We start from the raw sequence: 230,686 nt of genomic DNA on the forward strand, positions 1-230,686 counted from the left end.
CGCTGACAATGCCCGCCGCCTGAGAGACAAGGTTCGTGACAAGGGGTATGGCTCCCACTTGCAGAAGGTTGAGCGGGGCGATGCCACATTGACCCGTGTTTTCAGTGGTCCCTTCGCCAGTAAAGCCGATGCAGAAGCCGCCAAGCGCAGTCTTGATGAAGCGTTCAGTCTCAATAGCCTGGTGACAACCGGCGACAAATAAGCGTCTTTCTGATGGTTTATGGGCTCCAGGCAGTTTGGTGGCGGCCGGTTTCCTGATAGAATTCGCGCTTCCTTTTTTCCATCGGGTTCTTCATGGAAGCGCTGATCTGGATTGACTGGGTCATCATTACCCTGATTACAGTGTCCACGCTCATCAGTCTTAAACGGGGTTTCGTCAAAGAGGCCTTGTCGCTGGTGACCTGGGTAGGTGCGTTCATACTCGCCCGAACCTTCCACCCGCAAATGCAGTCGCTCCTTGAGAGCACAGTCGAAACGCCCCTGGTCCGTTTGATTGCAGCGTTTGCAATACTCTTCTTTGGCACGCTCATCGTGGGCGCTATCATCAACAATATGATTGGTCACCTCGTGCGGGCCACCGGCCTGTCAGCCACCGATCGGGTTCTGGGGATGGGATTCGGGCTTTTACGTGGGGTTGTGGTGGTGATCGTTGCCATTGCCTTCACCCGATACACCCCTCTGGCACAGGACACCTGGTGGCGTGAATCGTTAATGATAGGCAGGCTGGCCGTTGTGGAGGACTGGTCGCGACGGACACTGGGTGACGAATTCGCCCGTTTTCTGGGGCCGGCTTCGGATGGCCAGAGTGACCCAGGCAGTAATCAACAGCAGGAAGGCGTGGAACCAGCGTCTACCTCCAGCTAACATTCGAATCTAACACTCGGAGAAAACCCTATCCATGTGTGGCATTGTCGGCATCGTCAGCACTTCCAACGTAAATCAGTCTCTCTATGATGCATTGACTGTTCTTCAACACCGGGGCCAGGACGCGGCGGGCATTGTTACCTTTCAGGATGAGCGTTTTTTTCTGCGCAAGGACAACGGTCTTGTTCGGGATGTTTTTCATACCCGTCATATGCGTCGTCTGGTTGGCAATGTTGGTATCGGCCATGTGCGCTATCCGACTGCGGGCAGTTCAAGCTCGGCCGAGGCTCAACCGTTCTACGTGAACAGCCCTTACGGAATCACCCTGGCTCACAATGGCAATCTGACAAATGCTGATGATCTTAGCCAGGATCTTTTTCGCACCGATCTTCGTCATATAAACACCAACTCTGATTCGGAAGTCTTGCTGAACGTGTTTGCCCATGAGCTTCAGAAGCTCGGTAAGCTGGACCCGACCAAGGATGAGATCTTTGCGGCGGTCAGGGCTGTACATAAGCGCTGCCGTGGAGCCTACGGCGTAATTGCGATGATCACCGGCTACGGCATCGTCGGTTTCCGGGATCCGAACGGTATTCGTCCGGCCTGTTACGGCGTTCGGGAGTCGGAGGACGGGCGCAAGGAATACATGATCGCGTCAGAGAGCGTCGCGTTGAGTGCCGCCGGGTTCACCCTGGTCCGTGATATTGCTCCGGGCGAAGCGGTGTATGTCGAAACCGACGGTACGCTCTACACGGAACAGTGTGCAGAAGAGCCCCACCTGTATCCGTGTATTTTCGAGCATGTCTATTTTGCCCGGCCCGACTCGATCATCGATAAGGTGTCGGTCTACAAGGCGCGCCTGCGAATGGGTGAGACCCTTGCCGACAAGGTACTTCGCGAGCGTCCGGAGCACGACATTGACGTGGTGATGCCAATTCCCGACACCAGCCGTACGTCGGCCATGCAGATGGCCCACCGCCTGGGTGTGAAATTCCGCGAAGGCTTCATCAAGAATCGCTACATTGGCCGAACCTTTATTATGCCGGGTCAGAAGATGCGCAAAAAATCTGTCCGCCAGAAGCTGAACCCGATTGATCTTGAGTTCCGCGACAAGAACGTGATGCTGGTCGACGATTCGATTGTGCGGGGAACCACCTGCAAGGAAATCGTTCAGATGGCCCGTGATGCCGGTGCACGAAACGTGTATTTCGCTTCTGCGGCGCCTCCCGTCCGATACCCCAACGTCTACGGGATCGACATGCCCTCGGCCAGTGAACTGATTGCCCATGACCGGACGGTGGAAGAAATCCGTGAACTGATCGGGGCAGATTGGTTGCTGTATCAGGATCTGGAAGATCTGATTGCGTGCGTGAACGACGTTAACGACGAGATTGAAGGTTGGGAATGCTCGGTCTTCACCGGAAACTACGTCACCGGCGACGTCGATCAGGAGTACCTGAATCGGCTTGAGGAAGCCCGCAATGACGATAAGAAGTCGAAACAGCAGGGTGGAGATTCCGGTGATAACGGCATCATCGATTTGTACAATGATGAAGATTAAACGCGCAACGCGTGATACCAGGAGTAGCTCATGACTTTCCGCCGTGAACAAAATGTCTGGATCCCGGAGTCGGATCTTGAGGGTATGTCTGTTGATACCCTGGCGGTGAGGGCAGGGCAGGTGCGTACGGGGGAGCTGGAGCACAGTGATCCGATCTTCCCGACATCGAGCTTCGTCTATGGCAGCGCGGCCCAGGCGGCAGCCCGCTTCGGCGGCGACGAACCGGGCAACATCTACTCGCGGTTCACCAATCCCACGGTTCAGGCTTTCGAGGGACGAATTGCGGCCATGGAAGGGGGCGAGCGTGCCGTAGCGACGTCGTCGGGGATGGCTGCCATTCTGAGTACCTGCATGGCGCTGCTGAAAAGCGGGGATCACGTGGTGTGTTCCCGTGGCGTGTTTGGCACCACTAATGTGCTGTTCCAGAAATATATGGCGAAATTTGGCGTCGAGACCTCGTTTGTCGGTCTCACGGACCTGGAAGAGTGGGCCGCCGCGGTACGCCCGGAAACCCGTATGCTCTTTATAGAAACGCCGTCCAACCCACTGTGTGAAGTTGCGGATATGGCAGCGCTGGCCAGCCTGGCCCATGCCAACGATGCCGTGTTCGTGGTGGACAACTGTTTCTGTACGCCGGTGTTGCAGCGTCCCCTGGAGCATGGTGCCGATATCATTATCCATTCGGCGACCAAGTATCTGGATGGCCAGGGCCGTTGCGTCGGCGGTGTTGTGGTCGGGCCGTCAAAGTTGATGGACGAGGTGTACGGTTTTCTTCGTTCCGCTGGTCCTACCATGAGCCCATTCAACGCGTGGGTATTCCTCAAGGGGCTGGAAACCTTACCAATCCGTATGCGTGCCCACTGCGACAATGCGGTAGAGTTAGCGTTGTGGCTGGAACAACAACCGGCGGTTGAAGAGGTTTTTTATGCCGGTTTGCAGAGTCACCCACAGCACGAACTTGCAAAGAAGCAGCAATCAGGGTTTGGTGGTGTTCTTTCGTTTCGTTTGAAGGGCGGGCGCCAAGAAGCCTGGTCTTTCATTGACGCCACCCGGATGATCTCGATTACCGCGAATCTGGGCGACGTGAAAACCACGATCACCCATCCGGCCACCACCACCCACGGTCGCCTGTCGCCGGAAGACAAGGACGCTGCGGGTATCACTGAAAATCTGGTCCGGATTTCGGTGGGCATAGAAGCAGTCGAGGACCTGAAGACCGATCTTGCACGTGGCTTTCAGGCACTTCAGAACCCAAGCAATGGAAACGTTTGAGTATTCATGGCCGAATCCGCAAAAGCGAAGAAAGCACCACAGGAACTGACAGAGAAGCAGCTGCGCTTTCGCCGTTTGGTGGCACAGGGTGCCCGGGAAGGCGCCGTGATTGCGCTGGTCGCGCTCTGCATCTACTTTTCCATGGCGCTGGTTACATTCAGTCCGTCTGATCCGGGCTGGGCCAGTATTGGCCACGATACCAGCGTTCAGAACTATGCGGGCCGCACCGGCGCCTGGCTCGCGAGTCTGTTCATGGACTTCTTTGGTCAGGTGGCCTACCTGTTCCCGCTGATGATCGCAGGGTATGCAATCATGTTGATTCGTCGTCGGAACGATTCCATGGATTTGCACTGGCCGCTGTTCATGATGCGGTTCGGCGGTTTTTTGCTGATCCTGCTGTCTGCTACCAGTCTGCTTTCGCTTTATTCAGTTTTCGGTCTCGGTGTGTCCTCTGGTGGGGTCCTGGGAACGGCGGTATCGGAGGCCATGGTCCGGTTCTTCAACCTGCCCGCGACAACGCTTCTGCTGATTGCCATATTTCTGTTCGCGATCACCGTCACCACTGGATTGTCCTGGTTCCGGCTGATGGACCAGATTGGTGGAGCGACGCTCAGGTTCGCGCTAGCGCTCAAGGCACTCTTCACTCCCAACCCGGATAGGAAAAAGCCTGCACCATCACCCAAGGCAGAGCCTCCGGTGGTAAAGGACCGAGTCCCTGCACCAAAGTCTGGAACTGCTGAAAAGCAAAAAAACGGGCCGCGATGGTGGCATCGAATTCCCGGCTTTGGTCCATCTAAGGCCAAGAAACCGGCAAAGACTTCGCCCGAACGGCGAGAGCCGGGGCTGGAAGGCCTCAGTGCTGCAGTGGACCCAGAGCCGGTACGGCTTGAAAGCTTCAGCTCCACAGACGATAACCCGCCTCCTGAACCGTCTCAGAGCAAGCCGGCGCCTGCTAATTCATCACCCAAGCCTTCGGGAAGGTCGCTGAAGATTTCGCCGTTCAAGAAGGATGAGCAGCCACTTTCCAGCAAAAACGGCAAGGACAAACAGCCCTCGCTGCTGGAGGACCTGGAAAACCCGATCCCGCCGATTTCTCTGCTGGATCCACCCGAGGAGCACAAGGGAGAAAGAGGCTATTCCGAAGAATCCCTCGAACACATGTCCCGAATGCTTGAAGAAAAGCTGGGGGATTTCGGTGTCTCCGTGGAAGTCGTTGAAGTCAATCCCGGGCCCGTGATCACCCGTTTCGAGATCAAGCCGGCTCCCGGCGTCAAGGTGAGTAAGATCTCGAACCTGGCGAAGGATCTGGCACGCTCACTGGCGGTTCTGAGTGTGCGGGTTGTCGAGGTCATACCCGGTAAGTCCGTTGTCGGGATCGAAATTCCCAATGAAGAACGGGAAATGGTCCGCCTGAGCGAAGTTCTGGGCGCCCGGGTGTTCGAGGATTCGTCGTCACCGCTGACACTGGCATTGGGCAACGACATAGGTGGTAACCCGATGGTGGCCAACCTGGCCAAGATGCCCCATTTGCTGGTGGCGGGTACCACGGGGTCGGGCAAGTCCGTCGGCGTGAACGCCATGCTGCTGAGTATGCTTCTGAAGGCGACGCCCGATGAGGTCCGCTTCATCATGGTCGACCCAAAGATGCTCGAGTTGAGCATTTACGACGGCATCCCCCATCTTCTGGCGCCCGTTGTCACTGACATGAAAGAAGCCGCTAACGCGCTTCGCTGGTGCGTCGCAGAAATGGAACGCCGTTATCGGCTCATGGCCAATCTTGGCGTTCGGAACATTGCGGGATACAACCGCAAGGTCAAGGATGCCATTGCAGCCGGCGAACCGCTACTGGACCCGCTTTGGAAGCCGGATGAATATCTCGCCAATGACGAGCAGGAACGACCAGAACTGGAAACCCTGCCGTTCATCGTGGTTGTGATCGATGAATTTGCCGACATGATGATGATCGTTGGCAAGAAAGTGGAAGAATTGATTGCCCGAATTGCCCAGAAGGCGAGGGCCGCGGGGATTCATCTGGTGCTTGCCACCCAGCGACCGTCTGTTGACGTCATTACCGGTCTGATCAAGGCAAATATCCCCACGCGTATGTCCTTCCAGGTCTCGTCCAAGATCGATTCCCGGACGGTTCTCGATCAGGGCGGCGCCGAACAGCTTCTCGGGCATGGCGACATGCTCTACCTGCCGCCGGGCTCTGGCCTGCCGGTCCGGGTTCATGGTGCTTTCGTCGATGACGATGAAGTCCATCGCGTCGTCAGCGCGTGGAAAGCGCGTGGCGAACCGGTCTACGTGGACGACGTTCTGAACGGTGCCGAGGGCGAAAGTCTGCCCGGCGTACCGACACTCTCGGAGGGTGGTGGCGATAGTGAAGGCGATGCCCTGTTCGACGAGGCAGTGGCGTTTGTCACCGAAGGCCGGCGGGTGTCGATTTCGTCCGTTCAGCGCAAGTTCAAGATTGGCTACAACCGGGCGGCGAATCTCGTCGATGCCATGGAAGCTTCGGGCGTCGTCAGTGCCGCCGGGCACAATGGTGCACGGGAAGTTTTGGCCCCGCCACCCCCCAGAGACTAGGAGCCGTATCATATGCAATACCATCCCTTTCTGAAGATATTCGCCATCGCAGTGGTTACCCTGTTTGCGTTGGCAGCGAAAGCGGCTGATAACGGGTCAGAGTCGCGGGATGCGGCTGCCAGGCTCGCCTCCATGCTCAAGAGCTACGAGTCCTATCAGGCTGATTTCATTCAGATCGTTGTCAATGAAAACGGCAACCAGGTTCAGGAAACCCGGGGGGCTCTGAAAGCCAAACGCCCCGGGTTGTTTTACTGGGAAACCAGTGCGCCGCTTTCCCAATTCATCGTCAGCAACGGTGAAACGGTTGAAGTCTACGATCCAGATCTTGAGCAGGTGACCATTCATAATCTGGACGAACGGGTCCAGACAACCCCGGCTCTTTTGCTCAGTGGCGAGGTCGATAACCTTGAGGAAACCTACCGGGTCTCCAGAAAGGCCATTGGTGATAATACCCGTGAATTCATGCTGGAGCCCCGTAGCCCGGATTCCCTGTTCCTCTCCCTGCGTCTCACGTTTTTCAAGGGTGAGCTACAGGAGATGCGGATGCAGGACTCGTTGGGCCAGCTCAGTGTTCTGAGCTTTGATAACATCAGGTTGAACGAGAGTGTCGACAACAGCGCCTTTTCCCTGGAATACCCGGAGGGCGTCGACATCATCCGGGACGGAGCCTGATGCAGGATAGCCTGTTTGAGGACCAGCCCGGTTTTCGCCCACTGGCGGCGCGAATGCGGCCTGCCAGCCTTGATGATTATGTCGGCCAGCTGCATCTCGTGGGGCCCGGCAAACCTCTGCGCCGTGCTGTTGAGCAGGGGCAGTTGCATTCCATGATCCTCTGGGGGCCACCGGGTGTCGGTAAGACCACCTTCGCTCGCCTCCTTGCATCCCTCAGCGATCTCAGCTTCGAGACCATCTCGGCGGTCCTCAGTGGCGTGAAAGAGATCCGTGCCGTTGTTGATCGGGCCCGCAATCGCAAGCAATCCGAAGGGCGGGACACGCTCCTGTTCGTGGACGAAGTGCATCGCTTCAACAAAAGCCAGCAGGATGCCTTTTTGCCTCATATTGAAGACGGTACCTTCATCTTCGTGGGGGCTACCACGGAAAACCCTTCTTTCGAGCTGAACAGCGCACTCCTGTCCCGAACCCGGGTTTACGTTCTGAAAAACCTCGACGACGACGATATCCTGCGATTGCTTGAGCGGGCCCTGGCCTCAAGCGACGGCTTCGCTGGCCGTTTATCGGTGCCAACGGATGTACTTGAGCTGATGGCAGCTGCATCGGGAGGGGATGCCCGGCGAGCTCTGAACATTCTCGAGGTGGCGGCGGATCTGGCCGAACCGGACGCTGATGGTCGTGATTGTGTCACCCATGGGCAACTCGAACAGGTCATGCAAACCAGCCTGCGTCGCTTCGACAAAGGCGGGGACGTGTTCTACGACCAGATCTCGGCACTTCACAAATCGGTCCGGGGATCCGATCCGGACGGTTCGCTTTACTGGCTTTGCCGCATGCTGGATGGGGGCTGTGATCCACTGTACGTTGCCCGGCGATTAGTCCGGATTGCCAGCGAGGATATCGGAAACGCCGATCCGCGGGCGCTGCAGCTCAGCATGGACGCCTGGGACGCACAGGAGCGGCTGGGGTCTCCGGAAGGTGAGCTGGCGCTTGCCCAGGCAGTTACCTACCTGGCCATGTGCCCAAAGAGCAATGCAGTCTACAATGCGTTCAACCAATGCATGTCAGACATCCGCCAGGATCCGGATTTTGAAGTGCCCGTGCATTTGCGTAACGCCCCGACCAAGCTTCTTAAAACCATGGGCCATGGTGAATCCTATCGGTACGCTCACGATGAGCCCGATGCGTTCGCCGCCGGCGAAGCCTACCTGCCCGAATCCATACATCAGCGCCGCTATTACCAGCCGGTGAATCGCGGGCTCGAAATCAAGCTGGCTGAAAAACGGGAGCGTCTCGATCAGCTCAACGCCCAGAGCTCCCGAAAGCGCTACTCCTGAGCCTTTCCCACGGTAGCCACGGGCCTCTGTGCAGGTATAATGGCCAGTCATTTATCACACATCGCTAACCGGAATAGTCAGGATAACCATGCTCGATCCCAAACGTGTCCGCACTCAGACTGAAGAGATCGCCCGTCGGCTGGCCATCAAGAACTTTACCTTTGATACCGCCACCTTCGAGCAGCTCGAGGAACGCCGTCGCGCCCTGCAAGTGCGGACGGAGACGCTGCAGAGCGAGCAGAACAAACAGTCAAAGTCGATTGGCAAGGCCAAAGCCGCCGGTGAAGACATCCAGCCGTTGCTGGACAAGGTGGAAAGCCTGAAGGCGCAGAAATCTGCCGCGGAAGATGAGTTGCGAACCCTGCAGGACGAGCTTTCGGATTTCCTGGCGGGCATTCCCAACCTTCCTGACGAGGATGTCCCGGCGGGTGACAGTGAAGACGACAATGTCGAAATCCGGACCTGGGGGACCGCGAGGCCCCTGGGTTTCGAGGCGAAGGATCATGTCGCCCTGGGAGAGGGGCTCAAAGGGCTGGATTTCGAGACCGCAAGCCGCCTGGCTCATTCCCGATTCGCGGTTATGCGGGGCCCGATTGCCCGTCTGCACCGGGCGCTGGCTCAGTTCATGCTGAACCTCCACACCGGCGAGCACGGCTATACCGAAGCCTATGTGCCTTACCTGGTGAACGCGGAAACGCTGTATGGCACAGGCCAGTTGCCCAAATTCGAGGAAGATCTGTTCAAGATGGAGGGAGAGAATCCCCTTTACCTGATCCCGACGGCAGAGGTCCCGGCAACCAACCTTGTTTCAGACAGCATCCTGGACGCCAAGGAGCTGCCGCTTCAACTGGTTTGCCACACACCCTGTTTCCGCAGTGAGGCCGGGTCCTACGGCCGTGACACCCGGGGCATGATTCGCCAGCATCAGTTTGACAAAGTCGAGCTGGTACATGTTGTTCGGCCAGAGGATTCTGATGCCGCGCTGGACGCACTCACAGGGCATGCCGAAAAGGTTCTCCAGTTGCTGGAACTGCCGTACCGGGTCGTCACCCTGTGCGGAGGAGATATGGGCTTCTCGGCAGCCAAAACATACGACCTGGAAGTCTGGCTGCCGGGGCAGCAGAAATTCCGGGAGATCTCGTCCTGCTCCAACACCCGTGATTTTCAGGCACGGCGCATGCATGCCCGGTGGCGTAACCCGGAGACCGGAAAGCCGGAGCCCGTACATACTCTGAACGGGTCTGGTCTGGCGGTGGGGCGTGCCCTGATTGCCGTGATGGAGAACTATCAACAGGAAGACGGCAGCATTCTGGTTCCGGATGTACTAAAGCCTTACATGGGAGGCATCGACCGAATCCAATGACCAATCAGCCGACACATGCACCAGGGAAGGGCGTTGGTGCAACCCCAGCACCAATCCGGTACCGAACCAATCCCGTCACGGATAATCCGAACAGCTCCGCGGGAGAGGTGGCCCTTGTCGGGGCGGGCCCGGGTGATCCGGAACTGCTTACGCTAAAGGCATGGCGCCTGATTACCTGCGCCGAGGTGGTGCTTTACGATCGTCTCGTTTCGCCAGAGATCATGGCACTTATTCCGGATTCCGCTGAAAAGATCCACGTCGGTAAGCAGCGCGCCAATCACGTGTTACCGCAGGATCAGATTAATCAGCGCCTGGTGGATCTGGCGCGGACCGGGCGCAAAGTGGTGCGTCTGAAGGGCGGTGATCCGTTTATTTTCGGTAGGGGCGGTGAGGAAATAGAAACATTGGCCGCAGCCGGTGTCCGGTTCCAGGTGGTCCCCGGCATTACGGCGGCGTCCGGCTGTGCGGCGTATTCCGGAATTCCGCTCACCCATCGCGATTACGCTCAGTCAGTACGCTTCGTGACCGGCCATCTCAAGAACGATACCTGCGACCTTCCCTGGAAGGATTTTGTCCAGAACAACCAGACCCTCGTGTTTTATATGGGTCTGGTGGGACTGCCCATCATCTGCCGGCAACTGGTTAGCCATGGCATGTCTCGAGATATGCCCGTAGCGCTTGTTTCCAAGGGAACGACTCCCGAGCAATTGGTGATCACCGGCACCTTGACCGACATCGTGGAGCGGGTTGAGGCGCAGCCGGTTCAGCCGCCGACACTGGTGATTATTGGCCATGTGGTGGCTCTGCGGGAGCGCCTGGATTGGGTAGGTGGGCTGCCTGATAGAACCCTCGCGCAGGATTGAGTTGCAAGCGAGGCGGGCGACCGCATCATTGAGTCTGAACAAAAAAAGGGAGCCTGAGGCTCCCTTTTTGCTATCCGGTCGTGCTCAGCCAATTTTGCGCTTTGGCAGGACATCCTTCAGTTTGTCACGCATTTCCCGAATGGCTTTTTCGGTGGTCGGCCAGTCGATACACGCGTCGGTTACGGAGACGCCGTACTTCAGATCGGCCAGATTGTCCGGAATGGACTGATTGCCCCAGTTAATGTTGCTTTCCACCATCAGGCTCTGGATAGAGTTGTTGCCTTCGAGGATCTGGTGGGCCACGTCCTGCATAACCAGCGGCTGTAGCCCGGGATCCTTGTTCGAATTGGCATGGCTGCAGTCAACCATGATGGACTTCCGGAGCTTGGCTTTTTCCAGTGCCTGCTCGCAAAGAGCTACGCTTACGGAATCATAGTTGGGCTTTCCGCCACCACCGCGCAGAACCGCGTGTCCATAATTGTTTCCCTTGGTCCGGATAATCGCAACTTTGCCTTGCTGGTCAATACCGAGGAAGCTGTGGGGGTGAGACACGGACTTCATCGCGTTAACCGCGACGTCCAGGCTGCCGTCGGTGCCATTCTTGAAGCCGATGGCCATAGACAGACCGCTGCTCATCTCGCGGTGGGTCTGCGACTCGGTAGTACGGGCGCCGATTGCTGACCAGGCAATGGTGTCCTGCAGGTATTGCGGAGAAATAGGATCCAGGGCTTCAGTGGCTGCCGGCAGGCCGAGTTCGTTGATATCTAGGAGCAGGCGACGGCCAATGTGCAGGCCCTGTTCGATATCGAATGTATCGTTCAGCTTCGGGTCATTGATCAGCCCTTTCCAGCCCACGGTGGTCCGGGGTTTCTCGAAATAAACGCGCATTACGATCAGCAGCGTGTCGCTGACTTCGTCAGCAAGCTTTTTCAGGCGTTGGGCGTAGTCACGGGCAGCCTCCACGTCGTGGATCGAACAGGGGCCTACCACCACGAACAGGCGGTGGTCCTTGCCGTCCATGATGTCATAGATGGCCTGACGTCCATTCGCCACGGTGTCGGCTGCTTTGTCGGAGAGCGGCATCTCCTGTTTCAGCGCTTCAGGAGTGATCAGTGGTTCCTGGCTGGCCACATTCAGATTCTCTAGTTTTTTGCCCGACATGTTGTTCTATATCCCCGATTCTGATCGTTGCTTCCCGGTTGGACGAACAAATGCCAACGGGGTTGCAGATTAACGCGAATGTCACCGGTGTCCGGTTGCGATTAACCCCGGCGAGGTGGTTATACTGCGTCATTTGGTAGGCCTTTTCAACGCTTCTTCAGTACGGGGTCTGGATGTCACAAAACCGGCAGAAATCGCGAGATGTTCCGGTCCGCAGGACGGTCTCGGGAAAGATCGCTTTTGTCCTGTTGGGCTGAGCAGAGGGACGAGCGTGTTACTCATGTTGTCCGTTCCGTTCACTTGAACTGGTCGGCGATGCAGCTCAATGCCGCCTTGCCCGACTGCGGTTTTTCTCGCCTGGCGAATGAACCTTGAGGGCGCAAAAGCGTTCAGTTCCAACCTGGTTGAATGGCTCGACAGCCTGCAGGAATGGCGTGGCTGGAGTGATTCCGGGGGCCGGTCCTCGAAAGTGCTTCTTGATCAGCTCGACGCCCTGGTCATTGCGGTTTCGGGCAGTTTCGAGTCGGGGACGGTGTCTGCGGTCGAGGACTTTTGCCGCCAATGGAAAGAGGGTGCAGACAGGCGCAACGGTCAGATTGGCAAACTGAGGCAGCGACTGTTGGAAACCGAGCAGGGCGCGGCTCGCCAACGTCGCGCTGACCAGACGGCCCGGGCGCTGATTGGTCGGGCATTGCGGGGCCGCCAACTGCCGGTTCCCATCAGTCGTTTTGCGCTCGACCACTGGCATCGGCTCCTTAAACACCCGATCAGGGAAACCGGTTTTGAGGGAGAGACCTTTCGTCATGGTCTCACGCCTCCGAGGTGAAGCGCCGGAGCTGGCGGACGCCTTGCCGCCTCCTGAGCGGTTCAGATGGGATACTTCTTGGCTGAAGTTTTCGGGCGCGAACCTGGGGCAGGCAAGTGTAGCGGAAGGTCAATGGTTCGTTGAAGGCAAGGGTAATCGTGAGCAGCGCGGTTATTTCTTCGCGCTGCTGCAGGACACTGCCGAAATTCTGTGGACCAATGGCACCGAGGTGAAGCTTGGCCTTCAGCCGTGGGCTGAGTTTCAGCGGGCCCGGGCAAGCGGAGACTTGCGCCCGCTACCCAGGTTGACGCCCTTTGGTCAGGTTTTGAATGAAACCGTCACGGTGCTGCCGGCGTCAGTGAGAAGCAGCGCAGACTACGCGAGAACGCCGCTCAAGAAGCCAGGAATCAGGCTGATGCCCTGCGGCGAAAGCGTGAGCAGGAGGATTTGAAGCGCGAGAGGGAAGAAGCGGCTCGCGAGGCAGAGCTTCGGCGCGAAAGGCAGCGACTGGAGGAGCAACGCCAGGATGATGATAGGGCTGAACGGGAACATCTTGCCCGGGAGCAGCGGCTTCTCGCCCGAAAGCAGGTTCTTGGCCTCAAACTGGGAGGTTGGATCGTGGTTTCGCCGTCAATACCTGAGGAAGAACCAATTCGATTGAAGCTGGCCGTCCGAATCAACGCATCCCGCGAGCTCGTCTTTGTCGACCGTTTGGGACTCAACCGTCGGGAGTTCCTGGAGGACAACCTGGTGGAGGGCATCGTAGTTGGCCGGATTCGGGTTCTGGGCAGCTCTGCGGAGTTCGACGATACCCTCAGCCGGGTGGTTGGCCGGATCCGAGTGGACCGAAACTGAGGCCGAAAGAGGAGCAGGAAAAATAATAATGAGTAATACAGACTACGGTTTTGGCACTTCCGAGAGCGCTTCAGAGGGGCCCGATAATCGGGCAGACTATCGTCTCACGGCAACGGCACGAGCAACGCTCGAGCTAGAATCCGAGGTGCCCGGGAAGGCCTTGAAAAACCGCGGACGAGACCTGGTGTGCCGAATCCGCGACATTTCAGCGCGTGGAATGTGCCTTTTTTCTCCGGAGCCGCTGTCTTTGGGGGCGCTCCTTCCAGCGACGGTAGTACTGGGCGATCATCCGACGCCGTTCGTATTGATGGTGGAAGTGGTCTGGTGCCGCCCGAACCGGTCGGAGTTTCTGGTTGGTGTTCAGATCATGGAATCAGACGGCACGGGTTACGTTGAATGGTTGGACGCGGTCGCTTCAGCAATGGAAGGGGAGTAATGGGAGGCACAGAAAAGCCGGCGCAGGGCCGGCTTTCTTAATCCTGATAGCGACTGCCGCTGGGACTCATTCTTCCATTTGAGCCATACCGGTAATATTGAAACCGGCATCGACGTACATGATTTCCCCGGTGATGCCGCTGGCCATGTCCGAGCTCAGGAAAGCGGCGGCATTGCCGACCTCATCGGTGGTCACGTTACGACGCAGCGGAGCCTGTTTGGCATTCTCCGCAAGCATCCGGCGGAAACTCTTGATGCCCGAGGCCGCCAGTGTCTTGATCGGGCCGGCCGAGATGCCGTTGACCCGAATTCCATCCTTGCCCAGGCTCGCTGCCATGTAACGGACATTGGCTTCAAGTGAGGCCTTGGCCAAGCCCATCACGTTGTAGTTCTGCAGTACCCGTTCCGCACCCAGGTAGCTCAGCGTCAGCAAAGAGCTTCCTTCGTGCATCATCTTCCGGGCACCCTTGGCTAGTGCAACAAAGCTGTAAGAGCTGATGTCGTGGGCGATTCGGAAACCCTCGCGGGTGGTAACATCGACATAATTGCCGTCCAATTCATGCCCGGGCGCAAACCCAACGGCGTGAACGATGATGTCGATGTGGTCCCAGTGTTTGCCAAGCTCGGTAAAGACGTTCTCGATTTCTTCGTCGCTGGCAACGTCACAGGGAAAAGTCAGCTTGCTGCCCCATTGTTCGGCGAATTTCTCCACCCTGGGTTGGAGCTTTTCGTTCTGATAGGTGAACGCCAGCTCCGCGCCTTCCCGGGCGAATGCTTCGGCGATACCGTAGGCGATGGACAGTTTGCTGGCAACGCCAACGATCAGTGCTTTTTTGCCACTGAGTAATCCCATGGGTAGTTCTCCCTGTGTTCCTGATTTCGGAGCATTATCCCTGAACTCGCGCGCTCCGGGTAACGCTCAATTGGTCGTAGACGCGTTCTGGTAGAAGAACGCCGCACTGAGTAGTTCCTGAGTGTATGCCTGGCTTGGTGCGTGGAAAATGTCGTCGGCGTTCCCGTATTCCACAATCTTTCCGTGGTGCAATACCAACAGTTTATGACTGAGTGCGCGAACGACGGCCAGATCGTGGCTGATGAAAATATAGCTTAGACCATAGCGGCCCTGTATATCCCGCAGAAGCTCAATCACCTGTTTCTGGACGGTCCTGTCCAGCGCAGAGGTTGGCTCGTCCAGAATGATCAGATCGGGCTGAAGCACGAGGGCGCGGGCTATGGCAATGCGCTGGCGCTGTCCGCCCGAAAATTCGTGAGGATAGCGATGTCGATTGTCGGGATCCAGGCCAACGTCCCGTAAGGCCCGGATTACCCGTTGCTCGTGGTCGTCAGAGTTGCCAGGCTCGTGAATTTCCAGGCCTTCGCGCACGATCTCAGCGATCGACATTCGCGGGCTAAGGCTGCCGAATGGGTCCTGAAACACGATCTGTATCCGGCTCCGCCAGGGACGAAACTGCTTCTGGGTGAGGTTGCCCAGCTCTTCGCCGGCCAACTGGATGCTACCGGTACTGGCGGTCAGCTTGAGTAGGGCGTGACCAATGGTGGTCTTGCCGCTTCCGCTTTCCCCGACAATCCCGAGGGTTTCGCCGCGATTCAGGCTGAAATTGGTGTCCTGGACCGCGTGAAAATAGTCTTTGACCTTGCCAAAAAGTGATTTACGGGTGGAAAAACGGACGTCCAGATGGGAGACGCTGAGCAGGGGGGTGCTACTGCCGGCGGCTGCCAGCGGGGCCTCGGGCGGTTCGGCATCCAGCAATTTTCGGGTATAGGGGTGTTTTGGTCGATCAAACAGAGTCTCGGTGTCTGCAAGCTCCACCAGTTTCCCCTGTTCCATGACCGCCACCTCGTCTGCATAGCGGTGAACAATGGAAAGATCATGAGTGATCAGCAGGATCGCCATGCCGAGTTTCTGCTGAAGCTCCCGGAGCAGTTCGAGAACCTGTTTTTGCACCGTGACGTCCAGCGCCGTGGTGGGTTCGTCAGCAATCAGGAGTTCGGGCTCGTTGGCCAGCGCCATGGCAATCATGACGCGCTGCTTCTGTCCCCCGGAAAGCTGGTGCGGGTAGCTACCGAGACGACTTTCGGGGTTCTGGATGCCGACCAGTTCCAGCAATTCAATGCAGCGCTTTCGAGCGGCGGAATTGCGCATCCCCTTATGCAGGGCCAAGGTTTCCCCAATCTGCTTCTCGACGGTATGCAGAGGATTGAGGGACGTCATTGGCTCCTGGAAGATCATGCTGATCTGGCGCCCCCGAATCTGACGAAGGCGTTTGTCACTGGCCTTCAGCATGTCTTCGCCGCGGAAAAAGATCTCTCCGGTCGGATAGCTGGCGTGTCGCTCATCAAGCAACCGAAGCACCGACAGTGCCGATATGGATTTGCCCGATCCGCTTTCCCCTACGAGTGCGAGCGTCTGGCCCTCGCGGATGGCAAGTGACAGGGAGTCCACTGCCCGGGGGCCATGATCGAAGCAGATAGACAGGTTCGAAATCTGTAACAGGTTGCTCATATCAGCTCTTTCTCGGATCGAAGGCGTCCCGAACGGCCTCGCCGACGAACACCAGGAGTGTCAGCATGACCGAAAGCGAGATGAAGGCAGATATGCCGAGCCAGGGCGCGTGCAGGTTCGCTTTCCCCTGCGCAATCAGTTCGCCCAGAGACGGCGAGCCGGACGGCAGGCCGAATCCGAGGAAGTCCAGTGAAGTCAGCCCGGTGATGGCGCCGGTCAGGATAAACGGAAGAAAGGTCAGCGTCGCGACCATGGCGTTGGGAAGAATGTGCCGGAACATGATTTTCCGGTTGTCCAGACCCAGGGCTCTGGCCGCCTTCACGTACTCGAAATTTCTGGCCCGCAGGAACTCCGCCCGGACTACATCCACGAGCCCCATCCAGCTGAATAGCAGCATGATGCCCAGCAGCCACCAGAAGTTCGGCTGCACGATGCTCGACAGGATGATCAACAGGTACAGCACTGGAAGCCCCGACCACACCTCAATGAAACGCTGTCCGAGCAGATCAATCTTGCCGCCGTAGTAGCCCTGAATGGCTCCGACCGCGACACCCACGATGCAGCTGGCAAAAGTAAGGGTGAGTCCGAACAGCACAGAAATGCGAAAGCCGTAGATCACCCTGGCGGCAACATCCCGTCCCTGGTCGTCGGTACCCAGCCAGTTCTCCGGACTGGGCGGTGCGGGCGAGGGCACCTCAAGGTCGTAGTTGATGGTGTCGTAACTGAAGCGGATTGGCGGCCAGACTATCCAGCCATTGGCTTCGATCTGACTGGAGATGAATGGGTCGCGGTAATCGGCCTCCGTGGGCAAAAAGCCCCCGAAGGTCTCCTCAGAAACGGACTCCACGACCGGAAAATAGAAGGTGTCCTGGTAGGACACAACCAGTGGTGAATCGTTGGCGATCAGCTCCGCCACAAGGGACAGGCCGAACAGGGCGAGAAACACCCAGAGAGACCAATACCCCCGCCGGTTGGCGCGGAAATTTCGCAGCCGCCGCTGCTGAATTGGCGTGAGCGATTTCATGCTTACGCCCCCTCCCGGCTTTCAAAATCGATACGGGGATCCACCAGGACGTAGGTGATGTCGCTGATCAACTTCAGGATCAGGCCCATCAGGGTAAAGATGTAGAGCGTTCCGAATATAACCGGGTAATCCCGGTTCAAGGCAGCCTCAAACCCCAGTAGGCCTAGCCCATCCAGGGAGAAGATGACCTCGATCAGCAGCGATCCGGTAAAAAACAGCGCCACCAGAACACCGGGCAAGCTTGCAATGACAATCAGCATGGCGTTTCGGAACACGTGGCCGTAGAGCACCTGCTTCTCCTCCAGTCCCTTGGCGCGGGCAGTCACCACGTATTGCTTGCTGATTTCGTCGAGGAATGAATTCTTTGTGAGCAGCGTCAGTGTGGCAAAGCCACCAATCACATTGGCGGTGACGGGCAGGGCCAGATGCCAGAAGTAATCGCCGATCTTCTGGTACCAGGTGAGTTCGTCAAAGTTGGTCGAGGTAAGTCCGCGCAGCGGAAACCAGTCGAAATAGCTGCCGCCGGCAAACAACACGATCAGCAGAATCGCGAACAGGAAGCCCGGAATGGCATAACCGATGACAATCGCGGAGCTGCTCCATACATCGAACCGGGAGCCATCAGTCACTGCCTTGCGGATGCCCAGGGGAATGGAAATGATGTAGATAATCAGGGTCGACCACAGTCCCAATGATATGGAGACCGGCATCTTCTCGACGATCAGGCTGGTCACGCTCTTTTCGCGGAAAAAAGAATCGCCAAAGTTAAACGTGGCGTAGTCCCCCAGCATCTTGATAAATCGTTCGTGGGGCGGCTTGTCGAAGCCATACATGACTTCGATTTCCTTAAGCAGCTCATCTGGAATACCCCGGGATCCGCGACTGTCGCCGGAGGCGCTGGAAACCTCGCCGCCGGAATCACCACCCGAGGCCCGCGCCAGAGCGCTGCCTCCGTGGCCTTCCATCTCGGCGATGAGTTGTTCAACCGGGCCGCCGGGTGCGGCCTGGACGATCACGAAGTTCAACAGCATTATCCCGATAAGCGTCGGGATAATCAGCGCCAGCCTTCGTAGTATGTATATGCCCATTTAGCGGAGGGTTCCTTCCGTTACAGCGAGGATCAGAATCAATTGCTCAGGGCCGTACCCACCAGTTATCCAGATCAATGCCGTTCTTGGGCGTCATTTCGGGGCGCTGCAGATGATTCCAGTAAGCCACCCGATCTTTGGCCAGGTGCCAGTGCGGAATCACATAGTGACCGTGCAGAAGAACCCGGTCCAGTGCACGGACTCGCTGAACGAGTTCTTCGCGGTCCGGGGCCTGTATGACTTTGTTGACCAGGTCATCGACGACTTGATCGGAGACGCCCATGTAGTTTCGTGATCCAACGGCGTCGACATTGGCGGAATGCCAGTATTCGCGCTGTTCGTTACCCGGGGAATCGGACTGCGGCAGGACCTGTGTGATCATGTCGAAATCAAACTCCCGAACCCGCTGCACGTATTGATTGCTGTCCACGAGTCGCACAGAGACATCAATGCCCAGTTTTGCAAGGTTGTTCTTGAACGGCAGAACTACCCGTTCAAAGCTCTTCTGGAACAACAGGATTTCAAAGGCCAGTGGCTCTCCCGTGCTCTTGTTGACCAGTTTGCCATCCTGAATTGCGTAACCGGCCGAGCGCAGCAACTCGAGGGCGGATCTCAGGTTCTCTCTGAGGCCCTTCTGGCCTTCGGTTTCCGGTGCCTGATATTCCTCTGTGAAAACGTCCCCGCCGAGCTGATCCCGGTAGGGCTCCAGGATTTCCAGTTCCCGTCCCTGAGGCAGGCCGGAAGAGGCGAGATCGCTGTTTTCGAAGTAGCTGTCGGTTCTGGTGTACTGGCCATAGAACAGGTTCTTGTTGGCCCATTCAAAATCGAAGCCATAGGCAAGTGCTTCGCGCACCCGGGGATCACTGAATACCTCACGGCGGGTGTTAAATGCAAAGCCCTGCATGCCGGTGGGTCGATGATGCTCAATTGCTTCGGCAACGATTGTCCCTTCGTCGAATTTCGAGCCGGTGTATGCCGTTGCCCAGTTCTTTGCCGAGGTTTCCACTCTGAAATCAAAGTTTCCGGCCTTGAAGGCTTCGAGGGCCACGGTATCGTCGGTGTAATAGTCGTACCGGATCTGATCAAAGTTGAAGCGGCCTTTTCGGACGCCGAGGTCCTTGGCCCAGTAGTCGTCGACACGTTCGTAGATAATTGACCGGCCTGCCTCAAAGTCGCCAATCCGGTAGGGGCCGCTACCCAGCGGCGGTGTCAGGCCGTTGTCACCGAACTCACGGCTCTGCCAGTAATGGGCAGGCAGAATGGGCATCTGGCCAAGGATGAGTGGCAGTTCCCGATTCATGGTGGGTCTGAAATCGAAACGGATTCGTTGGGGGCTTTCTACGGTGACCTTGGCGACATCCGCGTAGTAGTTGCGGAAAAAGGGGTGGCCTTTGGAGGTCAGGATTTCGAAGGAAAACTTTACGTCCTCGGCGGTAATGGGCTCACCATCGTGAAAGCGCGCATTCTCCCGCAGATTGAAGGTCACATAGCTCCGGTCTTTCGGCGTTTCCAGGGATTCCGCGATCAGGCCATACGCGGAAAATGGCTCATCATCCGAGGAAACCAGGAGAGTGTCGTACAGATAGGTGCTGATACCGGCCGCCGCGACACCGCGAATATCAAACGGGTTGAACGAGTCGAAGCCGTTGGCGACCACTGCCATCTTCAGTGCTCCGCCTTTGGGGGCCTCAGGATTCACGTAGTCAAAGTGAGGAAACCCGCTGGGGTATTTTGGCTCGCCGTGCATTGCGATGCCGTGCTGTGGTTCCGGGGAGTCGGAGGCGTGTTCGCTGCCCATCACGGAGGTTGTCATGGCCAGCAGGGCTAAAGAGGAGAGGATCGATGTAAGGTATGAGGCTATCCGTTTGCTTGTCATAGGTCTCGCACGTTCCGGAGTGTCAGGCCGGTACGCCAGAATCCGGTCCGGCACACCGTTGGTTCCTAATCGAACCCTTATGATTCTTGTAGTTAGGGAAAGTTCCTGCGCCCGGATGCGAGGGTGCTAGGGACTGTTCCGAATATCAACGTAGAGTACCAGACTTTGACCCGGTTGCAGATAACGTGAGGTGTTCAGGTCATTCCAGCTTGCGATGTCCCGCACATTCACGGCAAAGCGGTTGGCAATCGTGGACAGCGAATCACCTTTGCGGACGCGATACCCGACCTTCCGAACCATGGCATTGCCCCGGGCATTATTGGTGGCGACGACTGTGGGCTTCGAGGTCTTTGACCAGATGACCAGTCTCTTTCCGGGGATCAGCGGGTCTCCGGGAGCCATGCCATTCCAGGCAGCGACTTCACGAACCGATACCCGGTGTTCCCGGGCTATGTCCCAGAAGGTGTCACCCCGACGGACGGTGTAACGAACCTTGTTGCCATCACGTTTGCGGTCCTGCTTGCGCTCCAGTCGTTGTGAGGCACTCAGGGCATAGGTGTCGGAAGCTTTGCTGGCCGATGGGATCATCAGTCGTTGGCCGATCCGGATAAGGTCGGAATTCAGGTTATTGACCTGCTGTATCACCGATGGCGTGGTGGCGAACTTGCGGGCGATGGTGATCAGGCTGTCGCCGGACTGTACTTTGTAGTTGCGCCAGGAAACCCGTTCACCGGCTGGAATCTTTGCAAGGGCCGCTCGAAAGGTCTCGGCGTTTTCCCGGGGTACCAGCAGGCGGTGTGGCCCGTCCGGATTGGTTGCCCAACGATTGTAGGTGGGGTTCAGCAGGTAGATTTCGTCAACATCGATGCTGGCCAGTTCGGCCGCCTGCGCGAGGTCCAACTGGGAACCGGTTTCGACAATCTCGAAGTAGGGCTCGTCTTCCAGGGCGGGCAGGGTGATGCCGTAGTCCTCGGGTTTGTCGAAGATCTTCGCCAGGGCAATCAGCTTTGGAACATAGTGGCGGGTTTCCCGAGGCAGTTCGAGGGACCAGAAATCCTGTGGCCGGTTTTTCTTCCGGTTCCGGCGCATGGCACTGGAAACCGTTCCGCCACCGCTGTTGTACGCGGCAAGGGCCAGTGTGTAGTCACCGTCGAACCGGTTGGCGAGCCGATCCAGATAGGTCAGGGCAGCATCCGTTGCAGCCACGACATCACGGCGGTCATCGTGCCACCAGCTCTGAGTCAGGCCGAAGTATTTCCCTGTTGACGGAATGAACTGCCAGAGGCCAGCAGCCCGACCATGGGAATAGGCAAACGGATCGAAGGCGCTTTCCACCACGGGCAGCAGGGCGAATTCAGCTGGCAGCCCCCGTTTCTCCGTTTCGTCGAGAATGTAATGAAGGTAACGGCTACCCCGGTCTACCACTCGATTGATATAGCCGGGGTGACTGGCATACCAGTTGAGTTGATCCCGGACCCGTTCGTTGTCCACGTTGTGGTCAAGCGCAAAGCCTTCACGCAGGCGGCTCCACAAATCGGTCTGTTGAGGTGCGGTCTTAACGATCTGCTGTCCGGGGTTGTCCAGCTTTTCACGGGCGTCCCGAGCGGTGTCCCGTAGTTCTGGCGCAATCGCTTCGTCCAGTGCGCCATGGACTGCGGCATCGTCGTCCTCGCCGGATTCAACCGATTGCTTGAGATCTTCGTCGCCCGTGGCGACGGTAACCTGGTCAGTCTCAAGTGGATTGGTTTCCTGTTCCCCCGAATCGGTTTCGGTAAACCAGTTCGTGGGATTGACCCATGAGTTACCAGGTTGATTCAGCAGGCTGCAGCCGCTGGCCAGAGTCCCGGCGAACAAGAGGATAGACAAACGTTTGACCGACATAGAATGCTTCCGGCTCATTGTTGAAGCCGGATGGTATGTCTGAAATTCCGGCATATTTAAAGGGTTACGGTCACAAATTTGTCATGATTCTATGGGAGGCCTTTTCCAGGGGTCAAGAAACCTCTCGTTACGTCCCTGAGAGAAATTGTTAACCAGTCAGAAATTATCCTTGCCGTGGCGGATTGCCGCAAAGATGGCGTTCTCGGAATCGGCCGGCAGGCCGTGCCTTGCGCAATAGTTCCTTGCCGCATCGACAACCACCGGATCGTCCCATCTGAGAAAGGGATTGAGGCGTTTCTCCTCTCCGAGTACCGACGGAACCGTCGGGTACCCATCTTCCCGACGCTGCTTGCAGCGGATCTCGAACGCCTTGAGTCCTTCATCTCCGGGCAGCCAGCTGCGGGCAAACTTCAGGTTTGCCAGCGTATACTCGTGGGCGCAGTAAACCGCGGTCCGTTCAGGCAGGGCCCGGAGAGTTTGAAGCGACTGGCGCATCTGTTCGGGCTTGCCTTCGAACAGTCGGCCGCAACCGCAGACAAAAAGCGTGTCGCCACAAAACAGAACAGGGCGTCCATCCACTTCCGTGTCGGTAAAGTAGGCAATGTGGTCCAGGGTGTGTCCGGGGACGCCAAGAACCTGGAACGTCAGGTTTTCCCACAATACCTCATCGCCGGGATGGACCTTGTCTGTGCAGCCCGTAAACGGAGATTCGGCCGGCCCTGTCACGCCGCACTCCGGGAAAGCCCTCATCAGCTCACTGATGCCCCCCACGTGGTCGGGGTGGTGGTGGGTGACCAGGATGGTGTCCAGAACCAGCCCATTGTCCGCCAGGTGCTCAAGCACAGGGCCTGCCTGGCCCGGATCAACAACCAGGGCTTTGCGATTTTCCTGGTTCGACAGGCACCAGATATAGTTGTCGTTGAACGCTGGAATGGCGGAAATGGTCAACATAAAGCCCCACATGTGCAAAACGAATGTGACTGATATGATAGTCCATTAGATACAGGGCCCCAACAGTGGGCTCCGGTTGCGGGGGTAACACAGTGTGAGCAAGTCTGGAGCGATTGATTATCCGGAGCGTCACGAGACGTTTGAACGGTGGTTCGGGACGCCCCTCGGTCGGGCATTGCTGGCGGACCAGAGAAGGATGCTTGACCACGAATTGAGCCACCTGACGGGTGCACGTCAGCTCCAGGTTGGCGTCAGTCATCGCCTACCCTTGGCGACCGGCACCGATTTCGCCCAGAGGATCATGACAACGCCCCGCTGGTATCCCCACATTCCGGACGGTGTGGCGGTTTGTGACGCCCATGAATTACCGTTTCCGGGCGATTCCATGGACCTTGTTGTGCTTCACCACAGCGCGGATTTCAGTCGCTATCCCCATGATGTGTTGCGCGACGCAGCGAGGGTTTTGCGAGGCGAGGGGACCATTGCTCTGATCGGCTTTAATCCCGTGAGTCTCTGGGGGGTCCGAAAGCTGGCTTCCCGCCATCGAGACGGACCCTGGGGTGGGCGATTCATGCTGCGCGGGAGAATGGAGGACTGGCTGCACTTGCTGGGTTTCAATGTGGAAGCATCGGTGACCCGCTTTTTTCGGCTTCCTCTCCAGAGGAGTGGTCGCAAAGCCCGAAGCCGGCTCGACGCAAAACTCGGGGGTAACAGAATCCTGCCTGTCGGCGCTTATTACTGTATCCTTGCGAAAAAACGCGTTTACGCCGGTATTCCCAGAAAGCCTGCCTGGCGACAGGCAAAGGTCATTTCACTCTCGGGAACCAGAACAATCGGAGCATCCAGGGGGTGCGCCCGTAGGCAGTATGCGCCAGGCAAGACTGATTAACCGACAGGAGACACGATGGCCGGTAAGGTGATTTTGTATACCGACGGGGCGTGCAAGGGCAATCCCGGACCGGGCGGCTGGGGCGTTGTATTGCGGTATGGGGATGTCAAGAAGACGATGCATGGCGGAGAGGCGGAGACTACCAACAACCGAATGGAGCTGATGGCAGCGATTCGGGGGCTGGAAGCGCTCAAGCGTCCCTGTGAAGTCGAACTCTTCACCGATTCCCAGTATGTCCGCAAAGGCATCACCGAATGGATGGCGGGGTGGAAGCGCAATGGCTGGAAAACGTCGGCCAAGAAGCCGGTCAAGAACGAAGACCTGTGGCGGGAACTCGACACCGAGGTGGCCCGGCACCGGATCAATTGGCATTGGGTCAAGGGTCACGCAGGTGTCCCGGATAACGAACTGGCGGACGAGTTGGCCAACCGTGGTGTTGCGGAACTCGCGAAAGCCTGAGAACGATTTTATTGAGCAGTGTGCATTATGAGACAGATAGTACTGGATACCGAAACCACCGGTATTGATCCGTCCGAGGGTCACCGGATTATCGAGATTGGCTGCGTGGAGCTGATGGAGCGGCAGCTCACGGGTCGTAATTACCATGTTTACATCAATCCGGAGCGGGAAGTCGAAGCAGAAGCGATTACTGTGCACGGGATTACGAACGAATTCCTGGCGGATAAGCCGAGGTTTGCGGAAGTCGCTGACGAGTTCTTTGGGTTTATCAAAGGTGCGGAGCTGGTTATTCATAATGCGGCGTTCGACGTCGGCTTTATGGATGCGGAATTTGCGCGACTGAAACCCGTGAGGAAGACCGCCGATTATTGCGGCATCGTCGATTCCCTGGCCATTGCCCGCAAAAGGCATCCGGGGCAAAAGAACAATCTCGATGCCCTCTGTAAGCGATATGGCGTTGATAACAGTAACCGTGACCTGCACGGTGCCTTGCTGGATGCCGAGATATTGGCCGATGTGTACCTGCTTCTTACCGGTGGCCAGACCGCGCTCTCCCTTGACGCTGGTGCTGAGGAGGGTGGTAGCAGCAGTGGCATTCGTAGGTTAGCCGAAGACCGCGCGGCGCTGTCGGTGATAAGGGCCTCCGATGACGAAAGCGCTGCCCACGATGAATTCATGGCGATGTTGGAAAAAAAGGCCGGTGAAACAGTCTGGGGAAAACTCAGTTAGGTAGGGTGAGAACTGCGTCAGTCTGTACCAATTGTTACATTCCCGCTTTCTTGAGGTACTTGAGTTTTATGTTATAAGTAATGATAAGTTCGCCAGTTTTTTGCGAACTGAACCCTGTTTTAGGGGCATTACTGGCCGGGAAGGCTTGATCCGGCTTATAACAAGAAAGCCTGTCAATTCGTCCGACAGGCAATAGTCACTATGAGGAAGCGGTAGTCTCCGCACACTAACAGGAAGCGTTTATGGTTCAATCGTCTCTGGCGACGAAATCGCAGTCGTTTGATTTGGTCAAAAATGAAATAGAACAGACCATCAGACAGGCAGAATCTAGCCTTGAACGCTTTCAGGAAAACCGTGAGAGTGGTGAAGATCTCCAGAACTGCGTGGACTTCATCAACCAGCTCCGGGGAATTTTCATTCTGGTTGAGCTTCGTGGCGGCACCCTGCTGTGTCAGGAAGCGGTCAGCATGGCCAACGATGTCCCGGTTGGCGCAAACGACGACAAGAACATCCTCCTGACTACCCTGAACAGTGCACTGTTTATCCTTCGCCGGTATGTCGAGTACTATCATCAGCAAAGGGAAGATCATCCGGAATTGTTGCTGCCGGTGATCAATGACTTGCGGGAAGCCCGCCGGGAAAAGCCATACCCTGAGTCCTGCTTCTTCGATGTTGACGTCAAGGAACGCCCCGATTTTTGCGCCGGTATCCAGGTTCAGCCTTTTGATGGCAATGAGGCCGAGTACGAAATTCTGGCACGCCGGATGCGCCTGACCTTTCAGGTGGCCTTGCTTGGCATCCTTAAAGACCGCAATGACGTCGTGAGCAAAAAGCTGGTAGGACGGTCGGCGCGCGGTCTGGCTCGGTTGTGTCAGGGTGCCCCCATGGGGCAGATGTGGTGTCTCGTATCGATTGTCGCCGATACCATGCTGGACAGGGCCATGGTCTTCACCAAGGCCCGTAAGCGCATGTTCATGCGTATTGAAAAGTACGCCCGCGAAGTGGTGTACGTCGGCAAAGTCGCGACCGCCAAGGATGCGCCGGATTCACTGGTTCGAGACCTCATCTATCTCCTCTATCGCAGCGGATCGGCCAACCCGGAAGTTACCAGCGTTCTGTCGAGCTACCGTCTGACGCCGGCCGAATTCCCCGATGCCATGCTTGAGGCTCACGCCCGCAGGCTTTATGGACCGGGCAGCGACGTCCTGAAATCCCTTTCCGATGCCCTGCAGGACGAACTCAATCAGTTAAAGGACAAGCTGGACATCATCGAGCGTGGGATTGAGCCGGATCTTGCCGAACTGTCTTCCATCGCTGGAACGCTTGAGCGCCTTGCCAACACGCTGCTGATGCTGGACCTGAACAAGCTTGCAGCAGTATCCCGCGAGGAGGCTTCAAGGCTGCGGAAATGGGAAGAGGAATCCCGGCTGCCGGGTGATGACGAACTGTACCGTCTTGCCGATTCGGTGTTGGGTATCGAAGACGCGATCATGCAGATAGTAACTCGCGGTATCACCTCCGAAACGGACGCGTTGGCCAGTGGCCAGCGAAACCGGGATGAGTCTGTCTATCTGCGCGAAGCGCTGTTTGTGGTAGCGGACGAAGCGCGTAGCGCGTTGACGCTCGCAAAACGCGCAATCACCGCATTCATGGAGTCGGATTACGACAAGCTGCATCTGGCCAACCTGCCTGCGACTCTCCACAGCATCTGGGGTGGTCTGCAGATGGTGGACGACCCAGGTGCGGCGAGTGTATTGGAGCGCGTGGCTTCCTCCATTCAGGAACGCCTGCTGGATTCCCGTGAAGCTCCCCCCATGCAAGTGCTCGAAGCGCTGGCGGATGCACTCACCTCGCTGGAATATTACATCGAGAGCATCGGCAAGCGGGAAGACCGTAATGTCGATCTTTTGAAGCTGGCGCAAACCTCCCTGACTGATGTAGGTCTCTGAAGCAATGTCCAACGAGCTTGCAACCATCGTTCTGGCAGCCTGCGGAGGGCTGTTGGTTATCATCGGGCTTTTGTTCTTCTTGCGCCCGCGCTGGTTGCTTGGCTGGCTAAAAGGGATGGCGGTCTTTGGCCTGATGCTGCTGGGCGCCTATGTGTTGATCATCGCCGTCAACCTGGCAGGGTATCAATCGCTGGAAGGGATGCAGACAGTTGCGACCATTTCGACCCAGCGTCAGGATGACCAGCTTTGGCGAGTGACGCTTGAGCCACGGAACGACGCCGCCCCATTCGTCGAAACGTTGAGCGGTGATCAGTGGCAGGTAGATGCCCGGATAATCCGGTTTTCCGGCCCCTTGCGCTGGATCGGTATTGCTCCGGGGTATCGTCTGGAGCGGCTGGGCGGACGTTATACGTCACTAGAACAGGAGCGCTCCCAACCCAGATCGGTCGTCAGTCTTGGCGAGGTGACCTGGCCGGATCTGTGGGCGCTGGATCAGGAATTCAACATGCCGTTCATTGAGGGCGTTTACGGCAATGCGACTTTCATGCCGATGCGGGACGGTGCGTTGTTTGACGTGCGTCTCTCTGCTTCGGGCCTGGTTGCTGTTCCGGTAAACCAGCAAGCTCGCCAGGCGGTGCAGGAGTGGGATCAGTAAAACGGACGTTCTGAACGAAAAAAACCTGCGCAGTGCGCAGGTTTTTTTGTGAGCCTTCGCCGGGGCAGTTAGCCCATCTTGAACAGCTCGCCCAGCTTGGTGGCCAACATCATGTCGCCTTCAGCGCGCAGCTGGCCGGCCATGAATGCTTGCATGCCGTCGGTTTCGCCGGAAACGATGCCGTGCAGGGTTTCGGAATTCATGATCAGGGTAACGGAAGGGTCATCGTGAGCGCCTTCGTGTTGCTTGCAGGTGCCATCGTTAATGACCAGGTGATAGGTCTTGTCGTCCTCGATGTCGAACTGGAATACCAGGTCCAGGCCCTGCGCAGCGTCTGCGTTAAAGTTCTGTTCGAGTTGTTCAAATACCTGAGCTACCGACATTGTTCTACCCTTTGTGATGATTGTCTTGTCATGGCGACGGCTTAGATCTCCCTCGCGCGGTACCGCAGAATGGGAGCCGGTCTGGAGCCGACCTCGCCATCCGACTTTATGGTTAGTGGCAGGTTGTGTCAAGCTCGATCGAACGCTTGTTTTAATTATTTTTCTCTTCTTATCACTATAAATTCGGTAAGTTACACTTTGACGTTTTCACAATCGCACGGAGAAGCACTTTGGAGTTCCTGACAGAATACGGTTTGTTTTTAGCCAAGGTTGTCACCTTTGCGGTGGCGGCGATCGTCGTAGTCGCGGTCATCATTTCGGCAGCCCATAAGGACCGTGACGATCATGGCGGGGAAGGCGAGTTGAAAATCCGAAAGCTGAATGAGAAATACACCAGGCTTCGCGAGTCCATTCAGGCCAGATTGATGTCGGATTCCGAACGCAAGGCCTACGAGAAGAGCCAGAAAAAAGAACAAAAGGCGAAGAAAAAAGCTGAAAAGGCCCAGCAGAAAGAAGGGACTGCTGATAAAGAAACCCGATCACGGGTCTATGTTCTCGACTTTGACGGCGACATCAAGGCCAGCGATACCGATCCTCTGCGTCGGTCAATCACAGCAGTCCTGAGTGTCGCCGATCCCGAGCGGGATGAAGTGGTGATCCGCCTTGAGAGCGGTGGCGGTTTGGTGCATTCCTACGGGCTGGCGGCCGCACAACTGGACCGGATTCGCAGCAAGGGGATTGCGCTGACGGCTTGCGTTGACAAAGTCGCGGCCAGTGGCGGTTACATGATGGCTTGTGTGGCAGACCGAATCATCGCGTCACCATTCGCTATCCTGGGCTCCATTGGTGTGGTTGCTCAATTACCCAATTTCCATCGGTTCCTGAAAAAGAACGATGTTGACTTCGAAGTGCTTACTGCGGGCGAGCATAAGCGGACCATGACCATCTTTGGTGAGAATTCTGAAAAGGGGCGGGAAAAGTTTCTGGAAGACCTGGAAGACACCCATGTGCTATTCAAGGAATACGTAAGTGAGCGTCGTCCGGGCGTCGACATAGGCGCGGTTGCCAACGGGGACATCTGGTTCGGTAAGCGGGCGCTGGACGTCAACCTCATTGATGAAATCAAAACCTCCGACGAATATCTCATTGAAGCCTGTGACCGGGCGGACGTAGTCTCAGTGACGTACCAGCGTAAGCGGTCGCTCCCGGAAAAGCTGGGTCTGGCGACCAGCGCTGCCCTTGAGCACACGATCTGGCGGGTACTCAGTGCCTTTCGGAACCAAAACATGCAATAGCATCTGCAGGGTGGGGGATAACCATGCCAACGAAAACCGATTTTAAAGCCTGGCGCGTCGAGGAAAAGGACGGGCGGTACGTAGGTAGCGAACAGACCCTCAATACGAGCGATCTCCCGGACGGCGAGATACTGATCCGGGTTTCGCATTCCTCCCTCAATTATAAGGACGCTTTGTCGGCGTCCGGTAATAAGGGCGTGACCCGAACTTTTCCTCATACCCCGGGTATCGATGCGGCCGGCGAGGTGGTTGAGTCTTCCTCCCCGGACATCTCTGCGGGCAGCAAGGTAATTGTCACGGGGTATGACTTGGGTATGAATACCGATGGTGGATTTGGCGAGTACATTCGCGTTCCCGCCGGTTGGTGCGTCCCGATGCCGGCCGGCTGGGATGCGCGTAAGGCCATGATCTACGGAACGGCCGGTCTGACGGCGGGTTTGTGTGTTCAGAAGCTTCTCACCATGGGCGCTAACCCGTCCCAGGGGCCAGTTGCGGTTTCCGGCGCCAGTGGTGCCGTCGGCAGCGTCACGGTCGAGCTGTTGGCCAAACTGGGATTTGAAGTTGTCGCCATCAGTGGCAAGTCAGATCATGCTGATGACCTGAAGGCACTGGGAGCTACTGAGGTGGTTGGCCGTGATACCTTGGCCGAAGAGAAAAAGCCTTTGGTTAAACCGGCTTTCGGAAACGCCGTAGATACTGTCGGGGGTACCCCTCTGGCGGAGCTCCTGAAACAGATCAAGCCGGGTGGGTCCGTGTCCTGTTGCGGGCTTGTGGCCGGGCCTCAGCTCCAGACCACCGTTCTTCCGTTCATCCTGCGCGGAGTCAATCTGCTCGGCGTAGACTCGGTGGAGATCTCGCTTACGGAGAAACAGTCAGTGTGGGATAAATTTTCCGGCGAGTGGGCCTGCCCGAAAACCGAAGCGTCGGCCAAAGACATCGGACGGTCTGGTCTGGAGCCAGCTCTGCAGGCATTCCTGAAAGGTGCCTCGGCTGGAAAGATTGTTCTTGATCATAGCCTTTAAATAAAAAAGCCTGCCACGCGTGGCAGGCTTTTCTTGTCTCTGTCGGGGCCCGGTTCCGTTCAGGAAGCTCGCCGGCGAAACAGAGGAACATCCGTATCTGTTGCTGCCTGGTAGCCCTGGCTAAAGAAATTGAGGCAGCGAACGGCTTTCTTAATATCCTTGTCCGGGCGCAAGGCATACGCGCTGAAGCCGCAGCGCTTCATGAACTGCAATTGATCAAGCAGGACATCACCGATGGCCCTCAGTTCGTTCTCATACCCGAAGCGTTCACGCAGCAACCGGGCGATACTGTACCCGCGCCCGTCACTGAATTTCGGGAAGTTGACGGCAATGACGGGCAGTTCGTTGACCTTGCCTTCAAGTATCTCCGGCTCGTCGTGGCTATCAAACCAGACGCCAACGGAGTAGTTGCCGGCAAAATGCTCGTAGCCTGCCAGCCAGAGGTCCGCGGGAATCAGCGCCTTACCCTGTTCTGGAATTTTGAGGGATTCGCCCTCAGCGGGGCGGGGCACGACGGTCCAGTCATCACGTTGGATGCTGCCATCCTGGAAAATTACATCAGGCATAAACCCGCTCCTTGAAGGGATCAATTCCAACACGGCGATAGGTATCGAGGAAGGTTTCTTCCTCGGTACGCTTGTCGACGTACACATCGATGATCTTGGCGACGACCTCGGGCATATCGTCACGGGCGAACGAGGGGCCGAGGATCTTGCCAATGGCGGCGTCGTGATGGGATGACCCGCCCAGGCTGATCTGATAGAACTCCTCGCCTTTCTTATCGACACCGAGTACGCCAATGTTGCCGACGTGGTGATGCCCGCAGGCGTTCATGCAACCTGAGATGTTCAGGTCAATGTTGCCCAGATCGTACAGATAGTCGAGATCATCGAACCGGCGTTGAATAGCTTCGGCCACTGGGATCGATTTGGCGTTTGCCAATGCGCAGTAATCACCACCGGGGCAACAGATAACATCGGTAAGGGTGTTAAGGTTAGCGGTGCCAAAGCCCATGGGGGTTACGGCCTGCCACAGTTCCAGTAGCCGGTCCTGACGGACGTCAGCCAGAACCACATTTTGCTGGTGGGTCACGCGGACCTCTCCAAAGCTGAACTCATCGGCCAGTTCGGCGATCTGTTCCAGCTGGCGATCAGTGACGTCGCCCGGCGGTGTGCCGGTCTTCTTCATGGTCAGGGTGACAATCGCATACCCTGGCTTTTTGTGGGTGTCGACGTTGTGGCTCAGCCACTGGTCGAACTCCCGATTTTCAAAGCGCTGCTTCGCCAGCAGATCGGTCGCATTATCGGTGGCCGTATAGTCAGGCTCCGTGAAATAGGACTGAATCCGATCAATGGCATCGCGGGTCAGGCGTGTAGGCGAATCCTTGATGTGCGCCCATTCGGCTTCCACCTTCTCCGCAAAAGCTTCCGGAGTCAGGGCCTTGACCAGAATCTTGATACGCGCCTTGAACTTGTTGTCGCGACGACCGTACCTGTTATAAACGCGCAGTACAGCTTCGAGGTAGGTCAACAAGTCCAGTTCCGGCAAGAACTCACGAATCACAGGACCAACCATCGGGGTGCGGCCAAGGCCGCCACCAACGTGAACCCTGAAACCGAGTTCGCCCGCATCGTTCCGAACCATCTGCAGACCAATGTCATGCACCTGGATAGCTGCCCGGTCGGTTTTCTCGGACGCATTAACGGCTACCTTGAACTTGCGTGGCAGAAAGGCGAATTCCGGATGGAATGTGGACCACTGGCGAATGATTTCACAGTAGGGGCGAGGGTCTGCAATTTCGTCTGACTGCACACCGGAAAACTGGTCGGTCGTGGTGTTCCGAATACAGTTGCCGCTGGTCTGGTTGGCATGCATTTCCACTTCGGCGAGCTCGGCGAGAATGTCGGGAACGTCTTCAAGTGCCGGCCAGTTCAGCTGGACATTCTGTCGGGTTGTGAAGTGGGCGTAGCCCTTATCGTAATCGCGGGTAATCCGCGCCAGCCGACGCAACTGGTCTGACCGCAACATGCCATATGGAACCGCAATCCGGAGCATTGGCGCGAGGCGCTGGACATAAAGCCCGTTCTGGAGGCGAAGTGGCAAAAACTCATCTTCGGCCAGTTCACCGGCCAGGGCGCGCTCTGTCTGGTCACGGAATTGGGCAACCCGTTCGGCAGCGATTCGCCGATCATGTTCGTCGTATACGTACATAGGGAACGTCCTGCTTTAAAGCGTCGTTACGGCCTTCCGAAAACAAATTCTGAAATCCAGGAAGTCGGGCCTTATATCTGCCCGGGAGGATAGCACCGTGTTTTTATTCTTAAAATGATTATTTCAAAATATGTTTATCGATTGAGGCGATAAGCGGGAGCGCGGGAAACTGGACGGATGTCAATTTTAAGGCTTTACTGAGAGCTGGGCTGAAGTAATTTTCATCAGCCTATGCAAATAATAAAAAGATCCACGAGTAAAAGATCCGAAAGAGGAAAGCACAATGAAAAAATCTGCGCATTCAGACAGTCAGGCTGACGCTGTCGCCGCCGTGTTGCTGGTACTGCTCGCCGTTGCTTTCGCCGTTGTGTGGGTATCTGGTCAGTAGGTTATTGACTGGCCAACACCATCTGCACGATCACGATCAGCCCAATTACGAAACCTGCGGTGAAGAGAATCCCCGCGATGATGTAAGGCCAGGGGCTGTGGCTTGAGAAATCCTCCTCCCGGCGCTTGTCTGACTGGACGCCAAAAGCGCCGGCGAGAATGCTCTGCATGACTTTCAATACGCCCGGGCCACCGGGCTTGCCATTTTTATGTTCTTCTCTGCCTGACGGATCTGCCATAGCATCGCCTGTGGTTGCGAATGATGAGTGACCGTTCGAATTATTCAGCCGGATCGTAGGCAAGGCTGGGCGCCAGCCAACGCTCTGCTTCCGCCTTCGAAATACCTTTGCGTTCAGCATAGTCTTCAACCTGATCCGCGCCAATCTTCCCGACCGCGAAATACTTTGATTCCGGATGGGCAAAATACCAGCCCGAAACCGCTGCAGTGGGGAACATGGCGAAGTGTTCGGTCAGTTCAATGCCGGTGGTTTCCGTGGCGTTCAGCAGTTCGAACAGAGTCGCCTTTTCCGTATGTTCCGGGCATGCGGGATATCCCGGAGCAGGGCGGATTCCACGGTACCGTTCCTTGATCAGATCTTCATTGCTCAGCTTCTCATCGTTGGCATAGCCCCAGAATTCCTTTCGAACCCGTTCATGCATGCGCTCGGCGAAGGCTTCGGCGAGGCGATCAGCCAGCGCCTTGACCATAATGGCGTTGTAGTCGTCGTGGCGGTCTTTGAATTCCAGGGAGAACTCTTCCGCACCAACACCGGTCGTGACCGCAAAACCGCCAACGTAGTCACAGGCCTCGGAGCCCTCCGGTGCAATGAAGTCCGAAAGCGCCATCATCGGTTTCCCCGGCGCCTTCTCATCCTGTTGGCGCAGGTGGTGGAGTATGGTCAACTCTTCGCTTCGGGTTTCATCCTTGTAGACCACAATGTCATCGTCCCGACGGCTGGCCGGCCAGAAACCGATAACCGCCCGCGCGGTAATCCGCTTTTCATCTATCATCTGGCGCAGGATTTTCTGGGCGTCGTCGAACAGGCTTCGAGCGGCTTCGCCCCGCTTGGGATCGTCAAAGATGCCGGGGTATTTGCCCGAGATATCCCACGAGATAAAGAAAGGCGTCCAGTCGATGTACTCCACCAGTTCGTTCAGGTCATATTCCTCGAACACCTTGATTCCGGTGAACGCGGGTTTTGGTGGGGTGTAACCGTCAAAGGTGATTTCCGGTGCCCGCGCCCGCGCTTCCTTGAGAGAGACCAGTTTGGTGCGGTCGCCCCGGTTCTTGCGCCGTTCGCGGATCTCGTCGTATTCGATGCGAGCGGCTTCCACCAAACCGTCTTTGCCGGTCTTACTCAGCAACTGGGAGGCGACGTTCACACAGCGCGAGGCGTCAGATACATACAGAGCGATGTCGTTCTTGTACTGGGGCTCAATCTTGACCGCTGTGTGTGCCTTGGAGGTGGTGGCGCCCCCAATCATCAATGGAATGTTGAAGTCCAGGCGTTGCATCTCCTTGGCCACATGAACCATTTCGTCCAGCGACGGCGTGATGAGGCCGCTGAGACCGATAATGTCTACGCCTTCTTTCTTGGCGGTTTCAAGTATTTTGTCGCAGGGCACCATCACGCCCAGATCAATCACTTCGTAATTATTGCACTGGAGTACCACGCCCACGATGTTCTTGCCGATGTCGTGGACATCGCCCTTAACGGTGGCCATAAGGATTTTGCCCTTGGCCTTGTGGTCCTCGGTTTTCTCGGCTTCGATGTACGGAATAAGGTGAGCGACTGCCTGTTTCATCACCCGCGCGCTTTTCACCACCTGGGGCAGGAACATCTTGCCGTCACCGAACAGATCACCAACCACGTTCATGCCGTCCATCAACGGGCCTTCGATGACCTCGATGGGATGGGAGGCGTTCTGGCGGCAAGCCTCGGTGTCGTCGACGATGTAGTTGGTGATGCCTTTAACCAGCGCATGCTCAAGGCGTTTCTCTACCGGCCATTCGCGCCAGGCAAGGTCCTCTTCCTGGGTTTTTCCGCCTTTGCCCTTGAACCGTTCGGCAATCTCCAGCAGCCGGTCGGTGGAATCGTCCCGGCGGTTCAGAACAACGTCTTCGACCAGTTCCTTGAGTTCAGGATCGATTTCATCGTAAATCACCAGCTGTCCCGGATTGACGATGCCCATGTTCATGCCGGCCTTGATGGCGTGGTACAGGAAGACCGAGTGAATTGCCTCGCGCACCACGTCGTTGCCCCGGAAGGAGAACGACACGTTACTGACGCCGCCGGAGATGGAGGCGTGGGGCAGGTGTTCCCGGATCCAGCGGGTGGCATTGATGAAATCGACGGCGTAGTTGTTGTGCTCTTCGATGCCGGTAGCGATGGCGAAGATGTTGGGGTCAAAGATGATGTCAGCGGGATTGAATCCGATGCCCATCAGCACGTCATAGGAGCGTTTGCAGATCTCGGTCTTGCGTTCGTATGTGTCGGCCTGGCCCTGTTCGTCAAAGGCCATTACAACGACGGCCGCGCCATAGCGCATACAGTCTTTTGCCCGCTTGATGAACTCATCTTCGCCTTCCTTGAGGCTGATGGAATTCACCACGGCCTTGCCCTGAGTGCAGCGGAGGCCGGCCTCGATCACTTCCCACTTGGAGGAGTCGATCATGATGGGCACGCGGGAGATGTCCGGTTCCGAGGCGACGAGGTTCAGGAAGGTGACCATCACCTCCTTCGACTCCAGCATCCCTTCGTCCATGTTTATGTCGATGATCTGGGCGCCGTTCTCAACCTGATCGCGGGCGACGCTCAGGGCTTCCTCGTATTGTTCCTCCTTGATCAGTCGCAGGAAGCGCTTGGAACCCGTTACGTTGGTTCGTTCGCCAACGTTGATAAAAAGAGTGTTTTCGTCACCGGTAAACGGTTCGAGGCCAGACAGTCTCAAGGCCTTTTTGCGCACGGGAATCTGGCGCGGAGGATACTTGGCCACCGCCTCGGCGATCGCCTCGATGTGATCCGGGCGTGAGCCGCAACAGCCACCGATGATGTTCAGGAAGCCGTCCCGCGCGAAGCCTTCGATGATCTCGGCCATCTCTTCTGGAGTCTGGTCGTATTCACCAAATTCGTTGGGCAGACCGGCGTTCGGGTGCGCGCTGACATAGGTTTCGGCCTTGGCGGAGAGTTCCTCTACATAAGGACGGAGGGCGTCTGCACCCAGTGCGCAGTTGAGGCCAACGGAAACGGGCTTTGCGTGAGCAACGGAATTCCAGAAGGCTTCGGTTGTCTGGCCAGACAGGGTCCGCCCCGAGGCATCGGTGATGGTGCCGGAAATCATGATTGGCAATTCAATGCCGCTGTCTTCGAAATACTGCTGGGTCGCGTAGATGGCCGCCTTGGCGTTCAGCGTATCGAAGATGGTCTCGATCAGGATCAGGTCACAACCGCCCTCAACCAGGCCCTCCACGGCTTCGTAATAGTTGTCGACCAGAGTCTGAAAATCGACGTTACGATAACCGGGATTGTTCACGTCTGGTGAAATAGATGCGGTGCGTGAGGTCGGGCCAACGGCGCCAGCCACGAAGCGGGGTTTGGCGGGGTTGCGGGCGGTGAAATCATCGGCAATGTCCCGGGCCAGTTGTGCCGCCGCCACATTCAGCTCCTTGGCGATGGCTTCCAGCCCGTAATCTGCCTGGGAAAGACGGGTCGAGTTGAACGTATTGGTTTCGATAATGTCCGCGCCGGCATCGAGATAATCCGCGTGAATGTTGCGGAGCAGGGCAGGCTGAGTCAGGTTGAGCAGGTCATTGTTGCCCTGAACTTCCCGGTCGTAATCTGCAAACCGATCGCCGCGAAACGCCTCCTCGTCCAGTTTCAGGTTCTGGATCATGGTGCCCATACCGCCATCAAGAATCACAATGCGTTCCTGCAGGGCCTTGTGGAGCTGTTCCAGACGGGTGTTGCGATCGGTCATATCAGTACTTCCGGATGTCGTTTATAACGGCGTATTTATCTCAGTGGCGCGGGATAATAGCAAAAATGCGCAAGCCCGTCTTAGTACGAATGACCATTATCATCTGCTCAATTGAACGGGCGCACAGAGGTTTTGTCGTAGGTGAAAGTCATTACGCCTATAAAGACCAACCATTTTACTTGGTCTTTCATGTTTGCGCGAAGTCCCTTAAAATGGACTCAAACTTTCAAACGGGTTGAAAACATGGCATTGGTTACTGTGACAGATCCCGCCCGGGATTATCTTGCACAACTTATTGAGAAGCAGGACGTGGACGGCATGGGTGTCCGGATTTTCGTAACCCAGCCCGGCACCAAGAATGCCGAAACCTGTCTGGCGTATTGTCCGCCCAATGAAGTGGTTCCGACAGATGAACAACTGGATCTGGAAAAGTTCACCTTGTACCTGGACCACAACTCAGTGCCGTTTCTGGAAGAAGCCTTTGTTGATTACTCCAAAGATCAAATGGGTGGCCAGCTGACGATCAAGGCCCCGAACGCCAAGGTGCCAAAGATTGACGATGACGCGCCTCTGCCGGATCGGGTGAACTACATCCTGGCGTCCGAAATAAATCCGAACCTTGCTGCCCATGGCGGCGACGTTTCTTTGGTGGAAATCGTCGACGAGTCGGTTGCCGTGCTCCGCTTTGGCGGTGGTTGCCAGGGTTGCTCCGCAGTCAGCCTGACGCTGAAGCAGGGAGTGGAGTCCACCTTGAAGGAGCGGGTGCCGGAGATAACCGCCGTTCGGGATGTGACGGACCACACCAACACCGAAAACGCCTACTATCAGTAGGTCTTGTCTTTCTGACCCGCCCCGCCGATCGTGGTGTGGCGGGTTCCGATCAAAACCTGCCGCAATACCGCTATTCTGATGGCTTCACGGCCAATGTCCAAAAGTTCCAAATACTTCATTATCAGTCACATAAACTGAATCAGCACACGGCTACAATGGTCTACTGAGTCAAACCTATCCAGGATTCTCTTCGGCCACACATTCTTTACCGGGGTTTCATTTGTCCGACCTAGCGCTTCTGTCCCTGCCGATCATGGCGGCCACCGTAGGCTGGTTCACGAACTGGCTTGCGATCAAGATGTCATTTTATCCGGTGCAGTTTATCGGAGTGGGCATACTGGGCTGGCAAGGCGTTATTCCCCGTAAAGCAGAAAAAATGGCGCACATCTGCATTGATCGCACTTTGCAGCAGTTTGGTGACCTGAATTCCGTCTATAACAAGCTTGAACCCCAGCGCATCGCCGAGCAGGTCATCTCTCAGGTTACCCCCAGACTCGACGAATACATCGATGAAGTGATGTATGAGATTCAGCCGGTGCTATGGGATAACCTGCCGCTGTTCGTAAAGAACCGGATCTACCAGTGGGCCAGAGAACAGTTACCTTCCCGGGTCGAGGAGCTGGTCGAGGATTTTGGAGACGATCTTGATGAACTGGTGGATCTGAAGGCCCTGCTCAGTAGGGAGCTTGAGAAGCATCCGGACCTTATGAACCGTATTTTTCAGCAGGCCGGGGCGGTGGAACTGCAATCGGTTATTAACCGGGGCGCCATCATTGGCGGCATTCTGGGTGCTGCATTGATTCCGCTGTGGATCCGCTTTCCGGAGCCCTGGTTGTTGCCAGTTGGCGGGTTTGCTATTGGTTTTCTCACCAACTGGGTGGCCATCACGTTAATTTTTGCCCCGCTCAGGCCCCGACGAATCCTTTTCTGGAAGGTCCAGGGGCTGTTCCTGCGCCGACAGCCCGAGATCAGCGATGTCTGGGCGAGATTGGTGGCGGACGAGCTGATTACGGTCGAGAAGGTGGCCGACGCCATGCTCAATGGTCGCCATGGCGACCGGACACGCGCCATCATTCAGAAACACCTCCGGCCTTTGCTTGATAATTCGGTGGTTATGAAACTGACGGCGCAGGTGACTGTCGGGATGACCGGATACACCGAGTTGAAGAAGGCGATGAATCAGAAGGCGGTGCTGGCGACGAAAGACGTCTTCAGCGATCCTGCCTTCAACCGCGAGCGTGCTCCCGTAGTCGCTGAAGTGCTTTCGGGTCAGATGCGGGCGCTTGGGCCGTCAGAGTTTCAGGACATCCTTCGTCCCGCCTTCCGTGAGGAGGAGCTCCAGTTGATGATCGTGGGCGGGATTTTCGGCGCTCTGGCGGGACTGGTCCAGTTCGTCTCGCTGGTACATCTGAGCTTTTAACTGACGACACGCGTTTTTAGACGCGAGGAGAGGAACCATGCCGGTTTGGGCGGTAATACTGATTCAGGTGTTGGCCACGGCCTTCACGGTCGCGCTGGTGCAGGCCGGTTTCTGGGGACTGGTTGTCCGGCCCTATCTGGACCGGAAAGTGGCGGAGCTAATCCAGGCGTCACAGGAGATCGAGCCAAATGTGACCCGTGGCGTAAAGCGTGGCGTTGAGGAAACCATCAAAGGTTTTCCCGAGAGCGCGCTGGACGGGACGGTTAAGGAATCGACCCGGCAGTTCCTGAAATTCGGCTCGGGCCTTTTCGAGAACGGGCTGAGCAGTTTTCTGGGAAGTGCGGCAGACCTTGAGCGGAAGGCTGAGGCTGAACGTCGGGGACAACGACCTGCTGACTGACAGTTACAGGCAGTTGGTGGGGCGAGGGAGGCCTGCAATACGGCAAGCGGTCTTGGCCGGCGTCCCGGGGAACAGCTGCATCAGGTAAATGCTGTTGCCTTTTTCTTCGCCCATGGCGTCCTTCACGGCTTTGACAAACAGCCTGTTGGATGGGGGTGATATTTCATGTTCCTTATAAAAATCCCTTAGGAACATGATGATTTCCCAATGGTTTTCTGATAATTCAAGTCCGTCTTCGGACGCAATTTCTTCGGCTGTATCCCGGCTCCATGCCCAGGCATCCTCCAGAAAACCTTCGTTGTTTCGTTCCGGGCTTGGACTCTTGACCATGGTTCACCAACTGATTACACGTTCTGCCTGAAGTGTAAGGCCAACCCATTCCGAATAGTCGACCAGTGAGGTAGCTTGGGTGCCGCCAGAGAGGCCCCGGGCTGCCACATCGTCTCTGAGGGCATACACCCGGGCGGAATGAAAACCCTCTGCTGCGGCGAGGCCGAGCACACCATTCTCGATCAGCACGATGGCGTCATCCGGGCCAAGCATCCCAAGGCATTCGCCGAACCGTGGATGGTCCGGGGTTTTGTTCAGAATATGCAGAGTATGAAGTTCATTCATTCTTAGGTTCCGAGTCTGAGTCCGTTATCCGCGCTAGCCACCAAACGCGGCTTGGGAATATTGTGCTAGGAGCTCCGCATTTGCGTCAGTCAGCACCACACTGTCCGCAAGCTCCGGCGGAGCAATGCCGTACCGCTCACAGGAAATCCGGTCGGCCAGGATATCCTCAATGCCAAAGACAGGAGCGGCTGCCAGATTCTTCTCAACGGATTTTTGTTCGATGCCGGAAGTGTTCTGGCCTGTACGCAGCCAGTTAACGCCCGCGCCAATAAACAACAGGCTCACAGGCTGATCAAACGCCGCCAGTGAAAATGCCATATCGAGGGCTTCGCGTCCGGTCCAGCCACCATAGGGGGGCTGGTCAATGATAATGAGCATCGCCATCCTCAGCGGTCTCCATGGAAATACAGGGTCCTGGAAGATTTAATGTTGCCTTCAACCCATTCGCCAAGGCCGGCAATGGTAAACGGTGCCCTGAGATTGCTGGCATCCAGTTCGTAGCGTTTCTGTTCCTTGTCATCCACCAGTCCCCGTCGTAATGCCGATGCTATGCATGCCACGCCGGGCACCTCATGTTCCTCAAGAAACGTGGCCCAGTTCTTGGGCCAGTGCGGCTCGTCGGATGGTGGCGTTACCAGGGCTGAGGCCAGGTGAACACCGTCACCGTAGAGGAAGACCCGGTCAATGGCATGTCCGGCAGCAATGGCTGCCTTGGCGAAGGCCAAGGCGGTCTGCGGCGCCTGCGTGGAATAGGGCGCGCCGGTAATAACCAGGGTAAAGGAATGCGGGTCGAGGTTATTCATGATGTTGGGTCTGGCCAGAAAGTTTTCAGTTTACAGAATGCAAAAACCCCGGCAAGAGCCGGGGCTGTTTGAGCGAGTAGCTGATCCCTTGATCAGTCGTCGCCGCTGAATGCCGACAAGAGGTGGAGCAGGCTGACAAACAGGTTGTAGATGGATACGTACAGACCAACCGTCGCAATGACGTAGTTTCGCTCTCCGCCTTTGATGATCTGACTGGTTTCAAACAGGATCATGATGGAAGCGAAGACGGTGAAGCCAGCCGAAACCGCCAGGTGAAGGATGGAGCTTTCCATAAAAAAGGCCAGCAGCATGGCGCCGATCAGCACAAACGCGCCGGCGGTCAGGAAGCTGGACAGGAAGCTGAAATCCTTCTTGGTAATGATCGCGGTGGCAGAGAGGCCAAGGAAGGCCACTGCCGTCAGTGTCAAAGCCTGAGCAACAATCTGGGAGGCGCCGGCTGCCACAAACGCGCCGATGATTGGGCCCAGGGTGTAACCCATGAAGCCGGTCAGTGCGAAAGTGGTAACAATGCCCCAAGGGCTGTTTTTAAGCTTGTAGGTCGCAAACAGAAGGCCGATGTAACCCACGATGGTGATCAGAAATCCGGGGTGGGCCCCATTCATGTTGAGATATGCGGTTAGGGCCGAAAAGGCCAGGGTCATGCCCAGGAGCATGTAGGTATTTCGCAACACCTTCATTGCATCTGCGCTGATTCCGGTGGACGCGCGCTCCGTCTGGGGCGCAGAATAGGCTCCCTGATCGTTTTGAACGCCGAATCGTCTGTCTTCCATTGTGCTCTCCGTTGTGAACGTCTGGATACTGTCTTCCATCATAGTGTCAGATACGCAACTTTCAATCATTTACGACAGGAAACTGCCCCGTGGATTTCATTAAAACCTGTTAATGATAGAAAGTCCGGCTGGTTTTATGCAGGGCGTTGACAGCGTTGGCAATTCCGGTATCATGCTCCCCGCTGTCGCAACGGCAGCAATGGAAAAACGGTGGGCTGGCAGAGTGGCTGAATGCAGCGGTCTTGAAAACCGCCGAAGGTTAGTAGCCTTCCCGGGGTTCGAATCCCTGGCCCACCGCCATTTTTCTTTTCCTGGTTTCAGATTCTCCCCCTTGATGTAGCCTCAGCGATTCGGTTCGCGTGTTTGTGCGTATTTGGTTTACGAACCCGAGACCTCACGATAGTGATATTGAAGAGTGGGAGGCCCCGTGAGCGAAAAAAAATTGAATTCCAGTGTACCCGAACAGTCGGATGTCCGTACGAATCGTCGGTTTTCCGTATCCGCGAATCGCGGGCAGGCGAGTCAGCGGGTCAGGTACGTCGAGTCCGGAGGTGCCGCTGTTGATACGGGTGAATGCACATTCTGCCAGTCCTTTCCGGAATTGTCCGATCAAGATCCCGGGGACAAACCATAGCGTCCGAAGGGTGCTTCTGGGGGAGGAGGTGGTGCAGGCTCATGCACTCGGCGATTTCAGGGCGTCCCGGATGGCTTGAACCGCAGCCAATGCACTGTCGTTGTCCCCATGAACGCACAGGCTGTGAGCGGGTAGTTCCAGCCAGCGGCCATTGATGCTTGTTACCCCTCCCTGTTCCGCAAATGATAGCGCCTGGCTCACAATGATCTCGGGATCACTGTGCACCGCGCCTTTGTGTTTTCGTGGCACCAGAAGGCCTTCATCCGTGTAGGCGCGATCTGCAAAGGCCTCGAGCAGTACCGGCACGCCAAGGCTTTCTATCAGCGCCTGTTGCTCGTGATAGCGGCAGGTAACGGGAATCATCAGGGGCAGGTTGTGACGATAGGTGCCCACGGCTTCGGCGACCGCTCTCAGCAACGTGTCGTCCCGCATCATGTCGTTGTTGAGTGCCCCGTGGGGCTTCACGTAGGAAATGTGGGTCCCTTCGGCCCGGCACATCCCATCCAGCGCGCCAAGCTGGTAAAGCATGAGAGCGTGGACCTCCTCCGGCGTGTGGGCAATGGAGCGTCGTCCGAAGCCCGCCAGGTCATGGTAGGAGGGGTGGGCACCGATCTCGACCTCGTGTTCTGCGGCCAGCGCAACGGTACGGCGAATGACCATGGGGTCGGCAGCATGAAAGCCGCAGGCAACGTTGGCCATGTCGATGAGGGGCATTACCGCCTCATCCTGGCCCATTTCCCAGGCTCCGTAGCTCTCCCCAAGATCACAATTCAGCTTCATCTTTCACATGTCCCGGCCAGGGTAGGTGGCCTCTTTCCGTTCGTCTGCCAACCTCTGCCGTTTGGCCAGCTTTTCCGGTTTGTTTTTCGGAATCTGCCAGCCCTGGAGGTTCTCCTCAATCAGCCTGACCAGCGCTTCGATGTGCCCTGGGGTCGCGTTAAGCGCCGGTATATAGCTGAAGCCCTCGCCACCGGCTTCCATGAAGTATTCTCGGTTCTCTTCATCGATTTCCTCAACGGTTTCGAGGCAGTCCGACGAGAAGCCGGGGCAGAACACATCTATAGATTTTACGCCTTTTTTCGGGAGAGATTTAAGCGTTTCGTCGGTGTAGGGTTTGAGCCACTCCTCTTTTCCGAACCGGGACTGGAAGGTGGTCAGATAGTCCTCGCCAGCAAGGCCAAGACGCTCTGCCAGGAGGCGGGATGTCTTGTGGCACTCGCAGTGGTATGGATCCCCTTTCATCAGGTATTTCAGGGGCACACCATGGTAGGACAGGATGAGCTTCTGGTTGCGTCCATGGTTGGCCCAGTGGGCTTCGATGTGTCTGGCCATCGCTTCGATGTAGGGTGGGTAGTCCGGGTAGTGGGAGATAAACCGCAAATCCGGCAACCAGCGGCGCTTACTGAAGTCCTTGGCAATGGCATCGAAGGTGGACGCGGACGTTGAGGCCGAGTACTGGGGATAGAGGGGCAACACGAGCAGTTTGCGAACGCCCTGGGCCTGCATTTCATCCAGAACGTTGGGGATCGACGGGTTGCCGTACCGCATGGCGAATCCGACCACCACGTTCGGGCCGTATTTTTTCTTCAGGGCCTCCCGGATTCCCTCGGCCTGTTTTCCGGTGTGGATCAGCAGGGGAGAGCCCTCGGGCATCCAGACTCCGGCATAGGCCTGAGCGCTCCGCCTGGGGCGAATACGAAGAATAATCCCATGCAGTATCAGCCACCAGAGCGGGCGCGGAAGCTCAACGACCCTCGGGTCAGAGAGGAATTCAGCCAGGTACCGGCGAAGCGCAGACGTTGTGGGCGCATCGGGAGTGCCAAGGTTGGTAACAAGAACACCAAGGCGCTCGGGTTGGTTGTGGCTGAAATTCTCTGAACCTTTGAACTGCATAGAGGAAATCCTGGTGATTGATCTTCTGGGAAGGGCCGGACGGTTCTATTTTTCCGAGGCCTGCTGGGCCATGCGAGGAGCAAGGCCACTGATGTCATAACCGGCGTTCCTGGCCTTGGTGAAAATCTCCTGGGCGGAGGTTTCCCGGGCAGCACTCAGAGCCCACAGCACTGTGCAGCGCGTACCGGAACGACAAAAAGCCAATACGGGTTTCTCCGCGTCTCGGATCATCGGGGCGAACCGGTCAACGTCCTGGTCGGTGATGTTGCCTGACTCAACCGGCATATAAACCCAGTCGAGGCCGACTTCGCGGGCGGCCGCTTCGATATCCGACATCGGGGGCTGTCCAAACTCTTCCTGGTCAGGGCGATTGGCAACCAGGGTCTTGAAACCGAGACGTGCCGCCTCAGCGACATCATCGACGGAGATTTGCGGTGCGACTGAGATAGTGTCATCGATCTTTCTGATTTCCATGTACGTGCGCCTCCGTAGTCGTTAACTGTGGGACTGCCGCCATGATCTCACAGCTATGGGGTGCTGTCAGAATGGCGGCTCAAGACAGTAACAGAATTGATCAGGCTTTGGTGCGGCGACGCTCTATGACTTCAAACGCCGCCATGCCGGCAACCATGGATGTTACGAAAACAAGAGCCTTGAACTCGCCAGCTCCCAGTGCGACCAAGCCGGGCCCGGGGCAGAAACCGGCCACCCCCCAGCCGACACCAAAGGCGAGCCCCCCAACAACCAGGCGTTTGTCGATGTGGTTGTTGGTGGAAATTTTCATGGAGAAGCCGAGGAACGACAAGGTACGGCGACGCGCCAGCGCAAAGGCCCCCAAGCCCACCACGACGGCACCACCCATCACGAATGCGAGGGACGGATCCCAGAGCCCGGCAATATCGAGGAAACCCAGAACCTTTTCGGGGTTGGCCATGCCCGACACAATGAGCCCCAGGCCGAAAATGAGCCCGGCCAACAGCGAAGCGGTATGATATCTCATGGTTTTACACTCCCAACTGGTGCCGGATGATGTAGACGGTAACGAAGCCCGCGCCCATAAAGGTGAGGGTTGCTACCAGGGATCGGACAGAGAGCCGGGAAAGCCCGCAAACACCGTGGCCGCTGGTGCAGCCGGAGCCGTAGCGGGTGCCAATTCCAACCAGCAGGCCCGCGATGATCAACGCTGGATAGCCGGCGTTGATTTCAATTGGAGGCAGTTCCGCTGCGAGTAGCCACACAGCGGGTGCGCCAATGAGCCCGACAAGAAACGCCAGGCGCCAGGCAATGTCACCGCGGCCCGGTACGAGGAGACCACCCAGGATGCCGCTGATACCGGCAATCCGGCCGTTAAGAAGCAGAAAGCAGGCTGCTGCCAGCCCAATCAGAATGCCGCCCGCCAACGCCGACCAGGGCGTAAAGTTACTCCACGCAATTTCAATCATTCAGAGTCTCCACAGTGGTTCAAAGGAAGGTTTTTGGAATAAGCATATAAATAGGGGCGATAATAACAAAAAAAAGCCCGGCACAGGGTGCCGGGCAGAGGCGTGCGAGTAGTATCCATGAAAGACTTCCAGACAAACCGGCATCAGCAGGGATACCGGTATCAGGAAGTATTGACCATATTTTGAACACTTCAAGCTGCTACCCGGCTCGTTTCAAAACATTTTTTCATATTGAATGCCTGTTTATATTGCGGCCTTTCCCTGTGCGCCTTTCAGGCCGACTGAAATCGGCCTCGCAGTGTAATACAATGAGGACTCCCAGCAATATTTTATCCCCTGAGGTTGTTACATGTCTGACGAACACGACAAGAAGCCGGAAAACGATCCGCAACTGGCGGCCAAGATCAAGGATTCGGCGCGCCAGATATGGCTGGCCGGCCTCGGGGCATACACCAAGGCAGAAGAGGACACCGGGCGATTTTTCGATCGTCTGGTCCAGGAGGGCGAGCAGCTCGAGAACAAGACCCGTGGCGTAGTAGAGAAACAGATCAAGTCCGTCGAGGATCGGGTTGGAGATGTCCGGGAGCGCGCGACCGGCACCTGGGATAAACTGGAAACGCTGTTCGATGAGCGGGTATCCGGTGCTCTCCGTCGTCTCGGTATTCACCGGCGCGAAGAAATAGAAGCCATGGAGCGGCGGATAGAGGCACTCGAAAATGAGCTGATGCGCCTTCGGAGCGAACGCGGGGACGACGAGGAAGAATAATTTCCCGGGACTAGAGGTAGTCCCGGCTCATCAGACGGGCGTGATTTTGTTCGTCTGGAGCCAGGTAGGGAATCACCAGATGCATCATCTGGTAGACACCACGACCGGGATCCACTGATTCCCGGTCATTCAGATGAGAAAGCGTATCAAAACTACACCAATAGCAGGCAGTTAGCGTTAACTGCTCACACAATGCCTGAAGCTGCTCCGAGCCAATCTCCATCATTTCCTGCTGTCGGAAACTCTCGCAAATCACCTGGAAGGCGGCAGTCTTCTTCTTTTTCAGTCTTCTGAACCGGGTTTGTAACTGGTCGTACCGGGAGAGGACATTCACCAGATCCTGGTAAATGAATCGGTAGCGGGCGACCGTCTCGAACAGCAGGTGAAGGAAGAAGCCCTGCTGATCAAGACTGATGTCGACGTCTTTCGGCACCGCCAGCAGATCCAGCATTTCTGCCTCGAACCGTCCGAACAGCTCCTCGACGATGTCGCCCTTGCTCTTGAAATGGTAGTAGAGGTTGCCGGGACTGATGTCCATCTCATCGGAGATCAGAAGCGTAGTCACATTGGGTTCGCCGACGCTGTTGAACAGCGCCAGGCTGGTATCGAGGATACGGTCGCGGGTTTTGATTTTTTTCATGTCGCGCCCGGTGCGCTCCTATAGGTCAAAGCTTGCCCAGACAGGGCAGTGATCGGATGGACGCTCCATGGCGCGGATGTCATACGAAACACCGGCTTCACGCGCTTTCGGCAGCAGGCTGTCGCTGGCCATGATCAGGTCAATACGCAGCCCGCGGCGGGGATCGCGTTCAAACCCTTTGCTGCGGTAATCAAACCAACTGAAGGTATCGGATTCCTCGGGATGAAGATGCCGGAAGACGTCGGTGTATCCCCGGGCTTCGACCTGTCCGAGCCATTCCCGCTCTTCGGGCAGGAAACTGCACTTTCCGGTGCGGAGCCACCGCTTTGCGTTGTCCGCGCCGATCCCGATATCCCGGTCGGTGGGTGAGATATTCATGTCGCCCATCACCACAACGTGGCCGCCACGTCGCTTCAGGTCATCCAGGTATTTCATCAGGTCGGCATAGAATTTTTCCTTGGCGGGAAATTTCACCGGGTGGTCCCGACTCTCGCCCTGGGGGAAGTAGCCGTTGACGACCGTGAGGGGCTCTCCATTTACCATGAAGTGGCCTGTAATCAGGCGCCGCTGGGAGTCTTCGCCATCCCAGGGGTAGCCCTTGAGGACCGTGTCAGGTTCCATCCGGGACAAGAGTGCCACGCCATAGTGGGTTTTCTGGCCATGAAAGTGAACGTGATAACCCAATTCACGGACAGCCTCCACCGGAAACTCCTCGTCTCGGACCTTGGTTTCCTGAAGGCCTATGAAATCCGGTTTCAGACTGTTGATGACGGCTTTGAGCTGGTGCAGACGGGTACGAATACTGTTGACGTTGAACGACACAAACATCATAGGTGCTGATTCTCCGGCGTTGACTCCGCCGCGAGTTTAACACAATGGGTACGGGGGGCGGCCTTGGCAGTGGCGACGCATTCAGGGAGTCAGTTCACAATCCGGCCAGTTTGATACCGAATACTGAATGTGAGCAGTGTAATTGGCGTCGTTGTTCTTCCTGATATTGGTGAGCCCATAATAGTCGGTCAGGGCGCCCCTGGCGTTGTAACCCAGGATAATCGGGTCCACCAGAAACCGCAGGACCATCCCGGTGGGACGGATCTGAACAACATGATCCGCCGTTACCTTCGAGCTTTCAGTCGACTCGAGTACAAATTCGTAGTGTTCACCGCGCGTGGGGCCGAGAAACCGGAACTCTACCGATTCGCCATTCAGCACAGCCCGCCAGTTGCGCCGGACGAAATTGTCGAAACCGGCATCGACCACAACTTTCTCGGAGAAGGGAACATCGAAGGTTCTGCTTTCCCCGGCCGGCATTTGCCAATTGATGACCAGGGTATTGGGCTCGGGGTATTCAATAGACAGAGATTCATCGAATTCCGGCTGGCGGAAGTCGACGGCGGGACGAAGGACCGAATCCGAGTAATTGAGGTCCTTGGACGCGAACGCATGATCGCGGTCCGGCCTCTGGTAGGCAATTGAGTGTTCCTGAGGCTGGAATACACCGCTCTCGCATGTGCCGGCCACGGCGTGTTGCTCCAGGTAGAGAGTTTCGCCTGCGTAAGTTCTGGCCGTCCCGGTAAAGCTCATCTGCGCGGCGAAAGCCGCTGGCGCGGCCAGACAACATGCAGCCGTAATAATGAGTCCGGCCCGTTGCCTGGTCATTGCTGAAGCTCCGGGTACAGGGATTTCCTGAGGAACAGGAGCAAGGGGAACACCACCAGCCAGCCAATGGCCAGGGCCATAAGGGAGGGCACCAACTCGGGCAGGATAACGGCGCCCAGTTTGCTGGCAGACCAGTAGGCAAATGGCCCGGCGATGGGAGCCAGGACAAATGGCAGCCAGGCTTTGCGGCTGATCCAGTCGAGGGAATGGCTGAGCGTGGTCATGAAGATGGCCCAGATCGCAACCAGCCACGGTGGCGTCAACAGCACTTCACCATCCGCACTGGCCAGGATTCCGGAACGGAACCACAGGAGGTCAAGCGAAGCCCCCAGCACCGTACCCAAGCCGATGAACTGGAGTTCGCTCATTCGCTTCTGGCTTACGAGCAGCAGGTGCAGAACCAGGAGTCCGGCCACCAGGCCCGCTGCCGGCATTCCGGGGTAGAGAATGCAGATCAGCCAGCCGGCCTGGAAGACAACAAAGTTCAGAATGTTTCGGGTGGTCTCAGATCGGATCATAGGCTCAGGATATTTGATCGTTTGTTTCCCGGTTTTGCCATCAGGATCTGGGATACGCCGATGGCGCGCTCACTGAACCCGGCTTCACAGTAGGCGAAGTAGAATTCCCAGAGGCGTCTGAAGGCCTGATCGTAGCCCAGGGCCTCAAGTTTTCCGGGGTTCGCCATGAACCGTTCACACCAGTCTTGCAGGGTGCGGGCATAATGGAAACCAATGTCCTCGGCATGCGTGAGCACGAGGTTGCTCTGGGTTCTCATGGAATCGAGGATGGCACCGAACGATGGAATGAAGCTGCCGGGAAAGATAAAGCGCTGGATGAAATCAACATTCTTCAGGGCGCGCTTATAGCGCTGTTCCGGCATATTGATGGCCTGAATCAACGCCAGCCCATCGTTTTTGAGCAGGGTGCTGATCTGTGCCAGGTAACTGTCGAGAAACTGCGGCCCAACGGCTTCAATCATCTCGATGGAAACGAGCTTATCAAACCGACCCTCTAGATCGCGATAGTCGTCGAACAGCAGGGTGATGCGGTCATCGAGGCCTTCCTCGGTAACCCGGGCCTTAGCCAGTTCCAGCTGCTCTTTTGAGATTGTGGTCGTGGTTACATGGCAGCCATAGTTTTTGGCGGCGTGAATAGCGAATCCGCCCCAGCCGGTGCCAATCTCGATGACCCGGTCGCCAGGCTGCAGGTCCAGTTTCCGGCAAATGGTGTCCAACTTATGAATGGCGGCCTCATCCAGCGTCGCGTCCGCACTCGGGTAGATCGCCGAGGAATACATCATGGTCGGATCCAGGAAGAGCTCGAACAGGTCGTTGCCAAGATCGTAATGGGCACTGATATTTTTTCGTGAACCCTCCCGGGTGTTCCGGTTGAGCCAATGAAGTCCCTTGAGTGCCGGTTTTGTCACCCAACTGAAGCGATCCTCAAACCCGTTCATGCGATCGACGTTTCGGGTGAAGAACCGGAGCAGGGCCACCAGGTCCGGGGTAGACCAGTCGCCATTGACGAAGGCTTCCGCAGCCCCGACGCTGCCCCCGGTGAGCAGATCCCGCCAGGTGCTGTGGTCGTGAATCACCAGCTCAGCCGCCGGGTACCGGGCATCCCCATCACCGAACACCAGGTCATCGCAGCCATCCTCATGGACAGTCAGGATGCCGTCGCGAAGTTGGTTTAGCTGTTGTAACACTAGACTCCTGGCGATGCGGCTGGCCAAAGAACGTGAACGGTCCTGGTCTTCCGCCGATTGAACTGAGGTATTCAGGTTCTCCATGAACTTACCCTTCCACGCTTCTCGTTTTTGTGTGCGGTACTGGAGACATCCAGCCCCGAATCGTCTGCCCCCCGCCGGTAGGCCGGGTCCTTTTCGGACAGTTTGTCCGGGTGGGTATAGAACGGAGCGCCTTTGAGTTTCAGCTTCAGGGCATGCCAATAGATACCCGCCGACACCTTGAGCGCCTCCACCGGAAACTTCCGCAGGCTTCTGTGTATTTCTTTACGGGTGAGCGGGGTGCGATGGACCACCAGGGTGGCATCAAAATGTTTCTTTTCCTGTTCCAGCACGTTCATGTGAATTCGCAGATCGGGACCCCGGAAGCTGAACGTCCACTGGTAGTGCTGTTCCATGCCATTAAAGGGGGATACATGGAAACGCTTGCTGAACCCAAACCGTTCAGTGTGCCAGCCCCCCGAGCCAGGGCCTTCGCCCAGAGTTTCGAGACAGTAGACATGGCGCTCGTGCCAGGGGGTGTTGGTGATCTGGGCGACGATGACCCGGGGTACGGCGCCTTCCTGGGGACTGTCATCACAGCCATAGCAGAAATAGAAACTGACTGGATTGAAAACGTACCCGAAGTACCGGGGGTGGGTCACGAGTTCGACGGTGCCATCCGGATGCCAGCCGGTCGCCTTTTCCACATGATTCCTTACGGTGGTAGCCAGCGAACCGGCTTCGGGCTGGAAGTAGTCCGCCCGCCGCAGTGAAAGCCAGTTAAAACGCTCCAGGGAAAACAAAGGGCTGATGCTGGTGACCCGGTCCCATTCGTCCACGTCCAGTGCCAGCATGCCGGTGCTGTACTCGAACTCGTGGTTAACCGGGAATTTCCGGCGGTGCCGGACCGACCCTTCAAGCCATTGGCTGTTCATCGCTATAGCTCCAGACCGAAGGCCTCGGTCACTCTGAGCGCGCTGCGTACGCCGTCCTCATGGAAACCGTTGAACCAGTAAGCCCCACAGTAATGGGTCCGGTTCTGGTTCCCGATTTCGTCGTACCGGCCCTGCGCTGCGACTGCCTCCAGAGTAAACACCGGGTGACTGTAACGGAACTGCTTGATGATCCGGTCCGGCGCAATATCGTGGCTGCGGTTCAACGTCACGCAAAAGGTTTCCGGCGCATCATGGAAGTTCTGAAGAATGTTCATGTTGTAGGTGACCGACACCGGCTCGGTACTGTGGGATGGAATGAAGTAGTTCCAGGCGGCCCAGGCGCGGCGGGTATCCGGCAGTACGCTACTGTCAGTGTGCAGCACGACATCGTTACTCTGATAACCGATGGCCCCGAGGACCTCGCGTTCCCGGTCGCTGGGGTCCGTCAGCATCGCCAGGGCCTGGTCGCTGTGACAGGCGAGCACGACCTGATCAAAACGGCGCTCTTCGCCACCAACGTTAAGGGTGACGCCGTGCTCATCCCGCTTCACACTTTCGACCGGGCTGTTGAGGTGGGTGCAGTCCCCCAGTCGGTCCATCATCTTGTGGACATACTGGGCCGAGCCACCGGAAATCACTCGCCAGGTCGGGCGGTCATCCACCGACAGCATGCCGTGGTTGTTGAAGAATTGAAGGAAGAACCGAATCGGGAACTGCTCGAGCACGATTTCCGGTGCCGACCAGATCGCCGCGCCCATCGGTACGATATAATAGTTCCTGAAATAGCGGGAGTAGCCGTTGCGATTCAGATACTGGCCCAGAGTCTCGCTGTCGTTGATCGCCTCCGCGGCAAGATCTGCCCGGGTCTCGCGGTTAAACCGGAGAATTTCCCGGATCATCTTCAGAAAAGGCAGGTTGAACACGTTCTTGCGCTGGGCAAAAAGGGTGTCGAGACTGGTGCCGTTGTATTGCAGACCGTTGGCTTTGCAGTCGACGCTGAAGCTCATGTCGCTGACTTCTGACGGCACACCGAGCCGATCCATCAATCGGATAAAATTGGGGTAGGTCCAGTCGTTGAAGACGATAAACCCCGTGTTGACGGGCCAGGTGCGGCCACCGGCCTCGACCTGTTCGGTATTGGTGTGGCCGCCGGCATAGTCTCCGGCCTCAAATACTTCCACATCGTGCTTCTCGGCCAGTAGCCACGCGGCCGTAAGGCCGGAAACGCCGGCGCCAATGACAGCTATACGCTGACGTTCGTTACTCATCCATTGTTTTCCTGTTCAGTGGTACTTTTTCTCGCCATATTCGCCGCCATGCGATCAATCAGAGCCTGTGGCAGAGTTCCGAGCATCCGGAGCATCCAGGTGAAACGTTTGGGGAAGGCGATCTCGTTCCTGCCCTTGGCCAGGCCGCTAACGATTCGGTCCGCCGCCTCCTCGGCCGAGACGAGGAAGGGCATGGGGAAGTCGTTCCGATCCGTCAGCGGTGTTTTGACGAAGCCCGGGGAGACAACGACCACATCAATCCCTTCGGCGGCCAGATCCGCCCGCAAAGCCTGGGCGAAATAGGTCAGGGCAGCCTTTGAGGCGCCATAGCCTTCGGCGCGGCCGAATGGAAACCACCAGGCCGATGAGCTGACAATCACCAGTGTTGCCGGCAAGCCTTTGGCTCGAGTGCGCCTAAGGGCTGGTAACGCTATGTCCAGACAGCGGGCAGTTCCGATCACGTTGGTGTGGATGTTCTTCTCGATCACATCACTGTTGTAGTGAGTTATGTCGAGGTATTCACAGGTGCCGGCATTCAGGATCGCCATGTGAAGATCGCCGTGATTTTCCAGGACATTGGCGATACCCCGGAGATCCTCCTTGCTGGTGGTGTCGCCAGGTGCGGTAAGGATCCGTTCTGGCGCCAGGGCCTTGAGCTCCTCCAGGGGTTGCGCCCGACGACCGGAGAGCACCAGTCGATGGCCTCCTCGGGCAAGGGCCCGGGTTACGGCCTCGCCGATGCCGGAACTGGCGCCGGTGATCCAGATGTTCGAGTGGGTCTGCAGACGTTCACTCATCCGGCGTATCCTTTAATCCAGCGGATAACACCGCCCACTACCGGCAGGTTTTCATACAGCAGTTGGCCTGCATCGAAGTAGTCGCGGTGATAACACACCTTACCGTTGGCGATCCGCAGATGACTGATCCCATCCACCTGAATTTCCCTGCCACCATTAATGCGTTTGTGACGCAGGTGCATAACCCAGGGCACGGCTGAAAAGGAGCCATCGACGACCGGCTCTGAGAACTCGAACCGGCAGCTGATGGCGTTGGCGTAGGCACTGGCAAAATACTGAGTCAATGCATCCAGGCCCTGAACCGATCCCAAGGGATCCTGAAACTGAATGTCTTCGCTGTAGACTTCAGACAGCTTGTTCAGGTTGCCCTTGTCGAGTTCGTTAAACAGCCGCCTGAAATCGGCGAGCGTGACGGGAACCGCGGAATTATGAGAACCGACTTCAATGGCCGAGGCGCTTGTCATGAACGTGTTCTCCTCATTCTGTCCAGTTGACGGGTTTCTTCCTTGATATGTTTGGGTATCGGGTTGAGCTCCCAGATAATCCCGAGGCGGGACAGGAGCCATAGTCCATACCAGGTGATATCGATCTCGTACCACCGGAAGCCCTGACGCACCGATTGGGGCCAGCGGTGGTGGTTGTTATGCCAACCTTCACCCAAGGTAAGCAGTGCCAGCCAGAAATTGTTTCGGCTGCCATCGGAGGTTTCAAACCGCCGCTTGCCCCAGACATGGGAAAGCGAGTTGATCGAAACGGTTGCGTGGAACAGGGCAACGGTAGAAATGAAGAAACCCCACACCAGCAGCTGCAGGCCATTGGTGCCCAGCCCCGGTGCCCAGGCTGCCAGGGCCTCGCCGAGCCCGTAGATGGCGATGGCAGCCAGGGCGGGAACGATTGCATCGAAGCGATTAATGAACCGGAGCTCCGGGAACTTCATCCAGTCCCGAACCCGACGCTCATCCATGGTGAAGCCCGCATCACAAGTGAACCAGCCCACATGGGACCACCAGAACCCGCCATGGTGAGGCGAGTGCAGATCCTGTTCCTGGTCGGAATGCTGATGGTGATGGCGATGGTGGGCGGCCCACCAGAGGGGCCCACGCTGGGCTGCGCTGGCGCCAAGCACCGCAAAGACGAATTGGGCGGGCCGGCTTGTTTTGAAGGTTTTATGGGCGAAATAACGGTGGTAAAAACCCGTGATTGCAAACATCCTTATAACGAAGAAGGCGATTGCGAACACGATTGCGAAGGTGCTGGCCCCAGTGTAGAACGCCAGCAGGCACGCAAGGTGCAAAGCCAGAAACGGAATAACCCGGATAAAGTTGAATGATCGGGAGCTGGCGTCGATGTGATCCGAACCCGCAGAGGAATCGAACCACCTCAGAATGTTTGTAAACCAGTTTTGTACTCGGGTCATACCCTGTTTGCCCTTGTCTCTAAAATGAACCTGAACAGCGTGTTCATCGGAATTGGCCGAACAAAACGCTTGCAGGGTTGTACGTTCTAACTCATCACTTTGGATGCACGATAACCCATGTTTAATCAGCCATCGCAGTCAACCCATATACGCCGTATTGCAGTTGTTGGTTCAGGCCTGTCCGGACTTACGGCCGGCCTGAAGTTGAAGCGACAGGGCCACGATGTCACGGTTTTCGAGAAAAGCCGCGGTCCGGGTGGAAGGCTGGCAGCCAAACGGGTTCAGGGCGGATCGGCGGACGTAGGAGCTCAGTATTTCACCGCCCGTAATCCTGCATTTCTTCCATTCCTTCAAGAATTCGCCGGTGATAGCGCGTTCGCCGAGTGGCAGGGCCGATTCGCGTTCCGGAATGAGCGAGGTGAGTGGGATAGCTTCCCGGATGAACCCCGGTACGTCGGAAGCCCCCGAATGACAGCTATTTCCCGGGCGCTCTCCGCGCACCTTCAAGTGGTGGCGGAGACCCGGGTTGAAGCACTTGAAAAAGTGGGGCGTCGATGGTCCCTGACGGACACGGAAGGCACCGCGCTTGGTGAATTCGATCAAGTAGTGATCACGGCGCCCCCGGCCCAGACCCGGACCCTGCTGGTAGACAGCAATCTTGGCGAGCTGGCGGCCAAGCTGGATGAGCCCGTCAAAAAGGTATTACCTTGCTGGGCAGTGGCGGCGCATTTCGAGCATGCGCCCAGTGCTGCTTACGAAGGGATGCGTGTTGAACACCCGGTGCTTTATTGGGTGGCTAACAACTCCAGCAAGCCCGGCAGGGAAGACTCCGGCCAATGGTGGGTGTTGCATGCCAACCCGGAATGGACCGAACAGCACGTAGAAACGCCCGCGGCAGACGTCGCGCAGTTGATGGTTGACGCCTTCCGGGAACTGGTCGGTTCCGCCGGCGAGCCGGACAAGGTGGTGACTCACCGGTGGCTCTATGCCCGTTCGGCGGACAGCGAACAGCCCGGACACCTCTGGTTTGCTGATCAGAACATTGGCATCGCCGGAGACTGGCTCAGTGGAGGGCGGGTTGAAGGCGCCTTCAACAGTGCTTGCAGCCTGGTGGCCGCAATGTCGGAGGATGACTGACGCCGGTTACTCGGTCATGCCGTCCTGGCCCTGGGTGGTTACGTCCGGGCGCAGGTAGAAGTGCGTGATCGTACCGTCACTGAATTTGCTGAAAAAGGCGCTGACGTGCGTAATCTTCTTCAATGACCGCTTTCGGTTGATCGGATCCCTTGTCAGGACCTTGATGCCGTTGAAGTTATCCTGAATATTCGAAAACCTTGCCCGCATGGAGCAGGTCACGACGTGCGCGGGATTGAGCTTCAGTTCCTGCGCCAGCCAGGCGCTGTGACGCTCAATGCCGCGATCGCTCAGATCCTCTCGGGTGTCGAGATGGTTGAGTTTGACCCGGTTGACGATGCAGAACGAGAAGCTGGCCGGGTTTCGCCTTGCGACCTTGCGGAAGGCTTCCCAGAAGAAGTTGTCGGTCAGCTCGGCGAAAAACCGCATGTCGCTCAGGCAGGTATCCACCCACTGAAAATTCTCGGGGTCTTCCAGCACTTCATTGATGGCTTCCCGCAGAAGCCAGTCGAAGCCGAGGGCCGTTTTGTGGGCGTAGACCTTGCGGTACATCTGGTGCCGGCTGTACACGAAATCCTCAAGGGCTCCGAGGCCTTTCTGGGTAATCGCCAATCCCAGCCACGGCTCGGAAACGTTCCAGCCGAACCGGAGGTTGCTCAGCAGGTGGTCCAGATTGAAACCACCGATAGTCACTGATGAGTGGAAACCGTCCCTGAGCATGTAATCGGCACGGTCCGCATCAATTTCTCCGGAAACGATCGATTTAAGCAGGTCCATGACCATGCGGGGGATATCGTTGCTGATCAGGGATCCGGATTCAGCGTCCTCACCGGCAATAAAAGCCCAGAACGTTCGCGCGTGGCGGCGAAAGGTGTCGCTGGGCGACACATCCGTAGTCTCCATGATCCCGATGACATCGCGGGCACAGAGCCCGGCACTCTCCAGATCGACGGCCGTGAGCACGTCGTGGGCAACGCGTACGGAATAGTGCTCGTGTTCCAGTTCATCCGGCTCAGCGGAATGGTAGGCCGAGTATTCGACGCCGGTCCAGAGATCTCCGAAGCGTCCCGGGCGGGACATCAGGTCGCGAATGCGGCGGGCCTGCGTAAACTGGTGAGAGAAGCTGGAATGGCCGCTGTCGTGCAGCAGACACCCCAAGCGAATGGTCTTGGCGAGGTAGTCGATTGCATCAAGCTGGCTCAGGCTGAGGTCCGTCTGCTTGCTTAGTTGTCGTTCCCGTAGATAGGCGTCGATCATGGATCGGAACATGCGTGTTCCCACATGCATGACACCAATGCTGTGAAGAAAGCGGGAGTGGGTTGCCCCCGGGAAAACGAGGCTCAGAATGTCGTTCTGGCAGATGTTTCTGAGGCGCTGGAACAGGGGGTGATCGATAACCTGGATTTCGTGCCGGTAGAGGGGGATGCCGCCATGGACTGGATCCATGATCAGCTTGTCATAAGCGCCTAGCAAGTCGTTTACGGCACTTCTCATATCCAGGAATCTCCCAATTTAGTAAAACTGGCCTTGTTATATCACAGGGTCGTGCCAGAATAGGCTTATTAAAGCCGATTTTCCTTTTATCGCTGGTAGCTTAGGGCAACAGCCATGACCTCGCGCACCGAGCGCATACTGATTATTGATGCTGATGAAAAGGCCCGCCGGGATCTGGCTCATTATCTGGAGGCCCGAGGCTTTTATGTTACCGGGTATTCCGGTCTGTCTTCTGCCAAGACGCTGTTTGACGATAGCATTCCTGATGTCATCTTTGCAGACCTTCCGCCATCAGCGATCGGCGACCTTGCCTCCCGCCTGGAGGAATCCGAAACCTTCACGCCCATCGTCTGCTGTTCCACTAGTGACTCCAGCGCCGACGTGGTAAAAGCGCTCCGGGCAGGGGCTGCGGACTTCGTGCTAAAGCCCTGCAACGATGACAAAGGCGCACTGGATGACGTCATTGAAAAGCTCTTTGACCGTGTCCGGGTGAATCGCCTGAATCAGCTTTACCGCCACGAACTGGAGGAAGCGAATCGGGATTTGCGCAACGGTATTGCCGAACTTCGGGCGGATCAGCGGGCCGGCCGGAAAGTTCAGCTGCGCATGCTTCCGGATCATGAGCAGGATCTGGTGGGGTTACATGTTGATCACCTGATAAAACCGTCCCTGTATCTCAGTGGCGATTTCCTGGACTACTTTCGCATTTCCGAAGACCAGGTGCTGGTCTACATTGCCGATGTTTCAGGCCACGGCGCCAGTTCCGCTTTCGTCACCGTGCTTCTGAAAAACCTGACCAACCGGTTGCAGCGGAACCTCCGGCGCCAGTCCAGTGATGACATCCTGTACCCGGATCGCTTCCTTGAACGGATCAATTCGGAGTTGCTTGATACGGGTCTCGGCAAACACGTAACCGTGTTTGTTGGCATTATTTCTGTCAACGAGCGTAAATTAAAGTACGCAGTAGGGGCCCATTTCCCGATGCCCATTCTGTCCTTTGAAGGCGGCGAAACTGCGTTTCTGGAGGGGAGTGGGTTACCGGTAGGCCTTTTTGAGGCGCCCCAGTGGGAGGTTTACGAAATACCGCTGGATAAACCGTTCCGGCTAATCCTGTTCTCGGACGGCATTTTGGAGGTCATTCGCGCCAAAAGCCTTGATGAAAAGGAAAGGACGCTACTTGAACTCGTTTCAGGAGGTAGTCACACTATCGCCTCCCTTAATGAGGCTCTGAATCTCGACGAGATCACGGAATTACCGGACGATATAGCTATCGTGTCGGTTACTGATACCATGATCGGATCAGATAACACGTCGTCGAAATAGTGGCAGTGTGAAAAATGGCTGGTTACAAGATCCTGCAAGCTGAAAAACAGGGCATCTATGTCCTGAAGTTTATTGGCGAAATCCGGCTGAACCTGTGTTCGACGCTGGACAATCTGGTTGAGTCCATCACCCAGGATCCCCAGTTCAAAACCGTGGTCGTTGATCTGACTGAAACCGAAATCATCGACAGCACCACGCTCGGGCTCCTCGCCAAGATCGCCATGGCCGCCCAGCAACAAAGCCATTTCCTCCCCACGCTGATTTCCACCAACCCGGATATTACCCGCATTATCACATCCATGGGGTTCGACAAGATTTTCATTATTGTTCGAGAACCCGCGTCCCGTATTGAAGAGCTCGAAGAGATTCCCGTATTGAAAGCCAGCGAGCAACAGGTCCGCGATAAGGTCCTGGACGCTCACAAGGTGCTGATGGGGCTGAACAGCCGGAACAGGGAAGAGTTCAAGAATCTGGTGCGTGCGCTCGAATGTGAAGAGCCCGGTTAAGCCGGCACGTTTTTGATCCTGAAGCGCTCCGGGTTCTCATCGTCTTTTTTTATAAAACAGTGGAAGAGTTATGTCTGAAAAGAACTCGCCTCAAGACAATGGCGCCAAGGGGCCGGTACACGACGTAGCGGTACTTGGCGGTGGCAGCTTCGGTACGGCAATGACCAAAGTGCTGGGCGAAAACGGCCATCGTGTTCACTTCTGGATGCGCGATGACGCTCAAGTAGCAGAAATCACCAAGACCCGCATCAATAGCCGATACATGCCAGGCGTTGAGCTCTCCGGCGATATCCAGCCTACGACAGATCTCGCCGAGGCTGTGGGCAATGCCGAGATTGTTTTCGTCGCCATACCGAGCAAAGCATTTCGGTTCGTTATCCGGGACCACAGCGATCAGTTCCGTGACGGCCAGATTGTTGTCAGCCTGACCAAAGGCATCGAAGAGCATGGTTTCAAGCTGATGAGCGAGATTCTCCAGGAGGAGATACCGCGTTGCCGCATCGGTGTTCTTAGCGGCCCCAACCTTGCCAGCGAAATTGTAAACCGGGATCTGACTGCGACGGTGATCGCCGCCAAAGATCCGGACGTGCGGCGGACAGTGCAGGATCTGCTCGGCTGTGAGTATTTCCGGGTCTATGCCAATGTGGATATCTATGGCGTGGAGCTGGCGGGCGCCCTGAAGAACATCTATGCCATCGTGGCCGGTCTCGCGTCGGCTCTGGAAATGGGTGAAAACGCCAAGGCTATGCTGATTACCCGCGGGCTGGCAGAAATGAGCCGTTTCGCCGTCAGCCTCGGCGCCAACCCCATGACCTTCATGGGCCTGGCGGGGGTGGGGGATCTCATCGTGACCTGCACCTCGTCCAAGAGCCGGAATTATCGGGTTGGCTATGCCGTGGGCAAGGGCCAGAAGCTGGACGATGCCGTGGCGGAGCTGGGCCAGGTCGCCGAGGGTATTTATACTCTGAAACTGGTGAAAGAGAAGTCCGAGGCTATCGGGATCTACATGCCCCTGGTGCGGGGTTTGTACGAAATTCTCTATGGTACGGCGTCCATCAAGGCAGTCATCAACAGCCTGATGATGGCGGTGCAGAATTCCGACGTGGAATTTATACTGCCGCGCACGATCAGTCAGTAACGTTTATTCAGTGGAGGGTTGCCTGTGCAGTTGCTTATCATGCGGCACGGCGAAGCTGGCTGGCATACGCTTGACCAGGAGCGCGAGCTGACCGAAGCCGGGCGCCTGCATGTTGCCGAGTCTGCTGCGCAGATGGCGGAATCCCCGTGGCGACCCAAGCTGATCTGGACCAGCCCTTACGTGCGGGCCAGAGAGACCTCGGCCATTGTGTCGGAAATCCTGAACTGTGCCGTGGAAGAGAAGCAGTTCCTTACGCCGGATGACGATCCTGGCCTGTGCCTTGACGCCTTGCTGGAAAACCGGACCTCACCGCTGCTGCTCATCTCGCACATGCCCCTGGTGGGCAGTCTTGCCACCTTGCTGGTCGACGGCCACCGCCATGGCATTCCCTTTATGACGTCGCAGGCGGTGCTGCTAGATATGCCTGTGGTCGGTCCCGGATGTGCAGACTTGAAAGCCCAGTTTTTGCCCTGATCTCCTCCTTATCGAATTTCCTGCTATTGATTGAGTTCCTGATATGTACAGTTTTCCCATTGATTACGTTGAGCCGGTCTTTCGCCCGCCCAGTGAGGCGAAATCCCTCATCCTTCCGGTAACCAACGGGTGTTCCTGGAACAAATGCACCTTTTGCGAAATGTACACCCAACCGCAGAAGAAGTTCCGGGCCCGCAAGCCGGAGGACGTTCGTCGGGATATCGACAAAGCAGCGCGCAGCCTCGGGGGTGTGAGGCGGGTCTTCCTGGCAGATGGCGACGCGATGGTGCTGCCAACGCGGCGTCTGCTGGAGATCCTGGCAGATCTGAAGGCGGCCTTTCCGGATCTGCGGCGGGTGTCCAGTTACTGTCTGCCCCGAAACCTGGCGAAGAAAACGGTGGAAGAGCTGGCACAGCTGAAGGACGCCGGGCTAGAGATACTTTACGTGGGGATGGAATCCGGAGACGACGAGATACTGAACCGGGTTAATAAAGGGGAGTCCTGGGAATCCACCCGCTCTGCGTTGCTGAAAATCCGGGAGGCGGGTCTGACGAGCTCGGTAATGGTTCTGAATGGGCTGGGTGGCGAAAGCCTGTCGCGCCAGCATGCCATCAATACCGCCACACTGTGCAACGAAACGCAGCCGGATTTCCTGTCTACGCTGGTCGTGAGCTTTCCTCAGGGAGAGGAACGGTTCCGGGCAGGATTCGGGGACGACTTTGTGCCTCTGTCCCAGCAGGGGCTATTCGAGGAAATCAAACTGTTTCTGGAGCATCTTGAGCTGGAACGCACGGTGTTTCGTAGTGACCACGCGTCAAACTACCTCGTCCTGAAAGGAACGCTGGGGCGCGACAAACAGAAGATGCTGGATCAGGTTGATCTGGCAATCAGCAGCCCCGGTGCCGTTCCTCTCAGGGCGGAATGGATGCGTGGGTTGTAACGGAAAGATTGCGGAGCCATCGTATGAGCCAGAACCCGGAAAACCTCGCCAGGCAAGTGGAGCAGATTGTGAAGGACCCCGAACAACCGCCGCTCGACCAATGGCACCCCGAACTCTCCGGTGACATGGATCTGCGCATCACCCGGGACGGGCAATGGATACACAAAGGTGAGCCGCTGGCCCGCGAGGCGATCGTTCGCCTGTTTTCCACGATCCTGCGCCGGGAAGAAGACGGCGAGTATTACCTGGTAACCCCGGTGGAGAAGTGGCGGATCCAGGTGGAAGACACCCCTTTGCTCGCTCACTCCCTGACGGTCGAAGGTGAGGGGCAGGATCAGGTCATCAAGCTGACGACCAATGTGGGTGAAACGCTCGAGGTCGGAGAGGACCACCCGCTCGATGTCGGGGTGTATCCGGATTCCGAGGAACCACGCCCGGTCGTTCGGGTTCGTCACGGTGTCGATGCAAGATTGGTGACCGCAGCATTTTACGATCTGGCCAATCATGTTGTTGAACAGGGCGGGGCAGACGACCGGATGCTGGGGGTTTTTAGTCGCGGAAATTTCTACAAAATCGGCCGGGGTGGTTGAAAACCCATACGTCGCCCCCACCTCTAACGGTAGAAAACGCATCAACTCAGTTGTTAAACTGTGTTTTCATACTTGTTACGAGCCTGGCTCTCTAACGAGGCCCGGTGGTCGTCAGTCCCTCTGTGCAGTCTGACTGTTCAAGATCACTTTCGATTACCTTAATTCATTAAACAGTCATTGCGACACGCAAGGAGATCACATGGCCCAACCTCGTGTTGTCACCATCCATTACACGCTCACCAACGACCAGGGAGAGCAGCTTGACTCCTCCCGTGTAGAAGGTCGCGAGCCTCTGTCTTACCTGGAAGGTGCCCAGAACATTATCGGTGGACTGGAAAGTGCACTGAACGAAAAGAATCCTGGCGATCAGGTCAAAGTATCTGTTGAGCCGGCAGAAGGTTATGGCGAAGTTAACGAAGAACTGGTCCAACCGGTTCCGCGCTCAGCTTTTGAAGGTGTCGACACGATCGAGCCCGGCATGCAGTTTCAGGCACAGACCCCGGGTGGCCCCCAGGTTGTCCGTGTCGTTGAAGTCGGCGACGAAACCGTCACCATCGATGCCAACCACCCGCTGGCTGGCGAGACCCTGCACTTCGACGTAGAAGTTGTAGAGGCTCGTGAAGCTACTGACGAAGAAAAAGAGCACGGTCACGCTCACTAAGCTTGTCAGAAGCTCCAACGAAAAACGGCTCCCCCGGGAGCCGTTTTTTTATGCCTGAATGATTTCAGGATACAAAAAAGCGGCCCCGAAGGGCCGTTTTCCGTTGCGCTCCAAACTTACATGTTCGGATAGTTCGGACCGCCGCCGCCTTCCGGAGTTACCCAGTTAATGTTTTGTGCAGGATCCTTGATGTCGCAGGTCTTGCAGTGAACGCAGTTCTGGGCGTTGATCTGGAATTTCTTGCCGCTGCCGTCGTCCTTCTCGACAACCTCGTAAACGCCGGCCGGGCAGTAGCGCTGAGCCGGTTCGTCATACTTCGGCAGGTTTTCCTTGAGCGGAATATCCGGATTGGTCAGTTTCAGATGCACTGGCTGATCTTCTTCGTGGTTGGTGTTTGAGATGAACACCGAAGAAAGGCGATCGAACGTCAGCTTATTATCCGGCTTCGGATAGCTGATGGTCTTGGCCTCGGACGCGGGCTTGAGTGTCGCGTAGTCCGGTACCGTGTCGTGGAAGGTAATCGGGAGGCTGCCGCGCAGGATGTTCTGCTCGAAGAAGGCAATCGCGCCACCAACGATGTTACCAAACTTGTGCATGGCCGGACCGAAGTTACGCTCGGCGTACAGCTCTTTATACAGCCAGCTGTCCTCGAAACGCTTCTGGAAATCGGTGATTTCTTCGCCGGCCTTACCGTCCTTGAGCGCCTCGAATACAGCTTCAGCGCCCAGCAGGCCAGACTTCATGGCCGTGTGGGAGCCCTTGATCTTGGAGCTGTTCAGGGTGCCAGCGTCGCAGCCCAGCAACAGGCCACCCGGGAAGCTCATCTTCGGAAGGGCATTGTAACCACCTTTGGAAATGGCACGGGCGCCGTAGGACACGCGCTTGCCGCCTTCCAGGTATTTGCTGATCTCCGGGTGAAGCTTCAGGCGCTGGAATTCGTCGAACGGACTCAGGTGCGGGTTGCTGTAGGACAGATCGGTGATCAGGCCAACGTACACCTGGCCATTTTCCAGGTGATACAGGAAAGAACCGCCGGTAGAGCCGCTCTCGTTCAGCGGCCAGCCTGTGGTGTGAACAACCAGGCCCGGCTCGTGCTTGGACGGATCAATGTCCCACAGCTCCTTGATGCCGATGCCGTAGTGCTGGGGATCCTTGCCTTCGTCCAGCTTGAATTCGTTGATCAGGCGCTTGCCCAGGTGGCCCCGGCAGCCTTCGGTAAAGAGGGTGTACTTGGCGCGCAGCTCCATGCCTGGCATGTAGCCGTCTTTCTCGGAGCCGTCACGGGCCACGCCCATGTCGCCGGTGATGATGCCTTTGACCTGACCGTCTTCAACGATGGTCTCGGCAGCAGCAAAGCCGGGGTAGACTTCCACACCCAGCTGCTCGGCCTGCTCAGCGAGCCAGCGGCAGAGGTTGCCCAGGCTGATGATGTAGTTGCCGTGGTTGTGCATGTTCTTCGGCACGAAACCATTCGGGATCTTGGTCGCTTTCTGCTGATCTTTCAGCAGGAAGATATCGTCACGAGTGACCGGCGTGTTAAGCGGGGCGCCTTTCTCTTTCCAGTCCGGGAAGAGTTCGTTGAGGGCAGTGGGCTCGAATACGGTACCGGCGAGAATGTGCGCGCCGATTTCAGACCCTTTCTCTACCACGCATACGGTCAGTTCTTCGCCAGCTTCCTGTGCCAACTGCATGACACGACAAGCTGCCGACAGGCCCGCCGGGCCGCCGCCGACGATAAGAACATCAAATTCCATCGATTCGCGTTCCACGTTGGTCTCCTCAAACTTCTTTAATGGATATTATTTGCCCGCAGGCCAATTCTGGGCCGACATCATACCGGTAAAAGTGCCTATAGACGACTGCCCAAAGCCGAACAAGCCGACTTATTAGGAAGAAAGGATATCGTATTTAAAGAATCAAACAAACGTTTGTTTGAAATTCTCTGCGTCCTTTGGCATTGTAAGTGCGCACCGAAACATCGTGTGTTCTGAGGCGTTTTTTAGTATCGTCTCACCGCCAGGCCGAGTCAACACCGGCCGATTGGCTTGAGAAACGCTTCTGACGCGTCGGATGGGGCTATTGACCCATTCAACCTTTGCCTGCAGTATTAGTCCGCCGTGACAGCAGGCCCCGCGTGAGGAAGCTGTTTGTAACGTTTGACGTGAACGCCCATAATTCTGGATTCACGCCGAAGCGAGAGGAATCAAGAATACTCCGATATCCGCAGCCGCGGGGTCGCGAAAAGAGTGTTTCTGATTGCGAGTCTTTAAACCCATCGTAGAAGAACGAGGAATCTATGAAGGTTCTGGTCGCTGTAAAACGAGTAATCGACTACAACGTAAAGGTGCGCGTCAAGCCGGACAATACCGGTGTTGATCTCGCCAACGTCAAGATGGCAATGAACCCATTCTGTGAAATCGCGGTTGAAGAAGCGGTTCGCCTTAAAGAAAAGGGTGTTGCCAGTGAAATCGTGGTGGTCTCCATCGGCCCGAAAGCTGCACAGGAGCAAATCCGTACTGCCCTGGCCCTGGGTGCTGACCGTGGTATCCACGTGGAAACAGACGAAGAGGTTCAGTCTCTCGAAGCGGCCAAGCTGCTGAAGTCTGTTGTCGAGAAAGAAGAGCCCAAGCTGGTCATTCTTGGCAAGCAGTCCATCGATTCCGACAACAACCAGACTGGCCAGATGCTGGCTGCACTGACCGGTATGGCTCAGGGTACCTTCGCGTCCGAAGTGGTTGTTGATGGCGAAAAGGTTAACGTAACCCGCGAAGTGGACGGTGGTCTGATGACCGTGTCTCTGAACCTGCCGGCGGTTGTTACCACAGACCTGCGTCTGAACGAGCCTCGTTACGCTTCTCTGCCGAACATCATGAAGGCCAAGAAGAAGCCGCTCGAATCTGTGAGCCCGGCTGATCTGGGTGTCGACGTTGCCCCGCGCCTGTCCACGCTGAAAGTTGAAGCGCCTGCCGCCCGCCAGGCTGGCGTGAAAGTGGCTGACGTTGCTGAGCTGGTCGATAAACTGAAGAACGAAGCGAAGGTGATCTAAATGAGCATCCTTGTAATTGCTGAACATGACAACAGCAGCCTGAAACAGGCTACCCTGAATGTTGTAGCGGCGGCCAAGGCCATCGGCGGGGACATCGACGTCCTGGTTGCCGGTGAGAACTGTGGCGCCGTTGCGGAAGCAGCTGCCAAGGCCGAAGGCGTGAACAAGGTACTGGTTGCCGACAACGCCGCTTATGGTCACTTCCTGGGCGAAAACCTGGGCGAGCTGGTTGCCGAAGTGGGTAAGGGCTACAGCCACATTCTGGCGGCTGCCGGTACCACCGGCAAAGACTTCATGCCTCGTGTTGCTGCCCTGCTTGACGTTGCTCAGGTGTCGGACATCATTCGCGTTGAATCCGAAGACACCTTCGTTCGTCCGATCTATGCAGGTAACGCGATCGCGACCGTGAAGGCCAGTGACAGCATCAAGGTTATTACCGTTCGTCCGACAGGTTTCGATCCGGTTGCTGCCGAAGGCGGTTCTGCCGCTGTAGAACAGCTGGACGTGGTCAAGGATGCCGGTATTTCCGCGTTCGTTAGTGAGCAGAAAGCGGAATCCGACCGTCCGGATCTGGCCAGTGCCGGTGTTGTAATCTCCGGTGGTCGTGGCATGCAGAACGGCGACAACTTCAAGATGCTGGAGCAGGTTGCTGATCTGCTGGGCGCCGCTGTTGGTGCATCACGTGCCGCGGTTGACGCTGGCTTCGTGCCGAACGACATGCAGGTTGGTCAGACCGGCAAGATCGTTGCTCCGCAGCTGTACGTTGCTGTTGGTATCTCCGGTGCCATCCAGCACCTGGCTGGTATGTCCGACTCCAAGGTGATCGTTGCGATCAACAAGGATGAGGAGGCGCCGATCTTCCAAGTGGCCGATTACGGCCTGGTAGCGGACCTGTTCGAAGCAGTTCCGCAGCTGGAAGAAGAACTGAAGAAAGTACTCTGATAGTTTCTTCGGTTGAAAAAGGCACCTCCGGGTGCCTTTTTTGTTGCCTGCTCATAAAATAGCCCATGCCCTTAACCAACCACAGTAGCCACTCGGATGCCTCGTCATGACCGTCTCTCCCTTTGAAGCACTGGCTTGCCCTCTGGATGGACAGCCCTTATTGCGAGCCGACAGGAGTTGGCGTTGCGAAAGCGGGCACAGCTTCGACATTGCCCGGCACGGCTATGTCCATCTGTTGCCTGTGCAGAAAAAACGCTCCCTGGATCCCGGCGACAGTAAGGAGATGGTGGCGGCACGCCAACGGTTTCTCAACGCGGGTTACTACGAGCGGATATCCGATGCGGTTAACGTCGGAGCGGCTGATGTGGTCCAGGGACACGCCACTGCGTCGTTTCTCGATGCCGGGTGTGGTGAGGGCTATTATGCACGGCGACTCGCAAATACCTTGGAGGGGAGCCAGGATGTTGCAGGCCTGGGGCTCGACATCTCGAAATGGGCAGTCCTGGCCGCCGCAAAACAGGATAAGCGGTTCAGGTGGGTGGTGGGCAGTAACGCCAATCTGCCGGTGTTGTCGAACGAATTGGATGGTGTGTTGTGTCTTTTTGGTTTTCCGGTGTACGGCGAATTCCGCCGGGTTCTGAAACCGGGTGGTCAGATCCTCCAGATCGATGCGGGCCCGGAGCACCTGAAGGAACTTCGGGAGATAATCTATCCGGAACTGAAATCCGATCGGCCTGACAGGGAGGCTGTCCCGGAGGGTTTCCATCTGGTTGGTAGTGAAAACGTGAAATACAGCCTTACTCTGGGCAGCCAGGACGTCATTTCGGATTTGCTGGCAATGACCCCGCATCTATACCGCGCCGGCGCTGAAGGGCTTGAGAAGGCCGCGGCACTGACGACTTTGACCGTCACCGTGGATGCTGTGCTCAGACGATTCCAGAAGACCTGACTCCCGTTCGCTTGCCTAACCTGATTTGTCCGGTGCCCGGTTGCGCCCGGGCTTGCGCGAAACGATCCGTTTTTCGGCTTTTCCGATAATCAGGGTATCGGCGAGGATGTGCAGGGCCTTGTTGGTGGTCCGAACCGTCTTATAAAGGGTCTCACTGGTTTGATCGTGTGTCTGCCTCGCTTTCCGGGTACTTTCACGAAACTCGGCATCCTCAGAGAACAGGTCAATCAGACCAAAGGTCGTGTTGGATATTGCCTTGTGAACCTTTTCCACGGCGCTGGCCCCGCCTGACACGGTGTCCTCCAGCAGCTTTGCGCGGTTTCGCACCTCAAGCAGATCCATCCGGCTTTTCTGGATCGCACTGTGGGCGGCAATCCGATGGGAGTTAAGTACTCTCAGGTGCCGCCGGGCCACCTGCAGTTGCCGGAATGTAAAGCCCATTGCTGCCGCAGACACAAGTAACAGGGCAGGGCATATCAAAAGGTAAGGGGTCATGTGGCAGGTCTCCTACCGATACTCGATGTGCATCTCGACATCGATTTCACGTTCGGCCAGTTCGGACTCCAGCTCTTTCATCACTTCCTGATACACCATTTTCCGGACCATCACCGGAAGCCGGTCTGCCAGTACCCGGGCTGACCGCGATTCCCGTTTGGCAATGGCAATCGGATCGAGCACCCGAAGCGTAAGAACAAACTCCGGGTCTTGATCCGGGTTCTCAATGTTGTCGGTTTCCATCATGCGGGCGATCAATTTCCGCTGTTCCAGCACCTGCCAACACAGAAAACCGCTGAAAGTGGCGAGAACCAGGCTTACTATCACCAGGACTGTGGTCAATTCGAATCTCCGTGGGTCGTTAAACTCGTTTTTCGCAGTTTGCCTGACAAACCATGACAATCGATTGGCCCTGACGACGTGATCTCGAAAGTCTGTGGTGAAATTGGAACCTGCCCTCAAAACAGCCAACAAGATTTGCAGTGTGCGTGACTGCTATGCAGAATCAAGGGGTTAAGACCTACGATTGTCCCACTTAAGGAAATTATTATGGTCTGGTTCAAGGCGTTTATCGCCGGTTTTCTTGCAACCCTGGTATTCCACCAGGGAATGTTCATGCTTTTTTATCTGGGCGGCGTGGTGCCGATGGCACCTTTCAACCTGACTCCTGTTCCACCGCTTGGGGTTCCGTCCGTCCTTTCACTGGCATTTTTCGGCGGCCTGTGGGGCCTTGTGCTCTGGTTGATACTTGGCCGTCTGGCCGGCAGCAAATTCTGGCTGGGGCACGTCCTGGTGGGTGCCATCGGCCCTACCGCAGTGGCAATGCTCGTGGTGTTCCCGCTCAAGGGCCTCGATGTTTCAGCGCAAACCTGGATTGGCGGCCTGATCCTTAATGGATTTTGGGGCCTTGGCGTGGCGACCTTCCTGCGCCTGATGGGGGCCCGCGCACCGCGCGCCGCCGCTTGATCACATAAATTATTATATCGAACTAAGGATGAGCAATGACTAAATCAGCCGCGACTTATGATCTGGTTGTGTTTGGAGCGACCAGTTTTGTCGGTCAGATTCTTACCCGGTATTTGCTCGACACCTACGGATTGGGTAAGTCCGTGAACTGGGCGATCGCCGGTCGCTCAGAAACCAAGCTGAATACCCTGAAAGAGGAATTGGGGAAAGACGCAAAAGAACTTCCGGTTATCCTGGCCGATGCCTCGGACGAGCGCGCCCTGCAGGCGATGTGTGGTCAGACCCGGGTGATCATTTCCACAGTGGGCCCCTACGCGCTGTATGGCGAGCCCCTTGTGCAGGCCTGCGTTCGCACCGGCACGGATTACTGCGATCTGACCGGTGAGGTACAGTGGATCCGGAAGATGGTCGACCGTTACGAGGATGAGGCCAAGGCCTCCGGCGCGCGGATTGTCCACAGCTGTGGTTTCGACTCCATCCCGTCTGACATGGGCGTCTGGTTCCTGCAGGAGAAAGCGGAGCAAACCTTTGGCGCGCCCTGTCGCGATGTTCGCATGCGAGTTAAGGTTGCCAAGGGCGAATTCTCCGGTGGCACCGTGGCATCGCTGATGAACGCTGTTAAGGAAGCGGCAGCCGATTCCAAGCTTCGCAAAGAGCTGGCAAACCCGTTCTCCATCTGTCCTCCGGAACACCGCTCCAAGACTCGTCAACCGAGCCTGAAGGGCGCCGAATACGACAAGACCTTCGACGTCTGGTTGGCGCCGTTTGTTATGGGCGCGATCAATACCCGGATCGTTCACCGTTCTAACGCCCTGCAGAACGCCCGTTACGGTAAGGAATTTACCTATGATGAGGCAATGATGGCTGGGCGTGGTATAAAAGGCCGTTTGGCGGCCTACGGTATTACCGGTGGCCTGGGCGCTTTCTTAACGGCTTCGGCCCTGAAACCTACGCGCTGGTTGGTTGAGAAATTCGTGCCGAAGCCCGGTGAGGGCCCCAGCCCGGCGGCCCAGAAAGCCGGATTCTATGACCTCCGGTTTGTCGGGCGCACCGAGGACGGCAAAACCATTATCACCAAGGTGACGGGCGATCGCGATCCGGGGTACGGCTCCACCGGCAAAATGCTCGGGGAAGCCGGAATGTGCCTGGCATTCGATGTGCCGGCCGAGAAGGAAGGGGGCTTCTGGACCTCATCGTCCCTGCTGGACGGCAGCCTCATGGAGCGGCTTACCAGCAAGGCCGGACTGACCTTCGATGTGCTGGAAACCCGTTAGGAAGCAGTCTCAGTAAGTCAAATGGATCATGCGGTCGGTGCCCGGAAGGGCGTCGGCCCCGTGAGCCAGAGCAATCACCGTTTTTCCCTCCAGCCATTGCTCCAGCCTCTGACAGATCCGCTTCCTGGTCGCCGCATCCACTCCCGTGAAGGGTTCGTCAAGGATGATCAAAGGCGCCGGACTCAGCAACACTCTGGCTAATGCAACGCGCCGGGCCTCGCCCCCGGAAAGCCGACTGCCTGCGCTACCCAGCCAGGTGTCCAGCTTGTCCGCTTCCGATCCAAACCGTTCTGCCATCTCAACCAGCTCCAGGATCTGCCACAGCTCGGCATCACTGGCTTGAGGGTGTGCCAGAAGCAAGTTCGCTCTGAGGGTATCCTCGAACAGAACGGTGGTTTGGGTGAGGTACGCAAGCGGAACGTGGCTAACAGAGCCGTGATAAGCGGGCATCAGGCCAGACAGAGCATTCGCCAGGGAAGATTTACCGCTGCCGGAATGGCCGACCACACCCAGGTGCTCCCCCTCACTGACGGTTAAATTGAAATGCATGAAAATCGGGGCCGAATCGATGTGGCGGATACTCAGATCCGATGCAATCAGGGCCGTTCCAGCAGGCAAGTCCGTTTCGGCGGCCGTTCCGTCCCACTTCGGCGCGTCTGACTCGCGATTCAATCGCTTAGCCGAGCTTTCCGTGGCTCCCAGTTTGCCGAAGGCCTCCGGCAGTGCTGCATACACCTCTGCCAGCCCCAGCAGGGCAATGGGCAGAAGGACCAGAACCGGTCCCGAAATCAGGCCCGCCTCGAACAGCGAAAATCCGACCCAGAGCGTAAAGACGGCCGCCAGATTGATAAGAAGATGACTGCTCGCCAAATGCCAGCCGACACGCCGGTCGGCTTTCGCCTGTTCGGAACTGAGCTGCTGGGCCTGCCGCATCAACCAGGCCGCGTGCTTTCCGGTGCGCCCGGCCGCGGTGAGTTCGGCAAAACCCTCCAGATGCTCGATGACTGCTATACGCAGGCGCTCCTCCCGCTCGCTTTGCCGGCTAGAAATCCGCCGTGTGCGCAGGAAAACAGCCAGCGTGGCGAGCAGAAGCGCCGAGGACAGGAACACCGCAAGCCAGAGAGCTACGGTGCCGTTGAACCAGACGCCGGCCAGAACCACCATGAGCAGAACCACCAGGGCGGCGAGAGCCGTTGGTGCAATCAACCGTAGGTACAGGGTGTCCAGCGTATCCACATCCCGGGTCAGCCGCGACAACCATTGGGCCCCGGAGAGCCCGGATCGATGAACGGGGGTAGTGGTTGCCAGCCGCCGGAACAGATAGACCCGGATGTCGGTCAGCAGGCGAAGGACGGTGTTGTGGTTGTATACCCGTTCCACATAACGGCCGATCGTGCGGGACAGCGCGAAGAACCGGATCCCGCCGCCCGGCGTGTAGAGATTGATGGTAGCCTGGGCGCCGGTCGCCAGGGCGAGGCCGACCAATGCCGTTTCAGTAATGAACCAGCCCGACAGGGCGAGCAGGCCGATTCCGGACGCCAGTGTGATCAATATCAGGCCGCCGCCCACGGTAAGTCGAACGGGGCGCTGGAAAATCAGGCGAAGCCAGGGCGCAAGTTCACGCATCGTGTACCTCACCCTCCGTAACCAGCAACATCCGGTTGGCCAGGGTAAGCAGGGCCTGGTGATGTGTTGAGAAGATCAGCGTTTTCCCCGCCCGGGCCAGTTTGTGCAGCGCTTCCAGCACGTAGACTTCGCTGTCGGTGTCCAGCCCGGCGGTAGGTTCATCGAGCAGAATCAGGTCATAGTCCGCCACGAAAATTCGGGCCAGGCTGAGCCGCCGAGCCTGACCGCCCGACAGGCCCTGTCCGTCCTCGGACACATAGCTGTATATGCCTTGTTCCCGACTGTCGAGAAGGGGCCGCAGGCCGACGTTTTTAAGGGCGGTCTCGATGGCTATGTCCGAGGCCTGCGGACTGGTCAGCCGCAAGTTGTCTGCCCAGGTGCCGTTCACCAGAAACCCGGTCTGACCCAGCCACCCGAAACTGTCAGCGCCTGGGGCCTGGCCCAGCACACTCACTGCACCTTCGTTCGGTTCGACAAAACCGGCCAGCAAATGGAGCAGGGTGCTTTTCCCGCCGCCCGAGGGCCCGGTCAGGGCAACGCAGGAGCTTTTTTCGAAGGTCAGCGACAGGTTCCGGAAGACCGGATGGCCGCGCCGGTATTCCACGGTAACAGACTGGAGTTCTATCCGATCGCCGGGGCCTGCAGCCTGGTTCGTAACACGTTTGGGGTGATCGCCCTGAAAGCGCGGCCCCAGTTTGTCCATCCGCTCTAGGATTTCTGCGCCGGCGCCCAGGGCTGCGGCGCGATCGTGATAATGCTGGGACAGTGTGCGAAGTGGCTGGAAGAATTCCGGCGCCAGCAAGAGAATCAGAAGGCCCGAAAACAGGGTGAGCTGGTCGGACGGACCGTAGGTAATGTAGCCCAGCAAGCCGAAACCGATGTAGATGGCGATGACGGCAATCGCCATCGACGCAAAGAATTCCAGCACGGCAGATGAGAGAAAGGCCACCCGAAGCGTCTTCATGGTGATGCGCCGGTAGTGATCGGAGCGCGATTGAATCAGGAGCGAAGCGGCTTCGGTCTGGCCAAACAACTGCAGGGTGCTCAGGCCTCTGACCTTGTCCAGGAATTGCCCTGAAAGCCGGCTGATAGCCTGGAAGTTTTGCTGATTGAGTTTCGCCGCGCCCATGCCCACCAGGGCCATGAACAGCGGTATCAAAGGCGCAGACAACAACAGGAAAATGCCTGCCAGCCAATCAAGAGTGAACACCAGCACCAGAATGATCAGCGGTATGATCAGGGACAGCACCATCTGGGGCAGAAACCGGGCGAAATAGCCGTGGAGGGCTTCGACATGATCCAGCCACTCCCGGGAAAGCTCTCCGGCTGAGGCGTGACTGATGGCCACAGGCCCGGCGGCCTGCCATTGGCGATTGATATGGCGGCGGGCATCCTGCCGGACATCTTCACTGCATCGCGCTGCCATGTGGGTTTGCAGGCCCTGAGACACCGCCCGGACGACAATCGCCAGAAGCACCAGAATAAAGGGCAGTGTCAGGTCGGTAACCGGTACTTTTTCCACCACGCCCCGATGGACAAGGGTGGCCAGAAAATACATCTGCAAAACAGTCGCCAGCCCTGAGACAACGCCAGCCGCGACCGTGGCACGAATCCATTGCCGATTGCCCCTGGCGAGGCTGGCCAGCCAGCGTTTTACCTCACGCTGATTCGGGGCTGAAGATTGCTCCCCAGCCCCGTCAGACTGTCGATCGGCTGTTTCTGCCACTTAATGGTAGCCCTCACCTGCACGAACCTTGCCGCGGAAAACCCAGTATGTCCATGCGGTATAGACCAGCACGATCGGGATTACAAACAGCAGGCCCAGCAGCAGGAAAAGCTGGCTTTCGTAGGCAGAGGCGGCGTCCCAAAGCGTGTATTCCGGCGGAACGACATAGGGCCAGCGACTCGCCACGAGCCCCAGGTAGGTGGTGATGAACAGCCCCATGGTGGCCACGAAGGGCATGCCTTCATAGCGGTTTCGTACCGAACGGAAGATCTGCAAGGCACACAGCAGGGTCAGTACCGGCAGGATCCAGATCACACTGAGATTGCTGAACCACCGCTCCCGGACCATGTCGTCCACAAACGGCGTCCAGACACTGATAATGCCGAACACCACGAGCACTCCGGCCAGCAGGGGCAGGGTAATCCGGTAGGCCCAGGCCTGCAGGCGGCCTTCGGTTTTCAGAATCAGCCAGGTTGAGCCCAGTAGGGCGTATCCGGCGAGCATACCGAGTCCGGTCAGGACCGTGAACGGCGTCAGCCAGTCCAGGGCGTTGCCAACGTAGACCCCATTGGCGGTTTCGAAGCCCTGAATGTAGCTTCCCACCACGGCGCCCTGGGCAAAGGCGGCAACCGTCGAACCACCCGCGAACGCCAAGTTCCAGAGATACCGTGACGTTCTGGCCTTGAAGCGGAACTCGAAGGCGACCCCCCGGAAAATCAGGCCGGCGAGCAGCAGGAACACGCCAATGTACAGCGCGGGGAGGAGTATGGAGTAAACCAACGGGAAAGCAGCCAGCAGGCCGGCCCCGCCAAGTACCAGCCAGGTTTCATTACCGTCCCACACCGGCGCCACCGAGTTCATCATGGTGTCCCGGGATTCCTCGTTCGGCGCAAACGGAAAGAGGATCCCGACGCCCAAGTCGAATCCGTCCATCAACACGTACATGATGACGCCGAAGCCGATGATGAATGCCCATATCAGGGGCAGATCGAACAGTTCCATAATCAGTGACCTCCCTGGTTGATGGGTTTGCCTGTCTGGTCGTCCCCGTCAATCTCGAACGGTACGTGGGCGGCCGAGAATGGCCGTTTCGGGCGTTCCGCTTCGTGCTCCCAATCATCGGGGCGGTCTTCGAGCCCCACATAGAGCACCCGCATCAGGTAATAGAGCCCTGCGGTAAACACCAGGCCATAAACCACGATGTAGCCGATCAGGGTAAACAGAGCCATTGGGCCGGTCAGCGACGGTGTGACCGATTCCGCCTGGGTCATCACGCCGTAAACCAGCCAGGGCGCGCGGCCAATCTCTGTAACAAACCAACCACTGAGGACTGCGAGGAAAGGCGCAATGCTCATGAACCTGAGTCCCTGGAGGAACCAGGTATTGCGCCAGTAACGATCGCCGGCGCGGAGAATCAGGCCGGTCACCGCGAACGCAATCATCAGCAGGCCCAGGCCCACCATCAGCCGAAATGACCAGAACACGATGGCAACGGGCGGCTGCTCCGCCGCCGGTACCTCGTTCAGGCCGGGCACCTCGCCATCCCACTCGTGGGTCAGAATCATGCTAGCCAGACCGGGAATGCCGATTTCGTAAAGGTTGCTCTGACTGTCCTGATCCGGAATGGCGAACAGCAGCAGCGGGACGTTTCGGGAGGTCTCCCAGTTGCCTTCCATCGCCGCGACTTTGGTGGGCTGATGTTCCAGGGTATTCAGACCGTGTAAATCACCAACCACGGCCTGGGTCGGAGCAATGAACAGCAGCAGCCACAGGCACATGGAGAGGGCTTTGCGGTTGGCCTCCACTTCGCGACCTCGCAGCAGATACCAGGCGCTGACCCCGGCCACCACGAATCCACCGGTCAGGAATGAGGCGAGGGCCATGTGCATGAACCGGTAAGGAAAGGAAGGATTGAAGATCGCTTCGCTCCAGGAGGTCACATGGAATACCCCCTCCCGCAGCTCGAAACCGGCCGGGGTGTGCATCCAGCTGTTCGCGGACAGAATCCAGAACGAGGAAATGAAAGTGCCCGTGGCCACCATAACGGCGGCGAACAGGTGAAGCCCGGCCGGCACCTTGTCCCGCCCGAAGAGCAGAACCCCGAGGAATGCCGCCTCGAGGAAAAACGCCGTGACCACCTCATAACTGAGAATCGGCCCGAGAAAATTGGCCGATGCCTGGGCGAAATTGCTCCAGTTGGTGCCGAACTGGAAGGACATTACGATGCCGGATACCACGCCCATGCCGAAAACCACGGCGAAGACCTTGGTCCAGAATGCCGACAGCTTCACCCAGACCGGGTTCTCGGTTTTGAAGGCCAGGCCTTCAAGCACCGCAATGTAGGAAGCCAGGCCAATGGTGAAGACCGGAAAAATGGCGTGAAAAGACACTACAAAGGCGAACTGTATTCGCGAAAGGATGAGAGGATCTAGTTCCATGGGAACCCTCCGGTAACTCATGCATCACAATAAACGGGGAACAGCAGTCCCGTTCGGCCGCTGCCTGGGCGCATGTTGTATGTTGTTATTACCGGCAGATAGCTGCCATGCTACTAAAAACATGGACAAATCAGGTAGGGCAGATTGTCGCACCCCCTGACAAATGACAATAATGGTGGACGAAATGAGCTTTTACGAAGAACGCATACTTCCCCACCTGATTGACTGGGTCTGCTCGAATGGCCAGGTGATGAAACTCCGGAGCCAGGTGGTCCCCAAGGCGAGAGGCGTTGTCCTGGAAGTAGGTATGGGCTCTGGTATAAACCTTGAGTTCTATAACCCGGAAACAGTCGAGCTCGTATACGGCCTGGAACCCTCGGAAGGCATGCGTCGCAAAGCCCAGGCAAACCTCTCGCGCTCATCCGTAGAAGTGGAATGGCTGGACCTGCCCGGCGAGAAAATCCCCCTTGCCGATCACAGCGTGGATACCGTGTTACTGACCTTCACCCTCTGCACCATTCCTGACTGGAGCGCTGCGCTCCAGCAAATGAAGCGGGTGCTGAAACCGGAAGGTGAGTTGCTGTTCCTCGAACACGGCGAATCACCGGATCCCGGAACTCGCACATGGCAGAATCGCGTAACACCGACCTGGAAGAAAGTCGCCGGAGGCTGCCATCTCAACCGGCCGATTTCGGAGTTGATTCAGACAGCGGGATTCGAGGTAACGGATCTTGAAAACCTTTACATTCCCAAGACCCCCAAAATTGCGGGTTATGTCTACAAGGGCAGGGCCGTCAAGCCAGCGGGCGCATGAACCTGCGCGCCGCTGGAATCCGAATTGCGTTACCGAACCTGCCCTTATACAATTCTGCCCGTCCAAACCTCCCTCCGATGCTCCGGTGGTGAAATTGGTAGACACAAGAGACTTAAAATCTCTCGACCTCACGGTCGTGCCGGTTCGATTCCGGCCCGGAGCACCAATCCCAAATATTCTAATCATAAACATCGCGATTAACGCGCCAGGTTAGTAGCCGAGCCGTCTGACTATCGTTGCTGTTCGCATGGTTCGCGCCTGTAAAATGATTACATTGCCCTTCAATTATGGTTGGGATAACGTGTTGTTTTAAAACAATAGATATGGCTGCGTGTTAAATGACATTGTGTAATCATGAAGCCGTCGTATTTTTGCAATAACGAAACGCGCTATCTAACCAGTGCTAGCTCACAATGAACCGAGTGTTTATATTTTTGGCAATAGCAATTTTCACCGGCTGTGCGTCGACAACGGTGCCACGCAATGATTCGGGTTTTGTCGAAGTGGCTAACCTAAAAGCTTTTGAAGGATGCTACAAAAACTGCAGCAACACTTCGGATGGCTCAGCGTTGGCTTGTCTCAGCGATATCGTATGGCCGAAGGTGTTTGGGATAGAAAACAAGCCTGAAGCAGTTTTCATCAAGCAAGAAGACAACAATAGATTAATCGTTTCTGCAATCTCGAATGGAATGATTCTAAAAAAATCTGCCTTCGAGGCGGGGAGAGATTTTGAGTTCGAAAACGGTCGTATCGAATTGGACCGCGAATATATAGCTTCTGGGGCCCGTGAGCCCGGAAATGTTTTCATTGGAGTCGGGACAGGTAAAACGGTTCTAGGTCTCGACGCGCATGGGCAAGGTCGTGTCAGTCAATCAGTTTCTTTTGCAGGCACTGGATTTCTCATAATCCCAATCGCTGGGGCGGCGACGGACGTTAGCAAGATTGAGAGGTCAGAGGGGCTTTGCAATTCAAGTTAAAGCAATCTGCCTTTGTCGAAGAAGCCTAGTACGAAGAAGTCGGGGAAGAACTCATGGCAAGCACAGGGTTCGGGATCGGCATTGTTATTTCATGTTGGTGGGCATATAGCCTCTACATGGGCGGGTCAGATTGTGGTCCCAGTGGTACGAGCCTCGGTTTGATCATTGCACCGATCTGCGCGACTTTGGGCAATAAAGCGGCAGCAAGTATCCCTTTGCTAGTTGGCGTCATCTGCTCCTACCTATTCGTGAGTTCGGTACGTGAAAAGCTATAACAAGGCCATTACGGTTGTTCCTTGCCGTTCGCCCTCCAGCGGACGCCCTTATGAGGGTGCCGCTAAACACAAGCGTTAATTGACCAAACTCCCTGAGAATGTCAGATGAAAGAGCTCCTAGAAAACCATCATTTTATCCTCGCCGAGGCTGCTGTTGTTGAAAGGCTCCGTCGTAGCAAAAGGATTGAGCTGGACAGAAGTTTAGTTCACACCCCATTGATCTATAGTCACGAGGGTAGAGCAGAACTACGGAGCTTATACCGTGAATATCTGGGCATCGCCGACGCGAATAACCTTCCTATATTCCTTTTTACGCCTACTTGGCGGGCAAACAAGGAGCGAGTGCAAACATCAAATCAGCGACATACCATTAACGTTGATGCCGCGCATTTCCTCAAAGAACTAGTTGTCGACGAATCCAAGAAAGTGCCCGTTAAAATCGGCGGTGTGATTGGCTGTAAAAACGATTGCTATTTACCTGAGGAGGGATTGTCACTGAATGAAGCAAGCGAGTTCCATAAATGGCAGATCGATCAGCTAGCAAGCGCAGGAGTTGATTTTCTGATTGCAGTCACGTTGCCTTCCGTAGAGGAGGCAGCTGGAATCTCTCTAGCAATGGAAGCCACGGGATTACCTTACATCATAAGTTTCGTGATTGGTTCCGATGGCAACATCCTGGATGGAACGGAAGTTCAGAAAGCTATTGAATATGTGGATTCTAAGACTACGAATAATCCGCTTGGCTATTTTATTAACTGTTCCTACCCATCATTTTTGAATCCAACGACACTCTCTGAACAAGCATTTGAAAGGCTAATTGGTATACAGGCAAACGCATCTTCCCTGAGCCATGACGAGCTTGAGGCTTCAAAAGAACTTAAATCTGAATCCGTTGAGGAATGGGGTAGCCTCATGGTTCAGTTGAACAGAGTTTTTGGATTGAAAATACTTGGTGGTTGTTGTGGTACAGATGGTAAGCATCTCGAATATTTGACAGAGAATATCAGCTAAACCAAAGAGAAGATCGAATGCCACGAGCGGTGCACTTTGAAGTCTTTCTTTAACAAGTCAGGCCAACGGACGCGCGGGACGCGCCGCTGCCTTCAGCGTTAAGCTAAGAACATAAAATTCAACGGATAGTGGCAGGACTAAAGGGATGAGCTCACCAACAATAATTACATTAGTCGGATTCATAGCGTGGAGTTTGCTTTTGCTCGTGCTCATGGAGTCTATTCGATCGAAGATGGTACTTACCAAAGAGATCGCTCCGAACGAGTTTAACCCTCAGAACTCCAATTTATCACCGTTTATGCAACGGTTGGCTCGCGCCCATGCCAACTGCGTTGAAGGTCTTCCGATATTTGGGGGCATCATGATTGCGGCGATCATCACTTCAAACGCCAATGTAACCGATCAGCTGGCATATATTTTCCTGGCCGCGAGAATAGCTCAGTCTTTGCTTCACCTTGCATCATTAAGTCCGGTTGCAGTAACGATGAGGTTTGGTGCTTTTGCCGTGCAAATGGGTATCGGAGTGTATTGGTGCTACAAATTGCTAGAGGTGTTGGTTTAATCAGCTGCAGTATAACCAGTCGGATCGCGAGACAAATGCCTGCGGCATTCGCCCGTTTTGAAGCGTTGGCTGTAAGGGGATGAATCATTGAAATACTTTTCATACGGTTCGAATATGTCCATCAAGAGAATTTCGGCAAGAGTTCCCTCTGCCGTATTCGATACCGTCGCTATCCTTAATGGGCATAATCTAAAATTTCGAAAGATTTCGAGAAGAGATACCTCGGCGAAATGCGATATCGCGGAGTCGTCCAACGAGACTGATATTGTCTGGGGAGTTGTTTTTGAGATTGATCATAGTGGAAAAGCTGCCCTGGATAGAGTTGAGGGACTTGGATATGGGTACGAACAGAAACAGGTTGAGTTGGTCGGAACGGATGGGGCGACATTTAGCGCATTTACGTACTACGCCACGGATATCGACGAGAACTTGAAACCGTATACGTGGTATGTGGAACACGTATTACGTGGCGCTAGAGAGAACGATCTTCCAGCTGGATACATAGCTTTCATCGAAGAGGTTGGATCGATACAGGATCCGGATCGGGATCGCCACGAACAAGAGTTATCAATTTACCGCTAGCAAACGCATTCAGACGGGCTCAGCAAAGCTGGGCCGCTGATGCGAGGCGTTACAAGGCCAACTGAATGGGAGTTCAAGTGGTTACCTGTTATCTGAGATACGTCATAGATCCCTATAAAGCCGTTGAGTTTGAGCACTACTCCAAGATGTGGATACCTCTGGTTCAGAAATTCGGTGGTCAGCATCATGGATATTTTTTGCCATCCGAGGGAGCCAACAATATCGCCATCGCATTATTCACTTTCGAGTCGCTGGCCGCTTACGAGCAGTATCGTGAGGCGTCATTTAAAGATGCAGATTGCCAAGCGGCTTTCCAGTATGCAGAAAAGACTCGTTGCGTATTTAGCTGCGAGCGCAGCTTCATGAGGCCGGTGTTTGAGTGAGCTTGTAATAAGGGTATCAGGATCGTTCCGGCCCGATGGGCCTCAAATGCCGAAGGTTAGCCGCCGTTGGTAGAGGTTGTCGTGATGTCGAGAAACAGCCCGGAAACCAGGCGGCGGTGAATAACCCGAGCCCTTGGCGTGTCTCCATCGTCCACCCCTGAACGTTTGGGAGGGCGATGGAGTTCACTTTCAGGCCTCTGTCTGTTCACGCTGCGGCTTGAGGCAGGTTGGGTCGACAGATCTGACGGACAGTGCCAAGGAATTCTTCCGAGGAGAATTCATCCGTCCCCATTGCCTTGCCGGTTCTGGCCGTGTGCTCTGCAATGTCCTTAACGCCGACCATTCCTACGACTTCCCGTTGTTCGTTCACAATGGGCACGCGTCGTATCTGCGCTTCGCTCATCATTTTCAGAACGTCATGAATGTCGTCCTCCGGGTGACAGAAGTGACAGGTCTTTCCTTCAACCAGTTCCGAGGCCGCAATGTCCCATAGCGGCTTGTGTTTAAGCGCTGCCGCAATGGCGATATCCCGGTCCGTGATCACGCCAACCAGCTTTTTCTCCCGGTCGATGACAGGCACGATTCCCAGATCATCGTTCCACATTTCGGTGGCGACCTGTTCCAGAGAACTCTCCATGTCGCAGCACAGAATGTTTTTGTGCATGATGTTTTTAATGGACATGATCGTCCCTCCCGATTACCCATGAGTCCTTCGCTAAACCGCGTCCCTGAGCAGACTTTGACCTGCAACGTCCTCTGGTGTTTCCGGGTTTTTAAGTTTATTTACTCCTGAGCCTGGAGCCTCGCAAGCCGGTACCGCCTCACTTCAATCCATCCGTGGGTAAGAAGGGCCGAGAACACAATCACGCCACCAATGAGACTGAGGGGTGTCGGAACTTCCCCCAGGAACAGCCAGACCAGAAATGCACCGATCACCGTCTCAAGCAAGAGCATCATGCTGACCTCAGCCGCCGGAATGTAGCGCGGGCCAATCTGGATCATCGTCGCCGCAACCGGCAGGAACACCAGGCAGAGCAGGGCGATGAACAGGCTATCCCGAAGAGAGGGAATTTCTACACCACCTGCCAATGCGGCTGCGCCAGCCAGCATCAGGGCGCCGAACATCAGCATGACACTCATGTCGGCGTCCGGCTTTGATCGGGCAACGTTCAGGTTGGACGCCAGCGCGGTTGCCGCGATAAATGCCATCAGAATACCAAGGGGTTCGCCCCGGCCCCATTCCCCGATGGCCATGATGGTGGCGCCGGTGACACACACGATGATGATGGCCCAGGTTCTCAGCGGCAGGGTTTCCTTCCAGACCAGCCAGGCAATCAGGGCAGCGATAACCGGTGCGGTATTGAGGATCACCAATACGTTTCCGGCGGCGGTATTTTTCATGCCGACTACAAAGCCCAGTGTGCTCATGGCAAAGGCGGCGGCGCAGAATAATCCTTTCCAGCCACACTTGCGCATTTCCGCGGCAAGGCCGGATCGGTAGCGAACGCTGTTGATCACGAGGAAACTGAACGCCAGCAAGATGCCCCGCCAGAACAGGAAAACCACCGGTTCCACGGAGGTGATTTTTACCAGCAGGGCATCCGGCGTGATGAACATGACGCCGATCGCTGCAATGCTCAGTCCCTTGATTCGGGTTGTTTCCAAGCGATTACTCCGGCCGGTTCTGGTTGCGGATGGCGGCCTCAAGCCGGGCAATGCAATCCGAGAAGGTTCGGCTGATTCTGGTCTGGTCTCGAATCATGGCCATGCGCGGCCAGGTTGCCTGTTCGCCAAGGCGGATGAACATGTCCAGGTCAGCCCGGCTGGGGTTCGATAACAGTTTTCGGTACAGCAAGGGGCGGAATGGGAAGTGGACGTTGATGTCCCCCAGGTAGGTTTGTGTGGTCATCGCGTGGGCCTGCTCCAGAAGCGGACGAACAACCGATGACGGCGCTGAGTTGCGGCTGAGTTTGAGCGCCGTTGCGACCTGTGCATGCGCCATGGAAGCGGCAGCCTGTTTCAGTGTGGCTTTAGGCCCGCGTTCATGGTGATGGGTAATAAAGGGCAGCACATGGGGGTTGGCCTGGCTCACGATGGTTCGGTTCACGTTGTGCAGGCGCGCCATACGCATCAGCGGCAAGTCCCCGTGTACGCTGCCGTCAATCCAGCGCTCGGTTGGCATGTAGGGCTTGGAGCCCTCAGAACCCTTCTCGAAGTCCCGCGCTTGCAGGGTGACCGGGGGATAGATCGCCGGCACCGCGCAGGAGGCCAGAATGGCTGAGTCCACCAGGACTTCGGGCGAACTCAGGCTGTTCAGCAGCCTCGGTTTTTGTCGGGTGCGGGTGGGCGATACCGAGATGTTCAGGGTGCGCCCACTGTGGGCCTCTGCCTCTTTGAAGCTGATACTGCCGATGTTGGTCCGGATGTGTTCCAGCAAGTGGGAGGGATCCATGGCGTGCTTTCTACGCCAGATACGCTCCGGCTCAAGCCATCGGAAGGCGTTCAGGTGAATCTCGTCAGGTTCGGTGAAAAAGGATTCAAGCTCGCGCTTGTTTCGGGTGCAGACGGCGCCGGCTACGATTGCGCCCATGCTGGACCCGGCGATCACATCAGGGAGCAGCCCGACCTCCCAGAGCGCCCGGGTAACACCAATATGGTAGATCCCGAAAGCCGCGCCACCGCTCAGCATCAGGGCCGGCCGGCCGTACACCCGTTCGGCATCCCTGAACAGTCGGAGCTTCTGTTCCATCGACACGCCGGGCATGTCGTGGTCACAGACGAAATTCATTGACCGTTCCACTTCGTCGAGGAACTCGGTGACCAGAACTTTGGTACCGGTCCGGGCGACTGCGTAGAGGTCCGGGTTGGCGATCTCGCCCAGGTGACGGTAAACGCTTTCCTGGAGCACACGGGTCAATCCCCGTGTGTCACCGCGCTTTCGGCAGCGGATCATTGCGGCGATGTGATCCCTGAGCAGCTTTTCGTGCAGCAGTTCACAGCCGGCCTCCTCTCGCCAGGCCAGTGTGCCGTCCAGCTCATCAAGCTTTTCGGCGGTGGCGTACCATTGGCGGTAGGAATCCGCTTCGCCGAGTTGCTTCTTTAGCTGCCGGCGTTGGGTTTTTCTGTCGCTCATAAGGTTTTTCGCTTTACGGGTGCCGCTGGATGAGGGCGCGTACGCACCGCTCAAATACGTCCTCATCATAGAAAGGGTGTGAGGCCGCGCCCTGTCCGCGGATGATTTCGCCCCCGGCCTCCACGATACCGCATTCGATCATCAGGTTATCGCTGAACTCGAAATTCTCCACGGTGTGGCCAAGGTTGTCGGTGTCGGAAGAGCCCGCCCGATCGAAATAATTTCTCGGATCCATCGTGTATCCGACCGCAGCCTTGTCCTTGGCGATCATGTAGCCGACTTCGAAGACGGTACCGGGATCGGCGCTGAGGCCACGAAATGGGCTGAGGTTGGCAATGATGGCCTGGCAGCTGTCCATGAGCTCGCGGTTGGCTCGGTATATCCGGAAGCCAAGGCTCCGTTTTGATTCGCTGCCTGGACCTTCCAGTTCGGTGTCCAGCGGGTCTACGCCCTCCAGGCCGCAGGCAGCCAGCAGGCGCTTTTTGCTGGCGACAATGCACCTGTGCTCGCGCTCTGGAAAAAATACCTCAGGCCCCGCCAGGTATACGCGTTGTGGTTTGGTCAAGGACTATCCTGTTTTGGAAGTGGTTCAATACGGTTGATATCGCCGGTTGGCGGTTCGGGTTCGTCTTCCATGATCACCAGTATTCCACCCACAATGATAGCAATGGCGACCAAAGCCCGAAGGATCGTCGATTTGGACATGCCTCGCTCCTTTGTCAAACTGAAACCTGGTACTTACCTGTGGGGCCAGAGTGTCAATCACAACCCCTACGGTAAATTCCTGAGCGTTCTACAAAAGTCTCTTCGACAGCAATACGTACGTGGTTAATACTGAAACATTCAGTGATGTGTAATTCCAGAGCCGCGTGAAGGGGGAACGAATCATGATGTCTGACGAGGAACCATTGGTTCGCAAATACAGCGACAGCGGGATAACGACGCTCACCCTGAACCAGCCCCAGAGCCGGAACAGCCTCTCGATGGCCATGCTTGAAGCGCTGTCCGGGGAACTGGAGGCCATTGCCAGTGACGCGGATACCCGCGTGGTGGTCCTTGCCGCCCATGGCAGTGTGTTCTGCGCGGGCCACGATCTCCGGGAGATCCGGGAGCAATTCGATGATCAGGATTTCCAACTCGCCCTGTTCCATCAGTGCAGCAAGGTCATGCAGCAGATTGTGTCCCTGCCAAAGCCCGTGATTGCCCGGGTTGCCGGTGTGGCTACCGCCGCAGGCTGCCAGTTGGTCGCCAGTTGTGATCTGGCCGTGGCCGCGGATACCGCCCGCTTTGCAACGCCGGGGGTCAACATTGGTCTGTTCTGTTCCACGCCCATGGTGGCGCTTTCCCGCAACGTTTCGCGCAAACACGCCATGGAGATGCTGTTGACCGGTGAAATGATCAGTGCCGTCAGGGCAGAGGAAATCGGCCTGGTGAACCGGGCGGTGGATGAGCAGGTGTTGGACGAGACGGTCTACGGGATGGCAAGGACCATTGCAGACAAGTCCGGACACACGCTGAAAGTCGGTAAGGAGGCATTTTACCGGCAATTGGAAATGCCCCTGGCGGAGGCCTACGAATTTACCTCAACCGTGATGGCGGACAATATGCAGGCCAATGATGCACGGGAAGGGATCTGTGCGTTCCTGGAGAAGCGCAAGCCGGATTGGCAGGATAGCTGAGGCGAGGGTGGCAATCAGTCGGCGAGGCAGTCAGCTTCGCCGACGACCAGGCGGTCTCCGACCCCTATGCCGTGCTCCGAAAAAAAACCCCGGTTCATTTCAACCGCCGAGGTGAACGCCACTCTCGCCGGATAGGACGGGCAGTTTCCGGAGTTGCCTGAACTGCATGGTGCCATCGTTCGAATATTGCCGATTTCCCCCTTTGGGCCAATATAGGCAATGTCGAGAGCGATGAGAGTCTTGTACATCCAGAATCCATGCTCCGGATTCTGGGGCTGCTCATACACGAACAACATACCCTCGTTCTCCGCCAGGGCTTTGCGCCCCATCAGTCCCTTCTGCCGCTGACCGAAGTCCTCCGCCACCTCGAGAGTGACCGGAACTGAGCCTTCCGGCGTTATAAAGCAAGCCGTTGAACTCGGTAGCCTGGGCTGGGGAACGCTTGGGTCCGCGGAGCAGGCGGATACCAGCGGAACCAGCAGCAATGCGAGCAATGAGGCATAGCGATTGGAGATCATGAGCGCAGCCGATAACCGGTTTTGAAAATGTACCAGACAGCAAGCATGCATGCGCTCAGGAAGACCAGGGTCATACCGACGCTGATTCCCACGTGCACGTCCGACACTCCGAAGAAAGCCCACCGAAAGCCACTGATCAGGTAAACCACCGGGTTGAACAGGCTGATGGTCTGCCAGATTGGTGGCAGCATATCGATGGAATAGAAGGTACCGCCAAGAAACACCAGCGGCGTAACGATCATCATCGGTACGATTTGCAGTTTTTCGAAGCCATCCGCCCAGATGCCAATGATAAACCCGAAAAGGCTGAAGGTGACCGAGGTAAGGATCAGGAAAGAGATCATCCAGAACGGATGCAGCACATCGTAATCCACAAACAGCCGGGCTGTGGCCAGTATGATCAGGCCGAGGATCACCGATTTGGTGGCGGCCGCTCCGACATAGCCGAGTACCACCTCCACGTAGGAGACCGGAGCGGACAGCACCTCGTAGATGGTGCCGGAAAACTTTGGCATATAAATGCCGAAAGAAGCGTTGGAGATGCTCTGCATCAGCAGCGAGAGCATTACCAGGCCGGGAATGATGTAGGCCCCGTAACTGATGTTGTCGATGTCTCCCATGCGCGAGCCGATGGCTGAGCCGAATACGACGAAATACAGGCAGGTGGAGATGACTGGTGACAGCACGCTTTGCATCACGGTGCGCTTCATGCGGGCCATTTCAAAGTTGTAGATTGCGCGGACGCCGTAAAGGTTCATGCCTTTCTCCAGTGATTCGGGCGGGGCTATTCGTGCACGAGGCCGACAAAAATCTCTTCCAGGGAGCTCTCCCGGGTCTGAAGGTCCCGGTATTCGATACCGAGATCGCCGAGGGTACGCAGCAACCGCGCGACGCCGGCCTGTTCCTGCTGGGAATCGAAGGTGTAGATCAGCTCGTAGCCATCATCAGACAGTTCAATGGGTTCGAGCGTGAGCTCGCCAGGCATTTTATCGAGCCTGCTCTGAAGCTGCAGCCGCAGTTCCTTCTTGCCGAGTTTGCTCATCAGGCGGTCTTTTTCTTCCACCAGAATGATTTCGCCGTGGCGAATCACACCAATCCGGTCCGCCATCTCCTCAGCTTCTTCAATGTAGTGTGTGGTAAGGATGATGGTCACACCGTTCTCCCGGAGCTTCCTGACCATTTCCCACATGTCCCGGCGCAATTCAACGTCAACGCCTGCGGTTGGCTCATCAAGGAAGAGAATCTGGGGTTCATGGGACAGCGCCTTGGCAATCATCACCCGGCGTTTCATGCCGCCGGACAGCGACATGATGCGATTGTTGCGTTTGTCCCAGAGCGACAGGTCCTTCAGCACCTTCTCGATGTGTTCGGGTTTGGGGGCCTTGCCGAAGAGACCGCGACTGAACGAAACAGCGTCCCATACGGTCTCAAAGGAGTCCGTGTTCAGCTCCTGGGGGACCAGGCCAATGGACTGCCTGGCCTTGCGATACTCTCGCACGATGTCATGGCCGGCAGCTTTCACCTCGCCCTGGGAAAGGTTCACGATGCCACAGATAATACTGATCAGGGTCGTCTTTCCGGCTCCGTTCGGGCCGAGCAGGGCGAATATTTCGCCCCGGTTGATTTCCAGGTTGATGTCTTTCAATGCCTGGAAACCGTCGCCATAAACCTTGCTGAGGTGCTTTACGGAAATGTCCGGCTGCACGGGCGTATCCTGTCTTTAAAATGGGTCAGAAATGAAAGCGCAGTATTTTCTCATGACTGGCGCCAATTTAGAAAGCTTTGCCTGTCTCCGCTCAGCGCTCATAATGCCGCTGTCCGAAACTGAGGTATAACAATGTTACGAGCAGCCATGATTGTGGGATTGATACTGGCGTTGGTCGCTACGGTGGTATTCGTCCCCCGAATGTTAAGAAATAACGGTCAGGAACCATGGGGCGGCCCAACTGTGATATGCGACCTGCTGGAGGGAAGCTGTTCGTGGTCAAGCCGGGCCGGGCAGTGGACGGTAGATCTTCAAGTCCCTGGTGAGGGCAGTCAGGATTCCCAGTATAGGCTCACTGTAATATCGCCCGAGCCCCCGGAACGATTCCTCGCGGTGCTCAGGGGCGAATCCATGTACATGGGCGAGTACCCGGTGCCGCTTCGCCGTCAGGTCGACGGTAGTTATGTCGGGAGTTTTACGGCTCCTGTCTGCAGCACCGGAACGGAGATGGTCTGGCGCATCGATCTACAGCAGGGCCAGGAAGCATTGGAAAGCATTCCCGTGAAAATGGTGTTCCGGGTGGATAGCTGACAAGCCTCCATTATTGTGTAAAATTCCAGTCACTTTTCACCAACATCAACACTGATTCCATGGAGGATACGATGGATTACGGAGATAGCGTTCAGAAGGTACTGCTTCGCAAGATCCGCAAAGCGGAGCAGGATCTGCTGCAGTTGAAACTGGATTACTGCCGGTTCGTGTTTGGCTTGACCCATCGGGCCAGAGTCGTGTCTGACGGAACCGTCTATCTGGTTCGATCCGTTGACGTGGAAAGCATGAAGAATACGGAAGAGGGCGGTTTTACCAGGCCTGCCATCGCAGGCGTGCCGATCAATCAGGCGGACACAGGGGAATCAATCCAACTGGGCACGAACTGGGAACTGGACACGGTCTCCGATCAGGCTGCCATCAAATAAAGGCATTGGCCGTGATGGCCTCATAAAGACTGCTGGCGGGCGTTACGTAGTGATGTTGCCGCCAGAACTCCGCGCCCTCCAGGCCCCCTCGATAACACGCCAGAAGAGCACTGCTTTGGCTCAAGGTGGCAATTGCCTGAAGTGCCTGAGGCTGCCGAATTCCGATTTTCCGCTGTGCGATGTGCGCGGCCAGCCCCGCCAGGGAGTCGGAATGTCGGGTGGATCTGTCGCAAAGCGCGCAGGCAGCGCCGTACAGCCAAACCGCGGCATAGTCCCGCACCGCCTCCGGCGCCTTAGCCAGATCAAGCCCATTGACTCGACAATCCCGTTCCTGAAGGCCTGCAAGAATGTGCAGCCGGGTAAACAGTTCCGTCCGGTCGGATGAGGTGACGGGTTGCGTGGTCTGCTTTCCAATAAACGGGGCTGGCCCGAGCTCCTGGTTGGAACCGCTCTCCGGCAAGGGGGCCGCGCGCACCAGCGAGAACATGCGATAGGCCATCAGCAGCACAAGGGCTACCAGGCCAATCTGGATCACGAAAACCAACCCATCTGTCATGTCTTACCCGCCTCAAATAGTTCAGAACCCGGCCGAAGTGTAACGAACTGTAACCCGCAGGGGGATGGTACAGCTTGGCAGATTGAGCCTTTCGATTGGCCGGAGTGACGGAACTGTGATGAACATCAAAATCCGCGCCCCGTTCATCTATGTCGGTAATATTTACAGGCTAAAGCGAGCCAAAGCCGCTAGCAGGTTGGCATGGTTTGCAGTGCCAGTTTCCGGCGGATGTAGCGTCCGAGGGCATCCACACCGATGTTGAGCAGAGCGGTTATCAGGATCAGCATCATGGCACGGTCAAACTGGATATTCTGAATGGCGCTGTCCACGTAGAAGCCCAGGGTATAGATGCCGAGAATGCCGAGGATCGCTGTTTCCCGCATGATGATTTCCCAGCGGTAGAACAGGAAGGCCAGGAACGAGCGGTAAACCCTGGGCACCAGCTCCCACGAGTAACGGCTGAAGCCCTTTACGGCATCGCCTCTCAACTTGATGTTATTGGTCTGGCGACCAATCAGGTGGCCGATGATACCGCCATTATGCAGAGCCAGCGCAACAACGGCAGGCAACATCGAAGGACCCCACAATTGAAGCAGGATGTAGGCAAGGATGTATTCCGGTGTTGACCGTGCAATGACCAGAAATACATGGCCGGATGTCCGGCGAATGGGACCGCCGAAGTGATTGGAGATCAGGGGGAACAGCAAGAGGGCCAGAATGCCGGTCCCGACCAAGGCAATCTGGGTGAGAATCACCGTGTTCCAGATGCCCGGCAGGGCCTGATGGACCATCAGGTCTCCAAACCAGGAGGTCAGGCCGGCAAGACCCTCGCCCTGCCTGATGGGACTGGGAATGATGTCCTGGGTGAAGAACCGTTCAACATTTCCCCAGACGATCGGCAGTCCGTCCCCCAGGAAAAAAGGCGCACCGAGTATGTAGATCGGTAGCAGCTTGGGTTTGACCCATAACGGCATGGTAGCGATCAATACATAGAAAAGGATCAGCATGGCGCCGGCGTCTGAGTAAAGCCCCTGGGAAAATGCCGATTCGAGGTAAAACCCCAATGTCGGCAAACCCACAAAGCCGAGGATGGCACTGGAGCGCAGGCCGCACTCAAGCCGGTACGCGGTATAGGTCCGAAGCTGGACCCAGCAATCCGGAATTCGGGTGTACAGGAATGCGGCGATAACCCCAGTGCCGGGCGGCAACAGGCGGCCCGGCTCGGGATCCGCTTCCTCGAGAATCTCGGAATACACCTTGGCAAAGATCCCGGAGTAGGGGATGGCAATGGCGAGAACCCCCGTTAGCGGGTGGAAACCGAAGAATTGGAGAAAGATGAGCGCCCAGAAAAGCTCGTGAATGGCCCGGATAAACGCACAGAAGATGCGAACGGGCAAGAAACGGTAGACCAGAGACAACATGAAGCCGGCCACACTCCCGAGCGCCACCCCCACGAACGCGAAGGCGACGGTCCTCAGTAATGCCGTCATCAGCCCCTCGGAACTGAAAAAATTGGGAGTCACGACACCGAGGAAGAAGTTGCCAAGATCCCGCCATGGATTGGAAGCGGTTATCGCAATGTCGGCGGCCAGCAGCCCAGCCACCGCAATGGCAAGAAAAATCAGGCTGGTTCGAACCGTCGGATAGGAAAACATGAGGGGCTGGCGTTTCCTAGTAGAGTGACATGATGTCGGCGGCAGTCAGGCGATCGCTGGTGTCATCCAGTGCGACCTGGCCGTCCTGTATTCCAACTATCCTGTTGCAGTACGTCAATGCCATTTCGACGTCGTGGAGCGCAATGACACTTGTCGTAAAGTATTCCTTGAGTCGCTTCATGACAAGGTGTGCCATGGGACCATCAAGGGCGGATACCGGTTCATCCGCCAGGAGTAAACCGGCGTTTCGATACATGGCTCGCGCTACTGCAACCCGCTGACGCTGTCCGCCTGACAGCGACGCCGTAGGAATCCAGAGCTTTTCAGGCATGCCCAGGTCAGCCAGCAATTCCCGAACGGCTGTTTTGTCCGCGGTAAAGGGGCGGATCAGGGACATCGTGTTGTACCAGACTGAATGCCGATCCAATTGGCCCATGAAAACGTTGTGGAAAACGGGAAGGGCGTTAACCAGCCCCAACTCTTGTGGCACCAGTGAAGAGTTCCGATTCACCTGCTCATGAATCAATCGAATCAGTGTTGATTTGCCGGCACCGCTCTTGCCGACCAGAGCGACCTGTTCGCCCTGTTTGACCGTCAGGGAGAGCGGGCCAACCACCCGCTCTCCGCTGAAGGAAGCTGTCAGACTTGGGAGATCGAATCCTGACATTAATCGAGGATTCCAATCTCTTCGGCTGTCTTCCGGATGGGCTCGTAATCGTCATTGGAGGCAGGGATGAAACCTGAGCGCGGGAAGCTTTCCAGCAGCGCTTTATCGTCCAGGCTCAACAGCGCCTCTTTGACACGATCCTTGAAGCCTTCTCCAAAGCGGTCGTTCACGTCACCGCGGATGGTCCACTGGTAATCCGGGTACGGCGGGGTTTCCCAGATCACCTGAACCGCGTCGGTATCGACGTTGCCATCCTCAACCTCTTTCTGCCAGACCTGGAAGTTCAGCGCGCCAACCTCGTAGGTGCCGGCCTCTACGAGACGGAGAGTACGTGTGTGATTGCCGCTGAAACCAACCCGCGAAAAAAAGTCCTCTGGCTGTTCGCCGAAGGTTTCACGAATGTAGAATTCCGGCATCAGACGGCCGGAGGTAGAGCCCTTGGACCCGAAGGTGAAGGTCTTGTCTTTGAGGCCATCCTGCAATTCAGACAGGTCTTCAGCCGGTTCAATGCCAGTGCTGGTGTTGGCTATAAAATAGGTCTGGAAGGCTTCGTCCTCGACGCCCTGGGCAATCGCTTCGGAGCCGGGAACCAGACGTCGGGCCTGGACACCGGAAAGACCACCGAACCAGGCCAACTGAACCTGATTGTTACGAAATGCCGATACAGCGGCGGCGTAGGATTTGACGGGAATATACCGAACGTCCACATTCAGTTCTTCCGAAAGGTAGTCGGCAACGCCTCTGAACCGCTCCACAAGCTTTGTTTCGTCCTCATCGGGAATGGCTGTGAACACGAAGGTTTCAGCGGATGCGGAGAAAGCCATTGCACCAAGCAGGCCGGAAAGCGTGAATTTCCGTATAAGATTCAAAGCCATTTGATGTCCTTAGTTCTATGATTGGATGACTGGAGTGAGCGAACGCACGTCGCATCCTGAAGGGCCAAGGATACCTTGATTTGCGTCAACCCTGAACAGCTATACGAATTGCTGCTTTGATTGGCTCAGCCCTGTAACCCCAAGTCTTTGCATCGTTTGTGAATGGGAAAATCATGAAAATAATAATGATCACGCCGGCACCTCCGGGATCCCGTGCCGGCAATCGTGCCACCGCCGAGCGCTGGGCTGACCTGCTCCGACAAGCCGGCCATCAGGTTGCTGTTGTGACGGAATACCAGGGCGAGAGTTGCGATGCGTTTGTCGCCCTACATGCCTGGCGCAGTCACGATGCCATCCAGATGTTCCGGAAATGCTGGCCGGAAGCGCCGTTGTTACTGGCGTTGACGGGCACCGACATTTACCGCCACCAGCACGAATACCCACTTCCCACACTGGCGTCCATGGCGGCGGCCGACGTATTGATTGGATTGCACGCCCGGGTGAACGAGGATATTCCAGAGCAGTTTACCGATAAGCTCATTACCCTTTACCAATCTGCAGAGGCATTGCCTGCGGCGCGAAACGCCGGCCGCAACACCGATTGTTTTGACGTCTGTGTGATTGGCCATCTGAGGGAGGAAAAGGATTCCCTTAGGACCGCGATTGCTGCCCGGCTTTTGCCAGAGGATTCGACAGTTCGCGTTCTCTGCGCCGGAAAGCCGCACAATGACAGTTGGCAATCGATGGTGGAGAAGGAGGTGCAGGAAAATCCGCGCTTCGAATGGCTGGGTGAGCTCGACAAAGCAGAAATCCGGTCACTGATGGCGCGATGCCAGCTCATGGTGATCAGCTCCGTGATGGAGGGTGGCGCCAATGTGGTTTCCGAGGCTTGTCGGGCGGGGCTGGCGATCATCGCCTCGGACATCCCCGGAAATCGCGGCCTGCTGGGTGATCATTACGACGGTTATTTCCCGGCTGGGGATGAGGTATCACTTGCCCATACCCTCCACCGGGCAGAAACTGACCCGGAATACCGGGAGCGCCTGTCGGAGCAGGTGCAGGCACTTGCCCCGCTTTTCACGCCCGAGAACGAGCGGCGGGCCCTAGAACGGGCGTTGGAGACAGCCACCCGGCGCCGGGCTGATCTGAAAGGGTAGTCCCTCGGTTCAGACGCTAGTCCTTTAGCGAAATGGGTTCGATGGCGCCTTCCACATCCTGCGGCAGCACCCGACCGATAATTGCGGTGTGCGGGTAGCCGAGGGATTTCAGTTCCCGCACGCAGGCTTCGGCCTGATCGGCGGAAACGCTGGCGAGTAAGCCGCCCGCCGTCTGCGGATCGAAGATCAACGGGTACCTGGGATGCTTGACCCATTTCTCCTGATCCCGGATACCACGACGCAACCGGATGTTGGCAGGCTGGAGCGAGCTCAGGATGCCGGCCGCTGCGGTCTCTTCCGCTCCCGGCAATACCGGAATTGCAGACAGGTCCAGCTCTGCGTCAACGCCCGAGGGCCGGGTCATCTCGACGAGGTGCCCGAGAAGTCCGAAGCCGGTAACGTCTGTGCAGGCCCGGGATCCGTATCGCCTCAGGCATTCCGCCGCAAGTTTGTTGGACTGGATCATGGAGGCAAGGGCGCTATCAATCCAACGACCTCTGGCCGCCAGTCGGGCGTGGGCGGCAAACAGAGTGCCGGTACCGATCGGTTTGGTGAGTATCAGAACATCACCGGCCCGCAATCCGCCTTTACTCATGACCTCATCCGGATCGATCAGGCCGTTGACGGCAAAGCCCAGCGCCAATTCCTTACCTTCGCCCGTGTGGCCGCCCACCAGGGCACAACCGGCCTCATTCAGCACCTCCACCGCCCCGGACATCATCTGGAAAACGACGTCCTCGACCTTGGATTCTATGCCATAGGGCACCGTCGCCACAGCGGTCGCACTCTGAGCCTCGGCGCCCATGGCGAACACATCTCCAAGACTGTGGTTGGCTGCAACGCGACCAAAAACATAGGGATCGTCGATGAACGCCCGGAAAAAATCCACGGTATGGACCACAGCCTTGCCGGGGGGGACCCGGAGCACTGCCGCATCATCGGGCGCATGCAGACCAATGAGGATATCGTCCCGCTCAATCGGTTTGAGCTCTCCGAGTGCCCGGGATAGCACGGTACTGCCGACTTTCGCACCGCAGCCGCCACAGCGCATGGCCACTGCCGAGATAGCCTGGGAGGCTTCTTCGGGGTTCTGTGCCGCGGCCGTGTCGGGTAGCTTGGCGTCATCCTCCATGGCCGGCAGGTCGTTGAACTTTTTCATGAAGCGGCGGTCGATCCAGTCTTTCCAGCGCCAGACGAGGGCACCGTCGAATTCCATGTTCCCGCGGGAAGCGACGGCGTACTTGTCGCCGGTACTGATCAGTGCCAGCCAACTTTTCTGCGGGTGAAAATCTCTGGCTCGCTTGCCGAGGGCCATGCGCTTCAGGTTGTCGGCCAGGGGAGGGCCCTGGCGTACCGCGAATACCCCCGCTTTTTCCCTCGGGTGATTGGTGACATTGGCGATATCACCGGCGGCAAAAATGCTGTCGTCGTTCTCGGACTGAAGCGTGTCACGAACCCGAATGAACAGGCTCTCATCCAGGGCGAGTCCGGTGTCCTTTAACCACTCAGGGCCGCCTGCGCGGGTTACCCACAGGACCTCGTCTGTTTGCAGGGATTCGCCCGATTCGGTCAGCAACAACCCTTCCTGAACCTTGCGGACCGGGGACCCGAGGTGAACTTTCACGCCCCGTTCCGAGAGTGTTTTCCGGAATATTTCGCGAACCTTGGGGTTGTGGGTCGGAAGAATCTCGTCGGCCGCGTCGAAAAGATGGAAATGCAGCTGATCCGGATCTTTGCCCCGCTGCTTGAGTTCTTTCGTCAGTCGGAACTGCATGGCGAGGGTCAATTCAACGCCACCGGCACCGGCTCCGACAACGCTGATAGACAGCGGCCCGTCGTGGTTTTCGATCCGGGACAGCAGGGCAAGCCAGCGGTTATTGAAGCCGGTGATGGGCTTGACCGGGACCGCATGGTCGGCAGCCCCTTCAACTTCGTTGACTTGCGGAGACGAACCGATATTGATGGACAGAATGTCGTAGGGCACATCCGGTCGACCACGGCATATAACTCGCTTCTGATCCCGGTCGATACCAATCGCTTCGTCACGGTAGAACCGGGCTCCGGCGTATTCTGCCAGACGGCTGAGATCTATATGCACGTCGTCATAGCTGTAATGGCCGGCTACGTACCCGGGCAGCATGCCAGAGTAGGGCGTGTGGGTATCTCGGCAGATCAGGGTAAGCCGCACGCCGGGGACCGGGTTCATGGCGAACCGCTTCAATACCCCGACGTGGCTGTGCCCGCCGCCAACCAGGACTATGTCCCGTAAAACAGGCTGGTCAGGCGTTCGCATCATACGATTTTCTTGGCTTCAGTGCTGAACTGGGAAAATCCCTTGATGTTGGAGAAGGCCTTGAGCTTTTCCTGGTCGGCCTCGGAAGGATTGGCGATCTGATCAATGGACGTAATGCCAGCTTCCTTCATCTTCTTGGCCGTTGCCGGACCAATACCTTTCACCAGAGTCAGGTTGCTTTTGTCGACGGCTTTGGCTGTGCCAGTCGCCGGCTTCTTAGCAGGTGCCTTTTTGGCGGGCGTCTTCTTGGCAGGCGTTTTTTTAGCCGAAGATTTGGCGGCCTTACTACCGGATTTGGCGGACGATTTTGGCGCCGCCTTTTTGGCCGCTGTCTTCGCTTCCTGACTGATTTCCTCGGTGCGTTTCTTTACCTCGTTTCCGGCTTCCTTTGAGGCGACACCCAGGCGTTCAAGAATACTGCTCTGAAGCTCGTGGAATTCGTTGAGCCTGCGTTCAAACTCATCGTTGAACCGCTTCATCTCCCGCTCACGCAGGTCGTCCACTTCTTTCAACAGCTTCCTGACCGGGTCCTGAATCTGCTGCTGCAAGCTGTCGAACTGCTTGAGCGCATCGTTGACCAGCCCTTCGATCTGGGAGGACGTTTTCTCGAATTCCTTGTTGACCTTTTTTACGATCTTATCAACGCTCGGTTTGGCTTTCTTCGCCATGAAATGTCTCCTTACGGGTGGGGGACGAACAGTCGAACAGAATCAGGCCAATTGCCGGAAACCGGAGAGAGGCCCTGGGGAACGTCGTGATTTAAGAGACTGCTTCTTTGAAAGCACTTCCCGTATCCGGCGGAGCTTTTCCGCAAGGGGGGAATCTTTCTCAGAATCAAGCTCAACAAAATCAACGGAGTAGAAGAAGTTGCTGCAGTGTTTTCTACGCTCAGTCACGAGCCCGGTAACGCCTTCGGCTCGAATTTCGTCGAAGGGCATATCCATTACCAGATCCAGAGCAATGGTATCGCCAGGATTGAAGACCTTGTCGGTTTTCATCACACACCCATACGCGTCCAGTTCATAGAGGGCCGCTTCAACCAGTTCCTTACGGAACAGGCCCTGCCTGACTCGAAATTGCGCGATTAGGTCTGGTAAAGATTCATTCATCAAGATTTACTCTGGCGAATTTCCGTATCCACTGCGGCTCACCATACGGACGGTGAGCAGGATATTGTCTAAACAATAGACACTGATTGGTTGTTTGGCAACGCCATCAGTGCCCTACGTGGTAGCTCTCAGGCAGTGCGTAAAGTCCCTGCCTGAGTGTATCGGCCGGCACTACTTCTTTTTTAGCTCATACATGTCCACGCGCCGATCTTTCAGATTGGTGACGGAGCCTTCGTTACGCACCAACTTGAGTTTTTCGAGATCCATATCTGAGAACATGATCATTTCCGTGTTCGGGGTCGTTTCAGCCATCACCGCATCGTGGGGGAAGGCGAAATCCGAGGGAGAGAATACGGATGACTGGGCGTATTGGACGTCCAGGTTCTCAACCTTCGGCAGGTTGCCGACACTGCCTGTGATGACAACGTAACATTCATTTTCGATGGCCCGCGCCTGGGCACAATGCCGGACGCGAAGGTAGCCGTTCTTGGTGTCTGTCCAGAACGGAACCATGATGATATCGACGTCTTCACAGGAGGCAATCCGGCCGAGTTCCGGGAACTCGATGTCATAGCAGATCATGATCGCGACGCGACCGGCATCGGTCTCGAACACCTCAAAATCGCTACCTCCTTCGATAACCCAGTCCCGGCGTTCGTGTGGTGTGATATGGATCTTGCGTTGTTCATCAACCCGTCCGTCCCGGTGGCACAGGTAAGACACGTTGTAGACACGGTCGTTTTCCAGGAGCGGCATGGATCCGGTAATGATGTTGATGTTGTAACTCACTGCCATCTCGGACATTTCATCCCGGAACTGCTCGGTGAAGCCGGCCAGGAAACGAATGGCCCGGGTCTGGTCCATTTGATCAGTAAGGCCCATGAGCGGCGCATTGAAAAACTCGGGGAACAGAGCGAAGTCGCTCTTGTAATCCGAGAGGGCATCGACAAAGTACTCGACCTGCTTGAGCACTTCCTCTACTGAGGTGAATTCGCGCATCTGCCATTGCACAGCGCCGAGACGCACCTGAGTTTTCTTGACGTTCAGGACCGAAGACGGGGGCGTGTAGAGGATGTTGCGCCATTCCAGCAGCGTCGCGTAGCCGAGGGATTTCTCATCCTCCGGCAGGTACTTGTGCATCAGCCGCGTGACCTGGAAATCGTTGGAGAGCTGGAAGCTCAGTATCGGGTCGTAAATTTCCTTGCGGTCTACCCGATGGATGTATTCCGCCGGCGTGTACTGGTCCGCGTACTTGTGGTAGCTGGGGATACGACCACCGGCAAGAATGGCTCGGAGATTCATGGAGCGGCAAAGCTCTTTCCGTGCCTCATAGAGCCGCCGTCCGAGACGGTAACCGCGATATTCCGGATGGATGAACACATCAAGTCCGTACAGGGAGTCCCCATTGGCGTTGTGCCAGATCTTCTCGTTGCGGAGGATGAGATCGTCGTAGGTGTGCGGATTGCTGAACCGCTCATACTTGACGCAGACGGTGAGGGCGACCGCGATCAGGTGACCATTATCCTCGATGCAGATCTGTCCATCGGGGAACTGTTCCACCAATGCCTTGATCGTCTCCTTTGGCCATGCACCTCCGATGTCATCGTAAATACGGTCCATCAGGATCTGAAGTTGATCGTAGTCGTCCAGCGTCAGATTCCGGAGATTCAGGTGCAGTTCTTCGTGGGCCATTCAGTTCGGCTCCCGTTGGGTTGAGAAGTAGAGGTAGTTACGTAACCGGCGACATATTTCAGAAGTTTATCAGATGCTGTTAAAGAGTTCGCATAACAGGCCGAAACATCACTTAACGGATATTTATTTCGAGAAAGCGTATGTTCCCGCGCTTTCAGTATTGTGACTTAATGATTTTCCCAGAGGATTCCACTTTGAACCTGACTTTTGGTCAAAAGCTGCTTACCGCCTTCAGTGTGCTGCTTTTGCTTGTAATGGCCGCCTTCACGCTCTCGGGCGACCTGCGACTGCAGAAAACCACTTCTACCTACGTCGATGCATTGATCGACGACGCGGTTGCCCAGAGTACGTCGAGTATCGCCGATTGGCTTAATACCCGGCTGAAGATGACCGAATCAACCGCCCAAGCCCTGGAGCGGGTGGATACGGATGAGCAGGCCAGAACGGTACTTCAGGCCATCACCACCGGAGGGGGATTCCGGGACGTCTATGTTGGCCGTGCCGATGGTTTCATGCTGATGAAGTCCGAGGAAGCCAACGCCACACTTCCGGCCGACTACGATCCGCGGGTTCGGCCCTGGTACAGGAAAGCCATGAGCCTTGGCCGTGCTTCGTTCACCGAACCCTACCGGGACGCCAGCACCAATGACACCATCATTTCGACCCTGGCACCAGTAAAGCGGGGCGCCTATAAGGGAGTTGCCGGTGCGGATATCGGGCTCGGAGCCATCGAAAAGACGCTGGAAACGGTAACGCTCGCGGACACAGGTTACGCGGCCTTGATCAATGCCCAAGGGGTGGTGCTGTTTCACCCGGACGAAGCGCTGATCGGCAAGAACATCAAAACACTGATCGGCACCAAGCCGGTGATGGATGGCAGGCCCCATGGATACGAGGCCGGTGAGGCTTCGTGGAGTGCGAGTTTCTATCCCATCAGCGATGCCCGAGGCGTGGACTGGTATCTGGGCACCTTTGTGAATCAGGATAAAATCAGTGCGCCGGTGCAGAGCGCGCGCATGACTGGGCTGGTAATCGCCGTAATTGGTTTGCTGATGTCACTGGTGGTGCTGCATATCGGTATCAAGCTGTTGATGTCGCCGCTCCGTCGGCTGAACGGTGCCATGGCCGACATCGGCACCGGTGATGCGGACCTGACACAGCGACTGGAAGTCAGCGCCCGGGACGAGTTTGGCCAGTTGGCAGAGAGCTTTAACCGCTTCGTGGAAAATATCCAGACGGTGGTGCGCGATGTTCAGCAGGGAAGCGAAGAACTGGGCAGTAACGTTCGATCACTGCGGGACACCGCCAGCAACAGCCGTTCCAGCGTGGAACAGCAGCAAGTGGAAATTGATATGGTTGCGACGGCAATCAATGAGATGTCGGCAGCGGCCGGTGAAATTGCGCAGAATGCCCAACAGACCGCGGACGCGGCGAATACAGCAGATAACGACAGTCGTGCCTCCCTGGAAACCGTCGGGGCGTCCCGGGATGCGGTGCAGAAACTGGCCCGGGAGATCAATGCCGCCGCGGACGTTATCAATACGCTGGGCAAGGACGTTACGTCCATCACCTCGGTACTTGAAGTGATTCAGGGGATTGCTGAGCAGACCAACCTGCTGGCGCTGAACGCAGCCATCGAAGCGGCCCGGGCAGGGGAAGCGGGTCGAGGCTTCGCCGTTGTTGCCGATGAAGTCCGGAACCTGGCCCAGAGAACCCAGGCCAGCACCGAAGAAATCAACGATATGATAGAGCGACTGCAGAAAGGGGCCAATGACGCAGTCAGCGTTATGAAGGCCTCTACGGCCGTATCCAACGTCAGTATGGAGAAAGCCGAGGATGCGATGGATTCGCTGAACCGGATTGCAGCAGCGATCACCTCGATCAACCAGATGACCTCTCAGATTGCCACAGCCTCGGAAGAACAGACGTCGGTGACCGAGGAACTGAATTCGTCGATCACTCGAATTGCTGATCAAGGACAGGAGGCTGCGGCAGCGGCGACTGAGAACGACGTATACAGTGGGCAGATCGAGAGCATTGGTCATACCCTCAATCAGAACGCCTCACGTTTCCGGGTCTAGCGGCTCAATATGTCGAGGCGGTGACGCAGGGACTCCAGTGTCTGCCGCCCGACATTCCCTGACTCCTCACTGAGGTAGGGATTCTCCAGCACCAGAATACGGCGGTGGGGCAGGTCCAGTTCCTGTACGGCGCGCCCGTAATAGGTTCTCAGAAACTCCGCAAAACTGCCGTCCAGAATGGCTCGTTCCATGCCGAGTTGCAGTCGGTGGGCAGTCTGTTTGTCCTCCGGAGCCACAAACAGGTACGAAGGCATGGCGTAGGCCAACAGAATGTCCGGTTCAATCACCAGGTTTGGATCGGCCTCAACCTCCAGGTCATACAAAACTTCGCTGGCGCCCCTGGCGAAACATTCAAATCGATCATTTCGAAGCATTGAAAACAGGATTTCATACCGGGTGTGGGTGACGACCTCAATGTTGTTGGCCCGCAGTACTTCAGTATCCGGCCAATGGGTGCCCTGTCCAATGCGGATACCCGACTCTTCAAGATCCTCGAGCGTGCGAATCTCCCTGAACAGGGGCAAATGCTCCGGGCGCACCACGCAGACACGAAAGCCCAGCAGCCCCCCATCGATGGGGATGGGGACAGCGGCCAAAAAGCGTTCCCGTTCCCTGGATGTCGCGACATTGGCAATATCCACCAGCCGTGACCGGCTCCGACTCAGTTCCCGCAGAACCCGACCCTGGCTGAGATCCTGGCTTCTGACCAGCCGAAAGGATCCATATTCCGGTGTCTTACGCAGGGCCAGGTTGACCAGCGCGTTGATGGCGGGACTGTCGAAATTGCGGTACCACAGGATGTAATCGCGGGTTGACTCGAACGGAGCGGCGGCTCCTGCCCAGGAAACGGGGCACAGCAGCATTGCCACTAGCGTGATTGCGGAAGCTCGTCCCAAAACCAGAATTCCTTCTCCAGGGGCGGAACATACACCGGTTTGACCGGCCTAAAAGATAATAAAACGTCTTTACTTTAGATCAGAACCTGATGAAAAAAGGTCGAAAATTTCAAAAAAATGTAAAACTATGTTGCGAACTGACGCGGCCATTGTGATGATCAGGCCCATCCTCAGAAGACAAGAAGAGCAATATTATGGCACTCATCGATAACCTCATTGGCGCGACCGGAAAATGGGTCGCGAACTCGGACTCCAACGCCACCCTTGCAAGCCCATTGGCGTGGTTGCGCAAGACGGGTGGTTATTCAGCGGTCAACAGGATTATCGGGATGTCGATCCCCTTCGCTACCCGCAACCGGTTCAGCGTCGAGGAGTTGAGGCCGGGCTACGTGAAAGCGAAAATCCGGCTAAAGGGGAACAAGAACCACTTTGGCAGTCTTTACGCCGGCGCTTATTTTCTGGTCGCCGAAATCCCGGGAGGCGTTCTTACCCTGTTTGATCTTGGCCCGTCGTACACGCCGATTCTGAAAGAGATGACCCTGCAGTTTCTGCAGCCGGCCAACTCCGACGTGACCGTTGAATTTTCATTGCCCCCGGAAACCGTGGAAGAAATCCTGACGGACGCGGACAACACCGGCCGCGCGAAGTTCTCCCTGGAAGGGCAGTTGCACGATCAGGAGGGGAATCACGTCGCCACCTCCATCGCCCATTACCGGGTGCGGAAGCAGGGTTTCAAGCCAACAGACTGAACAGGCTCTGGCGTCACTTCCGGTCCAGGCCGGCAATCGCCTCGAGGAAAATAGCCCCGTACTTTTCAAGTTTGGCGGCCCCAACACCGCTGACCTCAGCCAGCTCTTCAAGGGAGCGGGGCTTTCGCTCAAGCATGTCAAAAAGCGTGGTGTCGTGGAAAATCACGTAGGGCGGCACCCCCTTCTTTTCCGCCAGTTCCTTGCGACAGGCGCGCAAGACTTCCCAGCCGTGGTCGTCGGTAATCTGATCCCGCACCGCCGAACCGCCCCGGGTTCCAGAGGACCGGGATGCTGTCTTTTTCACCTCCGGATCTTTCCGCAGCTCAACCTGATGTTCACCTTTGAGCAGAGGGCGGCACTGTTCAGTCAACTGCAGGGCACCGTAGCCCTCCGGATCGGCGCGCAGATAACCGTTGGCGACAAGCTGACGAAAGACCGATTTCCACTCATTGGCGGACAGTTCCGTACCAATGCCAAAAGTCGACACTTCGTGATGGCCGGACTGCAGGATTCGCTCGTTTTCGGAGCCACGGAGTACGTCGATGAGATAGGTAACCCCGAAGCGCTGGCCGGTCCGGAAGACGCAGGAAAGTGCCTTTTGGACGGCTACGGTGCCGTCCCAGGTTTCTGGTGGGTTCAGGCAGGTATCGCAATTGCCGCAGGGCTCATCCAGGACATCGCCAAAGTAGCGTAACAGGACCTGACGCCGGCAACGGGTTACCTCACATAAGCCTAACATGGCATCGAGCTTTTGCCGCTCCACCCGCTTGAAGTGGTCGTTGCCCTGGGACGCTTCCAGCATTTGACGCAACTTGATCACGTCCTGGAGACCATAGACCATCCAGGCGGTGGAGGGCTTGCCATCCCGTCCGGCCCGGCCGGTTTCCTGATAATAAGCCTCCAGACTTTTCGGTAAATCAAGGTGGGCGACGAAGCGGACATCAGGCTTATCGATACCCATGCCAAATGCGATGGTGGCAACAATGATGACACCGTCTTCCCGTAGAAACCGTTCCTGATGCCGTGCCCGGTCGTCTGCAGGAAGGCCGGCGTGATAGGGAAGAGCCGTGTACCCCTTATCCGCCAGCATTTTGGCGGTTGCGTCCACCTTGTTGCGGGAAAGGCAATAGACGATGCCACACTCACCTTCATGTTCTGATTTAATGAAGTCCAATAACTGTTTGTTTGCGTTGGTTTTCGGGGCGATCCGATACTGGATGTTCGGTCGATCGAAGCCGCTCACGAAGTGCCGGGCTTCGGTCAGCGTGAGGCGCTCGGCGATTTCCTTGCGGGTTCGTTCATCCGCCGTGGCCGTCAGGGCAATGCGGGGAATGCCCGGGAACTCGCCTGCCAGCATGCTGAGCTGAAGATAATCGGATCGAAAATCATGACCCCATTGGGAGACACAGTGGGCCTCATCAATGGCAAACAGTGAGATGGATGCGTTATGCAGCAGTTCGATGGTGCGGGGCTGGATCAGACGTTCTGGTGCACAGTAGAGCAGATCCAGTTCTCCGGTCATCAGCGCATATTCGGTCGCGCGAGCCTGCTCGAAATCCATTGTGGAATTGAGGAAAGCGGCTTTTACGCCCAGCTCCCGGAGGGCGGCAACCTGGTCCTGCATCAGGGCAATCAGGGGCGAGATCACGATGGCTGTGCCCGGGCGAACCAGTGCCGGTACCTGGTAGCACAGGGACTTACCGCCACCGGTGGGCATGAGCACCAGCGCATCGTTGCCGCTGACCACTTCCCGGATAATGTCACCTTGCAGGGGGCGGAAGGCTTCATAACCGAACACTTCGTGAAGAACCTGCTCCGGATCCTGGCTGGATACAGTCGGTCGTTCGGTGGTCAGCTGTTCAAAATCCTGTTCAAAGTGCATAAGGTAACCGGTTTTCCGGCATGAGGCCGGTAGGATTGCAGGGATGGAATGACTGCCTCGGCAGAGGCCGCAAATCATACCAGATTCCTGACCGGTGATGGCGAAACCGACAGGTACAGCTATGGAGGCAAAGTGACCCGAGAAACGCTACAATACTGCCCTTTTGAACCACGGTTCAGCGGATATCTGTGACAGAAACTGACAATAACAGGGCTTCCATGCAGGAATTTGATGCCATCCGTCCTTATTCGGACGAAGAGACCGGTCCGGCTATCCGGCGCCTGGTTAACGATCCGGATTTTCTGGATATGATCGGGCGTTTCAAGTCGCCGACCATTGCCAGATGGGCACCGGCGGTATTGCGGGTATTTATCCGCCGCTGGCTGATCAGCCATTTTGGCCAGTTCAATCGCGTTGACGATCTCCAGGCCCGACTTTCCGAATACGTGGGTGAACTGGTCGACGGTACCACCAGTCGCGTCACCGCCAGCGGGCTGGAAAACCTGGACAAGAACAGTTCCCACCTGTTTATCTCTAACCACCGGGATATTGTGTTCGACCCGATGGTGGTGAATTTTGAACTCTTCCGGCACGGTTTCCACACCACGAGAATCGCGATCGGGGACAACCTCCTTGCCAACCGTGTTTTTGCCGAAATGATGCGGCTCAACAAGAGCTTTGTTGTGCGTCGCAATATGACCAGTCCCCGGGAGATGCGGGACGCCTACATGACGTTGTCTGGTTTCATCAACCACAGCATCGATACCAACAACAGCATCTGGATCGCACAGCGCGAGGGGCGTGCCAAGGATGGTCTTGATTTCACCGATCCCGCCATCATCAAGATGTTCTATATGAGCCGCAAGAAAAGCGGGCTTAGCTTTGCCGAGGCAATGAACCGGCTGCACATCGTGCCCGTGTCAATTGCCTACGAGTACGATCCCTGCGACGAGGACAAGGCTCGGGAGCTGGAAACCCGCGCCCGGACCGGGAAGTACACCAAAGCAGAAGGTGAAGACACCAGCCAGATCATGAAGGGGCTTACCGGGTTCAAAGGGCATGTTCACGTGCATTTTGGCGCGCCCATCCATGATTCACCGGACAACCCCAGGGATCTGGCCAAACGGATCGATGAGGAGATGCATGCCCATTATCATTTGCACGCCTCGAACCTCGCCGCCTATGAGATGCGCGGCGTGCACCCGGATTCCCATGCGACGCAGGAGAATGTGAGCGAAACGGTGGTCACGGCTGAAGCGTGGTCGCCGGCAGAACTGGAAGCGGCTGAAGCCGAGATGGAGCGCCGCCTGGAAGCGTGCGACCCGGCGATACGCCCGTACCTGCTGGACATGTACGCCAATCCAGTGGTGACCGCACTGGAAGCGAATTCAGACTAACGCCGCCCGGAAAAACTCCGGTGATTCATTTGTCGACGTCAACGAGGTGTTGAGTGCAGGATCTTGAGTATATTGAAGTGGAAACGGGTTCCGAACCGACAGCCGCGGTTATTTGGCTGCACGGGCTGGGAGCAAGTGGCCACGATTTTGAGCCGGTGGTTCCGGAACTGGGCTTACCGGAGGGTGCTGCGGTTCGTTTCATTTTCCCCCATGCCCCCAATATCCCGGTCACCATTAACGGCGGCGTGACTATGCCAGCCTGGTACGACATCAAGGCAATGGACATCGACCGGGTCGTGGATACCGACCAGTTGATGGAATCCGCCGCCGCGGTGGGAAAACTGATTGATCGCGAGATCGAACGGGGTATTCCGGCAGAAAAGATCATTATCGCCGGCTTTTCCCAGGGCGGTGCCGTTGCCTACGAGCTTGGGCTGACCTACCCCAAACGCCTTGCCGGCATACTGGCGTTATCCACCTATTTCGCGACCGCAAAAACCATCAAACCGTCAGCAGCCAACGCAGAAACGCCGATCAGCGTTTACCACGGCACGTTCGACCCGATGGTACCCGAATCCCTGGGTGTGCAAAGCGTCGAGACCCTGAAGGAAATGGGCTATGACCCTGCCTATCAGACCTTCCCGATGGAACACAGTGTCTGCCTGGAAGAAGTTCTTGATATTGGCCGCTTCATCCGACGGCACGCGCTCTGACCAGACCGGGCTTGAAGCATTCAGATCCATAGCAAGGCGCCCATCTCCAGAGGATGGGTGAGGGCGTCATGATAGGGGTACATTCTCAGTCTCAGTGTTTGCAAGCCCGGGTAGGGCGGCGCGATCTGGGCTGAGAACACGGTTTTCCCGTCCTGGTCACTCTCTTCTTTGAGCAGAACCCGGTTGTCGCCAGACCGCTGGTAGCTACCAACGCATTGTGGGGTCACCAAGCACTCCACCCTGACATCGCCGGCCGCCAAGCCATTCAGGTTAGCCTCAACCCGGAGCTCTATGGTTTCGTCGAAGGCGCAGCGACTCTCCACGCACCCCTGGACATTGAGGCTCACTCCCGGCCAGGCCTCTCGCACCCGCTGTTTCCAGACGCCGAGTTCCCTGGCAATCGCCGCATCATCCTCAAGCATTTTCTTGCCCTGCATGGAGGCGTGCGAGTAATAGCGCTCGACATAGTCCATCACCATCCGCTGGCTGTTGAAACGTGGGGTGATGGTTTTCATCGACGCCTTTGAACGCTTTACCCAACCCTTGGAGTAACCCTGGGAGGCGCGATTGTAGTAGAGCGGGACAATTTCGAACTCCAGCAGGTCCAGAAGATCCCGGGCTTCCTCCTCATTCCGGAACTCGGCATCGAGGTCCAGGTTGCGGGGCGTAATCGCCCAGCCATTCTCGCCGTCATAGCCTTCGCCCCACCATCCATCCAGGACACTCAGGTTCAATGCGCCGTTAAGCGCGGCTTTTTCCCCGGAGGTACCACTTGCTTCTTTCGGGTATTCCGGCGTGTTGAGCCAGACGTCAACGCCGCTCAACAGGTGCCGGGCCATGGCCTGGTCATAGTCTTCCAGCAATATGACGTGGCCCATGAGCGACGCCTGCATGGAGAGATCATGAATCACCTTGATCAGGTGTTGCCCGGGCTTGTCTTTTGGATGGGCCTTGCCCGCAAAGACCAGAACCACCGGGTGGTCGCGGTCGGTCAGGATACGTTCCAATCGCGCGAGGTCGGAAAAAATCAGCGTAGCACGTTTGTAGGTGGCGAATCGGCGCGCAAAACCGATCACGAGGGTATCCTTATCGAAGGATATAAGCTGCCGCGTCATGCGGTCTGTTACCGAATGGCCGGTGCCATTGCGGACGTGCTGGCGCTGGAGCTGGTTGACCACGAATTCCCCCATTTGCTGCTTCAGGGCCTTGTGGACACTCCAGTAGTGATAATCCGGTATTCGCTCAACAAACTCCCAGAAATCCCGATCGCGCAATTCGCTTCGCCAGGTTGGGGCCTGAATATCGAACAGGCTGGCCCACTCGGGGGCCAGGAAGGTTGGTACATGCACGCCGTTGGTGATGTATCCAATCGGGTTTTCTTCGGCCGGAATCTGGGGCCAGACATCTCCTTCCATGTCTGAGGCCACCGAGCCATGGATCCGGCTCACGCCGTTGTGAAATCTTGATCCACGAAGCCCAAGGCTGGTCATGTTGAAGCTTTCGTCGCCATTCTTGGACCCGAGGGCAAACACCTTTTCAAAATCAAGACCGGATTCATCCAGGTAGGCTCCCAGGGCATAGAGCAGGAGATCCCGGCTGAAGATATCGTGCCCGGCGGCCACAGGTGTATGAGTCGTGAACAGTGTTGCCGCTGCCACTGCCTCTAGTGCTGCTTCGAAATCCAGGCCACCGGCCATCAGTTGCCGGCACCGTTCCAGGATCTGAAAGGCCGCGTGGCCCTCGTTGATGTGCCAGACCGTGGGCGCCAGACCGAGGGCATCAAGAACCCGCGTGCCGCCGATGCCGAGAAGCATTTCCTGACTGATGCGGGTGGACTCGTCGCCACCGTAGAGCCGAAGGGTCAGTTCGCGGTCTTCCGCATTGTTTTCGTGGGTATGGGTATCGAGCAGGTAAAGGTCGATGTGGCCGACCTGAGCCTTCCAGACCTGGGCCACGACATTCCGATCCGGGAAAGGCACCGCGACCTTGAGCGGCTCGCCATTCAGCTCTACCGCCGATATGGGTAACTCATCGCTGAAATGAGACTGGTAGCGGGCAACCTGTTGGCCCTGGGGGTCGATGGTCTGTATGAAATACCCCTGCTGGTACAGGAGGCCGACCGCGACAAACGGCAATCCGAGATCGCTTGCTGCCTTGCAGTGGTCGCCCGCAAGAATGCCAAGGCCACCGGAGTAGATCGGGAAGCTTTCATGGAAACCGAATTCCGCGCAGAAATAGGCGACAAGTTCGGTATCCCTGCTCAGAATTTCATCGACTTCCGGACCTGACTCTGATTCCAGGTATGCATCATAACTTCCTAAAATACGGCGATATTCAGAGAGAAAAGCTCGATCCTCGGCAGCCTCATCGAGACGCTCCTGGGCTACCCGACGGAGAAACAGCTTGGGGTTGTGTTCCACTTTCTGCCAGAGCGGGAGGTCGATCCGGGCAAACAGATTTCGAACCCCATGATCCCAGCTGTAGAAAAGGTTGTTGGCCAATTCCTCCAGTCGTTCAAGTACTTCGGGGACCCTTGGTCGGGCCTCCAGCCGGAATTCGGTAGCCTTATTCATGATGAATGCCTCCTTTTGGAAACCTTCCCGCTACGTCTTGATCGGGGTCTGTCGTTCAGCAAGTATTCCTTGATAGAGCTCGCCGTAATGCACGGCACTTTGCGTCCAGGAGTAGTCACCTGCCATGCCGTTTTCCTGAAGCCTGCGCCAGGCTTTCCGGTTCTTGTGACAATCCAGTGCCCGTTCTACCGCTTCCAGAAAGCTGACCGGGTCCGGCGATTTGAAACAGAAGCCATTGGCGTGATCAATTCCGGTGTCAGCGGGATCGAAGACGGTATCCCGAAGCCCGCCCACCGCATGGACGACAGGAATGGTGCCGTACCTCAGGCTGTACATCTGGTTCAGACCACAGGGCTCAAACCGGGAAGGCATCAGAAACAGATCACAGCCGGCGGTTATCCGGTGCGCCAGAGCCTCGTCATAGCCGATCTTCAGGGAGACGTGAGCCGGCCATTTCCGGGCGAGCTCCTTGAGTGGCGCCTCAAATCGCGCCTCCCCTGAGCCCAAAATTGCAAACTGACACCCGCGTTCCAGTAACGGGGGCATGACGCTTAATAGCCAATCCAGGCCTTTTTGTTCGACCAGCCTGCCAATGAATCCGAGCAGGGCGGCACCATTCGCCGCGAGACCCATGGTCTGCAACAAAGCCGTCTGGCACAGGCGTTTGTTCTTGAGATGGTCCCGACCGTAGTGGCGATCAAGATATTGATCGTCTTCCGGATTCCAGGTTCGGGTATCAATGCCATTGAGAATGCCGGAAAGCTGCGGACGGCGATAACGAAGCAGTCCATCGAGTCCGTACCCCAGCTCGGGCGTCTGGATCTCCTCGGCATAGCCGGGGCTTACCGTCGTTATCCGGTCACTGAAAACCAGACCGCCCTTGATAAAGGATAGCTGGCCATGAAATTCCAACTGATCGTAACGCCATAAAGTCTCCGGCAGGCCGAGAGCCGCAAAGGTTGTTTGGGGAAAAAGACCCTGGTAGGCAAGGTTGTGTATGGTAAAAACCGTTCCGGGGCGTTCCGGGTAGGCCTGGAGGAAGACCGGTAAGAGCGCGCTTTGCCAGTCATTACAGTGAACAATCTCCGGGCACCAGGCCAGTCCGGCCTGGCCCATGGCGATTCTGGCACCGACTTCTGCAAACAGTTTGAAGCGCTGGGCGTTGTCCGGCCAGTCCTCGCCTTGGTCATTCTGATAGGGGTTACCTTCGCGCCCGAACAATTGGGGACAATCGACCAACCAGATAGTGACTGCGGTTCCCGGCAAACGGCTTTCAACGAGAGTGACGTTGAAGCCGTCAATCGAAAACTGGGCGAGGGGGCTGGTACCGGTTCTGCTCGCCGCAGCCATCGCAGAGGGATAGCCGGGAAGCAGGATGTTGACGTCATATCCCAGCCGACACAAAGCCTCAGGCAGGCTGGCTGAAACATCGGCGAGTCCGCCAGTCTTGACCAGTGGATAGACTTCACTCGTCGCAAACAGAACCCGAGTCATCCGGCTGGCCTCAATATCACGGCAGCCAGCGGGGGCAGGGTCAGTTCAAGAGACCAGTCCCGGTTCATCCAGGGAACATCCTCCGCGGTTATCGGTAGCGGGTTACCCACGTTGCTGCCGCCATAGTATTCGGAATCGGAGTTCAGGATCTCTTGCCAGGGACCGGCCTCCGGGACGCCAATTCGGTAGTGGTAGCGAGGCACCGGAGTGAAATTCACCACCACCACTGTGCGGTTGTGGGGGGACTGTCTCAGATAGCTGATTACCGATTGCGAGGAATCGTGACAATCGATCCATTCAAAGCCGGCCGATTCGAATCCCCGGAGGTGCAGCGAGGGATCCTGGCAGTATAGGCGGTTGAGGTCACGCACCAGGTTCCTGATACCGTTGTGCTCGGGCCGGGAAATTAAATCCCAGTCCAGTTCCCGGGCCTCGCTCCACTCCCGGAACTGGCCAAACTCGCCCCCCATGAACAACAGTTTCGCGCCTGGATAGGTGAACATGTAGGTGAACAGAAGCCGCAGGGAGGCCAGTTTCTGCCAGTCGTCTCCCGGCATCTTGTTCAGAAGACTGCCTTTCCCATGCACCACTTCGTCGTGGGATAACGGAAGGAGGAAGTTTTCGGAAAACGCGTAAATCAGACCAAAGGTAAGCTTGTCGTGGTGGTACTGGCGAAACACCGGATCCTGGCGCAGGTAATCGAGCGTGTCGTGCATCCATCCCATGTTCCATTTGAGGTTGAAGCCGAGGCCGCCAAGTTCGACCGGACGGGTTACACCCGGCCAGGACGTGGATTCTTCCGCAATAACCAACGTCCCCGGAAAACGTTGCTGACAAACTTGATTAAGCTCCCGAAGAAACTCGATGGCCTCCAGATTCTCATGGCCGCCGTGTACATTCGGAACCCAATCTCCCTCTTTACGGGAGTAATTGAGGTACAGCATGGAGGCAACGGCATCCACCCGGAGGCCGTCGATATGAAAGGTGTCCAGCCAGAACAGGGCACTGCCGATCAGGAAGTTCCGAACTTCATGGCGTCCGTAGTTGTAGATCAGCGTGCCCCAGTCCTGGTGCTTGCCCTTGCGAGGGTCCTCATGTTCGTACAGGGCGCTGCCATCGAAACGGGCCAGGGCGTGCTCATCGGTGGGAAAGTGACCTGGCACCCAGTCCAGAATCACCCCGATCCCTTTCTGATGACAACTGTCGATCAGATAACGCAGGTCATCAGGACTACCAAATCGACTGGTCGGAGCATAGTAACCGGTGGTCTGGTAACCCCAGGATTCATCTAGCGGGTGCTCGGTAACTGGCAGCAGCTCGATGTGGGTAAAGCCCATTTCCAGAACGTAGGGAATGAGCTGGTCAGCCAGTTCCCGATAGGTGAGCCATCGCCCGGAGCCATGGTGTCGCCAGGATGCCGCGTGCAACTCGTAAACTGAAATTGGCGCTTCCTGCCAGTTCCAGTGGCTGCGACGGGCCAGCCAGTCTCCGTCCTGCCAGGCAAAGTGGCCCCGCTCAACCACGACGGCCGCGTTGGCCGGACGCATCTCAAACGCCTGACCGTAGGGGTCAATTTTCTCCAGCTTTTGTCCGTTCGCACTGGTAATGCAAAAGCGATAAAACGCGCCCGGCTTCACGTCGGGGATAAAACAGGACCAGACACCGGAATCGCCAATGGAGGCCATCTCATCCCGTCCCGCCTCCCAGGCGTTAAAATCGCCAATGACACTGACGGCTTTTGCCTGAGGGGCCCAGACGGCAAACCGAACACCCTCACCCCCTTTGGATGAACATAGGTGGGCTCCCAGCACGTTGTAGATGTGCCAATGCCGTCCTTCACTGAACAGGTGCAGATCAAACTCACTCAGGGTGGGGCTTTCCATAGACCACGCTCGTTCCTGACAAGGGAAGTTCCATTGGACGTTATGGCAGGTGGACAAAAAATGACCTGCAACAATTCTACGTCATAATTCAGTGATACTGTTCTAATCTTAATATGCTCGTCAAAATTGTGCCGGCCCCGTGTCCACCGGAGACCGGCATCGCGACGGAAAACCAAAAGGTTTTCAGGGAAGCAGTTATGCAAACGGCCAAGCGTTATGTAAGTCGTCTCACTCGGCAAACCCTCGCACTGGTGCTTGCCGGAGGAAGAGGCTCTCGTCTTCACGATCTCACCAAATGGCGTGCCAAACCGGCTGTGCCCTTTGGCGGCAAATTCCGCATCATTGATTTTCCCCTGTCCAACTGCATCAACTCCGGCATAGGGCAGGTTGGCGTTATTACCCAGTACAAGTCCCATTCCCTGATCCGGCACATTCAGCGCGGCTGGGGGTTTATGCGCGCCGAGCTGGATGAATTTGTGGAACTGCTGCCGGCGCAACAGAGGATTGAGACCTCCTGGTACGAGGGAACCGCCGATGCAGTACTCCAGAACCTGGACATCATCCGCAGCCACAAACCCGAATATGTGCTCATTCTGGCCGGAGACCATGTCTACAAGATGGATTACGGCACCATGCTGGCTGCCCACGTCGAGAGCGAGGCAGACATAACGGTCGGATGCATCGAAGTCCCGTTGGAAGAAGCCTCCGCATTCGGTGTGATGGCGGTCGATGACGACATGCGAATCGTTGAGTTCGCTGAAAAACCGGAGTGCCCCAAGGCTCTGTCCGGCCAGCCAGGAAAGGCGCTGGCCTCGATGGGGATCTATGTGTTCAGCACGAAGGTTCTGTTCGAGGAGTTGATGCGCGATCATCGGAGGGAAAGTTCTTCCTCCCACGATTTCGGCAAAGACATCATTCCGTCGGTTATCGAGCGGCTGAAGGTGATGGCATTTCCATTCCGGGATCCGATCCAGAACAAGGAGGCCTATTGGCGGGATGTTGGAACCGTGGATGCGCTGTGGCAGGCAAACCTTGAGTTGATTGGCGTCAGTCCGGAACTGAACCTTTACGATTCCCAATGGCCGATCTGGACCTACCAGGAGCAGCTGCCGCCCGCCAAGTTTGTCTTCAATGATGAAAACCGGCGTGGAACCGCCGTGGATTCGATGGTCGCTGGTGGCTGCATCGTCTCGGGGGCCACGGTCAGTAACTCACTGCTGTTTTCGCAGGTGAAGGTGCACTCCTACAGTGAGATCGGAGATTCCGTCATTTTCCCGGACGTCGAGATTGGCCGGCATTGCCGTATTCGGAAGGCGTTGATTGATCGTGGCTGCCGGATTCCCGACGGTACCGAGGTGGGATTCGACGAAGCAAAAGACCGCAAGCGATTTTACGTGTCGCCAAAAGGCGTCGTACTGATAACGCCCGAGTTGCTCGGGCAGGACTATCCCCATGGACTCTGACAGCCGGACCCCTGTGGTGCTTTTCTGGCACATGCACCAGCCGGGGTATCAGGACTGTCAGACCGGACAGTTCCAGTTTCCCTGGGTTTATCTGCACACCATCAAGGACTACAGCGACATGGCGGCGCATCTGGAAGCCCATCCGAACGCCCGGGCTGTGGTTAACTTTGCGCCGATTCTGCTGGAACAGATCGAAACCTACCTTGTGCACATTGAGCGCTGGCGCCATGGCGCCGGTGAGATCGGAGATCCGCTGCTCGCTGCGCTGGTGGCGGAAACCTTGCCGGAGCCAGGGAGCCCGGGGTTTCTCGACCTGATGGAAAAGTGCCTCCGGGCCAATCAGGATCGGATCATCAACCGCTTCCCCGCCTACGCGCGACTTGCTGAACTTGCCGGCTTGTATCGGAAGAAGCCAGCGATACAGCGGTATATGTCACCCATGCTGCTGACGGATTTGCTGGTCTGGTATCACCTAGGCTGGATGGGGGAGACCATTAGGCGCGAAAACCATTGTGTCCAGAGTCTCCAGGAAAAGGGGGGGCAGTTTTCATGGGACGACCGCTGTGCCCTGATGGAGGTCATTTTCGAGATCCTGGCCGGCATAGGCCCCCGTTACCGCCATCTGGCTCAGATAGGGCAGGTTGAGCTATCGGTCAGCCCGTACACTCACAGCATGTTGCCGCTTTTGATCGAGCTTGCCTCCGCCCGCGAGGCCATGCCCGAGATCGTGTTGCCCGCGTTTGAACGCTACCCGGGTGGTGACCTGCGCGTGGCCTGGCAGCTCGAGCAGGCCAAGCGGGTGTTCCGCCGGTTTTTCAGTGTTGAGCCAACCGGGTGCTGGGCTTCCGAGGGAGGTCTGAGCCAGGCCACCCTGGCATATCTTGATGCACACGGGTTCAGCTGGACAGCCAGCGGTGATTCAGTGATCCGGAACAGCATCCACCACGCGAGGACGGCTGACAGTTCCGTGCCGGACGCCGGCATTCACAGGCCCTATCGGTTTGGGGACACTTCGGCGACGGTTTTTTTCCGGGATGACGGGCTTTCCGACCTTATTGGATTCACCTACGCCGATTGGCATGCCAGTGATGCCGTGGGCGATCTGGTCCATCACATGGAAAACATTGCCGCCCAGGGAAACCCGGAGTCGCGTTCCGTTATTTCCGTCATTCTGGATGGTGAAAACGCCTGGGAATACTATCCGGAAAACGGTTTCCACTTTCTGGACGAACTCTATGAGGTGTTAGAGAACCACCCGGCACTGCGACTCACCACCTACCGGGATCTCGTTGCGGACCCGGTCAGCAAGACCGTCACCTTGCCTCACCTGGTTGCCGGCAGCTGGATATACGGAACCTTTTCAACCTGGATAGGAGATCCGGACAAGAACCGCGCATGGGAGCTTCTGTGTGAGGCAAAGTGCCATTATGACCGGTTAATGGACAATGGAAGTCTCAATGCCGAGCAGAAGGAGGCCGCACAATTACAGCTTGCGATCTGCGAGGGCTCGGACTGGTTCTGGTGGTTCGGGGATTACAATCCTGCCCAGATCGTCAGTGATTTTGAGCACCTGTATCGAAAACATCTGGTTAACCTGTATGACCTGATTGGGTACCCGGCACCGGCCTCCGTCTTCCAGCAGTTAAGTCAGGGCAGTGGCGCGCCCGAGCGCGGTGGCACCATGCGCCCGGGGCACGACCGGAATGACAACGCATGACTGAACACGCAACCGGCGCGGACCTGCTGGGCACACGGAAGGCAGGCGTCCTGCTGCACCCCACGTGTTTGCCGGGCGAATGGGGCGTGCTTGGGCAAAGTGCCCGGGATTTCCTGGATTTCCTTGCAAGCGCCGGGATTCGCGTCTGGCAAACCCTGCCCATAGGCCCGACCCATGCCGATCTGTCTCCCTACCAGTCGTTGTCCGCACATGCAGGAAGTCCCGACTTTGTGGATTTGAGCGAGCTCATTCCTCTGGGACTGCTGGAGCAGAGTGAACTTGCCCAGGCAGCTCAGGTGACCGGCCGCCGCCCCTGTTTTGAACTCGCGGCGCAAAGATTCTTCGATCAGGCAAGGGATGAACCGGAAAACGTAACTTACCGACATTACCTGGACTACCGGGCAGCCAACGATCACTGGCTGGATGATTTCTCGTTGTTCACCGCCATACGGGAGCGGAATCCCGGCCTGAACTGGTTGGAGTGGCCAACCGAACTGCGGGACCGAGACACCACGTCGCTTCGGGCCTTTGCCGAAAATGCTGCTTCCACGATACAGCGGGTGTGCTTTGAGCAGTTCATGTTTGATCAGCAATGGCAGGCTATTCGGCGTTACGCCCACGAACGGGATATCCGGATGTTCGGAGATATTCCGATCTTCGTTGCCCACGATAGCGCCGATGTCTGGGCCAACCGGCATCTGTTCAAACTCGATAACCAGGGCCGGTCAACGGTGGTTGCGGGCGTCCCGCCGGATTATTTCTCTCCCGATGGACAGCATTGGGGAAACCCCTTGTTCGACTGGGACGCGATGTCCGAAGAAGGGTACAACTGGTGGCTACAGAGACTCGATAGCCAACGCCATCTTTTCGACCTTATCCGAATTGATCATTTCCGCGGGCTTGAAGCCTACTGGGAGATTCCGGCTCAAGACTCCAATCCGAGATACGGATATTGGGTCGCGGGCCCCGGCCGCAACTTCCTCGACGCCTGTTTCCGAGCATTTCCCGAGCTTCCGCTGGTGGCGGAGAATCTTGGCATAATCAGTGAAGAGGTCGAGCAGCTCCGACGAACATTTCATTTGCCAGGGATGACTGTTCTTCAGTTCGGATTCGACGGCAATCCCCAAAATCCCCATCTGACCCACAACCACGAACGAAACAATCTGGTGTACACCGGGACCCACGACAACGATACGACACTTGGCTGGTACAGGGGGTTGGATGAACACACCCGTCATTACGTAAACCACTATCTTGGAACCAGCGGTGAACACATGCCATGGCCGGTAATCCAGGCGGCTTTTCGCTCGGTGTCCTGGCTTGCCATTGTTCCCATGCAGGATCTGCTCGGACTGGGTTCCGAGGCGCGCTTCAACACACCCGGCACCATAGAAAACAACTGGTTGTGGAAACTGGACTGGAGAGAGGTTCCGCCCGGCCTCGCGGGCAGTACCCGGGAGCTTGCAGGACTATACGGAAGATTAACATGACTGCTGGATGGTTTTTGACCAACATCAAAATGTGGATGAAAAAAGTTGGATATAAACTGTTCAATAACTGTCCAAAGTACTGCCGTTATTCATTGAGTCATCAGGGGAGGATTCATGGAACACAGACTCAGTAAGCGCGTACCTGGGAAACTCGGATTGCTTGTCTATAAAAGGGGCATGCCGGTTGCGACCGGGCAGATCCGGGATGCTTCCAAACGGGGGCTTTTTATCGCGACCGATTATTCCGATGTTCAACTGAACCAGACACTTGAGATTGAATTCCGGTTTCCAGAACGGGAAGAGCGGCATTTCCGGAGACTGAAGGCCCACGTTGTAAGGATATCTGACAAGGGTCTCGGTGTGGACTTTGACGGCGTGGAGAACGATACGTTTACCATCTCCTCGCTGCTCCATTGGCTCGGCCAGCACCACCGATCGGTGGAATATTTTCCCGTTCGACAAAGCCAAGTGTATTGATCGCTTTCAAGGAGGACCGTCATGAAAAGGCTCGAGGGCAAGGTAGCCGCGGTTACGGGTGGGTCTCATGGTATTGGTGCAGCAGCCGTGAGGCGTATGGCCGAAGAGGAGGCAAGCGTTGCCATCCTCGATTGCCTGGACGACGAAGGTGAGTCGCTGGCTCGAAATCTCGTCAGCAAAGGCCTTGATGTAGCCTATTGGCACTGCGATGTCAGCCGTGAGCAGCAGGTCAAGGAAGCCCTCGATGGCGTTGCCGATCATTTCGGCTCACTGAACGTGCTGGTTAATAATGCCGGCATCGCCGGCCCTAACAAGCCCACCCACGAACTAACGGAAGAAGAGTGGGATAGCGTCCAGAACGTGAATGTGAAAGGCGTGTTTTTCTGTACCAAGCACGCCATTCCTCACATGAAAAAGGCGGGCGAGGGCAGCATTATCAATCTGTCTTCGATTTACGGCCTGATTAGCGCACCCGACGTGCCGCCTTACCATGCCTCGAAGGGGGCGGTGCGACTGATGACCAAGACCGATGCCATGTTGTACGCCCCGGACCGAATTCGAGCTAACTCCATTCACCCCGGGTTTATCTGGACCCCGATGGTCGAGGGCCATCTGAAATCCACCGGGGAAGATCTTGAGGAGGCAAAACGCGCCACTGCAGCATTGCATCCTCTCGGCCACATGGGCGAGCCCGATGACATCGCATGGGGCATTGTTTATCTGGCTTCGGACGAGTCCCGTTTTATGACGGGCAGCGAACTGGTGATTGACGGCGGGTATACCGCCCACTGATTTAACTCTTCAGTCCGAGACGCCCCTGTGACCATTGCAGCCTACAACCCACGACATATCCCCGAGGGGCTAACGGAACTTTCGAGCCTCGCCCTGGACCTCAGGTGGAGTTGGCATCACGGCAGTGACAGCCTGTGGCGTGCTATTGATGAGGAAACGTGGAAGGCCACCCACAATGCCTGGCTTGTCCTCAACAGCGTGTCCGGTGAGTGGCTGGATACGTTGTCCAACGACGAGACCTTCCTCGCACTTTACCAACGACAGGTTGAGGCACATCGCCAATTTGAGCGGACCAGTACCTGGTATTCGGACGAATATCAGGGCCGGCTGGACAAAGGTGTCGCCTTTTTCTGTATGGAGTACGGCCTGAGCGAGTCACTGCCCCTGTATTCCGGAGGGCTCGGCGTGCTTGCCGGGGATTATCTCAAGGCGGCCAGCGACCTGGGTGTGCCGGTAACGGCGGTTGGTCTTCTATACCAGCAGGGTTACTTTCGGCAATCGGTAACGGCTGAAGGGCAGCAACTGGAATTCTACCCCTACAACGATCCCAGCATGTTACCGCTCACACCGCTTACCAATGACGACGAGCAGTGGGTGAGGGTCATCATACCGTTCCCGGGTCGGCAAGTCCGGCTGCGCGCCTGGAAGGCCCGCGTGGGTCATTGCGATCTGCTGCTCCTGGATAGCAATGATCCCCGCAATGAACCGGGGGACCGGGGTATCACAAGTGAACTGTACAGCAGCAACTCCGAGAAACGTCTCCAGCAGGAGATAGTGTTGGGAATCGGAGGCTGGAAACTGTTGCGGCAACTGGAAATCACGCCCTCGATTTGCCACATCAATGAAGGCCACTGCGCGTTTGCATTGCTCGAGCGTGCCCTGGATTGGCAAAACGAACACGCCACCGATTTTGAGACGGCCCGTCTGGCGACCCGTGCAACAAACCTGTTCACCACCCACACCTCGGTAGCGGCGGGCTTCGACCATTTCCCGCCCGGCCTGATCCGTCTGTATCTCACACCGTGGATGAACGAGTATGGCTTCACGATGGATCAGCTGATGGGCCTGGGGAGCAGCAGCGGAGAGCACTCTCTGCGGGCGGGTGATGAGGCGTCCATAAACATGGCGTTGCTTGCACTCAACATGTGTGGGCGAATCAATGGCGTCAGCAATATGCACCGAAAAGTTACCCAGACGCTCCTCCAGCCTTTTTTTCCCCGCTGGCCGGCGTGCGACATTCCGGTCGAATCCGTCACCAATGGCATCCACACGCCTAGCTGGGATTCGCTGGAATCCGACGCACTCTGGACCAAGGCGTGTGGTCAGGAACGCTGGCGTCGGCCACTGCCAAGTTCGTGCCCATTAAGCGACATTCCCGATTCGGACCTGCTGAGCATGCGGCAGGCCCAACGCCGCCGTCTGGTTCATTATCTTCGGCAACGGCTAGCCAGCCAGCACTGCGAACATACCCCGGGCAACAATCCCGATGCCGCCTGCGGCCTTTTGCTGGATAACGAAACGCTGACCCTTGGTTTCGCCCGTCGATTCACGGAGTACAAACGACCGGATTTACTGTTGTCAGATCCGGACCGACTCCTGGCTTTGTTGAACAACCGGGATCACCCGCTGCAGATTGTCCTTGCGGGGAAGGCGCATCCAAAGGACGAATGTGGTAAGGATCTGATTCGGCGCTGGAAAGCTTTCTCATGGTTGCCTGGAGCCGAAGGCAAGGTGGTTTTTATTGAGGATTACGATCTCGGGGTGGCGGCTCAACTGATCCAGGGCGTGGATGTCTGGCTCAACTGCCCCCGCCATCCCTGGGAGGCGTGTGGCACCAGCGGTATGAAAGTGTTGGTCAATGGCGGCCTGAATCTCTCCCAATACGATGGATGGTGGGCCGAGGCATGGAATGACTCGGTCGGCTGGGCGATTCGCCCGGGCGCTACGTTCGAAGAGTTGAGCACCTCTAATTCACACGACCATTCAGATGCCCTCGAACTCTATGAGTTACTGGAGAAAGAGATTATCCCGGAGTTTTACCAACTCGACGCCAACGGCCATCCCGGGCGCTGGATTGAGCGCATCCGATCGAGCATGAACGGTCTGACTGCAACCTATTCGGCGAACCGGATGGTGCGCGAATACGTCGAAAGCTTCTACCTGCCCATGGTGGAGCTGGGAAACCGACGTAATCCCACGTCGGCCCGGGACATGGTTGAGACCTACCGGGACGTGTCCCAGATGTGGCGGAGACTTCGGTTCACGTCGGTCGAAGCCAGGCAATCGAACGACGAACAGACCTTTTTCGTGGACGTTTATCTGGATGGAATACCGGAACAGCTCGTGGCGGTTGAGCTTGTTGCCGAAGCCTCGGAATTCGGCCCGAGAGAAACCCACATGATGACCATGAACCACCCCCAGGTTGGTTCCGAACACGGCTATTCCTACGAATGTTCGGTACCAGCGCGACCGGAAGGGCACTACACGCCAAGGATACGGCTACGGGATGAGCGCCTGAATCTGCCGCTTGAGAATACTGCAGTGCTCTGGCGAAACTAGGATCTAGCTGCGCCAGAACGCGGGAGACAGCACGATGATGACGCTGAGGATTTCAAGGCGGCCCATCAGCATACCGACCGAGAGCACCCACTTTGCGCCATCAGGCAAAGGACCAAAGTTACCGGAGGGACCAATAATTTCTCCCAGACCGGGACCGACATTGGTCAATGCAGTGAGGGCGCCGGACAGCGACGTAACGAAATCCAGCTGCATCGCAGCGAGGGCAATGGTGATGAGCAGAAGGCAGAGCAGGAAGATGAAAGTGTAGGCGATCATCGACGAAATGATTTCGTCGCTCACGGCCCTGCCATTATAGTTCCTCGTCAATACAGCGCGGGGATGCAGCAGGCGCATCAACTGCTCACGCAATATGATCAGCGATAACTGGAACCGGAAGATCTTCATTCCGCCGGCAGTCGAGCCGGAGCAGCCACCAACAAACATCAGGAAGAAGAACAGTACGAACGCCAACGGTCCCCAGGCGGAATAATCTTCCGAGGCATAACCGGTCGTTGTCACCACCGACGTTACGTTGAACAGCGTGGCAGTGTAATTATGAAGCGGATCAAACGGCACCGGCGACACGAGCCAACGGTAGAGCGTTAGCAGGGCCGGGACCAGGAACAGGATGGCCAGGAACAGACGCACCTGCTGATCCCGGAACAGTACCCCATGCTGGCCGTGCATTTCACGCACAAACAGAAAGAACGGCAGGCTACCAATGATCATGAACAGGGTCGCTTCCATCAGGATCAGATCGCTGAACTTGCCCATAGACATGTCGGAGGTAGAGAACCCACCGGTCGCAATGCTTGTCAGGCCATGGTTAAAGGCATCGAACAGGGTCATCCCTGAAACCCAGTAGGTGAAAATGGCCACGATGGAAAACGCAACATAGACCAACAGCAGCCCCCGGCTGAGCGTTTTCATCCTTGGCAGGGCCTTATCCGTCCATTCCGACGATTCCGTTGCGAACAACCGCATTCCTCCGACGCGGAGAAATGGCAGAACCGCGACGAACATACCAATAATCCCGATCCCGCCTATCCACTGGAGAATGGAGCGCCAGAGGAGTAGGTCGCGGTCCATCGTATCCAGACCGCTCATCACCGTAGCGCCGGTGGTGGTTATCCCTGAGGTGCCCTCAAAGAACGCATCGGCCGCAGAAATTCCGTTGTCACTCAGGTAAAAGGGCAGGGAGGAGAAGAGGGCGATGATAAACCAGCTGGACACGGTCAGAACGAACATGAATCGCGGTTTGAGGTCCCGCGACTGCCGGTAAGTGGCCAATATCCCGAGAACGCCAAGACCACAGACAATGGCGGCCGATTCCGCGAACGCCATGGCATTGGGCGTTTCGGAACCAGCCAGAAAAATGACCGGTAACGTCATGAAAATGCTGAGCAGCACAAACATGACGCTAACAATGAACACAACGGGATAAAGGTTTCTCAAAGAATGCTCAAGCCAGCTGAAACAAGAGACGGCGTCAGAATACCTGTGGGTGCCGGCTTCCGCAAGGAAATGGCGACGGCGAGCACCGAATTAACCCCGAATTAAATCACTGTAAATAAGAGGTAAATGAGGATCCAGGGTCTGGAAATGTCCGTGTTGTTGGTGCAACTTGGAAAATGAAAAACGGAACGTTCGCTAAGGAGAAGGATTAATGAAAAACTCAAGTTCCCTCGCAGTTGTCTTTGCCGCCGGACTGGTTACAGCGGGCGCGGCCAATGCCCAGGATATGTATAAGTCGGGCGTTGGCGGGCTCTACACCGGACTGAACTACACCTTCGCGAATCTGGATATCGGGTCTTCGGACGCCGATGTAGGGACGCTCTCCGCCAAGGCCGGTGTTATGGCCACTCCGTTTCTGGGCTTTGAGGCTCGCGGCGGTTTCGGTGTGGACGATGACCGCATTGGTGCTGTCGATGTCTCTCTCGATAACTTCTTCGGGGGCTACGCGACTTTCAACCTTGCCAACGAGTCTCCGATTACGCCTTATGCAATTCTGGGCTTCACCCGCGTCGAACTTGAGGCGAAAGGGCCCTTCACCACCGCAACTGAAGACGAAAGTGACGTTTCCTACGGTGTAGGCGTGAACATGAAGTTCGCATCCAACCTCTCTGGCAACCTCGAATACATGCGTTATTATGATGACGACGATGTCACTGTAGATGGTCTGGGGGTGGGCGTTCAGCTCAACTTCTGAGACCCCGACAACCAGGAGCCTGATTGAATCATCTAGCCCACGTTTTTCTGGCCCCGGATTCTCCGGAAGCGCGTGTGGGCAGCATCCTGGGCGATTTCGCCCGGGGTGTTGATCTGGCGAAGCTTCCAGAGCTGGTGCAGGCGGGTGTCCGCCACCACCGCGCCGTTGACGGTTTCACCGATCAACATCCGGAAGTCCTTGCCAGTAAGGCATGCTTCTCACGGGAGCGGCGCCGATTTGCCGGCGTTGCCCTGGATATCCTCTACGATCACTATCTGTTAAGACACTGGCAACGTTTCAGTCACGCGGATCGTGATACCTTCGTTCACAACATTTACGGCGAACTCCGAAACTATGAGCACCTGATGCCTGCGTCAATGGTCAAGGTGACAAGACGGATGGTCGGCCACGACTGGTTTGGTGCCTACGAAGACTTTGAAAGCATTGGCTATGCCCTGGACCGAGTTGCCGGCCGTATTCGTTTTCCGAACCAATTTTCCGGCATTATTGACGAGATTCGAGCAAATGACGTTGAGCTGGAAGCGCGTTTTTTAAGCTTTTTTCCGGATTTACAGACCTTTGCGGGAGATATTTAATGAGAAGACTGGCTTCACTGGCATTGGCAGCAACCCTTTCGTTCCCTGCGACCAGTGTGATTGCTAAAAATGCAGAATCGTCCAATACATCGGTTCCCGAAACCCTGGGTTTTGTGGAGTGGGTCGTTATGAACGACACCAATCTGCGCTTGAAAGCCAGGCTCGATACCGGCGCAAAGACGTCATCACTCCATGCCGTTAATGTCGAAGGCTTCAAGAAGGATAACGAAGAGTGGGTGAAGTTTCAGTTACCCCTTGGAGATCATGAAGATCAGCCGAGTGAGGGTGACGTTGAGCATGAGGATGTCGTTCTTGAATTCGAGCGTCCGGTCCATCGTACGGTTCTGATAAAGCGCAAAGGTGCCCCCTCGCAACGTCGCTACGTGGTGAATATGGAGTTCTGTATCGCCGGAACCATTCATGAAACCCAGTTCTCGCTGACTGATCGTGGGAACTTCTCTTACCCGGTGCTCCTTGGCCGACGTTTCATGCGGGACGACAATATTCTGATTGATTCAGCTGACAGCTTTATAGCGCAGCAGGACTGCGAATACAGCACCCTCGAGGAAATTGCAAAACAGGCGGACTAAAAAGATACCGGCGGGAGCGTGAGCCTGCGACGCGCCCCGCCGCCTCGCCTTTGCCCGAACTCCCGTTGATCCAGCAAATCCAGAATTCGGTCCAATTCCTGGCCAACCAGGGCGGCATTGCGGATCATTGCCAGCTTTGGCCAGGTATTTCGCTTGCCCGCCAGAATCAGGTTCGCGATTTCCTGGTCATTTCGATACCCGAAAAGCACGTTTCGCCAGCTGAAGTCCTTTTTCTCAAGAATAATGTTTACGTCGCCGGTATAACTCTGGTTGAGCACGCTGTGGGCAATCAGAACGGCGGGACTGATAAAGGACACACCGAAACGGCTCAGGTACACCTCCAGCTCCTTGAGTAGATCGGCAGCTGTCCCCGTGATCATAGCTCCGGCGACACTCCGCAACCCTCGGCGGGGACGAAGTTTGGGATCCTCAACAAACGGAACCGCCAGGGGATTGATCATGCTGACTATGTAGTGATTGACGCCGAAAAGCCGAGACAGCCGTTTCGCAGGCAGGTCTTCGGCAACGGAGCCATCAACCCACTTTCGGGATGGTAGATAGGGCTTCGGTTTTCCATCGGCGCCCTTGGCGTAAAGCGTAACGGGAGGCACGACGCCGGGAACACTGCCGGATGCATCCATGGCAGAGCGGATATAGACGTTGGGAGAGGTAATCGCGTTCATCAGCCTGGAGTTCTGGTGCTTCTCCGCCGGTGCGATCGAGATATTGATGTACCGCCCGGTGTGCTCGTACGCTTCCTGGAAGGTCATCGAATTGTTGATGCTATCCATCGCACGTTCCTTCACGGAAAGTGGCGACACCCCGGGCTCCATTCCGGCCAATACTCTGACCGGATTCAGATGTTCCGGCATATCGTAGCGGTAACGTTCAAAAAAACCGGCCTTCAGTTCTTTGTTGGTATACATGGACAGTAGGGCCGATACCCAGGCCCCGGCGCTTGCCCCAGAGACCACATTCGGTAACAGATCCTGTTCGATTAGGGTTTGAACCACACCGTGGTGGAAATATATCAGCCCACCTCCGCCGCTGAGCATAAGGGCAGAGCGTCCATAGCAGTGACTGGCCCGGCGGAAAAAATCCACCTTATCCTGAAGAGAAATGTGGGACGAAGACGAATCTGCGACGGTCTTCAGAGCTTCGACAATGGCATTCACGTAATTATCGATCAGCCGTTTGGTTCCGGTGAGAGCCTTGTCGTACAGGATAGGGCGGCCCATTCCACTCATATTGCCGTGGATGCCTTCGTTCAGAAGGTAGAGGAGCTCCTCGTGATTCTGTTCGGCCAGCAGGGTACGCAGTAGCTCATACCTGGCCCGGATGTCGCGGTAATCGTAATATTCAGAGGCATCACTTTGACGCCAGTTTTCAGCGCCAGACAGGTTATCGAGGGCAATAGCAGCTTCATGCCATTGCTGATAACTCGTGGCCGATTGCATGCGCTGTCGCAGTTCCTGCCGGCTGAATCCTTTCGGCTTTATCAGGGACATCATTGGCGAGTACCGTTGTCCATTGCGCGGTCTTTTTTAAGTATGTACCTCAATGCGACATCGTGCCAGTCTTCGCCGGACGGCTGAGTGCGCGGCCAAGGCTCGCAAAATAGTCGCTGAATGCGGCAGCGACCCGATCTCGTTCCGCCCCGGAAGGATACAGCCCTAGCCGCGCCTCCTCGGAATTCCGGGTTCCTCTGACTAGAAAGCCATCCCGGGGAGCCCTGTCCTCAATGAATGCTTCAAAAGCGCGGGCGGCCATTTCTTCCGGGCGTGCCCAATAGAGCGAGTTCCGATGTGTATCGGCAGTCCTTGAGGCGTTGAATAGACCGCTGGGCCCCGTGCCATCGGCATCCAGCAAGATTGCCTCAAAGCATCGAAACAGCAGCGAGGTGAGGGCATGGGGCTTGAAGCGCTGGCTGTCGAGCCACAGGGAACTGGCAAATGCCTGGCGACCGGACTGCAGGAATACTTTGGAGGCGATGTAGTGATCGAAGGCATGGAACCACTCGTGAGCCAGGCTCCCCGCGCCTGCATTCTTGGCGAGTGCGAGTTGCCGGGTGGCCGGAATATAGTGGGCGCAAACGCCGAGCTGGCCCCCAATTCCATATTGCAGGCCCAGAGAGCTTTTCAGGGAAATAACCTGTTCAGGCACACCAAGCGTGGCCTTCAGAGTATCCAGCGCACCATGGAAGCGTTGCGCCGCCCGATCACGCTCGGACTCTGTCACCCATCGACCAATTTCGATGCTGCGGAAATCGTACCGCCTCCGGATATCGACAAAGGAAATGCTCACGGAACTCCAAAAATAACAGCTGTATATAGATACAGCATTATAGGCGGGGCCGGTACCGCTAACAACCCATCCGGCCTCGCCGATGATCGGAGACCGCTCAGCGGATTACATCCCTTCGTCCCGCAGGCCGAGGATCCAGTCAACCAGATCGTTGGCCTCCTGGTCGCTGACTTCTGGCCGAGGACCGGGTGGGGGCATAACGGCTGATCCCCAGTGATCCTCTCCTCCGGTCTTAACAACTTCTACCAGCATCTCTCGGTCGTCTTCCGTGTACTTCTGGGCAACGCTTTGGAAGGAGGGCGCTCGTGGCACCTCCTCGCTGGTGAGATGGCAGCCGAGGCACTTCTTTTCCTCGGCCATTTTCATCATGCCGTGGGAGTCTGCGAAAGCAACAGACGCTCCCATGCTGAGACAGGTAGTAAGTGTTAGCGCAATAGCTTTGTTGTTCATACCGCCCCCTTTATTGCTCATCTTGAATCCGAATATTGAGATGACTGCAATAGGCCCGGGACCAATTAACTACCTCAGACTTTAACTTAGTCCAAGAACAACAGGCGCTCCACTTCCGGCCATCACTTCTCCGGCTCGGTTCGAATGTGAATGTCTCGTTGCGGGAAGGGGATCTCGATACCGGCCTCTTTCAGAGCCCGGGTAATCGCCGAGTGCAGCTCGTGGGACAGCGGCATAAAGTCCAGCACATCCCGGACGAAAACCCGGACCTCAAAGTCGATCCGACTTTCGCCCAGTTCAACGCAGAACACGGCTGGCGCGGGCTCTTCAACTACCCGCTCGTTTTTGACGGCAACTTCATGTAGCAGGTCTTGCACCTTATCGACGTCTGAACCGTAGGCGACACCAACCCGGACAATCACCCGGGTAATGGGATCGGACAGGGTCCAGTTGGTCAGATCCTGAGTGACGAAAGTCTTATTGGGAATAATCTGCTCTTTGCGATCCCAGTCCACCAGCGTTGTCGCCCGAATCCGGATTCGGGATACCGTGCCAGTAATACCGCCAATGGTAACCGTGTCGCCGACACGGATTGGCCGTTCAAACAGAAGAATAATGCCGGAGACAAAATTGGCCACGATTTCCTGGAGACCGAAGCCCAGCCCCACACCAAGTGCAGCCACCAACCACTGAAGCTTCGACCACTGGAACCCGAGTCCCGCCAGAGCGGCGACAATACCAATAAAGACAATGATATACGTGGCCAGTGTGGTAATCGCATAACCGACTCCCGGTTCGAGATTGAGTCGACTGAGAAACACGACTTCCAGGGTTCCCGGAAGGTTTCGGGCCGCGAGCACGGTGCCTGCGCCAATAGCCAACGCGACCATCAGGTCTCCCAGATTGATCGGGACAGGGTCTTGTCCCTCAATGCCCGTGTTGATGGTCCAAAGAGTGATGTCGTCAAATATCCCCAGCGCTGGAAAAACATTGTCCCAGAGCATCCAAAGACCGACAGCTGCCAGAATCAGCGAGATAATCTTTAACAGGGTTTCGCTTTGCTGGCTGATTTCATTGATATCCCGCCGTGGCGAATCGAAACTCATGGGAACGCCCTCGCCAGACGATTCCGCCGCTTCCCGGGTTTCGGCCAGTTTCCGCTCGGCCTCCCGGGTTTCCAGAACGCGCTTGAGCGCCATCCGGCGCTCTCGCACCGCCAGGCTTCGCAATCCGAGGTAATGCAGCAGGATCACGAAGGCCACCCAGCACAGGCTGATGAACATGAGACCTTCAAACCGCACCGCGGTGTAGTGATAGCCCCACAGTGAGATAAAGGCCAGAGCCAGCGGCATGGCCACAGCTATCCAATGCAGGACACGGAGAATCTGGCTGGTGGATTGATCCTTTCGCACCGCAGTCATAAATTGCTGGGCAAAGTAGGCGAGAGCAAACGATGCAAGCATGAAAAGAAAGCGCCCGAGGCTGTCGCTGTAAACTGCACCTTTCTTGGTCGCCATCGTGGGCATGATGATAATGATGGGAATCAACACGGCTAGCAAGATGGGGATCTGCTTCCGAATCATCCGGAGCGTATTCGGATTCCATTGAAAGTGGCGTTCGCCAAGGCCCTTGGTGTAGGCCACGGTGTATACGCTTCTTAATAGCAGAGTGACGAAGGCGGCGTTGGACAAGCCTTTGGAGAGGGCATGGAGAAAACTGTTCCCACTCTCCAGTAAAAGGTGTCCAAGTGTGAGGAGGAAGACTCCCGGCAATGCTAGCAGAAAGCTGTAAACCAGCGCAGAGAAGGTGAAGTTCCAGCGATCCTGGCGGACATTCCCCACGTTATAGCCCGTATCGATGAGAGCTTTTCGAAGCCGGCGCCGACGCACGGCCATCACCACCACGACCACCGAAAGCAGTACTAGGAGTGGCCAGTGCTCATCGACGGAGGCCTGAACGGCATTCTTCAGGGCAGGCAATTTGAAACTGGAAACGAACCAGACCACGCCTCGGTATATCTGCCCAACCATCTCCAGATTGACCTTGTTGGTGCTGGGCAGCCAGAACAGTCGTTGCTGAAGCAAAGTCTGGTAAGACTCCAGCCGATCCTGGAGCTGAACCACAATATTGTAATACTCGTTCAGCACTTCAATGTGCTTGGTGACGGACCCATGTAGCTGGCGAAGAAGCTGTACCCGTTTCACCTCCAGCCTGCCACGGGCATCATCGTCTGGCTCGATCACTGCCTCAAACTCTTCAAGCCGCAGTTGTTCCTCGCGGGCGGCTGACAACTGGGCGCTGATACCTTTCGTTAAACCGGCGGCGATGGTCTGGTTACGTAACCGCTCCAGACGCTGGCGCAACAAATTTGCGTAGTCATCGGTGAGGTTTAATCCCGCCCGTTCCAAGCGCAGTTCAAAACTTTCATATTCATTATCAAGTCGGGTGCGGAGCGACTCTGCGTAGGCGAGCCGCTGTTCACTAATACTCAGGGCATGTTGACGACTATCGAGCGCTTCGCGAAGCTTTTGGATCTGCTGCTGGATATCGGCGTTCTGCGGCGCAGGTAGCGAACTTACCAGCGGCTCCTCCGGCGCTTCAATCTCTGGTTTGACCGGTGTTGGTTCGGGCTCGGGTTCTTCTTCCGACTCTTCTTCCTGCGCTTTCTTTTCGTCTTCCTCAGCGGGGGGGAACCTCTCGGTTTCCGTCTGAACGGGCGGCAGCAGATCATCCAGTGCTGCCATCGCGTTCTCAGCCTGACTCATCCCAACAAGAAAGATCAGGGTGAAAGCCAAGGCGTAGACGCGACGTGTGGTCATGATTCTGAAGTTATCCGAAGTGATTTTCCGTAAGTTTAGCTAGAAACCCGCGTGGTAGGGGGGAGCGCCAATGGAATCTGACAGGATGGTAATTGGGGGATCTTTGATGAACTCCCAATCTGGTGCTAAAAAATAGCTTATAAGATGTTCCAGGGAGCCTGGGAACATGTAAAGAATTCTTGTCCTGCGCGCCCCTTAGATGGTGCCGACTGCGAATTGACGCGCTCGGCGTCCTAACAGAGGGCGGGAATCATGAAATCCTACCGTATTTTTCTTACCTTGTTGGTCATGTTGCCACTGGCGGTTCAATCTGCGCCAAGATTGGAATCACGTCTTACACCTTACCTTTGGTTTGCCGGCGTCGAAGGCGATGTTTCCTCGAGACCGGGCGCGCCAACCGTGCCCATCGATATTTCCGCGAGCGATGCTCTCGAAGATAACGAAGCCAGTTACATGGTGTTGTTTGAAACCAAATACCTGAGGCATGGCGTGCTCCTAGATCTACTCTACACAGACACACGTTCAAGCGAGGACCTGATTACTGCGGTTGGTTTGAATGTGAAATCAATCTCCAAGAATAAGATCTATTCGGCGGCGTATCTTTACGAACTTTTTCAGCGGGACAGGGCGGTCATCGACGTATACGGCGGCGTCCGTTACTGGAAAGTGGATACTGAGCTACGCTTCAGGGGCGGACTGGGAATCCTGGCCGGTGAAAGAATCCGCTCAGCAGAGAGCTGGTACGATCCTCTCCTTGGAATCAAAGGGCGCTCGCCCCTTGGTGGGTCGAACTTCTATGCTTCAGGCGGCTTGGCTGTCGGGGGATTTGGTGTCAGTTCTGAACATTTCTACGATGTATCCATCAACGCCGGTTATCAATGGACTCAGGGCTTTGGCACCTCAATCGGATACCGGGTATATGACCTCGACTATGAAGACGGCTCGTTTTTGTATGATGTCGAGCAAAAAGGATGGTTGCTTGGTCTGAGCTGGGCTTTTTAAAGGGCTCTTAGGGGAGCGCCCACACAGGGCTTGCTGTCTGAGCGCCCCCAAAGACGTCACGGAGATGGTTCAAGCCGTCGGCGCGTACCGACACTGATCGCTGGCCAACACCGCAATATCTGCCGGCTGTTGATGCCTTTTGCTCGAATCCTCGTGGCCGCCGGTGCTCCAGAAAGGCGTGTTTGCTTCCTCAATCAGATCAGAGCCGGGTATCCCGATATCCCGCACGAGCGAGTCCAATTCCTGCCGGCTCATCTGGTGTAACTGATTCCGCAATGCCTTCCTGGTGGCGTAGTTTTGCAGGTAAGTTCTGAAACGTTTGAAGAGCAATGATTGAGCGTTCATGACGCACCTCCTGTGTTTCCTATAGCTTATTCCTGTGGTGCTCAAAAATAAGACACAGAGCGGCAGTGGAGGGGCGGAACAGATCGAGAATTCTGCTGTGCTGTACTGCTGATAGTTTTAAGCTTCTGTACCGGTCGTGGGCGATCACGGGAATTCGGTAGGGCCTTTCATGACGATCGCTGGTAAACACGACGTAATCTTTGACAGGTTTTGGGCCTGTGACTAAATTTTATAGGTCTTCATTTGAATAGGGATATTCAAAATGTCGGAATACAGGGATTTTGCACAAAGATTCAAGATCGCATGTAATAACCAGCCCCGGGTTCCAGCTAATGCCAAAGGGCAGGAAACCTGGTTATCGACACGTCTTGGCATCAGCCACGAGGCTGTCAGGCGATGGTTTTGTGGCGAGAGCATGCCACGCCGGAGGCTAATGGCAGACCTGGCGTCTCTGCTTCAGGTAGACGAAAGATGGTTAGCCTCGGGTTATTCCGCCGATAGGTTGGATCGGGAAAACAACAAAAGAGCCTAGGGCATCCCACATCTAAACGAACACAGCGCCGTTTCCTTGCGCTGGAATCGTCGACATTCTCAAAGAACACAATACCGTCAGAGCCGACAGATGAGGTCCAACAGGGCCTTTTCCATGCCGGGTATTGGGACAGACTCTCATTGGCATTGTGTGTTGAATATAGCATTTAACATAATATACATTATGCGCAGTACGGTATGCTTTTGCTTTCCATAAAACATGAAGGATTGGACGACCACAAGAAGTGCTAAAGAATAGCCACAGAAAGTACTAAATTTTCACAGGAAGCACTAAATTCGTCGTCCACTCGCCCATGGGTCTGTTTTTGTGCGGTTTTTTGGATTTCCGTCGATAACATCTTTTGGGACGCTCGAAGTCAGGAATGCGCTTAACCTCTTCCGCTTGAATGGAAATTACGGTGTCCCAGTTCTTCGATTGTTTTTCGGAGTCTGTGCGAATAAACATCGCCTGGGAATGATGAAGAAAACGAGGTTCTTCGCCCTCAGTTTCTTCGTGTTGAAGTCATCAAGGCACAGTTCTGAAAGACGAGTCGTGGAACTGTCTGATATAGCGGGCGTCTAAGCGATGTTCTCTTCGCGAATGTCGGCAACATGGGCGAAGTTAAATTAGTGATGGTCACATCAGATAAGGAATGAAGATCATCACCACGACAATGAGAGCTCTCGTTTCGTTAGTCGATGGTTAGCCAGTTGTGACTACCCTTAGCGCGTACTTTCCTGGCCAAATATCGTAAATCCGTTAAAATAACATTATTACGGATTTTGTTTTTACCCTCTCCTCGCCTGCGAGCGGCTTACCAGGAGCTTATTCGATGAGCAAAACCGGCCAGGCACGCGTACTCACGCCCGAACAGTTCGCCCACCTCTTGCGTAAGATTAAAGAGCACCGCTACCCGGAAAAGAACACGGCGCTGATTCAGATCAGCTTCAAGCTCGGTTTGCGGGTTCAGGAAATTGCGTTTCTCCAGATCAAGGACGTCGCCGAGCTCGGCCCTGAAAGCTCTGGTCGACGCTCTTTCAAACTCAAAGAAATTCTGGCGTTGCCTGCGGCTTACACTAAAGGTGCCGATGCGTTAAAGCGATCCAAATCCACGTACCAGCGGCGTCGAATCAGTTTTAGTGTCCACGATTTCCATCAGCTTATTCAGCGAATTGAAACCATGGTCAAGGCCGGTGCCGAGATCAAGCCGGAGGATTTTTATCCCGAGGTCAAAAAACATCGTGGTAAATCACGTGATCTTCCGATGAATGACGTTGCGCTGAGAACGGCTATAGAAAATCACCTTGCGATCCGCCTGGCAGCACAACCCTCAGTGAAAAGGACGGATCCTCTATTCCTGACTCAAAAAGGAGGCGCCTATTCTCCCAATACTCTCCAGGAACACTTTGCTCTCATGCAGAGACATTGGGCAGGTATTGAGCGAGCCAGCTCCCACAGCGGCCGGAGGACGCTAATGACGAATATCATTCATGAACAAAAGAAGTCAGTTAAAGTCGCGCAAAAAATCGCTGGCCATGTCTCACCGTCAACCACGCTCATTTACGAAGAACCTCCCGAGGAGTCACTGAAGGAAGCGTTGCAAGATGCCGGGTACAAATATGTTGGTTAGTACGGCAACCGAATCAACTTTAAAGAGCAGTTGTTATTATTGTTCAACCACCTCAAACGCACCCTGGTTTGCGTACCTGACAGGTTATATTTTTTAGCCCATTTGTTATGTGTCTTGTTGTTAGCGCCGGACACCGACAGCCGCCCTGCCCCCTCCAGATCACGACTCATATGCCGAATCTGGCCAACCAAATGTGGATTTCATGGTTATTGGGGATGCCTTGGTAACTGAAGCGCGACATTCGGTTTGGTCGCAAAGCGGACATTCGGTCCTGGCCTGTCAGAGAAAGCGAACATTCAAAAGTGACGACCTCTGGGGCATACAGAGTCACGTGTGCTGCGTAATTGCGTATTTAACCACCATGTCAGTTTTTTTAGGCGCTGGGAGTTCTCAGGTTGCTGAGCTTTTGATCATGCAGCCAGCTAATCCAACCTTGTTGACATTCCATGGCTCGTAGTATCAGACGGTAACGACACTTAAATGATTGAAATTCCCGCATCGCAAACGCCCTGAGCCGAGGGTGCATCTGTGGGGAAAAATGTGGCCCAGGCTGGTCGGGAACAAGCCTCCCGATCTGGCACGCAGAAATCAAAATCGATAGCTGAACTCGATCATATGAAAATCCGCGCCTGTCGTGTCGGGTCCGTTAACTCCAGCATCTGAATAATGAAGGAACCGATATCCGAGCCCCAAATTTCTATATAGCGGAATAGCGACGCCTGAGGTTAGGGCAAACTGGAAAGGTCCGCCATAATCCTGGGTGCCAAAGCGCCATCTGCTGAACAAAGCTCCACCTACGCCCAGGTCCAGGACAAAGCGCCCCCCCTTACTGCCCAGCGTCAATTCCGGGATGAGCGAGACGACGAGCGCATTCTTACCCGATCCCCGCAAAAGTCCACCACTCGCCATTATACGGCTGCCGATCCCCCAGCCTGATTTGGAGTAGTTGTTCCAGGGCAAATGAAAGTTCGCCGACACATCGTATTCTTTGAAATCCTCAGTTGCCTCTTCTCCAAGCATGGTCTTCTCTGAAACCCGAGCACGCACACTGAGACTGTCCAATTCCAGGTCTGCGGAGTAGCTTGGGCGATGAATGAGAAGGCCGCAGATGAAGATCGGCAGCAGCCCAAAATGAAATAAGTGGCGAGGAGAAGCCATTGCTGATCGTCCATGTTGAGTTTGAGTTTAGTTTTACTTACTGAGATCTTGATCGGCAGAGTCAAACCCTACAAAAACTCAAAACGACTGCGGGTCAGAAAAGCGAACATTCGCATTTAGCTGAGGTCGCAAAGCGGACATTGAGGCTTCAAATCATGCGCCCGCATCACTCGCGAATCTTGCGGAGAGCCTCCCTAGCCTTCCAATCCTCTGTGAGAATCAAATAAAAAGCGCAACTCTGCAAAAAAAACTGAAATAGCTGCCGGAATTGAAAACAATCCAGTGCCGTGAAGCAAGGTCAACGCAATCCTGTTTTTATTGGGAATAAAATCCCCCAGAAAACTAGGCTCAGACCGAACAAAAACAAGCACTACGATATAGCAGGCCGCTACCACGAAAGAGCCAACAAGCAAACTAAAATCCTTCTTGTCCAGGTTACCTTTGGCTCTGATCATGTTTTTTCTTCTCATGCAGTAACCGGAAAAACCATAGATATTTGCACGAAAAAACCATGCGACAAGATTAACCAGAAAAACATATGGATAGGCAAGCCAAAACAGATAAACAGAAGACTTGTTGCTGATATCACGAAGCTGATACTGAAGCCATCCAGACAGCTCCAGCCCGGAACTATAGATATCCAATCCGATCGAACCAAGAATTGATTCAGGGATATAGATTATCGAAACTGTCGCAGCAGTTAATACAACAACTATAGACGGAACATTTCCACCACCATACCCAAATGCACGTAATACAAAATTACTCATACCACCCTCAAACATCCTGTATCTGGACTTCCCCCACTATGCGTGACATTCAAATCTATCGATGGCATCGCATCGTCGATGTAGTCCGCATCAGCCTTTTATCCGCTATCCACTTCGCGCTATAGGTACTGATCGAAGTTTTTTGGCAAGGCCGCAAATGCCCGGTTTTTTATAGCCTTGGGAAGTATCGGCTGTCTCAAAATAGATATTCTGTTTTGTCGTATATGTACTTTTTGATCTGATTGAAAACCATTCGGGCACCACTGTTACTTGTTAGGAATTATTTCCCGCCGGTTGCCCAATTGTAAATTCGAGCAATAAGCCCGTGATAAAAAATATTGCAAGCACTGTAAAACCAAAAAATAAAAATGATGATAGAACTAACAACCAAACAGCTGGATTTATGAGCAAAGAAAGCCAAGAAAATGCAGCTACGCTAAGCCAACCGTCAAAGAAGGTGATGTTTCTTGAAATCCAAAAATATGAAGTTAAATAAGCAACACAAGCGGGCACGAAAGATACTGAAACCAATAAAATTAAATTGCTTGAGTAATAGAAGGAAATTGGGATTCCCGGTGCTCTCGGTACCACTACTAGGTCAGTTAGAAATAAAGCAGATGCGCCAGCAATACTAAATGCAATTGCTGAAATTATTGAATATCTGAGATTTTTAGAGCCCATGCTAAATATGCCTAACAGCAGTAAACAGACATCTTCGATATTGCAGAAACCTGACAGCTTCGTTAATGGGATCTATGCATCTTTGATCAGTCTGTCTATAGGTCTATAAAACCGCAGCTTATCGCAGCCTCAACTTCTTTTCCATGTAATCATCTGATGTCTGTGATTTTCTCCACCAATCATACTGGATAAAGCATCAGTGCTTGGCCTGGAGGCACTGAGCAGGAGCGGACTCGAATGTCCGCTTTTGTTTAGAAGGTTTGGGGCGGCCTGAGTGATCGCAAAGCGAACATTCGGATGAGACGTTTAACGCTGAACGAAGCGGCGCGTCTCACGCGTCCGCCTTCCGTGACTTGTTATAGCTCCGGTGTAACAATCTTACAGTGGCCATTAATTCTAGTGCTCATAACCCCGTCAACCGAATACTCGAGGGTTCGCCGGTTTATTGATAGCAATCCGTTTTCCGAAACGAATTGTGTCGGTGTCTCTACATACCGCATTCGCAAATTGGCGGTTTGCTCCTCCGTAAGACCGGTAATAATCTGCTGTATTGTTCTGTCGTCTTTATTAATCAAGAAGTCGTTTTTAACCTTCTTAACTTCTTTATTAAAGGCAGTATCAGTGACGACTCCCTCACAGGTCAGATAAATCAGATTTTCTGAGGCAAAGACATTTCCCGCTAGTAAGGCAAGCACCAGACTAAACAGTCTCAAACCAGCCTCCTTAGGAGCCATAACGCGCAGCAACCAATTCACCGGCAATACTCATTCCTAGAAACATCACTGACAATTTGACCCTTTCCCCGTTTCGGGTCCAGCCAGAGTTGGAAGAATCCAGCTCCTGACCCCGCTTGGATTGGAAAAACAGCGCACAAAGCGCAACAAGCTCAATGACTAAAAGAAGCGTTCCCACAGGCTGGCTGGGACGACGAATTTAGTACTTTGTGTGGTCGTCCACTTGCTGCGGTTTGGGCTGGCCTCCGCGCGTAAACGGTTCACGGGGTCGTTCGCAAACTGTTCACGTTCTGTATCGGTCCAAACCAACGCGCCAAGTTCCCAGGCCCAGGCAAGTGGGACGACGTGGTGGGCATTTATCGCGACGACGCTGAAACAGGTAAACCAACAATCAGGGAAAAGACTATTCGAACTTTGGAGTGATACAGATGCCTGCTGATCTCGCGACAGCCCGGGTTACTGTTCTTTTTCACACAGCTACCCTGATACTTTGATTGTTAGTTTATTGCTCAAAATTCCAGGCGGGCACCAGAGCGATGAGCGGGCCTGAATCGAATAGATACCCTCTCTGGAGAACTTCAGGGTTCGTTCCCCACTCTCAGTGAAACCGAAATCATATGAGCCATCATCAGGTTCAATTTTCCATTGAAGATTTAGCGCCACATTGCCCTCAGATTCAGGGGGCTTCGAAGTAAAAACGCAACCACCCTCTGAATCGACCTCTCTCACTTCGATAAAACCGCTACTTCTTCGTTCCGCATTCAATAGAATATCTTTACCTACCCGGGCTTGTTTAACTGAAATTGCAATTTCTAAAGACTGTTGGAATTCAGGCCCCGGAATATACATTTTTGCTGGCTCCTGATCAGAACACCCATTTAAAAAAAATACCAATAAGAAGCAAACCGCACTCAATTGGTTATGTATTTTCATATAAAATTACTCCCCAGGACATACAGCTCTTGAGGAAGATGCTGTCGGAATAGCTATAACGCCAAACCACATATCCTCAGGATCGTTCGCCCTCACATTACACTTGCGATATAGCTCTCCTAAGTGACGCCCCGACCTTTGATTATCCGAAGACAAAATAGGTCTTAGAGATACACCGTGAAAACCGTAATTGCCTGGGCCTCCTTCATGTGTGCTCCTGAAAGGATATTCATCGCAGTCCAAACCAGAAAATAATCCGGTAGCCCCCGCACACTCATCGGAACCCTCGTACCAACCAGAAGGATGTTTTGGGCTTAACCTACTCAATACCACAGGCTTACCGGTCATCTGGGCATCCAGAACATGCGTAGCCGATTGTGGGACATCGCTTCCCAAGAATAATAAGGGAATACTTGCCCGGCAGTCTGGATCTTGAGATCTCGCACACATATTTGCGGCGATAGTGCCAATCCTAACGTCTGCCGCTGTGCGCTCTCTTTTCATCACGTTTACATCGGCGTCGGTAAAGCTGTACCGAAGGGCCGATATGAACGCGATGCCAGCTGTGTTTACCGCAGCGTTCGCTAATTCCGTACTTATACTTAAACGTATGCCCAAACTCATGAAGCTGTTTCCGCTCGGGTCAATATTGTTAATAGGGTTCCGTCCGGCATACAAATACTTGTGCAATGTCACCGGGTCACTATCGTGCCCCATCCACGTATCCATCTGAGTAAACCGACCCACACTCTGGTCGTAATAGCGTGCCCGGAGATAGTACTGCTCCAACCCCGAATCCAGCTGTTCTCCGGCGTAAAGGTATTCGTTCTCGGTTTCGCCGGACCTGGCCAGCAAGGTGCCGAAGGCGTTGTAGTAGTATGAATCGGTGACTGCACTACTCTCATCCGCTAATGCCCTGGTCGAACCATGGCCGTCATAGAGGTAGTACGAGGTCGCTCCTGAACGCTGTTGCGCCAGCAGATCGTCTCCGTACGTGTAGCTGACCTCGGTGGTGCCATTGTTCACTTCTGCCAGTACCTGGGCGTAGTTTCGGTTGCTGTCCACCACGAACTGGGTGGTGGTGCCGTTCTCGGTCCGGCGGGTACGAATACCATCCGCGTTGTAACCGTAGCTCGCGCTGTATCCCGGACGGGCTGTTTCCACCAGCTTGTTACGGGCGTCGTAGTGGTACCGGGTGACCTGGCCGCTTTCGGTTTCGGTCAGGGTGTTGCCGTTGGCATCGTAGGTGAAGCTGGTGCTGCCCTGCTGGGTCACCCGATCGTTGGCATCGTAGCTGTAGGCGGTTTGTACGCCGTTGATGGTGCTCAGGGTGCGGTTGCCAACTTTGTCGAACCGGTACTCGGCACTGTGGTTACCGTTGACCGGGTCGTTAACGGTCTCGCCCGTTAAGCGGTAAAGCGCATCGTAGTCGTACGTGGTGCTGCGACCATTATGCAGCTCCTGCACACCAATACGGCGGCCCGTCGGATCCAGGTCGTAGCGGTAGTCCGCCACCACGGCATCGGAGGCATTGGTGGTGGTCAGGGTCATCAGTCGATTCAGGGCGTCGTAGCCGTAGGTAGTAACGTTACCGTTCGGGTAGCTGACGCTGGCGCGGTTGCCCACCTTGTCGTAGCTGTACCGAGTCTCGCCCTCTCCGTCACTCACCGAGGCAAGCCGGTTCAGCTGGTCGAAGCCGTAACGGGTGCTGCGGGTCTGATCGTCAGTGGACACCTCCAGCTGCACCCGGTTACCGGCGTGGTCATAGCCGTAGGACAGGACCGAGCCGTCGGTCTGGACCTCTTCGACCAGCCGGTTCAGGGCGTCGTAGCGGTACTCGGTAGTGCCTTCCGGTGTGGTGGCACTCAAACGGTTGCCCACGGCGTCATAAGTGAAGCTCTCCACAGTCCCGTCGCCATAGATCATCCGGGTCAGGCGGCTGTTCAGGTCGTACTGGTAGCTCGTGGTCTGACCGTTGAAGTCGGTATGGCTCAGTCGATTACCGGCTGCGTCGTAGCTGAAGCTTTCGGTCTGGCCCTTGGGCAGGGTCCGGCTCAGGACCCTGCCCTGGCTGTCGTAGGTCCAGCGGGTGATGCGGCCTTCGGCGTCGGTCTGGGCCAGCTTGTTGCCCGCGGCGTCGTAGCTGTAAGTGGTGATGCCATCGAGCGCATCGGTCACCTGAATCAGACGGCCCAGGGCGTCGTAGTCGTAACGGGTCACGCGGCCGTTCTGGTCGGTGCGGGAGATGCGCCGGCCCAGAGCGTCATAGGCCTCGGTGACTTTGCTGCCGTCGTGATAGAGGGTCTCGGTACGCTGATCCAGTGCGTTGTAGGTATACCGTGTGGTATGGCCATTGGCATCGGTTTCACCGATGAGGTTGCCATCGGCGTCGTAGTCGAAGCTGTGGCGATTGCCCAGAGCGTCTACCACGGCGGTACGGCGCCCGGCGGCATCGTACTCATAGTGCGTAACGTTACCATTGGCGTCGGTCTCGCTGACCACCCGGCCCGCCGCGTCATAGTCGGTGGCGGTGTGGCTGCCATCGGCGTAATCGGTGCGAACCACCCGGTTCAGGGCATCGTAGGTGTAGCGCGTGATCCGGCCCAGGCGGTCAGTCTCGGTCGCCACGTTGCCCTCGGCATCGTACGTCTTGTAGGCCACGGTACCGTCCGGGAAGTAGGTCTCGGTCATCCGTCCGAAGGCGTCATAGACGTATTCGGTTCGGCGGCCCAACGGGTCGACGGTCGCGGTCTGATTGCCGGCCGCGTCGTACTCGCTGTAGACCGTGGAGCCATCCGCGTGGTGAGTCTCGATGACCCGGTTGTTGGCGTCATACACGTAACGGATGGTTTCCGCCACCGTACTGCCACTGACCGTGCGTCCGCGAGTCTCGGTCAGTACGTTGCCGTTGGCATCGTAAGTGAATCGAGTGGTCTCCCCGCGCGGGTTGGTTTCGGTCAGCTTGTTGCCGTCATCATCGTAGGTGTAGGTGGTCGCGTTGCCCTCGGCATCTACGCTCTTGGACACCAGACCCTCGGCATTGATGTGATTGCCGGCGGTTTTGCCGCTGGGGTCTTCAACAGTCAGCAGGTTGCCCACACTGTCGTAGGTGTTGGCGTACTGATTGCCCCGGGCATCGGTGATGGTCAGTTCCTGACCGCGGGTGTTGTAGGTGTACGCCACCGTGTTACCCAGCGCATCGGTCTGGCTGAGCTGGTTGTTGCGGTCATCGAAGGTGGCCGCGGTGCTATGGCCCAGCGGGTCGAGCTGGCTGAGCTGGTTACCGCGCTCGTCGTAGTTGTACTGCCAGGTCTGGCCGGCGGCGTCCACTTTGGTGGTGACGTTGCCGCGGTCATCGTAGTAGTAAAGGGTAGTGTTGCCGCGACGGTCGGTGACCACGGATTGGCGACCTTCAACGTCGTGGTTGAAATCCGTGCGGTTTCCGTCACTGTCTTCCTGGGCGATCAACCTCCCATTCTCATTGTAGATATTACGAACCAGTGTTCGGCCCAGCGGATCAATGATATCCAGAAGACCGTGGTTACGGTTGTAGGTGTACTCAGTAGCATTGCCTTGCGCGTCGGCACTGGTGACCAAGTTGTTATCCCCATCGTAGAGGTAGTTCAGTTGGTCGCCTTTGGGCGTGGTGATCGTCTTGATGCGGCCATTGCTATCACGCTGGAAGGTCACCGCCTTCCCGCTGGAGTGGAAGATCCCATCGTTGGTGTACCTCAACGTGTGGCCGTTCGGATCCACCACCTTCTCAATGCCGAAATCCTGATTGAGTGTGTATGCATAACCAGCCTGAGTAGTAAGCAGGTAGCGCTTAGGGTCCACTGGGCTTGAGAAAGTTCCGGTTTCAAGCAGCGTGCCATTTGCATATCGCGCTGTGCTGTCGTCGAGAGCCTTCAGAGTGGACTGGGTATCGCCCTTCGGTTTGAAGTCCAGGGTGACATCCTTAATGACCTGATATGTATTGCAACTTGGTGCAGCGCCCACTTCGAAGCGTTCTACATCGCCGGTTGGCAAAGTGACAGTCACTACTGGCGCACCGAGAGGTTCGATACAGAAGTCGGTGATTAGGTTGAGTGGGCCGCGCTTGTACTGGTTAACAGTCCAGTAGCTGCCCAGAGCTCGAGACTCCTCTACCCTTGCGTCCTGATAGCCAATGCTCCAGCCCTGTCCGAAGTCGAGTGGCTCAAAACGCTGGCGACTGTCGTAGGTTCGGGTCACACGAATGGGTATACCTGCTACCGGAATCGACAGGTCCTCCAGGGTAATGCTGAAGTTACCGACTTTAAGGTCGCCTTCGACTTGCAGGGACATCATGTCAGAACCAGCCAAGCCGTTGACATCCAGTGCCAGAATAGCCACGTCGTATTGGCCGTTCATCAGGAGGCTGGGGTCAAAAGTGGCGACCGGAGCTGATATCTGGCTTGTAGTCCCTTCTGCGATGGTCTGCCACTGATCTTTACCCTTCGGGGTAATTATCACCTCATAAACCGCCAGATTATCGTCCTGAATCGTGGCGATAATGTCCGTTGGGGCGGTGATAATACTGCCCTCCTCCGGGCCTTCCAGCGTAACGACTGGTGCAACGGTATCGCTGTCATCAAGAATGGTGACATATGCGGTCTCCGTTACTGTGTCCTCAGAATCAGAAACCACAGCGGTAACTGTGTGGCGCCCGGTGCCCGTGGCGGTCCAAGTAGCACGCCCGTATGGGCTTAGGGCCAAAGGCTGGCCATCTACCTCAACGGACTGACTGAAATCACCACGGCCGCCCTCGGTGAAAACGTCAATGGTGACCATTTCACCGGCATCCACGCTATCCGGCGTGACCAGCAGGGTCACAGCCAACGGCAAAGGCTCTTCCTGAACCCTGATACTCGTATTCTGGAGAGTTCTCCCTTTGCCATCATCGGCGAAGTAAGAAATGTCGTGAATACCCAGCTGGTCTTCGGTCGGCGTCCAAGTAACCAATCCGGAAGTATCGACCTGCATGCCATCTGGCTGAACCATGGTGCCGTAGGTCAATTCATCGCCATCAGCGTCCGTCGCGACGAGCTGGTACTGATAAATTTCACCTGCCACGGCCTGTGTGCTCGGCCGACTGGTAATGTCCGGATAGCTATTCTCACTCACTTCAACCGCATCCAAGGTGAAGCTTTGGGTGGAGTAGGCTTTGCCATCGGAGACGCGGATACGCACAGAATGGGCAGCAACCTGATCGCTGGCCGGAATCCAACGAAGTTGGCCGGTAGAGTTGAGTGTCATTCCGGAGGGGGCAGCTTCAAGCGAGTATGTCAACGCGTCGCCGTCTGCATCCCGGGCAATCACGTCGTACTGGTACTCTTCGCCAACGAAGGCCGGAGATGTAGGAGTACTTCCGATCTCCGGGGCTTCATTGGACTCTGCCGGCGCATTGACCGCAATTCCGAAGGATTGAGTAGATGCCGCGCCTCGGGCATCGGTGACTCGGATTACGACGTCGTGAACTTGACCTGCTTGAGTTCCCGCCGGGGTCCAGCCCACCTGTGAGCCACTCAAAGTCATGCCATTTGGAGCTTGGTCAAGGCTGAAGGAAAAGGCATCTCCATCGTCATCGATGGCTGCGACCGAATAGATGTAAGCCGAACCCGCCAATGCCATAGTTTCCGGCGAACTGGTAAATTGCGGAGGATGATTCGCGCTCTCGTTGACCGGTAGCGTGAGCTTCTGCCCTACTTCACCTCCACGGCCGTCACTGACCAGGATTTCAACGATGGCTGTTTCGCCAATCCATTCAGATCCTGGCAACCAGCTGAATAGTCCACCGGCACTGATTGTCATGCCAGATTCCTGCGCGGCCAGAGAGTAAAGCAGCGTATCTCCATCTGGGTCGTTGGCGTTTACCTGATAATCAAACCGCTGGCCAGCGTAGACTGCACCGCCAGGAGTGCTGGTGATGGTCGGTGGCTGGTTGTTGGCGTTCGGATCCTGCACTTCGATCAGGAAGTATTGCTTGCTCGATGCGCCACGGGTATCCAACGCCGTCACTTCTGCGGAGAACACACCGGACTGATCCACAGAGGGAGTCCAGCTTATCTGGCCACTAACACCGTCGATGGTCATGCCGGGCTGAGAGCGGCTTAGCAGATAAACGACGTCATCACCGTCCGGGTCCCTGGCATCGGCTTCGTAATAGTATGTCTCTCCCCCGCTAATGCCCTTTGGCGGCTCCGATTCAAAGATTGGCGCCAGATTATCTGGAGGTGTGACTGTAACTACGTGGGTCTGTTCGGCGACTGCTCCGGAGAGGTCTGTCGCCTTTACATTGAGAGTATAAACCCCCTCTGACAGTGCCTCCGCAACGAGCTTTCCGGTACGTTCGCCCAGCTCAAAACCTTCTGGAGCATTCACCAACTCGAAGCGATGGGCATCTCCTTTGTCGGGATCGGCTACAACAAACTCAAAACTGTAGACTTCGCCCGAAACAGCGTTGCTTGACGCAGCACTGGTGAATTCTGGTACATCGTTCGAGTCCGCCATGGATACGGCAAACTTCTGAACATCAAAAAGACCTGCTTCGTCGTAGGCCCGCGCATCTACCACGGCGGCAATTGTTTCATTATTGTCGACCGCACATTCCACTGCGTTCTCGGGCAACGTTACTTCTGCTTTTATCGCCTGAACAAGCTTTTCATCATCTACCGTCAGACTGACAACTCGTTGTTCCCCTGCTTCAAGCCCATCAAGGGTCACTTGTCCCAGGTCAGTTTCGCCTGACCAGGAGTGATCATGCACAAAATTAACGGTCAGTGGGCCGTCCACCGGCGCCAAGCCTCGGTTCAAGACGTTTACGGAAATGGTGCTCGTCGTCTGGTCATATTGGATGCCGCTGACTGTGACATCTGGCAATGCGAGGGCATCCCTGTCCGGAAAAGTGTTCAGCCGGAAGGTATTGTGGGTCAGCCAGCTTGGGCTTGGGGACCTCGGCACCGTTAGGTCATCATTGATGTTGTTTATGCTATAGGCATGCTGGTTCCAGATGGAGCGGGTCGGAGCCCAAGAGTCGCTTTCGTCCTCGAACACACGAATCCCGGAATAGTTACCTCTGCTGTAACTATTCGAGATAACGACGATTTCCGCGTGACCATCATTATCTACATCAGCGACGACAGGGAGTTCGTAGGTCGTGCCACTCGTGTTCTCTATTTCGTAGATCACCTGGCCCGTGGGACCGTCATAAATCCGCAGATAATACTCATCTGCATAGACGACTTCCGCTCGACCGTCGCCATTGAAATCGAATACCGACGATCCGGTCTTATGGGACGAATTATCACGGGTTGGCGATTGCCAGACGATGGCGCCATCGGCACCAAACACAACGTATTGGTTCGCGCCTGCGACTCCAATTTCAGGAGTGCCATCCCCGGTTAAGTCTGCGATGGTCGGTGGGCCTCCCCTTCCTCCTCCGGGGATAGCCTTATTCTCCCAAATGACTGATCCATCGTGATTCAGGAGACTTACATAGCCGGCATGTACAGCCGCTATTTCCGGCAGTCCATCAGAATCCATGTCTCCAACGGCAGAGAATCCATCGCCACGATTAAATAGTAGTTTTCCATCATGACTGTACGCCCCTCGACCCGCTACAACCTCTTGGAAGCCATCACCATCTAAATCTGCCGCAAAAGAAAGAGGTCCAGCGCCATTATCTCCAGATGGGCCTGATGCCCTCCAGCTCACTTGGCCCATGTTGTCGAAGACGGTATTACCCACGACTATTTCAGGGACACCATCCTGGTTCAAATCAGCAATGCTGGCGCCACCCCAGCGAATCCTCGGCCGGTAGCTCGAGGTCCACTCGACTCTCCCCTCGTGAGAGAACGCTATGATTCCGCCTCCAGGGCGTGGCGTAACAATTTCAACAAAACCATCGCCATCGATATCTGCCGCCGCTGGAGAGCCCTCCGGCAAAACGCTGGCACTGGCTGACGTCCAAATCGCCTCCCCGTTTTTGGCCCAGATAGCCCTCAAGTAACCAGAGCTATAATAATACCGGCTACGGAAGGTCTGGAAGATAATTGCTATGTCGTCTCTCGTGTTTACAACACCATCACCATTAGTGTCATAAAGCGGCACAGCAATCGGTGCATGCATGACCTGATCATAGTTGGATGCAGGTTGCCCAGATACATCCCAACGCCATTTTTCAACTGGATTTAGAGATCCCAGGTTCGCTTGCGGTTCACCAATACATAGGAAGTTCGAATCTGTTCGGTTGTCTACCCAAGGGCTCCCTCCCGCCCAGGAAATCGATCCGGTATCCGCTACAACACTCATCCCTTCTGGCGCTAATTCCAGTCCGTATGAGAGAACGTCGCCCTCATTGGGATCAACAGCCTCCAGATCATAGTCGTAACCTGACCCCTCAACACCCGCTACGATGGCGGGACTGACAATCTCGGGTGGGAGGTTCTTTTCAATAATCAAGGCGAAGCGCTGCTCTACCGTAGCACCCCTGAGGTCGGTCACAAGGACTACAACCTCATATTCACCTGGCTCAATGCCGCCCGGGGCCGATGTGAAACGCCCTGTCCGCTCGTCAAGATAAAGGCCTTCGGGGCCAGAAATGATTTCATAGGTATGGGCATCGCCCACATCGGTATCTGATACCTCAACCTGATACTCGAAGGATTGTCCACCCTGCAAAGCTGTCTGGGGCTCGCTGTCAATCACAGGAGCTTCGTTCACGTCCTCGACATTCAGGGTATAAATCTGGGTGTCCGCAAGGCCGTCCGGATCGGCCACATGGTGACGGACCAAAGCCGCGCGAGTGATGTTGTTTTTGATCTGACACTCTTCAATGGCTGCACCAGGATTGAGTACCACGGTGATGTCATCGGTCAGCTCATCCTCGCTGACAACGATCGTAACGTTAGACTTGGCGTCGCTGGTCAGCTGCGCCACCTGGGCAGAGCCGAGTAACTGCCCCTCTTCAGAGTTGCCGGAATAGAATGAGACATCCAGCGGTACGCGAATATCTGCAAGACCAAGATTCGAGAGCTCGACACTCAATGAATGTACACCACTAGTACTTTCAGAAAGGGATACGTGACCTAGTCGGACGTCGGGATTACCCAAATGGTCAAGAGCAACCGGGAGATAAGCCATAACCAGGCTGGTGGTCGCCAATTTAGTGGTAAACAGGCCGCTTGTGGTATCCCAGGTCCCACCCGCCTGTTGGTGGTCCAATAGATATTCTATTGTGTTTAGAACCACCGGATCGGTCAGTGCCGGGTCTTGGTAATCCAGGGCCAGCCCCACCCAGGCTGAGGTGAGAGGATCGCTCTGGCTGCCGGAATGATAGCGTGACCAGCCGCCATCCTCGCGTTGGCGGTCTCGAAGTTGCTGGTCAAGAAGGGAAATCGCGGCCGAAATTCGGGACTCTATTTCCTCACCGCCAACAAACGGTGCGATTTCTGCGAGGCCCATAAGGCGGAATACGCGCTTCAGACTGTCGTTTTCATTCGTGTTCAGCCCTCCCAAAAGATGTTCCGCTAATGCCGGCATCATCATCCGATAGGCATGGGCAATCTCGAGTTGATCAGACGTTTGGGACTCCATCCCATCGAGATCATTGAGGTATCCCGCGGCTGCCTGCGCTACGAGCGCCGTGATCCCAAGGGAATCGCGCAACCACCCGCTGTTATGGTCCGTTGTCCAGTACGACTGATTGCCACTTACTGTGACCCGATCAAGGAAGAAGTCCAGCCCGTTCTGGCGAACCAGGAAAGTCCGGGAACGATCGGGCACCGCATTAAGCGCCCATAGAGCGAACGCTGTTTGATTCTTCGCAAATTGGGGATGCGAGCGGCGGATAGAGCCATCATTCAATTGGCTAGATAAAATTTCCGTCAGCAGATACTCCGCAGCCCCTTCATCCACATCGGCCTTGGCTTTCGAAGATTCCATACCCAAAAGGCTCTGGGTCTGGATATGACAACCAAGGCATCCGTTCTTCTTGTGCCAAGCAACCGACTGCGGAGCAACATAGTTGCTGGCATCGGCAATGGAAGCCTTTACGCGATGGAACAGCGGGGCGATGTAACTGATCCCCGAAGTGTCGTCACCCTCTTCATAGACCTTCACGCTACCGCTTGGCACCACATAACACTGTTGATTGAAAGTGGGTACCGATTGCGTGAATTCTGGCTGGGGTAACCAGTGAATCACTCCGGACGCGCTATCGATGGTCATGCCAACCGGACCACGGTCTAAGGTATGAGTCAGCTCATCCTCGTTCGGGTCTTCCGCGACGACGGGATAGTTGTAATCTGCCCTTTCAGGAGTGGCAACGATCGGCGGACTGGTAATCACCGGTGGAAGGTTCGGCTGAATTACATTGATGGTGATGTTAGCCGTCGCCCGGAGCTCCCCGTCAGACACCTCGTATTCGACTACCTCTAGGCCTTCAAATCTGGGATCCGGGGTATATACCAGCTCCGGGGCCTTCCCTGTGAACTCTCCATTGACCGGCCCATCGATCAGCCGGTATTCGAGAGTTTCATTGTCAATATCTTCACCCAGAAGAGTGACAACTACCGGGTCCCCTCCTTCGGTCTCTGCAAAGACATCCTTTGCCGTGGGCGCATCATTGACCGGCGTTACCGTCAGATTATATGTGGCGGGCTGGGAATCCAGCTCTCCATCGTTGGCAACATATTCCAGTGAGTCCGGTCCGAAGAAGTTGGCCTCTGGCAGATAAAACACGCCATTGTCAGTCTCGACGACTTCGCCGTGTGTGGGGGCGGTCACCACGGTAAATGTAAGCGGTGAATTTTCGATATCGCTGCCGGAGAACGTCAGCGGGATTGCGGTATCTTCGGGACCGGTGGCTGAGCGGGGATCGGCTACCGGAGCATCGTTTACGGGCAATACCTCAATGCTGACGGTAGCAATACCAGAGAGTTGTTCGTCATCGTGTACCTGAAACTCCAGGCTGTCGTTACCATTAAAATTTTGGACAGGCGTGTAGGTAACTCGTGAGCCTGATTGCTCAATCTGACCGTGATCTGGCCGAGCCAGTATCTCGTAAATTAACTCGTCGTTATCTGCATCCTGAGCCTGTAGCTCAAAAGTAACCGGTGTGTCCTCAGGTGTGGTGATATGGCTGTCGAGTGATTCAGGACGATAGTTATAGCAGCGTGTATAGCGTTCAAAAGTAAAACTGATGTAGCCCTTGCCGTTAAGGGCATAGTCATTCAAGCGAATAACGGCAAAACGCACGGTCTCGTAGTTGAAGCGGGAACCCTGTGCCTCCACGCTCCCCCAAACCGGAACGATAAGGTTGTAGTCCAACAGGGAGTCAAGATTTGAACGTACAGCGTTACTGTTTTTGACACCGGGTGAGCCCTCCACCCAATCACCAATATTGATCTGAGTATCGAAGGGATTAAAAGGATTTCTGTAGTTTTCGCTGGTTCCAGGCGGAAAAAGTGCTTCCGCTAGCGTGTTGACATCATTACTTCCATTCCATGACAGCCAGCTGTAATTCCCAGGGCCGGTGCCCGTGGGAATATTCTGAAATTTCTGCCCCGGGGTCGCGGAGGAAAGTACAGAACTGGAAATGGCTATGGGATAAAGAGAGCAGAAATCCGGGCTTATGACGATGTCATCAGTTTCTTGGAACTGCTCGGCATTTACCAAAGAAAAAGACGTAACTAACCAAGCGAGCGCGAAACCGCGCGCGTACTTATACATCATCACAACTTCCCTGTATTAATTGCACGACTGGTGCAGAGCCCAAATTTGGCCCGAAGTATGGCAGGTCAGAATTTATCGAGAACTGCCTGGTTCACTTTTTCTAGATGTTTTACATTCTTTGACAAAGACTTGGGCGGCGGTGGGACGAAGGGAGGGCTTTGAAATTTAACACTTTGTGTGGAAACCGGAATGACCGCCCTATTCTAGAATTTACTTTAAGTTTCTTTAGCATTTTGTGTGGAATTTGGCGGGTAAGTTACTGATATTTAGTTGCAGAAGTTTAGTACCTTGTGTGGTCGTCCATCGAATGGACTAGACGTCCACGCAAAGTGCTTAAACCGGCGTATCCCCTCATTTTATTGGATATGACAGTAGCCGTTTGGCGGATGACTTTTATTCTGAGAGTTCAGTCGGCAATCGATGACTCCGAGGAGAAAGCGAAGTGTATCCCTTGTGAAAGAACAAAATTCGAGGAGCGATCTTTTCGAGACTTTCTCCGCACGGAGAACCGTGAGCCTCCCCGTCCACACGCGCTCATCACTAATTTCTTGAGTTCGGGTGTTAAGCCTCTTGTAACAACACGCTTTGGCTTACAAACTCTGGCAGCTTAACTCCCTTCCTCTTTATTCGATCTAGATGAACTGCCAACAATTCGGTTGTAGCGCAGAGGGCTTGTGTTTCTGTGTTGTACATATAGTGCTTGAATCGAAGAGTTTTATTTTTCACTTCCAGCACCTCCGACTTCACACAGACTAAGTCACCCGGCATGAGCTCTGCTTCATAGGTCGTCTTCTGTTCCAATGCCGCCATCCCACAACTATTCTTCACCATGTATTCATTTGTTAAACCGACGCTGGAAAATAAGTGCCACGTCGCTTCATCGAATTTGGACGTGTACCACTGAACATTCATATGACCCATGTGGTCCAGTTGGTGGGGATAAACAACACCTCGATAAGTTTCTAACATGATCCGACTCCTCGTTTGGACTCATCAATTGATTGGCAAAATGTATAGAGCAGCAACTGGCTTCCTACAGAGATTAGGTTTCTGCTAAGCACAGGACTCTTCATTAATTTATTTCTCGCAATAATTCACGAGCGATGATAATTCGTTGTATTTCACTGGTCCCCTCGTAGATGGAGGTAAGTCGTACGTCACGAACATAACGCTCTAGTGGAAGCTCCTTTGTATAGCCGGGGCCGCCGATCAGTTGCAGAGCCGTGTAGCAGGCCTTGTTAGCTTTTTCAGAGGCAAACAACTTGGCCATCGAGGCTTTTTTCATATTCGCTTTCGATGTTCAGGCCCATGAATCCTAACTCGGCCAATTTTTTCAGATTTCCCAAGAACAACTCGCTATCACCTTCCTGGTCAAGTTTCTGGGCAACAGGCGCCAGCTCAGCTTGAGCGAATTTGCGCGCCATATCTTGGATCATGGCTTGGTCTTCGTTAAGTTCAGGTTCATTGGAACTCATTCCCTGTGAAGATCAGCCGAGTAGACTCGCCCCATATGGTTAGTTTTAAGGGATTGATGCAGCCTTGCTAGCGGAAGCCCAACGAAGCAAGGCCACGATAGGCTGAGATACCAGCCGTTTCTCTCCCCCTGGTGCTCAATAACCTCTGAAAAAAACACTTGGTTATATGTTCTTGCAAGTCAGCACCATCGCAACGACGAGCTATTGAAGTAATGAATTCTCCCGCACTGTTTTACTGCAAGCGGCTATGCACTATGCTCGAAGAGGATGTATCTTAAAACGTCATTTTTTGACATCCCATATCACAAATTACGACAGCCCTATTGCTGTTCAGGTTGGATGGGAGTTGCGGCCGCGTAAAGGTGCTTATGGCTACAGTGGATATGCATTACGTCAGAGCAGCGATTCGTTGCGCTGAGCGAAGGGAGGTGAAGGTCACTCCTTTGTTAGCAGATGTAGCACTCACCAGGGAAATGCTCTCCAGAGCTCAAGCCAGGGTGCATGAGGATCAAATGACTCGGATAGTTCAGTCAGTTTTGTCTGAGCTCAGTGATGAATTCATGGGATGTACAGAGCATGCCTGCAAGCCTGGCACCTTTGCATTTATGGCTCGTCACTCCCTGCATTACGAGTCTCTGAGAGCGGTTCTCAATCAAGGAATCCAGTTCTATAAACTGGTAACTGATGACATACATATGCAATTGTCAGAGAAAGGGAATATTGCAACGCTGGAGCTCAAATTCTCGCGACCGGAATTAGACCCAGATCATTTCTATCAAGAATTTTGGGGGGTTATCTGGCACCGGTTTTCCAGCTGGTTGATTGGTGAAAAAATCCCACTGATTAGCGCCTGTTTTCCTTTTGATAAGCCAGACCATATTGACGAGTTAAAATATTTGTTTCCTTGCCGCCATAAGTTCAAACAACAGGCACTCATGATTAGCTTCAGTACAGAATTCTTAGCGCGCCATCCGGTACGCACTCAGCGCGACCTGTCTATATTTTTAAAACATTCACCAGCCGATATGATGACTATTCCTGGTGACGAGAAAAGCTACAGAGCCCGCATACGCTCATTGGTGCTATATCAGGATAGTAGGGTCCTCCGTTGCCCTTCACTCGAGAGCGTTGCCGAGTACTTCAACATCAGCTCTCAAACGCTCAGACGCAGACTTAAAAGAGAAGGAACTTCTTACCATCGGATTAAGGAAGAGATCCGCCACGATATGGCAGTGGAAAAATTGCTATCACAAAAACTGACGGTATCTGAAACTGCATACCTTCTCGGTTTCAATGAACCAAGATCGTTCTCTCGAGCATTCAAGCATTGGACCGGGAAAACACCCACAGAATATATCCAACTAAAGGCACTGTAGAGGATGTGACCTGCTAAGGAAAACCTGACACTCACCCAGACGGCGGATTTAGTACTTTGTGTGGAATTGCAATCCGGAGGGCTATTCTAGAATCTACTTTAAGTTTGTTTAGCACTTTCTGTGGTCGTCCACGTCCAGGACGCGTTTCCCTTTCGACCGATGCGACATGGATGCCTCGAATAACGCTCGAACCGACGCTGTGGTCAGCGAGTACACCTTTTCCTCCACAACAGGATGAACGGCCTTTTCTGCCACCCACTCAGCCAGTTGCGCCATATTCCCCTCCATCAATGGATCAACCAAGAAGAAAACGTATTTTTGACCGAGCCCCGTTTTGCCAAGTAACCGGCGCCAGTAACCCTTGATCATGGTCGACACTACATTGCCAAAGGATTCTTGCGAGTCTCCGACAATAGTGACGAAAATCCCGCCCGGCTTTAGCCCCTGTCGCGCCGCTTGCCAGGCGTCAGCGCCGCCAACACAATCGAATACCACATCGAGATTTTTTCCTTTCAGAGCGTCGCCCACGTTCGTCGTCTTGTAGTTGATGACCGTGTCCGCACCGTGGCCAAGAATCTGTTCCGTCGCTGATCCGGTCGCGTAAACATGCTCTGCGTTCAGCACGCGTTTGGCGATCTGAATTGCCAGACTTCCTACGCCTCCCGAGCCTCCGAAAATGGCTATTTTGCCTCCGGTTACTCCTCGGCGTTGACCATGGGTTAGCAGCCCTTGCATGGCAGTCAGCCCCGCAAGCGGCAGCGCAGCCGCTTCGTGATGGCTGAGGCCCTCGGGCTTTTTCGCACACGCCTTTGAACTGACCACGACGTATTCGGCAAAGGTACCGCGAGAGCATCCAAAGACAGAATCCCCTTCCTTGTAGTCTTTCACGTCGCTTCCGACACTGACGACGGTGCCGCTATAATCAAGTCCGGGTATCTTATGCTTGGACGGCACCTTGATAGCTCCCACAATGATCTTCCAATCGAGGGGATTGACGGCCGCGCTCGCAACCTTGACCAGCATCTCGTCTGGCTTTAGTTCAGACGGCTGGCCGACTTCTTTGACCTCAACGACCTCATTAGGGTCACCGTGGGTTTCGTAGACAGCTGCCTTCATCGGGTTCTCATTCTCGCGGTCACTCTGATTGCATCATTAGTCGTTTTGAATGCTTAGTGTCATATTAGTTGGTTGGCATAAGGGCATTAGAAAGTTGAGCGTTGGTCTAACGGGCACCACTGACAATGAACCTGATCGGCGACTGGGTCCAACTCGTAGTGCAGCTGGTCCGCCCCGAACACATGGATATCGTTGTCTACCGAATCGACAACCTAACGATTGTTAAGGCGGCGAATTCATCAACCGCCTCAACCGTTTTGCATTTAGATGGTTAAGCCGCTGACTGCCAGGAACTGGCTATTACGGCTTGTGCTTGGGTTTCTTCCTCGGGTGTCAGCGTAATTTCTCCGCCGGAAGTGGCACCGAATGCCGCCATCGCAGATACAAGCTGCTCCAGCTGTGACGCCGAAATAACAGCATCGTCTGTTGCTAAGGAATCTATTTTGAGAGCAGAACCTGAGTACCAGCCTTGAACCTTAACCCGGTCGTCAGTTCCGAGCACATCGGCAACCAGATCTTCTCCCTGACGCGAGAACCAGAGTTCAGATTCATCGATTCCAGAGAAGCGCAAGTTGTCTGGATCAGACGAGTTCGACAGGTTATTGATCGTATCCACCCCATCGCCAACTCCAAAGTGGTAGGTGTCGGCACCTTCTCCGCCTAGCAGATAGTCGTTACCAAGGTTCCCGTAAATAGAGTCATCTCCAGCTCCAGCATCAATAAAGTCAGCGTCAGATGATGCCAAGATGACTTCTCCGCCCGCGGTCCCTGCTGTGACGGACCCAAATCCTCGCTCATCAGGTAACCCTTGGTAATCTGGGGACCCTTGCGGATCCGGATTAATCAGTCCAAAAGCACCAAAGACCTGGTCAGCTGTTATTTCTCCTCCAGGCCCAAACTCGATCCGATCTATCGCATTATCGCCGCCCAGAAAGAAGTTCTCCAATGTCACGGTGTCACTGCCACCGCTTGCCTGAAGCACAAGATTGTCACCATACTTCATCAACCCGCTGGCTACTTCACTGAACGTAATATCCTCGAATCGGAGAATGTCATAACCACCGCCTGTGTTATTGATCGTATCCTGACCTTCTCCTTTGCTAAACAAGTATGTGTCGTTGCCCCGCCCTCCGAGCAGTAGGTCATTTCCGGTTCCGCCGGACAGAGTGTCATTTCCGTTACCACCCACAAGTCGGTCTGCTGCCCCTTGACCATCAAGGACATCATTTCCATTGAAACCTTGAATATAATCAGCATGCTGCGTACCGATCAAATCACTATCATCTATGGATGTGCCGGACATAGTTTCTGACCAACCCGCTACTGGGGTGGGTTCGGAAAGCCCAAATGCGCCATAGATCTGACCGGAGGTAATTTGTCCTCCGGTCTCAAATTCGAGCGTCTCTACGATGGCGTCGCCCCCGATAAAGAAATCCTTCACAGTTACTTGATCAGGTCCACCGTCGATTCTGAGAATCAAATCATCACCTGACTTCATCAGGCCCGAGGCAACTTGAGTGAAGGTAATGCCGCCAGAGAACCGGAGGATATCGGTACCGCCACTTTCATCGACGACATCCTGTCCGTTTGTATAGACATAGCTATCGTTCCCTAGGCCCCCAAGTAATAGATCATCACCGCCATTACCTGAAAGCTCATCATTACCGGATCCACCAATAAGAATCTCTTTTCGACCGTCGCCTTGAATCTGGTCGTCACCGCCCAAACCAGGTTCCGGTTCTGAAGGACTGGAGTCGGCGCCACCGGCTGAGTCATGGCCTTCATCTGGCCCATTGACTGTAAGAGTGAATGTAGAACTTGCGTTTGCACCCGCAAGATCTGTAGCAGTTACCATAATATCCAAGGTTTCGGCGCCATCGGAGGCCGGTACGCCCGTAAAATAGCCAGAGCTTGAATCGAATACCAACCATTCAGGCAAACTTGAGCCACCTGCGAGCCTTGCGCTGTAGGTCAATCGATCTCCGAGATCTTCATCTATGAAGCTGTCGGCAGAAATGTTGAAGTCAATGGCTTGCCCGGCCGTAGCCGACATATCCTGTAACTCTTCCTGCACTACTGGCGCGTCATTAACGTTGACCACAGCAAGTTCAAACACAGAACTGACGGATGCACCATGACTATCTGTTGCAGTTACCCGAATTAGATAGGTGCCGACATCTTCATTGGCAGGACTCCAACTAAGAGTGGGCTGATTTGGGCCTATCCCGCTCTCGTTTGAGAAAAACTCCAGTCCGCCTGGCAACGAGGAGCCGTCTGCCATTGATGCCGAATACGTCAATACATCATGGGAATCCTGGTCACGGAAGCTGGAAAGCGGTATTTCGAAGGACCAATTGGTATCCTCCAAGAGATCCTGATCAGAAACCGGAGAAACTACATCCGGCGACTGGTTTCTGGATTCAATATTTGCTTTGACATCGGGCCAGGCCAATCTCGAGCCGTCTGCAAATTCAACCCACTCTATGCTGTCGGAAGTTCCGAATTCGACCTTCTGATCTTCACCCAAAAAAAGGGTTTGGCGTATGCTTGATGCCGATCCGGCTGAAACAATGTCCAGGTCAGTCAGAGCAATGCCTTTGCCCAGAACCAACGTATCCACTCCCTCGGAATCAGCAACATAGTCCGAGCCTCCATCAGCATCCAGATAATATGAATCATTGCCACCCGCCCCAACCAGTCGATCGTCTCCGGATCCACCAAAGAGTATGTCGTCGCCGGCATAGCCATAGAGCCTGGAACCGTTCGAACTGGCGATCACCAGATCGTTCCCGTCCGTAGCCCCTACTTCCCGGCTGCCATCTGTGTAGCTTACATAATGAGGTGAATTGTGATCGCTGGGTCTTGCCGAACAGTACTCCAGCCAACTGAGGTCGCTTGCAGAGCTGTTTGCCAGATTAATAAAGACACCAGCTGGTGTCGTTTCTGCAACTTCTCCGTTAACAAAGATCTGGTCAACGGAAGGCCCTGCGCTTGTGAACTGATTTCGTATTTTCAGGCTAGGTCTGTAACTGCCATCAACCACCGCTACCAGATTATTGTTCTCCTGATAGAAATGCAGTGCCTCAGTCGACGAGACGCCCTCGATCACCAGTTGATCGGTAGCCATGTCTTCAGCCACATTCGAGAGTTTCAGGGAGCCTTGTGTGATATCAAAAAACACCTGGTCACTTCCTTGGCCAAGCGATACCTCATCCCTTCCGCTGCCGGTCCGAATAATGTCGTCTCCATGGCCCCCGTAGATTCGATCGGCCCCTGAGCCACCATCAAGGGAATCGTCGCCGTCATTTCCAAAGATTTGATCGTCACCAGCCAAACCCTGTATGGCATCCGAGAGCTGACCACCATGCAATTCATCTGAACCATCAGTCGGTAGGAGAACCCCCGCGTTGATTTCTTCACTGTTCCAGACAGTGCCATCATCAAAGCGGATTTCGTCGATAGCCCACGCTGACATAAAAAAGTGAGAGTCGACCCGTATTCCGTCCCCGGCTCCAGGTAAATTCACTAGAAGATCACTGCCCTTTCGCCGCAAAGAAACATCGCTTGCTGCTATCCCTTCTCCAAATTCGAGGACATTCTCTCCATCGGTAGAATAGGAGTTATCAATGACGTCCTGGCCATCACCAATGGCATAGCGGTATATATCACTGCCGTCGCCCCCTTCAAGGCGATCGTTGCCGTGGCCGCCGGTAAGCGTGTCGTTTCCTGATCCACCTTCGAGGCGATCATCGCCTTTCCCCCCGAAAAGAAAGTCGTTATCCTCCTCGCCCAAAAGCTCGTCGCTGCCGCCATCACCATAGAGCGTGTCCTCGCCCGCGCCCCCGGCGATCAAATCGTCACCGGCAAGCCCAAAGACAATATCGGCCTCAGAATCGAAGTAGACTTTATCATCGAGTTCCGTGGTTTCATTGACCATGTTCATAATCATGGCGAGATCCCAGGTCGTTCCGTCCGAGAACTGAATGCTGTCTATGGCTGTTTCCGGACCACCAAAGTGTTCCGTAACGATAATGTTCTCACCAGACTTGATATTCCTAATGACCAGGTCATCGGCTGGATACCCTGGGTCCCGTTGCAGTTTCAGGTCGGTTGGAAGAACCGATTCATCGAACAAAACGGTATCAAAACCACCGGAGGTATCGCGGTTGTCGATGATGTCGTCACCACCACCGAGAGAGAAACGGTAGGTATCGTTGCCTTCACTGCCGCGTAGCTGGTCATCACCGGCGCCACCGATCAGGGTGTCATCCCCTCCTAAGCCGTCAATAAAATCGTGACCGGCTTGGCCGTCAATCGTATCGTCTGACGAAAATCCCTCCAGATTATCCCAGGAGTCACTGCCGACAAGGCTTTCCTGCCGTATTCTCGACGCATCCCACTCGGAGCCATCCTCCATGAACAGAATCCTGTGGATCGGCTGCCCGTATCCCCCTTCTCCAAAATGGCTCGCGATCTTTATACGGTCTCCAGAATCGCCAATGTCTAGGAAGAGATCGTTGCCAGAGCGATAGGCATGAATCTGGTCGGGCACGATCCCCGGCGCAAACTCGAGTGTGTCGAACTGGGCGGTGTATGAACCGTTGTATATTTCGTCGCTGCCGTCGCCGAAGGAATAACGATAGATGTCATTACCCGCTCCGCCGTAAAGCCGGTCCTGCCCCAGGCCTCCAACAAGAATGTCATTGCCGTCGTCACCCATTAGGTCGTCATTGAACCCGCCACCGTTGAGGGTATCGTTCCCTTCCAGGCCGGAGAGCGTGTCCCGCCCCTCCAGTCCCAGAATAACGTCATCGTTTGAGGTGCCATTGATGACATCGGCGATCGCACGCCCGTAAATAGTTCCCTCCGGGGTCGGTGCGGTATCAGGAAACTGGTCGAGTAGATCCGCAGTGGTCCACTCGGTTCCATCATCAAGCCGAAGTGAGGAAATGCGATACGTTGGGTCGTTGGAATTGAAGAAATTGTAGATATTGATCCGATCGGTGCCGTCGCCTATCGCAACAACCAAATCGTCCCTTTCCCGGCTGAATCCGACCATCTCTGCGGTAATCCCGGCACCCAAGAGCAAGATCTCAGAGCGGCCCTCGGTAGTATCGTGTGCATCGATATGGTCATGGCCACCGCCAAGTTCGAAGCGGTAGGTATCGCTGCCTTCACCACCTTCCAACCAGTCATCACCCTCTCCACCCTGGAGGACGTCATTACCCGAATCACCAAAGAGCTGATCATTATTGGAACCGCCGTGAAGGGCATCGTTCCCGCCACCGCCATGTAAGGCATTTGCTCTGTTTCCACCCGTTATGCAATCTCGCCCTGCCGTACCCGAAATTAAAGCATTATTCGTTGCAATGCTCAGGGATTGGCTGGCGCCATCGTCGGTTGTGATGTCCGCGATTGCCTGGAAAGACGCCGTAGAGAAGGTGATCGTCCCGCCGGCTGCTCCGTATCGGAGAACCATGAGATTGCCGTTTTGGTAGGCACTCAGGGCACTTGTACTGCCGGCTACCCGCAGGTAGGTGTTGCCCTCGTCATCCTCCAGAGCATCCGCCCCATCGCCTTCCTCAAAGACATAACGATCATCGCCCGCACCGCCCCAGAGAGAATCATTGCCTCGGCCGCCGTCTAGGAGATCGTTACCTTCTCCACCGAGCAATTCATCGGTACCGCTGTCTCCCGACAGGATGTCGTCGCCGGCCTGTCCGAACAACACGTCGTCATCGCCACCGCCTTCCAGGCGATCCTGGCCCGAGCCGCCCTGAAGTTCATCATTGCCGGAACCGCCAAACAATTTATCATCACCGTGAAAGGAGGGGGCCAGGGAGGCGTCATCCCCAATCAGGAGGTCTTCGCCAATACCGCCATACAGCGTGTCATGACCGCCATTGCCGGCTATCGAATCGTTCCCGGCGCCGCCGAAGAGAGTGTCGTCGCCGTGCCATGCTCCGTCCAAGGCCGCGAAATCATCCTCGGCCACGTCGACCCAGTTCCCTGCGGTGTCCAAGAATCCATCGTGCTTACCCTTTCCTGAGCTGCCGCCAAACCGCCCCGGGTTATTGAGTTTATCGCCCTCAATCCAATCATCACCGGTACCACCGGAGATGTGGTCATCGCCAACCTCACCGATCAAGACATCATTTCCTGCGCCGCCTTCGATGGTGTCGTCGTAATTCCCGGTCGGATCGACATTAGTTATGTGCTTCAGCAACGTGTAACGTACGTCAGGCTCGGTGAGGCGTCCGGTTTCTATCCGGCGGTCTTCGGTCAATGTGTAGGTGACAATCGCCCCGGCCGAATCCCCCAGCACGAGGTCGGCACCTTCGCCCCCACTGACAAGGTCCGAGCCAGCTCCCCCGTAAAGCTCATCATCGCCAGCACGGCCACGCAAAACGTCGCTGCCACTGCCCGCGGTGAGCCAGTCATTCCCTTCCCCACCATCAAGGTAATCCGAGTCGCCCGCGAGTTCGCCCATGGACTGGTCAAGCTCATTGCCCGTTTCCATGTCGACCAGGATCTCAGTGTGGTTCCCCATAAGATGGTCTTCACCATCCCCTCCCGAAAGCCGGTCTGAACCCTCTTCCCCATAGAGGGAATCCCTGCCTACACCACCGGAGGCAATGTCGTCTCCCTGTTGACCGAGCAACACGTCATCATTCATCGCACCGGTCAGTCGATCATTGCCCGTACCTCCGACAAAGTTCCATGCCGGATTGACACCTGCTTCAAACAGGCTGGCATCAAAAAGGGCCGCGTCATAGATGATCGGAGCGGTTGATCCAAGTGTGGGCCCCGAGTGATAGGGCTGCCAGGTGCTGACGGTGTCTCCATCGGTGGGTATGACGACATCATGGCCGGTGCCGATGTCGATGCTCTCCCCAACGTCATCATTTGTGGTTGGCTCAGTGACAGACAGCCCAAAACTCTCAAGGGTGGGCGCCTCAGAGGGGGGTACCGAAGCCGTGTCAGCCGTGCTTGCCACCAGGTTGGTGAAGTTGGATAACTGGGACGAGTCAAAAATCTGTATCCGGTCCTCCGCAGAGCCGTTGACCAGAACGATCATGGAATCCGGAAAGACATAGAACAGGTGATTTCCGTCGGTGTAAGCGTCGGGCTGACCATCTATCGGGTCAATGGAAGAGACGATTTCGCCATTGATCTCGAGCCGGCCGATGTCATCAAAAATTTTATCCGCACCATCGCCGGTTCGGTAACGATAGGTATCCTCACCTGCCCCTCCAACAAGGTGATCGTTGCCTTCCCCACCTGCCAGGGTATCGTCGCCCCCTAACCCATAGATGCGGTCGTTCTTAAGCCCACCGGAGAGTTCCTGATCCGTTTCATTTCCTCCAAAGATGACCATATCGTGCGTGGCGGTGTCGTCGATAATCACACGGTCCCACCAGGTAATGGATGTGACTTCATCACCGTGGAGGAGAACATTCTCCCTGGGCTGGTCATTTGCATCCCGCTTTGAGCTCAAACCCTGGTCGGCATACACGAAATCTCCCTCTCCCACAGCATCATTGTCGTTTAGATCATTCGCATTTCGGACCATCAGGTATTGATAGTAATCAGCACGGTCTTCCCAGAAACCTGCAGGATGCTCACCGAACTGGTACGACTCCGTATCAGGCGCAAAGATACCTTCTTCATAATCGTCGGGGACGCCAATGGCAAAAGAGGCCCCTTCGAGAAGCGCGTAACGAATGGCCGTGGCACGCTTGCTGTCCTCGTACGCCGCAATATGCGCGAGGTCAAGGGAGTCCAGGGGAAGTATTGAAAACCCATCTCCGATGGATCCCAGTGGCTCGTATAAAAGGGGAGCGTCATTAACCCCCTCCACCTCCCGATAAACCGTGTTTCCTTCCGCATCAATCCCAGCCTGAACCTTAACGCCCAGCTGAAAGGCCAAATGCTTGATAACCGTGTTTAACGAAATTGCAGCAGAGTCTGGTGAGGAAAGGTCGGATTCACCGTTCTGGGATAGATCCCCTTCCTTCACCTCAATGATGGATTCAATGACCCTATCGTGCGCCCGCCACAAAACGGCGTCTATTGACCCGACTGATGCAGACGGATCCAGTGCTCCAAACAGCCGCATGACAGACAGGGTATCAACCAAATGGACCATTGAATGGTTGTCGATGGCGAGGCCAGAGAAGGTTTCGTAATTGTTTATGAGGGATTGTTTTTGGATAAAAAGGCGGTGCTGTGAGTCGCCATACTGCTGAAAATAGACTTCGTTGGCGGTGAACTCAAAGCCGGGCTCCGCCACCACTCTTGTTAGCTTCGATTCATCGATCCCCCCCGAGGTTAGCAAATGCTCCAGAGGGTTCAGCCCGGCGCCGTTAAACGTGATGACGTCGGTAATGTACTCGTCATAGCTCGCAGCGGCTTGTAGGCTCAAATGGCCGCCCAGGGAATGGCCGACAACCGTCAGAGATTCTTCGCCGAAGTGCCCAGCGTCGAGCCATTGCTGCATTACGGAATCCTGGGCAGGGGTTTGCATTCCGATACCGAATGACAGCATAAAGTCATTTACCAGATCCGCTGGTCCTCCCTTTAATGTTGTTTCAGTCCCTCGGAACGCGAGGATGGGTTTGTTGCCATTGTCAGTATCTATAAAGAGGGTGGCGGATAAGCCTGAGATGTTGCTCTGGACATGGTCAACGATGTGGTATCGTTCCCTGAATAAGTCGAACTGGGCTTCTGTGAAGCCTCGCTTAAGGAATTCATCTAGTGCATATTCCGTATCTGGAATTTGACCATATCCTTGAGTCTCGGGTTCGCGGCCTTCGTCCTTCCATATGTCTCCAAAATCAATGTAGGCAGCATCGGCCAGTAATGCGCCTTGGTAGACTGATTCTATTTGCTCGCTCATAAGTTACCGTCCTTGGGTGGGTTTTGGGGCAAAATTATTGGCTGAGAAAAGCGTTCTCTCCGTAGAACACTCGAACATGATATAACCGTGCCGTAAGACAGGGCGCTTCTGGGATAGGGGTTGAGATGGTAGACAACGTTTTCATTTATAGTTTTGCCCGCGGCTAGATTCCTGACTTCGGAATGGAAGCGGCCAATTGTTGAGCCGTACCATTCGTTAACCCGCCACTCTTTAGATTCTGAAAAATATCCGTACTGAGCCGTTGGCTGGTCAATCGGTTTCGAGGCAATACAATAGTCTTCGAAAAATCGATCGTACTGCTCTGAACCCACCTTTTTACTGAGGTTCCATTTCCAGATCGCGGCATTACACTGGGGACTGTCTTTGGGGGCCTTGAAAATCCGATGGTATCCAGCGCCACCTTCGAAGTACCGGTGGAATCTCGGTCTTTCATAGTTGAATTCAATGTAGTCATACCCTGAAACGATAATGTCGTTCCAGCAGCCGTAGCAGTCCTGCGTTGTGCCCTTAAAATAACCATCCACCCTCAGATCTTTACGGATGGTGATGCCCCCATCCTTCTCGCACAATTCCTCGAGTTCGCTCATTCCAGGGGTGTAAAACACGGAACACCCGGACAACCACACGGCAGCTAGGCCAATCACAAGCACCATCCATTTATCGTTCACCCAGACTTTCCTCCTTGTAGCGAAGCAGCGGAGACAGAAAAAACTCAATGATTCTTCGCTGTCCTGTTTTAATTTCGGCGGTTACTGACATGCCCGGTGAGAGGGCGACATAGTTGCCGTTCACAATTAGGCCGCCCTCCCTGAGACGAAACAGGGATTTATAGACCAACCCCTGCCTTTCGGTTTCAATAGCGTCTTTTGAAAGACCCACAAGTTCTGCAGCAATCGACCCGTATTTAGTGAAGTTAAAGGTGTTCACTTTAACCTCGGCGGGCTGGCCCTCCTGTACGAAACCAATATCCTTGTTCAGAATCATGGCTTCTACCTCAAGTTCGCCTTGATCAGGAACAATCAACATAAGCTCTTGAGCTGGCGTGACGACCCCACCGACGGTGTGGATGGCGAGTTGCTGCACCTTTCCATTCATCGGCGCTCGGAGGTGGAAGAGTCCGTGGCGTTTTTCTGTCTTGGTCTTCTGTTCCCGCAACGTGGATTCATTCACCCGCAGGGACTGCAACTGGCCTAGTACTGTCTTGTAGGATTCGTGCCGGTAGGTCTGCTGCTCTGCAAGGTTGGCAGCCATAGAGGCTTCCAGTTTCTTCTGGATAGCCTGCTGCAAACCAATTTGGCCTTCGATCTCGATTTGGCTTTGGCGAAGTTCAAGGTAATCAGCACGCGCGCCCATTTTCATTTTCTGCATGGTATCGAGTGCATCAACACGTTCACCCAGAACCTGCAAGATCCGTTTGCTTCGGTCAATTTCTGCCTCCGCCATTTGCCACTCCGCATCCAGCCGTTCACCCTGTCTTTGCAGGGCGTTTAGCGTCGCACGATGTTCCGCTATTTCTTCCCGCAATAGGGCATTCTGGCGATCAACTCGTTCGGCGAGTTCTGGATCTCTTGCAACAGAAAATTCGCCAGGTTTTCCATCCAACTCAAACCATTGAACGAGTGCCTCCAAACGCAATCGTTGCGCCTTAGCATCCAGCCATTCTTCGGTAAAGCGCCGCAGGTCGGACTCGACCATTTCAGAGTCCAGCGTTACCAAAAGCTCTCCCGCCTGTACTTCCTCGCCCTCTTTCACGTGGATTCCGGCAATGGTGGCGGTTTCCATGGGTTGGATTATTTTGACGCGCTCACTGGGGACAACCTTTCCCTCAGCAACTGCGACGATATCTATTTTCCCGAACACCGCCCAAAGGACTGCAAACAGGAACAGCAGTACAATGGCGTATAGAATGGCTCTTCCCGCTGGTGATGCCGGTGTCCTCTCAATTTCGACGGCGGCAGGCATGAACTGGTAGATGTCTTTTTCGGACAGTTCCTCTCTGATTGCGTTGCGTTTGCTTTCACCGCCCGTCATGTCAGCCTCACCGTATCGACCCTTTCAGAACCGAAAGCGAAGCCAATGGCGCCTTCTCGGCCACCGGCCGATGAATGATCCATAGGTTTGCCCGAATCCGGGGCTCTTGCTCTTATCGGAACAGAGGCATTCTGGTACTCGAAGAGCCTGGAGTAGTACCCGTTTTGGGCTAACAGTTTTTCGTGGTTTCCGTCCTCGACGATTTGACCATTCTCAACGACAACAATCCGGTCGGCATGGCGAACGGTTGAAAGGCGGTGGGCGATGATGAATACGGTGCGGCCTTTACAGATGTTGACCATGTTGTGCTGAATGACCCTTTCAGACTCATAGTCCAGGGCACTGGTAGCCTCGTCGAAAATCAATATCTGTGGGTTGCTGATCAATGCCCGGGCAATGGCGATCCTTTGTCGTTGGCCTCCTGATAGATTAGCGCCCTGCTCGCCAACTGGTGTGTCATAGCCTTCAGAAAGTTCGGCGATGAAATCATGTGCACCAGAGAGTTTGGCAGCTGCTATCACATCCTCTATAGGAAGGCTCGGGTCTACGAAGGCAATGTTGTCTTTTACTGAGCCGTTGAACAGACGGTTTTCCTGCAGTACGACACCAATCTGGCGTCTTAGCCACGCTGGCTCCATCTGCGCAAGGTCTATGCCATCAATCCGAACTCTCCCTGCCTCTGGCAAATAGAGTCTCTGGATGAGCTTGGTCAACGTGCTTTTCCCAGACCCAGATCGACCGACGATGCCTACAATCTCGCCGGCAGCAGCGTTCAGGTTCAGTTGTTTCAGCACTAACGGAGCTGATGAGCCGTACCTGAAATCGACATTTTCGAAACGTACGTTGCCCTGGATCCGAGGTAACGTAGTGCGGTTCGGGTTGTGGCCGGGCTCGGCGGGAGTGTTCAGAATGTCACCTAACCGCTTGAGTGAAATTCCCGCCTGCTGGAAATCCTGCCAAAGCTGAACCAGTTTGAGGATGGGACCGCTCACCCTTCCGGCGATCATGTTGAAGGCTATCAGTTGACCAATGCTCAGCTCGTTCGCCATAACCAGAGTGGCTCCGATCCAGAGAATCAGTACCGTCACGACCTTATTGATGAACTGAGCGCACTGATTGGCGATGTTGCCAAGGTTCGTAGCTTTAAAGGAAGCCGCCACATAGGCCGCAAGATTCTGTTCGCAACGCCGCTGCATCTGCGGCTCGACCGCCATGGACTTGACGGTTTCGATTCCATGCATGGATTCTGTCAGGAACGCCTGATTCTCGGCACCACGTTTGAACTTTTCATCAAGCCGCCTGCGCAGTATGGGGGTGATCGCTAAAGAAAGACCGATATAGAAGGGAATCGCCCCCAAAACAATCCAGGTCAAAGTAGGGCTGTAGAAGTACAGAACGGCGAAGAAAACAATGGTAAAAAAAAGATCAATGATCAGAGTGAGTGCGGAGCTGGTAATGAAGTTACGGATGGTATCGAGCTCTTTGACCCTGGCAACTGTGTTGCCAACCTGGCGACTCATGAAATAGGAAATTGGCAGGTGGGTAAGATGGTGGAATAGTTTCGATCCTAAAGTAACATCCACCCTGTTGGTTGTGTGGCTAAAAACGTAATTTCGAAGGCCATTCAACACCACATCAAAAAGAGAGATAACAATAAGGCCAAAGGCGAGCACGTCCAGCGTGGTCAGGCCCTTGTGAACCAGTACCTTGTCGATCATGACCTGAAAGAACAGAGGCGTGATCAGTGCAAAGAGCTGAATGAAAAAAGACGCGACAATCACGTCTCGAAGAAGGTGTTTGTACTTGAGGATTGCTGGGATAAACCAACTGATATCAAACTTCTGCTTGCCCCCGAGAAGAAGGCTGCGTTTTGACATCAGTATGATGTTGCCGTTCCACCTTTCGAGAAACTCAGATTTGGCCAGGGTCTCGGGGGCCCTCGCCAGCGGATCCTGGATCAGTACTTCCTCGCCCGCGGCCTTTGCGAGAATGACAAACCTTCCTTCTTCCGTCTCGGCTATTGCAGGAAGATTGATTGACCCGAGCCGATCCCAATGAGTCCTCAACGCACTGGTTTTCAGCTTCAGATGGCGAGCTGCTCTGAGGATCTCAGACCTTTGGAAAGGTCGCTCGTGAGTCCCGAAATGATGACGGAGTTGATCCGAGTCTGCGGCAACCTGGTGATACCGTGCGACGAACACGAGTGCTGCGAGGCCTGAATCCATCGTCCCTGATGGTCGAAGCGACAAAATTTTCTTCCTTGATTACAACTTCAGGCCGTTGAAGCTAGCACAGTGTTAGCCGTAATCCTATGATAGAAAACGTAATTTACAAACGAATAGAAAGTCTGTGACACGTTTCACGGCCGCAGGAGGTCCTGAATATTATTCGTCGCACAGGAGCGTATGAATATCCTTTTCGGTGCTGCTCTGAAGAGTGGACGATCAATTTACTTTAGGCTTCTTTAGCACTTTGCGTGGAAATGAGCTTCTAACTATCTGATGTTTGGCAAAGAGGGTTCAGTACTTTGTTTGGTCGTCCACTCGTGGGCGTCTAAACATTGAATCCAATCAACGGTCATTACGCTCCCTGCAAATAACATCGCCTGTTAGCGGTCTGGATAAATCTCGATAGCACCGGAACGCCCCGGATGAAAATGGTGTCCTTGTGCCTTCTATTGCACCGGCTTTACTCCTTTTGTCATTGCTTTTATCGCGATCGTCTCTAAATGATCTCGAATAGATCCCGACCTCAGCCTTACGCAAAGTTTCGTTAGCATTGAAAGGCGGCGTGGCATGGGCCAATGCGGGAGCTAAGAGAAGTATTACACCGACGACCAATGTTCTCTGGAGCGCCAGTTTCCAAATAAGGTTGGGCCGGAAAAATTTATTGCCAAAATGCTTATGCACGCTCGCCACCGATCAGTGAAATTGGCCAGCGAGCTGAACCTACGACCTTCTCTCCAGCTGTGTCAGCCGTTTGGAATGTTTTTATTTTTTTCGGTTGTCCAATGCGATTTCGCCTGTGTATCTCGTCAGCGATTGCCTGCCAAGAGGCCCTGGCGTGCTTCAGATTACAGCCAGGAGGGGCGGCAGCTACTGCCGGTATAAACGACTTAATACCAATGGCGCGCATCCTGTCTCGGGCTTTCGAGCCCAATGCTGCTATTACACACCGATTTAGAAGCTCGATTTGCGGCGCGAGGTAGCGCGAGGCGCAGTTTCGTTCGCAGGCGGCTCCAACGTGTCCACTTTCTACAGGAGCGGAACACAACACGGATTCCGTCATCCATGTTTTTTTCATTTGCTCTTCGAAGGTCAATTCTGGCCAGCATAAATCGAGGATCAATCTTACGTTTCTGTGGAACAGATCAGTGCCTTCAGAAAACGCTCTCATAGCCTTTTCGTGCGCGGATCCCATCCCGGTGTGAAACTCATCGTCATGAGGGTCACCTGGTTCCGCAAACACCAAAACAAGTTCAACCTCATTTAACCTGCCATGCGCCCCGAGAAACCCCCGAGGCACATGTCCCTCTGAGGGGTTCCACCGCATATTCCCGCAGGTGCTTGAAAACCCCTCGCATGGGCCATAGGCGGGGAGAAGAATTTCTTTAAGTTCGCTGTTTAGATCCACGTTTAACCTCATCCTTGAGCGCTTATTCAAAACTACACTTGCTGACACCTATTTTAGGCCAAAGGCGAGAACTCTCCAGAAAATCACAGACTGCTTGATAATTGATCCGCCCCCGGCATTAGGGCCCTCCTGAGTTAAAAAAATCTGGCCCTTAAGCCGGACGACGAATTTAGCACTTTCTGTGGAAACCGGAATTAGCGCCCTACTCTAGAATCTACTTTAAGTTTGTTTAATACTTTCTGTGGAAACGCCGTTCTAACTTACTGATTTGAGGTGTACCCGTTTTAGTACATTCTGTGGTCGTCCATTAGGAACCCGCCAATTACGGCGCCGATGATGCCTGATCGTATTGTGTTCGATCACTGGTTCGGCTGCCCGATAAAGCGGCTGGTTTCGACCAGACGTTCGCCGCCGTCGTTTACTGAGTCCAGGTGAAACGCTATATCAGACACGCCACGATCAAGTGCCTCCGGTACTGCAGTTACCGATACTGGCATTTCACGCCATTCACCTGCACCCACGACGATGTTCTGATGTCCGATCAGGCTCAGTCCGTCCATACCACTGACACGTAACTCGAAGGTCTGGCTATGCTGACTTTTGTTGAGCACTTTCAGGATATAGCTGTTCTCAATATTCCCCTTTCCGTCGAACCGGAACAGTCCCCTGTCTTTGACCACGTCAAACTCGACCATGGGCCTGGCCATCACAGCCCAGGAGAAGATGGCAATAAACGACACCAGCAGAGCGCCGTATCCCAGTAACCTTGGCCGGAGGATCCTCAGTCGTCCACCTTCCAGCTCCCTGTCACTGGTATAACGGATAAGGCCCGGAGCATAGTCCATTTTGTCCATGATGGAATCGCAGGCATCAATACAGGCCGCGCATCCGATGCATTCCATCTGCAGGCCATCGCGGATATCGATGCCGGTTGGGCAGACCTGTACGCACATCTGGCAATCGATGCAATCACCGAGGCCTTCAGCCTTGTAATCCGAGCCGGCTTTGCGGGGCCCCCGGTTCTCTCCCCTCTGGGCATCGTAGCTGATTACCAGGGAATCCCTGTCCAGCATGGAGGACTGAAAGCGCCCGTAAGGACACATGTGCAGGCAGACTTTTTCGCGAAGCCAGCCCGCATTGAGGTAGGTGGCGGCTGTGAAGAAGAACACCCAGAACGCGGCCATGCCAGTGACCTGCAGGGTGAAAAGATCCGTAACCAGCTGCCGGATTGGGGCAAAATAGCCAACGAAAGTCACAGCGGTTGCCAGGCTGATTGCCAGCCACATTCCGTGCTTTAACGCCCGCTTGTAGATCTTCGATGGTGACAAAGGCGCCTTATCCAGATTTTTGCGTTGGTTTCGGTCACCTTCTGCCACCCTTTCGGCCCACATGAATACCCACATCCAGACACTTTGTGGACAGGTGTAGCCACACCATACGCGGCCGGCAACGACCGTTATGAAGAACAGTCCGAAGGCGCAAATGAGCAGGATAGCGGACAGAAGTACCAGGTCCTGGGGCCAGAAGGTGCTGCCAAAGATATGAAACTGTTTTTCGGATAAATCCCACAACACCGCCTGGCGGTCGCCCCAGGACAACCACACGGTACCGAAAAACAAGGTAAACAGAAGTGTTCCGCCGGCAATTCTCAAACGTCTGAAAAAGCCCTGGAACTTACGGGTGTGGATTTTGCCGTTGTCATCAGGCCCTACGGCAAGGTTACGTACAGGAATGGCGTTACTCAACGGATACTCTCCCCGACAATAATTGGACTGTCAGGGAGAGTAATCCTCAGCACCTAATGGGCACAGGCTCAATTAATACAATATTGATGGGTACAGATATGCAGGCGCAGCCAGACGTTTCTACTCATTGTGCAGCAAACCGGGCAATTGCCGGAGAGCGTCCATTCGGGATTCGTTCCAGGGATGGGCGAAGCTTATTCTCAGGCAGTTCTCGAACTGGCCAGATACCGAAAACAGCGGGCCCGGCGTGATGATGATGCCGTGCTTCAGGGCATTCGTGTATGCCGCCAGTGTGTCGACCGTCTCCGGCAACTCCACCCAGACGGTCAGGCCGCCTTGCGGGGTACTGACGCGCACCTCCCCGGGCCAGGTATGGAGCGACGCAATCAACCTGTCCCTGTTAGCCCTCAGTTCATGGCGCTGACGGCGAAGGTGGGAGGTGAAACTGCCATCGGCCATGTAGTCGGCCACGCCCTGCTGCAGGTACCGGCTGCTGGCCAGTTGGGTAACCAGCTTCAGGTGAAGGATCCTGTCGTGCCAACGCGCACCGGATATCCAGCCAAGCCGCAAATCCCGGGACAGGGATTTGGAGAAAGAGCTGCACAGGATCACCCGGTCCTCAACATCCAGGGCCTTCAGCGGATCAGGAGAACGACCAAGTGCCGTATCTCCGTAGATATCGTCTTCGATCACCGCGAGGTCATGCCGTTCCGCCAACGAAAGCAGGCGTTTTTTGTCTGGCTCCGGCATCAACGCACCTCCCGGTGTCGAAAACGAAGGAGATACAATACAGGCTCTTACCTTCCAACGCTCAAGTACTTCCTCAAGGCTGTCCATGTCCATGCCCGTCTCCATGGACGTGGGCACTTCCACCACTTTAAGGCCAAGCTGTTCCAGAAGTTGCAATGCACCATAGAACCCCGGGGATTCGACAGCGACCACATCTCCTCGCTCACACGATGCCATCAGCGCCAGAAACAGGGCATGTTGGCAACCTGAGGTGATGCAAAGCTGTTCCGGTGAGACGGTCCACCCTCGCCTGGCATGATGGAGCGCCAACTGCTCCCGCAAGCCGACAAACCCTGCAGGCTTATCGTAATACTGGAAGTCTTCGCCCTTCTGGCGCCTCAGTGCCCGGCCTATCGAACGGTTCAGAGTCACTATGCCTGGCGGAAGGTCGCCACTGTGAAGATCCGGCAGTAAATCAAACGCCGCACTACGGCCCATGATATCCAGCAGCAGATCGCTGACATTTACCGGGCGTGGGGCTTCTATCCGGGCACGACTAACCGGCTTCTTTACTCCGTCCGGCTGCAAGGAAACAAAGTAGCCGGCTTTAGGGCGGGCCTCGATCAGGCCCTGGGCCTCCAGCCGCTGCAGGGCATGCTGAACCGTTGCCTTGGACAATTTCTGTTCGGCACACAGTGTTCGGATCGAAGGCAGGCGCTCTCCCAACCGCCAACGCTGCTCCAGGATTCCCTTCAATAACCAGCCTTCCAGTTGCTGATAACGGTACTCGTCAGTCATTTATGGCCCTTACCCTGTCCTGATGCATCGGCAATTTCATACACCTGCACCTATTCTGCAAGCCCGGGCATACTCCCGCCTGTCCACAACAAAATCCACTGCTTTCACGCCAACTCCGTTTAGTAGTTGATGGAGGTCATTACGGGGCAATGCTACTTGAGTCAGTCTAGAAAAGATTCGAGTGAGCTTCTGACCTAGTCGCGTCTCAGGGTAAATCCGTTGGTTTTTTTGACCTTTGAGTTACTCAAAGGTGCTAAGTAATAGAAAGGACCAACGAAAGACAAAGGACTTCGTGATGAAAAGGCTTCTCCCAGCCCTGCTCCTGTTTCCCTTGTTTGCGATCGCTGCCGAGTCGTCGCCTGGCGGCGAGGAGCTGGTCGATGGTATGGAAGATACCCTCTGGGGCGACTCCAATCAGGGCCGCTTTACCATGCGCATCGAGACTGAGTACTGGACCCGGGAGCTGGACCTGGAAGCGTGGATGGACCGGCCCGAAAAAACCCTGATCCGCATTCACGCGCCCAAGAAAGAAGCCGGCATCGGCTCGCTACGCATCAAGGATGCCATGTGGAACTACCTGCCCAAGGTGGATCGCACCATCAAGATCCCGCCCTCGATGATGCTCCAGCCCTGGATGGGCTCCAACTTCAGCAATGACGACCTGGTCAAGGAGAGCTCGTTCGTCAACGACTACAGCCACGAAATCACCGGCAGCGAAGAGCAGGACGGGGTGACCGTCTACCACGTGCGCTCTACTCCCAAGCCGGACGCGCCGGTCGTGTGGAGCCGTTTAGAATTCAAAATCCGCGATGACCATATACCCGTAGCCGTGACCTACTTCGGTGAGCGGGATCAGGCGGTCAAGGAAATGACCTACAGCGCCATCGAGACCATGGGCGGGCGCCGCATTCCCACCCGCTGGACCATGGTGGATTCCGAGGACGCCAAATCCCGCACCGTGATCGAGATTGAGTCCATAGAGTTTAACGTCCCCCTCGAGGAAGACCTCTTCACCTTGCGCCGCCTGCGCAATCCACAGTGAGGACACGTCATGGCGATTGTGAATGTGGAAAAAACCTCACGCATCTACCGTCAGGACAGCGTGGCGGTCAAAGCTCTCGATGACGTTTCCGTGGCGATCGAGGCCGGTGAATTCACTACCCTGGTAGGGCCGTCTGGTTCCGGTAAGACCACCCTGCTCAACCAGATCGGTGCCCTGGATGAACCCACTTCTGGCCGCATCCAGATCGATGGTCAGGAGATCACCGGCCTCAACCGCAGGAAGCGCACCGCCTTGCGATTGTGGAAGATCGGTTTCGTGTTCCAGGAATACAACCTGATCGGTGTGCTTTCGGCCCAGGAAAACGTGGAATACGTGCTGATGCTGCGCGGTATGCCATTCCGCGAGCGACGCGAAAAGGCGCGGCAGATATTGGCAGAGGTCGGTCTGGAAGGGATGGAAGGTCGCCTACCCAACGAACTGTCTGGCGGTCAGCAGCAGCGGGTGGCGGTGGCACGTGCCATTGTCAGCCAGCCGGCCATTGTTCTGGCCGACGAACCCACCGCCAACCTCGACTCCAGGACCGGCGCCGCCCTGCTGGACATGATGCGGCGTATGAACGACGAGCACGGCGTGACCTTCGTCTTCTCGACCCATGATCCCATGGTGATGGCGCGGGCCCGCCGGGTGGTGCACCTCAAGGACGGTCGCATCGAGCGTGAGGAGCACCGGTCATGATGGCCTGGCTGCGATTGGCCCTGGGCAACCTGCGCGCCAACCGCCGCCGCACTGGCATCACCCTGCTCTCCCTGACCGTCGGTGTGGCCGGGCTGGTGTTCCTGTGGGCCTTTATCGACGGCATCAACGCCCAGATGATCAATAACATGACCGGCTACGTGACCGGCGACCTCAAGGTGCACAAACGCGGCTTCCACGACGATCGAGAAATGAACATCGCTTTGCCGCAGCAATGGCAGCTGAGGGAGGCTATCGCCGATGTCCCCGGAGTGGACGCCGCCACGCCCCGGGTCACCGGCCACGCGCTGGCCAGTCTCGCCGACCAGTCCCGGGCCCTGCAGGTAATGGGGGTGGCGCCAGAGCAGGAGCGCTCCGTCACGCGGCTGGACCGATCCATCGTCCAGGGCCGCTATCTGCAATCCGGTAACGAAATCGTCCTTGGTACGGGCGCCGCCCGGGCACTGGAGGTGGCCCTGGACGACGAACTGGCCCTGGTGGTGCAGGCAGCGGACGGTTCCATTGGCGCCGACCGCTTCAAGGTGGTGGGACTGTTTGAAACCGGCGTGAAACGCATAGACAGCGGTGTGGCGCAGATCCCTCTTGATGCAGCCCAGTCCCTGTATGCCTTCTGGGGCCGGGTTACGGAGATCGCCGCCCGGGTGGATGATCCCGACCGCCTCACCGGTGTCGTGGCAACCCTGGAGACACAGTTGGGCGAGCGTGGTGTGGAAGTCCTCGACTGGCCCGCCCTGATGCCGTCGCTGATGCAAATGGTCGATTTTCACAACGCGGTGACCTACATCGTTATCTTCGTGGTGTTTGTGGTGGTGGCGGCCGGTATCGTCAACACCATCCTGATGTCTGTGATGGAGCGCGGCCGGGAGTTCGGGGTGATGATGGCTTTGGGCACCTCCGGGTCGCGGATTGTGCAACTGGTGCTGATGGAAACCACCCTGCTGGCCCTGGTGGGCTATGCCCTTGGCCTGCTCCTGGGCCTGGCCGTGACCACCTATTACGCCAGCCACGGCCTCGACTTTACCGCCTACATCCAGGCCATGGACACCATGCCGGGGCTGAGCGGGATCGTTTATCCCACCACCAGTCCCGGCCGTTGGCTGATCATTGGCGTGGTGGTGGTCATTGTGGCCCTGCTGGCCGCCGTTGTGCCGGCCTGGATTGCCAGTCGCCATACGCCCCTGGAAGCCATGGACGCCCATCGCGGCGCCAGCAACCGTCTGCGCCGGGTCCGTGCCGAGGTCACCGCCAACAATCGTCTGCTGATTTTTGCCCAGATGGCCCTGCGCTCGGTGTTCCGTAATCCGCGCCGCTCTCTGATCACCGCCTCGGCTACCGCGTTCGGGCTCGCCGCCTATCTGTTCCTCTACGGTTTCACCGATGGCTTCTTCGAGCAGATGATCCGCAACTCCACCCAACAGTTGAGTGGCCATGTGCAGGTGATGCAGCGGGGCCATGATGTGGATCTGTCTCCGGCCCTGCGTATCTCCGATACCGCCTCCCGCGTGCAGGCGCTGGCGCAGCAGCCCAACGTCGAAGCCGTCGCCCCGCGGGTGCAGGTCAAGGCCATGGTCGCCAATCCCAAAACCAGCCGCCCGGTGGAGGTGGTGGGCGTGGACCCGGAGCGGGAAAGGCAGGTAACCCGATTGGCGAATTACATCGTTGAAGGCCATTATGTGGAACCCGCCGGCGACGGCATCGTGATCGGCCAGAAACTGGCAGACGATCTGGACGCCCGCCTGGGCGACAAGCTGGTCGTCACCGTCCAGCAGGCCAGCGGTGACCTCGCCTCCAGTGCTTACCCGATCGCCGGAATTTACCGCACCGGGAGCGACCTGTTCGACAGTGAGTACGTCTTCACGAGCCTCACCAGAGCCCGGACTCTGCTCGGTTTCCAGCCCGACCAGGCCTCGCGTATCGCCCTTCGGTTGCAGGACCGCAGCCAAAGCACACCTCTGGCCCGGGACCTTAACCGCACCCTGCCTGATGATTTGGTGGCCCAGGACTGGGAAACCCTGTTACCCATAGTGATGCAAATGATCGACATGACCCGGATCGACTTTTACCTGATCCTGTCGGTGGTGTTCGTCGTGGTTGCGATCGGTGTCATGAACACCATGGTGATGTCGGTGATGGAGCGCACCCGTGAGCTGGGTGTGATGCTGGCGTTGGGAACGCGCGGCTCCCAGGTGGTGCTGACCATCCTCTTTGAGGCGCTGTTTCTGGCGCTACTGGGCATGGCCGCCGGCAGTGTGGTCGGAACCCTGATCGTGGCCTGGTATAACCGGAGGGGGATCGACCTCTCGGCCGTCGCTCATTCATTTGAAGCCGTTCCCGGAGTAACGGACGTGATTTACCCGGTGCTCATCTTCGACCACGTCTGGCTGCCTGGTCTGCTGCTTTTCATCTGCTCCGTTCTGGTGGCCCTGTATCCGGCGCGACGGGCATCAAGACTGGATCCGGTGGAGGCGATTCGCCATGGTTAAGCGTACATGCGCTGCAATCGCGGTGAGTCTGATGCTGGCGCCGCCCGCCGGGGCCGACTTCAGTCATTCCGGCTCGCTCAAGAACCTCACTGTGGGTTCGCGTTCTCTGGTGGACGACGATCCGTATGTGTCGAACCTCACCCGTCTGCGCCTGGAACCGCACTATCGCCAGGGCGACTGGACCCTGGAGGCGGCCTACGATGTGGAACTGGTCACCGGCAGCTTCCTCGACAGCCCCGAGTTCGCGCTGCTCAAGGACGCCCCGGATCCGCGATACTGGGACCTGCAGGGCGAGCTGACCGAATCCGGCGATCTTGTGGCCCGCCACCAATTGTACCGGGGCACGGTGCAGTGGCGCTCACCGCTGGGGGATTGGCGTTTCGGACGGCAGCAGGTGAACTGGTCCACGGCTCTCATCTGGAACCCCATGGATATCCTCAACCCGGTGAGCCCCCTGCAACTGGAACCGGATGAACGCATTGGCGTCGATGCCCTGCTCTGGGATACGCCCTGGGGCGCCCTGGGCCGGATCAGTGCCGTGCATGCCCCGCAGCATGAGGATGACGATGCCAGCACCGCGGCCCGGGTCAAACGCTTCGTGGCCGGTGTGGATGCCAGTGTGATGGCCGGAACCTTCGCCGATGTCACCAAGGCTGGTGTCGGCGGCAGCGGTTCACTGGCCGGCACCGGCTGGCGCATGGAAGCGGTGTGGAGCGAGCCCGACGAAGAAGCCAGCTACTGGCAGGCGGTGGCGGATCTCAACTGGTCGTTCCGCAACGGCGTCAATCTTGCCCTGGAATACTTTTACAACGGCCGGCCCGCGCCAGATCCTGGACTGTCTCTCAGCCGCCTGGCGGCCGGAGAGCCCCAATACGCGGACCGCCACTACACCGGCCTCCTGGTTTGGCAGGACATCAATCCCTTTTGGCAGTACCGAGTGGTCGCCATCCGCAACGCCGACGACCACAGCTGGGTGGTCTATCCCCGCTCAACCTGGACACTGCCGGTGCCCCTAGAGGTGTATCTGACAGCTGGCGTGCAGCTGTTTGGCGGCAATGACAACAGTGAATACGGGGCCCTCAACAACCTGGGATTGCTGGAAGCCCAGTGGTTTTTTTGAAGGCGGTAAAGCGTAGACGACCGATTCGTTGTGGTCGTCTACTGTCTAAACAGATTCGAACTCCAAGTCACTGGTGGCCGGCATCGCATTCGCTGGCCCGACAATCAGTAAGCCGGCTTCCTTCATCGGCACGGCCAACACTTCGAGCTGGTTTTCGTGAGTACGGTAGCCGCCCATTGTCGCCATGGCCTGCCGCACATCAGGGTTTCTGAACAGCACGTGTTCCGAAATGCGGTACTGAATCACCAGGCTGTTGCCCCGGCGCATGGCAAAGGCCTGAGCGGGCTCACCGCCCACGGTGGTGTGCCAGGTGGCAAGTAGACGACCACCTGCCAACTTGGCTGGAGCTGAAATGTCAGCGGTATTTGACAGCGCAGGCAGGTCCGTGAGAGCCACCTTTTGATAGTCTGCCAACGCATCACTCACCATCCGGATATGGTCGTGACTCCTGAGGCCCACGTCGGGCAACAACAGCACCCCGGCGAGCACCAGTGCCACTACCCATCCTCCGGTACCGACCACCGCCGGACGGTACAAGCCGGTCAGCCATTGCCTTAGATTGAACCTGGTGGTTGTTCTCGGGGCCGGGGCGGAGTAATCCGGTGCGTCTGCAAGCGCCTTATCCAGTCGCTTATGCAGCTCAAACGGCATGCGGGTTGTCGGCATCTCCTGGAAGCGTCGGCTCATGACCTGCTGACGGGCAACGTCCGCACGACAGGCTTCGCAGCCGGCCAGGTGCGCCTCGACCAAGGCTGTGTGATGGTCATCCAGCTCGCCATCCACGTAGCCTGCGAGCCAGTCCTGAAGTTCGAGGTGGAGTTGGGAAAAGCGCCCGGCTTCTGATTTTTCGACGTCGTTCATGTGGGTTTACCGCCGTGTATAGAGGTTGCAGCCAATCCATCGGCGGATTCCGTCCTGATAAGCAGGCTGGCTAGAAGCCGCCGCCCTCTCGATAACCGGCTCATAACCGTACCCTGTGCAATGTCCAGAACCTCTCCCACTTCCTGATAATTCAATCCTTCAACATCCCGTAACAAGACAACCTGGCGAAAATTATCCGGTAACGCCTGCACTGCCTTCATGAACTGCTCATTGCTTTGCGTTTGCACGGTCTGCTCGAACGGTCCGGCCGATGTGCAGGCCTGCTCCTGAAGAAATGCGTCGCCGGTGGTGAGCATCGGTGCCAGTTGGTCTCGCCGCGCGTTACGCCGAACGTCATCAGCCACCACCCGATTCAGGATCTTAAGCAACCACGCATACACCGCCACCTGATCCGTAAGCTGCGCGAAGTCACGCCACGCCCGAAGCAGGGCCTCCTGCGTCCAGTCCTCGGCTACCTCCCGCGACTGGGTCTGGCGCAGCGCGACACCGAACAACCTGTCACGCCAGGGGCGAGTCAGGGCGTCGAACTGCTGTTTACTCCGGGCTTTGCGCATCCATAGTGCCTGTAAGAGTTCCTATAAGAGAGCCTATCCGGGGCCAAACCTTCAGGGGTTGCCGGGAACAGCGACCCAGAACGGGAATGTGCCATCGACAGGCTCCTGGCGTACCACCTGCAGGGACTCCAGATCAATAACGGTTATCAGATTGTCTGCGGTCACGGACGCATAAAGGTAACGGCCGTCGGCGCTTGCGCGCACGCCATGGGGCCCGGTGCCGACTTCCGGGTTGGCCACAACAGTAAGACTGTCAGCATCAATCACCGTCACCCGGGATGCAGAGATGGCTCCCGTGGCCACATACCGACTGTTCGGAATTACGTCGATGCCACCGTGGCCTGCGCCGACCTTGAATACCTTGAGGACTTTCTCACTGTCCAGGTCCAACACACCCACGTGGCCAACGAAATCACGAATCCATAACCGACGGCCGTCCTCGGAAATATCAATATTGTGGGGGCTATCCAGCCCTGGCGTCGGTATGGCGCGCTGTTTGTCGAGCGTTGTCATATCCACCACGGCTAACGCGCCCTCGCCCTGCAAGGTAACGTAAGCGAGGCTGCTATCCTCGTTAAAAATGATGTTGTGGGGCGTGTCACCCACATTGACCTTTTTGACCAGTGACAGGGTCTCAATGTCGATGACGGCAATTTCTCCCAGCGTGGTTGCCACGGCAAGGCCATAACGTCCGTCGGGTGACACTTTAACGCCCTGCACCACCTTGCCGATCGGAAAGCTCGCCTGAATCTCGCCGTTATCCGTGTCCATGATGTAGACATTGCCGGTTTTGAACCCGGACACCATCAGCTGTTTACCATCCGGGCTCAGCGCAGTGTAGTGAGCGCCCTCCACACCCGGCCAGGTGGACTTTGAAGGGAAACGTTCAACAACACCGGAATTCTGAACTGCAGCATAGATCGGTTTAGGAACGGCCTGCTCTAACGACACTTTGGCCGCCGTGCCAGCAGCTGACGCATCCTGAGAGGCGGCCGGGCCTGAACTCTGCTCACCAGTTCCCATGACGGCCTGACGCAACTGGTGGACGTCTTTCCCAGAGAAATCCTTGCCAGAGAGCGCGCTCACCTCCTCGGCGGTATAGGGTTGGAAATCGGGGGATATTCGCTCCCGATTGCCAAACGCCGTTAACACGTAATTCAGGACATCCGCGATTTGCTGGTCGCTGAGCGAACCGCCCCAGGCGGGCATATTGCCATTGTAGGCTGTTCCTTCGACGTCAATCGAGCCGGTCAGGCCGTATTGCAGCACATGGGCCAGATAGTCTCGCCCACCGATACCGCCATTGGCATTGAAGATGTTTGCAGCGTGCCCCTTCTGAGGCGGGAACGACCCGGGCATGCCCTCACCTCCGGCCTGATGGCAAGCGGCGCATTGCTGGCTGTAGACCTCTTCTCCCCGGGCAATACTGTCTTCTCCCGGCGCTGCTGTGACAGCACTGGTGCCGGAGATAAGACCGATTGAAAGCACCAGTTTTAACATCGGCGAAATACGTTGGTTTACCATTGTTAGAGTCCTGATTCGCAGGTGGAACCGTGAAGCCTTCAGCCAACGGCGGCTGCTCTTTCTTTATAAGCATATGTGCCGAGCGAGCTTCACGGGGTCAAAAATGTTTACAGTCCCCTACCAAGGCGTCACTGGGATTCGATTTATTCCCCCTTTTTACGATTTTCTGAGCTGGCCCAAGCTCATAATCACTTTGTGAGCCTTGATCATCCTGCCTGGCTCCCTCTTTAGCGGTCTTGGGCTGGTGGCGGGCGCATCTTCCACTACTATCAAGGTAAGTAAGCCCTGGAGACGATGTTACCGTGGGACTGTCGATCAAAAAGACGGAATTTTCGGCGGAAGAGTTTGAACGTTTTGCTGCCAAGGTCCGGACGGACCTTACAGCACTCAATCGGCTTCTGAACCGGCCCGGGTTTGGCGCGGGAGAGAGTTCCATTGGCGCCGAGGTCGAGTTCTACATCGTAAACCCTGACCTGCGAGTTCAACCTATCAACACAGAAATCGCCGCCAGCGTCCAGGACCCCCAACTGACGGTTGAGCTCAACCGCTTCAATCTCGAATACAACCTCAGCCCCCAGGCCTTCAAGGGCGATCCGTTTGCCAGAACAGAGCAAGAGCTGCTTGCTGCCATCAGACGCATCAACCAGCACGCCGCACCATTGGATGGGGAGCTGATAGCGATCGGTATTCTGCCCACACTCCGCGAGTCCGATATCGACGCGAAGGTGATGACAGATGAACCCCGATACCACGCGCTATCCAACGCGCTGGTCAAACAACGAGGCGAGCCATTCAGCATCCATATCGGTGGCAACGATGTCATAGATCTGGAGGCCGACGACGTCACCATGGAAGGGGCCAATACCTCATTCCAGCTGCACTGGCGGGTGCCCGCCAACCGTTTCGCCGATTATTTCAATGCGGTCCAGCTGGTCACGCCGATTGTCCTGGCTCTGGCCAGCAATTCGCCCAGCCTGTTTGGCCACCAACTGTGGGACGAAACCCGCATTGCGCTGTTCAAGCAATCCATCGACAGCCGATCCCCCAATCATAAAACCTGGCGCCACCCACCAAGGGTCTATTACGGAAACGGCTGGGCCCGCAGCGCCTGGGAACTGTTTGCGGCCTCCGCCTCGCTGTATCCCCCCATCATTCCGCTGATGTCGGATGAAGATCCGATGGCCGTCATTGATCGCGGAGGGGTGCCGAAACTGGCCGAGCTGCGCCTGCACCAGGGAACCACCTGGCCCTGGAACCGGGCCATCTTTGATCACGAAGAAGGTGGTCATCTACGCATCGAGATTCGTTCCATGCCTGCAGGGCCGACTGCCGTTGATATGTGTGCGAACGGACTGTTCGTGATCGGGGCGGCCTTGGCAGTGCTCGATGACATCCGTCATCTGACGTCAATACTCCCCTTCCATTACACCGAACACAATTTCTACCGCGCCGCCAAATATGGCATCGATGCAGAAATCATCTGGCCGCACAAGGATCAGGTTCAGTTGCAGGAGACGCCTCTGTTGACCGTGGCCCGTGACCTGCTGCCGCGTGCCCGGGAAGCATTGAACCGAACAGCCATGGACGAGACGGAAATTCACCGCCTGCTGGGAATCATCGAAGGCCGCATCGAGTCCAACATATCTGGCGCCCGGTGGCAGCGCCACATCACCGAGTCTTTCCTGAGGTCCCTGAGTCCAGATGAAGCGTTCCGGAGTATGCTGTCTCTCTACATGGCCAACCAGAAGAAAAACAGGCCACTCCATGAATGGACGCTATCACCGTGAGCAACTCGAACGTTCTTGATTATCTGAATGATCCGTCACCCCGGACGCTGGGTCGCTCACCCCTGGAGTGGCTGGACCGACTGCACAAGCCCACGGTTGTTCGTGTGGCCGGCCGCGATCGTTCTCGTACCCGGGCCATGGCAACGCTTCTTCACGGCAATGAGCCTTCGGGTCTGTTTGCGCTTCACCGGTGGTTACTTGAGCAGCAAACGCCCGAGGTCAACATGCTGTTTCTCCTGGGAGGCGTCTATCCCGCGAAAATCCCGCCTGCCCTCTCACTGCGCCAGCTTCCCGAAGGACGTGATCTCAACCGATGCTTCAAAGAACCTTTCGAGGGGGAGGAAGGTGCGATTGCCGAGGCCATGCTGGCAGAGCTTCGCAAAGAGAACCTCGAATGCTTGCTGGACGTTCACAACACGTCAGGCACAGGTCCCGCCTTCGCTGTGACCATCACCAATGACGGCGCCCATCAGGCGCTGACCTCTCTCTTTACCGACCGCCTCATCATGACGGACCTTCGTCTGGGCGCCTTGATGGAATATTCGGAACAGGAGGTACCCACGGTGACCATCGAATGTGGTGGGTCACAGGATGATCTAGCTCATCAGCTGGCGTACGACGGACTCGTTCGGTATACGTCGAGACCGGATGTGTTGTCGCTTGAAACAGCGGATTGGGACGTCGCCGTGTTGCGAAATCCGATTCGGGTGGAACTGGCTCCTGAAGCGACCATAGAATATCGGCTTGAACCCACTGGTCAGGCTGACCTCACGTTTCCGCCAGACATCGAACACCGCAATTTTGGGATTGTTTCTCCAGACGAGCCTCTGGGGTGGATTGGAGAAAAAGGCCTGAGCGTACTCACAGCGATCGGCCACAACCGGACGGAAAACATGGAGCGGATTCTTCGGGTCAAGAATGGGCAGATCTACCCCGCCCAGGCCATCAAGGCCTTCATGATTACCACCAACCCGATTATTGCCAAGAGTGACTGCTTGTTCTATGCGGTCAAAGCAACAGGCGAACCTATATTTTGAAGAATCCAACGAGTCCCAGAGGCGCCGAATTTAGTACGTCGGGCGGTCGTCTATCAGGCTGAATTTCAGGATTCCCCAGACGGACTCTGCTATATATTATGGGATTCGACCCAATCTTCCTCACAGGCGATAAGCGCAGTCTGCTTACTATTTATTGGTAAAAAGCAGTTCAAGGTAACATTGATGCGCGTAAATAAAGTCCTGCTCCTTTCGTTGGTATGCGCCCTTACACTAATCAACGAAGTCCGGGCCCAGGCGCCAGCAGATTCGAGCTCCAGGCCCGCGAATGATCCTATTCTTACGAATCCTCAGATCTCAGTAGAGGAGCTTTCACATCGTATCGTTCCCATGAAAAAAGAGGAGCTCAAGCCCCTCGCGCTCGCCTGGCAAGATGTCGTGAAAGCGGAAACCGAGAAGATCTCGGAAAAGAAAATAAGCCTGCGCCAAGATCCGGACGCGGTCTATAGAGAAGCCTATCAGGAAGTCGCGAGCATGGTGGAAGCGCGAATGGCTACATTTGAGCGCTACACGATGGTGGTGGATGCTTTCGAAAGCAAAGGTGGAGATCCTGACCTGGTGAAGGATTTCCGCACCTATCGTGACTCTATCCTTTTTAACGAAACGGCCCTTGCGAGCCCCCGCGCAATCTTTCTGGCCATTCTGAACTGGGCGACCCGTCGCGATGGCGGTATAGCCGTTCTCAAGGACATCGGGATTGTTCTTCTTGCTTTCCTGGCACTGCTTGCGGTTGCGCGAACCGTTGGAGCTGCTGCCCGCAAATGGATTGGACGGGTTCCGACCATTTCAAAACTGCTGGAGACATTTCTTGTTGGTGTGGTTTTCTGGCTAGTCCTCACCATGGGTCTTCTGCTCGTCCTGGCTGGCCTGGGAGTCAATATAGCGCCTATCTTCGCAATGATTGGTGGCGCTTCTTTCATTCTGGCTTTCGCCCTTCAGGATACCCTGGGGAATCTCGCGAGCGGGCTCATGATCATGATCAACCAGCCGTTTGATGAGGGCGACTACGTCCAGGTTGGTGGTGTTGGGGGCACCGTGAAATCTGTGAGCATTGTCGCGACCACCGTTGCCACGCCAGACAATCAGGTGATTGTAATTCCGAACAAAAATGTCTGGGGGAATGTAATAACCAACGTAACGGCAAGCACCACGCGGCGGGTGGACCTGGTATTCGGTATTTCCTATGAGGACTCTATTCCTGAGGCACTGGAAGTTATGAACCGTGTGGTGAGTAACCACCCGTCAATTTTAAGTGACCCTGAGCCTGTCATTCGGGTTCATCAGCTCTCCGAAAGTTCTGTTAATTTCATCTGTCGCCCTTGGGTAAAAACCGAGGACTATTGGGCCGTATACTGGGACCTGACACATCAGATGAAAGAGGCTTTCGATGAGGCGGGGATTTCCATGCCCTACCCGCAGCGTGACGTTCATATAAAGAACCGCACAGGAGCGCGATCATGAGTAATCCCACAAAATCGCTGGTATTAGAGTGCAATATCGCTCAATCCTGCGGCGCCATTGAGCTACTGATAGAACCCAAGGAGAAGGATCTGGGTGGATTCTCCGTTCGACGAGTCTTGCCAACCAAAGAACGGCAAATGGTCGGCCCCTGGATCTTCTTTGACCACATGGGTCCGGCGCGTTTTCCTGCCGGGGACGGCATCAATCTTCGCCCTCACCCGCACATCAACCTTGCTACTGTGACCTATCTTTATGAGGGTGAGCTCCTCCATCGCGACTCTCTCGGTAATCGCCAGCCCATCAAGCCCGGTGACATAAACCTTATGGTGGCTGGCAAGGGGATAGTGCATTCCGAAAGAGAACGCCCCGAGGTAACTGCCTCCGACCATACATTGCATGGCCTTCAGCTTTGGCTGGCACTGCCTGAAGCGAAAGAGGAAATGGCTCCGGCGTTTATACACTATCCGGGTGAAATGATTCCGGCCACGGTGGTTGATGGCGTTCCCGTCCGAGTGATCATGGGGAGTGCTTTCGGCCTGACCTCACCAGTAGACGTGTTTTCAGACACCCTCTACCTCGAGGCTCATTTGCAACCGGGACAAAGCCTCACCCTGCCCCATGCCGAAGAACGGGGCCTTTATGTTGCGCAAGGTTCGCTTGTCGCAGGGGATACCGATATCCCGCAGTTTACGATGGCGGTTTTGGGGCCCGAGCCTGATGTCGAAGTTGTGGCGAAGGAGGAAACCCGAATCGCTCTGATCGGGGGAGAACCGTTCTCACCCCGTTATATGGAGTGGAACTTCGTTTCCAGCCGGGCTGAACGAATCGAACAGGCCAAATCTGACTGGAAAGCGGGTCGCTTCCCAGTCGTTCCCGGCGACGAAGTTGAGTTTATTCCATTACCGGAATAGGGCTTCAGCGCCGCGGTAGCAGCCCACTGTCAATCATTTGCTGAAAGAACCCCTCCATGGATTCCTTGACTGGTCTGTAGGAAAGCCCCAACTCCCGTTTGCCTTTGCTATTGTCCGCTCGCCACGGCCAATCCACGTTGCGGGCGATGAACGTCCGGTTAATCGTTTTGTCGGCCAGCGGTCCGACCAGCCACACCAGCCATTTTGGCAGGGCCCGTCGGGGAACCGGGTAACGATCGCCGTATTTCTCCCGAAGAGTCTGGGCCAGCTCAAAAAAATCGGTGTTGTGGCCGGAAACAATATAGCGCCCGGCGGCCTCTGGCGTGAATCCGGCCTGGAAATGAGCCTCTGCGACATCACGTACATCAACCACCCCAATCCCGACGCGTGGTACCCCGGGTTTCATCCGGCCATCCCCCATCTGTTTGATCAGGTTGAAACTTTCCGATGTTGCATGGGGGTTGATACCGGGGCCAATAACAAGGGAAGGATTGATAGTCACGAGATCCCATTGATCCTGCTGTTCCGCAATTTTCCACGCCTCCTGTTCGGCCACTGTCTTGGAATAGGAGTACGGCTGGTTGTCCAGGGATGAACTCGTGTTCCAGATAGACTCGTCGATTACTCCGTTGGGCGCATTTTTCAGATCGGCGTTGTCGCCGTAAATCGCGGCACAGCTGCTGGTCACCACAACACGTTTCACGCCTGGCGTCTTCGTCGCCTGAGAGAGAACATTCCGGGTACCCAGTTTTGCAGGTTCGACCAATTCCTTCAGCGGATCCGACACAGCCCGGGTAAAGGGCGAAGCGGTGTGGAAGACCAACTCGCAGCCGGCCATAGCATCGGCGTACGATCCATCTTCCAACAAGTCGGCCTTGAAGTAGCGAATCGTTCCCGGTGCCCCTTCGGCTATCGAGTTCAGGTATTTGAGTTTCTCAGGGTCATCGGGATCCCGGACCGCTGCGTGAACGGTTAAACCCTCGTCCAACAGGCGCTTCACCAACCAACCGGCGACATAGCCGGTGGCCCCGGTGACAAGTACTGGGGCGGTTTTATCAATCGTTTTCACGTTCAACTCCTGACGCGATGCGGTGGAAGACTGAATATAGCATTATGCGTGTCGCGAGATCGGGTGGGACTGGCAGAACACGCCAAATCACTCGCAATCGCAGTGCACCCTGTAATCTTTGCCCATGAGGTCCGCCCTCGGCACCAATCGTGAGTTAAAGTGCTCGGGTATATTATTGTTACCGCATAGAAACCATCAATTAGTCTACTTTTGGTGACCACCATCGACTATGAGCTTGAACGAAAAAGCAGGCGTCTAAACAGTTAGATACGGTCGAAAAAAAGTGGTCAATCCGTCGAACGGATACGGAGAAAGACACATGCAAACGATCCTCGGGGCAACCGGGCAAATCGGGCGGGAACTGGCGCTCAGTCTGAAGAGGGACCACACCAGCAGTATTCGTCTGGTCAGCCGCTATCCAGAGAAGATCAACGATTCTGACAAGCTGGTCAGCGCTGACCTGATGGACGCTTCACAGACTCTGGAGGCGGTTGGGGGTTCGGAGATTGTTTACATGACCGCCGGATTGCCCCTCGACAGCCAGCTTTGGACAGACCGCTGGCCGGTTATGATGCGCAACGTGATCGATGCCTGTGCCGCGCACGGCGCCAAGCTGGTGTACTTCGACAATACCTATATGTATTCCCAGACCAGCGAACCCCAGCTGGAAGATGCGCCGTTCAGGCCCAACGGCCCCAAAGGCCGCGTCCGTGCCGAGATCACACGGATGCTACTGGATGCCATGGACCGGGAGCATATTGAAGCAGTGATATGTCGCGCCCCGGAATTCTACGGGCCGGGCAGGACACAAAGCATTACCAACTCGACGGTGATCGACAACCTGCTCGCAGGAAAACCGGCAAAGGTATTCTTGCGTGACGATACCCTGAGAACATTGATTTTTACCCCGGACGCGAGTCGTGCCATGGCACTCCTTGGCAACACACCGGATGCCTACGGGCAGACCTGGCACCTACCCTGTGACGACAACCGCCTCACCTACCGCCAGTTTGTCGAACTGGCCGCCGGAATTTTCGGGGTGGATGCAAGCTACAAGGTGCTCAAGCGCTGGCAGATCTGGCTGGCTGCTCGGGCTAACAAAACGATACGGGAGACGGAAGAGTTGCTGCCCCGATACAAGACCGACAATCTCTTCATTTCAGAGAAATTCAAATCACGGTTTCCGGACTTCAGAGTGACAACGTATCGCGAAGGTCTAACCCGGATTCGGGATGAGCATGCTACTCGTTAATTGAGGTTCTGAACCAGAATGGGGACCAACCGGTCCCCCTCCAGCTATTGCGCCCCGGACCAGGTGATTCCCAACTGATTGTTCACGGCATCCCGGATTTCGCGGTATCGATCGGGTTCGTTGATCAGCTTATCCAGATCATCCTCGGGGAAAATCTCTTTCAGTTTCTCCTTGGTTTTCTCCTTCGTGAAAATAGCCGGGAGCATCTGTTCGAGGCAGCGCAGCATGACCTCGGGCGACACCGATGCCCCGGGTGAGGCCCCGAGCAAGGTCCCGTAGCTTTTGTCACTGGAGACGAGGATCTCGGTACCCATCTGCAAATCTCCGTCCTTAATGATTTGCACCCGCTGGCCGGCCTCAACCGGTTTCCAGTTGAATTTCTTGCTCATGCCAGGAGCAAAGCTTTCCAGCTCCTCGAACATGCTCTTTTCACCTTTAAAGGTTTCTGAGACCAGATATTTCACCAACGGAAAATGCTCGAGTGCGACGTTTAGCAAGCCGGGAATGTCGTGCAGGCGCATTGAACGGAGGTAATCGACGAAGCCCCGGCCCTTTTCCAGAACGGGCTTGAACGACGCAAACGGACCGAACAGCAGGTAGTGCTGGCAATCGGCCACCCGCAAATCAAGATGCGGAACGGACATGGGAGGCGCGCCCACTTTCGCTTTGCCGTAGGTTTTTGCGCGATATTGGTCAGCCTGTTCTTCACTGATCGGCGCCTGCAAAAACCGGCCGCCTACGGGAAAGCCCGTGAATCGGCCACGGAACGGCAAGTGGCTTTTCTTCAGAATGGGAAATGCGCCGCCACCCGCTCCGACAAACAGTACGTCGGCCCTGTGCTGAATGGCGCTCCCACGCTGTTCCGCCTCAATCAGCCAGCTGCCTGCGGGGCTGCGATGCACTCGCTTTACATGGGTGCCGTATTCAATTTTGACCCCCAGTTCATTAGCGGCGTAGGCGGCCATTTGCTCGGTCAGCGATCCGAAATTAACATCCGTGCCTGTTTCGATGACGGTAGCCGCCATTTTTTCGTGGGTTGGCCGTCCCTCCATCAGATAAGGGATCCAGCTTTTTATCTCGTCGAACTCCTCCGAAAAACGCATGTGTTCGAAAAAGTGGTGAGCTGACATTTCCTTGAACCGTAGCCGCAGTTCTTCGATGGCCGGTTCAGCCACGATGGTGCAGTGTTTGGTTTGATTGATGAACGTTCTGGGGTCCTTGATCGCTCCATTTTTGATCAGATAGGCCCAGAATTGTTTGGCAACGTTGAACTGCGCGTGGATTTTCAGAGCCTTTTCAACGGAGATAACCTCTTCATCCACCGGGGTATAGTTGAGCTCGCAGTTCGCTTCATGCCCGGTGCCGGCGTTGTTGAATACCCATGAATTGCCTGCGCCGGGGCCGTCCAGTCGCTCCAGGATGGTGATATCCAACTCGGGGGCCAGTTCTTTCGCCAGGGTGGCAAAAGTTGTTCCCATAATTCCCGCGCCGATGATTATTACATTCATTGCATCCGTTCCTTATCAGTTCGCCAGATCAACAGGTTACTACGTATGTCATGCGGATGTACGGCCTTCACCTTCTGTTGGACCGACGTAACTCTTCGCTCATACAAGGTGATCAGCATTCGATTGCATTAACCGCAAGCCCGCCTCGGGAGGTTTCTTTGTACTTGTCCTGCATATCCATGCCGGTTTCACGCATTGTTTTGATGACCTTGTCCAACGAAATAAAATGCTTTCCGCTCCCCCGCAGTGCCATTTGGGCCGCGTTAATGGCCTTGACCGCAGCAATCGCGTTCCTTTCGATACACGGAACCTGAACCAGTCCTCCGACCGGATCGCAGGTTAATCCGAGGTTATGTTCCAGACCGATCTCCGCAGCGTTCTCCACCTGTTCCGGCGAGCCGCCCAGCACCTCGCACAACCCTGCCGCTGCCATCGCGCAGGCGGACCCTACTTCACCCTGGCAACCAACCTCAGCACCAGAGATTGATGCATTTTCCTTGCAGAGGGCTCCAATCGCTGCCGCTGCCAGCAGAAAATCAGTCACATCGTTGTCTGACGCGTTCGGCTCGAATTCCATGTAGTACATAAGAACCGCCGGAATGATGCCCGCGGCGCCGTTGGTCGGGGCGGTTACCATACGACCACCACAGGCGTTTTCTTCATTGACGGCCAATGCATACAGGTTTACCCAGTCCATGGCGCCCAGTGTCGAGCTGATAACATTGGGCTGGGCACTGCTAAGTAACGACTGGTGGAGCCCCTTTGCACGGCGCTCTACCCCAAGCCCGCCGGGAAGTGGACCCTCCTTGCGCAGGCCGGAGGCAATGCAGTCGCTCATCGCCGTCCAGATGTTCAATACTCCTGCACGGATCTCAGGCTCGGGACGCCAGACCTTCTCGTTCTCCAGAACCAGCTGACTGATTCGTAGCCCGTGCCTGTTGCAAAGCTCCAGCAATTCCGCAGAACGGCTGAAACGGTAGGGAAGCTTTGCCTGAGGTACCAACATGGCACCTTCCACCGCCTGACTTTCCTCAATCACAAAGCCACCGCCCACAGAATAGAACGTATTCTCAAAAAGCAGCCGATCGTTCTCGTCAAGAGCCTCTATTCGGAGCGCATTCGGGTGGTATGGCAGTGTCTCGTCCAGAAAACGGAGATCCCGGCTCCAATCGAAGGCCACCGGGTATTGGCCGGGCAGGTCCAGAACCCCGGTCTGTTTGAGCTGCTCCACGGTCGGCCGAATGATCTCGGGATCAACACTGCCGGGGCGGTGGCCCATCAGGCCTAAAACAATCGCATGATCGGTGCCATGCCCCTTCCCCGTTGCACTTAACGAGCCATATAGCCCGACCCGAATGCGCCTGACCTTCGCAATCAATTCACCGGACTCAAGTTGCTGCACAAAGGTAGCAGCCGCAACCATGGGGCCGACCGTGTGGGAGCTGGACGGGCCAATGCCTATTTTGAACAGATCGAAAACGGATACAGACATAGGAACACCCGATCAGGTTATTGGTTTTGGGGCAGCCTGGTGCCGAGATCGGTGACGAACCGACCCGCGGATCCCCTGAAAACCGGCGCGTTTACTGAAGTGTAGATTCATATCCCGCCCATTTAGACCAGGTACTCAACATTAAAATCCGCACTATGGGTCTACCCTCGAAATGCAGTTTACGTTAAGGTAAACCAGCCTAAGCCGAATCACACCAGATTCCAACAGGCTGTCTTTCAAGACATTAACTACACTCCCAAAAGGAGTGTTTTGTTCCTCAGGCCGACACCCCAGGAAGAGGATTATGACAACAACAAAGTCCAAAGTTGTGTATTCCCCAGTGTTTACCGACGGTGCGGAATTCCGAATTCCGACCTTCAAGCTCTTGAAACAGGACGGCTCGCTCTACAAGAGTGCCAAGGCCCCTGATCTCGATAAGGAAAAGGCCCTTCGTATTTACCGGGCCATGATCACTACCCGAATTCTCGATGAGCGTATGCTTGCCGCCCAGCGGCAGGGACGTTTGAGCTTTTACATGCAATGCACCGGCGAAGAGGCCGCCGTTATTGGCAGTGCCGCCGCGCTGGATGACAACGACATGATCATGGCTCAGTACCGGGAACAAGGCGCCCTCGCCTATCGCGGTTTTTCCATCGACGAGTTCATGAACCAGTTGTTCGGCAACGAACTGGACTATGGCAAGGGCCGCCAGATGCCCGTCCACTATGGCTCCAAGAAGCTGAACTACATGACCATTTCGTCTCCGCTGGCCACCCAGATACCCCAGGCCACCGGCTACGCCTACGGCCAGAAGATGGCGGGGGACGGCCATTGCACGATCACCTATTTCGGTGAAGGTGCTGCCTCCGAAGGTGACTTCCACGCCGCACTGAACATGGCCGCCGTTCACCGTGTGCCGGTGATATTCCTTTGCCGGAACAACGGATACGCCATTTCCACGCCCGCCGCAGAACAATTTGCGGCCGATGGCGTCGCGCCCCGGGCCTATGGCTACAAGATGGATGTGATCCGCGTGGATGGTAACGACATTCTGGCCATGTACGAGGCCACCCGGGCCGCCCGGGCCATGGCTGTTGAACATAACCGCCCGGTGCTGATCGAAGCAATGAGCTATCGCCTCGCAGCGCACTCTTCATCCGACGATCCTTCCGGCTACCGTAGCAAGGATGAGGAAGCCGTGTGGCGTGAAAAGGACCCGATCCTCCGGATGCGCCTCTGGCTCGAAAGCAAGAAATGGTGGAGCGAGGAGGACGAGAAACAGCTTCAGGAGAACATGCGTCGTGAGGTGCTCGAGACCATGAAGCGCGCGCAGAAGCGGCCACCACCGCCACTGGAGACGCTGGTGAGTGATGTCTACGACGAAGTACCACCGATGCTGGCTGAGCAGTTCGAAAAGCTCAAGGCCCATATCCGCAGATACCCAGACGAATATCCGAAGAGCGCCGAGCACGCCAAGGGAGGGGCCTGAGATGTCCAAGATGAATATGCTCCAGGCCATCAACAATGCCCTGGATACCGCCATGGGAGCGGACGAACGAGTACTCTGTTTCGGTGAGGATGTTGGCGTCTTCGGGGGCGTTTTTCGTGCTACCAGCAACCTGCAACAGAAATACGGTAAGGCCCGTTGCTTCAACACACCGCTGGTGGAACAGGGCATCATCGGCTTCGCCAATGGTCTCGCCGCCCAGGGATCGGTGCCCGTCGCGGAGATTCAGTTCGCCGATTACATTTTTCCGGCGTTCGACCAGATCGTCAACGAATCGGCCAAGTTCCGCTATCGTTCTGGCGACCTGTTCAACGTCGGTGGGCTGACCATTCGGGCCCCCTATGGCGGCGGCATTGCTGGTGGTCTCTATCACTCCCAGTCACCCGAAGCCTATTTCGCCCATACTCCGGGTCTGAAGATCGTGGTGCCACGCAATCCCCATCAGGCCAAGGGGCTTTTGCTGGGAGCTATCCATGATCCGAACCCTACCCTGTTCTTCGAGCCCAAACGCCTCTATCGCGCATCGGTTGGCGAAGTGCCCGACGAGGACTATCGTTTGCCGCTGGGCGAAGCCGAGGTCATCAAGGAAGGCACTGACATCACGCTCCTCGGCTGGGGTGCCCAGATGGAAGTGATTGAGCAGGCAGTCGAGCTCGCCGAGAAAGACGGCATTTCCTGCGAGGTCATCGACCTCAGGACGATTCTGCCCTGGGACGTGGAAACCGTGGCGAATTCGGTGTTCAAGACCGGGCGCCTGGTGGTCACCCATGAAGCTCCCCTGACCGGAGGTTTTGCCGGTGAAATCGCCGCGACCATACAGGAGCGCTGCTTCCTGTACCTGGAGTCGCCGATCGCGAGGGTTACCGGGATGGATACACCCTTCCCGCTGGTGCTGGAGAAAGAGCACCTGCCCAACCACCTGAAGGTCTACGAGGCCATCAGGGCGAGCGTCGAATTCTAGGCTGATATCAGGACAGGAGAGCGAACATGAGTGATTTTATACTGCCCGATATCGGTGAAGGTATCGTGGAATGCGAACTGGTCAAATGGCTGGTCAGCGAAGGCGATGTAATCGAGGAAGACCAGCCGGTGGCCGAGGTGATGACGGACAAGGCCCTGGTGGAAATACCGGCGCCCTACAAGGGCCGGGTGACCCGCCTTTATTACAAGGAAGGCGATATCGCCAAGGTTCACGCACCGCTGTTTGAGCTGGTCGATGAGTCCGGCGACACCACCGAACCGAAGCCCGAGCCCGAGCCGGCACCCGCGGCGGAAGCGGAGCCCGTCCAGACTCCCCGACCCGAAAACAATGCGACCGAAGACTTTATCCTGCCGGATATCGGCGAAGGCATTGTGGAGTGCGAAGTGGTGGAATGGCGCGTGGCCGAGGGTGATGAGATTGAGGAAGACCAGCCTGTGGTCGACGTCATGACCGACAAGGCAATGGTCGAAATCACCGCGCCCAAGGCCGGCCGGATCACCAAACTGTACCACCAGCAACAGGCCATGGCCCGGGTGCACTCGCCACTGTTTGCCTTTATTCCACGTGATCGTGAAGAGCCAGTGGAGACAACCGCCAAATCCGCACCAACCCCGGAACCTGCAACAGACACGGCCACGGCACCTGAAAGTGCGACCGTGAACCGGCAGCGGATTCCCGCCAGTCCCGCCGTGCGCCGTCTGGTCCGGGAACACGAGCTGAGCCTGGGTGACATCGCCGGTTCCGGTAAGGACGGGCGGGTGTTGAAGGCAGATGTGCTGGCCCACCTCGAGAAACCCGCATCGGACCGGGTGCGCGCCAGCGACTCGCAACCCGACAGCTCCAGCGGTGCCCGCAAACAACCCGGGCATGAGCAGGAAGTACGGGTGGAGCCTCTGAAGGGAGTCAGGGCGGCAATGGCCCGCAGCATGGTGGCATCAGCAACCACCATTCCTCATTTTATCTACAGTGAGGAGATTGATGTAACCGATCTGCTGAGCCTGCGGGAACAACTCAAGCCTGAGGCCGAGGCCCGGGGTTCAAGGCTGACAATGATGCCCTTCTTCATGAAGGCAATGGCCTTGGCGGTACAGGAGTTCCCTGTTCTCAACAGCCGGCTCAACGACGACGTCAGCGAAATCCATTACCTGCCCCAGTGCAATATCGGCATGGCCGTGGACGGGAAAGCGGGGTTGATGGTGCCTAACGTTAAAGGAGCTGAAAGCCTCACCCTGCTGGGCATTGCCGATGAAGTGGCCCGCCTGACCGAAGCGGCCCGATCCGGCCGTGTCAGCCAGGAAGACCTCAAAGGCGGCACCATCACCATCTCGAACATTGGTGCGCTGGGGGGGACTTATGCGTCGCCCATTATCAACGCACCGGAGGTGGCCATCGTAGCACTGGGCCGGACCCAGAAATTGCCTCGTTTCGACGCCAACGGCCAGGTGGTCGAGCGCGCGATTCTGACCGTCAGCTGGGCAGGCGACCATCGGATCATTGATGGGGGTACCATCGCGCGTTTCTGCAATCGCTGGAAGGGCTACCTGGAGTCACCCCAATCCATGCTCTTGCATATGGGCTGACGAGGCATCATGGCGCAGAACAATCAACTGCAGCAGTTCTATATTCCGGAAGAGCAGTCGATCTACCTGCTCAGCCATGATGACGCCAAGAAGCTGAAGGACTGGGTGGCGCTATGCACCACCCAGCTCCGCCAACTCGGTTACCGGGACATTGAGCTGATCGGCAAGGGCGCCTACGGCTTTGTGTTTTCGGGCCGACTGCCGAACCCGGGCATCGACGGCCCTGAGCACGTCTTCAAATTCACCCGCATCAACCTGCCCCAGCACCTCCAGGATCGACTGGAGGATGAAGCCTATATACTCGAGCAGGTCCGGCACCCGAGGGTGCCGCGGCTGATTTCCTACCAACGTGCCAACAACCAGCCAATCCTCGTGATGGAACGAGCCGCCGGTCTGAATCTCGAGGAAGTATCCCTGCGGGAGGGGCGCCTGAAACCCCGACTGATCATGCGAATAGCCGATCAGCTTGCGGACATACTACGCAATCTGCGCCGTGAAAACGGGCCTGCCGGACGCCCCATTGTTCACGGCGACATCAAGCCATCCAACCTGGTCTTCGACGCCAGCACAGAGAACATTGCTCTGATCGACTGGGGCTCATCCGTGTTTGCCCAGTTGGACGCCAATCAGCAATTTATTACCTCTAATGTGATGGAGCTGATGTCCGACAACCTCCAGCAGACCAACGCCCGGCTGGGAGATGTCTATTTTATTGGCGATGAGCAGCTGAACGGCGGCCTGTCTTCCCCCCGTTTTGATGAACAGGGTGCAGCCGGCACGCTGTATGCCCTGGCCTCCGCCCAGTCATGCCGGTTCGGGCATCGGGCAATACCCGCCACATCGTTGGGGCTGCCGATGGAGTTTGCGCGCATGCTTGATGGCATGCTGGCGCCGGATCTGGATACCCGTTGCAAGGCCGGCGATTACTACCTGCGAGAGATGCCAAGAATGGCTCGTACCGTGATGATCGACTTGCCTCATCAGCCAGTCGTGGCGCAAGTACCGGTCTGGGTGCGGGAGTCTGAACAGGAAATCGACACGGTGGTTTACAGTTCACGGAAATCGTTTCTGCGCGAAGAAGGCGCCCCGGAAACGCTCAATGACGTCAACGACGTGCAGCTGGACCGCTACTACAAGAACTTCATGCAGGGCATGGGCGAAACCGAAAAGGCGTTTCTGGCCGCCGTCAGCCGGCTTGGTCGGTACCCGGTTGAGGGCGGTCTCGCAGTGCGCTGGGAAACCGACGGTGTTTACATCGATACCTCCCTGAACCTGCACGACCCGGCTCTGAAGTCTGCCTTTGTCCAGGCGGTCAACAACATGGTCTACCTGGCCCAGGCGATTTATCGCAAGGGTATCTTCAAGAGCTGTCTGTTCAACGCCCGCAACACCCTCCACATTGACCGCGACGAGCCCGACCAGCCTTTTCTGGTATCGCCCGACATGCAACTGCATTACGAGGTCAGCGCTGCACCGGAGGTGGAAGACGAAACTCGCGTGCACTCCTACTTCGAGGACGGCCCGGACCCGGAGGAGTTTCTTGTGCTCCCCGAGACAATCATCCACGCCCTGGAGGCACTGAACAACATTCACCACACCGGCATGATCATCTTCGAGGCCCTGCCCCGCCATCTGAAGATTCACAGCCATTACCGCCTGCTTGATCCAGACATGGAACACGAATTCAGCCGGCTTCTGAACGAGATCCTGTCAGCAGTGGAGCAGATCACCGGGCTTGGCGTGTCCGGGTTCATGAAAATGCCCTACAAGGACACCCGGTTCTTCCCCCATATCGAGCGCTTGCCGGAGCGTTTTTACCCGCGGAATCCCCGCACCGAGAAGATCTAGACACGGTCCGTTTCAGTGGCTTCGAGACGTCGCCCCTCAAGCAAAATCTCGATGTAATGCCTCGCGGCAAAATTGCGGACATGTGACACCCGAGTTTACACCCGGTTAATCACGCCCCCACAAGGGCCGTGAGCGAAGTTTCCTCTCACGTTTTATGTGGGGGGCAGGTGTTCTGAACTAGATTGCCTCGACTACCGCAGACAACATATCCCGGACTTTGCCAGCGACCTGCTTGAGCTCATCATTATCGATGGCCGTCATGGACGCAACGGGGTCAATCGCGCTGACCTCCACACCGTCTGCAACTTCCCGGAGAATTACGTTGCATGGCAGCATCGCACCGACACGGGGTTCCAGGCCAATGGCCTCCCAGGCCATGCCGGGATTGCAGGCGCCCAGTATCCGGTATGCCGGCATATCCTTGTCGAGTTTCTTCTTCATCGTGGCCTTGACGTCGATCTCAGTCAGCACCCCGAATCCATGATCTGCCAGAGTTTCCCGGACTTTCTTGTCCGCATCCTCGAAATCCACGTTCTTGATAACTCGATTGATCGTATATGACATAGCATCCCCCAACTATTCAGTGGTTCAGGTAGATTGATCCAGTTTGATCACCCTCAATCGCAGCGCATTGACTATCACACTCACCGAGGACAGCGACATGGCCGCCGCGGCAAAGATCGGAGATAGCAGTATGCCGAAAAAGGGGTACAGAATCCCCGCCGCAATTGGAACGCCAGCGGAGTTGTAGACAAAAGCAAAAAACAGGTTCTGCCGGATGTTGCGCATGGTCCCCAGAGACAACCGACGCGCCTCCACGATGCCCATCAAATCACCCCGCAGCAATGTAATGCCGGCACTCTCGATGGCGACATCGGTGCCGGTGCCCATGGCCACGCCGACATCGGCCGTTGCCAGCGCTGGCGCATCGTTAACGCCGTCGCCGGCCATCACCACAATGCGGCCTTCATCTTTCAGGCGCTGGACAATCTTGCCCTTGTCTTCCGGCAGAACTTCCGCTTCCACTTCGTCGATGTGCAATTTGCGGGCAACCGCTTCGGCCGAGGTTCGGTTATCGCCGGTCAGCATGACCACCCGGATGCCGTCCTTCTGAAGGGCCGAAATGGCCGCTTCCGTGGTTTCCTTGACCGGATCGGCAATGGCGAGCAGACCAACAATTTCGCCATCTACAGCCGCGAAAATCACCGTGGCGCCGTCCTTGCGGAGCTGTTCGGCCTCAGTTTCAAACCCAGAGGTATCGACGTTTTCGGATTCCATCAACAGTCGGTTGCCGATCAATACCTGCCGCCCCTCGATATTGCCGGTTACGCCCTTACCATTTGGAGAATCAAAGCCTTCAGCGTCCGGCAGCTCGAGCCCCATTGCGGTGGCTTTTTCAAGAACGGCATGGGCCAGCGGATGCTCGCTGCCTTTCTCCAGGCCGCCGGCAAACCGCATCAGCTCCTCGTCACTGAACCCCTCGGCCGCAACCAGCTTTGTGACCTGAGGTTTGCCTTCAGTCAGCGTGCCAGTCTTGTCCACCACGACCGTATCCACCTTTTCCATCCGCTCCAGCGCCTCTGCATCCCGGATCAGCACCCCGCTTTGGGCACCCCGTCCGACACCCACCATGATCGACATGGGTGTTGCCAGTCCCAGTGCACAGGGACAGGCGATGATCAGCACGCTCACCGCAGCGATCAGACCGAAGGCCATGGGCGGTGTTGGCCCGAGGAAGGACCAGGCAATAAAGGCGATAATGGAGATCAGGATTACAGCCGGCACAAAATAACCCGCCACCTTGTCGGCCAGGCCCTGGATGGGTGCACGACTGCGCTGGGCACTTGCCACCATCTGTACGATCTGGGCCAGCATGGTATCCCGGCCTACCTTATCGGCCCGCATGATAAAGCTGCCCTGCTGGTTGATGCTGCCGCCGATCACCTGATCGCCGCTTTTCTTGCTGACCGCCAGGGGCTCACCGGTCACCATGGATTCATCCACATTCGAACCGCCCTCAAGCACTTCGCCGTCCAGGGGGACCTTGTCTCCCGGTCGCACCCGCAGGCGGTCGCCAACCTTGACCTGATCCAGTGAAACATCGGTTTCACCGCCGTTTTCATCCAGTTTCCGGGCTGTTGCGGGAGCCAGGTCGAGCAGGGCCTTGATGGCGCCGGACGTTTTCTCCCGGGCACGGAGTTCCAGCACCTGGCCCAGCAACACCAGAACCACGATGACAGCGGCCGCTTCAAAATATACGGCTACGGAGCCATCTTCCTGCCGAAATGCATCAGGGAAAACCTGCGGCGTCAGAGTCGCCACCAGACTGTAGATCAGCGCCACACCGGTACCGATAGCAATCAAGGTGAACATATTCAGGTTACGGCTGACCACGGACTTCCAGCCCCGGACAAAGAACGGCCAGCCACACCAGAGGACAACCGGCGTTGCCAGCACCAACTGGATCCAGTTAGATATCTGAGGAGCAACAATGTGATCGAGCCCGGTCAGGTGCCCACCCATTTCAAGCACCAGCACCGGCAAGGTCAGTACCAAGCCGATCCAGAACCGTCGGGTCATGTCCCTGAGCTCTTCTGACGGTCCTTCATCGAGACTCACCTGCTCCGGCTCCAGAGCCATGCCGCAGATGGGGCAATCACCCGGACCTTCCTGCCGGATTTCGGGGTGCATGGGGCAGGTGTATATGGTGCCGGGAGCCACGGATTCTTCACGTTTCCGTTCATTACCGAGATAACGGCCCGGATCCTTCTCGAACTTCGACTGGCAGCCGTCGGAGCAGAAATACCAGGTTTTTCCGCCGTGCTGGCTCCGATGCTCCGCCGTGTGGGGGTCTACGGACATTCCGCAAACCGGATCCTTGGCGAGATGTTCGCCGGCTTCACCTTCACCGTGGTGAGCATGCTGGTGCTCAGGCATCCGCACCCCCTTGTTTATCCGCGGGCCATTCAGAAAATGCAATGAAGTAAAGCAGGAACAGATTGAGCACTGGAACCAGTATCAGAATACCCATCCAGCCCGGATATCCCGTGCGCTGGCAGATGCGCCATGCCGGGATGACAACCACAATGCCTATCACCAGCATCCACAGCCAGTGCCCTGCCCACATCGTGTCATAAAACATGGTATTACCAAACGTTCCATTTCCCATCATGATACTGCCCTCCAGGTCGATAACGTATTACTGGTGATGCTGCACGTGAGTTCCGTCATGCTCAGTTTCCCGGGTACGAGCGGTTCTTGTCAGGAACACCTGTTCGGCAATGGCGATCACAGCCATCGTTGCCACGGCCACGCCAATAACAAAGGGGTCTGTGTTCAGTTTCACCCAGACAAAACCACCAAGTGCCAGCATATCCAGAACAATCGCCGTGGCCGGCACCCAGGCGCTTGCCTTAACATCGGCCCGCAAATAGCGAAGCACGCCCCAGTGGATGGCAATGTCCATGATCAGGTAGAAGACGATCCCCAGGGCGGCGATGCGGGAAAGGTCAAAAAAGGCCGTGAGGACCAGCCCCAGGACCACAGTGTAGACCAGCGTGTGCTTCTGGATGGTTCCCGGCATGCCAAAATGGCTGTGGGGCACCAGCTTCATTTCGGTCAGCATGGCCAACATGCGCGAGACAGCGAAAATACTGGCCAGAATGCCACCGGCCGTGGCCATCATGGCAATGGCAACCGTGAACCAGACTCCGTAATCTCCCAGTGCCGGACGCGCGGCAGCAGCAAGGGAGTAGTCCCGGGTCTCAATGATTTCAGCCAGTGAGAGATTACTTGCAACGGCAAAGCCAACCAGCGTGTAGATCACCACACAGGCTGCAATGGAAATAACAATAGCGCGCCCAACGTTCCGGTGCGGATCTTTCACTTCGGAGCCACTGTTCGTGATGGTGGTGAAGCCCTTGAAGGCCAGTATCCCGAGCGCGGTGGCACCCAGGAAATTACCAAGGGTTCCCGCCTCTCCCGGTGTCGCGAAATCCACTGAAATGCTGTCTGCGATCCAGACACCCACCAGGCCGAAAACCAGTATCCCCCCGATCTTCAGGATGCCGATGAAGGAAGCTACGCCCTGAATCATTCGGTTACCCAGCAGATTGACCAGGAATGCCGCCAGGATCAGCGATACGCCGAGGATGGGCACCATTCGACCACTTTCGTCGCCGCCGAACAGCTGCATGGTATAGGAGCCGAACGTACGTGCGAGGAAGCTCTGGGCGATCACCATTGAGAAGTACATCAACAAGGCATTGAATGCCGTCGGCAACCGGTTCCCGTAGGCCTTGTGGAGGTACATGCCAATGCCTCCGGCGGACGGATAGGCATTTGAGATCTTGATGTAGGAATAGGCACTGAAGCCAACGATCACTGCAGCGGCCAGAAACGCCAGAGGGAAAAGAACTCCAGTCATCTGCGCCATCTGCCCGGTGAGCGCAAAGATCCCTGCCCCGATCATCACGCCAGTACCCAACATGACCGTTCCTGGCAAAGTGAGACTGCCCTCCTGATAGCGGGTTGTTCTGTCCTGCTTCTCGCTCATCTAAGCTCCTGTCACTTCTTCGTGGGCGGGATCTTGGAACAGCAGAACGGTTCATGCGTGGCATTGGCCCGGGTGTTGTCGTCCGTAAAGCGGTACCACGCAAGTTTTCTGCGAGTCCACCACCCTGTTTTCAACCGGCCTCCCTGGGCATCAATCAGCTCCAACAACTGGTCGATGGACCAATGGGTCCCGTCGTAGCTGACGTACAGTGTGTTATTCGGTCGGCGCTCGGATAAATCAACGCAAGGGTGATGATTGAGTTCGTAGATGAGATCGTCCCACTGGACCTCGCCGAGGCCTTCAATCTTCAGTCTACGGGTAAGCAGAAATTGCTTTTGATTTGTTTCTTTATGAGCTTTGGTCATGGCGATTCGCCTCTCAGCCCCTTTACCGTTGTTTTATCACAACACTTCTAACTGAACTGGGACTGAAAATTCGGCAAAGCCTTAAGGCAGACTTGATTCACATCAAATGATGAATCAAAAACGGGCCAGAGTGGAGTTCTCTGGCCCGTCAATTTGCAGATCAGAAGCCGACTCTGGCTCCGATTACAGCAAACCAGTCTTCGGTGCCCCCTCCTTCCGCTTTGGCGAAGTCTGCGGTATCACCGTATTTGCGCTCATGCACCACACCGATGTAGGGGGAGAAGGTGCGATCGATCAGGTCATAACTCAACCGCAGCCCTGTTTCTGTCGAACTCAACCCTTTGCCCAGTCCTATTTCACGGTCCTCGCTGAAGGCCACCGTGGCATCCAGGCCTGCCGTAAGGATCAGGTGGTTGGTCAAGAGCAGTTCGTACTCTGCGTCGAACTCTGCGGATGTGTCGCCCTCATCACTGACATACAGACTCGCGTCCACCTCGAACCAGTAAGGCGCCAGTCCGGCAACGCCAAGAACGGCATAGGTACGGTCAGGTCCCTCGGGCGTATCGATCCTGACACCTGCTTTGGCGTCGAAGAAGTCAGATATCGGTGTCTGGACCAGAAGCTGGTTTTCCAGTTGTTCGTATGCCTGCTCTTCAATCGCATACTCACCCTTGCCCAGCCAACGGAACTTGAGATCGTCGGTGCCGTAAAAGGCATCGCCATTCCAGACCCCCAATTCTTCGTCGTCATCGCTGTAGCGATACTCCAGTTCCTCGAACTGCACTCCCCAGACCGTCAGGGCATCCTTACGACCGGACGTATCCTCCGGCATGTCACTGGCCCACGTGGGGGCGGAGGGAACAACAATCGCCAGAGCAAGTGCGGTAAGGGTCAGGTTCTTCATGCGTCACCTCCGTCCTGCTCTGCCTTGATACCGACGGTGTTGCCCTGATCGGGGCCACCCTCTACCACCACCTTCCGGAACATGCCGGAGGCCGCGTGATAGGACAGGTGGCAATGGAAGGCCCACTGTCCCGGTGCATCCACTTCAGTTTCCATATAAACAGTGGTGCCAGGCTGCACACTGACCGTGTGTTTGACCGGGTTCCACTGTCCCGCACCCACGTCGAGGATCGACCACATGCCATGAAGGTGCATCGGGTGAGTCATCATGGTTTCGTTGACGAACTTGAAACGGACACGCTCGCCATACTGGAGTTTCAGTGGCTCCGCATCCTCGTATTTGACGCCGTTGATGCTCCAGGTGTAACGCTCCATGTTCCCGGTGAGGCGGAGCTCGATCTCCCTGGTCGGTTCACGTTCTTCGTACAGAGGCTTCTGGGCCCGGAGGTCGGCGTAGGAAAGAAACTTACCGCCATTGGCCGCCACAGGTACCAGACCACTGCCCTCGGCGTAAAACGGGTCGCTGGCGCCACCCTCTGGCATGATCATGGAACTGTGGTCCATCCCGGCCATGCCGGAGTTATCCATGGATTCCATGTCTGAACCGGGCTGCTCGCTGTCTTCCATTTCCATCGCAGAATGATCCATACTTTCCATTGAGGAATGGTCCATATCGGACATGTCGCTCGAATCACTCATATCCATACTGCCATGGTCCATGCCGTGCATGCCGCCCATATCGGCCATGGTTAGCAGCGGCGCCTCTCTGAGGTCGGGCACCGCCCCTTCCATACCCTCTTCAGGAGCCAGGGTTGCCCGGGCATAGCCGGAGCGGCCCATGGATTCAGCAAAAATGGTATAGGCTTCGGCGGTTTTCGGACGGACGATGACATCGTAGGTTTCTGCAACGCCTATCCGGAATTCGTCCACGGTTACAGGCTGCACGTTATTTCCGTCAGCCTGAACCACTGTCATTTCCAGCCCTGGAATGCGGATATCGAAGTAAGCCATGGCCGAGGAGTTGATGAACCGCAGGCGGATTCGCTCGCCCGGTTCAAAAAGGCCGGTCCAGTTCTGATCGGGGCCCTTGCCGTTGATCAATCCGGTAAAGCCCTGCACATCTTCCACGTCGGCTTTCATCATGCGCATATCTCCCCAGGCCAGACGGTCCTGAAGAGTCGTCATGAACCCGTGGTTTGACATGTCTGAAAAGAAATCGCCAACCGTCTGCTGCTTGCGGTTGTAGTAGTCCGGCATCTTTTTCAGGTTTCGCATGATGCGGTTGGCATCGTGGGGGTGCTTGTCGGTCAGTTGGATCACATATTCGCGGTTGTAACGGAATGGCTCGCGACCTTCCGGTTCAATCACGATCGCGCCATAGGCGCCGTTTGGCTCTTGAAACCCGGAATGGCTGTGGAACCAGTACGTCCCGCTTTGCACAACGGGAAACTCGTAGGTGAAGGTTTCGCCGGCGGGAATACCCGGGAAGCTGATACCCGGAACGCCATCCTGTTCAAATGGCAGAATAAGTCCATGCCAGTGAATAGACGTGGCCTCATCCAGATTGTTGGTGACATTGATTTTCGCAGTCTCGCCTTCCTTGAAGCGTAGCACCGGTCCCGGAGAGGCTCCGTTGTAGCCGATACCCTCTTTCACGAAATCGCCGGTATCAATCATCACCCGGTCCACGGTGATGTTGTACTCACCGGCAGCCGCTATTACAGGCATAAGGAGGCCGAGAGCCCCTGCCCAGAGGACTTTTTTCATTGATTGGTTGCTCCTGAGATACTGAAAACGGGAGCACCGTGGGGCGCCCCCTTAATTCTTATCCTGGCCCGCTCAGTGTGCGCTGGCCTGGGTGTCTGCAGCGGATTCGAAATTTACGTCGCCGTACATTCCTGACTGGTAATGGCCCGGAATGTTGCAGGCAAACTCCATGGTGGTCTTGCTGCTGAATGTCCAGACGATTTCTTTCGTGTCGCCGGGTTCAACCAGGACGCTGTTGGGATCGTCGTGCTTCATGGAATGGCCGTTACCCATGTCCATGTTCATCATGTCGTGATGGAGCTTGCCGCCTTCGATCACTCCATGCTCCACCATCATCTTCATCTCGTCCTGATGAGCATCGTGCATTTCAGGCGTACCAATGTTGAATTCATGGACGAGGTTTCCCCTGTTCTCAATCACGAAACGAACCGTCTCACCACGGGTGACATCGATGGCCTCCGGCTCGTAGTAGTTGTCATGCATTTCAACCTGGATGGTTCGAGAAGCGTCAGCGGCCTTGCCAGGTTCGCCAACACCGCCGCCGTGGCCACCCCCGTGACTGCCTGCAGCGAATGCGGTTCCTGTCACGGACATGGCTGCAGCCATAACAATAAGCTTTGATGCATTCATTTCATCTTCTCCAGTGAATTGATCTGCGGTAAAACGCCAGTTGCCTTGTACTCTCAACGAGGCAATAGTACGAAACGACTGGTACCATCTCGCACCAACCTGAATCCTTGCTGAAAATGACAAACTATTTATGATTCAGGCCCGATTCAGGTTGATAACGGACACTGGCAACGCTCTGACACCCCCCATGAAGGAACCGACAAATGCGGCTACTGCTCATCGAGGATGACCGTTTGTTGGCGGACGGGCTGGCAAGCCAACTCGAAAAAGCCGGCTTCAGCGTCGACACCGCTCACACTGCCAAAGAGGCGAATGCTCTGGGTCAACAGGAGGACTACAGGGTTGGCGTATTGGACCTTGGCCTGCCCGATGGCAATGGATTGGACGTACTTCGGAAATGGCGGGCGAATCAGGTCACCTTTCCGGTCCTGATTCTGACTGCACGGGGCGATTGGCAGGACAAGGTAAATGGGCTGAAAGCGGGTGCCGACGACTATCTGGCAAAACCCTTCCAGACCGAGGAACTGATTGCACGCCTTCACGCCATCGTGCGAAGAAGCGAAGGCCGGGTTTTCTCCCTCGTCAGGGCCGGCCGCTTTGAGTTGGACGAGAACCGCCAAAGCCTGAAAACAGGGGATGGCAGCGAGCATAGCCTGACCGGTACGGAGTTCCGTTTGCTTCGATGCCTTATGAGCCGCCCCGGACAGGTATTCTCGAAGGAACAGCTGATCGAGCAGCTCTACAACCTGAATGACAACCCCAGCGAGAACGTCATTGAGGCTTATATCAGACGGCTCAGAAAACTCGTCGGTTCCGACACGATTTCAACCCGGCGGGGCCAGGGATACCTTTTCAATGACACTGATTAAAAAGCCAGATTCTGTCAAAAACGCCTTGCTCGCCCTTTTGTTACCAGCCGGCATTGCCCTGATGGCCCTCGCCTGGTTCGTACATGGCCTCCTTCTGGATCGGATGGCCAGGGAATTTGTTGAGAGCCGGCTGAAAGACGAGGTGGCCTTTCTCGAACACCAGATTCGCGAATCAAACGGACAACTGGACTCGCTCCAGACCGGAGACTATTTCCAGGATGTTTTTCACCACGCCTTCGCCATCCACTCACAATCTCAGAATCTTGTTTCCCCCGAATCCTGGACTCCCCTCTTAATGCCTCTGATCGAGTCCGAACAGGAGGGCACCATCCAGGTGAGCGGTATTGTTCGTGACGACGCGCCGTCGGAGATTCTTGCTTACCGGGCATCAATCCTCGTCAACGGAATACCGGTGGTGATCATTGTCTCTGAGAATCTGGAGGCCCTGAAGAGCAGCCAGGCCGAACTTCACCTCTGGACCGCAATTCTGTCCATTCTTCTGATTCTCCTGCTTGTGGGTGTTATCTGGCTGGGAATAAGTTATTCAATGCGCCCCGTGCTATCGATCCAGGCCGCTTTGAAAAGGCTTCAGGGTGGCGAAATCTCGCGTATCCATGTTCAGGGTCCTGAGGAATTCCGCCCACTGGTGCAACAGCTTAACCAACTTCTGGATTCTCTGGACCAACGGTTGGAACGTTCCCGGAATGCCTTGGCGAACCTGTCCCACAGCGTCAAAACGCCCATCTCGGCCGTCAGGCAGATTCTGGAGGATACCAGTCGCCCCCTGGACAACGACCTCAGGCACCAAATGGCCACCCGGCTGGACGACATTGACCAGCAACTCGAATCGGAAATGCGCCGAAGTCGGTTCGCAGGACCACAAGTCGGAAAAAGCGCCAGCCCGGTAAAACAGGCGCGAGATCTTTTGTGGATGCTTGGACGCTTATACCCGGAAAAATCGTTCGAGCTGTCCACCTCGCTCACCGAGGAGGCCCGCTGGCCCATCGAAGAGCACGATCTGAACGAAATTCTGGGCAATCTGCTCGATAATGCCGGCAAATGGTCAACCCAATGCGTTGAGCTGACTCTGGAGCAAGACCATAACCTTGCACGAATCGTCGTAACGGATGATGGCCCGGGTGTTCCTGAGGAAGCTCTGTCTAACTTGGGGCAGCGAGGATTGCGGCTTGACGAACAGACCCCTGGGCACGGACTGGGTCTGTCTATTGTCCAGGATATCGTTGATCGGTATGGCGGCCAGAAAAGCTACTCGGCAGCGCCCAACAATGGATTGAGAGTCGTGATCGAAATAGGGATCTGAGGACTTAGTCAGGCTTGCCCGCACTGTTGCAATGGGCGCGGAATTCCAACCGGCTGATCCGGTCATCGCCATCGGCATCGGTGATCTGCAGCAAACGTAACCCAAGCTCGAAATCCTCGGCCGGTGGTCGTTCCCCATACCCTTCCGGAACGTCACCGCACTTTAGATCCTCACCGATACCACATTGACGCATGTATATCAGTTCACTCTGGTCGATATAGTCGTTGCCGTTCCGGTCGGCGCATTGGAACTGCCCCTTGGCGCCGGGTGACAGTTTCTGGCCCGGGGTTGTTTCGGCAACCTCCGATGTGGAGCATCCAACCGACACCAGGACACCCGTGACGGCTATGAGCGCACTCATCCATTTGAACATACGGTCTCTCCCACAATCATCCTTTCTTGAACTGACGTCGTGATAAGGTACCAAACTCATCCCATTTCAGGCTCATGGATCACTACTAAAATTTAGTTCAACACTATCTCTGGTGCTATTGCGCAACTTTTTTTCAGCCTCCAAAAGCGCTCGCTTGCGTTCCAGGCCCCACCGATAGCCGCCCAGGTTGCCATCTGCCCGGAGCACACGATGACAGGGGATCAACAAGGCAATCCGGTTTCGGGCACACGCGGATGCGACTGCGCGGGTGGCACCGGGCTTTCCAATATTTTTCGCCACTTCTCCGTAGCTGAGTACCTGCCCGTCCTGAATGCTCTTGAGGAACCGCCATACCTGGATCTGGAAAGCCGTTCCTCGCAGGTCCAACGGTAAATCCGGGCTCTCTGATCCCCGACTGACATGCTGCTCGAGCGCTGCAATCCAGTCATCAAGTTCGGGAGCCTCCGCCGCCGGTGAAGGAATCAAGTTCGCGCCCGGGAACTCGTTGCGTATTGACTGGATCAGCGACTCGACGTCATCCCCGAATTCCACATAACACACGCCCTGTTCCGTGGCGCCCATCGCGATCAATCCGAGGGATGTTTGCCGACAGGCGTAGGCAATAACCTCACCTTCCGCACCCGATTGGTAATCTTTCAGCTTCATTCCAAACCTCCGCCCCTGCTCGCCGTAAACACGACTGACCGAACCATACCCAGAGGCAAAAATGGCCTCGGTTACAGTGGTTCCCTGCTTGAGCGATGCCTTGAGCCGTCTCAGTCGAACGGCCTCCTGATAGTCTCTGGGCGACACGCCGATGACTTCCTTGAACACCCTCTGAAGTCTGGTTGGCGACAGACCAACCATGCCGGCGAGCGTTGCCAGCGTTAGTGGCTCCTCTGCCCTCTCTTCAATGACGCGAGCGAGCCTGATCATCTGGTCCGACCGTTCAGTTTCAGTTGGCACGTTATGCCCTCAAAGTAAGCTGGATATCATCATGAAACTGGATTTGTTTGCAGGATTCCATCCGTTTCTTGCGTCAAGACGACGAATTTTCACCTGCGGCGCGGATTTTCAGGATCGGAACTATGTGTGGTCGTGCACGGAAAGCCGTACAAATATGTTCAATACTCAACCAATCCTGAGGAATAACGCGACCACGGAGGGTTTCAACCATGAATTTTGTCAAATCCCGCAGTGCCCATCATGCTCTGGTGTTGTCACTTGCACTGGCCGCCAGCGCCGTTTCCCATGCAGACACCGTAAACGTTATTTTTGCCGCGGAGAATGCCCTCTATGGTGCCGGTTATGATGTGGGGCGGGCTGACGGCTGGATGGACAATTCGCTGAAGAAAGCCATTCGCCAGTATCAAGATCAGGTCGATCATCTCCGGACCAGCGGAAACCTGGATTCAGAAACTCTGACGTCCCTTGGAATCGCAAATAAAGCCGGCACCTCCATTTCTGGTAACGCTGTCGCCAAAAAAGCAGACGCACTCGCAGCTCTTGGAATCTCCGACGCCAGACCCAGGCATGCGGCCAAGCCGAAACCCCGGCGCGAAAAAATCGTTGCCAAAGCCTTTACGGTACCACCAGCACCGACTCCGACAGAGCAACCAAAGGCTGTCGCGGTAACTGAAAAGCCTGAGCCCGCTACTGCTCCTGCGAAACCGAAAGCAAAGGCTGAGGCAACGGCTTCCGATCGGTTGGCGGAAAACATCTCGAAACCCAATGAGGTTGTCGTTGTAGGAGACCGAATTAAAACGGAAAATAAGAATCGGAAACTCGCGTCTCCAGACAAAGAAGAATCTGTAAAAGCCCCGGTTATTGCCGCAGACGTATCCGCCGCGCCGGTACCATCGACTCCTCAATCAACCGAACCCGAACAGGAGCCCGACCTTAGCCTGCAACTGCCGGACGAGCCTACCGCCGCCGGTATCGCTGATCAGGTTTCTCCAGACGTTGAAGTCGGCGAACGGAAAGCAAACTCTGAATCCCGACCATCAGCGAGCGAGAATAACCGGTCAGTTTTCGGAAGCCTGTTTGATTTCCTGTTTGGCTGGATGGTCTGACGTCGGCAGGACGAGTGGAGTCGTTAAGCTGGAGCATGGGTCCCGGCGAACGCAAACATTGCATTCTCGCAACATGCGGACTATTTAATAGAGAATCCTGATGTCGCACAGATGCTCGGCCTAACTACCTGTTAGGGCCAGCATGTTGATGGATGAGAACGTTCCGATCTCTACGTCACAAAGGATGTGCTCCATGATTCACATCAGACTTCTTCCGGCCCTGGCTGTTGGACTGTTAAGCACTGTAGTCTCGGCCCAGGACGCTTCCGACTTGGCAAAGCAGCTTGCCAACCCCATCGCCAGCCTGGTTTCAGTGCCACTGCAATCGAATTTCGACTCCAATATCGGGCCCGCTGATGATGGCGAACGCTACACACTGAACATTCAGCCGGTCATACCCTTTTCCCTCAATGAGGACTGGAATCTCATTAGCCGGACCATTCTACCGGTTGTGGATCAGAGCGATATTTTCCCCGGGGCGGGGAGTCAAAGCGGGCTGGGCGATACGGTACAGAGTCTTTTCATCTCTCCCGTCAACCCGACTGCCAATGGATGGATCTGGGGAGCCGGTCCTGTCTTCCTGCTGCCGACTGCGACGGACGATCTACTGGGAACCGAGAAATGGGGTCTTGGGCCGACAGCGGTTGCCCTGAAACAATCCGGACCCTGGACGGTCGGTGGCCTCGCCAATCATATCTGGTCCGTGGCAGGTGACGACAACCGCAGCGACGTTAGTCAGTCGTTTGTGCAACCCTTTATGACCTACACCACGCCAAAGGCATTCAGCCTCACGCTGACGGCGGACTCTGTCTACAACTGGAAGACCAGCGACTGGACGATTCCGGTCGGTGTTTTTGCCGGGCAAGTGTTTAAGGTTGGCAGCCAGATAATGCAGGTTGGAGCGGGACCACGCTACTACGCTGAGAGCCCTGACAACGGTCCGGAAGGATGGGGTGCCAGAGTCAATGTGGTTTTCCTGTTTCCAAAATAGGGGGAATGTGCTCAGAAAGGAAAAGATTGCCCGAGGCGAACTGAGGCCAAAGCCTCCAGAACACTTCAACCCCGGGCAGGTCTGAATACCATCAGAACTTCCAGAAAGGCGTGCTCAACTTCTGATGTACAACATCAGGGGAAAAACCTACGTCATTCAGCAGACGACGATCCATGGTCATCACCAGATGGACAAAATTGCGCTTCATTCTCCAGCTTTGATAGATAGCAGCAGCTCGTTTCATATCCTGTCTCCATATATTCAGCAGTTCAGGTTCCGGGAAACGCTCCACGAAACCGTGTTTAATTAGGCTCCTATACTAGTGCCCAATTGCCCATTGCTGAATACTTGGAAACCCCTATCAGAGCGGCATTTCAGCGATTTTCGGTCATTACTTACGGTTTAAACAATCGGACTATCCGATTGAGCCCGATGCTTTCAGGATGAATGCCCGTTTTTGACCAGTGTCTGGTACAGCTCATCTTTCAATTGCGCGCGTTTTTGTTTCATTCGATGAAGCTTATCGTCGCCAATTGGCGCATCACGGCGCTCCAAACCCTCTATTTCCTGATCCAACTCTGCGTACTGTTTGAACTGGTCCTCGAATCTCGGGTTAGTGCTTTTCAGTTCATCAATCAGATCGCTGTACTGCGGAAACTCTTTGTGGAGCTCATGATTCGAAATTCCCATACGGGTGCTCTCCTCTTCGTTGCAGTGTGTCGGATCACTGACTTCTTCATAATAGACGAGCCTGCCAGTTTGAGGACACCTTTGACAAATCGCTAATAACGCTTGGCCGAATGTAGGTATAGCATGGTCGAACGATACACAGTTTTGTTACGCCTCGGGACTCTCACGAATGACGTTTGCACGAATTGCCGGCACTGGTTCTTACCTGCCTGAGAACATCGTTACCAATCAAGACCTCGAAAAGATGGTCGATACCACTGACCAGTGGATCCGAGAGAGAACCGGTATCGAGCGTCGACATATTGCCCTGGAAGGTCAAACCACCGTCGACCTTGCCGAGCCCGCCGCACGCCAGGCAATTGAAGCGGCGGGGCTTGCCCCGGAAGACATCGATCTGATCGTTTTCGCCACTTCAACGCCGGACAAGATCTTCCCCAGCTGTGCATGCATCCTGCAGGCTCGCCTTGGCATCCGGGGCTGTCCCGCGTTCGATATCCAGGCTGTTTGCAGTGGATTTGTCTACGCCCTTGCAACCGCCGAGAAGTTCATCAAAACCGGAACCAGCAAGAAAGCCCTGGTCATTGGCGCGGAGGTCTTCTCCCGCATCATCAACTGGAAGGACCGCGGAACCTGCGTGTTGTTCGGTGACGGCGCGGGCGCTGTGGTGCTTGAGGCCAATGAGGAGACCGGCGTTCTGTCCACCCACATCCATGCCGATGGTCAGTACGAAAAGCTTCTGCATGTCCCCTGCGGGATTGCAGACGGCTATGATCAGGTGAAGGCCGGGCTTGCGTTCGTGGAAATGAAGGGTAACGAGGTCTTTAAAGTGGCGGTAAATACACTCGGTAAGATTGTGGATGAGACCCTCGAGGCCAATCAGATGCAGAAATCTGACATCGACTGGCTCGTTCCCCACCAGGCTAACCTGCGAATTATTGCGGCGACGGCCAAAAAGCTCAACATGCCGATGGATCAAGTCGTGGTGACCGTAAACGAGCACGGCAACACCTCGGCCGCTTCGATTCCCCTCGCGCTCGATGTAGCGGTACGGGATGGCAGAATCCAGCGCAACGACGTATTGCTCCTTGAGGCCTTTGGCGGGGGCTTCACCTGGGGATCGGCGCTGATACGCTACTGATTTCAGGCTCCGCAGACCCAATTGCGCCCCGTCTCCTTGGCTTGATACAGCGCTTCATCAGCCCGGTGCAGCAAGTCGGTCAGATTCTGCTGCCAGGTCTCAGGAGTCAACGTTGAAGTTCCGACGCTGATGGTAACCACGCTGGCTGCGCTTGAAGCCTTGTGCGGGATCTCAAGCGCCTCAACGGCGCGTCGGCAAAACTCTCCAACGTCCTTCGGGCTCTCGGTATCCGGAAGCACGATGCCGAACTCCTCTCCACCGTACCTGGCCACCAGGTCACCGGGTCGATTGACCACCTTGCGGAGGCTATCGGCTACTTTTTTCAGACAGGCATCACCTGCGGGGTGACCATACTCGTCGTTGTATTCCTTGAAATGGTCAATGTCGATCATCACGAGCGAAAGCGCGCTGCCCTGCCGAACTGCCCGTCGGTATTCACGCTCCAGGCAGGCATCGAAGTGTCTCCGGTTGGCCAGCCCGGTGAGCGAGTCGGTAAGAGAGATCCGTTCCAGTTTGGTCTTCGCCTCACTCAGCTCGGAATTCCTGCGGACACTCAGGGTGAAATAACCGACAACCAGGCAGGTTAAGGTAATGCCGGCCAATGCCACGAATATTGGAAATCCCCCTCGTCTGCTCTGGACAAAGGCCTCCGACGGGACGGCCTCGACAACCCATTCACGCCCACCGATATCGAAGACGGCTGATGTGTATCGCTCCTCCGCTTCCCAGCGTTCGTCGTCTGCACTGTCGGAACTGAACAGCAGTGTGTTGTCCTGGCCGGAGCGGTCGTAGACCTGCAGCAGAATATCTCCAGTGAGTTCGTCACCAATGGCCAGACTTACCAACTCACCAATCCTGAAGACACCGTTGATAAAGCCATAATGTTGCATCGCGGAACCAGTGCTCGGATCGTCCGTCGGTGACCGGTACAGTGGTGCAAAAACAAGAAAACCTCGTTGGTTCTCAGGCTCCTGAACCAGCCGGATTCCAGCCGTTGCGGCCATGTTGCCGGTGGCCCTGGCTTTCAGGAGCGCAGCCAATCTCGATGTTTCGCTTGCAAGATCAAACCCCAGGGCAGTCCGGTTTTCTGAGAGGGGCTCGATAAACTGCACCGGCACATACCAGTCCCGAGTGCCCGCCTCACGCAGGCCGGAAGCCCCTGATTCCCGGATTTGAAAATTAACGAACTCCTCACGCTGTTCGCGAACAAACGCAGGCATATCGCTACGCCGCACCATCGGTGCCCAGGCAAAGGCCTGAATAGCTGGTGATCGTTCAAGAATCGTTTTGGTCATAACCCCAAAACGCTCCGAGTTCATTTCCGGAAGAACACTGACCGCCTCTTTCAGGGCGTAGAGTATTTCCAGGTTCAGCAGCACCTCTCTCTCGAACACAGCGGAAAGCTGATCAATGTCGGACCTGAACTCCAGGTCAATGGCGCGGGATTCTTCAAGATAGAGGGTCCGGCCCAGGGCAATACTGACTACAATGCCCACAGCCAGCCCAATTACGGCGCCGATAATCGTGCCCTGTTTCATCGACGGAAATCCGGACAGTTGAACGCCGTTTTTTCAGTAAACATGACACACAAGCCTCAAAAGAGCGGGAGCAGTTAATTTCTTCTGTCTCTACGTTATTACTCTAGGCCGAGATGTCGTTTTTTGTAACAGGATATCCAGACCGTGGCCGCGAATTTTGTTGTATGAAGGTGGGACAATTAGATACACTGTATTTTTATACAGCACTACGCACATTCACTGCGAGGAGTGACCATGGCGGTACAAGCAGTTTATTTTTCAGATAGGGACGGCCTGGATATGGCGCTTAAACATCCTGATACCATGCTCTTTACTTCAAAGGCGGAAGCGGATGCCCGGGACAAGGTTTTGGAACTGGCCGAAGAAATCCAGGTGTTTCTCACCCGTAAAGTTGAGGGGTTGAGTGATGATCAGGCAGAACTGTGTGCCATGGCCATCGCTGAGGAACGGGATCTGTTCCAGAAGGCCCTCAAGAAGCCCGAACTCCTGAACGCCGCTCAGGAATAGGTCGTCACCAAGAGGGGCAGCTAACCTGCCCCATAGCCTTAGCCTCCCGGCTCTGGCCCTTCAGAAGTAGTCGAACTCAAGATGCTGGTAAACGCGGCCGGCATTTTTAGCGGCCAGTTCCTCGAACGTATCCAGATATGACCACTGTGACTGGTCGATAGCATAGGCTTCGTCCAGGCCACCGCCACGTTCAAGAATTTCCTTCACCTCATTTCTTAAAAACACCAGATACCCCTTTGTTTCCTTGGTAATAATATCCAGTGAAGCAGGCTCGCCGTGGCCGGGGATAACAGTCTGGGGGTTTAGCTGGCTCATTCTGTCAAAAGAGTCGATCCAGGCGCCGGTGTCGGTGTCATCAAAGACAGCTAAAAGCCGTTGGTGAAAGCCAAGATCACCCGTAATCAGCAGCCTGTCTTGGGGTATCCAGAGCGCTATGTCGCCGGGTGAGTGTCCGGGGCCGAAGTAGCGCAGTTCGATCGTGACGTCCCCCATGTCCAGGACATACTGATCAGAGAACCCGAGATCGGGAACAGCAACGTAGGTGCCCTCTGCCTTCTCCTTATTCCGGTTACGCATGGCCGCAAGCTTTATGTCGCCATGTTCGCGGAATTCCTCGATTGCAGATTCATGGGCAATAATGGGGACTCCATTATCCCGCCAATAGCTGTTACCCAGCATGGCATGTCCCTGAGCATTCTCGTTGACAACATACTGCACCTCTTTGTCTGTCACGCTTCGAATCGAATGGTGCAGTGCGCGGGCCAACAGGTAATTGTCCCCGCCATTCATCACCACGACGCCGTTATCGGTGACGACAAAACTCAGGTTGTTATTGTGACCATGATTTTCATAAGTGCCCGGTGCTGTCGCGCCAATGGCCGAGTACACACGCTCAGAGACTTTTGTTAATTCAAGGCGCTCCGGAACACCCGCATCACCTGCAGTGACAACGCCGGATGCCAGTAATAGAAAACCCAGAAAGACTGCGCGCAATGGCATTTGTCCGTTCCTCGCCCATTCAGATTTAGAGTTAGTTCGCCACCCGGAAGACGGATTCGGCGAGCGCCGAGTCATCCGGTAACCCCACGATTCGCTCCACGCCGCCATTCTCGTTTCGGTAGAAAACCGAGGGTGTTGCCGAGACTGCGAGTGACTCCATCAAGCGGTTATTGTCTTCAATTCTGGTTCTCAGTGCGTCGGGAATATTTTCTGGCCCATCCAGCCAATCCCTCGGGAATTGACTGTCGTGAAAATCGAGCATCTTTACCGGCTCGTCGGCGGCGATGATACTGGCCGACTTGGCCAGACTTGAGGGCTGAATGACACCAACAAGGATATGCCTGAGTTCAATCCCCCGCTCCAGGAAGGATTGCGCCTTTTCCCTGAAGACGACGCAGTAACCGCAATTCGGGTCGGTAAAAACATACACGATCCGCTTCACCTCGCCAGCCCGCTCGGCAACCCATGTGGCCTTGGCCAGTTCTGTCCAAGCGCTATCAAGGTCCGGTTTTGGCAGCCACGCACGGAAATGCTCCGCACTCACGTTCTGACCGAAGCCATCGACCATTTTTCCAATAACGACATGTTCACCGTCAGGCATCAGGTACATAGCGACGGCTTGGCCTTTACTCCGACCGACAAAACCCTTGAGACCGCCCGGCGCTTCAAACTGAGCCTCTACCGTCAGGCCCTCGTCCACCAGTGCCTGTATCGCATCAGGGTACTGACCAAAAACGAGCCCGGGCAGAATCAGAAAAATCACTTTAAGAAGCGATCGCATGACATTGTTTTTGCAATTTTTTCCCGATGTCATGACTTAGAATGAGGCCATTTCCAGATCCATCTCAACCGCCGCTACCCCGGCCTGAGCGCAATTTTCGTCAACCTCACCGGAGGGGGCGCCACTTACACCCACACCCCCAACTGTCTCGCCGCTGGCCTGAATCGGCACACCTCCGGCAGAAAGCAGGACGTTATCAATCTTGCCCACCGAAAATGGTCCGGTAAAACGGTCTTCCAGTGACGACGTGTTGCTGGTGAAGGTCATGGCCGTGTAGGCCTTTCGATAGCTGACCTCCAAGGCCAGATCCATGGCCAGAACATCCCGGAGCACAACCTGGGGGTGACCACCGCGATCAACGACCGTAACGGCAACCTGGACCCCCTGCTCCCGACAGGCTTCAATGGCAGTTCTGGCAATGGTCAGCGCGGTATCCAGGGACAATCGTTTGATTTCAATCATCACCGGCTGGTCATCGGTCTCGGCGATGGCCCCACCCGACAGGGCGAGCGCAGAAACAAAAACCAGAGATCTTGATAAGGTGGTTCGCATTGGCGTCTCCCCTTTTCGGGATTAATGATTCATGGACGGACCAGAACGTAGCCCTGATCAATCCGTTCCAGAATGTGGGCAACCCCCACTGGCACCCGCAGTATGTCAGGAATCAGCTCAGGCCGGTTTCCGGTACCTCGCTCAATGGTGTCGATGGTGTTCATGCAAACGGAAAACCTGACACCCTGAGCCATCAGGCTTTTGATCAGCTCACGCCGATCATTGTCGGCATAGAGCAGCCTGACACCCGGACCGAAGGTGGTAATTTCAATATCGACAAGGTCCGGCTGATAGTGCTCAAGCAGGTTGCCGGCGACGCTCAATACCATATCCTGCTTTTCCGGATCGCCATCACTCAGTTGCAGAAGCAGAAATGTTTCCGCGAACGGCTTGCCCGGATTGACTGGCATTTCCGCCCGCAGGACGGTGGCCGAAAGCATCAGTGCCAAAATTATCAGCCCACTTGCCCACCGCCTGTGCAAGCCCACGGAGAGTTTCATGCCGAGTAGTTTTCCAACCCTGGGTTACCCTCCACGTTTTTCAGTCGGGGGGTGTTGAACTTGGTGATCCTGACCGTCTTCTCGGATCTCAGATAGTCCGCAACGACGTCCCAGATCGGTCGACCGGGCGCTCTGGAATTCACCGTGGCCCAGCCGGCGACTTTGTACATCTTGTTCGCATCGATCAGGTCCCCGTTGTCCAGTCGCATATCGGAAATCCGACCGTTCATATTCGCAGTTGGATCGCAGGTGTAGTCCATGCCACCAACCCGCACCATGTCACCGCCTTGTTGATAGTATGGGTCTTTGTTGAACAGGTTGTCGGCCACATCTTCCATGATCAGCTTCAGGTCAGCGCCGGACATCTCTCTGACGTAGGTTTCTGGATAGGTAATAGCCGTGGCATTCATTACATCATCCATCGTGATCGCATCGCCCGGGAGCACCGTGGTTCCCCAGCGGAACCCGGGGGAAAGAGAAATCTGGGCATCCAGAACCGATCTTTGCGCATCACAAATCACCTGATCCATGGTTCCGTTGAAATTGCCGCGCCGGTAAAGCAGCTCATCCGCTATAGCCAGCTTTTCCCCCAGCTTATCCAGGTACGGCGCCCGAATCCCAGTTATGAGCTCCTCCATCCCGGCGTCCGGCTTGATCAGATCGGAAAACACCGGCAGCAGCTTGTACTCGTACCCACGAACCCCGTTATCGCCAATGTCGAGGTCAAGCACGGCAACGTACTTACCGTTGGTTCCGGCATTACTGACCAGGGTTTTACCACCCGGATTTTTCACAACCGTTGGCTGAGGTACCGCGTCGTGGGTGTGACCACCCAAGATGGCATCAATACCTGAAACCCGGCTGGCCATTTTGAGGTCCACATCCATACCGTTATGGGACAGAACCACGACGGCATTTACCTTTTCAGTCTCACGGATCTGGTTGACCAGATCCTGCATTTCCGATTCGCGGATACCAAAACGCCAATCCGGTATGAAATAGGACGGGTTGGCGATCGGTGTATACGGGAACGCCTGCCCAATGACTGCAACGCGCTTTCCGCCAAGCTCTCGGATGGAATAAGGTTTGAAAACGCGTCCGCTGGCTTCGTCAAACGACTCCGCGCCCATGAACATCGCTTCGTCAGACAGGAATACATTCTGTGCCAGGAACTCACCCTCGAACCTGCTGATATTTTTGCGGATCTGTACCTCGGGATAGGTGAATTCCCAGTGGCCGGTCATGATATCGATGCCGAGACGATTGCTCGCATCCACCATGTCTTCACCGTTAGTCCAGAACGCCGTTCCTGACCCCTGCCACAGGTCACCGCCATCCAGCAGTAGCGAGTTTCCGGGACCTGCCTGATCACGCAACTGGTCGATTAACGTTTTCAGATGGGCAAAACCGCCCATGCGACCATATTCCTGCGCGGCCTCGGTGTAGTTCAGGTAGGTAAATGCGTGGGAACGGCGGGATGACGCCGGAATGCCAAAGTGATCCAGGAACGCCGACCCAACCACATGAGGTACCCTGCCCTTGCTTGGACCAATACCCAGGTTAACGTTGGGTTCGCGGAAATGGACAGGGGATAGCTGGGCGTGAATATCCGTCAGGTGAAGCAGTCGTGCATTGCCATATTTGGGCAAGTCGTACAGTCCCTCTCCCCCTTTCGCCAAGGCTAGTTTCGGAGCAAGGCCGGCAAGAGCTGCCGCCTGCATGGCAATCAGGAAATCTCGGCGGGATATGGACACTGTACTCTCCTCTATTTTTCATTATTGGAGTTAAAGGCGCACCCGGGGCCTTTGCCAGGACCCCGGAAAGCGCTGGTGGATTGTTTTGTACCGGTTCAGTCACCGATGGCCGTTATACGCCAGGCCTCCTTCTGATCCTGCTGCTGGGCAACAGACTGCTGGGCCAACTCCAGAGCGTCCCTGGCAAGTCTCGCGGCCGCATCGTAGTCGCCAGCACCCGCAGCCTCCTGGGCGGCTTTAAGCCTGTCTGACGTGGTGGTCCACTGGAACGTACCGGCTTCCTGATGCGTGCGTTCCGCTTGGGAATAGGCCTTCTCAAAATCGTCCTTCGGCCCGGCCTGGGCAAACAGCGGTATTGACAACGCGATTACCATTCCGAACGTCACTGTTGATCTGCTCATTGCAATTCTCCCGTCGGCTTTCAGGTCACGGCCTGGTGGAGGGACCTACCACCGGCAAACCATTGCTCATGTAGGTCAGGAAAAACTCGAGATTACGGTACTCTGTGCTCTGAGCGGGCAGAGGCTCGGCACGGACGTTACGGTTGCAGCCAGCAAAACGCCGATGCAAGGTGCCGAGTTCACCCCACTTGGACCGATGAACCGGGAAATTGGATGGCTGGCCAAGGGCTGGTGAGAGCAAATCTGCCCGAATCCAATTACCGGGATTCTGCACGTGACAACTGGCGCACGAGAAGTTCAACTGGCCACGGCGGCTGTAGTAGAACTCTTTCCCCGCCTGATAGGCCGCCTGGGCTTCCGCGCTATCCTGCACCTTTATATTGAACTTCTTGCCCTGGGAGGTGGAGGCCATGTACGCGGAAATCGAGGCGATGTCCCCCTTCTTGTACTTCAGGGGTTGTTCCCCGTTTGCTTCCCGGCAACGGTTTATGGCCAGCTCCAGCGTGATCACTTCGTTATTCTTTTCATCGAAGTAAGGATAGTTCTGGCGAACCCCGATTCCGTCATTTTCGAAACAGCTCGCATAGGTCTTGCCGTTCGCAAACGGGGTCTCAAACATCTCCTTGCCTTCAGCTACGGCGAACTCATAAGGGGGAAAATCCTGGAGAGATTCCCACTGCGAGCGCCGATCTTCATCAAGCGCATATTGGCCGTTAACGTATTCCTCGTAAGGCACGTCGGGGAACATCTGCTTGAAATATTCGACCGCTTCTTTCCGATCCTCTTCCGGCGTGCTGCCTGCCATTGCTGCAGGCACTGCCAATGCCGCTCCAAGAGCGACCAGAATGACCTTTGCTTTCAGCATGTCCAATCCTCCTCCGCAGCGGACCAGAACCTTCCGGTTCTGCCGCCGTAAACCTTCAGGCGATCGTCGCGGTTGTTGAGTCGCTCTCGCCCTTATTGTCAGTCCAGCTGATCGTCAGCTTGTCGCCTTTTTTGGCGCCTTTGAAACGGCATTCCAGGAAAGGATCCTTGGAAACCGCCGGACCCCAGTTGGCGACGAAAACGTCTTTACCGTTGTGGGTGATGGTCAATAACTGGATGAAATGGGCCGGAATAACGTTGCCCGCTGAGTCTTTGACAAAACCCGAATCCATCGGGTGCCGGACCAGCGCCTTCAGGGAAGTCACTCCACCGTTTTCTACTGCCCGAACTCTGATACTTGATGCCATTGCTTGTCTCCTGTCCGTCTGTCTGACCGTTAGCCGCCGCAACCACCAACGGTTACTTTCACGTTCTTAGTTGCCTTGTAGGCCTTGCCATCGGAAATCACCACGGCCACCACGTCTGTGGTTTCTGCCATTTTCAGGCGATTGGAAACGAACGGCAGGGCGCCCTCCGTAATATCAAAGGAGGCCGCCAGCGCATTGGGGTTCTTTTCGACCAGCAAGGCAATTCCGGTGACATTCGGCAAAGTGGTTTCAACCGTCACCGGCACCACTGCGCCATTCTGGGCAATGGTAGGCAGATCCAGGGAGATCTTGTCGGACTCCGCCGCATCCATTCCGTAAAGCTCGGCAATGGTCTCGTCCACGCCCGGCGTATTGAATGCTTTCTTTGGCCAGCCAGAGGTGTCCGGTGCATTCGCAGCCTCCGCTCTGAGCGGAATGATTCCAGATCCCAGTGCGAAGCTTGCAACGCCAGCTCCCAGCACCCCTTTCAAAAAGCCTCTTCGCCTTTGGTCAATCACGGCAACTCCTCCTCGCTTTAAAGCGTGTACAAATAATCGATAACCCGGTTGATCTCGTCTTTGCTCATAATCATGTGCTTCCCGAAGGGAGGCATGACGGTTACCGGATTGAACTTGGTTTCGTCCCAGATCCGCTTGAACAGCATCTCGCGGTCCGGGTAACGGGTTTTCATATCCACCAACTCAGGCCCGATGGTTCCGGTCAGTTTGCCGTCATCCATCTTGTGGCAGGCCAGACAGTTGCCATCCTTGCGACTGAACGCGAGTTCCTTTCCCCGGTCGATATCAGCCTGGGAGGGCTCTGCAACCACATGTGGCGCAGCGCCCAGCGCGAGTGTGGTGAAACTCATCGCTATTATTGTTTTTCTCATCTCTGTTCCTCCTCCGCACGTTTAGGGGCGCCTGGCCCCGGCAGCCTTCTATTCCGTGAGCCCCTCGTCCAGTGGCCCGGTCGTGCTTGGTGTCAGATTTTTGTCCGCTGCCGAATCACTGACAGTTACCTCATCCTTGCAGTCCTCCATACACCGGACGTTAGTGACCTCCGGTCGGGGGTCTTCCCAGATAAAGCCGTCCTCGTTAGGCATCTTGACTTGCGGAAGTGTGTCCTTGTTGGCAACGAAGTCCCCATCGACGATGTAGTTAAGATTCAGCACATAAGCCGTCAGTGCATACACCTGATCATCGGTCAGGGACTGTGGTGCAAAAAATGGCATCGCCCGATGAATGTAATCCCATAGTGTGCTTGCGTAGGGCCAGTAGCTGCCGATCGTTTTCTCCGGACGGTCCTCGGTGAGACTGCCTTCGCCACCAGAGAGTTTTGGGTAACGACCCATGCCCTCGCCGAACGCACCGTGACAGGAAGAGCAGTAGGTTTCATAGATGCCCATACCTTCCTCGACGCTGCCACTCCCTTCTGGAAGCCCTTTACCATCGGGCCGGATATCGATGTCCCACGCCTGGATCTGTTCTTCCGTGGCGGGCGAGCCGTATCCGTAATGCCCGGCAGACTCGGCCAGTGCGAAAGCCGGGAGCACCGCGAACATCAGGCCCGAACAGAGACCAGAGATGGATCGTGATGATTTATCAAAGCTGAACATTGGTCACACTCCCGTCTCCCGAAATCTGCCAGGTCTGAATGGCGTTTTTGTGGTAGATAGAATTGGTGCCACGGACGGCCTTGAGCTGCCCCAGCGTCGGCTGCACATATCCGGTCTCATCAATCACCCTGGATTGCAGCAACGCCGGACTTCCGTCCCAGTTCCACTCCAGTGAGAACCGGGTGAGCGATTTGGACATCACCGGCTCCCGCAACTGAGCCTGCTGCCAGTTGCGCCCGCCATCCACCGAGACATCGACCGCCTTGACCTTGCCCCGGCCACTCCAGGCAAGCCCCTCAATCTGGCAAACACCTTTACCCCGGATCGGCATTTCAGGACATGGCGAGGTAATGACAGATTTGGCCTCCATCACCCAGGTGAAGCCATGAGCCGTGCCGTCCGGCATCAGATCGGTGTATTTGGACGTCTCTTCCCGCTGCATCCAGGGCTTGTCACCGACCTCCAGTCGACGCAGCCACTTCACGTGGGTATTACCTTCCCAGCCAGGGACCACGAGACGGATTGGATAACCCTGCTCGCGGCGAAGCGCCTCCCCGTTCTGGGCGAAGGCAACAATGACGTCGTCCAGCGCCTTCTCCATCGGAATGCTGCGGGTCATCGCCGCGCCATCAGCCCCTTCCGCTAAAAGCCACTTGCCTTCGGGCTTCATTCCGACCTCCTGCAACAAGGTCGAAAGGCGGACACCGGTCCACTCCGCACAACTGACCATGCCATGCAGGAACTGAAGAGAGTTGAGCTGCGCGCCTCGCCATTCCATGCCTCCGTTGGCCGGACACTCGATGAAGTTTATCTGGGAGACGCTGGGAAACCGCTGGAGGTCCTCCATGGACAGAACGATTGGCCGCTCTACCAGGCCATGGATCATCAAACGGTGCTGCTGGGGATCAATTTCAGGACGACCTGCATGATGACGTTCGAAAAACAGGCCGTTCGGAGTAATGATGCCCTTGAGATGCTGTAGGGGCGAAAAACTGATGGAAGATACTTTGTCTGCTGTCAGCCAGGGCACATTCCTGCGAATCACGTCCTTTTCAAAGGGTGACGGAACGCCGTAAGGGTCACTGACCACGCCAGCGCCGAGTGAGCGGGTCCAGGATGGAATCTCAGGTGGATACTGAGTCTGCGCCGCCCCAAGTCTGGGAGAGAGCCCGCCCAGTGCGCCTCCTACCATGGCGCCACCAGCAGTGAACAACCCGCTTCGGAGAAAACGTCTGCGCTCATTGGACGGTAAACGTTCAGACTCTTTCAGGGCAATTTCGGATACAGCCTGATTAAGTCGGCGGAGCTTGCCGAGCATATTTTTACCTCCTTCGATGCCCTGTTCGGGCCGGTCGGCCGGCAATCAGTTTGGTGACTGAAGGTCGGACTTGTTGTTTTCGTTATAAGGATATAACTTATTTATAAACCGGAAAGCGGCTGGATACAAGCCCCTTTTTATCGAGTTTTTTTATTTATTCGTTCAGGCGGCCAACCTGGCAAGCAGCGGAATTTGCCGCTAATACCTTTAAAACAGGACCGCGGCAAAACTTCCTGGGGGTAACCGAAAATGCGTTTCCACGCTAGTAACACCAAGGTTTTTAGACTCCTGCTCTCCTTGTCCATATTCCTTTTTCCGTCTCTTGGGATTGGGAAATCCGCTAAACCCTTTGCCGAAATATCGATTCCGTTCGGCCCGGAAAAATTAAAGGCAGAAAATATTTACTATTTTCAGGGGCTTTCGGGAGTGCCCTCCAGCACCAACGAAGGGTTCACTGCCAATGCGGGCTTCGTCATCACAGGTGACGGGGTTGTAGTCTTTGATGCCCTCGGAACACCCAGTCTCGGGGCGGCCATGATCGAAGAAATCCGCAAACTCACCGACCTCCCAATAACTCATGTGGTCCTGAGCCATTATCATGCCGATCACATCTATGGGCTTCAGGCATTCAAGGAGCTAACGGATGCCCAGGTGATTTCGCAGGCCCAGTCCAGTCGGTATATCTCGAGCGCAGAGGCGCAGCAGCGCCTGGACCAGCGTAAACGCGCCCTTTCACCCTGGCTCGATGAAAGCACCTCTCTGGTTCCCCCCGACAAAACCTTTGAAGATCAGTTTGGCTTCGAGTCAGAGGGCTACCGGTTCACAATAGTCCACGCGGGACCCGCGCACTCACCCGACGACAGCATGATGATGGTGCAGCCTGCCGGGGTGCTTTTTTCAGGCGATATTGTCCAGAGCGGCAGGATTCCCTTCCTGAACAGTGACCAGGTGGATACCGGTCAATGGATGGCAGCCATTGACAAGGTGCGGGCAATGCAACCTTCCATTCTTGTACCGGGGCATGGCGAGGCATCTGACAATGCCATGGAAGCGCTGAACTTTACCTACAATTACCTGGCATTCGTGCGCAATGAAATGAAAAAAGCCGTTGAAAACTGGGTGCCCTTCGAAGAGGCCTATCAGCAAACTGACTGGTCCCGATACGAAAATCTTCCCGCCTTCGAAGCCTCGAACAAGGCCAACGCGTACCGAGTGTATCTGGATATGGAAAAGGCGGCTTTGGGAGAAGAATAGGGAGCCCTGTCCCAAAAAGGCATCCAAAGTCGCGGCTTTGGTCCGTATACTTTCCAGAACAAAACAATAATGAAACGGATCATCACCATGCCTGACAAGACAACGTCGACATTCCCATCCATTCTGATCGTCGGTGCCGGCTTTGGCGGCCTGGGGATGGCCATTACCCTCCAGAACGCAGGATTCACGAACTTCATGGTGCTCGAAAAGGGAAGCTCCATCGGGGGTACCTGGCGGGACAATACCTACCCGGGCGCAGCCTGCGATGTTCAGTCCCACTTCTATTCCTATTCGTTTGAACCCAAGCACGACTGGTCACGCAAGTTCGGACTCCAGCATGAAATTCTCGGCTACATGGAGCACTGCGTTCGAAAATACGGATTAACGGATCGTCTTCGATTTGACAGTGAAGTCCGGGAAGCCAGATTCGACGAGACCTGCAACGAATGGATCGTCACCCTGACCGATGGCGAGGTACTGACAGTCAATGTATTGATCACGGCGACAGGTCAATTGAACCAGCCGGCCTGGCCAAAGATTCCAGGCATGAACTTGTTTGCTGGCAAAATTTTTCACTCCGCCCGCTGGGACCATGACTACGACCTCAATCACAAACGCGTCGCGGTTATCGGCACGGGCGCCAGCGCTATCCAGTTTGTCCCGGAAATCGCCAGGCAGGTGAAATCGCTCAATCTGTTTCAGCGTTCGGCCGCCTGGGTGCTTCCCAAACCCGATCGCGCTTTCAAGCGCTGGGAGCAGACGCTTTTCCGGGTGTTCCCGATCTGGGACCGAATCTATCGCTACCTGATTTACTGGAAGAACGAGAGCCGCGCCCTCGCCTTCACCAAGTTCAACGGGTTACTGGAACTCTTCGCACGGGAGGCGCGAAAAGACGCCAGAAAGCACGTCACCGATCCGGAAAAGCTCAGGCACATCATCCCGGACTATCAAATCGGGTGTAAACGCATCCTGATTTCCAATGACTGGTACCCCGTCATCAACCGGCCCAACGTGAGTCTGATCACTGACGACATTGAACGGATTGATGAGGACGGCGTCGTTACCAGCGATGGCACCCATTACCCCGTCGATGCCATCATCTGCGGGACCGGTTTCAAGGCCTCGGAGTTCCTGTCTCCCATGGTAATCACGGGACGCGCCGGACTTACTCTCAATGAGGCATGGAAAACCGGCGCGTCCGCGTTCAAGGGCATCACCGTGAGCGGCTTCCCCAATCTGTTCATGCTCTACGGCCCCAACACCAACCTGGCTCATAACTCGATTATCTTCATGCTGGAATCCCAGTTTCGTTACGTGCTTGACGCGCTCAGGGCCTTGGAGAAGTACCCGGGGTCGGCCATGGATGTCCGTCAGGATCGCCAGGAACGATTTTCTGCCGTCGTCCAGAGCGGCCTGAGGGGAAGCGTCTGGGATTCCGGCTGCACCTCCTGGTACCTCGATGCCAATGGCAAAAACACCGTGAACTGGCCGGGATTTACCTTCACTTACCGATTCGCCACCCGACACGTCGATACCGCGGACTACCAGTTCATCTACCCCTCGAAACCCGCCTGAGCGAATGGATCCGGCTGTCCTTTGACGGCTGTTGCAGTTTACGCACATTCATAGGATGATTGGTTGATATGCTTGCAGGATGTTAGGCCAATGCTCCAAAAAATTCGCAGAGGCTCACTGGTCGAGACGGCCATCGAAAGCCTCCGTCAGACGATCCAGTCGGGCCAGTGGCCGGTGGGCAGCAAACTTCCGGTCGAAGCCGACCTGTCGGAGGCCCTCGGGGTCAGCAGGAATACGGTGCGCGAAGCGGTACGCGTATTGGTCCATGTCGGTATGCTGGAAACTCGACAGGGGGACGGCACCTATGTGCGTGCAACCCGGGACGCCGGCGAAACACTTCGACGGATCGGCAGGACCCAACTGGCGGATCAGCTGGAAGTGAGAATCATGCTGGAAACGGAAGCGGCTACCCTGGCTGCGTCCCGCCGGACCGAGCAGGACCTGAAGATTATGACCAGCGCCCTCGACGCCCGGTCGAAAGCCGGGGATGATCTCGTAGAACGGATCAGGCACGACGAAGCCTTTCACCACGGTCTGGTTGCCGCCTCCCACAACTCTGCGCTCACCGAGCTGTATGACTATTTCTCCCACGCCATCAGCCAGACGATTGAGCGTACGGAAACCGACGCCGATTTGCCTGAACCGTCGCAGGAGGACCACGAACTGTTGCTCGCTGCGATTCGCCGTGGCGATCAGGCAAAAGCCGAACAGCTGGCCCGTGCCCTGCTCCGGCCCAGCCTTCAGGCCCTGCAAAAACAGGTGTCCTGAAACATGAAGTTCCGAATTGATACATTCACACTGCTTCTGCTTGGCGCCATTGTTCTGGCGTCTGTGTTGCCCGTCACCGGTAATACGGCCGACGTTTTTGCGTCAGTGGGTACGATTGCCGTTGCCCTGCTCTTTTTCTTCCATGGTGCGGCTCTGTCCCGGGAACAGATCATCGCCGGGGCGACACACTGGCGGCTGCACATCATGATCACTGCGCTCACGTTCGTCTTTTTTCCCCTGGCGGTACTGCCCATCAACGGCCTCAGCGAAATCGCCCCCTCGTGGATGCCGGAAGATCTGGGGCTGGGTTTTCTGTACCTTGGCGTGCTGCCTTCGGCGGTATCCTCTTCCATCGCCTACACGGCCATGGCGAGGGGAAATGTGCCAGCCGCTATCTGCAGCGCCGCTGCATCGAACGTGTTTGGCATGATGCTGACACCGTTTCTGCTGCTGTTACTGGTCAGTACGTCCGGCGGCGGGAATTTTTCGGTCGCAGAAGCCCTTCAAGACATCGTACTGCAACTGTTGCTGCCGTTTGCGGTGGGACATGCACTGCGTCCCTGGCTGGGCGGTTTTCTTGGACGTAACGAAAACCTGATGGCGCGATACGATAAATGTGTGATCTGGCTGATCGTTTATTCGGCGTTTTCGCATTCCGTGGAAAGTGGGCTTTGGCAAAACCTGCCGGCAAAAGCCATCGTGTTTGCGGTGGTGCTGTGCTTTGGCCTGCTGGCACTGTTCATGGTGATGGCACGGCTGCTGGTTCGCAGGTTCGGGTTCAGTCTCGAGGATGAAGCTGCCGTGGTGTTCTGCGGCTCGAAAAAAAGCCTCGCATCAGGCCTGCCAATGGCAAAGGTCTTGTTCTCCGGCCACCCGGGGTTCGGAATGATCGTTTTGCCGATCATGTGTTATAACCAGATCCAGGTGATCGTGGGAGCCATTCTGGCCCAGCGTTACCGCGCCAAAATCGACGCATCAGCCGCGGCCAGGGAGGCATCCGGGACCTAGGCTCAGCCTCCACCTCCCATGCCGCTGAACAGGCTGGCCAGAATCGCCAATCCAACGATCCAGCCAATAACCGCCGGCCAGAAGTTGACGAACTGCGGCGGCTGGTCCGCTTCCCCCTCGGCTGGCTCCGTCTCGCTGTGCGGGCGTTCCTCTGTCTTTTCGGGCACGTCCTGAAGGCTGAACCATTCAAACCAGCCCCCGAGAAAATGGGCAACTGCAACAGACAGACTTCCATTTTCAGCCAGAGGGCGAACCTGCGGTTCCAGCTTTCTGGCAATCTCGCGGCGGATGGGAAGCTTGTCAGCCGGCGGCTCGCACAATATCGCCTTCCAGATGCCCACATCCTGACTGCGGGATGAATCGTTCATCAGAGCCTTGATCTGGATGACGACCTCGCGCACCACCTGGGCCTCGGTGCCATCCAGGGGGCGATCGGCTTGCCCGGTTTCTTCCTGCTCTTGGGACTGAACGGCTTGCTGATGGGCCTGTGCGGGCGGTTCGTCCCGGTTATCAACAAACTCAGGGCTGCCCCCTGTTGCCTCCCGAAAGGCCTGGCTTAGCTTCCTGGCTTCGTCATCCGACGCAAACTTCAACTGTTGCTCATATGCCTGTTTTATCCGCTGACGATCGCCAGTCGGTTCAATTCCAAGGATTTCCCAGCAATTCATATAGCTGTAACTCCCAGCTCTGAGATTCATTACATTTTTGAGAGACAAATAGTGTGTAGTTCCCTACGATAGAACCTACACAACAATAGCGTTTCACTTTCCAGATCGGCAGATTATAGAATGTCACCCATCAGCAATTCGACAAAATTGGCATTCCGGACAACTCCCGTCCATCGCTTCGCCACGTTAGGCTGTGCTCTCACCGCCATTCTTGCAACAGCTCCCCAGGCTTGGGGCCAAAGCCCGGAATCAGAGATCTATCCAGAATTTCTCAGTGTTTCCGGGCAGCAGTCAGAGTTGCCCGAGGTTCTTAGCACCACTCGGCTGCGACAATCCAAACTGAAAGTGCCAGGCACCACGACCATTATTACCGGCGACATGATCCGCGATCTTGGCATCATGAGCCTAGTCGAGGTATTCCGGTTGGTTCCCGGCATGGTCGTTGGCGAACGCGGCAGCAACAATCAGGTAACCTCCTACCATGGTACATCGCAGTACGAACAGCGCAGGCTCCAGGTTCAGATTGATGGCCGAACTGCCTACCGGGTTAGTCTTTCCGATGTCGAGTGGATTGCCATGCCCGTTGCCCTCGACAACATAGAGCGGATCGAGGTTAGCCGGGGTCCCAATGCCGCCGCTTACGGGATCAATGCCTTTCTTGGCAGCATCAACATTATTACCCGCTCCCCGCAAGACACGGCAGGCATCGAAGCATACGGCTCTGCCGGCTCCAGGGGTCACCTCCGCACCTTTACATCCGTTGGCGACGCCGGTCAGGACGGAAGCTGGAGACTGTCATACGAAAAGCGCAAGTCCAACGGCTTCGACGCCCAGGTTGAAAATGGCGAACGCCGCCCCTTCCACGATGGTTACGATGTCAATAATTTCAACTTCGACAGCATCGTGACATTAGATAGCCGGCATTCCGTGGATTTCAGGGCCGGTGTTCTGGATGGAACCAATGAAGAAGACCTGTTCAAATCCGGCAAACTGGGGGCGACCACAGACCCTGATATTGTGATGGACGATTACTACCTGCAGGCAAGGTTTAACGGCGCCACATCGGATAACCACTTCTACCACTTCCAGACCAGCTACCAGAATCAGGACCGGAGGCAACGCTGGAGTGTGGCAATTCCAGCCGAGGAGTTTGTGACCCTGTTGCCACCGGATGTCACCTTCCCGACTGATCAGGGCCCCTTCATTGCCGACCTGAACGAGGACGCCGAAGAATCGCGACTGGAGTTCGAGTTGCAGGACACTGTGATACTGAGCCCCGAGTTCAAACTGGTGTCCGGCCTTGGATACCGCAAGGATACCTACCGGTCTGAAACCTTTTTCAACGGTGAAGGAAACAACTACCAGACCCGAGTCTTCGCCAATGCCGAATATTCGCCCCTGACCTGGCTGACATTCAACGCAGGTGGCAACTGGGAAAAAACCACAACGACCGACCAAGGTTATTTCTCTCCCAGGGTGGCGTCCAATTTCATCATCAACAGCAACCACGCCATCCGGTTTGTTTTCTCGCGCGCGGTCCGGACACCGGACGCATTTGAGCAGAACCCGGACTGGTCCTATCGCCCCAGAAATGTGCAGCCACCGTTTTCAGCACTTGAGGGCGCGCGTTTCCTCGTAGCAGACCTGGTGGATCAGGAGACTTCCACATTCGGCGAAACCCTTGAGGAGGAGTGGATTACCTCCCGGGAGATCAGCTATTTCGGACAGTTCCACTTGGATAACGCCTTGATGAGCGTTGAAGTTCGGTACTTCAACGACTATCTTCGAGATATGATCAGCGGCGTGATCAACGAAGAAGAC

At 55.8% G+C, this 230,686-nt stretch carries 203 protein-coding genes, 2 tRNA genes and 1 pseudogene (2 of these 206 running past the window's edge); 89 read left to right on the forward strand and 117 right to left on the reverse strand.

Annotated features, from left to right (window positions below):
* From QQF73_RS09015 to cobA, 9 genes are all read left to right on the forward strand, one after another.
* On the forward strand, positions 1-202 hold the end of the coding sequence (locus QQF73_RS09015; RefSeq protein WP_219865792.1) for an SPOR domain-containing protein. Its footprint begins 479 nt before the window's first position; the window shows 202 of its 681 coding nt (coding positions 480-681); its start codon lies off the left edge, out of view; it ends in the stop codon at positions 200-202.
* A gap of 92 nt (positions 203-294) precedes the next feature.
* Positions 295-864 (forward strand): CvpA family protein, encoded by a 570-nt coding sequence (locus QQF73_RS09020; protein ID WP_219865791.1) that lies wholly within the window; start codon positions 295-297, stop codon positions 862-864.
* Between the two features lie 34 nt (positions 865-898).
* Positions 899-2,425, forward strand: a complete 1,527-nt coding sequence (gene purF, locus QQF73_RS09025) for an amidophosphoribosyltransferase (RefSeq protein WP_219865790.1) — start codon at positions 899-901, stop codon at positions 2,423-2,425.
* 30 nt (positions 2,426-2,455) lie between these two features.
* Entirely contained in the window at positions 2,456-3,697 is a 1,242-nt protein-coding gene (locus QQF73_RS09030) for an O-succinylhomoserine sulfhydrylase (protein ID WP_285367947.1), read from the forward strand.
* A 6-nt stretch (positions 3,698-3,703) separates the two neighbouring features.
* Entirely contained in the window at positions 3,704-6,283 is a 2,580-nt protein-coding gene (locus QQF73_RS09035; RefSeq protein WP_285367949.1) for a DNA translocase FtsK, read from the forward strand.
* 12 nt (positions 6,284-6,295) lie between these two features.
* Complete coding sequence (lolA, locus tag QQF73_RS09040) at positions 6,296-6,955, forward strand: outer membrane lipoprotein periplasmic chaperone LolA (RefSeq protein WP_285367951.1); 660 nt, start codon at positions 6,296-6,298, stop codon at positions 6,953-6,955.
* A complete protein-coding gene (locus tag QQF73_RS09045; protein ID WP_285367953.1) occupies positions 6,955-8,292 on the forward strand; it encodes a replication-associated recombination protein A in 1,338 nt (445 codons plus the stop codon). The genes lolA and QQF73_RS09045 overlap by 1 nt, the downstream gene beginning before the upstream one ends.
* An 88-nt stretch (positions 8,293-8,380) precedes the next feature.
* Entirely contained in the window at positions 8,381-9,655 is a 1,275-nt protein-coding gene (gene serS, locus QQF73_RS09050; protein ID WP_219865786.1) for a serine--tRNA ligase, read from the forward strand.
* Positions 9,652-10,518 (forward strand): uroporphyrinogen-III C-methyltransferase, encoded by an 867-nt coding sequence (gene cobA / locus QQF73_RS09055; protein ID WP_219865785.1) that lies wholly within the window; start codon positions 9,652-9,654, stop codon positions 10,516-10,518. Before serS ends, cobA begins: the two co-directional genes overlap by 4 nt.
* Positions 10,519-10,602: 84 nt before the next feature.
* Here the strand turns inward: cobA and QQF73_RS09060 are convergent, their stop codons facing one another.
* Positions 10,603-11,679: a 3-deoxy-7-phosphoheptulonate synthase gene (locus QQF73_RS09060; protein ID WP_219865784.1), complete on the reverse strand. Its 1,077-nt coding sequence runs from the start codon at positions 11,677-11,679 to the stop codon at positions 10,603-10,605.
* A 325-nt stretch (positions 11,680-12,004) separates the two neighbouring features.
* On the opposite strand from QQF73_RS09060, the gene QQF73_RS09065 reads away from it, so the two are divergent.
* The 4 genes from QQF73_RS09065 to QQF73_RS09080 are packed head-to-tail and all read left to right on the forward strand — an operon-like array spanning position 12,005 to position 13,775.
* Positions 12,005-12,505, forward strand: coding sequence for a hypothetical protein (locus QQF73_RS09065; RefSeq protein ID WP_285367956.1), 501 nt, complete (start codon positions 12,005-12,007; stop codon positions 12,503-12,505).
* On the forward strand, positions 12,483-12,935 hold the full coding sequence (locus tag QQF73_RS09070) for a hypothetical protein (RefSeq protein ID WP_285367958.1): 453 nt from the start codon (positions 12,483-12,485) through the stop codon (positions 12,933-12,935). The genes QQF73_RS09065 and QQF73_RS09070 overlap by 23 nt, the downstream gene beginning before the upstream one ends.
* Positions 12,932-13,339: a DUF1631 family protein gene (locus tag QQF73_RS09075; protein WP_425607952.1), complete on the forward strand. Its 408-nt coding sequence runs from the start codon at positions 12,932-12,934 to the stop codon at positions 13,337-13,339. The genes QQF73_RS09070 and QQF73_RS09075 overlap by 4 nt, the downstream gene beginning before the upstream one ends.
* 28 nt (positions 13,340-13,367) lie before the next feature.
* Positions 13,368-13,775: a PilZ domain-containing protein gene (locus QQF73_RS09080; protein ID WP_285367960.1), complete on the forward strand. Its 408-nt coding sequence runs from the start codon at positions 13,368-13,370 to the stop codon at positions 13,773-13,775.
* Between the two features lie 66 nt (positions 13,776-13,841).
* Here the strand turns inward: QQF73_RS09080 and QQF73_RS09085 are convergent, their stop codons facing one another.
* The 7 genes from QQF73_RS09085 to gloB form a co-directional block, all read right to left on the reverse strand.
* The gene (locus tag QQF73_RS09085) at positions 13,842-14,627 is read right to left on the reverse strand and encodes an enoyl-ACP reductase FabI (protein ID WP_218634500.1); all 786 of its coding nucleotides are present in this window, start codon (positions 14,625-14,627) and stop codon (positions 13,842-13,844) included.
* A 66-nt stretch (positions 14,628-14,693) separates the two neighbouring features.
* Positions 14,694-16,298: an ABC transporter ATP-binding protein gene (locus QQF73_RS09090; RefSeq protein ID WP_219865782.1), complete on the reverse strand. Its 1,605-nt coding sequence runs from the start codon at positions 16,296-16,298 to the stop codon at positions 14,694-14,696.
* Position 16,299: 1 nt separating this feature from the next.
* Positions 16,300-17,322: an ABC transporter permease gene (locus tag QQF73_RS09095; protein ID WP_219865781.1), complete on the reverse strand. Its 1,023-nt coding sequence runs from the start codon at positions 17,320-17,322 to the stop codon at positions 16,300-16,302.
* Between the two features lie 2 nt (positions 17,323-17,324).
* Positions 17,325-18,410 carry a microcin C ABC transporter permease YejB gene (locus QQF73_RS09100; RefSeq protein ID WP_219865780.1) on the reverse strand — a complete coding sequence of 362 codons (1,086 nt, stop codon included), beginning with the start codon at positions 18,408-18,410 and terminating at the stop codon, positions 17,325-17,327.
* A 46-nt stretch (positions 18,411-18,456) separates the two neighbouring features.
* Positions 18,457-20,286 carry an extracellular solute-binding protein gene (locus tag QQF73_RS09105; protein ID WP_219865779.1) on the reverse strand — a complete coding sequence of 610 codons (1,830 nt, stop codon included), beginning with the start codon at positions 20,284-20,286 and terminating at the stop codon, positions 18,457-18,459.
* A 126-nt stretch (positions 20,287-20,412) separates the two neighbouring features.
* Entirely contained in the window at positions 20,413-22,167 is a 1,755-nt protein-coding gene (locus QQF73_RS09110; RefSeq protein WP_219865778.1) for a LysM peptidoglycan-binding domain-containing protein, read from the reverse strand.
* Positions 22,168-22,323: 156 nt separating this feature from the next.
* Positions 22,324-23,118 (reverse strand): hydroxyacylglutathione hydrolase, encoded by a 795-nt coding sequence (gloB, locus tag QQF73_RS09115; RefSeq protein ID WP_219865777.1) that lies wholly within the window; start codon positions 23,116-23,118, stop codon positions 22,324-22,326.
* A 94-nt stretch (positions 23,119-23,212) separates the two neighbouring features.
* On the opposite strand from gloB, the gene QQF73_RS09120 reads away from it, so the two are divergent.
* The 5 genes from QQF73_RS09120 (at position 23,213) to QQF73_RS09140 (ending at position 27,799) form a co-directional block, all read left to right on the forward strand.
* A complete protein-coding gene (locus tag QQF73_RS09120; protein WP_219865776.1) occupies positions 23,213-24,007 on the forward strand; it encodes a class I SAM-dependent methyltransferase in 795 nt (264 codons plus the stop codon).
* A gap of 15 nt (positions 24,008-24,022) precedes the next feature.
* Positions 24,023-24,466: a ribonuclease HI gene (gene rnhA / locus QQF73_RS09125; RefSeq protein ID WP_219865775.1), complete on the forward strand. Its 444-nt coding sequence runs from the start codon at positions 24,023-24,025 to the stop codon at positions 24,464-24,466.
* A 27-nt stretch (positions 24,467-24,493) separates the two neighbouring features.
* Positions 24,494-25,195 (forward strand): DNA polymerase III subunit epsilon, encoded by a 702-nt coding sequence (gene dnaQ, locus QQF73_RS09130; protein WP_285367976.1) that lies wholly within the window; start codon positions 24,494-24,496, stop codon positions 25,193-25,195.
* A gap of 242 nt (positions 25,196-25,437) precedes the next feature.
* Complete coding sequence (locus QQF73_RS09135) at positions 25,438-27,144, forward strand: FimL-related protein (protein WP_219865773.1); 1,707 nt, start codon at positions 25,438-25,440, stop codon at positions 27,142-27,144.
* 4 nt (positions 27,145-27,148) lie between these two features.
* On the forward strand, positions 27,149-27,799 hold the full coding sequence (locus QQF73_RS09140; protein ID WP_219865772.1) for a multidrug transporter: 651 nt from the start codon (positions 27,149-27,151) through the stop codon (positions 27,797-27,799).
* A 68-nt stretch (positions 27,800-27,867) separates the two neighbouring features.
* On the opposite strand, the gene QQF73_RS09145 is transcribed toward QQF73_RS09140, so the two are convergent.
* A complete protein-coding gene (locus QQF73_RS09145; RefSeq protein ID WP_219865771.1) occupies positions 27,868-28,182 on the reverse strand; it encodes an SCP2 sterol-binding domain-containing protein in 315 nt (104 codons plus the stop codon).
* A 230-nt stretch (positions 28,183-28,412) separates the two neighbouring features.
* On the opposite strand from QQF73_RS09145, the gene sohB reads away from it, so the two are divergent.
* Together sohB and QQF73_RS09155 are read left to right on the forward strand one after the other, a co-directional pair.
* Positions 28,413-29,477, forward strand: coding sequence for a protease SohB (gene sohB, locus QQF73_RS09150; protein WP_219865770.1), 1,065 nt, complete (start codon positions 28,413-28,415; stop codon positions 29,475-29,477).
* A gap of 23 nt (positions 29,478-29,500) precedes the next feature.
* Positions 29,501-30,499, forward strand: a complete 999-nt coding sequence (locus tag QQF73_RS09155; protein ID WP_219865769.1) for a YhdH/YhfP family quinone oxidoreductase — start codon at positions 29,501-29,503, stop codon at positions 30,497-30,499.
* A 59-nt stretch (positions 30,500-30,558) separates the two neighbouring features.
* On the opposite strand, the gene QQF73_RS09160 is transcribed toward QQF73_RS09155, so the two are convergent.
* The 4 genes from QQF73_RS09160 to metH form a co-directional block, all read right to left on the reverse strand.
* Positions 30,559-31,065 (reverse strand): DUF934 domain-containing protein, encoded by a 507-nt coding sequence (locus tag QQF73_RS09160; protein ID WP_219865768.1) that lies wholly within the window; start codon positions 31,063-31,065, stop codon positions 30,559-30,561.
* A complete protein-coding gene (locus QQF73_RS09165) occupies positions 31,058-32,710 on the reverse strand; it encodes a nitrite/sulfite reductase (protein WP_219865767.1) in 1,653 nt (550 codons plus the stop codon). The genes QQF73_RS09160 and QQF73_RS09165 overlap by 8 nt, the downstream gene beginning before the upstream one ends.
* A 389-nt stretch (positions 32,711-33,099) precedes the next feature.
* Positions 33,100-33,336, reverse strand: a complete 237-nt coding sequence (locus QQF73_RS09170; protein ID WP_219865766.1) for a DUF2970 domain-containing protein — start codon at positions 33,334-33,336, stop codon at positions 33,100-33,102.
* 40 nt (positions 33,337-33,376) lie between these two features.
* Positions 33,377-37,075, reverse strand: a complete 3,699-nt coding sequence (gene metH, locus QQF73_RS09175; RefSeq protein ID WP_285367978.1) for a methionine synthase — start codon at positions 37,073-37,075, stop codon at positions 33,377-33,379.
* Positions 37,076-37,318: 243 nt separating this feature from the next.
* On the opposite strand from metH, the gene nfuA reads away from it, so the two are divergent.
* The 3 genes from nfuA to QQF73_RS09190 all read left to right on the forward strand — a co-directional run bounded on the left by nfuA (position 37,319) and on the right by QQF73_RS09190 (position 39,726).
* On the forward strand, positions 37,319-37,906 hold the full coding sequence (nfuA, locus tag QQF73_RS09180) for a Fe-S biogenesis protein NfuA (RefSeq protein ID WP_219865764.1): 588 nt from the start codon (positions 37,319-37,321) through the stop codon (positions 37,904-37,906).
* A gap of 220 nt (positions 37,907-38,126) precedes the next feature.
* Positions 38,127-39,326: a DUF445 domain-containing protein gene (locus tag QQF73_RS09185; protein WP_285367979.1), complete on the forward strand. Its 1,200-nt coding sequence runs from the start codon at positions 38,127-38,129 to the stop codon at positions 39,324-39,326.
* 37 nt (positions 39,327-39,363) lie between these two features.
* Entirely contained in the window at positions 39,364-39,726 is a 363-nt protein-coding gene (locus tag QQF73_RS09190) for a hypothetical protein (RefSeq protein ID WP_219865762.1), read from the forward strand.
* A gap of 3 nt (positions 39,727-39,729) precedes the next feature.
* Here the strand turns inward: QQF73_RS09190 and QQF73_RS09195 are convergent, their stop codons facing one another.
* From QQF73_RS09195 to QQF73_RS09215, 5 genes are all read right to left on the reverse strand, one after another.
* Positions 39,730-40,056, reverse strand: coding sequence for a TusE/DsrC/DsvC family sulfur relay protein (locus QQF73_RS09195; RefSeq protein ID WP_219865761.1), 327 nt, complete (start codon positions 40,054-40,056; stop codon positions 39,730-39,732).
* A gap of 3 nt (positions 40,057-40,059) precedes the next feature.
* Positions 40,060-40,341, reverse strand: coding sequence for a sulfurtransferase complex subunit TusB (tusB, locus tag QQF73_RS09200; protein WP_285367981.1), 282 nt, complete (start codon positions 40,339-40,341; stop codon positions 40,060-40,062).
* Between the two features lie 33 nt (positions 40,342-40,374).
* The gene (locus tag QQF73_RS09205; RefSeq protein ID WP_285367982.1) at positions 40,375-40,725 is read right to left on the reverse strand and encodes a DsrE family protein; all 351 of its coding nucleotides are present in this window, start codon (positions 40,723-40,725) and stop codon (positions 40,375-40,377) included.
* Between the two features lie 2 nt (positions 40,726-40,727).
* Positions 40,728-41,144, reverse strand: a complete 417-nt coding sequence (gene tusD, locus QQF73_RS09210) for a sulfurtransferase complex subunit TusD (RefSeq protein WP_285367983.1) — start codon at positions 41,142-41,144, stop codon at positions 40,728-40,730.
* Positions 41,145-41,236: 92 nt separating this feature from the next.
* A complete protein-coding gene (locus QQF73_RS09215) occupies positions 41,237-41,935 on the reverse strand; it encodes a Bax inhibitor-1/YccA family protein (protein ID WP_285367985.1) in 699 nt (232 codons plus the stop codon).
* A gap of 209 nt (positions 41,936-42,144) precedes the next feature.
* On the opposite strand from QQF73_RS09215, the gene QQF73_RS09220 reads away from it, so the two are divergent.
* Positions 42,145-42,235, forward strand: a tRNA-Ser gene (locus QQF73_RS09220).
* Between the two features lie 373 nt (positions 42,236-42,608).
* On the opposite strand, the gene QQF73_RS09225 is transcribed toward QQF73_RS09220, so the two are convergent.
* The 5 genes from QQF73_RS09225 to QQF73_RS09245 form a co-directional block, all read right to left on the reverse strand.
* On the reverse strand, positions 42,609-43,349 hold the full coding sequence (locus tag QQF73_RS09225; RefSeq protein WP_219865756.1) for a 5-oxoprolinase subunit PxpA: 741 nt from the start codon (positions 43,347-43,349) through the stop codon (positions 42,609-42,611).
* A gap of 3 nt (positions 43,350-43,352) precedes the next feature.
* Positions 43,353-44,462 (reverse strand): ferrochelatase, encoded by a 1,110-nt coding sequence (gene hemH / locus QQF73_RS09230; RefSeq protein WP_219865755.1) that lies wholly within the window; start codon positions 44,460-44,462, stop codon positions 43,353-43,355.
* Positions 44,463-44,507: 45 nt separating this feature from the next.
* Positions 44,508-44,936 (reverse strand): protein tyrosine phosphatase family protein, encoded by a 429-nt coding sequence (locus tag QQF73_RS09235; protein WP_219865754.1) that lies wholly within the window; start codon positions 44,934-44,936, stop codon positions 44,508-44,510.
* 100 nt (positions 44,937-45,036) lie between these two features.
* Complete coding sequence (locus QQF73_RS09240) at positions 45,037-45,462, reverse strand: YeeE/YedE family protein (protein ID WP_285367989.1); 426 nt, start codon at positions 45,460-45,462, stop codon at positions 45,037-45,039.
* Positions 45,463-45,466: 4 nt separating this feature from the next.
* Positions 45,467-45,904, reverse strand: coding sequence for a YeeE/YedE family protein (locus QQF73_RS09245; RefSeq protein WP_219865752.1), 438 nt, complete (start codon positions 45,902-45,904; stop codon positions 45,467-45,469).
* A 349-nt stretch (positions 45,905-46,253) separates the two neighbouring features.
* On the opposite strand from QQF73_RS09245, the gene QQF73_RS09250 reads away from it, so the two are divergent.
* Entirely contained in the window at positions 46,254-46,670 is a 417-nt protein-coding gene (locus QQF73_RS09250) for a phasin family protein (RefSeq protein WP_219865751.1), read from the forward strand.
* 10 nt (positions 46,671-46,680) lie between these two features.
* Here the strand turns inward: QQF73_RS09250 and QQF73_RS09255 are convergent, their stop codons facing one another.
* The 10 genes from QQF73_RS09255 to QQF73_RS09300 form a co-directional block, all read right to left on the reverse strand.
* Positions 46,681-47,310 (reverse strand): TetR/AcrR family transcriptional regulator, encoded by a 630-nt coding sequence (locus QQF73_RS09255; RefSeq protein WP_285367991.1) that lies wholly within the window; start codon positions 47,308-47,310, stop codon positions 46,681-46,683.
* 18 nt (positions 47,311-47,328) lie between these two features.
* On the reverse strand, positions 47,329-48,141 hold the full coding sequence (xthA, locus tag QQF73_RS09260) for an exodeoxyribonuclease III (RefSeq protein WP_285367992.1): 813 nt from the start codon (positions 48,139-48,141) through the stop codon (positions 47,329-47,331).
* An 81-nt stretch (positions 48,142-48,222) separates the two neighbouring features.
* On the reverse strand, positions 48,223-48,969 hold the full coding sequence (locus QQF73_RS09265) for a hypothetical protein (RefSeq protein ID WP_285367993.1): 747 nt from the start codon (positions 48,967-48,969) through the stop codon (positions 48,223-48,225).
* On the reverse strand, positions 48,966-49,487 hold the full coding sequence (locus QQF73_RS09270; protein ID WP_285367994.1) for a DUF2878 domain-containing protein: 522 nt from the start codon (positions 49,485-49,487) through the stop codon (positions 48,966-48,968). The genes QQF73_RS09265 and QQF73_RS09270 overlap by 4 nt, the downstream gene beginning before the upstream one ends.
* A complete protein-coding gene (locus tag QQF73_RS09275) occupies positions 49,484-50,758 on the reverse strand; it encodes an SAM-dependent methyltransferase (protein WP_219865746.1) in 1,275 nt (424 codons plus the stop codon). The genes QQF73_RS09270 and QQF73_RS09275 overlap by 4 nt, the downstream gene beginning before the upstream one ends.
* Positions 50,746-51,630 carry a DUF1365 domain-containing protein gene (locus QQF73_RS09280; protein ID WP_219865745.1) on the reverse strand — a complete coding sequence of 295 codons (885 nt, stop codon included), beginning with the start codon at positions 51,628-51,630 and terminating at the stop codon, positions 50,746-50,748. Before QQF73_RS09280 ends, QQF73_RS09275 begins: the two co-directional genes overlap by 13 nt.
* Before the next feature lie 2 nt (positions 51,631-51,632).
* A complete protein-coding gene (locus QQF73_RS09285) occupies positions 51,633-52,898 on the reverse strand; it encodes an NAD(P)/FAD-dependent oxidoreductase (RefSeq protein WP_219865744.1) in 1,266 nt (421 codons plus the stop codon).
* On the reverse strand, positions 52,895-53,695 hold the full coding sequence (locus QQF73_RS09290; RefSeq protein WP_219865743.1) for an SDR family NAD(P)-dependent oxidoreductase: 801 nt from the start codon (positions 53,693-53,695) through the stop codon (positions 52,895-52,897). Before QQF73_RS09290 ends, QQF73_RS09285 begins: the two co-directional genes overlap by 4 nt.
* A complete protein-coding gene (locus tag QQF73_RS09295) occupies positions 53,692-54,159 on the reverse strand; it encodes a nuclear transport factor 2 family protein (protein WP_285367997.1) in 468 nt (155 codons plus the stop codon). Before QQF73_RS09295 ends, QQF73_RS09290 begins: the two co-directional genes overlap by 4 nt.
* Positions 54,156-55,112, reverse strand: a complete 957-nt coding sequence (locus tag QQF73_RS09300) for an acyl-CoA desaturase (protein WP_219865741.1) — start codon at positions 55,110-55,112, stop codon at positions 54,156-54,158. The genes QQF73_RS09295 and QQF73_RS09300 overlap by 4 nt, the downstream gene beginning before the upstream one ends.
* 117 nt (positions 55,113-55,229) lie before the next feature.
* Here QQF73_RS09300 and QQF73_RS09305 point away from each other — a divergent pair, with 117 nt between their 5' ends.
* On the forward strand, positions 55,230-56,249 hold the full coding sequence (locus QQF73_RS09305) for an NAD(P)/FAD-dependent oxidoreductase (RefSeq protein WP_219865740.1): 1,020 nt from the start codon (positions 55,230-55,232) through the stop codon (positions 56,247-56,249).
* Between the two features lie 6 nt (positions 56,250-56,255).
* On the opposite strand, the gene QQF73_RS09310 is transcribed toward QQF73_RS09305, so the two are convergent.
* Entirely contained in the window at positions 56,256-57,740 is a 1,485-nt protein-coding gene (locus QQF73_RS09310; RefSeq protein WP_219865739.1) for an HD domain-containing protein, read from the reverse strand.
* A 114-nt stretch (positions 57,741-57,854) separates the two neighbouring features.
* Here QQF73_RS09310 and QQF73_RS09315 point away from each other — a divergent pair, with 114 nt between their 5' ends.
* The 7 genes from QQF73_RS09315 (at position 57,855) to QQF73_RS09345 (ending at position 63,372) form a co-directional block, all read left to right on the forward strand.
* Positions 57,855-59,063 carry a PP2C family protein-serine/threonine phosphatase gene (locus QQF73_RS09315; RefSeq protein WP_219865738.1) on the forward strand — a complete coding sequence of 403 codons (1,209 nt, stop codon included), beginning with the start codon at positions 57,855-57,857 and terminating at the stop codon, positions 59,061-59,063.
* A gap of 14 nt (positions 59,064-59,077) precedes the next feature.
* Positions 59,078-59,569, forward strand: a complete 492-nt coding sequence (locus tag QQF73_RS09320) for an STAS domain-containing protein (RefSeq protein ID WP_219472532.1) — start codon at positions 59,078-59,080, stop codon at positions 59,567-59,569.
* A 70-nt stretch (positions 59,570-59,639) separates the two neighbouring features.
* Entirely contained in the window at positions 59,640-60,707 is a 1,068-nt protein-coding gene (locus QQF73_RS09325; protein ID WP_219865737.1) for an NAD(P)H-dependent glycerol-3-phosphate dehydrogenase, read from the forward strand.
* 24 nt (positions 60,708-60,731) lie between these two features.
* Positions 60,732-61,181 carry a SixA phosphatase family protein gene (locus QQF73_RS09330; RefSeq protein WP_219865736.1) on the forward strand — a complete coding sequence of 150 codons (450 nt, stop codon included), beginning with the start codon at positions 60,732-60,734 and terminating at the stop codon, positions 61,179-61,181.
* Positions 61,182-61,224: 43 nt separating this feature from the next.
* Entirely contained in the window at positions 61,225-62,121 is an 897-nt protein-coding gene (locus QQF73_RS09335) for a radical SAM protein (RefSeq protein ID WP_285368000.1), read from the forward strand.
* 23 nt (positions 62,122-62,144) lie between these two features.
* Positions 62,145-62,711, forward strand: a complete 567-nt coding sequence (locus QQF73_RS09340) for a DUF1285 domain-containing protein (protein ID WP_285368001.1) — start codon at positions 62,145-62,147, stop codon at positions 62,709-62,711.
* Positions 62,712-62,910: 199 nt separating this feature from the next.
* A complete protein-coding gene (locus QQF73_RS09345) occupies positions 62,911-63,372 on the forward strand; it encodes an FKBP-type peptidyl-prolyl cis-trans isomerase (protein WP_219865733.1) in 462 nt (153 codons plus the stop codon).
* Positions 63,373-63,488: 116 nt separating this feature from the next.
* Here the strand turns inward: QQF73_RS09345 and QQF73_RS09350 are convergent, their stop codons facing one another.
* Positions 63,489-65,141: an electron transfer flavoprotein-ubiquinone oxidoreductase gene (locus QQF73_RS09350; protein WP_285368002.1), complete on the reverse strand. Its 1,653-nt coding sequence runs from the start codon at positions 65,139-65,141 to the stop codon at positions 63,489-63,491.
* Positions 65,142-65,668: 527 nt separating this feature from the next.
* Between QQF73_RS09350 and QQF73_RS09355 the strand changes: the two genes are divergently transcribed.
* From QQF73_RS09355 to QQF73_RS09365, 3 genes are all read left to right on the forward strand, one after another.
* The gene (locus QQF73_RS09355; protein ID WP_219865731.1) at positions 65,669-66,418 is read left to right on the forward strand and encodes an electron transfer flavoprotein subunit beta/FixA family protein; all 750 of its coding nucleotides are present in this window, start codon (positions 65,669-65,671) and stop codon (positions 66,416-66,418) included.
* The gene (locus QQF73_RS09360) at positions 66,419-67,360 is read left to right on the forward strand and encodes an electron transfer flavoprotein subunit alpha/FixB family protein (RefSeq protein WP_219865730.1); all 942 of its coding nucleotides are present in this window, start codon (positions 66,419-66,421) and stop codon (positions 67,358-67,360) included.
* A 106-nt stretch (positions 67,361-67,466) separates the two neighbouring features.
* Complete coding sequence (locus tag QQF73_RS09365; protein ID WP_285368004.1) at positions 67,467-68,309, forward strand: putative RNA methyltransferase; 843 nt, start codon at positions 67,467-67,469, stop codon at positions 68,307-68,309.
* 15 nt (positions 68,310-68,324) lie between these two features.
* On the opposite strand, the gene QQF73_RS09370 is transcribed toward QQF73_RS09365, so the two are convergent.
* Both QQF73_RS09370 and QQF73_RS09375 read right to left on the reverse strand, forming a co-directional pair.
* Positions 68,325-68,804: a hypothetical protein gene (locus QQF73_RS09370; RefSeq protein WP_219865728.1), complete on the reverse strand. Its 480-nt coding sequence runs from the start codon at positions 68,802-68,804 to the stop codon at positions 68,325-68,327.
* Between the two features lie 12 nt (positions 68,805-68,816).
* Positions 68,817-69,146, reverse strand: coding sequence for a hypothetical protein (locus QQF73_RS09375; protein WP_219865727.1), 330 nt, complete (start codon positions 69,144-69,146; stop codon positions 68,817-68,819).
* 207 nt (positions 69,147-69,353) lie between these two features.
* Here QQF73_RS09375 and QQF73_RS09380 point away from each other — a divergent pair, with 207 nt between their 5' ends.
* The gene (locus tag QQF73_RS09380; RefSeq protein WP_219865726.1) at positions 69,354-69,770 is read left to right on the forward strand and encodes a hypothetical protein; all 417 of its coding nucleotides are present in this window, start codon (positions 69,354-69,356) and stop codon (positions 69,768-69,770) included.
* A gap of 35 nt (positions 69,771-69,805) precedes the next feature.
* On the forward strand, positions 69,806-71,044 hold the full coding sequence (locus tag QQF73_RS09385; protein WP_285368006.1) for a saccharopine dehydrogenase family protein: 1,239 nt from the start codon (positions 69,806-69,808) through the stop codon (positions 71,042-71,044).
* A gap of 9 nt (positions 71,045-71,053) precedes the next feature.
* Here QQF73_RS09385 and cydC read toward each other — a convergent pair whose 3' ends face one another.
* Genes cydC through QQF73_RS09405 form a run of 4 tightly spaced genes read right to left on the reverse strand, consistent with a single transcriptional unit; the run spans position 71,054 to position 76,834 of the window.
* Positions 71,054-72,670 carry a thiol reductant ABC exporter subunit CydC gene (gene cydC, locus QQF73_RS09390; RefSeq protein WP_285368007.1) on the reverse strand — a complete coding sequence of 539 codons (1,617 nt, stop codon included), beginning with the start codon at positions 72,668-72,670 and terminating at the stop codon, positions 71,054-71,056.
* Positions 72,663-74,396: a thiol reductant ABC exporter subunit CydD gene (gene cydD, locus QQF73_RS09395; protein WP_285368008.1), complete on the reverse strand. Its 1,734-nt coding sequence runs from the start codon at positions 74,394-74,396 to the stop codon at positions 72,663-72,665. The genes cydC and cydD overlap by 8 nt, the downstream gene beginning before the upstream one ends.
* On the reverse strand, positions 74,397-75,398 hold the full coding sequence (cydB, locus tag QQF73_RS09400; RefSeq protein WP_285368009.1) for a cytochrome d ubiquinol oxidase subunit II: 1,002 nt from the start codon (positions 75,396-75,398) through the stop codon (positions 74,397-74,399).
* A 2-nt stretch (positions 75,399-75,400) separates the two neighbouring features.
* Entirely contained in the window at positions 75,401-76,834 is a 1,434-nt protein-coding gene (locus QQF73_RS09405) for a cytochrome ubiquinol oxidase subunit I (RefSeq protein ID WP_285368010.1), read from the reverse strand.
* 184 nt (positions 76,835-77,018) lie between these two features.
* Here QQF73_RS09405 and QQF73_RS09410 point away from each other — a divergent pair, with 184 nt between their 5' ends.
* The 7 genes from QQF73_RS09410 (at position 77,019) to QQF73_RS09440 (ending at position 81,438) form a co-directional block, all read left to right on the forward strand.
* Positions 77,019-77,648 (forward strand): class I SAM-dependent methyltransferase, encoded by a 630-nt coding sequence (locus tag QQF73_RS09410; RefSeq protein ID WP_219865720.1) that lies wholly within the window; start codon positions 77,019-77,021, stop codon positions 77,646-77,648.
* Between the two features lie 79 nt (positions 77,649-77,727).
* Positions 77,728-77,814 (forward strand) — tRNA-Leu (locus tag QQF73_RS09415).
* Positions 77,815-78,061: 247 nt separating this feature from the next.
* On the forward strand, positions 78,062-78,625 hold the full coding sequence (locus QQF73_RS09420) for a hypothetical protein (protein ID WP_285368011.1): 564 nt from the start codon (positions 78,062-78,064) through the stop codon (positions 78,623-78,625).
* 380 nt (positions 78,626-79,005) lie between these two features.
* Positions 79,006-79,911 carry a homocysteine S-methyltransferase family protein gene (locus QQF73_RS09425; protein WP_285368012.1) on the forward strand — a complete coding sequence of 302 codons (906 nt, stop codon included), beginning with the start codon at positions 79,006-79,008 and terminating at the stop codon, positions 79,909-79,911.
* 145 nt (positions 79,912-80,056) lie between these two features.
* Entirely contained in the window at positions 80,057-80,473 is a 417-nt protein-coding gene (locus tag QQF73_RS09430) for an MAPEG family protein (RefSeq protein WP_285368014.1), read from the forward strand.
* An 87-nt stretch (positions 80,474-80,560) separates the two neighbouring features.
* On the forward strand, positions 80,561-81,055 hold the full coding sequence (locus tag QQF73_RS09435) for a gamma-glutamylcyclotransferase family protein (RefSeq protein WP_285368015.1): 495 nt from the start codon (positions 80,561-80,563) through the stop codon (positions 81,053-81,055).
* A gap of 77 nt (positions 81,056-81,132) precedes the next feature.
* Entirely contained in the window at positions 81,133-81,438 is a 306-nt protein-coding gene (locus tag QQF73_RS09440) for an NIPSNAP family protein (RefSeq protein WP_219865951.1), read from the forward strand.
* 205 nt (positions 81,439-81,643) lie between these two features.
* Here the strand turns inward: QQF73_RS09440 and QQF73_RS09445 are convergent, their stop codons facing one another.
* From QQF73_RS09445 to QQF73_RS09465, 5 genes are all read right to left on the reverse strand, one after another.
* Positions 81,644-82,120, reverse strand: coding sequence for a CBS domain-containing protein (locus tag QQF73_RS09445; RefSeq protein ID WP_219865715.1), 477 nt, complete (start codon positions 82,118-82,120; stop codon positions 81,644-81,646).
* Between the two features lie 101 nt (positions 82,121-82,221).
* A complete protein-coding gene (locus QQF73_RS09450) occupies positions 82,222-83,103 on the reverse strand; it encodes a DMT family transporter (protein WP_219865714.1) in 882 nt (293 codons plus the stop codon).
* A gap of 4 nt (positions 83,104-83,107) precedes the next feature.
* On the reverse strand, positions 83,108-84,571 hold the full coding sequence (locus QQF73_RS09455; protein ID WP_285368016.1) for a patatin-like phospholipase family protein: 1,464 nt from the start codon (positions 84,569-84,571) through the stop codon (positions 83,108-83,110).
* Positions 84,572-84,584: 13 nt separating this feature from the next.
* The gene (locus QQF73_RS09460) at positions 84,585-85,136 is read right to left on the reverse strand and encodes a nucleoside 2-deoxyribosyltransferase (RefSeq protein WP_285368017.1); all 552 of its coding nucleotides are present in this window, start codon (positions 85,134-85,136) and stop codon (positions 84,585-84,587) included.
* The gene (locus QQF73_RS09465; protein ID WP_219865711.1) at positions 85,133-85,276 is read right to left on the reverse strand and encodes a hypothetical protein; all 144 of its coding nucleotides are present in this window, start codon (positions 85,274-85,276) and stop codon (positions 85,133-85,135) included. Before QQF73_RS09465 ends, QQF73_RS09460 begins: the two co-directional genes overlap by 4 nt.
* 185 nt (positions 85,277-85,461) lie before the next feature.
* Here QQF73_RS09465 and QQF73_RS09470 point away from each other — a divergent pair, with 185 nt between their 5' ends.
* A complete protein-coding gene (locus QQF73_RS09470) occupies positions 85,462-86,250 on the forward strand; it encodes an enoyl-CoA hydratase (RefSeq protein ID WP_416383190.1) in 789 nt (262 codons plus the stop codon).
* Between the two features lie 14 nt (positions 86,251-86,264).
* On the opposite strand, the gene QQF73_RS09475 is transcribed toward QQF73_RS09470, so the two are convergent.
* Genes QQF73_RS09475 through QQF73_RS09485 form a run of 3 tightly spaced genes read right to left on the reverse strand, consistent with a single transcriptional unit; the run spans position 86,265 to position 88,473 of the window.
* Complete coding sequence (locus QQF73_RS09475) at positions 86,265-86,768, reverse strand: DUF192 domain-containing protein (protein ID WP_228743179.1); 504 nt, start codon at positions 86,766-86,768, stop codon at positions 86,265-86,267.
* The gene (locus QQF73_RS09480) at positions 86,765-87,526 is read right to left on the reverse strand and encodes an ABC transporter permease (protein WP_219865709.1); all 762 of its coding nucleotides are present in this window, start codon (positions 87,524-87,526) and stop codon (positions 86,765-86,767) included. Before QQF73_RS09480 ends, QQF73_RS09475 begins: the two co-directional genes overlap by 4 nt.
* Positions 87,527-87,552: 26 nt before the next feature.
* Entirely contained in the window at positions 87,553-88,473 is a 921-nt protein-coding gene (locus QQF73_RS09485; RefSeq protein ID WP_285368019.1) for an ABC transporter ATP-binding protein, read from the reverse strand.
* A 411-nt stretch (positions 88,474-88,884) separates the two neighbouring features.
* On the opposite strand from QQF73_RS09485, the gene QQF73_RS09490 reads away from it, so the two are divergent.
* A complete protein-coding gene (locus tag QQF73_RS09490; protein ID WP_228743177.1) occupies positions 88,885-89,064 on the forward strand; it encodes a hypothetical protein in 180 nt (59 codons plus the stop codon).
* A 71-nt stretch (positions 89,065-89,135) separates the two neighbouring features.
* Entirely contained in the window at positions 89,136-89,450 is a 315-nt protein-coding gene (locus tag QQF73_RS09495) for a hypothetical protein (protein WP_285368020.1), read from the forward strand.
* Here the strand turns inward: QQF73_RS09495 and QQF73_RS09500 are convergent.
* The 4 genes from QQF73_RS09500 to QQF73_RS09515 form a co-directional block, all read right to left on the reverse strand.
* Positions 89,443-90,006: a hypothetical protein gene (locus QQF73_RS09500; RefSeq protein WP_219865705.1), complete on the reverse strand. Its 564-nt coding sequence runs from the start codon at positions 90,004-90,006 to the stop codon at positions 89,443-89,445. The genes QQF73_RS09495 and QQF73_RS09500 overlap by 8 nt on opposite strands.
* A 188-nt stretch (positions 90,007-90,194) precedes the next feature.
* Positions 90,195-91,661 carry a PhnE/PtxC family ABC transporter permease gene (locus QQF73_RS09505; protein ID WP_219865704.1) on the reverse strand — a complete coding sequence of 489 codons (1,467 nt, stop codon included), beginning with the start codon at positions 91,659-91,661 and terminating at the stop codon, positions 90,195-90,197.
* A 16-nt stretch (positions 91,662-91,677) separates the two neighbouring features.
* Positions 91,678-92,328 (reverse strand): ATP-binding cassette domain-containing protein, encoded by a 651-nt coding sequence (locus QQF73_RS09510; RefSeq protein WP_219865703.1) that lies wholly within the window; start codon positions 92,326-92,328, stop codon positions 91,678-91,680.
* Positions 92,328-93,203, reverse strand: a complete 876-nt coding sequence (locus tag QQF73_RS09515) for a putative selenate ABC transporter substrate-binding protein (RefSeq protein ID WP_219865702.1) — start codon at positions 93,201-93,203, stop codon at positions 92,328-92,330. The genes QQF73_RS09510 and QQF73_RS09515 overlap by 1 nt, the downstream gene beginning before the upstream one ends.
* A gap of 173 nt (positions 93,204-93,376) precedes the next feature.
* Here QQF73_RS09515 and senB point away from each other — a divergent pair, with 173 nt between their 5' ends.
* Complete coding sequence (gene senB, locus QQF73_RS09520) at positions 93,377-94,360, forward strand: selenoneine biosynthesis selenosugar synthase SenB (RefSeq protein ID WP_285368021.1); 984 nt, start codon at positions 93,377-93,379, stop codon at positions 94,358-94,360.
* Between the two features lie 16 nt (positions 94,361-94,376).
* Here senB and selD read toward each other — a convergent pair whose 3' ends face one another.
* From selD to QQF73_RS09540, 4 genes are all read right to left on the reverse strand, one after another.
* Entirely contained in the window at positions 94,377-96,653 is a 2,277-nt protein-coding gene (selD, locus tag QQF73_RS09525; protein WP_285368294.1) for a selenide, water dikinase SelD, read from the reverse strand.
* A complete protein-coding gene (locus QQF73_RS09530; protein ID WP_219865700.1) occupies positions 96,653-97,321 on the reverse strand; it encodes a helix-hairpin-helix domain-containing protein in 669 nt (222 codons plus the stop codon). Before QQF73_RS09530 ends, selD begins: the two co-directional genes overlap by 1 nt.
* A 42-nt stretch (positions 97,322-97,363) precedes the next feature.
* Positions 97,364-97,762, reverse strand: coding sequence for a hypothetical protein (locus QQF73_RS09535; protein WP_219865699.1), 399 nt, complete (start codon positions 97,760-97,762; stop codon positions 97,364-97,366).
* A 171-nt stretch (positions 97,763-97,933) separates the two neighbouring features.
* Positions 97,934-99,454, reverse strand: a complete 1,521-nt coding sequence (locus QQF73_RS09540; RefSeq protein WP_219865698.1) for a GNAT family N-acetyltransferase — start codon at positions 99,452-99,454, stop codon at positions 97,934-97,936.
* Between the two features lie 194 nt (positions 99,455-99,648).
* Between QQF73_RS09540 and QQF73_RS09545 the strand changes: the two genes are divergently transcribed.
* Positions 99,649-101,535, forward strand: a complete 1,887-nt coding sequence (locus tag QQF73_RS09545) for a methyl-accepting chemotaxis protein (protein WP_219865697.1) — start codon at positions 99,649-99,651, stop codon at positions 101,533-101,535.
* On the opposite strand, the gene QQF73_RS09550 is transcribed toward QQF73_RS09545, so the two are convergent.
* The gene (locus QQF73_RS09550) at positions 101,532-102,431 is read right to left on the reverse strand and encodes a hypothetical protein (protein WP_345782952.1); all 900 of its coding nucleotides are present in this window, start codon (positions 102,429-102,431) and stop codon (positions 101,532-101,534) included. The two genes, QQF73_RS09545 and QQF73_RS09550, sit on opposite strands and share 4 nt — an antisense overlap.
* A gap of 194 nt (positions 102,432-102,625) precedes the next feature.
* Between QQF73_RS09550 and QQF73_RS09555 the strand changes: the two genes are divergently transcribed.
* Positions 102,626-103,180: a YiiD C-terminal domain-containing protein gene (locus tag QQF73_RS09555; RefSeq protein ID WP_285368025.1), complete on the forward strand. Its 555-nt coding sequence runs from the start codon at positions 102,626-102,628 to the stop codon at positions 103,178-103,180.
* Between the two features lie 13 nt (positions 103,181-103,193).
* Here QQF73_RS09555 and recQ read toward each other — a convergent pair whose 3' ends face one another.
* Positions 103,194-105,062, reverse strand: a complete 1,869-nt coding sequence (gene recQ, locus QQF73_RS09560) for a DNA helicase RecQ (RefSeq protein WP_285368027.1) — start codon at positions 105,060-105,062, stop codon at positions 103,194-103,196.
* Between the two features lie 218 nt (positions 105,063-105,280).
* Between recQ and QQF73_RS09565 the strand changes: the two genes are divergently transcribed.
* Together QQF73_RS09565 and QQF73_RS09570 are read left to right on the forward strand one after the other, a co-directional pair.
* Positions 105,281-106,459: a 1-acyl-sn-glycerol-3-phosphate acyltransferase gene (locus tag QQF73_RS09565; RefSeq protein WP_219865947.1), complete on the forward strand. Its 1,179-nt coding sequence runs from the start codon at positions 105,281-105,283 to the stop codon at positions 106,457-106,459.
* A 53-nt stretch (positions 106,460-106,512) separates the two neighbouring features.
* The gene (locus tag QQF73_RS09570; protein WP_285368029.1) at positions 106,513-107,172 is read left to right on the forward strand and encodes an alpha/beta hydrolase; all 660 of its coding nucleotides are present in this window, start codon (positions 106,513-106,515) and stop codon (positions 107,170-107,172) included.
* 20 nt (positions 107,173-107,192) lie between these two features.
* On the opposite strand, the gene glgP (QQF73_RS09575) is transcribed toward QQF73_RS09570, so the two are convergent.
* From glgP (QQF73_RS09575) to glgB, 3 genes are read right to left on the reverse strand one after another with little or no spacing between them, the layout of a single operon-like run.
* Entirely contained in the window at positions 107,193-109,745 is a 2,553-nt protein-coding gene (glgP, locus tag QQF73_RS09575; protein ID WP_219865693.1) for an alpha-glucan family phosphorylase, read from the reverse strand.
* Positions 109,746-109,775: 30 nt separating this feature from the next.
* Positions 109,776-111,239, reverse strand: a complete 1,464-nt coding sequence (gene glgA, locus QQF73_RS09580) for a glycogen synthase GlgA (RefSeq protein WP_285368031.1) — start codon at positions 111,237-111,239, stop codon at positions 109,776-109,778.
* Positions 111,236-113,122, reverse strand: a complete 1,887-nt coding sequence (glgB, locus tag QQF73_RS09585) for a 1,4-alpha-glucan branching protein GlgB (RefSeq protein ID WP_219865691.1) — start codon at positions 113,120-113,122, stop codon at positions 111,236-111,238. The genes glgA and glgB overlap by 4 nt, the downstream gene beginning before the upstream one ends.
* A 197-nt stretch (positions 113,123-113,319) precedes the next feature.
* Between glgB and glgC the strand changes: the two genes are divergently transcribed.
* From glgC to glgP (QQF73_RS09615), 6 genes are all read left to right on the forward strand, one after another.
* Complete coding sequence (gene glgC / locus QQF73_RS09590) at positions 113,320-114,585, forward strand: glucose-1-phosphate adenylyltransferase (RefSeq protein WP_219865690.1); 1,266 nt, start codon at positions 113,320-113,322, stop codon at positions 114,583-114,585.
* On the forward strand, positions 114,575-116,302 hold the full coding sequence (locus QQF73_RS09595) for a glycoside hydrolase family 57 protein (RefSeq protein WP_219865689.1): 1,728 nt from the start codon (positions 114,575-114,577) through the stop codon (positions 116,300-116,302). The genes glgC and QQF73_RS09595 overlap by 11 nt, the downstream gene beginning before the upstream one ends.
* Entirely contained in the window at positions 116,299-117,792 is a 1,494-nt protein-coding gene (gene malQ / locus QQF73_RS09600; protein WP_285368035.1) for a 4-alpha-glucanotransferase, read from the forward strand. The genes QQF73_RS09595 and malQ overlap by 4 nt, the downstream gene beginning before the upstream one ends.
* Positions 117,793-117,906: 114 nt before the next feature.
* Positions 117,907-118,269: a PilZ domain-containing protein gene (locus QQF73_RS09605; protein ID WP_219865687.1), complete on the forward strand. Its 363-nt coding sequence runs from the start codon at positions 117,907-117,909 to the stop codon at positions 118,267-118,269.
* Between the two features lie 21 nt (positions 118,270-118,290).
* Positions 118,291-119,061, forward strand: coding sequence for an SDR family NAD(P)-dependent oxidoreductase (locus tag QQF73_RS09610; RefSeq protein ID WP_219865686.1), 771 nt, complete (start codon positions 118,291-118,293; stop codon positions 119,059-119,061).
* A 27-nt stretch (positions 119,062-119,088) separates the two neighbouring features.
* Positions 119,089-121,620 (forward strand): alpha-glucan family phosphorylase, encoded by a 2,532-nt coding sequence (glgP, locus tag QQF73_RS09615; RefSeq protein WP_219865685.1) that lies wholly within the window; start codon positions 119,089-119,091, stop codon positions 121,618-121,620.
* A gap of 3 nt (positions 121,621-121,623) precedes the next feature.
* On the opposite strand, the gene QQF73_RS09620 is transcribed toward glgP (QQF73_RS09615), so the two are convergent.
* Entirely contained in the window at positions 121,624-123,036 is a 1,413-nt protein-coding gene (locus QQF73_RS09620) for a TrkH family potassium uptake protein (RefSeq protein ID WP_285368296.1), read from the reverse strand.
* A 250-nt stretch (positions 123,037-123,286) separates the two neighbouring features.
* Here QQF73_RS09620 and QQF73_RS09625 point away from each other — a divergent pair, with 250 nt between their 5' ends.
* Genes QQF73_RS09625 through QQF73_RS09635 form a run of 3 tightly spaced genes read left to right on the forward strand, consistent with a single transcriptional unit; the run spans position 123,287 to position 125,015 of the window.
* Positions 123,287-123,829 carry an outer membrane beta-barrel protein gene (locus QQF73_RS09625; protein ID WP_219865684.1) on the forward strand — a complete coding sequence of 181 codons (543 nt, stop codon included), beginning with the start codon at positions 123,287-123,289 and terminating at the stop codon, positions 123,827-123,829.
* A gap of 23 nt (positions 123,830-123,852) precedes the next feature.
* Positions 123,853-124,425 carry an acyl carrier protein phosphodiesterase gene (locus QQF73_RS09630; protein WP_285368039.1) on the forward strand — a complete coding sequence of 191 codons (573 nt, stop codon included), beginning with the start codon at positions 123,853-123,855 and terminating at the stop codon, positions 124,423-124,425.
* Entirely contained in the window at positions 124,425-125,015 is a 591-nt protein-coding gene (locus tag QQF73_RS09635) for an ATP-dependent zinc protease family protein (protein WP_219865682.1), read from the forward strand. The genes QQF73_RS09630 and QQF73_RS09635 overlap by 1 nt, the downstream gene beginning before the upstream one ends.
* Here QQF73_RS09635 and QQF73_RS09640 read toward each other — a convergent pair.
* The 4 genes from QQF73_RS09640 to QQF73_RS09655 all read right to left on the reverse strand — a co-directional run bounded on the left by QQF73_RS09640 (position 125,012) and on the right by QQF73_RS09655 (position 130,588).
* Entirely contained in the window at positions 125,012-126,526 is a 1,515-nt protein-coding gene (locus tag QQF73_RS09640; protein WP_285368042.1) for a DUF3336 domain-containing protein, read from the reverse strand. The two genes, QQF73_RS09635 and QQF73_RS09640, sit on opposite strands and share 4 nt — an antisense overlap.
* A 46-nt stretch (positions 126,527-126,572) precedes the next feature.
* On the reverse strand, positions 126,573-127,319 hold the full coding sequence (locus QQF73_RS09645; RefSeq protein ID WP_285368044.1) for a CLCA_X family protein: 747 nt from the start codon (positions 127,317-127,319) through the stop codon (positions 126,573-126,575).
* A gap of 105 nt (positions 127,320-127,424) precedes the next feature.
* Complete coding sequence (locus tag QQF73_RS09650; RefSeq protein WP_219865680.1) at positions 127,425-127,769, reverse strand: c-type cytochrome; 345 nt, start codon at positions 127,767-127,769, stop codon at positions 127,425-127,427.
* A gap of 122 nt (positions 127,770-127,891) precedes the next feature.
* Entirely contained in the window at positions 127,892-130,588 is a 2,697-nt protein-coding gene (locus tag QQF73_RS09655; RefSeq protein ID WP_285368047.1) for a mechanosensitive ion channel domain-containing protein, read from the reverse strand.
* 252 nt (positions 130,589-130,840) lie between these two features.
* On the opposite strand from QQF73_RS09655, the gene QQF73_RS09660 reads away from it, so the two are divergent.
* Positions 130,841-131,590, forward strand: a complete 750-nt coding sequence (locus tag QQF73_RS09660; protein ID WP_285368049.1) for a hypothetical protein — start codon at positions 130,841-130,843, stop codon at positions 131,588-131,590.
* Positions 131,591-131,659: 69 nt separating this feature from the next.
* On the opposite strand, the gene QQF73_RS09665 is transcribed toward QQF73_RS09660, so the two are convergent.
* On the reverse strand, positions 131,660-131,935 hold the full coding sequence (locus tag QQF73_RS09665) for a DUF1127 domain-containing protein (RefSeq protein WP_219865677.1): 276 nt from the start codon (positions 131,933-131,935) through the stop codon (positions 131,660-131,662).
* Positions 131,936-133,299: 1,364 nt separating this feature from the next.
* Between QQF73_RS09665 and QQF73_RS09670 the strand changes: the two genes are divergently transcribed.
* Complete coding sequence (locus QQF73_RS09670; RefSeq protein ID WP_285368052.1) at positions 133,300-134,097, forward strand: site-specific integrase; 798 nt, start codon at positions 133,300-133,302, stop codon at positions 134,095-134,097.
* Positions 134,098-134,685: 588 nt separating this feature from the next.
* On the opposite strand, the gene QQF73_RS09675 is transcribed toward QQF73_RS09670, so the two are convergent.
* The 10 genes and pseudogenes from QQF73_RS09675 to QQF73_RS09720 all read right to left on the reverse strand — a co-directional run bounded on the left by QQF73_RS09675 (position 134,686) and on the right by QQF73_RS09720 (position 151,602).
* Positions 134,686-135,255, reverse strand: a complete 570-nt coding sequence (locus QQF73_RS09675) for an acyloxyacyl hydrolase (protein WP_219865524.1) — start codon at positions 135,253-135,255, stop codon at positions 134,686-134,688.
* A gap of 194 nt (positions 135,256-135,449) precedes the next feature.
* The gene (locus QQF73_RS09680; RefSeq protein ID WP_285368054.1) at positions 135,450-136,025 is read right to left on the reverse strand and encodes a hypothetical protein; all 576 of its coding nucleotides are present in this window, start codon (positions 136,023-136,025) and stop codon (positions 135,450-135,452) included.
* A gap of 273 nt (positions 136,026-136,298) precedes the next feature.
* Positions 136,299-136,706, reverse strand: a complete 408-nt coding sequence (locus QQF73_RS09685; protein ID WP_285368055.1) for a hypothetical protein — start codon at positions 136,704-136,706, stop codon at positions 136,299-136,301.
* 356 nt (positions 136,707-137,062) lie between these two features.
* Complete coding sequence (locus QQF73_RS09690) at positions 137,063-137,467, reverse strand: hypothetical protein (protein WP_285368057.1); 405 nt, start codon at positions 137,465-137,467, stop codon at positions 137,063-137,065.
* Between the two features lie 132 nt (positions 137,468-137,599).
* Positions 137,600-137,890 carry a GmrSD restriction endonuclease domain-containing protein gene (locus QQF73_RS09695; protein WP_219865944.1) on the reverse strand — a complete coding sequence of 97 codons (291 nt, stop codon included), beginning with the start codon at positions 137,888-137,890 and terminating at the stop codon, positions 137,600-137,602.
* A gap of 27 nt (positions 137,891-137,917) precedes the next feature.
* Entirely contained in the window at positions 137,918-138,373 is a 456-nt protein-coding gene (locus QQF73_RS09700; RefSeq protein ID WP_219865671.1) for a hypothetical protein, read from the reverse strand.
* 6 nt (positions 138,374-138,379) lie between these two features.
* Complete coding sequence (locus tag QQF73_RS09705; RefSeq protein WP_285368058.1) at positions 138,380-150,127, reverse strand: Ig-like domain-containing protein; 11,748 nt, start codon at positions 150,125-150,127, stop codon at positions 138,380-138,382.
* Between the two features lie 561 nt (positions 150,128-150,688).
* Positions 150,689-151,096, reverse strand: coding sequence for an acyl-CoA thioesterase (locus QQF73_RS09710; protein WP_285368059.1), 408 nt, complete (start codon positions 151,094-151,096; stop codon positions 150,689-150,691).
* A 103-nt stretch (positions 151,097-151,199) separates the two neighbouring features.
* Positions 151,200-151,412: pseudogene (locus QQF73_RS09715) on the reverse strand (acyl-CoA dehydrogenase family protein); the annotation flags it as partial.
* A complete protein-coding gene (locus QQF73_RS09720) occupies positions 151,375-151,602 on the reverse strand; it encodes an acyl-CoA dehydrogenase family protein (RefSeq protein WP_345782955.1) in 228 nt (75 codons plus the stop codon). The gene QQF73_RS09720 and the pseudogene QQF73_RS09715, both read right to left, overlap by 38 nt.
* Before the next feature lie 368 nt (positions 151,603-151,970).
* Between QQF73_RS09720 and QQF73_RS09725 the strand changes: the two genes are divergently transcribed.
* Positions 151,971-152,978, forward strand: coding sequence for an AraC family transcriptional regulator (locus QQF73_RS09725; protein ID WP_285368060.1), 1,008 nt, complete (start codon positions 151,971-151,973; stop codon positions 152,976-152,978).
* Positions 152,979-153,086: 108 nt separating this feature from the next.
* Here QQF73_RS09725 and QQF73_RS09730 read toward each other — a convergent pair whose 3' ends face one another.
* From QQF73_RS09730 to QQF73_RS09760, 7 genes are all read right to left on the reverse strand, one after another.
* A complete protein-coding gene (locus tag QQF73_RS09730; RefSeq protein WP_285368061.1) occupies positions 153,087-154,094 on the reverse strand; it encodes an NADP-dependent oxidoreductase in 1,008 nt (335 codons plus the stop codon).
* 271 nt (positions 154,095-154,365) lie between these two features.
* Complete coding sequence (locus QQF73_RS09735) at positions 154,366-162,993, reverse strand: calcium-binding protein (protein ID WP_285368063.1); 8,628 nt, start codon at positions 162,991-162,993, stop codon at positions 154,366-154,368.
* Positions 162,990-163,682 carry a hypothetical protein gene (locus tag QQF73_RS09740; RefSeq protein WP_285368064.1) on the reverse strand — a complete coding sequence of 231 codons (693 nt, stop codon included), beginning with the start codon at positions 163,680-163,682 and terminating at the stop codon, positions 162,990-162,992. Before QQF73_RS09740 ends, QQF73_RS09735 begins: the two co-directional genes overlap by 4 nt.
* The gene (locus tag QQF73_RS09745; protein ID WP_219865667.1) at positions 163,672-165,045 is read right to left on the reverse strand and encodes an HlyD family type I secretion periplasmic adaptor subunit; all 1,374 of its coding nucleotides are present in this window, start codon (positions 165,043-165,045) and stop codon (positions 163,672-163,674) included. The genes QQF73_RS09740 and QQF73_RS09745 overlap by 11 nt, the downstream gene beginning before the upstream one ends.
* Complete coding sequence (locus tag QQF73_RS09750) at positions 165,042-167,270, reverse strand: type I secretion system permease/ATPase (RefSeq protein WP_285368298.1); 2,229 nt, start codon at positions 167,268-167,270, stop codon at positions 165,042-165,044. The genes QQF73_RS09745 and QQF73_RS09750 overlap by 4 nt, the downstream gene beginning before the upstream one ends.
* A 1,767-nt stretch (positions 167,271-169,037) precedes the next feature.
* Positions 169,038-170,423, reverse strand: coding sequence for a cytochrome c oxidase accessory protein CcoG (ccoG, locus tag QQF73_RS09755; RefSeq protein ID WP_285368065.1), 1,386 nt, complete (start codon positions 170,421-170,423; stop codon positions 169,038-169,040).
* Between the two features lie 120 nt (positions 170,424-170,543).
* A complete protein-coding gene (locus QQF73_RS09760) occupies positions 170,544-171,950 on the reverse strand; it encodes an aminotransferase-like domain-containing protein (protein WP_285368066.1) in 1,407 nt (468 codons plus the stop codon).
* Positions 171,951-172,245: 295 nt separating this feature from the next.
* On the opposite strand from QQF73_RS09760, the gene QQF73_RS09765 reads away from it, so the two are divergent.
* The 4 genes from QQF73_RS09765 to QQF73_RS09780 are packed head-to-tail and all read left to right on the forward strand — an operon-like array spanning position 172,246 to position 177,309.
* Entirely contained in the window at positions 172,246-172,992 is a 747-nt protein-coding gene (locus QQF73_RS09765) for an outer membrane lipoprotein-sorting protein (RefSeq protein WP_285368067.1), read from the forward strand.
* 9 nt (positions 172,993-173,001) lie between these two features.
* Positions 173,002-173,688: an ABC transporter ATP-binding protein gene (locus tag QQF73_RS09770; RefSeq protein ID WP_285368068.1), complete on the forward strand. Its 687-nt coding sequence runs from the start codon at positions 173,002-173,004 to the stop codon at positions 173,686-173,688.
* The gene (locus QQF73_RS09775) at positions 173,685-176,189 is read left to right on the forward strand and encodes an ABC transporter permease (protein WP_285368069.1); all 2,505 of its coding nucleotides are present in this window, start codon (positions 173,685-173,687) and stop codon (positions 176,187-176,189) included. Before QQF73_RS09770 ends, QQF73_RS09775 begins: the two co-directional genes overlap by 4 nt.
* The gene (locus QQF73_RS09780) at positions 176,182-177,309 is read left to right on the forward strand and encodes a hypothetical protein (protein ID WP_285368070.1); all 1,128 of its coding nucleotides are present in this window, start codon (positions 176,182-176,184) and stop codon (positions 177,307-177,309) included. The genes QQF73_RS09775 and QQF73_RS09780 overlap by 8 nt, the downstream gene beginning before the upstream one ends.
* A gap of 45 nt (positions 177,310-177,354) precedes the next feature.
* Here the strand turns inward: QQF73_RS09780 and QQF73_RS09785 are convergent, their stop codons facing one another.
* The 3 genes from QQF73_RS09785 to QQF73_RS09795 are packed head-to-tail and all read right to left on the reverse strand — an operon-like array spanning position 177,355 to position 180,269.
* Positions 177,355-178,170 carry an anti-sigma factor family protein gene (locus QQF73_RS09785; protein WP_285368071.1) on the reverse strand — a complete coding sequence of 272 codons (816 nt, stop codon included), beginning with the start codon at positions 178,168-178,170 and terminating at the stop codon, positions 177,355-177,357.
* Positions 178,167-178,745: an RNA polymerase sigma factor gene (locus tag QQF73_RS09790; protein WP_285368072.1), complete on the reverse strand. Its 579-nt coding sequence runs from the start codon at positions 178,743-178,745 to the stop codon at positions 178,167-178,169. The genes QQF73_RS09785 and QQF73_RS09790 overlap by 4 nt, the downstream gene beginning before the upstream one ends.
* A gap of 51 nt (positions 178,746-178,796) precedes the next feature.
* Positions 178,797-180,269: a YVTN family beta-propeller repeat protein gene (locus QQF73_RS09795; RefSeq protein ID WP_285368074.1), complete on the reverse strand. Its 1,473-nt coding sequence runs from the start codon at positions 180,267-180,269 to the stop codon at positions 178,797-178,799.
* A 302-nt stretch (positions 180,270-180,571) separates the two neighbouring features.
* Here QQF73_RS09795 and QQF73_RS09800 point away from each other — a divergent pair, with 302 nt between their 5' ends.
* From QQF73_RS09800 to QQF73_RS09815, 4 genes are all read left to right on the forward strand, one after another.
* Complete coding sequence (locus QQF73_RS09800; RefSeq protein ID WP_219865655.1) at positions 180,572-182,056, forward strand: glutamate-cysteine ligase family protein; 1,485 nt, start codon at positions 180,572-180,574, stop codon at positions 182,054-182,056.
* Positions 182,053-183,093: a M14 family metallopeptidase gene (locus QQF73_RS09805; RefSeq protein ID WP_285368075.1), complete on the forward strand. Its 1,041-nt coding sequence runs from the start codon at positions 182,053-182,055 to the stop codon at positions 183,091-183,093. The genes QQF73_RS09800 and QQF73_RS09805 overlap by 4 nt, the downstream gene beginning before the upstream one ends.
* 348 nt (positions 183,094-183,441) lie before the next feature.
* Entirely contained in the window at positions 183,442-184,572 is a 1,131-nt protein-coding gene (locus QQF73_RS09810; RefSeq protein ID WP_285368076.1) for a mechanosensitive ion channel family protein, read from the forward strand.
* Entirely contained in the window at positions 184,569-185,483 is a 915-nt protein-coding gene (locus QQF73_RS09815; protein WP_285368077.1) for a pirin family protein, read from the forward strand. The genes QQF73_RS09810 and QQF73_RS09815 overlap by 4 nt, the downstream gene beginning before the upstream one ends.
* A gap of 4 nt (positions 185,484-185,487) precedes the next feature.
* Here the strand turns inward: QQF73_RS09815 and QQF73_RS09820 are convergent, their stop codons facing one another.
* Positions 185,488-186,552, reverse strand: a complete 1,065-nt coding sequence (locus QQF73_RS09820) for an NAD-dependent epimerase/dehydratase family protein (protein WP_219865651.1) — start codon at positions 186,550-186,552, stop codon at positions 185,488-185,490.
* Between the two features lie 319 nt (positions 186,553-186,871).
* Here QQF73_RS09820 and QQF73_RS09825 point away from each other — a divergent pair, with 319 nt between their 5' ends.
* The gene (locus tag QQF73_RS09825) at positions 186,872-187,804 is read left to right on the forward strand and encodes an NAD-dependent epimerase/dehydratase family protein (protein WP_219865650.1); all 933 of its coding nucleotides are present in this window, start codon (positions 186,872-186,874) and stop codon (positions 187,802-187,804) included.
* A 44-nt stretch (positions 187,805-187,848) separates the two neighbouring features.
* On the opposite strand, the gene QQF73_RS09830 is transcribed toward QQF73_RS09825, so the two are convergent.
* Positions 187,849-189,312, reverse strand: coding sequence for a malate:quinone oxidoreductase (locus tag QQF73_RS09830; protein ID WP_285368079.1), 1,464 nt, complete (start codon positions 189,310-189,312; stop codon positions 187,849-187,851).
* Positions 189,313-189,424: 112 nt separating this feature from the next.
* On the reverse strand, positions 189,425-190,804 hold the full coding sequence (locus tag QQF73_RS09835; RefSeq protein WP_285368080.1) for an L-serine ammonia-lyase: 1,380 nt from the start codon (positions 190,802-190,804) through the stop codon (positions 189,425-189,427).
* A gap of 304 nt (positions 190,805-191,108) precedes the next feature.
* Here QQF73_RS09835 and QQF73_RS09840 point away from each other — a divergent pair, with 304 nt between their 5' ends.
* From QQF73_RS09840 to QQF73_RS09855, 4 genes are read left to right on the forward strand one after another with little or no spacing between them, the layout of a single operon-like run.
* On the forward strand, positions 191,109-192,293 hold the full coding sequence (locus QQF73_RS09840; RefSeq protein ID WP_285368081.1) for a thiamine pyrophosphate-dependent dehydrogenase E1 component subunit alpha: 1,185 nt from the start codon (positions 191,109-191,111) through the stop codon (positions 192,291-192,293).
* 1 nt (position 192,294) lies between these two features.
* Positions 192,295-193,272: an alpha-ketoacid dehydrogenase subunit beta gene (locus tag QQF73_RS09845; protein WP_219865646.1), complete on the forward strand. Its 978-nt coding sequence runs from the start codon at positions 192,295-192,297 to the stop codon at positions 193,270-193,272.
* A gap of 26 nt (positions 193,273-193,298) precedes the next feature.
* Positions 193,299-194,873, forward strand: coding sequence for a dihydrolipoyllysine-residue acetyltransferase (locus tag QQF73_RS09850; protein WP_219865645.1), 1,575 nt, complete (start codon positions 193,299-193,301; stop codon positions 194,871-194,873).
* Between the two features lie 9 nt (positions 194,874-194,882).
* Positions 194,883-196,721, forward strand: coding sequence for a protein kinase domain-containing protein (locus QQF73_RS09855; RefSeq protein WP_219865644.1), 1,839 nt, complete (start codon positions 194,883-194,885; stop codon positions 196,719-196,721).
* Between the two features lie 177 nt (positions 196,722-196,898).
* Here the strand turns inward: QQF73_RS09855 and QQF73_RS09860 are convergent, their stop codons facing one another.
* The 8 genes from QQF73_RS09860 to QQF73_RS09895 all read right to left on the reverse strand — a co-directional run bounded on the left by QQF73_RS09860 (position 196,899) and on the right by QQF73_RS09895 (position 204,941).
* Entirely contained in the window at positions 196,899-197,285 is a 387-nt protein-coding gene (locus QQF73_RS09860; protein ID WP_219865643.1) for a DUF302 domain-containing protein, read from the reverse strand.
* Between the two features lie 24 nt (positions 197,286-197,309).
* Complete coding sequence (locus QQF73_RS09865; protein ID WP_285368086.1) at positions 197,310-199,658, reverse strand: heavy metal translocating P-type ATPase; 2,349 nt, start codon at positions 199,656-199,658, stop codon at positions 197,310-197,312.
* The gene (locus QQF73_RS09870; RefSeq protein WP_219865641.1) at positions 199,651-199,893 is read right to left on the reverse strand and encodes a hypothetical protein; all 243 of its coding nucleotides are present in this window, start codon (positions 199,891-199,893) and stop codon (positions 199,651-199,653) included. The genes QQF73_RS09865 and QQF73_RS09870 overlap by 8 nt, the downstream gene beginning before the upstream one ends.
* A gap of 27 nt (positions 199,894-199,920) precedes the next feature.
* On the reverse strand, positions 199,921-201,276 hold the full coding sequence (locus QQF73_RS09875) for an APC family permease (protein WP_285368088.1): 1,356 nt from the start codon (positions 201,274-201,276) through the stop codon (positions 199,921-199,923).
* A gap of 11 nt (positions 201,277-201,287) precedes the next feature.
* Positions 201,288-201,641 carry a hypothetical protein gene (locus QQF73_RS09880; RefSeq protein ID WP_285368089.1) on the reverse strand — a complete coding sequence of 118 codons (354 nt, stop codon included), beginning with the start codon at positions 201,639-201,641 and terminating at the stop codon, positions 201,288-201,290.
* 160 nt (positions 201,642-201,801) lie between these two features.
* On the reverse strand, positions 201,802-202,473 hold the full coding sequence (locus tag QQF73_RS09885) for a copper resistance protein B (RefSeq protein ID WP_416383189.1): 672 nt from the start codon (positions 202,471-202,473) through the stop codon (positions 201,802-201,804).
* A 68-nt stretch (positions 202,474-202,541) separates the two neighbouring features.
* On the reverse strand, positions 202,542-204,311 hold the full coding sequence (locus QQF73_RS09890) for a copper resistance system multicopper oxidase (RefSeq protein ID WP_219865637.1): 1,770 nt from the start codon (positions 204,309-204,311) through the stop codon (positions 202,542-202,544).
* Positions 204,312-204,383: 72 nt separating this feature from the next.
* Complete coding sequence (locus QQF73_RS09895; protein WP_219865636.1) at positions 204,384-204,941, reverse strand: cupredoxin domain-containing protein; 558 nt, start codon at positions 204,939-204,941, stop codon at positions 204,384-204,386.
* Between the two features lie 203 nt (positions 204,942-205,144).
* On the opposite strand from QQF73_RS09895, the gene QQF73_RS09900 reads away from it, so the two are divergent.
* Together QQF73_RS09900 and QQF73_RS09905 are read left to right on the forward strand one after the other, a co-directional pair.
* Positions 205,145-205,810 (forward strand): response regulator, encoded by a 666-nt coding sequence (locus QQF73_RS09900; RefSeq protein WP_219865635.1) that lies wholly within the window; start codon positions 205,145-205,147, stop codon positions 205,808-205,810.
* Positions 205,797-207,131, forward strand: a complete 1,335-nt coding sequence (locus QQF73_RS09905; protein ID WP_219865634.1) for an ATP-binding protein — start codon at positions 205,797-205,799, stop codon at positions 207,129-207,131. The genes QQF73_RS09900 and QQF73_RS09905 overlap by 14 nt, the downstream gene beginning before the upstream one ends.
* Before the next feature lie 4 nt (positions 207,132-207,135).
* Here the strand turns inward: QQF73_RS09905 and QQF73_RS09910 are convergent, their stop codons facing one another.
* Together QQF73_RS09910 and QQF73_RS09915 are read right to left on the reverse strand one after the other, a co-directional pair.
* Positions 207,136-207,504, reverse strand: coding sequence for an EF-hand domain-containing protein (locus tag QQF73_RS09910; protein WP_285368093.1), 369 nt, complete (start codon positions 207,502-207,504; stop codon positions 207,136-207,138).
* Between the two features lie 72 nt (positions 207,505-207,576).
* The gene (locus QQF73_RS09915) at positions 207,577-208,470 is read right to left on the reverse strand and encodes a bifunctional transcriptional activator/DNA repair enzyme AdaA (RefSeq protein ID WP_285368095.1); all 894 of its coding nucleotides are present in this window, start codon (positions 208,468-208,470) and stop codon (positions 207,577-207,579) included.
* Positions 208,471-208,679: 209 nt separating this feature from the next.
* Here QQF73_RS09915 and QQF73_RS09920 point away from each other — a divergent pair, with 209 nt between their 5' ends.
* Both QQF73_RS09920 and QQF73_RS09925 read left to right on the forward strand, forming a co-directional pair.
* Positions 208,680-209,576: a peptidoglycan-binding domain-containing protein gene (locus tag QQF73_RS09920; protein WP_285368097.1), complete on the forward strand. Its 897-nt coding sequence runs from the start codon at positions 208,680-208,682 to the stop codon at positions 209,574-209,576.
* 193 nt (positions 209,577-209,769) lie between these two features.
* Complete coding sequence (locus QQF73_RS09925; protein ID WP_285368099.1) at positions 209,770-210,567, forward strand: transporter; 798 nt, start codon at positions 209,770-209,772, stop codon at positions 210,565-210,567.
* A 91-nt stretch (positions 210,568-210,658) separates the two neighbouring features.
* On the opposite strand, the gene QQF73_RS09930 is transcribed toward QQF73_RS09925, so the two are convergent.
* Entirely contained in the window at positions 210,659-210,811 is a 153-nt protein-coding gene (locus QQF73_RS09930; RefSeq protein WP_219865630.1) for a DUF1127 domain-containing protein, read from the reverse strand.
* Between the two features lie 194 nt (positions 210,812-211,005).
* Positions 211,006-211,257 (reverse strand): HP1242/YdcH family protein, encoded by a 252-nt coding sequence (locus QQF73_RS09935; protein WP_219865629.1) that lies wholly within the window; start codon positions 211,255-211,257, stop codon positions 211,006-211,008.
* A 169-nt stretch (positions 211,258-211,426) separates the two neighbouring features.
* Between QQF73_RS09935 and QQF73_RS09940 the strand changes: the two genes are divergently transcribed.
* Positions 211,427-212,395: a beta-ketoacyl-ACP synthase III gene (locus QQF73_RS09940; protein WP_219865628.1), complete on the forward strand. Its 969-nt coding sequence runs from the start codon at positions 211,427-211,429 to the stop codon at positions 212,393-212,395.
* 2 nt (positions 212,396-212,397) lie between these two features.
* On the opposite strand, the gene QQF73_RS09945 is transcribed toward QQF73_RS09940, so the two are convergent.
* Positions 212,398-213,933: a CHASE domain-containing protein gene (locus QQF73_RS09945; RefSeq protein ID WP_285368103.1), complete on the reverse strand. Its 1,536-nt coding sequence runs from the start codon at positions 213,931-213,933 to the stop codon at positions 212,398-212,400.
* A gap of 234 nt (positions 213,934-214,167) precedes the next feature.
* Between QQF73_RS09945 and QQF73_RS09950 the strand changes: the two genes are divergently transcribed.
* Complete coding sequence (locus QQF73_RS09950) at positions 214,168-214,440, forward strand: YebG family protein (RefSeq protein WP_219865626.1); 273 nt, start codon at positions 214,168-214,170, stop codon at positions 214,438-214,440.
* Positions 214,441-214,500: 60 nt separating this feature from the next.
* Here QQF73_RS09950 and QQF73_RS09955 read toward each other — a convergent pair whose 3' ends face one another.
* The 12 genes from QQF73_RS09955 to soxC all read right to left on the reverse strand — a co-directional run bounded on the left by QQF73_RS09955 (position 214,501) and on the right by soxC (position 223,592).
* On the reverse strand, positions 214,501-215,439 hold the full coding sequence (locus QQF73_RS09955) for an MBL fold metallo-hydrolase (RefSeq protein WP_285368105.1): 939 nt from the start codon (positions 215,437-215,439) through the stop codon (positions 214,501-214,503).
* Between the two features lie 31 nt (positions 215,440-215,470).
* Positions 215,471-216,220, reverse strand: coding sequence for a thiol:disulfide interchange protein DsbG (gene dsbG / locus QQF73_RS09960; RefSeq protein ID WP_219865624.1), 750 nt, complete (start codon positions 216,218-216,220; stop codon positions 215,471-215,473).
* Positions 216,221-216,256: 36 nt separating this feature from the next.
* Positions 216,257-216,772 (reverse strand): GlcG/HbpS family heme-binding protein, encoded by a 516-nt coding sequence (locus QQF73_RS09965; RefSeq protein ID WP_285368106.1) that lies wholly within the window; start codon positions 216,770-216,772, stop codon positions 216,257-216,259.
* 29 nt (positions 216,773-216,801) lie between these two features.
* Positions 216,802-217,221: a DsrE family protein gene (locus tag QQF73_RS09970; protein WP_219865622.1), complete on the reverse strand. Its 420-nt coding sequence runs from the start codon at positions 217,219-217,221 to the stop codon at positions 216,802-216,804.
* 47 nt (positions 217,222-217,268) lie between these two features.
* The gene (soxB, locus tag QQF73_RS09975; RefSeq protein WP_285368107.1) at positions 217,269-219,026 is read right to left on the reverse strand and encodes a thiosulfohydrolase SoxB; all 1,758 of its coding nucleotides are present in this window, start codon (positions 219,024-219,026) and stop codon (positions 217,269-217,271) included.
* Positions 219,027-219,121: 95 nt separating this feature from the next.
* Positions 219,122-219,427 (reverse strand): hypothetical protein, encoded by a 306-nt coding sequence (locus tag QQF73_RS09980; RefSeq protein ID WP_219865620.1) that lies wholly within the window; start codon positions 219,425-219,427, stop codon positions 219,122-219,124.
* 25 nt (positions 219,428-219,452) lie between these two features.
* Positions 219,453-220,292, reverse strand: a complete 840-nt coding sequence (soxA, locus tag QQF73_RS09985; protein WP_285368108.1) for a sulfur oxidation c-type cytochrome SoxA — start codon at positions 220,290-220,292, stop codon at positions 219,453-219,455.
* A gap of 55 nt (positions 220,293-220,347) precedes the next feature.
* Positions 220,348-220,659 (reverse strand): thiosulfate oxidation carrier complex protein SoxZ, encoded by a 312-nt coding sequence (soxZ, locus tag QQF73_RS09990; RefSeq protein WP_218634320.1) that lies wholly within the window; start codon positions 220,657-220,659, stop codon positions 220,348-220,350.
* A 29-nt stretch (positions 220,660-220,688) separates the two neighbouring features.
* Positions 220,689-221,177: a thiosulfate oxidation carrier protein SoxY gene (gene soxY / locus QQF73_RS09995; protein ID WP_219865618.1), complete on the reverse strand. Its 489-nt coding sequence runs from the start codon at positions 221,175-221,177 to the stop codon at positions 220,689-220,691.
* A 17-nt stretch (positions 221,178-221,194) separates the two neighbouring features.
* Complete coding sequence (gene soxX, locus QQF73_RS10000; protein ID WP_219865617.1) at positions 221,195-221,548, reverse strand: sulfur oxidation c-type cytochrome SoxX; 354 nt, start codon at positions 221,546-221,548, stop codon at positions 221,195-221,197.
* 48 nt (positions 221,549-221,596) lie between these two features.
* A complete protein-coding gene (locus QQF73_RS10005) occupies positions 221,597-222,274 on the reverse strand; it encodes a c-type cytochrome (protein WP_285368109.1) in 678 nt (225 codons plus the stop codon).
* Positions 222,261-223,592: a sulfite dehydrogenase gene (soxC, locus tag QQF73_RS10010; protein WP_285368110.1), complete on the reverse strand. Its 1,332-nt coding sequence runs from the start codon at positions 223,590-223,592 to the stop codon at positions 222,261-222,263. The genes QQF73_RS10005 and soxC overlap by 14 nt, the downstream gene beginning before the upstream one ends.
* A gap of 426 nt (positions 223,593-224,018) precedes the next feature.
* Here soxC and QQF73_RS10015 point away from each other — a divergent pair, with 426 nt between their 5' ends.
* The 4 genes from QQF73_RS10015 (at position 224,019) to QQF73_RS10030 (ending at position 228,197) form a co-directional block, all read left to right on the forward strand.
* Complete coding sequence (locus QQF73_RS10015; protein ID WP_219865614.1) at positions 224,019-224,846, forward strand: MBL fold metallo-hydrolase; 828 nt, start codon at positions 224,019-224,021, stop codon at positions 224,844-224,846.
* 87 nt (positions 224,847-224,933) lie between these two features.
* Complete coding sequence (locus QQF73_RS10020) at positions 224,934-226,421, forward strand: flavin-containing monooxygenase (protein WP_219865613.1); 1,488 nt, start codon at positions 224,934-224,936, stop codon at positions 226,419-226,421.
* A gap of 90 nt (positions 226,422-226,511) precedes the next feature.
* Positions 226,512-227,189, forward strand: coding sequence for a FadR/GntR family transcriptional regulator (locus QQF73_RS10025; protein ID WP_219865612.1), 678 nt, complete (start codon positions 226,512-226,514; stop codon positions 227,187-227,189).
* A gap of 3 nt (positions 227,190-227,192) precedes the next feature.
* On the forward strand, positions 227,193-228,197 hold the full coding sequence (locus tag QQF73_RS10030; RefSeq protein WP_219865611.1) for a bile acid:sodium symporter family protein: 1,005 nt from the start codon (positions 227,193-227,195) through the stop codon (positions 228,195-228,197).
* Positions 228,198-228,199: 2 nt separating this feature from the next.
* Here QQF73_RS10030 and QQF73_RS10035 read toward each other — a convergent pair whose 3' ends face one another.
* The gene (locus QQF73_RS10035) at positions 228,200-228,865 is read right to left on the reverse strand and encodes a J domain-containing protein (RefSeq protein WP_219865610.1); all 666 of its coding nucleotides are present in this window, start codon (positions 228,863-228,865) and stop codon (positions 228,200-228,202) included.
* 297 nt (positions 228,866-229,162) lie between these two features.
* Here QQF73_RS10035 and QQF73_RS10040 point away from each other — a divergent pair, with 297 nt between their 5' ends.
* Positions 229,163-230,686, forward strand: partial view of a TonB-dependent receptor plug domain-containing protein gene (locus QQF73_RS10040; RefSeq protein WP_285368111.1) — the 5' portion only. It continues 456 nt past the right edge of the window; the window shows 1,524 of its 1,980 coding nt (coding positions 1-1,524); it begins with the start codon at positions 229,163-229,165; its stop codon lies off the right edge, out of view.

This window comes from Marinobacter albus (genome assembly GCF_030238305.1).
Classification (GTDB): domain Bacteria; phylum Pseudomonadota; class Gammaproteobacteria; order Pseudomonadales; family Oleiphilaceae; genus Marinobacter; species Marinobacter albus.

Coding starts and splice junctions, on each gene's coding strand:
- QQF73_RS09955 (WP_285368105.1), bottom strand. CDS start 215,439: ATGCCATTGCGCGCAGTCTTTCTGGGTTTTCTATTACTGGCATCCGGC.
- malQ (WP_285368035.1), top strand. CDS start 116,299: ATGACTGAACACGCAACCGGCGCGGACCTGCTGGGCACACGGAAGGCA.
- QQF73_RS09020 (WP_219865791.1), top strand. CDS start 295: ATGGAAGCGCTGATCTGGATTGACTGGGTCATCATTACCCTGATTACA.
- QQF73_RS09160 (WP_219865768.1), bottom strand. CDS start 31,065: ATGCCTGATGTAATTTTCCAGGATGGCAGCATCCAACGTGATGACTGG.
- QQF73_RS09895 (WP_219865636.1), bottom strand. CDS start 204,941: ATGAATGCATCAAAGCTTATTGTTATGGCTGCAGCCATGTCCGTGACA.
- tusB (WP_285367981.1), bottom strand. CDS start 40,341: ATGAATGAACTTCATACTCTGCATATTCTGAACAAAACCCCGGACCAT.
- QQF73_RS09760 (WP_285368066.1), bottom strand. CDS start 171,950: ATGACTGACGAGTACCGTTATCAGCAACTGGAAGGCTGGTTATTGAAG.
- QQF73_RS09090 (WP_219865782.1), bottom strand. CDS start 16,298: ATGAGCAACCTGTTACAGATTTCGAACCTGTCTATCTGCTTCGATCAT.
- QQF73_RS09980 (WP_219865620.1), bottom strand. CDS start 219,427: ATGAGCAGATCAACAGTGACGTTCGGAATGGTAATCGCGTTGTCAATA.
- QQF73_RS09320 (WP_219472532.1), top strand. CDS start 59,078: ATGGCTGGTTACAAGATCCTGCAAGCTGAAAAACAGGGCATCTATGTC.
- QQF73_RS09880 (WP_285368089.1), bottom strand. CDS start 201,641: ATGACCAAAGCTCATAAAGAAACAAATCAAAAGCAATTTCTGCTTACC.
- QQF73_RS09845 (WP_219865646.1), top strand. CDS start 192,295: ATGTCCAAGATGAATATGCTCCAGGCCATCAACAATGCCCTGGATACC.
- QQF73_RS09110 (WP_219865778.1), bottom strand. CDS start 22,167: ATGTCGGTCAAACGTTTGTCTATCCTCTTGTTCGCCGGGACTCTGGCC.
- QQF73_RS10005 (WP_285368109.1), bottom strand. CDS start 222,274: ATGTTCAGCTTTGATAAATCATCACGATCCATCTCTGGTCTCTGTTCG.
- hemH (WP_219865755.1), bottom strand. CDS start 44,462: ATGCAGTTCAAAGGTTCAGAGAATTTCAGCCACAACCAACCCGAGCGC.
- QQF73_RS09835 (WP_285368080.1), bottom strand. CDS start 190,804: ATGTCTGTATCCGTTTTCGATCTGTTCAAAATAGGCATTGGCCCGTCC.
- QQF73_RS09215 (WP_285367985.1), bottom strand. CDS start 41,935: ATGGAAGACAGACGATTCGGCGTTCAAAACGATCAGGGAGCCTATTCT.
- cobA (WP_219865785.1), top strand. CDS start 9,652: ATGACCAATCAGCCGACACATGCACCAGGGAAGGGCGTTGGTGCAACC.
- QQF73_RS09840 (WP_285368081.1), top strand. CDS start 191,109: ATGACAACAACAAAGTCCAAAGTTGTGTATTCCCCAGTGTTTACCGAC.
- QQF73_RS09780 (WP_285368070.1), top strand. CDS start 176,182: ATGGTTAAGCGTACATGCGCTGCAATCGCGGTGAGTCTGATGCTGGCG.
- QQF73_RS09770 (WP_285368068.1), top strand. CDS start 173,002: ATGGCGATTGTGAATGTGGAAAAAACCTCACGCATCTACCGTCAGGAC.
- QQF73_RS09405 (WP_285368010.1), bottom strand. CDS start 76,834: ATGGAACTAGATCCTCTCATCCTTTCGCGAATACAGTTCGCCTTTGTA.
- QQF73_RS09685 (WP_285368055.1), bottom strand. CDS start 136,706: ATGGGCTCTAAAAATCTCAGATATTCAATAATTTCAGCAATTGCATTT.
- QQF73_RS09190 (WP_219865762.1), top strand. CDS start 39,364: ATGCCGGTTTGGGCGGTAATACTGATTCAGGTGTTGGCCACGGCCTTC.
- QQF73_RS09475 (WP_228743179.1), bottom strand. CDS start 86,768: ATGATCTCCAATCGCTATGCCTCATTGCTCGCATTGCTGCTGGTTCCG.
- QQF73_RS09650 (WP_219865680.1), bottom strand. CDS start 127,769: ATGAACAACAAAGCTATTGCGCTAACACTTACTACCTGTCTCAGCATG.
- cydC (WP_285368007.1), bottom strand. CDS start 72,670: ATGCGTGAACTTGCGCCCTGGCTTCGCCTGATTTTCCAGCGCCCCGTT.
- QQF73_RS09665 (WP_219865677.1), bottom strand. CDS start 131,935: ATGAACGCTCAATCATTGCTCTTCAAACGTTTCAGAACTTACCTGCAA.
- QQF73_RS09825 (WP_219865650.1), top strand. CDS start 186,872: ATGCAAACGATCCTCGGGGCAACCGGGCAAATCGGGCGGGAACTGGCG.
- QQF73_RS09910 (WP_285368093.1), bottom strand. CDS start 207,504: ATGTTCAAATGGATGAGTGCGCTCATAGCCGTCACGGGTGTCCTGGTG.
- QQF73_RS09290 (WP_219865743.1), bottom strand. CDS start 53,695: ATGAGTGAACGTCTGCAGACCCACTCGAACATCTGGATCACCGGCGCC.
- QQF73_RS09930 (WP_219865630.1), bottom strand. CDS start 210,811: ATGAAACGAGCTGCTGCTATCTATCAAAGCTGGAGAATGAAGCGCAAT.
- QQF73_RS09530 (WP_219865700.1), bottom strand. CDS start 97,321: ATGGCGAAGAAAGCCAAACCGAGCGTTGATAAGATCGTAAAAAAGGTC.
- QQF73_RS09510 (WP_219865703.1), bottom strand. CDS start 92,328: ATGTCAGGATTCGATCTCCCAAGTCTGACAGCTTCCTTCAGCGGAGAG.
- QQF73_RS09255 (WP_285367991.1), bottom strand. CDS start 47,310: ATGAAAAAAATCAAAACCCGCGACCGTATCCTCGATACCAGCCTGGCG.
- QQF73_RS09070 (WP_285367958.1), top strand. CDS start 12,483: ATGGTCTCACGCCTCCGAGGTGAAGCGCCGGAGCTGGCGGACGCCTTG.
- xthA (WP_285367992.1), bottom strand. CDS start 48,141: ATGATGTTTGTGTCGTTCAACGTCAACAGTATTCGTACCCGTCTGCAC.
- QQF73_RS09420 (WP_285368011.1), top strand. CDS start 78,062: ATGAACCGAGTGTTTATATTTTTGGCAATAGCAATTTTCACCGGCTGT.
- QQF73_RS09060 (WP_219865784.1), bottom strand. CDS start 11,679: ATGTCGGGCAAAAAACTAGAGAATCTGAATGTGGCCAGCCAGGAACCA.
- QQF73_RS09100 (WP_219865780.1), bottom strand. CDS start 18,410: ATGGGCATATACATACTACGAAGGCTGGCGCTGATTATCCCGACGCTT.
- QQF73_RS09705 (WP_285368058.1), bottom strand. CDS start 150,127: ATGATGTATAAGTACGCGCGCGGTTTCGCGCTCGCTTGGTTAGTTACG.
- dnaQ (WP_285367976.1), top strand. CDS start 24,494: ATGAGACAGATAGTACTGGATACCGAAACCACCGGTATTGATCCGTCC.
- QQF73_RS09735 (WP_285368063.1), bottom strand. CDS start 162,993: ATGAGCGAGCAAATAGAATCAGTCTACCAAGGCGCATTACTGGCCGAT.
- QQF73_RS09355 (WP_219865731.1), top strand. CDS start 65,669: ATGAAGGTTCTGGTCGCTGTAAAACGAGTAATCGACTACAACGTAAAG.
- QQF73_RS09305 (WP_219865740.1), top strand. CDS start 55,230: ATGTTTAATCAGCCATCGCAGTCAACCCATATACGCCGTATTGCAGTT.
- QQF73_RS09365 (WP_285368004.1), top strand. CDS start 67,467: ATGACCGTCTCTCCCTTTGAAGCACTGGCTTGCCCTCTGGATGGACAG.
- QQF73_RS09555 (WP_285368025.1), top strand. CDS start 102,626: ATGGCACTCATCGATAACCTCATTGGCGCGACCGGAAAATGGGTCGCG.
- lolA (WP_285367951.1), top strand. CDS start 6,296: ATGCAATACCATCCCTTTCTGAAGATATTCGCCATCGCAGTGGTTACC.
- QQF73_RS09145 (WP_219865771.1), bottom strand. CDS start 28,182: ATGTCGGTAGCTCAGGTATTTGAACAACTCGAACAGAACTTTAACGCA.
- QQF73_RS09775 (WP_285368069.1), top strand. CDS start 173,685: ATGATGGCCTGGCTGCGATTGGCCCTGGGCAACCTGCGCGCCAACCGC.
- QQF73_RS09445 (WP_219865715.1), bottom strand. CDS start 82,120: ATGTCCATTAAAAACATCATGCACAAAAACATTCTGTGCTGCGACATG.
- tusD (WP_285367983.1), bottom strand. CDS start 41,144: ATGAATAACCTCGACCCGCATTCCTTTACCCTGGTTATTACCGGCGCG.
- soxX (WP_219865617.1), bottom strand. CDS start 221,548: ATGAGAAAAACAATAATAGCGATGAGTTTCACCACACTCGCGCTGGGC.
- QQF73_RS09465 (WP_219865711.1), bottom strand. CDS start 85,276: ATGTCCAAATCGACGATCCTTCGGGCTTTGGTCGCCATTGCTATCATT.
- QQF73_RS09655 (WP_285368047.1), bottom strand. CDS start 130,588: ATGACCACACGTCGCGTCTACGCCTTGGCTTTCACCCTGATCTTTCTT.
- QQF73_RS09080 (WP_285367960.1), top strand. CDS start 13,368: ATGAGTAATACAGACTACGGTTTTGGCACTTCCGAGAGCGCTTCAGAG.
- QQF73_RS09920 (WP_285368097.1), top strand. CDS start 208,680: ATGAATTTTGTCAAATCCCGCAGTGCCCATCATGCTCTGGTGTTGTCA.
- QQF73_RS09065 (WP_285367956.1), top strand. CDS start 12,005: ATGCCGCCTTGCCCGACTGCGGTTTTTCTCGCCTGGCGAATGAACCTT.
- QQF73_RS09240 (WP_285367989.1), bottom strand. CDS start 45,462: ATGAGATATCATACCGCTTCGCTGTTGGCCGGGCTCATTTTCGGCCTG.
- QQF73_RS09700 (WP_219865671.1), bottom strand. CDS start 138,373: ATGAAAATACATAACCAATTGAGTGCGGTTTGCTTCTTATTGGTATTT.
- QQF73_RS09965 (WP_285368106.1), bottom strand. CDS start 216,772: ATGCGAACCACCTTATCAAGATCTCTGGTTTTTGTTTCTGCGCTCGCC.
- soxZ (WP_218634320.1), bottom strand. CDS start 220,659: ATGGCATCAAGTATCAGAGTTCGGGCAGTAGAAAACGGTGGAGTGACT.
- QQF73_RS09810 (WP_285368076.1), top strand. CDS start 183,442: ATGAAAAAAGAGGAGCTCAAGCCCCTCGCGCTCGCCTGGCAAGATGTC.
- QQF73_RS09925 (WP_285368099.1), top strand. CDS start 209,770: ATGATTCACATCAGACTTCTTCCGGCCCTGGCTGTTGGACTGTTAAGC.
- QQF73_RS09315 (WP_219865738.1), top strand. CDS start 57,855: ATGACCTCGCGCACCGAGCGCATACTGATTATTGATGCTGATGAAAAG.
- QQF73_RS09370 (WP_219865728.1), bottom strand. CDS start 68,804: ATGACCCCTTACCTTTTGATATGCCCTGCCCTGTTACTTGTGTCTGCG.
- QQF73_RS09095 (WP_219865781.1), bottom strand. CDS start 17,322: ATGAAATCGCTCACGCCAATTCAGCAGCGGCGGCTGCGAAATTTCCGC.
- glgP (WP_219865693.1), bottom strand. CDS start 109,745: ATGAATAAGGCTACCGAATTCCGGCTGGAGGCCCGACCAAGGGTCCCC.
- QQF73_RS09830 (WP_285368079.1), bottom strand. CDS start 189,312: ATGAATGTAATAATCATCGGCGCGGGAATTATGGGAACAACTTTTGCC.
- QQF73_RS09340 (WP_285368001.1), top strand. CDS start 62,145: ATGAGCCAGAACCCGGAAAACCTCGCCAGGCAAGTGGAGCAGATTGTG.
- QQF73_RS09490 (WP_228743177.1), top strand. CDS start 88,885: ATGTACATGGGCGAGTACCCGGTGCCGCTTCGCCGTCAGGTCGACGGT.
- QQF73_RS09855 (WP_219865644.1), top strand. CDS start 194,883: ATGGCGCAGAACAATCAACTGCAGCAGTTCTATATTCCGGAAGAGCAG.
- QQF73_RS09380 (WP_219865726.1), top strand. CDS start 69,354: ATGGTCTGGTTCAAGGCGTTTATCGCCGGTTTTCTTGCAACCCTGGTA.
- rnhA (WP_219865775.1), top strand. CDS start 24,023: ATGGCCGGTAAGGTGATTTTGTATACCGACGGGGCGTGCAAGGGCAAT.
- selD (WP_285368294.1), bottom strand. CDS start 96,653: ATGCGAACGCCTGACCAGCCTGTTTTACGGGACATAGTCCTGGTTGGC.
- QQF73_RS09360 (WP_219865730.1), top strand. CDS start 66,419: ATGAGCATCCTTGTAATTGCTGAACATGACAACAGCAGCCTGAAACAG.
- dsbG (WP_219865624.1), bottom strand. CDS start 216,220: ATGCGATCGCTTCTTAAAGTGATTTTTCTGATTCTGCCCGGGCTCGTT.
- QQF73_RS09765 (WP_285368067.1), top strand. CDS start 172,246: ATGAAAAGGCTTCTCCCAGCCCTGCTCCTGTTTCCCTTGTTTGCGATC.
- QQF73_RS09425 (WP_285368012.1), top strand. CDS start 79,006: ATGAAAGAGCTCCTAGAAAACCATCATTTTATCCTCGCCGAGGCTGCT.
- senB (WP_285368021.1), top strand. CDS start 93,377: ATGAAAATAATAATGATCACGCCGGCACCTCCGGGATCCCGTGCCGGC.
- QQF73_RS09635 (WP_219865682.1), top strand. CDS start 124,425: ATGAGAAGACTGGCTTCACTGGCATTGGCAGCAACCCTTTCGTTCCCT.
- QQF73_RS09675 (WP_219865524.1), bottom strand. CDS start 135,255: ATGGCTTCTCCTCGCCACTTATTTCATTTTGGGCTGCTGCCGATCTTC.
- QQF73_RS09140 (WP_219865772.1), top strand. CDS start 27,149: ATGTCCAACGAGCTTGCAACCATCGTTCTGGCAGCCTGCGGAGGGCTG.
- QQF73_RS09480 (WP_219865709.1), bottom strand. CDS start 87,526: ATGAACCTTTACGGCGTCCGCGCAATCTACAACTTTGAAATGGCCCGC.
- glgA (WP_285368031.1), bottom strand. CDS start 111,239: ATGACTCGGGTTCTGTTTGCGACGAGTGAAGTCTATCCACTGGTCAAG.
- QQF73_RS09620 (WP_285368296.1), bottom strand. CDS start 123,036: ATGTTTGTGCTGCTCAGCATTTTCATGACGTTACCGGTCATTTTTCTG.
- QQF73_RS09385 (WP_285368006.1), top strand. CDS start 69,806: ATGACTAAATCAGCCGCGACTTATGATCTGGTTGTGTTTGGAGCGACC.
- QQF73_RS09155 (WP_219865769.1), top strand. CDS start 29,501: ATGCCAACGAAAACCGATTTTAAAGCCTGGCGCGTCGAGGAAAAGGAC.
- QQF73_RS09505 (WP_219865704.1), bottom strand. CDS start 91,661: ATGTTTTCCTATCCGACGGTTCGAACCAGCCTGATTTTTCTTGCCATT.
- glgB (WP_219865691.1), bottom strand. CDS start 113,122: ATGGAAAGCCCCACCCTGAGTGAGTTTGATCTGCACCTGTTCAGTGAA.
- QQF73_RS09515 (WP_219865702.1), bottom strand. CDS start 93,203: ATGGCTTTGAATCTTATACGGAAATTCACGCTTTCCGGCCTGCTTGGT.
- QQF73_RS09345 (WP_219865733.1), top strand. CDS start 62,911: ATGGCCCAACCTCGTGTTGTCACCATCCATTACACGCTCACCAACGAC.
- QQF73_RS09745 (WP_219865667.1), bottom strand. CDS start 165,045: ATGACGGGCGGTGAAAGCAAACGCAACGCAATCAGAGAGGAACTGTCC.
- QQF73_RS09165 (WP_219865767.1), bottom strand. CDS start 32,710: ATGTACGTATACGACGAACATGATCGGCGAATCGCTGCCGAACGGGTT.
- QQF73_RS09270 (WP_285367994.1), bottom strand. CDS start 49,487: ATGATCCGATCTGAGACCACCCGAAACATTCTGAACTTTGTTGTCTTC.
- QQF73_RS09730 (WP_285368061.1), bottom strand. CDS start 154,094: ATGAAGGCAGCTGTCTACGAAACCCACGGTGACCCTAATGAGGTCGTT.
- QQF73_RS09725 (WP_285368060.1), top strand. CDS start 151,971: ATGGCTACAGTGGATATGCATTACGTCAGAGCAGCGATTCGTTGCGCT.
- QQF73_RS09035 (WP_285367949.1), top strand. CDS start 3,704: ATGGCCGAATCCGCAAAAGCGAAGAAAGCACCACAGGAACTGACAGAG.
- QQF73_RS09030 (WP_285367947.1), top strand. CDS start 2,456: ATGACTTTCCGCCGTGAACAAAATGTCTGGATCCCGGAGTCGGATCTT.
- QQF73_RS09245 (WP_219865752.1), bottom strand. CDS start 45,904: ATGATTGAAATTGCGTGGAGTAACTTTACGCCCTGGTCGGCGTTGGCG.
- QQF73_RS09815 (WP_285368077.1), top strand. CDS start 184,569: ATGAGTAATCCCACAAAATCGCTGGTATTAGAGTGCAATATCGCTCAA.
- QQF73_RS09935 (WP_219865629.1), bottom strand. CDS start 211,257: ATGGGAATTTCGAATCATGAGCTCCACAAAGAGTTTCCGCAGTACAGC.
- QQF73_RS09890 (WP_219865637.1), bottom strand. CDS start 204,311: ATGAAAAAAGTCCTCTGGGCAGGGGCTCTCGGCCTCCTTATGCCTGTA.
- soxA (WP_285368108.1), bottom strand. CDS start 220,292: ATGCTGAAAGCAAAGGTCATTCTGGTCGCTCTTGGAGCGGCATTGGCA.
- QQF73_RS09495 (WP_285368020.1), top strand. CDS start 89,136: ATGGATTACGGAGATAGCGTTCAGAAGGTACTGCTTCGCAAGATCCGC.
- QQF73_RS09720 (WP_345782955.1), bottom strand. CDS start 151,602: ATGAGTTCCAATGAACCTGAACTTAACGAAGACCAAGCCATGATCCAA.
- QQF73_RS09900 (WP_219865635.1), top strand. CDS start 205,145: ATGCGGCTACTGCTCATCGAGGATGACCGTTTGTTGGCGGACGGGCTG.
- QQF73_RS09750 (WP_285368298.1), bottom strand. CDS start 167,270: ATGGATTCAGGCCTCGCAGCACTCGTGTTCGTCGCACGGTATCACCAG.
- QQF73_RS09905 (WP_219865634.1), top strand. CDS start 205,797: ATGACACTGATTAAAAAGCCAGATTCTGTCAAAAACGCCTTGCTCGCC.
- QQF73_RS09410 (WP_219865720.1), top strand. CDS start 77,019: ATGAGCTTTTACGAAGAACGCATACTTCCCCACCTGATTGACTGGGTC.
- QQF73_RS09205 (WP_285367982.1), bottom strand. CDS start 40,725: ATGGCGATGCTCATTATCATTGACCAGCCCCCCTATGGTGGCTGGACC.
- QQF73_RS09885 (WP_416383189.1), bottom strand. CDS start 202,473: ATGCCGGAGGATACGTCCGGTCGTAAGGATGCCCTGACGGTCTGGGGA.
- QQF73_RS09170 (WP_219865766.1), bottom strand. CDS start 33,336: ATGGCAGATCCGTCAGGCAGAGAAGAACATAAAAATGGCAAGCCCGGT.
- QQF73_RS09470 (WP_416383190.1), top strand. CDS start 85,462: ATGTCTGACGAGGAACCATTGGTTCGCAAATACAGCGACAGCGGGATA.
- QQF73_RS09045 (WP_285367953.1), top strand. CDS start 6,955: ATGCAGGATAGCCTGTTTGAGGACCAGCCCGGTTTTCGCCCACTGGCG.
- QQF73_RS09085 (WP_218634500.1), bottom strand. CDS start 14,627: ATGGGATTACTCAGTGGCAAAAAAGCACTGATCGTTGGCGTTGCCAGC.
- QQF73_RS09860 (WP_219865643.1), bottom strand. CDS start 197,285: ATGTCATATACGATCAATCGAGTTATCAAGAACGTGGATTTCGAGGAT.
- QQF73_RS09850 (WP_219865645.1), top strand. CDS start 193,299: ATGAGTGATTTTATACTGCCCGATATCGGTGAAGGTATCGTGGAATGC.
- QQF73_RS09660 (WP_285368049.1), top strand. CDS start 130,841: ATGAAATCCTACCGTATTTTTCTTACCTTGTTGGTCATGTTGCCACTG.
- QQF73_RS09300 (WP_219865741.1), bottom strand. CDS start 55,112: ATGACCCGAGTACAAAACTGGTTTACAAACATTCTGAGGTGGTTCGAT.
- QQF73_RS09225 (WP_219865756.1), bottom strand. CDS start 43,349: ATGAAGCTGAATTGTGATCTTGGGGAGAGCTACGGAGCCTGGGAAATG.
- QQF73_RS09870 (WP_219865641.1), bottom strand. CDS start 199,893: ATGATGGGAAATGGAACGTTTGGTAATACCATGTTTTATGACACGATG.
- QQF73_RS09275 (WP_219865746.1), bottom strand. CDS start 50,758: ATGGAGAACCTGAATACCTCAGTTCAATCGGCGGAAGACCAGGACCGT.
- QQF73_RS09670 (WP_285368052.1), top strand. CDS start 133,300: ATGAGCAAAACCGGCCAGGCACGCGTACTCACGCCCGAACAGTTCGCC.
- QQF73_RS09640 (WP_285368042.1), bottom strand. CDS start 126,526: ATGATGTCCCTGATAAAGCCGAAAGGATTCAGCCGGCAGGAACTGCGA.
- QQF73_RS09335 (WP_285368000.1), top strand. CDS start 61,225: ATGTACAGTTTTCCCATTGATTACGTTGAGCCGGTCTTTCGCCCGCCC.
- QQF73_RS09940 (WP_219865628.1), top strand. CDS start 211,427: ATGACGTTTGCACGAATTGCCGGCACTGGTTCTTACCTGCCTGAGAAC.
- QQF73_RS09235 (WP_219865754.1), bottom strand. CDS start 44,936: ATGGAAATCAGAAAGATCGATGACACTATCTCAGTCGCACCGCAAATC.
- QQF73_RS09535 (WP_219865699.1), bottom strand. CDS start 97,762: ATGAATGAATCTTTACCAGACCTAATCGCGCAATTTCGAGTCAGGCAG.
- recQ (WP_285368027.1), bottom strand. CDS start 105,062: ATGCACTTTGAACAGGATTTTGAACAGCTGACCACCGAACGACCGACT.
- glgC (WP_219865690.1), top strand. CDS start 113,320: ATGCAAACGGCCAAGCGTTATGTAAGTCGTCTCACTCGGCAAACCCTC.
- gloB (WP_219865777.1), bottom strand. CDS start 23,118: ATGTTGACCATTTCCGCCATTCCAGCGTTCAACGACAACTATATCTGG.
- QQF73_RS10035 (WP_219865610.1), bottom strand. CDS start 228,865: ATGAATTGCTGGGAAATCCTTGGAATTGAACCGACTGGCGATCGTCAG.
- QQF73_RS10020 (WP_219865613.1), top strand. CDS start 224,934: ATGCCTGACAAGACAACGTCGACATTCCCATCCATTCTGATCGTCGGT.
- QQF73_RS09710 (WP_285368059.1), bottom strand. CDS start 151,096: ATGTTAGAAACTTATCGAGGTGTTGTTTATCCCCACCAACTGGACCAC.
- QQF73_RS09540 (WP_219865698.1), bottom strand. CDS start 99,454: ATGGCCCACGAAGAACTGCACCTGAATCTCCGGAATCTGACGCTGGAC.
- QQF73_RS09625 (WP_219865684.1), top strand. CDS start 123,287: ATGAAAAACTCAAGTTCCCTCGCAGTTGTCTTTGCCGCCGGACTGGTT.
- nfuA (WP_219865764.1), top strand. CDS start 37,319: ATGGCATTGGTTACTGTGACAGATCCCGCCCGGGATTATCTTGCACAA.
- QQF73_RS09135 (WP_219865773.1), top strand. CDS start 25,438: ATGGTTCAATCGTCTCTGGCGACGAAATCGCAGTCGTTTGATTTGGTC.
- QQF73_RS09595 (WP_219865689.1), top strand. CDS start 114,575: ATGGACTCTGACAGCCGGACCCCTGTGGTGCTTTTCTGGCACATGCAC.
- QQF73_RS09325 (WP_219865737.1), top strand. CDS start 59,640: ATGTCTGAAAAGAACTCGCCTCAAGACAATGGCGCCAAGGGGCCGGTA.
- QQF73_RS09875 (WP_285368088.1), bottom strand. CDS start 201,276: ATGAGCGAGAAGCAGGACAGAACAACCCGCTATCAGGAGGGCAGTCTC.
- QQF73_RS09310 (WP_219865739.1), bottom strand. CDS start 57,740: ATGAGAAGTGCCGTAAACGACTTGCTAGGCGCTTATGACAAGCTGATC.
- QQF73_RS10030 (WP_219865611.1), top strand. CDS start 227,193: ATGAAGTTCCGAATTGATACATTCACACTGCTTCTGCTTGGCGCCATT.
- QQF73_RS09105 (WP_219865779.1), bottom strand. CDS start 20,286: ATGACAAGCAAACGGATAGCCTCATACCTTACATCGATCCTCTCCTCT.
- QQF73_RS09455 (WP_285368016.1), bottom strand. CDS start 84,571: ATGAGCGACAGAAAAACCCAACGCCGGCAGCTAAAGAAGCAACTCGGC.
- QQF73_RS09790 (WP_285368072.1), bottom strand. CDS start 178,745: ATGCGCAAAGCCCGGAGTAAACAGCAGTTCGACGCCCTGACTCGCCCC.
- metH (WP_285367978.1), bottom strand. CDS start 37,075: ATGACCGATCGCAACACCCGTCTGGAACAGCTCCACAAGGCCCTGCAG.
- QQF73_RS09265 (WP_285367993.1), bottom strand. CDS start 48,969: ATGACCAGGCAACGGGCCGGACTCATTATTACGGCTGCATGTTGTCTG.
- QQF73_RS09280 (WP_219865745.1), bottom strand. CDS start 51,630: ATGAACAGCCAATGGCTTGAAGGGTCGGTCCGGCACCGCCGGAAATTC.
- QQF73_RS09565 (WP_219865947.1), top strand. CDS start 105,281: ATGCAGGAATTTGATGCCATCCGTCCTTATTCGGACGAAGAGACCGGT.
- QQF73_RS09295 (WP_285367997.1), bottom strand. CDS start 54,159: ATGACAAGCGCCTCGGCCATTGAAGTCGGTTCTCATAATTCCGCGGTT.
- QQF73_RS09795 (WP_285368074.1), bottom strand. CDS start 180,269: ATGGTAAACCAACGTATTTCGCCGATGTTAAAACTGGTGCTTTCAATC.
- QQF73_RS09680 (WP_285368054.1), bottom strand. CDS start 136,025: ATGAGTAATTTTGTATTACGTGCATTTGGGTATGGTGGTGGAAATGTT.
- QQF73_RS09950 (WP_219865626.1), top strand. CDS start 214,168: ATGGCGGTACAAGCAGTTTATTTTTCAGATAGGGACGGCCTGGATATG.
- QQF73_RS09250 (WP_219865751.1), top strand. CDS start 46,254: ATGTCTGACGAACACGACAAGAAGCCGGAAAACGATCCGCAACTGGCG.
- QQF73_RS10025 (WP_219865612.1), top strand. CDS start 226,512: ATGCTCCAAAAAATTCGCAGAGGCTCACTGGTCGAGACGGCCATCGAA.
- soxC (WP_285368110.1), bottom strand. CDS start 223,592: ATGCTCGGCAAGCTCCGCCGACTTAATCAGGCTGTATCCGAAATTGCC.
- serS (WP_219865786.1), top strand. CDS start 8,381: ATGCTCGATCCCAAACGTGTCCGCACTCAGACTGAAGAGATCGCCCGT.
- cydB (WP_285368009.1), bottom strand. CDS start 75,398: ATGGAACTGTTCGATCTGCCCCTGATATGGGCATTCATCATCGGCTTC.
- QQF73_RS09785 (WP_285368071.1), bottom strand. CDS start 178,170: ATGAACGACGTCGAAAAATCAGAAGCCGGGCGCTTTTCCCAACTCCAC.
- QQF73_RS09610 (WP_219865686.1), top strand. CDS start 118,291: ATGAAAAGGCTCGAGGGCAAGGTAGCCGCGGTTACGGGTGGGTCTCAT.
- QQF73_RS09285 (WP_219865744.1), bottom strand. CDS start 52,898: ATGAGTAACGAACGTCAGCGTATAGCTGTCATTGGCGCCGGCGTTTCC.
- QQF73_RS09500 (WP_219865705.1), bottom strand. CDS start 90,006: ATGACAGATGGGTTGGTTTTCGTGATCCAGATTGGCCTGGTAGCCCTT.
- QQF73_RS09195 (WP_219865761.1), bottom strand. CDS start 40,056: ATGGTCAAGAGTCCAAGCCCGGAACGAAACAACGAAGGTTTTCTGGAG.
- QQF73_RS09945 (WP_285368103.1), bottom strand. CDS start 213,933: ATGAAACAGGGCACGATTATCGGCGCCGTAATTGGGCTGGCTGTGGGC.
- QQF73_RS09605 (WP_219865687.1), top strand. CDS start 117,907: ATGGAACACAGACTCAGTAAGCGCGTACCTGGGAAACTCGGATTGCTT.
- purF (WP_219865790.1), top strand. CDS start 899: ATGTGTGGCATTGTCGGCATCGTCAGCACTTCCAACGTAAATCAGTCT.
- QQF73_RS09430 (WP_285368014.1), top strand. CDS start 80,057: ATGAGCTCACCAACAATAATTACATTAGTCGGATTCATAGCGTGGAGT.
- QQF73_RS09865 (WP_285368086.1), bottom strand. CDS start 199,658: ATGCCTGAGCACCAGCATGCTCACCACGGTGAAGGTGAAGCCGGCGAA.